The following is a 229,647-nucleotide window of genomic DNA, read 5'->3' as shown; positions in this document are numbered from 1 at the left end:
CAAGTCGTTCGCGGTGATCGACGGGCAGGCCGACCCGTCGGCGGTGGCGGCGGCCGCGCGGCAGGCCGCGGTGTACGTGCTGGCGCTGCGCACGCTGCTGGAGGAGCTAGGCCACGACCCGCTGAAGGTCTCGCACGACGTGGTGCTGGTCTGCCCCGAGAACTTCGCCAACCGGCCCGTCGCGACCCTGGTCGACGTGCGCAGGCAACTGGCCGTGCTGCGCCGCCAGCTCACCCGGATGACCACGCTCGACCGGCTGCTCGAGGGGCTGCCCGACGACCTGACGTTCGACCTGCGGCCCGACGAGGACGGCCGGCCCACCCGGCCCGTGGCCGAGCTGGCCGACGCGCTGCGCAGGACCACCGCCCGGTACGCGCCCGACTGCCTGTCCACGTGCGACATGTGCTTCTTCTGCCGGGACGAGGCCCGCCAGGAGGGCGCGTCCGACCTGCTCGGCCGGCACGTGCGTGACGAGCTGGGCGGGGTGGGCTCGGTGGCGGAGGCGCTCGGGCTGGCCGACGGCGCCCGCGACCCCGCCGAGGGGCAGGAGGAGATCGCCCGGCTGCTCCGCAACGCCGAACGCCTGCGCAGGGAGTGCCTCACGTGAGTTTGCTGACCTCGCTCGCGCGGCTGCGTGCCCTGGACGAGGGCATCGCGCAGCCCGTCGCGACCGTCAGGCACTGCCGTCTGTCGGACCGGCCGATGGTGTTCATCCCGCTCAAGCTGTCGGGCGAGGCCGCCGCTCCCCTGGCCGCCATGCTCGGCACAGACAGGCTACGGCCGCAGCTGCTCGTGGTGGCCCAGCCGCGCAACCGCGACCTGCGCTTCGCCTGGGCCGCCGAGCTGGCCGGGGTGCTGCTGCCGTACATCGAGGGTTTCGTGGCCGACACCGAGACGGTGGAGCGCAAGAACGCCGACCCCTACGAGCGGGCGCTGGACGCGCCGCAGCTCATCGTCCCGAACCCGGCCGGCATCGCCTTCACCAGGCTGCTCGGCCGCTCGACGCGCTTCCGCCGCACCGACGGGCCGTATCCGGTGCCCGAGGGGGTGCCGCTGCTGGGGCGATGGCTGACCTACCTCGCGGAACGGGCGGCGTACCCGGGCTCGTCGCTGATGACGGCGGCGACCGAGGAGCTGGCGCGGCACTGGGCGAGCGGGCAGAGCTCCCTGGAGGACGCCAACCTGGCCGCGCTGCTCGCCTGGATCACCACGGGGCCGAGCGACGAGGCCGAGGACCCGCTGATCTGGCCGCCCGCAGGGCCCGCGACCGACCCGGGGTTCGACGCCGAGGTGCTGGCGCCGGCGATCGAGAACGGGTCGCCCGAGCGGATCACCGAGGCGCTGCGCACCCAGCTGGAGCCGACGTGGCGGCTCATGTGGCAGGCGATCGACCTGCTCTCCGGGCTTCCCGAGGGGGCCGGCGTGGCTCAGCGGTGGGAGCAGGACCGCGGCTCGTTCAGCGGCATGGCGGCACACATCGCCGAGAGCGCGGCGCCGCAGCCCAGGCGCGACGGGGCGATCGCCGCCGCGGCCAAGCTGGCCCGCATGGAACGCGCCCAGGCCGCCTACGACGTGCAGCGCGCCTACGACGACCCCCTGGTCATGGCCGAGTACCGGCTCACCGGGGAGGCGTTCGCGGGCGAGGTGGTGGAGACGGTCCCCGACAACATCGAGGGCGAGGGCCGCTCCCGCAAGCTCCGCCCGCTGGTGGTGATCAAGACCGACGATCCGGTACGCCTCGCGCCCGGCGCCTCCCTGGGCACCCCGCAACGCCGCGGCCAGGGCGCCGAGCTGGTGTCCGCCGGCGACGGCCTGGTCACCCTGAAGATCACCAAGGGCATGGGCCGGGGCAAGACGGCGGCGCCCGGAGCCGTGCCCGAGGTCGGGGAGCGCGTCTGCTACACCTCGCTGACGGACGACTTCCAGGGCTCCCCGAACCTCCCCGACGCCGAGGCCACGCCGTGGACGCACGGCGGGCCGCCGCAGGAGTACGTGCCCGACGACGAGGACGCGCAGGAGGAGTGGTCGTGACCGGCAGCCCAGAGCCCGGCAGCCCGGAGCAGGTCATCAGGAACGTCCTCGCCGACCTGCCCCGGCACCGCGGCGTGGTGGTCGACTCGCCGCCGGGGGCGGGCAAGTCCACGCTGGTGGTACGGGCGGCGGCGCACATCGCGGCGACCGGCGAGCCCCTGATGATCGTCGCCCAGACGAACGAGCAGGTCGACGACCTGGTGACCCGCATCTCCGAGAAGCACCCCCACCTGACCGTGGGCCGGCTGTCGGCCGGCGGGTACGTGCCGTCGCTGCGGCTGCTGGAGCTGCCTGGTGTACGGGTCGGCACCCGGATCCAGGATCTGGGCGATCCGGACATCGTCATCGCCACCGCGGACAAGTGGGCCTGGATCGGCGATCGGGTGTGGCCGTGGGCGATCGTGGACGAGGCGTACCAGATGCGCTCGGACAAGCTGCTGCGGATCGCGGGGCTGTTCGAGCGGGCGCTGTTCGTGGGCGATCCCGGGCAGCTCGACCCGTTCTCGATCGTGGACGGGGACCGGTGGTCGGGCCTGTCGTGGGATCCGCTGCAGAGCGCGGTGTCGGTCCTCCTGCGGCACAACCCGGACCTTCCGGTGCACCGGCTGCCGGTCTCGTGGCGGCTGCCCGCGTCGGCCGCGCCGGTGGTGTCGCAGGCGTTCTACCCGTTCACCGGGTTCCGGTCGGGCACGTCGCATGGTGATCGGCGGCTGGAGCTGATGACCGGCGGCATGGGGACCGTGCACGACCGGGCCCTGGAGGAGGCGGCCCGGTCGGGTTGGGCGCTGCTGGAGCTGCCCAACCGGCACACGGTCCGTACGGACGGGGAGGCCGTGCAGGCGGTGGCCCTGCTGGCGTCCCGGCTGCTGCAGCGGGGTGCCGTGGCCTCCTCCGAGCAGGGCGAGCGCCCGGTGACGCCGGACCGCATCGCCGTCGGCGCCGCCCACCGCGACCAGGTCGCCGCGATCCGGGCCGCCGGGGTGCCCGCGGAGATCACCGTGGACACGGCCAACCGGCTGCAGGGTCGCGAGTACGACGTGACCATCGTCCTCCACCCGCTCTCGGGGCGGCGCGACGCCACGGCCTTCCACCTGGAGTCGGGGCGGCTTTGCGTCCTGGCTTCCCGGCACCGGCACGCCTGCGTGGTGGTCGCCCGGGCGGGGATCGCGGAGCTCCTGGACGCCCACCCGTCGGCGGAGCCGGTGCAGCTGGGGGTGCCGGTCAAGTTCCCGGACGGCTGGGAGGCCAACCAGTCGGTCCTGGACCATCTGTCCCGCCACCGCGTCTGACTCCGCTTCTGGCGCCGCGCGGACGCGGGTCAGAGGTGGCGGCGCCAGACGTCGATGACGAGGACCGGGCGCATGCCCGCCGACTCGTACAGCCCCAGTGCGGGGCTCGTGTTGTTGGAGTCGACGTGCAGAATCGTCCCTCTCCGGCCACGTGCGGCGTCGGCGGCGAAGGCGTGGCGCAGGAGGAAGCGGCCAAGGCCCCTCCCCCGGAACTCCGGCAGGACCGCCAGGTTGGCCACGTAGCCGCAGTCCTCGTCGGGGACGAACTGGTTGTTGCCGATCAGCACCCCGGCGGGGCGCCCGTCGATGCGGGCGAGCGTGAGCTGGGACCAGTCGGTGGCCGACTGCCCCTGCCGGCGCGCGTACCAGGAGTCGTAGTCGAGCGCCACGAACCCGAAGTGCTCGGCGAAGCCCTCCTGCTGCACCTTGTGCGCCTCGCGCCGCACCTCCTCACTCTCCCCCGTGGCCAGCCTCACCCCGTCAGGCGGGACGGGCGGTTCCACGGGGCCCGAGTAGTCGATGCGCATGCGGTAGAAGCTGGTGCCGGGCTCGAAGCCGAACTCCTTGGCCAGGGCCTGCTTGGCCTCGTCGGCGCGGAAGACGTCGAGATCCACGGTGACGCGGTCGTGGCCGCGCTCGGCCCCCAGCTCGCGGGCCCGGTCGATCACCAGCCGCAACAGCTCGTCGGCCAGGTCCTGCACCCTGTCCGCCCCAGGGCGTACGGTCACCTGGACGTGCACCAGGTCGCCGTCGCCGATGCGGTGCGCCCAGGCCCAGCCGGTGAGGCGGCCGTCGGAGCCGCGGGTCAGCCAGCCGTCCCTGTCGCGGTCGAAACCGGGCTCGACCAGCTCGTCGGCGACGTCGTCGAGGGTCACGTCGGGGGCGCCGATCACCGCGGTGTCATAGGCGGCGATGAGCTCGTGGATGGCCGGGGCGTCTTCCACGCGCGCGCGACCGAAGGAGCACTGCATAGCGGGCATTCTTCACAAAACGCCCGACGCATGCCTCCCATTTTTCACCACCGGCATGCCGAGGGCGCCAACGCCACGTGGTGCGTTGACGCCCTGTTTATGCGGTCTCTCCAAAGAGGACCACGTTCGACCGGCTGTTCAGCCTGCCGCCGAGGTGACGGCCTTCTCGTTCGAGGCGGCCACGGGGCCGCCCCCGCGCAGCGGGATCTCCTTGATGAACGCCGCCAGCACCGGCACGACGACCGCGAAGGCGATGGCCCACCAGAAGACGCCGGAGATCGAGGTCGCCAGCGACTCCAGCAATCCGGTGCGCATCTGGGCCGGCATGTGCGCGACCGCCGCAGGGTCCATCCGGCCGCCGCTCTTGGCGATCCGATCGGCCGCCTGCGCGCCGAACCGGCCGGTCAGCTCGGACACGAAGTGGTTGTTGAAGATCGCCCCGAACAGCGAGACACCGAACGAGCCGCCGATCGAGCGGAAGAACGTGGTCGCGCTGCTGGAGACGCCCAGGTCCTTCTGCTCGACGCTGTTCTGCGCGATGAGCATCGTGGTCTGCATGAGGAAGCCCATGCCGAGGCCGAGCACGGCGATGTAGACGCCGGTCTGCCAGCCGGGCGTGGCCACGTCCATCGTGGACAGCAGCCACATGCCCACGGCCATGCCGACGCCGCCGAGCACCGGGTAGATCTTGTACTTGCCGGTCGCGGTGATGGCCTTGCCCACGAACAACGACACGACCATCGCGGCGCCCATCATCGGGAGCATGAGCAGGCCGGAGTTGGTGGCCGTGGCGCCCTGCACCATCTGCTGGAACAGCGGCAGGAAGTTGATCGCGCCGAACATCGCGAAGCCCAGCAGGAAGCCGATGATCGAGATGAGCGTGAAGTTGCGGTTGCCGAACAGCTGCAGCGGCATGATCGGCTCTTCGGTCCTGCGCTCGACCACCACGAAGGCGACCAGGGTGACCACGGCGATCGCGGCCAGGCCGAGGATCTGCCAGGAGCCCCACGTGTACTGGTTGCCGCCCCAGGCCGTGATGAGCACCATCGCGGTGATGCTGACCGACAGCAGGAACGCGCCCGCCCAGTCGATGCGCACCTTGTTGTGCAGCTTGGGCAGGTGCAGCCGCAGCACGATGAAGATCAGCGCGATCGCGCCGATCGGCAGGTTCACGTAGAACGCCCAGCGCCAGTCCAGGTTGTCGGTGATGAAGCCGCCGACCAGCGGGCCCGCGATCATCGCCAGCGACATGATTCCGGCCATGATGCCCTGGTACTGGCCGCGCTCGCGCGGCGGCACCAGGTCGCCGATGATCGCCATGACGTTCACGATCAGGCCACCCGCGCCGAGCCCCTGGATCGCGCGGAACGCGATCAGCTCGCCCATGCCGCCCTCCGGCCCGCCGAGCAGCGCCGAGCCCGCCATGCCGCAGAGCGCCGAGCCGATGAGGAAGATGACGATCGAGATGAGAAAGATGTTCTTGCGCCCGTACAGGTCGCCGATCTTGCCCCAGATCGGCGTCGAGACGGTCGTGCCCAGCACGTACGCCGTGACGACCCAGGACAGATGCGTCAGACCGCCGAGCTCCCCGACGATGCGCGGCATGGCCGTGCCCACGATCATGTTGTCGAGCATCGCCAGCAGCATCGCTAACAGCAGCCCCGGCAGGACTACCATGACCTCGCGGCGCCGTCCGACTGCCTCCGCCACCACACACCCCCCATATAGTTCCAGACTTGCTTACTTGCCGCCCGGCAAGCATAGAATAAGTTAGATACTTACTTGCCGGCCGTCAAGTCGAAAAGGTGTGAAGTGCGGGAAGACACGCGAAGCCGGATCCAGGACGTCGCGCTCAGGCTGTTCACCGAGCAGGGCTACGAGGCGACCTCGCTTCGGGAGATCGCCGAGGAGCTCGGGGTGACGAAGGCCGCCCTGTACTACCACTTCAAGACGAAGGACGACATCGTGGCGAGCCTCGTCGACTCCCGGCTTGCCGAGCTCGAGGAGTTGCTCGCGTGGTTCAAGGGCCAGCCGAAGACCCTGGAGGCGCGGCGCGAGCTGATCGAGCGCTACGCCGAGCTGCTCAGGGGGACCCGGCACATCGGGGTGCACCGGTTCCTGGAGCGCAACCAGACCGCGATGCGCGACCATCCGACGCTCATCAAGACCCGCGAGAGGATGATGGAGCTCACGACCGAGATGAGCGAGCCCGGCGCCACGCCCGTAGAGCGCGTCAGCCGTTCGATGGCGCTCTTCTCGCTGCACGCCGGAAAGTGGCTGCTTCAAGAGAGCGAGCTCTCCGAGGACGAGGTCCACAAGGCCACCCTGGAGGTGGCCCGGCGCCTGCTGGAGCCATAGCTTTCGGACTCTGAACGTCCAAGGAGACGATTGGCTCACCCCATCGAGGGCAGGAGGCTCAAACGCATCCAAGTGGGAGGAGAGTCGGCAGTGGAGGCCACGATAGCGCTCCGGTTGCCCAGGGATGCGGCGAGTGTTCCGCTGACCCGACAGATGCTGGACGGCACGCTGCGGTCACTCGGCGTCGATCCACAAGTACGCGATGACATCGAGCTCATGCTCACCGAGGCCTGCTCCAACGTGATCAGGCACGCGGAGCCGAGCGACGACTACACGGTCAGCGCGACCGTCCACGATCATCTGTGCGTCATCAAGGTCATCGACGCCGGAAACGGCTTCGAGCCCGACAAGGACCCGAACAAGATCGTCGCCCCCGAGCCCAGCGCCGAGCACGGACGCGGGCTGCAGATCATGCGCGCGCTCGCCGATGACATCCGCTTCGTCAACAGGCACGAGAACGGGGCGGTGGTCTGCCTGGAAAAGCGGCTGCGGTACGCCCCCGGGGCGGCCGGCCAGCACCTCATGGCCATGTAAGACGGCCCCCTTGAAACAGCGCCGTGAAACGACGGCGCTGTTTCGGCACGCGGTCAGGGATTGGTGTGCCGCTCCACCGGGCGGTGCGCGTGGAGCCTCGAACGGCGCGGGTCCCCGGCGCCCCTGCCTTCCCTCGGCTGGGCGCCGCCCAGCGGGAAGCGGCGGCGCAGCCGCGGCATGCTCCCGCTCAGCTCCGCCCGCAGCCGGGCGGGCACCGCGCTCCCGCTGAGCTTCAGCGTCAACCGCGGCCGGCGCCGGGTCAGCCGCCGCCACAGTCCGGGCCAGTCGGCCATCGAGCCGGCCAGCACCGCGAAGCCGACCAGGGCGGCCACCGAGATGGCCAGCACGGTCAGGACGATGAGCAGGAGCACGGTCATCAGGGAGCCGATCGTGCCGATCACTTCCAGCATTTGGCGAAAGTGCCCGACGACCAACGCTCTATGCCAATTTCTTGGGATAGATCGGCCTTACTCCAGTGTTCCACCGTTGAGCTGGTCGAGCCGCCCGGGCAGGAGGTCGAGCCGGCGCAGTATCACTCCCTCACGCAGTGCCCACGGGCACACCTCCAGCCGCTCCACTTCGAACAGGTCCATGGTCGCGTCGGCGACCAGCGCCCCGGCCGCGAGCTGAGCCGCCCGCCCCTCGGACACGCCGGAGAGCTGGGCCCGCTCGGCGGCGCCCATGGTGGTCAGCTTGATCGCCCAGTCGGCCATGTTCTCCCTGGACAGTGCGCGCGAGATGTACGGGCCGTCGCTCGAGGGCGCCGCGCCGGCGATCCTGGCGAGCTGCTTGAACGTCTTGGACGTGGCCACCGCGCGGTCGGGCTCGCCGAATCTGGCGACGTCGCCGACCGTGCGGGCGATCTCGGTGCGTACGTGCTTGCGCAGCTTGCGCACCTCCTCTGTGGACGGCGGGTCGCCGGTGAACCAGTCACGCGTCAGCCGCCCGGCGCCCAGCGGCAGCGAGACGGCCACATCGGGCTCCTCGTCCACCCCCGCGGCGATCTCCAGCGAGCCGCCCCCTATGTCGAAGGCCAGCAGCCGCCCCGACGACCACCCGAACCACCGCCGCACGGCCAGGAACGTCAGCCTGGCCTCGTCGCGCCCGGACAGCACCGCGATGTGCACGCCGCTGCGCGCCTCGACCTGCGCGAGCACCTCCTCGCCGTTGGCCGCCTCGCGCACGGCGGAGGTGGCGAAGGCCAGCAGGTCCTCCACCCCCTTGTCCTCCGCCAGGTGCACGGCCTCCTCGACGAAAGCGGCGAGCCGCTCGATGCCCTCCTCGGCCAGCCGGTTGTCCTCGTCCAGGTATTCCGTGAGGCGCAGCCCCTCCTTGTGGGAGTAGGCAGGCATGGGCCGGGCGCCCCTGTGGGCGTCGACAACCAGTAAATGGACAGTGTTCGAGCCGATGTCCAGCACGCCGAGTCGCATGGGAAAACGCTACCGGTCTGCGGCTTTGACAGCGAAGCGGAGCCTGAAGTGGCCGAGCGTGAGGGCCGGCGACCGCGCGGCCGTGTCCTGGCGCGGCCGCGTGATCGTGGGCATGTCTCAGGGACTACCCTTCCTAGGTGTCGTGACACGTTTGGGGGATCTTTGAGCGCTTGCTGTGGCCCGAGCAGGGACGGAGCCGCCGCGGAGCCGTACCGGCAGCCCGTCGGGATCGCCGTGCGGCGGGAGGCGCCGCGCGGGATGGTCCGCGTACCGGGTGGGACGTTCCTCATGGGCGGGGACGACCCGGACGGGCGGCCCGAGGACGGCGAGGGGCCGGTGCGGGAGGTCCGGCTGGAGCCGTTCATGATCGACCCGGCGTGCGTGACGAATGCCCAGTTCGCCACGTTCGTCAAGGAGAGCGGATACGTCACCGAGGCGGAGCGGATCGGCTGGTCGTTCGTGTTCCGTCAGTTCGCCGCGCGCGGGGTGATGGACGCCACCGTGCCGGGCGCGCCCTGGTGGGTGGGGGTCGAGGGCGCCACGTGGCGCTCGCCGGAGGGCCCCGGGTCGTCGGTGGGCGACCGGCAGAACCATCCCGTCGTGCACGTGTCCTGGAACGACGCCACCGCGTACGCCACGTGGGCGGGCAAGCGGCTGCCCACGGAGGCGGAGTGGGAGATGGCGGCCCGCGGCGGACTGGAGCGCAAGCGCTACCCCTGGGGCGACGAGCTGGCGCCCAAGGGGCGGCAGCGCTGCAACATCTGGCAGGGCCCCTTCCCTGCCGCGCCCAGCAAGGGGACGGTGCCGGTGAAGTCGTTCCAGCCCAACGGGTACGGCCTCTACAACGTCTCCGGAAATGTGTGGGAGTGGACGGCCGACTGGTGGGGCACGGAGTGGGAGCCGTTCGCCGACAGCCCGGCCGGTCCCGCCGAGGGCACGGCGAAGGTGATCCGCGGCGGCTCGTACATGTGCCACGACTCCTACTGCAACCGTTACCGCATGGCCGCCCGCACCTCCAACACGCCTGACTCCTCGACCGGGCACACGGGTTTCCGCTGTGCGGCAATAATCTGATCGCATGTCACGAACCCTGCGACTGTTGATCACCGGCGGCGGCACCGGTGGTCACACCTATCCGGCTCTGACCACCCTTGCGGCCGTCCAGCGACGTCAGGTGCCGCACGACGTTCTCTGGGTGGGCACGGCCAACGGCCTGGAGGCCCGGATCACGGCCGAGCACGGCATCCCGTTCAAGGCGATCACGACGGGAAAGCTGCGGCGCCGCCCGAACCTCAAGGAGCTGGGCACCAACATCGCCGACGTGTTCCGCATCCCGGTCGGGGTGCTGCAGGCGGTGGGGCACGCGGCCCGCTACCTGCCCGATGTGGTGCTGTCGACTGGGGGGTACGTGGCGGTGCCCATCGGCGTGGCGGCCAAGCTGATCCGCCGGCCGCTGGTGATGCACGAGCAGACGACCGTGATCGGGCTGGCCAACCGGATCCTGGCCAGGCTGGCGACCAGGATCGCGCTGTCGCACGAGTCGTCGCTGGACTATTTGCCGGCCTCGGCGCGGTCCAAGGCCGTGGTGACGGGCAACCCGATCAGGCCGGAGCTGCTGCAGGGCAACAGAGCGGCGGCGTACGACCTGTTCGGGCTGACGTTCGAGGTGCCGCTGATCTACGTGACGGGCGGCGCGCAGGGCAGCAAGCAGATCAACACCTTGATCGCGGAGATTCTCCCGCGGCTGCTGGGGCACGCGCAGATCGTGCACCAGTGCGGGCCCGCGTGGATCGACCAGATGCGGGCCGTGGAGCTGCCTTCTGATCTGGCCGATCGCTACCATCCGGTGCCTTATGTGGGCGGAGAGCTGGCCGACCTGTTCGCCGCGGCCGACGTGGTGATCTCCCGCAGCGGGGCGGGGACCGTGTCGGAGCTGACGGCCATCGGCAAGCCCGCCGTGCTGATCCCGCTGATCCCGACCGGTGGTGACGAGCAGCGCAAGAACGCCGGGTACCTGGCCTCGGCGGGGGCGGCGCGGGCCCTGCTCGAGCCGAATCCCTCTGCCGAGCAGCTGCTGTCCGAGCTGATGCCGCTGCTCGCCGACCCGGAGCTGCGCCAGACGATGGGGCAGGCGGCGGCCAAGCTCGGCCGCGTCGACGCGGCCGACGCGCTGTGCGACCTCCTCCTGGAGACCGCCCGCCCCACCTGACGGCTCTCGCTCCCTGGGGGGCCGTCCCCTTCACCACCCACCCCTAGGGAGCCAGCCGAAGTGCGGGCCGCACGTCGGCCGAGGTCTTCTGAGGGAGCCGAGTGCGGGCCGTACTTCGGCCGAGGGGTGCCGTCCGGGGGCAGATGACGGGCGAAGGGGCAGCGGCCGGGGCTCAGGGGTCGAGGTGGCGGAAGGCCTCGTGGGCGGAGTGGACGCTGCGCCTCAGCGCCTGCTCGAGCCGGTCCGCGTCCTGCGCCAGGCGCTCCAGCTCCGGCACGGCGAACCCGTCGGCCCCGGTCTCGGCCACCAGCTCCTCGTACTGGTGCACCCGCCCCCGCAGCTCCTCGATCTGGTGGTGGGCCACGTACGCCCGCTCGGCGTCGGCCACGTTGGACGCGTACCGTTCCAGCGCCTCCACGCGGGCCAGCACGGCCTCCTCGCTGCTGTCGAGCGCCCGCGCGAGGGGCTCGGCCACGGCCGCCACCTCGGGCGTGACCCCCTTCGACACGGTCTCCCTGTGCTTGGCGCGCAGGGCGGAGAGCTTGGCCAGCAGGCGGGCGATCTCCCACTCCTGCGCGGGCAGCATCACGGAGTTGCGGACGTCGTCGAGCAGGCCCTCGACGTTGACCTGGGACTCGGTGACGGTGGCGATGGCGCGCTGGGCGCGGGCGAGCAGGCGGCCGGAAGACTCGTCGAGGTCGTCGATGAGCACGTAGCGCCCCTCGTACCAGCGCAGGTGCTCGTAGACCTCGCGCTCGTACTCCTCCTCCTCGTCCCCCGGCAGGTCACCGCGGACGAACAGGGCGACCATCAGGGGGATGCCGAGCAGCACGAGCATCAGTCCGAGGCCCCGGCCCACCAATCCGAAGCCGGCCAGCACCCCGAAGAACACCACGGTTCCGAAGGCCGACATCATGCGGTAATGGGTGCTCGATATGGCCCGCTTCGACTCGGGAGCCCAGCCCTTGCGCATCTTGATCAGCACCCGGCGGCTCTCCCTGAGCAGCTGGGCGTCATCCGGCGGCACCCCGGGGTCTACTACCACATCCGCCACGAATCCGGATCCTAAGGGAAGTCACCCCCTTAGGTGGCGAAAAGCTTCATGCGCGGAGCTGACGCTGTCGCGTAGCGCCTGCTCCAGGCGGTCGGCGTCGTCGGACAATCTGCTCAGCTCGGGCACGGCCGACCCGTCGGCGCCCGACTCGGCGAGGAGCTCCTCGTAGCGGGGCAGCTTGGCGCTGAGGCGCTCGATCTGGTGCCGGGCGCGATAGGCGCGCTCGGCGTCGGCGACGTGTCCCGCGTAACGTTCCAGTGCCTCGACGCGGGCGAGCACCGCCTGCTGGCTGCTGTCGAGCGCCTGGGCGAGGGCCTCGGCGACGGCGGCCACCTCGGGGGTGACGCCCTCCGAGACGACCTCCTGGTGCTCTCCTCGCAGCTCCGACAGCTTGGCCAGGAGCCGGGCGATCTCCCATTCCTGCGCGGGCAGCATCACGGCGTTGCGCACGCCGTCCAGGAGGCCCTCCGCGTTGACGCTGGAGCACATGACCTGGTCGATGGCCCCCTGGGCACGGGTCATGAGGCTCCTGGCGGACTCGTCGAGCTGTTCGCGGAGGACATAGTGGCCCTCGTGCGTACGTGCGCGGTCGTAGACGTCGCGCTCCAGCGCGTGCATGCGCTCCACCTCGGCGTCGGGCCTGGGCCTGAGCAGGACGCTGACGATCAGCAGGGCCGCGCCCGTCATGATCACGACGAAGGGTGTGTAGCGTTCGGCGACGAAGAACGCCAGGCCGTAGACGGCTGCCACCACGGCCGTCACGGTGGCCGTCAGCCTGGTCACGAGGCCGGCCAGGGGGCGGCGGCGCTTGTGCGCGGGCGCCCAGCCGGACTGGATGCGTACGAGGAGCTTGCGGTTGTCACGTAAGAGAGCCGCGACGTCGTCGGGCACCGCCGGATCGACTATCACCTTCGCATGACGGCCGGGCACGTTATTGATCCTATGAGCCGTTCTGTCCGAGTGTCAGCCTTCGAGATAGCGGAACGCCTCGTGGGCGGACTGGACGCTGCGCCGTAACGTACGTTCGAGCACGTCGGCGTCCTCGGCCAGCCGTTCGATCTCGGGCACGGCGAACGAGTCCGCGCCCGACTCCGCCAGCAGCTCCTCATAGCGCGGCAGCCGGGCACGCAGCTCCTCGATCTGGCTGCGGGCGTGGTAGGCGCGCTCGGCGTCGGCGACGTGGGCGGCGTAACGTTCCAGCGCCTCCACCCGGGCGACCACGGCGGCCTCGCTGTTGACCAGCGCGCGCTCGAGCGGCTCGATCACCGCGGCGACCTCCGGCGCGATGCCCCTGGCCAGCAGTTCCCTGTGCTCCAGGCGCAGCGCCGAGAGCTTGGCGAGCAGGCGGGCGATCTCCCACTCCTGCGCGGGCAGCATCACGGCGTTGCGGGCGTCGTCGAGCAGCCCCTCGGCGTTGACGTGGGAGCGCAGCACGGACCCGATGGCGCGCTGCGCCCTCATCAGAACGGTCCTGGCCTCCTGGTCGAAGTCCTCCTGGAGCAGGTAGCGGCCGTCGTACCAGCGGGCCTGCTCGTACACGTCCCGTTCGCGCGGCCGGTGGTCCTCCGTCACCTCGTTCATGGAGGCGATCCTGATGAGGACGATGAAGACGTACATGCCGAGCAGCACGAAACCGGCTGCCCTGATCTGCGAGGCCAGAAGAACGGCCATGAGGGCGATCACGACGGGAGTCGCGGCCAGGAGCGCCGCGCCGGAGGGGCTCCTGGACCGCGACGGCCGCGCCTCGGCGGGAGGCACCCATCCGGCCCTGATTCTGGACAGCAGCGGGGCGTTGGCACGCAGCAGTCCGGCTACTTCCGGAGGTACTCCGGGATCGACGACCACACCCACGTTCTGTCCTGGCACCCTGGCGCCCCCAACGCTCGTGATGTTCGGATATTACGTAACATTCCGCCGAAGTGTCAGCCTCGGAAAGTCAGGCCGCGGAATCACAGAGCGCGCCAAGGGGGGACTTCCAGGACGGCAGGCACGCGAGTAAGCGGCCTCCACCAGCACCGCAGCAGCCGCCCCCGCCCCTTTGGACGCGCGAGGAGCGCTCGCCGATGCTCTCCGGCACGCAACATGATCGTAGCCACCGGGGTAAGCGGATCAGCGATGCGGCCTGTGGACGGCCGGCGCCGCGGCCACGCAGGCGACCGGGATCGCGGGCAGGACGTACCGGTGGTCGAAGTCCAGCGCGGCCACCGGCGCCACGAGCAGGAACATCGCGAACGACCACGGCAGCAGGACCGGCCGGCGGCGCACCAGCCCACCCACCGCGCCCGCCAGCAGCAGGACGCCGAAGAGCGTGCCGTGAAGGAACCACGGGTACGGGTAGGCGGCCAGGATCGAGGCGAAGGGCTCGACGGACCGCATGCCCCGGATGTCCGGGTCGTACTCGTTCCGCACCTGGTCGATGAGGGCGTGCCCCGAAGGCAGCGGCCACGCGCCGCGCGGGAACGTCGAAGACGGGGCAGTCCGCTTCGGGTGGGCGACGGGCTCCCAGGTGAAGGCGAGCGAGGTGTCGCGAACGACCTCGCGCAGGTAGTCCAGGGGCTGGGCGGCGATGGCCCTGAGCGCGAACGACCTGGCCAGGTCGTTGTGGGTGAACCGGTCGCCGGGCAGGCGGTTGAGCGAGGCCCGGGGATCCCAGACGTACTCGGAGGCGGCGTCGAGGACGGTGCCGTTCGGGCAGAGCGCGGCCTGCTCCGGGGGCGGCTCGATGATCGAGCAGTCGGCGAAGGTCATGGTGCGGGCCCACAGGGCGACGCCGTCGGAGCCGCTCAGCGCGAACCTGCCGTGGTGCTGGGCGTACCAGCCGGCGTAGGCGAGCAGCGGCAGCGTGCCCGCCACCGCCAGAGCGAGGGCCTGCCGCCACCACGCGCGCCGCGACAGCAGGTAGAGGGCGGCCAGGCCGATCAGCGGGACGGTGGCGGTGCGCGTCAGGCCGGCGAGCGCGAGGAGCACGCCCGCCACCGCGCCTGTCCACGGGCCTGTCCACGGGCCTGTCCACGGGGCGGCGGGCGTGGACGCCTCGCGCCGCCACATCAGCACGAGCAGCGCGGCCACGATGAGGAAGACGACCTGCGAGTCCGACAGCACGGCGTGCTCCAGGCGGACGAACGCCGGGTCCAACAGCACCGGCACGGCCGCCAGCGCCGCGCCCCAGCCCGGCAACGACCGGCGGCGCAGCAGCAGGTAGATCATCGACCCGGTGGCCAGCCCCATCGCATGCTGGACACCGACGACCAGCTCCACGCTGTGGAAGGGCCGCAGCACCCACAGGAACCACGAATAGCCCGCCGGGTGGAACGCGCCCTCCGGCCTCATGTGCACGGCCGTGTCCAGGTACGTGAAAGAGTCGTACCAGTACAGCCGCGCCGTGTCGTACCCCAGCATGACCAGCACGCGCAGCGCGGCGGCGAGCACGAGCACGCACCCGAACAGCCCATGAGCGCGCACGAGACCGGCACGTTCCAGGCGCGGCTCCACGAGCGTGGACGCCATGGCCTTCTCCCCCGAGACAGCCGGGCGGATCCCGGCTTCAGGGCGGCCAGTCCAGCGCGCCACCTATAACCTGAACGTCACCGTTTCTGGTTATGCGCGCGTTATGCCGACCAGAGCAGACTGGCGGGCATTTAACGATCTTTTGGGGGCGCGGTGCGGGTTTTGGTCGCCGAGGACGAGCAGATGCTCGCCGACTCGATCGCCGAGGGGTTACGCGGGGAAGCACTGGCCGTCGACGTCGCCTATGACGGGGACGCGGCGCTGGAACGGCTCGGAGTGCACGACTACGACGTGCTGATCCTCGACCGGGACCTGCCGCTGGTGCACGGGGACGAGGTGTGCAGGGCCGTGGTGGAGCGGGGCTGGCTGGTGCGGGTGCTCATGCTGACCGCCGCGGGCGACGTGCGGTCCCGGGTGGCCGGGCTGTCGCTCGGGGCCGACGACTACCTGCCCAAGCCGTTCGCGTTCGAGGAGCTGGTGGCCCGGGTGCACGCGCTCGGGCGGCGGGCCAGGCGGGCCGACCCGCCGATGCTGGAGCGGGCGGGGGTGCGGCTGGACTGGGCGCACCGGCAGGTGTTCAGGGAGGGCCGGTACGTGCCGCTCGCCCGCAAGGAGTTCGGCGTGCTGGCCGAGCTGCTGCGGGCCCAGGGCGCCGTGGTCTCGGCCGAGACGCTGCTGGAGAAGGTATGGGACGAGCACATCGACCCGTTCACGAACACGGTGCGCACCACGATGATGAAGCTGCGCAAGAAGCTCGGCGAGCCGCAGGTCATCGAGACCGTGCCGGGATCGGGATACCGCATCCCATGAGCATGCGTCTGCGGTTCGCGCTGGCCTGCGCGGGCGTGTTCTTCGTGATCGCCGGGATCGCACTGGTCGCCGTCTATCTCGTCGTCCAGACGAGCCTGCAGTACCAGGCGAGCGTGTTCACCCCCGAGTCCATCACGCTCCCGCACGAGCAATGGGGCTGGCTGTCGAGCCGGCGGTTCGAAGACGGATACGAGCTCGCCCGGGGGTTCGCCCTCAAGGTGCACACCACCTACCAGAACAGTGTCCTCGGCAACCTGCGCAACGCCGGCGGGCTCGCGCTGCTCGGCGGCACCGGGCTCGCCTTCGCGGTGGGCTGGCGGACGGCGGGCATGGTGCTCCGCCCGCTCAGGGAGGTCACCGGCACCGCCCGCCGCATCGCCCAGAGCCACGACCTGAGCGAGCGCATCGGGTACGAGGGCTCACGCGACGAGATCAAGGAGCTGACCGACAGCTACGACACGATGCTCGGCCGCCTCGCGCGCTCGTTCGACGGGCAGCGCAGGTTCGTCGCGAACGCCTCGCACGAGCTGCGCACCCCGCTCACGATCAACCGCACGCTGGTGGACGTGGCCGTGCGGCGGCCGGACGCGACCGACGACGTCAAGCGGCTCGGCGAGTCGCTGCTGCTGGTCAACGCCCGCCACGAGCGCCTGATCGACGGCCTGCTGGCGCTGGCCGAAGGCGAGCAGGCGGTGCTGGACCGGCGGCCGTTCGACCTGACGGACGTGGCCGAGCACGTGCTGGACCAGGCGGCGGCCGAGGCGGCCGAGCGTGAGGTGACCATGCACCGGCTGCTCGACCCCGCTCCGACGGCGGGCGAGGCGGTGCTGGTGGAGCGGCTGGTGCAGAACCTGGTCGAGAACGCCATCAGGCACAACCATCCGAAGGGCGAGGTGTGGGTGACGACGCGGCGGCGGGCCGACCGGGTCGAGCTGGTCGTGGCCAACACGGGGCTGCAGGTGCCGCCGTACGAGATCGAGACGATCTTCGAGCCGTTCCGGCGGCTGCACGGCGACCGGCTGCGGTCCGACCGGGGCAGCGGGCTGGGGCTGTCGATCGTACGGGTGATCACCGAGGCGCACGGCGGCACGGTCACGGCCACGCCCAGGGACGAGGGCGGGTTGACGATCACCGTCGAGCTGCCCGTCCACGCCGACTCCCCCTGACGGGCCCCCTGAACGGCTCAGTCCAGGCCCTGGATCTCCCAGAGGGCCGTCTCCGGTATGCCCGCCTTGACGAGCTGCTCCCACGTGCCCATCCGGTCGGCCGGGTCGGCGAGCATGGCCTGAAGGAGCGGCCGCAGCTCCGCGTGGTCGGCCCCGTCCTCCGCCCACATCGCGCCCAGCGCCCGGTGCATGGCGGGCGAGCGCACGGCCACCGTCCGCACCAGCTCCTCCAGGATCGCCAGGCGGTCCCGGTACGACAGGAAGCGGCCCTCCCCCAGGGCCCGCACCAGCAGGTCAAGCAGCCGCCGGTGGCGGGGCGTGTGGCCGGTGGCGACCGCGACGACGACGTCGCCCATGCCGCCGGTCTCCGCCCCTCCGAGCACCACGTCCTCCTCGCCGTCCTCGACCACGCGGTGCGCCGACAGGGCGGTGACCAGCCCGGTCCAGCCCTCCTGCCCGAGCTGCCCCTTCCACAGGTGGCTGAGGGAGGACCACTCCTCCAGGTGGTCGGGGCCGGGCAGGATCGACGAGACGCGGACCGGCTCCTCTGACGCGCAGACGATGAGCAGGGTGAGGTTCGCGGAGTAGGCGGCCAGGCGGCGGGCCAGCGTGTGGCGTACGGGCCTGAACCCGGTGAAGTGGCGGCGCGGCCGTTCGTGCAGCGACCTGCGCAGCAGCCCGGCCAGCAGCTCCACGCAGCGCGCCCGCACGGCGGAGGGCACCTCGTCCAGCAGCTCCAGGATGAACCCCACGGTCGCGCCGCGCTCGGCCAGGCAGGAGTGGGACGTGACCGCGTACAGCAGGTCGTCGTCCACGGCCTGCACCAGCGCGAGCGGTTCGTCCCCGGCCAGCCGGCGCCTCCTGTCGAGGTCGCGCAGCGCGTACATGGCCAGCCAGGCCACCAGGAACTCGCCGAACGTGGCGTGCAGGAACGCGTAACCGTTCCTGGGGCCGTTCCTGCGCACGAAGAAGAACCGCTCGGTTGCCTTGCGGACCCAGTCGATCCGGCCCTCGTCGTCCGGCTCGTCCTCTCCGCCATGACACAGGGCGGGCAGGTCCCGGTTGAGCGCCTCGCCGGTGATGACCTGGCGGCCGCCGGCGAGCATGGACAGCGCCACCGTCCCGAGCAGGACCAGCTCCTGGTCGATGGCCACCCGCCGCACGCCGCCGGTCTCGCGTTCGGTGTAGTCCCGCAGCAGCACCTCGTACAGGCGGGCGCGGCCGAGCGGGCCGTGGTCGTGCTGCAGCGCGTTGCCGCCCGCGTCGTAGAGGGCGAGCAGCAGCAGGAGCAGCGGCTGCCTGGCCATCTCGCCGTGGACGAGCGCCGCCTCGGCGGGCAGGGGCTTCAGGTCGCGGCGGGCGAGCAGGGCGCGGTTGGCCTGGTCCCAGATGTCCAGCCACTGCCGCACCTGGTCGTCGTCGAACGGCTGGAGCTGCAGCCCCAGCAGCCCCTCGGGGAGCCTGATCCGGTCGGCCACCACGGTGCGGCTGGTCACGATCACCGCCACAGGGCGGCCCAGCTCCGCCTCCCTGGCCTGGAACTCCTGCACCCGTTCGAGGTAGTCGTAGCGGTTGACGCGGCCCTGCACCAGCTCGTCGAAGCCGTCGAGGAGGATCACCGGCATGGCCCCGTCCGCGGCCGTCACCAGCTCGGCGTACTGCACCTCCTCCCCCAGCACGGCCGCGATCGCCTGCTCGATCTGCTCGGTGAGGTCGGCCCGCGCGGCCACGCTGCCCAGCTCCACCCGGATCGGCAGGAACTCCGACCTGGCCAGCCGGGCGGCGAGCACCTCGGTCAGCTTGGTCTTGCCCGAGCCGGGCTCGCCCAGCACGAGCAGCGGCGCCTGAGTGGCGCGCAGCGAGGTCAGGTGGCCCACCAGGAACGCCTCGGCGTCGGGCAGCAGCCGCTGGTCATCCCACCAGTTCAGCAGCGCGGGCGCGGCCTCGCGGGTCAGCTCGGCCACCCGGAAGCGGGGGCTGAGGTAGCCCTCGCCGAGCAGCGGGAGCGAGACGTCCTCGGGCAGCTTGCCGGCCAGGAGCAGCGGCCGGTCGAGCAGGTTGGCGGCCATCCTGGCCAGGTGGATCATGGGGCGGTCGCCGACCCGGGGCGGGGCCTGCTCGGCCAGCAGCCAGGCCACCCGCGACAGCGCCGTGGCGGGCGGCGGCTTCTCGGTGACGAGGCTGCGCACCCCGAACTCGTGGCTGTCGAGCGCCAGCGACCGGTAGTCCTCGTCGTAGATGCGCAGCGCGTGCGCGGGCGGGCCCTCGGCGAGCATGCGGGGCAGCAGGAGCTGGTCGTCGACCGTCAGCTCGTCCCAGACGGCCAGGCCGCCCACGTAACCGGCCATGGCCTCGGACATGCGCAGGTAGGCACGTTCCACGGCCAGCCGGGTCTCGGCGTACGGCAGGTGCGGCTCGGGCGTGGGCAGCCGCTCCAGGAGCAGGCTCGCCACCAGCCTGGCGAAGCGCTCGGGCGTCGGCACGCCGCGGGAGATCTTGTCGCCGCGGTCGAGCTTGTCGAGCGTGAACGGCAGCTTCGCCTCACCGAGGGCCTCGAAGTAGGCGGAGACGACGATCACGGCGTGCGCGGCGGCCAGCCGCTGCGTGCGGGTGAACCGGTCGACGCCGGTCTTCAGCTCGGGCATGCGGCGTACGACGTCCTTGCCATAGAGGACGATGCTGTTGCGCATGTCGGCCAGGCCGGTCGCCAGCTGCCCCGCGCCGGCCAATGCCCAGCCCGTGCGGGCCGCCGCCGAGGCGAACCCGATCACCTTGACGAGCCTGGCGTCCTTGCATCCGAGGATCCTCAGGGCGTCGGCGTAGCTCGGGGTCTCGATCATGTGCCTTCTCCCGGGGACTGGGATGTCCCATCATGCGCTGTACGGCCGGGGTCTTCAGCGGACGTTACCGGCCCGTCATGTTCGCTTCACGGCCTCCTCGATCTCCGGCAGCGCGGCCGGGTCCTCGATCGTGGACGGCGTGGTGTACGGGTTGCCGTCGGCGATGTCCCGCATCGTGGCGCGCAGGATCTTGCCCGATCGTGTCTTCGGCAGCCGGGACACCACGACGGCGCGGCGGAAGGCGGCGACGGGGCCGACGCGCTCACGTACGAGGGCGGTCAGCTCGCGCTCCAGCTCTGCCGGGTCGCGTTCCGCCCCTGCCTTGAGCACCACGAACCCGACGGGGAGCTGGCCCTTCAGCTCGTCGGCCACGCCGATCACGGCGCACTCGGCCACGTCGGGGTGGGAGGCGATGACCTCCTCCATCGAGCCGGTCGACAGGCGGTGGCCGGCGACGTTGATCACGTCGTCGATGCGGCCCATGACGTAGAGGTAGCCGTCGGCGTCCACGTGGCCGCCGTCGCCGGTGAGGTAGTGGCCGGGGTAGCGCGCCAGGTAGGAGCGCGCGAAGCGGGCTTCGTCGCGGAAGAGGGTGGGCAGCGCGCCGGGCGGGAGCGGCAGTTTGATGGTGACGGCGCCGTCGACGCCGGGCGGGCACTCGTTGCCGTCGGGGTCGAGGATGCGTACGTCCCAGCCGGGGACGGGCTTGGTGGGCGAGCCCGGCTTGAGCGGCAGCGGTTCGATGCCGACGCAGTTGGCGGCGATGGGCCAGCCCGTCTCGGTCTGCCACCAGTGGTCGATGACGGGGATGCCGAGCAGGTCGGAGGCCCAGTGGTAGGTGTCGGGGTCGAGGCGCTCACCCGCGAGGAAGAGGTAACGGAGTCCCGACAAGTCCCACTTTTTGGCGAAATCTCCGGATGGGTCCTCTTTTTTGATGGCCCGGAACGCGGTCGGCGCGGTGAACAGCGTGCGGACCCCGTGGGTGGCCACCACCCGCCAGAACGCGCCCGGGTCGGGGGTGCCGACCGGTTTGCCCTCGTACAGCACGGTTGTGCAGCCGGCCAGCAGCGGCGCGTACACGATGTAGGAGTGGCCGACCACCCAGCCCACGTCGGAGGCGGCCCAGTAGACCTCGCCGGGGGCGGCGCCGTACACGTGGGACATGCTCCAGTGCAGCGCGACGGCGTGGCCGCCGTTGTCACGCACGACGCCCTTGGGCGCGCCGGTGGTGCCGGAGGTGTAGAGGATGTAGAGCGGGTCGGTGGCGGCCACGCTCACGCACCCGGCCGGTTCGGCGTCGCGTACGGCCCGCGCCCAGTCGAGGTCGCGGCTCTCGTCGAGCTTGGCCACGCACTGCGGGCGCTGGAGGATCACGCAGCGGCCGGGCCGGTGCGCGGCCTGCTCCAGCGCGGCGTCCAGCAGCGGCTTGTACTCCACCACCCTGGACGGCTCGATGCCGCAGGACGCCGAGAGCACCACCTTGGGTCTGGCGTGGTCGATCCGCACCGCCAGCTCCCTGGCCGCGAACCCGCCGAACACCACCGAGTGCACCGCCCCGAGCCGGGCGCAGGCCAGCATCGCGATCACGGCCTCCGGCACCATGGGCATGTAGATCACCACGGTGTCGCCCTTTTCCACGCCGAGATCCCTGAGCATCCCCGCGGTCCTGGCCACCTGGTCTCTCAGCTCGGCATAGCTGAACGTCTCCGTGGTGCCGGTCACGGGGCTGTCGTAGATCAGCGCCGCCTGGTCGCCGCGGCCGGCCGCGACGTGCCGGTCCACCGCGTTGTGACACGTGTTGAGCCGCCCGTCGGGGAACCACCGGCCGTCCGCGGTGACGGTGGCCGGGGCCACGTCCCAGTCGATCCCGCGCGCCGCCTCCGCCCAGAACGCTCCGGGGTCCTCGATGCTCCGCCGGTAAGCCTCGTCATAAGCGCCCACTTGTCGATCAGACCAGCCCCCGCCCCCATCACGCAAGATATTGGGATGAGCGATGACTTGATCCTTTCCGTTGTCATGGGGTCGAGGGCGTACGGGCTCGAGACGGACGACTCGGACACCGACCGGCGAGGGGTGTTCGTGGCGCCGACGGCCGCGTTCTGGCGGCTGGACAAGCCGCCCACGCACCGGGACGGGCCGCTGCCCGAGCAGTTCTCGTGGGAGGTCGAGCGCTTCTGCGCCCTCGGGCTCGACGCCAACCCGACGATCCTGGAATGTCTGTGGTCCCCCATCGTGGAGGTGATCACGCCTGCCGGGCGGCGGCTGCGCGACCTGCGCGGGGCGTTCGTGTCGGCGCGGGCGCAGCGCTCGTTCGCCGGGTACGCCGAGGACCAGTTCCGCCGCCTCGACCCGGCCGCGCCCAAGTGGAAGCAGGCCATGCACATGATGCGGCTGCTGCTCAGCGGTCTGCACCTGGTGCGGCACGGGGAGCCGCTGGTCCAGGTCGGGCCGTACAGGGAGCGGCTGCTGGCCGTCAAGCGCGGCGAGGTGCCGTGGGCGGAGGTGGACGCCTGGCGGGCCTCCCTGTCCGCTGAGCTGACGGCGGCGCCTTGCGTGCTGCCCGACCGGCCGGACCGCGAGCGGGTGGAGGACTTCCTGGTCGGCGTGCGCAAGGAGTTCCTGTGAACGTGGACACCACGGGCCTGCCGGAGTGGCTGGCGGAGGTGGCCGGAGAACAGCCGTACCCGCTGGCGTTCGCGACGGTGAGCGGCGCGCACCTGTACGGGTTCCCCTCGGTGGACTCGGACGTGGACCTGCGGGGTGTGCACGTGCTGCCGGTCGAGGAGGTCGCGGGCCTGCGGCACGGGCCGGAGACCGTGGAGCGGATGTGGACGCGCGACGGCGTGGAGGTGGATCTCGTCACGCACGACCTGGCCAAGTTCTGCCGGCTGCTGCTGGGCCGCAACGGCTACGTGCTGGAGCAGCTGCTCTCGCCGCTGGTCGTGTCCTCCTCGCCGGTGCACGCGGAGCTGACGGCGCTCGCCCCCGGCTGCCTGACGCACCACCACGCCCACCACTACCTGGGATTCGCCCGTACGCAGTGGCGGCTGTTCACCAAGACCCGGGAGTTGAAACCGCTGCTCTACACCTTCCGCGTGCTGGCCACGGGCACGCACCTCATGCGCAGCGGCGAGCTGGAGGCCGATCTGACGCGCCTGTACGGGTACGGGCCCGCGTACCTGCCCGAGCTGGTCGCCGCCAAGCAGGAGGCCGAGCACGGCCCTGCGCCTTCCGCGCCCGGGCTGGAGGCGGACGTGGAACGGATGACGGCCGCGCTGGAGGAGGCCCGTGACTCCTCCGGGCTGCCCGAACGGGCGACCGCCGAGGCGGCGCTGCACGACCTGGTGGTGCGGGTGCGGCTCCACGGCTGGGGCGTGGAGAATCCATGACGTGACGCTGGTGGGCAGAAGGGACGCGCTCGGAGCCGCGTCTCGTACACCGGCTCGCGCGGGCCGTCGTGCCCGATCCTCGCCAGGCAGGCGCCGAGGTCGAGCTTCTCAATGTCTCATGTCATGAGATCGACCACGGCGCACACGACGGCCCGCGCGCATCACGTGTTCACGGGATTCGCCGACAGGACGAGCCTGATGGCGAAGTTGTGGTACCCGGCCCGTTCGAACGCCCTGGCCATCGGGACGTTGCCGGAGTCGGTGTCCGCCACGATCCGCTGCACGCCGCGCTCGGCGTGGCAGCGGGTGATCTCGCCGAGCAGGTCGTCGACGTACCCGCGGCCGCGGTGCTCGGGCACCACGCCGAGGTAGCCGACCACGGGGCCGCCGCCGTTGGCCGACGGGACGGCGACCCCGGCGAGGTCCCCGCTCTTGTCGTACGCCAGCCGCCACCACGACCGGTCGCCCGGCATGGACGTGAGGGCCTGGACGTCCTCGCGGGCCTGCGCCACGGGATCCATCGTGACCAGGGCCTGGCGGGTGTGGAAGTCGAGCGTCCCTGCGGCCACCCGCCGGAACGCCTCCACGAACACCTCGTCGTCCTCCTCGCCCCGGAAGACGAGCCGGTCCGACGGCTCCGGCACGGGACCTTCCGTCCACTCGTAGCGGAGCCGTTCCAGCTCCTCGGTCAGACCGGCGCGGCCCGCGGCCTCCCAGCGCCAGGCGATGGCCGCCGAGGTCTTCGGGTGGTCACGCCAGCCGCCGGTGACGAACACGTGGTACTCGGGCGCCTGCCCGTACGCGTCGTGGGCGTGGCGCAGCAGTTCGGCGGCGAGGCCCACGCGGTCGCTCACCGAGGGATGCACGTAGACGCAGTCGAGCGCGAGCGGCCTGCCGCCGTCGGGGAAGCCCCACCAGACGGCGCGGGCCAGGATCTCGCCGTCGTCGGCGACGGCGAGCCAGATGCGGTCGAAGCGGTAGTTGCCGCTCTCCAGGTACGAGAGCAGCCGATCGGGATGTGCCCAGCTGATGGACTCGTCGACGACACACCCGAGCAGGCGGTCTAGATCATCCTCGACCGCGGTGCGAAAAAGCACGATTCCTCCGAGAAGCAGAAGCGGGCGCAGTGAGCGCCCACACCATTGCCGAACATCTCAGCGCCTCCTTTCTTCCGACTTTTCGGTCTCTGGGGTCACTGTAGCGGAAATATCGCGACAGGATGGGCTCGTGAGGTCCTACAACGACGACACGCTGCCCCTGCAGCCTCCGGTCCGGCTGCCCGAGGAGGCCACGCTCGCGGCGGCCGTACGCGCCGCTCCCCTGGCCGAGGAGCTGAAGCCGGAAGGCTCCGACGCGGAGGTGCTGGCCTTCTGGGCGGAGCGCTGCCGCGAACTGCTGGCCACCGACGAGGGGCTGCTGCTGGAGCTCATCAGGATGTTCCTGTCGCGCGAGCCGCACCCTGGCAAGGTGCCCGAGGAGCTGACCGGTCTGGGCCTGGTACGGCAGGCGGAGCCGTACTCGCTGAGCTGGCTCGGCCTGTGGACGGCGCGGCTGATCATCGCGGAGACCACCGGGCAGGACGTCCCCGTCATGGGGTCGCTCGCGGACGCCGACGCCGCGGCGCTGCTGCACGGCCTGCGCTCCTATCCGGAGTCGGAGCGCGGCGAGGAGCTGGCGGGGTGGCTCAAGGGCCGGGACACGGAGAAGGCCGCGGCCGAGATCGCCTCGGTGCTCGGCACGGTCAGCCCGCTGAGCCGGGCGGTCGGCGTGGAGCTGCTGTCGTCGAGCCTCGGCGAGTCCGGTCGCCTGGCGCTGTCGGGCCGGCTGGAGGAGCCCAAGCTGGGGGCGGTGATCGCCGCCAGAACGGGGCGCGAGGACCGGCAGCCCGCGCCGGACGAGATCGCCTGGGTGCTGGTGGACATGGCGGCGGCGCTGCTGGAGTTCGGGGACGAGACGGGCGAGGTGATCGAGTCGATCGCCATGGGCATGAACGCCGACGAGCAGGCGGGGACGATCGCGATCCTGGCGTTCGGGGAGCATCCGTGGACGGGGCAGGTGCTGCGGGTGTTCATCGACCACCACCCCGATGACCGGGTCGCCGCCGCGGCCCGCAAGGCCCTGCGCCGGCTGCACGGGCTGGCGGACATGCGCGGCTAGAGGTTCTGTAGAGTCGGCCCGGTGACGACGCATTCGATCTTCCCGCAGACCGGCATCCTGGGTGACGCGTTCGCCTGCGAGTGCGGCGCCGTGCTGGCCGGGCGGATGACGGCCGAGCTGCACGCCGCCGAGAACGGGCTGTGCTCGGTCTGCCTCGGATCCACCCAGGAGGAGGTGGCGCCCGGGCTGACGCACGGCTGCACTGCGTGCGCGGCCACCGGGCGCCGCAAGGAGCAGATCACCTGGCAGCTCGCGTACGCCGAGGCCGAGCAGGTCGTCACGATGGCCGTCGTGCGCGGGATCGTGGCGAGGTTCGAGGGGCCGTTCCACCTGTCGGAGATCGCCGACTTGGTGCGGGCCGGGCTGGGGCTGCCCGCGGGACGGCTGCCGGTCGGGCCGCGGGTCCGAGACCTGCTGCTGGAGCTGCAGGACTCGGGCGAGATCACCATGCTGTCGGCGCCCGACGAGATGATCGGCACCGACATGGTCCTCTACCGCGACCCGCAGTGGCAGCGCGCCCACACGCTCGGCCTGTGACCCGCCCGCGGTGAAGGCTCGTCAGGCACGGCAGAGGATCTCGCCGTGCAGGATGGACAGCCAGCCGTCCTCGGCCTCCGCCCACTTCAGCCAGCCCTCCGAGATCCGCCGCAGATCGGCCTCCGTGGCGGCCCCGCCGGCCAGGGCCTGCTCGGCCATGGACGAGCGCAGGATCCGCTCCGCCCACATCCCGCCCCACCAGGCCCGGTCATCGGGCGTGGCGAAGCACCAGGTGGAGGAGGTGGCGGTCACGTCGGTGAAGCCCGCCGCCCTGGCCCACGACAGCAGCCGCCGCCCCGCGTCCGGCTCGCCGCCGTTGCCCCGCGCGACCTTCTTGTACAGCGCCAGCCACTCCTCCAGCTCCGGCAGCAGCGGATACCACGTGAACGCGGAGTAGTCGCTGTCGCGTACCGCGACGTATCCGGTGGGCTTGGTCACCCTGCGCATCTCCCGCAGCGCTCGCACCGGGTCGCCCACGTGCTGCAGCACCTGGTGCGCGTGGACCACGCAGAACGTGTCATCGGGGAAGTCCAGCGCGTGCACGTCCGCGACGGCGAAGTCCACGTTGTCCACTCCCCTGGCGCTCACCTCGGCCCTGGCCAGGTCGAGCGCCTCCTCGGTCACCTCGGACGCCGTCAGGTGCCCGACCAGCCCTGCCAGGTCGGCGCTGATCGTGCCAGGGCCGCTGCCCACGTCCAGCACCTTCATGTGCGGCTTGAGGTGGGGCAACAGGTACGCGGCCGAGTTCTCGGCGGTGCGCCAGCGGTGCGAGCGCAGCACTGATTCATGGTGGCCATGCGTGTAGACGGCGTCCATCGCCAAACTCCTTCGTTTCGCTCCGATGCCGATCACAGTAGCGCAATCTCATCATTCAAGAAGAAATGTCTTGAATGATGAGACATGCGCATGGAGCCCATAAACTTGTCGCGCAACGTTCGCAATTCCAGAGAAAGGCGTTGGTCGTGGGAGAGGTCCGGCCGATCGTGCACGTGGGCGATCCGGTGCTGCATCACCCGTGCGAGCCGGTCACCCGGTTCGACGGCGAGCTGAAGGCGCTGGTGGACGACATGTTCGCGAGCATGTACGCGGCGGAGGGCGTGGGCCTGGCCGCCAACCAGATCGGCGTGCCGCTGCGCGTGTTCGTCTACGACTGCCCGGACGCGGATGAACAGCACCACAAGGGCGTCGTCGTCAACCCCACGCTGGAGCTCCCAGGCGTGGGCGAGCGCCGCCTCGACCCGGGCGACGAGGGCTGCCTGTCGGTGCCCGGCCAGTACGCGCCGCTCCCCCGGGCCGACCACGCCACCGTGCACGGGTTCGACGCCGACGGGGAGCCCGTCACCGTCCACGGCACTGGGCTGCTGGCCCGCTGCCTCCAGCACGAGACCGATCACCTCGACGGCTACCTGTACATCGACCGCCTTCCGGCTAAACGCCGCAAGCAGGTGCTGGCTGCGTACAAGGAGACACATTCCGCTATTGCGGACAAAACGCCGCTATAGTGGAGACATGGAAGGCGAAGGGGTCCTGTCGAGCGGCCTGTCGATGGCCGAGCTGGGGCTGCGGATCCGCACGGAGCGGCGGGCGCGCGGGCTGACCGTCGAGCGGCTGGCCGCGCTGAGCGGCATCAGCCGGAGCATGATCTCGGAGGTCGAGCGGGGCGCCAAGACGCCCACGGTGCTGGTGCTCGACCGGCTGGCCACGGCGCTCGGCACGTCGATCGGCCGGCTGCTCGACGAGCCCGCGCACTCAGCCATGCGGGTGCTGCGCCTCGAGGAGCAGCGGGTGCTGCGCGACCCGTCGGGCTGGGAGCGGCGGGTGTTGTCGCCGGTGCTGGCGGACGTGGAGTTCGAGTTCATGCGGACGACCATCGGGCCCGGCGTGGACGCGGGCGAGTTCGCGCCGCACGCGCCGGGGTCGCGGGAGTATCTCGCGGTCGAGCGCGGCAGGCTGCGGCTGACGATCAACGGCAGGCCGTACGAGCTGGGGGCCGGTGACTCGGTCTACTACCCGGGCGACTGCCGTCACGCCTTCGCCAACGACGGCGCCGCCGACTGCGTCTACTACCTCGCGATGGAGCTGGGCGGCGCCGGACAGCACGAATCCTGGAAGGAATCGCCCGATGGCTGACCTCCACCCCACCGACACGACCACCCAGGACCGGCGCCCCTCCGGATCGACCGCGCACGACACTCGCGTGGCCGACGTGGCAGGGCGCGACCTGCGCGAAGCCGGGGCCGCGGCGGCGGCGATCGCGGCCGAGCACCTGGCGGGTCTCGGCGAGCGGCCCGTGTGGCGGCCCGTTCCGGACGACGAGCGGGCCTGGCTGAGCGGCCAGGAGCTGCCCGAGCGCGGGCGGGCACTCGACGAGCTGCTCGAAGACGCCCGTACGCGCGTGCTGCCGTACCCGATGGGCAACGGCCACCCCCGCTTCTTCGGCTGGGTGAACTCCCCGCCCAACCCCGCGGGCGTGCTCGTCGAGCCGCTGGCCGCCGCCCTGAACCCGAGCTGCGCCGGGGGCGACCACGCGGGCCCGCACCTGGAGCGCGCGGTGGTGCGGTGGCTGGCCGAGCTGGCCGGGTTCCCGCACCTGCCCGGTGGCGGGCTGCTGACCAGCGGCGCGTCCATGGCCACCGTGATCTGCCTGGCCACCGCCCGGCAGCAGGCGGCGCTCGCCGACGGCTGGGACGCCCGCGAGGAGGGCCTGTCCGGACGGCCGCCCATGGTCATGTACGTCACCGAGGAGGGCCACAGCTGCCTGCAAAAGGCCGCCCAGCTCCTCGGCCTGGGAGCGCGGCAGGTCCACACGGTCCCCGTGGACGGCGCGTACCGGATGGACGTGGGCGCCCTCCGCACCATGATCAAAGAGGACCTCGAGAGAGGCCTGCGGCCGTTCTGCGTGGCGGGCAGCGCGGGCACCGTCAACTCCGGCGCGGTGGACCCCCTCGGCGAGATCGCCGACGTGGCGGCCGAGCACGGCCTCTGGTTCCACGTGGACGGCGCGTACGGCGCGCTCGGCGTGCTGGCCGACGGCGCGGCGCCGCACTACGCGGGCCTCGACCGGGCCGACTCGCTGGCCCTGGACCCGCACAAGTGGCTCGGCGTCCCGGTGGGCTGCGGCTGCGCGCTGCTGCGCGACCCGGGGGCGGCTCGGGCCGCGTTCAGCCTGGTGCCGTCGTACCTGATCGACGACAACGCGGGCGATCTGGGGTGGTTCTCCGAGTACGGACCAGAGCAGACCCGCCCGTTCCGCGCACTCAAGACCTGGGCCACGCTGTCCCACCTGGGCCGGTCCGGCGTCACGCGGCTGGTGAACCACACGGCGGGGCTGGCCCGTACGCTCGCCGCCATGGTCGAGGAGGCGGACGACTTCGAGCTGCTCGCCCCGGTCACCACCTCGATCACCGCGTTCCGCCACCTGCCAGGACCGCACGATCGGCTGGACGCCGTCAACCGGGCCATCCCGGGCGCGGTGCAGGCGCGCGGCAACGCGTTCATCACCGGCACCCGGCTGGGCGGCCGCGACGCGCTGCGGGCCTGCTTCCTCCACCCCGACACCACCGAGCGCGACCTGGCCGTCCTGCTCGACGAGATCCGGCTGGCGGCCAAGACCCTCTAGCCGAACGCAGAGACACGACAAAGAGCCGTGAATCGGGCACCTGCTCGGGTAGGGGGCCGGCTGGACCGATCGAGCAGGAGGATTCCATGGCGAAATCTGTGGCAGATGTGATGACGTCTCACCCCGCGACGGTCGAGGCCGACCAGCCGGTATCCGTCGCGGCCGCGCTGATGCGCGACAACGACGCGGGCGCCGTGATCGTCAACGACAACGGGCGCATGCAGGGCATCATCACCGACCGCGACATCACCGTGCGCGTGGTCGCCGCCGAGAAGTCCCCCCAGACGCCGGTACGCGAGGCGTGCAGCCCGTACGTCGAGGCCATCGATCCCGACACCACCATCGACCAGGCGGTCAGGCTCATGCGGTCGCACGCCGTGCGGCGCCTGCCGGTCGTCGAGGACGGCCGCGCGGTCGGCATCGTCAGCCTCGGCGACCTGGCCCTCGAACGCGACCCCAACTCGGCGCTCGCCGACATTTCCGCCGCGGAGGGCAACCAGTAACGTTTGCCGCGTGATCTCAGTCGACGATGTACGGCAGTTCGCGCGCACGCTCCCGCGCTCGTCCGAGCACCTCATCCGGGACCGGGTGAAGTTCCGCGTAGGCAAGATCGTCTATGTGGCGTTCTCGCATGACGAGACGCTGATGGGCTTCGGGTTCCCGAAGGAGGAGCGCGCGGCGCTGGTGGCGGCCGAGCCGGACAAGTTCCTCATGCCGAGGGAGTCCGACATGCGCTTCAACTGGGTGGTGGCGCGCGTGGCCGCCATCGACGTGCCGGAGATGCGTGAGCTGGTGCTGGAGGCGTGGCGGATGTGCGTGCCGAAGAAGGTGCGCCTGGAGCAGGAGGCCCAGGCGCGGATCACGTAGCCAGGCGGTCGATGCCCAGGGCGCTGATCAGCAGGCGCTCCTTGCGGTTGCCGAGCAGGCGGGCCGTCCAGTCGACGAACCCGCCGTCGCCCACCTCCACCCCGTCCGCGTGGATCTTGTAGCACAGCCCGGTGTAGTAGCCGCGCCCGCTCTCCCGGCCCGGGTCGGGGACGGCGTCCAATCCGGCCGCCACACGGTCGAAGCGTTCGTCCAGGACCGTGACCCGGGCCTCGGGGGCCTTCACCCCGCAGGCGCGTACGGCGTCGGCCAGGATGGCCAGGTGCTCGGCCGTGTGCTGCCGTTCGAACGCCAGGTCGCCGGTGTCCCGCCCGGCGGTGACCAGGGCGAACAGGGTGAAGTGGGCGTAGTGGGCGGCGCCCTCGAAGTGCTGGGCGCGTACGACGCGTTGCAGGGTGGCCAGCCGTACGACGTCGGGTGAGGCGCGGCGGCGCAGCGCCGCCTCCAGGGCGAGGGCATTGGTCGGGTCGGCGGCGACCTCGCTGTTCCTGATGGTGGAGACCACCTTGTTCTGGTCCACCGGCCCCACGGCCGAGTGGGTGCCGAGCGGGGTCACCGGGGCGAGCGTGATCAGCTCGACGCTTTCGGGCATCGCAGACAGCACGGCGTCCTCCGCGCGCCGCAGCCGCCGGAACGGGACACGCGCCGGGGCGACGAACCGGTCGTGCCCGTAGCGGCGCAGCACGTCGGCCGGGGCCAGCGCGCCCGCCCGCCGGCGCGTCACCTCCAGCAGCAGCGTGGTGAGATCGGCGCCGGACAGGCGCTCCGCCAGGACGTCGAGGATTTCCTGCCCGCCGGCCTGCCTCAGCACCCGGCCCAGCGCGCTTGCTTGATCCGCCACCCCTGTACCACTACCACGATCATGGGTGATATGGACTGGGCGAGATGGCATGACGCGTACGATGTGCCGGGCTCGTCCCTGGAACGGCGGCTGCGCGTCGTGCAGAAGTGGATCGCCGCCGCGCTCGACTCCGGGGCCGTGCGCGTGGTGAGCCTGTGCGCGGGCCAGGGCCGCGACCTGCTGCCGGTGCTCGCCGCCCACCCCAGGCGCGACCAGGTGCGGGCCCGGCTCGTGGAGCTGGACGAGCACAACGCCGCCGCCGCAAGGCGTGCCGCCCCTCCGGGTGTCGAGGTGGTACGGGCGGACGCGGCGCTGCTCGACGCGTATGCCGACGCGGTGCCCGCGGACCTGGTGCTGGCGTGCGGCGTGTTCGGGAACGTGAGCGAAGACGACATCCGGCGCACGGTTGGCCTGCTGCCGCGGCTCTGCGCCCCGGACGCCACCGTGATCTGGACCAGGCACCGGCGCGAGCCCGACCTGGTGCCGCGGATCTGCGGCTGGTTCGAGGGCGGCGGGTTCGAGCGGGTGCAGGTGGAGGGGGAGGGAGAAGGGTTCGGCGTCGGCGTACACCGTTACGCGGGCCCGCCCGTGGCGCTCGAGCCGGGCGCGCGCATGTTCACGTTTTTCTGACGGCCTGCAGCCGCTGCCGGAGCCAGTGCAGCGATGCCTTGCCCAACGCGGTGGCCATGTCGACCAGATGGCGATCGACGCCCGGTCCGGCGTCGGCCGCCAGCCGCAAAAGGAAGCCGGCGTGCATGGCGAGGAAGACGTTGATCGGTTCCGGGCCGAGGTCGCGAGTCAGCGGTTGTTCTTCGGCGAACGCCTGCGGGTCCAGCCCGCTCAGCGAGGCGCTCGAGAGGAGTGTGAGCACATCGCCATGCGGGGCCCCGACCCATGCGTGGGGCCAGTCGATGACGAAAACGCGATCCGGTGTGAGCATGATGTTGAACGGATAGAGATCTCCGTGCAGGAGCGTCTCGCCCGTAAGAGACGAAGCAGCCGCCTCCTCGAGCGCGACCAGTTCATCGAGATGATCACCCGCCCACCGCGACAACGAGGCAAGCCGTCCGGCACCGCCCTCGTCCGCCAGTGCGAGCCACCCGCCGAGCCGGGGCCGGCCCAACGTGGCCGGGTCGATCGGCGACGGGGTCAGCACCTGCGCCAACCTGGTCGTGGCCGCGAGCACGCGGTCGAACTCGTCACGCTCCCACGGCTGGGCCGGCAGCCGTCCCTCGATGTCCTCGAACACCAGGGCCACCCACGTGCCGTCGTCATAGGCGTCGAGCAACCGGGGCGCCGGCACCCCGTCGGGCAGCCCCCGGGAAACCTCGATCTCCCGGCGGTGGAACTGCGCCACCCCAGGTGCCACGAGTGAACTCGCCGCCTTGACGAACGCGCGGCTGCCATCGGCCAGGCGCAGCCGGGCGGCCACGCCCTCGGAGAAGCCGCCCGGCTGGCTGATCGCGCTGATCACCTTGCTTCCGAGCAGCTTCTCGATCGACGTCCTCACCTCGGCAGGCAGCTCGCCCCAGGCGATGCGCCGGCCTCCGGTCGCCTGTGGCATATGCGGCGAAGGATCCCCTTGAATCAGGAGATGCTCCGGTACAGCTCGCCCGTCAGCGTGGTGATGCGCTTGACCGAGGCGCTCCACGTGCCGCCCGCCGGGTGTGCCGTCAGCACCGCCATCACGTACCGCTCGTTCTTGCCCACCAGCCCCGTCGTGTGCAGCACCGGGCGGCCGTAGTCGGGCACGCCCGAGCCGGTGGCCCGCTGGGAGATCCACGAGATGGGCGCCCCGGCGGCCCGGGCGTCGGAGCACCGCGTGGGCGGTGTCGTGCCGAACCCCGACCAGCCCTGCTTGACCGCCCACGGCCGCGGCACCGCGTCGGGGATGCCGAACGTCTGGTCGAAGCCGTCGGTCCCGCACGGCGTGGACTGCCGCAGGTGGCCCAGGATCGTGTCCCTGACCCTGGCGTCGGCCCTGTCGAGCAGGTAGCGGTAGGTCCGCACGATGTCGTACGCGCTCAGCGAGGTATAACCCCAGAACCCGGGCTTCGAGGCGGGCGGCGGCGCGGTGTCGGACAGGCCGAGCTTGCGTGCCATGCGCACGATGATCTGCCCCTTGCCGTCGCGGTCCCAGAACGTCGAGGCCGCGTCGTCGTCGCTCGACCGCAGCATGACCTTCAGGAGCTTGGCGTCGGCGGCGGGCACGCTTTTCCGCCGCTCCAGGTAGTCGATCGCGATGAGGATCTTGACGACCGAGGCCGACCGGAACTTCCTGTGCGCGTTACGCGTGGCCACGAACTTGCCCGCCTGCCGGTCGAACACCAGCCACGAGGCCGTCGTGCCCGCGGGCACCCTCGGCGTGGCCTGGGCCGGCGTGGCGAGCCCGACGACGAGGGGTACGGCTGCCGCCGCGGCGGCCAGGGGCATGATTCGCATCCGCCTATACCTACCAGCCCTTGACCACCCAACGGAAACGGGTATAAACCAAGATGAAACCAACTCGAAACGGCGGTGAATCAACATCATGTACGCCGAGGAGCGGCAGCAGGAGATCCTGCGGAGGGCGCGGGCCGCGGGCCGCGTCGACGTGGTGACGCTGGCCGCCGAGCTCGACGTGACCACCGAGACGATCCGCCGCGACCTCACGTCGCTCGAGCGGGCGGGCGTGCTGCGCCGGGTGCACGGGGGCGCGATCCCCGTGGAGCGCCTCGGGTTCGAGCCCGCGCTGGCCGCCCGCGACGAGGTGATGACGGCCGAGAAGGAGCGCATCGCCAAGGCGGCGCTGGCCGAGCTGCCCGAGGACGGTTCCGTGATCATCGACGCGGGCACCACCATGGGCCGGCTGGTCAAGGTGCTGCCCGCCGACCGCGAGCTCACCGTCGTGGTGAACTCGCCGCCGCTGGCCACCGCGCTCGCCGCCCGCGCCAACCTGCACGTGATCATGCTGGGCGGCCGGGTGCGCGGCAAGACACTGGCCACGGTCGACGACTGGGCGCTGCGCCCGCTGGCCGGCCTCAACGTGGACGTGGCCTTCATGGCGACCAACGGCTGCTCGCTCACCAGGGGTCTGACCACCCCCGACCCGGCGGAGGCGGCGATCAAGCAGGCCATGGTCAGGGCCGCGCAGCGCAGCGTACTGCTGGCCGACCACACCAAGTTCACGAACACGTACCTGGCCAGGTTCGCCGACCTGAGCGAGATCGACGTGGTGATCTCCGACACGGGGCTCGACGTCGCCCTGGCCGCCGACCTCGCGGCGGCGGGCCCGGAGGTGATCAGGGCGTGATCCTCACCCTGACGCTCAATCCGAGCCTCGACCGCACCATCGAGATCGCCGCACTCGACCGCGGCGCGGTCATCCGCGCCGCCGCCGCCCACCTGGACCCCGGCGGCAAGGGCGTGAACGTCTCACGCGCCCTGCTGGCCAACGCCGTGGCGAGCCGGGCGGTGGTGCCGTTCGGCGGGGACGAGGGCAGGCAGCTCGTACGGCTCCTCACGGCGGAGGGGCTCGACATGGTCACCGTCCCCGTGGCAGGCCCGACCAGGTCGAACGTCACGCTGGCCGAACCCGACGGCACGATCACCAAGATCAACGAACCGGGCACGGCGCTGTCGGCCGAAGAGCTGGACACGATCGCCGACGCCGTGCTCGACGCCGCCCACGAGGCGGACTGGGTGGTCGCGTCGGGCAGCCTGCCCCCCGAGGTCCCCGCCGACGTCTACGCCCGGCTGTGCCGCAGGTTCACGGGAGCGGGCATCCACATGGCGGTCGACACCAGCGGCCCGGCACTCGCCAGCGCGCTCGGCGCGTCGCCGGCGCTGGTCAAGCCGAACCTCGAGGAGCTTTCCGGCGCCACCGGCATGCCCATCCGCTGCCTCGGCGACGTGATGGAGGCCGCGGGCAAACTGCGGGCCGCGGGCGCGCGTGCCGTGCTGGCCAGCCTGGGCGCCGACGGCGCCGTACTCGTCGAGGAGCAGGGCATCTGGTACGGCGAGGCCGCCGTCACCGAGCCGCGCAGCTCCGTCGGCGCCGGCGACGCCATGCTGGCCGGTTTCCTCGCCGGCGGCGGGCACGGCCCCGGCGCGCTGACGCGGGCACTGGCCTGGGGCGCCGCGGCGGTCCGCCTGCCCGGCAGCCGCATGCCGCGCCCGGCGGACATCGACCCCGCAGCCGTCACCCTCCATCCGCCCGACCCGTCCCGCCCCCTCGCTTCCGCCAATCTCCCCCTGACCCAGCACAGCGGCTGATCAACTGCTCATCCCCCCGAAGGAGCAAGTCCCATGGCCGACAGTTACACACCCACGGTCACCGGAACCGGTGTCAAGGCCACCATTCAGCGCATCGGCGGCCATCTGGCCGGCATGATCATGCCGAACATCGGCGCGTTCATCGCCTGGGGCCTGATCACCGCGCTCTTCATCCCGACCGGCTGGTTGCCCAACGAGACGCTCGCGAAGATGGTCAGCCCGATCATCTCGACCCTGCTGCCGGTCCTCATCGCCTACACCGGCGGCCGGATGGTGCACGGGCAGCGCGGCGCGGTCGTGGGCGCGGTGGCGGTGATGGGCGTCGTGGTGGGCACGGACTCTCCGATGTTCCTCGGCGCCATGATCATCGGTCCGCTCACCGCCTTGATCCTGAAATATGTGGACAAGTTCACGGAGCAGCGGACCAAGGCCGGGTTCGAGATGCTCGTGGACAACTTCACCGCCGGCATCGTGGGCGCCGCCATGGCCGTGGTCGGCATGTTCGGCATCGGCCCGATCGTCCAGGCGGTCACCACGGCCGCGGGCCACGCCGTGAGCTGGCTTATCGGCCACAACCTGCTTCCCGTGGCCTCCGTCCTGATCGAGCCGGCCAAGGTGCTGTTCCTGAACAACGCCATCAACCACGGCGTGCTCGGCCCGCTCGGCGTCGCCCAGGCGGCCGAGACGGGCAAGTCGATCCTGTTCATGCTGGAGTCGAACCCGGGGCCCGGCCTCGGCCTGCTGCTGGCGTACCTGCTGTTCGGCCCGCGCGAGCTGCGCCCGAGCACGCCCGCCGCCATGATCATCCACTTCTTCGGCGGCATCCACGAGATCTACTTCCCATACGTGCTCATGAAGCCCCGCCTCATCCTCGCGGTCATCGCGGGCGGCGCGGCCGGGGTGTTCACGTTCATGGTCACCGGGGCCGGCCTGGTCGCCACGCCGTCGCCCGGCAGCATCTTCGCCTACATCGCGGTCACCCCGAAGGGCGGCTGGCTCGGCTCCAGCCTGGGGATCCTCGCGGCCGCGGGCGTGTCGTTCGCCGTCGCCGCGATCCTGCTCGGCTTCGGCAGGGGCGAGAAGAAGGACGAGTCCGAGGACTCGCACGAAGCCGTCACCGAACCCGCCACTGAACCCGCTAACAGGGAGGCCTGAGCCATGGCCGGCATCGACAGCAAGGACATCCACAAGATCATCGTGGCCTGCGACGCGGGCATGGGCAGCAGCGTGATGCTCGCCTCCCAGCTGCGCAAGCAGCTCAAGGACACCGGCGTCAGCGTCGAGCACACACCCGTGAACTCCATCCCCGACGACGCCGACGTGGTCCTGTGCCACGCCGGGCTCGCCGCCCGCGCCAGAGCCGCCGCCCCCGGGAAGGTGCTGGTCCCGTTCCAGATCTTCCTCGGCGACCCCGCCGTGACCAGGCTGGTGAACACGATCAAGAACGGCGGCACGGTCGATGCGTGACGGCCTGCTCGACCCGCGGGCCGTGCTGCTGCACGAGAGCGCCCCCGACCGCACGGCGGCCATCCGCCGGTGCGGGCGGGCGCTGGTCGAGGTGGGGGCGGTCGCAGAGCCGTACATCGAGGCGATGCTCGAGCGGGAGAGGACGATCTCCACGTACGTCGGCGAGGGCGTGGCCATCCCGCACGGGACGAACGCCTCCAAGGAGGACGTCAAGCGCGACGCCATCTGCGTGGTGCGCTTCCCCGGCGGCATCGACTGGGACGGCGAGCAGGTCACGCTCTGCGTCGGCATCGCGGCCAAGGACGACGGGCACGTGCCGCTGCTGGCGGCGCTGGCCGAGATCCTGCTCGACCCCGACCGCGCCAGGGCGCTGCGCGAGGCCACGGAGGTCTCCCAGATCATCAAGGAGCTCACATGAAGGTCGCCAGATTCCACGCTCCCGGCGACATCAGGATCGAGGACGCGCCCGAGCCCGTCGCCGGGCCCGGCGAGCTGAAGATCCGCGTACGGAACTGCTCGACGTGCGGCACGGACGCCAAGATCCTCAAGTTCGGGCACCACCACATCAGGCCGCCGCGGGTGATGGGACACGAGATCGCGGGCGAGGTCGTGGACACCGGCGCACGGGTGCAGGTGATCGCGGCGATCCCGTGTGGCACGTGCGCCGAATGCCGGCGGGGCAGCCTGACCGTCTGCCCCAACCAGGAGTCGATGGGCTACCACTACGACGGCGGCTTCGCCGAGTACATGGTGGTCCCCGCCAAGGTGCTGGCCGTGAACGGGGTCAACGCCATCCCGCCCGGCGTCGGCTTCGCGGAGGCGTCGGTGGCCGAGCCCCTCGCCTGCGTGCTGAACGGCCAGTCGCTGGCCGGCGTGGGCGCGGGCGACGACGTGGTGGTGATGGGCGCGGGGCCGATCGGCTGCCTGCACGTACGCCTCGCGCGGGCACGCGGCGCCGCCAGGGTCTTCCTCGTGGACATCAACGCGCAGCGCCTGGCGATGGCCGCCGAGCTCGTACGCCCGGACGCGGCGATCGACGCCGACCCGGTCGAGCAGGTGCTCAAGCTGACCGGCGGGCGCGGCGCCGACGTGGTGATCACGGCGGCGGCCTCGGGCGCGGCTCAGGAGCAGGCGGTGCGGATGGCGGCCAGGCAGGGCCGGATCAGCTTCTTCGGCGGCCTTCCCAAAGACAATCCGCTCGTCACCCTCGACTCGAACCTCGTGCACTACCGCGAGCTGACCATCGTCGGCGCGAACGGCTCCAGCCCCGCCCACAACGCGGAGGCGCTGCGGCTCGTAGCCTCGGGGGACGTGGTGGTCTCCGACCTGATCACCCACCGGCTGGCGCTGCCCCAGGTGCTCGACGGGATCGACCTCGTCAGCCGGGGCGCGGCCATCAAGGTCACAATTGAGCCCTAGGAGGTTCGTGATGGCACATCGAACGGTGGTCGTGGCCTCTGCCAGCGGCCTGCACGCGCGGCCGGCCAAGCTGTTCGTGCAGGCGGCCGCGCGGCTGGGGGTGCCGGTGACGGTCCGGCTCGGGGAGAAGGCGGTGCCGGCCAAGAGCATGCTGGGGGTGCTGTCGCTGGGGGCCGTACACGGCGCGGAGGTGACGCTGGAGGCGGACGGGCCGGGGGCGGAGGAGGCGCTGGACTCGCTGGTGGCGCTGCTCTCGCGCGACCTGGACGCGGAAGAGGCCCTCGATGCCTGACCTGCCCCCCTCCACCGGCGGGCGGCTCACGGGCCTCGGTGTGAGCCAGGGGCGCGCGGCGGGGCCGGTGATCCGGATGGCCGCCCCGCCGACGCTGCCCCCGCCGCGCCCGGTCACCGACCCGGGCGCCGAGGCGTCCGCCGTCGCCAAGGCCCTGACGGCGGTCGCCGCCGACCTCAACCGGCGCGCCACCGCCGCCAGGCGCAGCCCTTCCACCGGCGCCACTGGTACGGCGGCGGCGGGTGCGGGCGAGGCGGGAGCGCCCGGCCCGGATGACGCGAGCGCGGGCGACGAGGCGGCGGAGATTCTCGAGGCGCTGGCCATGATCGCCGAAGACCCCATGCTCCTGGAGGACGCCGAGAGCCGGGCGCGCGACGGCATGGACGCCGCGCACGCCCTGGACGCGGCCTTCACCCAGCACCGGGAGGCACTGGCCGCGCTCGGCGGCTACCTGGCCGAGCGGGCGGCCGACCTCGACGACCTCAAGCACCGGGCCGTGGCGTTCGCGCTCGGCCTCCCCATGCCCGGCCTCCCCGCCCCCGGCCACCCGTACGTGCTGGTGGCCGCGGACCTCTCCCCCGCCGACACCGCCGGGCTGGGCCCCGACGTCCTGGCGCTGATCACCGAGCGGGGCGGCCCGACGAGCCACACCGCGATCCTGGCCCGCGGCAGGGGCCTGCCCGCGGTGGTGGCGTGCGCGGGGATCATGGACGTCCCCGACGGCACGGTCGTCGGCGTGGACGGCGGCACGGGCGAGGTCGCCGTCGGGCTCACCGAGGAGCAGGCGGCCGTGGTCAGGGAGGACGACCGCGCGGAGCGGGCCAGGCTCGCCGCCGGCAGCGGCCCCGGCAGGACCAAGGACGGCCACCCGGTCAAGCTGCTGCTCAACATCGGCTCCGCCAAGGACCTGCGGCCGGGCGCGGAGGGCGTCGGGCTGTTCAGGACGGAGTTCCTGTTCCTCGACCGTACGACGGCGCCGGCTTTCGAGGAGCAGGTGGCCGCGTACGCCGAGGTGTTCGCGCAGGCGGAGACGGTGATCGTGCGGACGCTCGACGCGGGCACCGACAAGCCGCTGCCGTTCCTCGGACTCCCCGCCGAACCGAACCCGGCCCTGGGCGTGCGCGGCCTGCGCGTGGACCGCCTGCTGCCGGACGTGCTGGACACCCAGCTCGACGCGATCGCCGAGGCGGCGCGCAAGACGGGCGCCGAGGCGTGGGTGATGGCGCCCATGGTCACCACCACGGCGGAGGCCGCCGGGTTCGCGCGGCGCGCCCGGGCGCGCGGCATCGCCAGGGTGGGCGCGATGGTGGAGGTTCCGGCGGCGGCGCTGCGGGCCGGGCAGTTGCTGCGGGAGGTGGACTTCCTCAGCATCGGCACCAACGACCTGGCCCAGTACACGTTCGCCGCCGACCGCCAGCACTCCGCCCTGGCCGACCTGCTCGATCCGCGCCAGCCCGCGCTGCTGGAGCTGATCGCCATGTGCGCCGAGGCCGGGCAGGAGGCGGGCAAACCGGTCGGGGTCTGCGGGGAGGCGGCCGGCGACCCGCTGCTCGCGCCCCTGCTGGTGGGGCTCGGCGTGACGAGCCTGTCCATGGCCCCCGTGTGCGTGCCCGCCATACGGGAGGCGCTGGCGGGACTCACCCTGGCGGAGTGCCGGGACCGCGCCATGGCGGCCCTGTCCTGACCACGCCAACCTCTTGCCCGCGGATCCATGCACCGGGAGGACTCGCGCCCGCGGCACGCGCCTGACCTCCGGCCGGCCGGGGTCAGGCCCGACGGGTGGCTGAGATCTCTCCGTCTGCGTGGAGCGTGATGCCAAGGACCATGGCGGCGCGTCAGACCGTACGGCTCGCTCGCGGCCCGGCCAGGCCCCACGAGATGATCTTGGAGGGTGTGATCCTGATGATCTCTCGGGACAGGCCGGGCAGCGGCGGTTCATGATCGGTCAGCGCCACCGCCTTTCCCCGGATCTCGATCCCCCGGGGCGACCACGGATCAACCGTTGCCAGGTCGTCCACAACGAACGCGACCGTGCTGCCCTGCTGGACGTTCCGGAACTTCTTCGACCTGCCCAGCGCTCCCCCGCCGATGACGATCCTGCCACTGGCGGCATCGACGAAGAAATTGGTCGGGTTGTTCTGCACCTGCCCGTCGGGCGAGACGGTGGCCAGCCGCCCGATGTGCTGCGTGGCCAGGTAGTCGAGTTCGGCCTGGGTGAAGCTCATGTGTGTCATCCCTTTTCCGTTGCTCCTGCAGTGGCCGTGCCGCGCGGGCGCGTCACTCGGCCGTGTGCGCGAGGATGGCCGCGGCCAGTTCCTCGTGCACCTCCGACGGCAGAGTGTGCCCCATGCCGGCCACGATCATCAGCCGCGCCCCCGGCACCTGCTCGGCGATGACCGCGCCATGACCCGGCTTGGCCGGCTCGTGGCTGCCCTCGATGACCAGCGTGGGCGCCTTCACGTGGTGCAGCACGCCCACCGGCTCGAAGTCGGGCTTGGCCATGGCGGCCAGCCGGTGGTTGGCCACCGATGACAGGTCGCGGGCGCGGTCGTAGATGCGCTCCTGCAGCCGGCGCGCCGCGTCCTCGTCGAACGGCAGCCCGGTGCCGTGCAGTACGCGCTGCTCGGCGATCATGCCGTCGATCAGCGCACGCCGATCCTGCGGAGGCGGGGCGGCCATCAGCGCCCGGTAAAAGTCCACGAACTCCGGCGTGGGCTCGGGCAGGCTCCCCTCGGACTGCGGCTGCCCTGTCAGGGCCCGCACGAGCACCTGGCTCTCGCCGCCGCCGAGCGGTGAGGAGGCGATGACGGTCAGCGAGCGCACCCGCTGCGGCCGCTCCACCGCGACGAACTGGCCGAGCAGCCCGCCTGCCGAGTGGCCGACCAGATGCGCGCTCTCCAGGCCGTGGGTGTCCATCACCCGGTAGATGTCGTTCTTGATGTCGTCCCATGTGTACGGCTCCGCCGCGAAGTCGACGGTGCCGGACTGGCCGGTGTCGCGGTGGTCGTACCGGATCACCCGGCGGCCTCCGGCGGTCAGGCGGCCGACGAGCTCGTCCGGCCACAGGATGCCCTGCGACATCGAACCCATGATCAGCAGGATCGGCGCGTCCGTCTCGGCGCCGAACTCTTCACTCCAGATGTTCACGTTCTGCATGTCTCAGAGCATGTCGCCTTCGGCTACGGGCGCCTTCTGTAGAACTACTAGTCGCGCCAGATCCGTACGTGAGCCGATGCCCAGCTTCGGATAGATCTTGTACAGGTGGTACTCGACCGTGCGCGGGCTCAGGAAGAGCTGGGCGGCGATCTGCTTGCTCGACAAGCCGTCAGCGACCAGGCCCGCGATGCGCTGCTCCTGCGGGGTCAGCGCGTCGAGCAGGGCCGGGGGCGGGGCCTGCCCGCTCTCGCCCGCCGCACGCAACTCGACCTGCGCGCGCCGCGCCCACGGCCGAGCGCCCGCCTGCTCGAAGGTCTCCCACGCCATCCGCAGATGCGCCCGCGCCTCGCCCGGCCGCTGCGTGCGGCGCAGACGTTCACCCAGCAGCAAAGCCGTCCTGGCCGCCTCGAACGGGTTGGTGTGCAGCCGCAACGCCTCGGCAAAGGCGTCCTCGGACGAGTCGGCCAGGCCCCGGCAGCGGGCCAGCAGAGCGCGCGACTCCGGTGTCGCGGCGTGGGCCGACCACCGTTCGTACGCCTCCAGCGCCGCCCGCGCGCCGGCCTCGTCGCCCGCTCCCACGGCGGCCTCGACCCGGTCCGGCGCGCTCCGCCCCGCCACAGTCGAATGCCCGGCGCCCGGTCCCGCCGCGGCGATGGCCATGAACCGGTCGTGAGCCGCCGCGTAGCGCCCCAGGCACAGGTCCAGCAGCGCCAGCGCGTACGCGGCCACGCCCGCCCGCAATCCCACCCGGTGCGGGACGGCGATGGCCAGCGCCTCGCGGGCCTGCCGCTCGCAGGTCTCCTCCTCGCCCCGCAGCGCCGCCAGGACCGCCAGATTGGCCAGGTGCGCGGCCACCGTGTTCTCGTACCCGGCCTCCCTGGCCAGCTCCAAGCCCTCCTCGGAGACGGCCTGGCTGCGCGCCAGCCGCCCGGCGAGGCGATCGGCGGTCGCCGCGAACTCCAGCACGACGGGCAGTTGCCCGGTCATCCCCGACACCCTGGCCACCCGCCCGGCCCGGACGGCCATCTCGGTGGCCAGATCCGGCTCGCCGAGAGCGCTGGCCGCAGCCGCCGCCCACAGGTATCCCGCCGCGTCCTCCAGCTTGTCTGCCTGCTCCAGGGCCCGGCGCAGCAGGCCCGGCCCGGTGGCGTCGCCATCCAGCGTCAGGCCGATCCCTGCCACCGTGTCCCGCAAGAACCCCGCCGGGTGCGCTGCGGCCCGCCGGCCGAGCTCGACGATGGCCGCCGTGTCCCCGACGTACGAGGCCGCTTCCACGGCATCGGCCAGCATGTCCAGGCTGTCACCGGCCGCCAGGATCCGTACGGCCTCGGCGGCGTTGCCCGAGTTCAGCTCGAATCGCCCCCGGAGCTGGGCGATCTCCATGCCGAGGGCGGCGTCCCCGCCGGCCCGTTCGCGCGCCTCGGCCAGCAGCGACTCCGCCTGTCCCGGGCGACCGCCCAGCCAGGCCGCGACGGCGGCGTCCTTCAGCCGTACGGCCCGAGCACGCGGTTCGGGCGTCAACTCGGCGGCCCTGGCAAGGGCCGAGGCGGCGCTGCCGTACCCGCCGCGGTCGCGCGCCCGCTCCGCGGCGGCCACCAGTGCGGCGGCCACCCGCTCGTCCTGACCCAGGGCCGCTCCAGCCAGGTGCCTGGCCCGGCGATCACCCTCGGTCAGCTTCGCCAGGACGGCATGCACCCGGCGGACGTCGGCGGGGGCGGCCGTCTCGTGCACGGCGGACCGGATGAGCGGGTGGCGGAAGCGCACGCTCGTGCCCGCCACCCCGGCCAGCCCCGCCGCCTCCAGCTCAGCCAGCGCCGCCGCGGTCCGTGACTCGGACGGCGCCGTCGTACCGCGTGCGGTGGTGACCACTCCCGCCACCGTCCCGGCCGTGTTCTCGTCGCCCCCTGCCGCCGGCAGAGCGGAGAGCCGGTCGGCCGCGCGCAGCACCAGGTCGAGGTCGGCCTCCACGGCGGCGATCAGGGCGACCAGCCGGGCGGGGCCGGACAAAGCAGCCACTCGATCACCGAAGAGCCGGGCGCCACCGGGCAGCGGCTCGGGCAGCGGCTCGCGCCCGGCCAGCTGCGCGGGCGTCAGGCGGACAGCGATCTCGCCCAGGGCAAGCGGGTTCGCCCGGGTCAGCGTGACGAGCTCCCGCGCCACAGAGGTGGGCAGCACACCATGACGGGACTTCAGCAACTCGGCCGCAGCAGACTCGGGCAAACCATGCACATCCACCGTCAGCGGAATCCCCTTCACCGGAGCTTCCCCACGCACCGCGAACACCATCGCGATCCGCTCCGTCGCCAGCCGCCTGGCGGCGAACAGCAGCGCGTCGGCCGAGGCTCGATCCACCCACTGGAAATCGTCGACCACGCAGATCAGCCCATCCGGCGTGGCCGCCTCGGCCAGCAGCGAGAGCACTCCGGCACCCAGCAGGAACCGATCACCAACACTGCCCGCGGCCAGCCCCAAAGCCGCGCGCACAGCGTCACGCTGCGGCTCGGGCAGCGCGTCGAGCGACCTGATCACCGGCCACAGCGCCTGATGCAGCGCCGCGAACGCGAGGTCGGACTCGGACTCGACACCTATCGTCCGCAGCACCCGCATCCCACCGCCACGCCCGGCCGCCGCCTCCAGCAGTGCCGTCTTGCCCACACCCGCTTCGCCCCGCAGCACCACCGCCCCACCGGAGCCGTTGCGAGCCCGCGCGATCACCTCGTCGAGCGCACCGATTTCCGCAGATCTGCCATAAAGCACAAACATCCACTGTAGGAGGCCTCCACACCGACCCGGTCGTATCGATCTTGGTCTGCCGTCCGGCCGCCCATCGTCCAGGCGAAACTGATGCTCGACTGCGTGTGGCCGGCGAAGGTGCCACCGGCGAGACCGGCGTCCCCCGGCCGCCGCTGTTGCGCACTCGCAACCAGAGTTCCCTGTCGGGAGTGTTGTGGGGCGGGTGAGGCGGACCATGGCGCGATAAAGGGCGCGGGTGTGGGGGCCGGCTCCAGCGGGGGCAGGTCGGTGCCGGGGGTGGCCCAGGCAAGGAACCGGCCGCGATCGCCTTCAACGCGGTCCTGTTCGTCCTGGCCGCGTTCGTCGCCTGGGGCCGCTTCGGCCCCTTCTGACCTCACGACCTCGACGCCCTCACCAACCCCTCGGCGGCCTGGGTGTCAGGCGGCGGGCTCCGGGGCGGTGGCGCGGAACACGAGACGGTCGCCCTCGACGTCGATCGTGACCTTGCCGCCTTCCGTGACCTCACCGGTCAGCAGCATCGTGGACAGCCGGTTGTCCACCTCCCGCTGTACGGTGCGGCGCAGCGGCCGGGCGCCGAACTCGGGCTGGTAGCCGCGCTCGGCCAGCCAGTCCTTGGCCGCGTCCGTGACCTGCAGCATGACCGCCTGGCCGCGCAGGCGCTGCCGGGTGCGCTCCAGCATCAGGTCCACGATCTGGCGCAGCTGATCCTTTTCCAGCCGCTTGAAGATGATCGTCTCGTCGATGCGGTTGAGCAGCTCCGGCCGGAGCGAGTGCCGCAGCACGTCCATGAGCTGGTCCTCGAGCTGCTTGACGTCGCCGGACCACTCCAGGATGAGCTGGGCGCCGATGTTGCTCGTCATGATCACGATCGTGTTGGTGAAGTCGACCGTGCGGCCCTGGCCGTCGGTGAGGCGGCCGTCGTCGAGCATCTGCAGCAGGATGTTCATGACGTCCGGGTGGGCCTTCTCGATCTCGTCCAGGAGGATCACGCCGTGCGGACGGCGGCGCACGGCCTCGGTGAGCTGACCCGCCTCCTCGTACCCGACATATCCGGGCGGCGCGCCGATGAGCCGGGAGACGGTGTGCCGCTCCTGGAACTCGCTCATGTCGATGCGGACCATGTGGTCCTCGCCGCCGAACAGCGCCGCGGCGAGCGCCCTGCCCAGCTCCGTCTTGCCGACACCGGTCGGGCCGAGGAACAGGAAGCTGCCGATCGGGCGGTTCGGGTCCTTCAGCCCCGCTCTGGCCCTGCGTACGGCCTCCGCGATGGCGGTGACGGCCTCGTCCTGGCCGATCACGCGCTCGTGCAGGTGCTGCTCCAGGCGCATCAGGCGCTCGCGCTCCTGCTGGGTCAGCTGGGTGACCGGGATGCCGGTGCGGCGGGAGACGATCTCGGCGATGTCCTCCACCGTGACCAGGGGCACGGAGTCCGTCCCCTGCCTGGCGCGCTCGAGCTCCGGCCTGATCTTGTCGATCTGCGTCGTGAGGTCCTTGGCGCGGTCGAAGTTGTCGGATGAGATGGCCTGGTCCTTGTCGCGGCGCAGCGCGTCGAGCCGTTCCTCCAGCTCCCGGACGTCGGCGCCGGGCGTGCGCGAGCGCAGGCGCACCCGGGCGGCGGCCTGGTCCATGAGGTCGATGGCCTTGTCGGGCAGGAACCGGTCCGAGATATAGCGGTCGGACAGGGTCGCGGCCGCGTCGAGGGCCTCGTCGGTGATGCGCACCTGGTGGTGCGCCTCGTACGCGTCCCGCAGCCCGGCCAGGATCTCGACTGTCTCCTCCACGGTCGGCTCGGCGACCAGGATGGGCTGGAAGCGGCGCTCGAGCGCGGCGTCCTTCTCGATGTTCTTGCGGTATTCGTCGATCGTGGTGGCCGCGATGACGTGCAGCTCGCCGCGGGCCAGGGCGGGCTTGAGAATGTTGGCCGCGTCCATGGCGCCTTCGGCGGCGCCGGCCCCGACCAGGTTGTGCACCTCGTCGATGAAGACGATGATCTCGTCGGAGTGCGCGCGCACCTCGTCGATGACCTTCTTGATGCGCTCCTCGAACTCGCCGCGGTACTTCGTCCCGGCCACCATCCCGGTCAGGTCGAGGCCGACGACGCGCCGGTCCTTCAGCGTGTCGGGGACGCTGCCGTTCACGATGCGCTGGGCGATGCCCTCGACGATCGCGGTCTTGCCGACGCCCGGCTCGCCGATCAGGCACGGGTTGTTCTTGGTACGGCGCGACAGCACCTCGATGGCCTGCTCGATCTCGTCCTCGCGGCCGACGACCGGGTCGAGCCTGCCCTGCCTGGCCTCTTCGGCGATGTCCCTGCCGTACTCGTCGAGCGTCGGCGTGTTGCTCGCCGCGCGGCGGCCCTCGGCCCGCTGCGGGCCGGCCATCATGGCGTCCTGCAGCTCGTTCGCGGAGGCGCCCTGCTCCTGCAGGACGCGGGCGGCGCTGGAGTCGGGGTTGGCGGCGATGGCGAGCAGCAGGTGCTCGGGCCCGATGTAGGACGACTGCAGGGCGCGGGAGATCCGCTGGGCATCCAGGATGGCCCTCTTGGCGGCCGGCGAGAGCGTCGTGGGCGGCTCCCCTGCCTCGCCGGCTCCGGCCATCGCGTCGATGCGGTCACGCAACCGGCCCACGTCCACTCCGGCCGTACTCAAAATCGTCTTGATCGAGTCTTCGTCGATCAGCGCGTCGAGAATGTCCAGGACGTCCAGGTCGGGCGAGCCGCGCTCACCCGCCGCGTCCATGGCCCGGCGCAGGGCCTCCCTGGCCGAGGCGGAGAGCAGCCGCCCCACGTCCACGCGCTGCACACTGGGCCGGGCCGGCGGCCAGGCCTCCATGCCGCCGAACACCCGGCCCGTGAGCTCCTCGAACCCTCTGAACGGGTCACCGCCAAAGAACGACATCGAAGGTCCCCCCTTACCTCAGGGGCCCCCTACCGCATATGCCGGAAGCCACACCCCAGCAATCGGCAAAGCATCAGATCACGGACGGCGGCGGAGATTCGCGTCGGCGAGCTCCGGCGGCTGCCACCCCCGGTCGGCCGGGTTGATCGTGACACCGGGCGGGACGATCTGATCGATGCGGTCCAGCACGTCGTCCGACAGGCGCACGTCGGCGGCTGTGAGCTGGCCCTCCAGGTGCTCCATGGTGCGCGGCCCGATGATGGCCGAGGTCACCCCCGGGTGCCTGATCGTGAACGCGATCGCCAGCTCGACGAGTGTGATGCCGGCCTCCTCCGCCAGCACGGCGAGCTGCTCGACCGCGTCCAGCTTGCGCTGGTTGACCTCCTGCGTCATGTCGTACCGGTCGGGCAGCCGCTGCGCCCTGCGCGTCTGCGGCAGGTCCTGCCCCTTGCGGTAGCGGCCGCTCAGCCAGCCGCCGGCGAGCGGGCTCCACACGATGGTGCCCATGCCGTACTTCTGCGCCACGGGCAGCACGTCGGTCTCGATGCCGCGCACGAGCAGCGAGTACGGCGGCTGCTCGCACACGAACCGCTCGAGCGAGCGCCGCTCCGACGCCCACTGGGCCTCGACGATCTGGTGCGCGGGGAAGGTGGAACTGCCGATGTAGCGGACCTTGCCCTGGCGCACGAGGTCGGTGAGCGCGCCGAGGGTCTCTTCGACGTCGGTGTCCGGGTCGGGCCGGTGGATCTGGTAGAGGTCGATCCAGTCGGTGCCGAGGCGGCGCAGGCTGTTCTCGACCTCCTGGATGATCCAGCGGCGGGAGTTGCCCCGCTGGTTGGGGCCCTCTCCCATGGCGCCGTGAACCTTGGTGGCCAGCACCACGTCGTCGCGCTTGCCCGACTTGGCCAGCGCCTGCCCGACGAACTCCTCCGACTGGCCCTGAGTGTAGACGTCGGCGGTGTCGATGAAGTTGATGCCGGCGTCGAGCGCGCGGTCGATGATCTTGGCCGATTGCCCGGGGTCGGACTCACCCCACCCGCCGAACATCATCGCCCCCAGGCAGAGCGGGCTCACCTTTAGTCCAGTACGTCCAAGTACGCGATATTCAGTCACAAGTATCACTCTCTCGCAACAAGGTCGGAGATGGGCGTTTCGCCGGAGACGAGTTCCAGGATCTGGTGGGCCGTACCGGGTGCTTCGAGCAGGGCGACGATGACGGCGGCCACGTCGTCGCGCGGCACCGACCCCGGCGGGACCTCGGGGGACAGCCGGACCAGGCCCGTGCCCGGCTCGTCGGTCAGCCGCCCCGGCCGCAGGATCGTCCAGTCGAGGTCGCGGGCGCGCAGGTCCTCCTCGGCCTCGGTCTTGGCCTCGATGTACGCGGCCCACACCTCGTCGCCGCCCCTCGGTGGCTTGCCCGCCCCCATGGAGGAGATCTGGATGAACCTCCGCACGCCGGCCCGTTCCGCCGCATCCGCCAGCAGCACGGACGCGGCCCGGTCCACGGTGTCCTTGCGGGCCGCGCCGCTGCCGGGCCCGGCGCCCGCCGCGAAGACCACGGCGTCGGCGCCCTCGACGATCTCGGTCACCTCTTCGACGGCCGCCTTCTCCAGGTCGCACACGACGGCCTCGGCTCCGGTGGCCTCGACGTCGGCGACATGGGCGGTATTTCGTACGATGCCGACCGCGCCCGACTTGAGGCGTTCCGCCAGCCTGAGCGCGACTTTCCCGTGCCCACCCGCGATGATGATCCGCATAATCGTCCATGGTGTCATGGACCTATGAATGCGTTCCCCGAGGCCCCGACCCCGGCATTTCTTTTCGACCTGGACGGCACCCTGATCGACAGCGTTTACCAGCACGTCATCGCGTGGCGGCAGGCACTGTCCAGCATGGGGATCGACCTGTCGGTGTGGCGGATCCACCGCCGCATCGGCATGAGCGGCGGCCTGTTCGTCAGCGCGCTGCTGCGCGAGACCGGACTGAAGCTGACGCGGGAGCAGATCGACCAGTTGCAGACCACGCACATGGAAGCTTACGAGCAGCAGGTCCACTCCGTTCGGCCGCTGCCCGGCGCGGCCGAGCTGCTGTCGGAGCTGACCTCGCGCGGCGTGCCCTGGGCGATCGCCACCAGCGGGTACGCCCGCACGGCGCGGCTGGCGCTGGACATGCTGGGATTGCCGGAGGACACCCCCATGATCACCCGCGATATGGTGCGGCGGGCGAAGCCGGACCCCGACCTGTTCCTCGCGGGTGCGGCCCTGGTGCACGTGGACCCCGCGCATGCCATGGTGGTGGGCGACAGCGTCTGGGACCTGCTCGCCGCCCGCCGGGCCGGCGCGCTGGGCATCGGGCTGCAGTCCGGTGGGTACGGCAGGGACGAGCTCGAACGTGCCGGGGCGTTCAGGGTCTACGCCGATCCGGCAGACATGCTGGACAGGCTGGACGAGCTGGGGGTGCGGCAGAGCGACTGAGGCTGGAATATCCCGCAGAACCACCGGGCTGGATCATGCGTATCCCCTACAAAGGAGCTTGAGATGGACTTGGCAGACATCGGCGTCACCGGCCTGGCCACCATGGGGCGCAACCTGGCCCGGAACCTGGCCAGGCACGGATACGCCGTGGCCGTGCACAACCGGACGTACGGCCGCACCCAGCAGCTGGTCAAGGAGTTCGGCGGGGAGGGCACGTTCGTCCCGTCCGAAGACCTGGCGGCCTTCGTGGCGTCGCTGAAGCGGCCACGGCGGGCGATCATCATGGTGAAGGCGGGGGCCGGCACCGACGCGGTGATCGACCAGCTCGCCGAGCTGATGGAGCCGGGCGACATGATCGTCGACGGCGGCAACGCTCACTTCGAGGACACCAGGCGGCGCGAGGCGGCGCTGCGCGAGCGTGGCCTGCACTTCGTCGGCACCGGCATCTCGGGCGGCGAGGAGGGCGCACTCCACGGGCCCAGCATCATGCCCGGCGGCTCCAAGGAGTCGTGGGAGGCGCTCGGGCCGATCCTCCAGGACATCTCGGCCAAGGTGGACGGGGTGCCGTGCTCGGTGCACGTCGGCCCCGACGGTGCCGGACATTTCGTGAAAATGGTCCACAACGGCATCGAATATTCGGACATGCAGCTCATCGCCGAGTCCTACGACCTGCTGCGCCAGGCCCTGGGGGCGACGCCGGCCGAGCTGGCGCAGGTGTTCCGGGAGTGGAACCGGGGCGACCTGGACTCGTACCTGATCGAGATCACCGCCGAGGTCCTCGACCAGGTGGACGCCGAGACGGGCAAGCCGTTCGTGGACGTCGTGGTCGACCAGGCCGAGCAGAAGGGCACCGGCCGGTGGACCGTGCAGAGCGCGCTCGACCTGGGCGTGCCGGTGACGGGCATCGCCGAGGCGACCTTCGCCCGCGCCCTGTCCGGCCACCCTGAGCAGCGTGCCGCCGCTGCCTCCCTGCAGGGGCCCAGCCTCTCCGGGGTCGGGGGGCGCGAGCTGGTGGAGGACGTGCGACAGGCCCTCTACGCATCCAAGATCGTCGCGTACGCGCAGGGCTTCGACCAGATGGCCGCCGCCTCGCGCGAGTACGGCTGGGACCTGGAGCTCGGGGCGATGGCCACGATCTGGCGCGGCGGGTGCATCATTCGCGCCAAGTTCCTGGACCGGATCCGGGCCGCGTACGACGCCAACCCGGCGCTGCCGACGCTGCTGGCGGACCCGACGTTCGCGGCCGCTCTGGACGCGGCGCAGGAGGCATGGCGGCGCGTGGTGACGACCGCGATCCAGATCGGCGTGCCCACGCCCGGCTTCTCCTCGGCCCTCGCCTACTACGACGGCCTGCGCCGCGACCGCCTCCCGGCGGCGCTGGTGCAGGGGCTGCGCGACTTCTTCGGCGCGCACACGTACCACCGGGTGGACAAGGAAGGGGCCTTCCACACCGACTGGTCCGGCGACCGCACGGAACACCCGGCGTAACACGTGCCCGGGGCTGGGCGCTGACGGCGCGCGGCCCCGCGACGGCGGCGGGCCGACCGTGGGGCGCCGGGCGGTGACGGTGCAAGGATGTTCAAGACCGGGCAGCCCCGTCGCCGCCAGGCTGGGCGCATGACAACAACCCTTACCTCCATCGTCATCGACTGCGCCGACCCCGCCGCCCTGGCGGGCTTCTATGCCAAGGCCACCGGCTGGCAGGTCGGCTCGGGCGACGACGACTTCGTCGGGCTCGAAGGCGGCCCGGTGTCGATCGCGTTCCAGCGGATCGACGGCTACCAGGGCCCCGGCTGGCCGGACGGCGGCAAGCACGTGCACCTCGAGTTCAAGGTCCCCGACGTCGAGGCCGCCATGAAGGAGCTGGCCGGGCTCGGCGCCACCGTGCCCGGCTTCCAGCCGGGCGGCGCCGACTGGACCGTGCTCATCGATCCCGAAGGCCACCCCTTCTGCATCATGGAAGGCTAGGGGCCCCCGAGAACCGGCCTGACGTCGGCTCAGGGCGCCGCCGTGCGGGTCTTCCCGGGGCACCTCCCAGCCGGTCAGGGATTTCGGGAGGCCAGCAGGCGGCGCAGGGCCGTAGGAGTGTGGCCGACGTGGCGGCGGATCGTACGGGTCAGGTGGGCCTGGTCGGCGAACCCGAGGTCGGCGGCCAGCCCGGCCAGGCTCGGCTCCCCATCCTCGAGCCGGTCGAGCGCCCGGCCCACGCGCACGCGGTTGCGGTAATGGGTCAGGGAGACGCCGAGCTCCCGGGTGAAGGCCCGGCTGAGCTGGTAGGGCGAGACGGCCAGGAGCTCGGCCAGTGACAACAGCCCACCGGCCGCCGGATGATCGGCCGCGATGGCCTCACGAGCGGCATCGGCGATCCTCGCGCTGGACCTGACGACGGCGCCCGCCCTGCGGTTGTCCGGCGCAGGATCGCTCGGCTTGGAAGAGCTCCCCTCGGCGGCACCGGTCCCGGCGCCATGAGCCTTCACGTCGGCGGCTCCGGCAACTGAGACACGCACCACTTCGGTGCCCGCTCCCAACGCACCCGCTGCAGACGTGGCCGGGGTCGGGGCGGGGACCAGCTGCGAGAGGGCGGCGCCGATGAGGGAAAGCAGGGACTCGGCCAGCTCGAAGGCGGCGTCACCTCCGCGCGCCGCCCTGAGGAAGCGCCGGTGCGCGAGGTCCAGGCCGGCGTCCACATACAGGGTGGGCCGGGCCGGCCGCGGTGCCTCGCCGGCGAGCGTGCACCACAGCTCGGGCGACAGGGACACCGAGGTGCACACGTCGCCGCCGGCCGGGTGGGCGAAGTGCTCCTCCACGCCGGGCGTGGAGAGGTACGCCATCGCCGGGTCGATCACGGCGGCCCGGCCGTCAGCCCTGCGCCGGAACAGGCCACGACGCACCAGCACCAGGCGGTGCCCGGTGCCCACCTCCGCCGCCGACCACCCGCGATGGTCGTCGACGCAGGTCACCGCGTCGAGGCGGAACCCCTCCCCGGCGGCAAGACGCACAGCTGAACGCACCTGCCGAACGTTACGCGACGAGTACGACAATCCAGCCGGGGCTAGCGGCCGCCGATCCCCATCGTGTTGGCCACCGCCGTGACCACGCAGAATCCGAAGGGCCCGCCCGTGTCGTGCATGGTGACCTGCCCGGTCGCCACCCCGTCGGCGCTCAGGTGACCGGTGGTCTCGACCCCGATCACCTCACCGGCCGGGAGCCGGGCAAGCGTCAGCGTGTAGTCGGCGTTGATGAAGCGCAGCCCCTCCACCCCCGCGTTGCTCAGCGGGCTGGCGAAGTCGGCGGCCAGTGCCGCGCGTACGAACGGCGTCACGGGCTCCTCGTCCACCAGCGGGTACGTCTCCCGCAGCCACACCCGCCCGGCACCGGGCTCCCCCCACTCCGTCACCCGCCACAGGTCGAACGGCGGGGTCCAGGCGGCGCGCGCGTCCGCCGGCGGCCCGTCGGGCGGGGGCGCGTCCCACCCGGGCGTGACGAACGTCTGCTCCCCGTCCGGCTGCTCGCCCTGCCGCAGCAGCACCGCACTGGCCCGCCCGATCACTCCCTGCTCGGTGGCGACGATCGCGTCGGCCACCAGGATCCTGCGCCCGGACCTGACCAGCGAGGTCTCCACTGTGACCGGCACCATCGGACTGTTGCGGAACAGATCGACCGTCAACCGGGCGAAGTGCAGCCCCGGCTGGGCGTACCGCCTCTCGATGGCGCGGGCGGCCAGTCCGCCGAGCAGGCGGCCGTGGAGCATGTCGGAGGACCAGGGGCCACGGGCGTGCGGCGCGGGCACCAGCTCACCCTGCTTCTGCGTGAAGAACGCTGACACAGAATCAGATTCTAGAGGAGAGCAGCCGCTCACCGAGACCCCGAAGACGTTCCTTCAGCTCCACGGGCTCCAGCACCTCGAAGTCCACGTCCAGGAACGCCACCACCACGGCCATCAGGTTCAGGTCGTCCCCGCGCAGGGTGAGCAGGCACGTCCGATCGTCCACCGGCTCGACCGCGCCCGACGTCCTGCCCGCGAGCCGCTCGGCGGGGGCGTGCACGAGAAAGCGGGCCTCGAAAGGCCACATCTGGTGGACCAGGCGATGCTGCACCCATGCGGCCACGTCCGGCTCGGGCGGCTCGCGCGGGGTGAAGCGCGGGCCGTTGGGGGTCCTGAGCCGGATCCGGTCGGCGCGGTACGTGCGCCAGTCGCGGCGGTCGACGTCCCAGCCGACCAGGTACCAGCGGTTGCCCTTGGTGACGAGGCTGTGCGGCTCCGCCTTCCTGAGCGCGGTCCCGCCCTGGTGGCCGGTGTAGTCGAAGCGGAGCTGCTCGTGCTCGCGGCAGGCGGCGGCCACGCGGGTGAGAACCTCCGCGTCGACGGTGGGGCCCTCACGGTTGATCCGCACGGTGTGCCGCTGCAGCGTGTTGACGCGATGGCGCAGGCGGGCGGGCAGCACCTGTTCGAGCTTGGCGAGCGCGCGCAGGGAGGTCTCCTCGATGCCGGTCACGGTGCCGTTCGCGGCGCTACGCAGACCGACCGCCACCGCCACGGCCTCCTCGTCGTCGAGCAGCAGCGGCGGCAGCTCCGCGCCCGCACCCAGCCGGTAGCCGCCGGAGACGCCGGGCGCCGAATGGACCGGGTAGCCGAGGCTGCGCAGCCGGTCGACGTCGCGGCGCACCGTCCTCGGGGCGACACCGAGCCGCTCCGCCAGGTCAGCGCTGGACCAGTCGCGCCTGGTCTGCAGGAGCGACAGCAGGCGGAGCAGTCTCGCCGAGGTGTCCAACACGCCACTATTGTGGCCCGATCCTGGCCGCATTTGCGCATAGCGTCGCGGACATGGACGAATTCGTCATCGACATATCCCAGGACCGGCTCGACGACCTGCGCGAGCGGCTGGAACGCACCCGCTGGCCGGACGCTCTCGACGGGGTCGGATGGTCGTACGGCGTGCCACCCGAGGCGGTGCGCGAGCTGGCCGGCTACTGGCTCGACGGCTACTCGTGGCGCGGTCACGAGGCACGGCTCAACGCGTTCCCGCAGTACACGACCGTGATCGACGGGCAGCGTGTGCACTTCGCGCACGTGCGCTCGGCCCGGCCGGACGCGCTGCCGCTGCTGCTGACGCACGGATGGCCCAGCACGTTCGCGGACTTCTCGCGCGTCGCCGAGCGGCTCAGCCGCGACTTCCATCTGGTCATCCCGTCCATCCCCGGGTTCGCGTTCTCGGGCCCGGCCACGGAGCCGGGCTGGGGCGTGCGGCGGGTCGCCGCCGCCTGGGCGGAGCTGATGTCCCGGCTCGGATACTCCCGGTACGGCACGCAAGGCGGCGACTTCGGCGCCCTGGTCTCGCCCGCCGTCGCGCGGCTGGCTCCCGAACAGGTGGTGGGCGTGCACGTGAACGCGCTCACCGCGTTCGTCACCGACGACATGTCGGGGCTGACGGAGGCGGAGCTGGAGCGGGCGCGCGGGGTCGAGCGGTGGCGGCGGGAGTTCTCCGGGTACGCGGCCATCCAGAGCACCAGACCGCAGACGCTCGCGTACGCCCTGGCGGACTCCCCCGCCGGGCTGCTGGGCTGGACCCTCGACGCGTTCGCCTCGTGGGGGCGGGACGTGGGCGGGGTGTCCGCTGACGACATCCTCACCAACGTCACCATTTTCTGGCTCACCGGCACGGCCGGATCATCCACCCGCATTTACCGGGAGAGCGGCGGCGACTGGCAGGTGCCGGACGCGCCGGGGAAGACGCCGACGGGCGTGGCGGTCTTCCCCGGGGACAGCACGGTCAGGCGGTACGCCGAGCGGGCGCACAACGTGGTGCACTGGTCGGAGTTCCCGGCCGGCGGCCACTACGCCGCACTCGAGGCCCCGGAGGCCCTGGCGGCCGATATCAGGGCGTTCTTCGCGGGTCTGTGATCCCGCTCTTCGGCCGCCGGCCGGGCGGAAAGGTAGCACGTCGCGGCCGGCGAAGGAGCGGACCGACGGGCCCCAAAGATGCCGGAGCAGTGATCGACTGGTGCATCGGTGCGTGTGATGCTGTCGGGATGGAGCAGAGTTGGGGGCGCTACGCCGACCAGCCGATCATCGAGGACCATCAGGACGTCCTCGGATACAAGGCGTTCGCCGACCGCGTCACCGGGGTGCTCGAGGCGGTGGCAGGGCCGGAGTCGGTGGTTCTGGCCGTGGTCGGGCCGTGGGGCAGCGGGAAGACCTCGTTGCTGAACCTTGTTCATGCTCGGCTCGGCCGCCGGAAGTGGCGTTCGGCCTGGTTCAACCCCTGGGCGCTGCCGGACGACGCGTCGCTGATCCAGGCATTCTTCGAGACGATCGCGTCGACACTGCCCAAGGGGAGCGCGGGCAGGAGGGTACGCAAGGCGCTGATGCGGTATGCCGCGAAGGTCTCGCCGCTGCTCAAGCTCATCCCGGTGGGCGGGGAGGCGGCGGCGGGCATCGCCGAGACCATGGGCAAGTTCGCCGGATCCGAGACAGTGGAGGCACGAGGGAAGGAGGTTGCCGAACGGCTGCGCGAGGTCGGCGCGCCGACCCTCATCGTCATCGACGACGTGGACCGGCTGCACCCGGAAGAGCTGACCGCGCTGTTCAAGGCGGTACGCCTGCTGGGGCGTCTGCCCGGCATCTGTTACCTGCTCGCCTTCGACGCGGTGACGATCCAGGACACGCTCGCGCGGACCGCCATCGCCAACGGCGACGCGAGCCGGGCGCGGGTGTACTTGGAGAAGATCGTCCAGTATCAGCTGTGGATCCCGCCGATCGTTCCGGAGCGCTTGGCAACTCTGCTCATCACGGAGATGGAGCGCATGTTCGCCGGCCTGGGCGCCGAGTTCACCCCTGAGCAGCGGGAGAGGCTGCGCTGGGCCTGGGACACGGTCCTGCGCATGGTGCTGGACCAGCCGCGCGCGGTGTACCGCTATGTGGCGCGGGTGGCGGTGTACCTGCCGCTGGTCGGCCCGAATGAGGTGGACGTCGTCGACTTCGCGCTGCTTGTCTTCCTGCAGCACCACTTCGTGGTGCTGTACTGGTCCCTGGCGAGCTCCAGGGACCCGGATCTGTTCTGGCTCAATCCGCTCAGTCCCGCCCAGGAGTGGGCCGAGCGCGACCAGAGGTTTCAGGCGAAGTTCGAGGGAAGCAAGCCCACGACGAGCCTCCGGCCGTTCTCCTTACCCTGGGGCAGCGAGCCGGGCATCGGCTGGCGGCAGACGCTCGCGAAGGCCGACGTGCCCAAGCGCGTGGCCGACGGGCTGGCCGACATCGTGAACGACCTGTTCCCCCAGCACGCATCGCCCCGGTTGCGGGGCGTCGGCGACCCCGACTACTTCCACCGGTACTTCCTGATGCGCATCCCTGATAGCGACCTTGCCGACAGCGCGGTGGACCGGGTGGTCGCCGACCTCACCGCGGGGCGTGCCACGGAGGAGCTGGCCGGGGTGACCGGCATGCTCACCGGCGCCTCCGCCGACCGGATCCTGCGCAAGTTACGCAGGTGCTTCGCCGGGTTGACCGGACAAGCCGCGTACAACGCCTACCGGTACGTCGTCGAGCACGCGGCCGAGTCGGACGACCACCCCGCAGGGGCTCTGCGAGCCTGGCAGACCGACCTGTTGCTGCGCTCGTACGGCGGTCCGAGCCCGGAGGAGGTCGTCCGGGACGCCGTCGGCGAGGACGTGGCGCTCGTGTGGGACGACCCCGCCTGCGACCGCTTGCTGACCCACCTCCAGGCGTCCACGGACGACCCGCCGTCACAGGAGTGGCTGGCCTCCCTCCGGGAGGCGTTCACCGAACGGATGCTCAGCATGGCCGAGCCCGCCGTGCGGCGAGGCGACCGGGAGGACGTCCCGGTGGCGCAGATGCTGGACATCGGTCTCACCTGGGCCGGGCGGACGGTCATGCGGTGGGTCCGCGAGTCGTTCCATGCTCGTCGGCTGAACGCGGCGCAGCTGGCCGGGGCCCTCAGCGCCCGGCACGAACATCCGCGCCTGACCCAGATCGCAGCGATCCGAGGGCACAGCGTCGTGGCACGGCTGGCGGAGGCGCTGCTGGAGCAGGGGCATCAGGAGGAGGCCGTCGCGATCCTGCGGGCCGGCGTCGAGGACCACGACCATGCCGCGGCTGAGGACCTGGCCGTGCTGCTGGCCACGCAGGACCAAGTGGCGGAGGCCATCGACGTCCTGCGTTCGTTGACCTCCGGCTCGACGGCAGTCGAAGAAACCGTCAGGCAGCTGGCCCGGGCCCTGAGCGGATGGGACCGCCTCGACGTGGCCATCCGCCTCCTGCGCGACCACATCGACGATCCGCTGAGTGCCAGTCAGCTCGCCTCTATGCTGAAGAAGCAGGGCCGGGTCCAGGAGGCCGTGGACGCCCTGCGCCCGCACGTCGAAGCCGGCAATTTCTTTCTGCGGCAGGCGGTCGATCTCCTCATGGAACACGGCCCTCTGGAGGAGGCCGTCGAGTTGCTGCGGCCTTTGGCCGCCGACGGCCATCCGCGCGCCTCCGAATGGCTTACGAGCGCGCTGCACGAACGCGACCGGACACGGGCGCTTATCGCCGACTTGGAGGAGAGAGAAGGCCTTTATCCGCAAGTCGATGACCAGTTGCGCGAGCTGCGAAAGAGATTGACCGGCGGTGAGTAGGCCGGCGGATCGGGTGGATTTTCGGCGACGCGTCCCCGTAGGCTCCCCCAATGCGCGATCTAGGTGAAGACCCCCGGCCCGCCCGGGGTGCGGTACGCGAGATCCACTCGCTCAACGGCTCCGTCACCCTGGCCTACTCCCCCGACCTCGACGGCCTGGCCGATCCCGGGGAGATCGTCTGGGCCTGGGTGCCGTACGAGGAGGATCCGGAACGCGGCAAGGACCGTCCCCTGCTGATCGTGGGCCGGACCGGGCGCAGGCTCCTGGGCATGATGTTGTCCAGCAAGGGCGACGACGGGCCCGACTGGCTGGAGCTCGGCGCCTGGGGGCGGGACGACCGGGTGTCGTACGTACGGCTGGACCGCGTCTTCGTGCTGGACGAGGACGACATCCGGCGTGAGGGCGCGGTGCTCGACGGGGACCGGTTCGCCAGGGTGGCGGCCCGGCTCATGAAGGCCCACGGCTGGGACGCCGGCCGCTAGCCTCCGCCCCTCCGCGTCTCGCCGGGGCCGCCGGTGTGCCGGCGGGCGGGCGACGGCGGTGGTCAGCGAGTGGAGGCGCGTTCCACCAGGTCGGGCTGGAAGATCACCTGGCGGTGCTCGTGGGCGGCGGACTCGTTGGCCTCCTCCAGGAGCATCAGCGCGGCGGTGTGGCCGAGTTGCTCGCGCGGCTGCCGTATGGAGGACAGCGGCACCGCGGCCGCGGCGGCGAAGTCGATGTCGTCGTAGCCGAGGATGGCCAGATCGCCCGGGACCCGCAGGCCGCGCTGGGTCATCTCCTGCAGCACCCCGATGGCGACCAGGTCGTTGGCGCAGAAGACCGCCGTGGGCCGTTCGGCGGGTGGCAGGGCGGCGATCTCCTGGCCGGCCGCGCGACCGGTGGCGACGGTGAGGTCGGGCAAGGGGATGACGGTGAGCTTCCCGGCCCGGCCGAGCACGGCGGCCAGGCCGTCGTGCCGCTCCCGCACCTGGCGTACGGTGAACGGCCCGCCGGCGAACGCGATGTGGCGATGCCCCCGCTCGAGCAGGTGCCGCCCGCCCATCCGCCCGCCGAGCATGTCGTCGACCGCGACGGCGCAGCCGTGGTGGTGCCGGGCGGAGCTGTCGAACCGCACCACCGGGATGCCGCGCGAGACGAGCCGGCTCAGCCGCTCCTCCTCGCCGAGGTCGTTGACCGGCGTGATCAGCACGCCCAGCGGGCGCTGCTCCTCGAACGTCTCCAGCAGCGCGGCCTCGCGATCCGCGTCCTTGTTACTGTTGAAGACCATCACGGTGAGCCCCGCGTGCTGGGCGGCCGTCTCGACACCGCGCAGCACGTCGATGAAGAACGGGTTGGCCAGGTCGAGCGCGACCACGCCGATGGTGCGGCTGCGCCCGGCCCGCAACTGCCGGGCCGAGCCGTTGCGGACATAACCGAGCCGCGCGATCGCCGCCCGCACCCGCAGCCGGGTGTCGGCGGCCACCATCTCGGGCCGGTTGAGCACGTTGCTCACGGTGCCCACGGAGACCCCGGCGAGCCGGGCGACCTCTTTGATGCTCGACATCGTTCCTCGTCGCAGGCGTGTTGTTTGATCATAACGCCTTCGACCAGGGGTTCGGCACTACGTGTGGCAGTGACCTCCCGAGGGACCCGCCAGGTCGATCGCGGGGTTGCGGTCGAAGAAGCCTACGGGCTTGAGCGTGAAGCCGGTGTACTCGACGGGCATCACCGGGAAGTCCTCGGGCCGGCAGAAGTGCGTGGTGCCGACGGTGTACCAGAGCACGATGTCGGCGTCCACGACCGGCCGTCCCGCGGCCGTCCACTCGGGCAGCCCCGCGCCGCCGGGGTGCTGGTTGGGGAAGTCGCCGGCCGCCCTGCGCTCGGCCGCGCCGAACGGCGTCACCCACAGATGCTTGGTCGCGAACGCCGCCCGCCGGCTGATCGCCGCCCCCTCGTCGGCGAGCAGCACGGGCCCGACGTGCGTGGGCATCAGCTTGTACGCGACCGGCTCCCCGACGGCGTTCAGCGACCCGTGGTTGACCACCTTCCAGTAGCGGCCCTTCTCGGGAGCGGCCATCCGCTGCGCCTCCGTCTCGGTCTTCAGCAGCGTCGCGGTCGCGGTGAAGGCGTTCCCGTACGGATTGCCGGGCCCGGGAGGGACGCGGGCGGCCTCGACCTCGTACACGGAGTTGAGCGGGCCGTCGAGGCACACGTCGAGCCGGAAGTTGAACAGGTGCTGGTGGTGCGGCCCGGCCAGCTCCGGCGTGACCAGGTTCGCGTACGGGGCACCGGTGCCGGGGACGACCGCCTGCGTCTGGATGATGCCGGTGAGCTTGACCTCGGCCTGGATGGTGCCGTCGAGGTAGAAGTACCAGAAGAAGCCGTACTCGTAGTTGCCGACGGTCGCGATGAACGACACGACCAGCCGCCGCGACCTCCTGACCTCGGAGCTGCCGGCCATCAGGTCGAAGTGCTTCCAGAGGATGCCGTCGTCCTCCTCGTGCACGCAGATCGCGTTGCGCAGGGTCTCGGGCACGCCGTCTTCGTTGACCATGACCGCATCGAGGTAGACGATCTCGCCGAGGCAGTCGCAGCCGAGCTCCAGCGCGTTGGCCATCTTCCCGAGCCCGACGTCACCGGCGTCGAAGGCGTTCTTCCACCAGTGGTTCATGCTGGTCGATCCGTACGGGACGATCATCTCGGACAGGCTCGCGCGGTAGACGACGGGGCGGACGCGCTCGCCCTCGACGTAGCAGATCTCGTGCAGCACGAGGCCCTCGATGGGGTGCATCGACGCCCGCAGCTGCCACGGCCCCCAGCGCAGCGCGCCGTCGTCCACGGTGAAGCCGGGCCCGTCGGGCTGGACGATCTGCAGCGGCGCCAGCTCGCGGACTCCTCCGTCGTAGCGGCTCGGCGCGCGCGGCACCGGGACGACCTCGCCGTCCTGCAGCTCGACGATCTCGCCCGTGTCGCGGTCGAGCAGCACGACGAGGTTCTCGATCGGGTGGGCGTAGGCGTTGTCGCCCGGCCCGTCGAGCACGTACGCGACGCAGCGGGCGAGCCTGCGCCCCTCGCCGTCCACGGGCAGCCCGAAGTTGCTCGCGGGCCACGGGTCGATCTGGACCATCGACATGTCGGTGACCCCGCGCCTGGCGCACGCGACCTGGAACCCAGGATCCCTGCGCACGGTCTCGGAGTTGGCCAGCCACTCCTCCAGCATGATCGGCGGCTGCGCGGCGGGGGCGTACTCGCAGGACACGAGCCCGCCGTCGGGCACGGAGACCGTGACCATACTGGTCCTGCCGAGATCCTTCTCGTATGTGACCACCGTGACCTCGCGCGGGAGCGGCGTGCCGTCCCAGCCGAGGACGGCCTCCTTGGGAGGCTCGGCGAGGGCGCAGTAGGCGATGCGCGCCCCCGAGCCCACCGCGCCGGACGCCAGCGCTGCCCGGCAGGCTGCCGCGGCCTCCTCCTCGGTGAGCGGTGCGAGCGGGTGGCGGACGGAGGTGCCGGCCGGGACGGAGCTGTCCGTCTGGGTCATTGCGGGTTTCCTTCCGTGGTGAGCGTCGCGAGGTGGGCGAGCCGCTGGTCCTCGGAGAGCCGGCCCGCCGAGCGGCGGCCGAAGAAGTAGACGAGCCCTGCGACAACGAGTGTCGCACCGCAAATCGCCGTGAGGTTGATCATCCACACGCCTGCTTCGATTTCGGTGCTGAACGGCAGCGTGAACGTGTAGTAGATGCCTACGGTGGTGCCGATGATCCCGATCCCGGACACGACGATCGCCACGATCCGGCCGCCCGGAATGCGCCAGAACGTCTCGCCGGCGTACCGGTCGGCGTGCTTGTACCGCGCGATGATCAGCGGGACGAGGAAGAAGTAGCTGGACGCGAGCCACAGCACGGTCAGCGCGCCCTGGATGCTGAGAAAGATCGTGGTGAGCGACTGCTGCGAGTAGAGGATGACCACCGCGACCGAGGAGATCGCGCCCTGGATGAGCAGCGCCGTGACCGGGTTCCTGGTGCGCGCGTTGAGGTGGGTGAACAGGCGCGGCAGGTGCTTCTCCAACCCGGAGACGAATACCAGCCGGGAGTACGCCGACTGGTAGACGGTGAAGGCGGTCAGGCTGATCAGCGCGATGCCGACGGCGGCGACCGACTGGAGCCAGCCCGCGCCGAGCCGGCCGAACACCTGGGCCACGCCGGTCACCGGGTCGATCTTGTCTGCCGGGGTGGACAGCAGGACGCCCGCGGTGGCCAGCAGGTAGCCCACGGCGAGCGCGGCCGAGCCTGCCCACACCATGCGCTTGGCGCTCGAGCCGCGCGTGAACTCCGCGCCCATGTTGAACGGCGTCTCCACGCCGACCAGGTAGAGCAGCACGACACCGAAGATCCACCCGTACGTGCCGAAGTCCGCCGTCACCAGGTGCTCGATCGGCACGGCTGGGCCGCCGTCGCCGAGCGCCACCGCGAGGCCCGCGGCGAACACGCCGGTGACGAGGAGGGCATAGAAGACGAACACGCCGTTGGCGAAGTTCTGTGCCAGGCGCAGCTTGCGCAGCGCGAAGGCGACGCAGCCCCACAGCAGCACGAGCTGGAGCACGATGTTGGCGGTCAGGCTGAGGTGCCAGCCGAAGGCGAGCGAAAGGTACGCGACAGCCGCGGCCGGGGTGAGCGTGCCTGAAAGAATCACCGGGATCCACGACAGGAAACCGCCGAGGAAGGCCCAGCGCTCGGACATCGTGTGGTACGCCCACACGTACACACCGCCCTGGGCCGGCCAGAGCCCGGACAGCTCGAGCACCGCGAGCGCCGCCGGGACAAGGAACACCGCGAACCCGATGATCCACATGGACATGGACGCCCAGCCGCCGCCCGCGATGATCGACGCGCCGGAGACGAAGAAGATGATGAAGACGTAGACGGCGACCAGGTCGAAGGTGCGCAGGACTTTCGGCAGCACCTGGTCGGGGACGATCTCGGTGAGCAGGCGGGATTCACTCATGGTTCCCCTCGGCGATGCGGCCGCCGGACATGCGCAGCACGCGGGTGGCGTGCCCGGCGACCATCGGGTCATGGGTGGAGGCGACGACGGTCACCCCCAGCCGGGAGCACAGGTCCTGGAGCAGCGCGATCACCGACTCCCCTGTGCGCTGGTCGAGGTTGGCGGTGGGCTCGTCGGCGAGCACCACCGTGGGCGAGCCGATCAGGGCCCGCGCGATCGCGGTCCGCTGCTGCTCGCCGCCCGACATGCGGCCGGGGCGGTGCTTCGCGCGGTGCCCGAGGCCCACGAGGTCGAGCAGGTCGAGGGCGCGACGCCGGACCGACGCCTGGTCGACCGGTTCGAACATGAGCGGCAGCTCGACGTTCTCCACCGCCGACAGGAATGGGATCAGGTTGTAGGACTGGAAGACGAAGCCGATCGTGGAGTGCCGCAGCGCCGCGAACTGGCTCTCGGTCAGCCCCGACGTCGGCTGCCCGGCTATGCGGATCTCCCCCTTCGTGGGCCGGTCCAGCCCGCCGAGCAGGTGCAGCAGCGTCGACTTGCCGCTGCCGCTCGGGCCCATGAGCGCGACGAACTCGCCCTCGGACGCGGTCAGGCTGACGTCCACGACCGCGCGGACCACCTCGTCGCCGACCTGGTACAGCTTCCAGGCGTTCTCCACCTGTACGGTCGCCATCTGTTGCCCCTCGTCGGCTCCTAGTCGGTGAGTGATGTGAGCGGCGGATGGCGGGCCGCTCGCCAGGCGGGCACTGCGCTGGCGGCGACCGCGGCCACCATCGAGACGGCCACCGCGACGAGCGCCGCGACCGTCGCGACCCCGGGCTGGAACGGCACGCCGGCCACCCCGCCGAGTGCCACGCCCGCGGTCGCCGCGACCCCGAGCAGCGCCCCCGCCGCGGCGCCCGCGGCCGCCGTCGCGACCGGCTCGGCGAGCAGCCCCCAGACGATCGCCCGGTACGGCACGCCGAAGGCGCTCAGGACGCCGATCTCCCTGGTCCGCTGCACCACGGACCGGGTGGCCGTGATGGCCACCTCGATGGCCCCGACCAGCAGCACGAGCACAGCGATGACGACCGAGGCCCGGCTCATGTCGCCGAACGCCTGCGCACGCAGCCCGGGCAGCAGCCCGATGACCAGCACGAGCAGGAACGCCCCGGTCGCGACGGTGGCGGCGGGCAGCGCCAGCGTCCGGCTCCTGCGGCGCACGGCCAGCAGCCCGTACGCCAACCCCCGTCTCACGCGTGCTCCACGAGCAAGGCGACCGGCCGCTGCTGGAGCAGCCGGTGGACGGGGACGAGCGCGGCCACGATGCCGAGCGCGGGCAGGTACATGGCCACCAGGCCCGCAGCCGTCAGCCAGGCCGAGAGCCCGAAGAACGCCGGCAGCAGCACGGCCACGACCGCGCCGCCGATCAGCGCTCCGAACAGGTACGCCGCGGCGAACACGAGCAGCGACTCGACCATGAAGAAGTACAGGACCTCGTCGGACAGGCCGACGCTCGACATGATGCCGAACTCGCGCCGCCGCTCCCGCACCGAGGCCATGAACCCGGTGACCGCGATCACGAACCCCAGGACGAGTCCGGCCTGCCCGATCAGCCCGAGCACGGAGGCTTCGACCTGCCCGCCGAGCAGCGCGGCGTACTTCTGCTCGAACCCGACGAACGACCCGCGCGTCCCCTCGTTCCGCGTCGTGTAGATCAGGCCGCCCTCCCCAGGGGTTGGGGCGATGGCCGGGTCGGAGACCACGCGCAGGCCGGTGGCGGCCGCGACCTCATCGGGGCTCGCGCCGGTGGTGAGCGTGGCCCACGCTGAGGCGCCGGCCCGGGTGACGTCGACGTTCCAATCGGCGGGAACCTGGAGCGTGGCCAGGCTCCCGGCGGGGACGAGCGCGCCGTTGGCGTAGTGCACGCCGCCATCCGGGACCACCCAGTATGGCGCGCCGCCCACGGCCCTGGTGACCGCGGCGACGCCCGCGTCCTGGTATCCGGCGGCGATCGTCCGTACCACCACGACGGCGGCGATCGCCAGCCCGATGCCTGCCGCGGACAGCAGCGCCCGCTCAGGTCTGCGCCGCAGGTTGGCCAGCGCGAACCTCAGCAGGCGGGAGAAGGTGGACCTCGCGGGGCCGGAGACGGGATCGAGGTGCTGGGAGGACGGTGGATCGTGGGGGATGACGGAATGGTCTGCGATGAATGTCACGGGTCGCGCCCCATCCGGTTGGTGCCGTGTGACCAAGGATGTGGTGGGCCGCGTTGCCCGCCGATGAGGACCAGAATAAATATTTGTTACGGACGTTTCCATCGGGTCACATCGGCACCCACAGCCGAGACCGGGTCCCAGGTGCGCGCGTTGATGAGCGTCCAGGTCGCGGCAGCGTAAACGCTCTTCAGGTCCACCGCCAGCCGGGTCACATCGGCACGATCAGGGCCTGCGGGTGGTCCGCGGGGAAGGCCCACACGTGCTTGCCGGCCGCGATCATCAGCGCGAGAGGCGTCTTCAGTCCCAGCCGGATCACGCGGGCCGCGACGCCTGCGGCCGGGGCGAGCGCGAACAGGTCACGTCCCCCGCCGGCCAGCACGCCGTTCGCGCAGACGAGGAACGGCACCGGCCCCGCGGGAGCACCCACGAACCGCCGGGGCTCGCCCGACCAGGCGGAGACGCGCAGCAGCCCGCCCGCCACGCTGATCCACAGGGAGCCCGCGCACACGACCATGCCGCCGCGCTCGAGCGAGCCCAGGTCCACCTCTTTGGGGCCGCCGCGCAGCAGGGTGTCGCGTTTCGACGTCCACCACAGGCGTTCGCCCTCGATCGCGCACAGGTCGAGGCCGGATAATGCCACCGGCTCGCCGAGGTGGCCCGGCTCGATGAGCCGGCGTGCCTGACCGGCGCCGACTGCCCAGATCTCCCCGCCACCCGCGAGAACGCGTCCCTCGAAGCGCGCGCTGGCGACGGGCAAGCCGCGCTGGTCGAGCCAGTACACCCGGTCGGCCGAGGTCCCCGCCAGGGAGCCCTGCGGCAGGGAGTCCACGGGCGGGGCCGCGGCGAACGTCCTGGGCACCACCACGGTCCCCGCCAACGCCCCAGGCATGCCCGCGGTGCCGGCCACCGTGCCCGGCACCGCCGCCAGAGAGCGTAACTCCGGCAGCTCGCCGCCCTCGTCCCCGGCGTCCAGCGGCATGCCGGACGTCGTGTAGGCCCGCACCCCGCCGGTGCTCGCGCACCAGACGGAGGTGCCGTCCGACGCGGCCGCCCGGACGGGACTCGGCAGCTCGATCCTCGTGACGGCGACGTCCATGCGCCGACCATAACCGCCTGGATCCCCCATGCCGGACACGGGTCCCCGGATGTGGAGGGATCCCGGCATCAACCGAGGTCAGCGAGGCTGAGATCATTGGACGCATGCGTGTTGTGGTGATCGGGAGCGGCATCGTCGGAGCGAGCGCGGCCTACTACCTGAGCCTGCGCGGCGCGGCGGTGACCGTGGTGGACGGCGGCTACCCCGGCGAGGCGACCCATGCGGGGGCGGGCATCGTGTGCCCGTGGGTGGACCACCCGGAGGACGACGACTGGTACCGGCTCACCCGCGAGGGCGCCCGCCATTACCCGGGGCTGGTGGAGGCGCTGGGCGAGGACATCGGGTACGCCACGGTGGGCGCCCTGCTGGTGGCCGAGGACCCGGTCGATCTGGAGCCGGTGCGCGCCCTGCTGCGCCGCCGCTACCCCGACGCGCCGGAGATGGGGGAGGTCACCGACGTGCCCACCCCGTCCGAGTTGTTCCCGCCCCTGTCCGACACGCTGAGCGCGCTGCTCGTGCCGGGCGCCGCCCGGGTGGACGGCTGCTCGGTGCGCGACGCGCTGCTGCGCGCCGCCGTCGCCCACGGCGCGGAGGTGCGTACGGGCGCCGCGACCCTCGGCCCGGACGGCGGGGTCTTCCTGCACGCCCTGGCCCGCGAGGCGTTCGTGGAGGGCGAGACCGTCCCACCCCCGTCGACTCTCCCTGAGGGCGCCCCCGGCGAATCCGCGGGCCAGGCCGGGTCGTGGCGGCAGGGCGCGCCGCTCGCGCCCGCCGCGCCGCAGGGCCCCACGTCCACGAGACCCCCGCGGTTCGCGGACGAGGGCGTGCGGCTCGAGGCCGACAGCGTGATCGTCGCCGCGGGCGCGTGGACGGGCCAGGTGTGCAGGCCTCTGGGCGTGAAGCTTCCGATCTTCCCCAGACGGGGGCAGATCCTGCACGTCACCATGGAAGGCGTCGACACCGCGTGGTGGCCGATGGTGCTGCCGAGAGTCGGCCCGTACCTGCTGGGCTTCCCCGACTCGCGCGTGGTCATCGGCGCGACCGTGGAGGACGTGGGGTTCGCGCCGCGCGTCACCCTGGGCGGGCTCGACGAGGTGATCAGGGCGGGACTGCGGGTGGCGCCCGGGCTGTTCGCGGCGACGGTGACGGAGGCCAGGGTCGGCCTGCGCCCCGTGTACGCTCCCGGCCGGGCTCTCATCGGCCGGGTGACCGGGCGCGTGGTGGTGGCGACGGGCCTGAGCGCGTACGGGCTGACGGCGGGCCCGTTCACCGGCGAGATCGCCGCCGCGCTCGCCCTCGGCGAGGAGCCGCCCATCGACATCACGCCCTATGCCCCCGCTTGAGCCGGGCCCTGCCCGAAAAGTGTGACAAGCAGGCACGTATCATCGGATTCCTCCCCACCGTGAACCTGTGGGGAGGCCGCGTTGCCGCTGCTCACACTGTTGATGCTGCTCCTGCTGGCGTCCGCCTGCGCCACCGCGCCGCCACCGCCTCCCCCGTCACGGCCATCGGTGCTCCCGCTGCCGCCCAAGCCTCCCCTCGCTCCCAGGAAGCGCCCCGCCAAGCGGCCGGCCAAGGAGGTGAAGGTCCCGTACGAGGCGTCGGGCGTCTACGCGATCGTGCCCGGCGGCGCGCCTGCCCGGCCCGGACGCGGGGAGGTGGTGCGGTACCTGGTCGAGGAGGAGCTCGGTCTGCCGTTCGACCCGGCCGAGTTCGCCGCTCAGGTGCACCGCACGCTCAACGACGTACGCGGCTGGGCGCGTTTCGAGCGCGTCGACCACGGCCCGGTACGGGTCCGCGTCGCGCTGTCGAGCCCCGGGCTCACCATCCGCCAGTGCAGTCCCCTCGACACGGGAGGCGAGCTGTCCTGCTGGAACGGCGAGCGCTCGGTCATCAACGCCCGGCGCTGGGCGAAGGGCGTCCCGCAGTACGGCGGCGACCTGACCGCGTACCGGAACTATCTGATCAGCCACGAGGTCGGCCACAGCCTGGGACACGAGCACCGCGCTTGCCCGGGACCCGGGCGCCTGGCCCCCGTCATGACCCAGCAGTCGAAGTCGCTGGACCGCTGCCGCCCGAACCCGTGGCCCTTCCCGAACCGCAGACCAGGCCAGAACGAAGAGGCTGAAGATCAGGGACCATGATGGAGCGGTTTCCGAAAGGGGCTGCCGTCGGGCGCGGGAGTGACGACCGGTAAGTTCTTCGGACCGGAACAGGTCGCCGCTCTGGTGACGTGGCTGGCATCCCCCGACGCCGGGAGAATCCCCGCGGAAGCAATCAGCGCGGCCTGAACTATCGCGATATATCGTATAGACGGGAACACAGGGGAATCCCGCTCGGTTGGGGCGGGATGAACAGACTTCCAGGGGAGTGAGCGATGGCAGGAATGCGGACGGCACGGCGGATCCTCGTAGGTGGCACGGCCCTGGCCGCGGCGGGCTGGGCGTTGCGCGAGGTCCCCGCCGAGCTGGGCGTACGGCCTCTGACGTCGGGGCCGGACCGGGTGGCGAGGATGCGGCGCTCGCCGCAGTTCAGAGACGGCACGTTCTTCAACCCGATGCCGGAGCCGACCAACCTGATGACCACCCCGCCCGTCGGCCTGCTCGGCGAGATGGCCAGGAACAAGGAGCAGCGCCGTCCCGGCGGCCCCGTCCCGCTGCGCGTCCCGCCGTCCGACCCGCCGCCCGCCGACGGCCTCCGTGCCGTCTGGTACGGCCACGCCTCCACGCTGGTGGAGATCGAGGGCAAGCGGGTGCTGTTCGACCCGGTGTGGAGCAAGCGGCCTTCCCCGTCGCAGCTCGTCGGCCCCAAGCGGCACCACCCGTTGCCCGTCGAGATCGGGGAGCTGCCCCAGATCGACGCGGTCGCGATCTCGCACGACCACTACGACCACCTCGACCTGGCGACCGTGCGCTCGCTGCTCAGGACGCAGAAGGCCCCGTTCCTGGTGCCGCTGGGCATCGGGGCTCACCTCGAGCGGTGGGGTGTGCCGGCGTACCGGATCATCGAGCTCGACTGGGAGGAGGAGGCCCAGGTGGCGGGGTTGCGCTTCGTCGCGACGGCGGCCCGGCACTTCTCCGGCCGGGCCTTGACTCGTAATGACACGTTGTGGGGCTCCTGGGTGGTGGCCGGGGCGAACAAGAAGGTCTTCTACGCGGGCGACTCCGGCTATTTCGAGGGCTATCGGGGGATCGGGTCGGAGCACGGGCCGTTCGACCTGACGCTGATGCCGATCGGCGCCTACAGCCCCGCCTGGCCGGACATCCACATGAACCCGGAGGAGGCCGTCAACGCCCACCTCGACCTGGGCGGTCAGCTGCTGCTTCCCGTCCACTGGGCGACGTTCACGCTGGCGCTGCACCCGTGGGCGGAGCCCGTCGAGCGGCTGTGGCGGGAGTCCAAGGCGCGCGACGTCCAGATCGTCGTACCGCGGCCCGGCGAGGCCGTCGACACCTCGGCCGCCCAGGTGGTGGAGGGCTGGTGGGAGACCCTCAGCTGAGCCGGGCCTCCCCCGCGGCCGTAGAGTCTTGGGGTGAGCAACCTGGAACGTGACCCGCAGGAGATCCGCTGCGGCGCCGAGGCGGGCCCAGAAGCGGGCGGCGGCGGCGAGGTGCTGGTGGGGCGCGCGGTGCCGCTCGGCGGGCCGCGCGCGATGACGGTGAGCAGGACGCTGCCGGGCGCGCACCGGCGCATGATCGGCGCGTGGTGCTTCGTCGACGCCTACGGGCCCGAGCCGGCGACGATGCGGGTGCCGCCGCACCCGCACACCGGCCTGCAGACCGTCAGCTGGCTGGTCGCGGGCGAGGTGCTGCACCGCGACAGCCTGGGCACCCTGCAGGAGATACGCCCCGGGCAGCTCAACCTCATGACCGCCGGTCGCGGCATCTCGCATTCGGAGGAGTCGCCGAAGACGGTGCTGCACGGGGTGCAGCTGTGGGTGGCGCTGCCCGGCGAGCACCGGGACACCGGGCCCGCGTTCGAACACCATGGGGTGCTGCCCGTGCTGGCGGGGCCCGGTTTCGAGGCGACCGTGATCATGGGGTCGCTCGGCGGCGTCGCCTCGCCCGCCACCGCGTTCAGTCCGCTGGTGGGTGCCGAGATCGCGGTGGACGGCGTGTGTGAGGTGCCGCTCTCGCCCGGGTTCGAGCACGGGGTGCTGCTGCTCGACGGTGCCGTGGAGCAGGTCTCACCCGGGGCGCTGACGTACCTGCCGCCGGGGCGGCCCGGGCTGCGGCTGTCGGGGCGCGGGCGGGTGCTGCTGATCGGCGGGGAGCCGTTCGGCGAGGAGATCGTCATGTGGTGGAACTTCGTGGGCCGCTCCCACGACGAGATCGCCGCGTTCAGGAAGGACTGGATGGAGGGCGAGGGGTTCGGCGCCGTCGAGGGCTTCGACGGAGCGCCGCTCCCCGCGCCCGTCCTGCCGGCCACCCGGCTGAAGCCGCGCGGGCGGGTGCGCTAGAGGGCCTGTACGGACTTCGGATCTTCCGCCGTGTTGCGCTCCTTTAGAGATCGGGATCATGACTGACCGGGCGGGTACGCGGGCGGCCGACGGGCAGGAGGACCTTGATGCGCTTCAGCACGGCACGAAACTGCGGGCTGTCTCCCGCCTGGCCCGGAATCAGCACGAACCGGAGTCAGCACGAAGGACAACGGACGGCATCGCCGCTCGGCAGACACATGCACCTTGCCGGTGAGGGGCCATGATCGTTCCGGACAGCGGCACTTGCGATGTGACTCGCTCGGGACCGGTGAGCGCGGGTAACCTACCTGCGCACGATTCGAGTCAAACGTCGAGCGCAAGAAGCAGAAGACATCCTTTGAATACGCCGGAATCGCGGAGAGTGCGCGATCTTGTCTATGAGACGTTCGCCTCGGAGGGGCGAGCGCCGTCAGTGGCCGAGCTGGCACGGAGGACGCAGAGCACTGTCGAAGCGGTCCAGGGGGCCTTGCGCGACCTGGCGGAGGCCCATGCTCTGGTCTTGACGCCTGATGGGGATGCGGTGCGGATGGCGCACCCGTTCGCGTCGGCACCGATGGCGTTCGTGGTGACACCGCTGGATGGGCATGACGACCGCCGCTGGTGGGGCGGATGTGCGTGGGATTCCTTCGGCATCAGCGCCGCCCTCCATCTGGACGTCCGTATTGACACGGCATGTCCGCAGTGCGGGGCCCCGATCAGCTTTCAGGCAGGCCCGGAGATTCCGCCGCCCGTGGGGCTCGCGGTCCGCTTTCCGCGGCCCGCTCAGGAATGGTGGGATGACGTGGTCGGCACCTGCACGATGATCCGCGCGTTCTGCGACCGCAGTCACGCTGAGCGGTGGACGACGGACAACGCGCCGGGCAGCGGCTATATCGCTGACGCGACGACCGTCTGGCGACTGGCCGGCCCGTGGTACGGCGATCGCCTGGACCCCGGGTTTCAACCGCACAGCCGCGAGCACAATCAGCGGCTCCTCGATGAATGCGGCCTCACAGACCCGTTCTGGCAGCTGCCGTAGGTGGCCGATGCGGGCACCGCGGCGCTGACCCAGCAGCCTTCCCACTGTCACCAAGATCCACTCAATGTGGGTTCTGGGCTCATGTGGTAACCCCCTACGTGCGCCTGGGCGAGGAGCCCTCCGCCCGCGCCACCGCCGAGTAGGCGGCCACGTATTCTGCCGCGTCCCGGCCGGGACCGGCGTAGGCCCCCAGGGAAGGGGGTGCTCGCCCGACCGCCTCTCCACCACGGCAGCAGCAGCGTCCACAGCAGGGTGGTGCCGTAGTCCTGGCCGGCCTGCCCGTAGATGGCGAACGCGCCGGCGTCGTTGTCGCCGGCCATGACGATCAGGCCAGGCCCGATGATCGCCAGCAGCGTCTTGAGCATGGCGGACAAGCTCAGGGGCCCAGTCGCGCCGTGCCGGATGGTGCCCAGCGCTCCGTGGATGTTGTGTCCGTCGTCCAGAACGGAACATCGGGAACGAGAGAAGGCGGCTATCGCATGCCGCAGGCAGATGAGGACACGCGAGCCATGGGCCGACTTCGACCCCACCTACTACATTCGGACACGTCCTCACCTCCGTCCGGCCGGGCACCACAAGCCTGCGGTGCTGCGTCCATGACGGGGCTCGCCTCGCGACAAGCGACGCACCCCGCGTCTCGTAAGAGCTTCGGCACTGCCCGGCGTATGCCCGCGCGACCGGCGGGAAGCCACCTGGCCTCACCCCTTAGGCCGGGGAGAGGTGTCCTGACCCTGGGCGTCTCTCGACGTCGTGGGGATGCTCCTATTGATGTCAAGCGGTGGGATAATGATCGTTTTTGGTGAGGATCTGGTAGAGCTCGCGGGCGATGTAGCGTTTGAGGCAGCGGATGATCTCTTTCTTGGACAGGCCGTCTTGGGTGCGTCGTTCCATGTAGTCGCGGGTGCGGGGGTCCCAGCGCAGGCGGACGAGGGCGATGCGCCAGAGGGCTGCGTTGGCTTGGCGGTCGCCGCCGCGGTTGAGGCGGTGCCGGTGGGTTTTGCCGGATGATGCGGGGATTGGGGCGACCCCGCAGAGCATGGCGAAGGCGGCTTCGGAGCCGAGCCGGTCGTGGTTTTCCCCGGCGGTGACCAGGAGTTGGCCGGCGGTGTCGGGTCCGAGGCCGTGGACGGCGAGTAGGGCGGGGTTGATGGCGGCCACGAGGGGGTGCAGGAGTTCGTCGAGGTCGTTGATCTCGGCGGTGAGCTGCTGGTGGCGGCGGGCCAGGGAACGCAGCGCGATCGTCGTCGCGGTGGCCGGGTCGTGGGCGTGGGCGTGGTCGGGGCGTAGGGCGGCGCAGGTCGTGATGAGTTTCTTGACGGGCAGGGCGCGGAGCTGGGCGCGCAGGTCGTCGGGGGCGGTGACGATCAGGGCCTTCATCTGGCGCTGTGCGTCGGCGCGCTGGTCGACGGCCGAGCGGCGGGCGATGCGCAGGCAGCGCAGGGCTTCTACGCGGCCGTCGCGCTGTTTGGGGGTGCCGGTGTGGTCTGCGGCGAGCGCCGCCTTGGCCGCCTGGATCGCGTCGATCGGGTCGGACTTGCCCTGGAAACGGCGGGTCTTGCGATCGGGCCGGTCGACTTCGGCCAGCTCCATCCCCTGCTCACGCAGGTAACGGGTCAGTCCGGCACCGTAGGCGCCGGTTCCCTCGACTCCGATGATTTTCACGGTGCCGAACGATTGCAGCCAGGTCAGCAGCGCGGCGTATCCGGCGGTGCCGGTGGGGAACTGCTCGCTGCCCAGGACCCGGCCGACCATGTCGATCACGGCTGCGGTGTGGGTGTCTTGATGGGTGTCGACGCCGCCGGCGACTTCGCTACTCGTCACGGCCTGGGGTGTAATGGAGGGCATCGTCGTCCTGTGCTCTTGACCGGTGGGCAGGGCGGCACGCACCAGCCGGGCAACGCGGACAAGACAGAGAAGGGGCCTCTGGCCAGGCTCCTATGAGGTCACAACGCCACGTCCAGTGAGTGCCGGCGAGCACCTCCCGCCCCAGGCCGACAGATCCCGTTGAAGACTCGAAGTCAGTCAGAGGCTGGGTCAGACCCTGGCGGGAGGTGCTCACCTACATCATCTCTGTCAGTGGCCTATATCCGAGACAGACGCCTCACCTAACGAGGTGCCTATAAACAGCGTGGGCCCCCACGAGCGGGGCAGCAATCACAGACCCCTGCCTGACCTGCTACGACACGAGACAGACGAATTTGGTCGTCTGTCTCCGAACGGCTTCCGGCGGAAGTTACTTCCGCCTTGCCTGCGGGCGCGGTGGGTGGTCTGGCGTAGGGCTTGCTGCAGTGGATAGAGGGGCGGCCGCGGGATGAGGGCTGGATCGGACGCGCGCACACCGGGCAGGCCGAGGCTTTGGGAGCGGTCACGGGGTGCCTTCTGTTCGTTCGAGATTGTTAGACGATCACGACGGGTTGCCAGTGCCGCCGGTAGATCCAGACGAGTCGCCACCAGGCCAGCAATCGGTAGCCGACCAGGCGAGCGAAGGAGGCTCGGTCGATGAACGCCCCACGAGACCAGGACCAAGACGACAGTGCCGAGCAGGGACGCCACCATCGGCCAGCCGTAGAAGTACCAGGCAGCACCGAGCGTTACCGCGATGATGGACGCGATGGGTGGCGCCAGATCGTACGGACAAGCCCGGCGAGCATGCGACAGGTCAGAATGACGATGGTGATGATGGCGGGAGTCTTGACGACGGCCGGGCGGAAGACGACTGCGTGCCGAGGTCGCCGGCCGTAGGTCCGGCAGGTGTGGGGATGTCGGCGAACCGGGACAGGAGCCGGTCGACCGCGGCCTGTCCGTCGCGGCTGCACACTTCTCCCATACGCCAACCAGACACAGAACGCCGACGCCGCTTCTGCTCGTTAGCCTCCCGAGTCGATGCTCAGCGGATGTTGAAAGCCCCCGTAGAAGAGCCCTGAACGATGTGCCGTGTCTTCGGCCTGTCCAAAAAGTTCCGCCAGTGTGCACTTCGACACAGACTCGCGAGCAAGACTGCCGCAAGAGTGGACCACGAAAGGACAGACGCCCAAACGACGGAACAACGGGCCGGGCGATGCACTCTGACAAGCAGGCCCGCCGTCACCTTATGAGTCACGGCACCACTACGTCGATCACCCGAAAGATGGCCGTCCTCGGCACGAGCGCCGCCCTGGCCAGTGGTCTCCTGGCCACCGGTCTGATGAACGGTACGGCCCACGCCGCCTCCCTCTCGGTCGCGAGAACCGCAGGGCCGGCGGGCGCTCACTCGTACGACGGAAAGGACCCCTACAGGAGCGGGTGCGCCAAGTCCAAGGTGAACACAGGGAAGAAGGCCTCGCTGAAGAACGAGGTCGGAGACCACCTCGGCACGATCCGGCTGTTCTACTCCCGCCACTGCGGCACCAACTGGGGCGAGGTGTCGGTTGCCACGAGCGCTTCCGGCACCATCACGGTCTACACCAGCGCCAAGAGCAGATCCTTCACCTACCGGCCCGGGAACGGCGGGCACCACTGGGGCAACATGATCTACGCCCCCAGCGGCGTCTGTGCCAAGGCCACGGGCACGGTGACGGCCGGTGCCGGCCGCGCCAACAAGGGCAGCGGCACCACAGCGAAGGCCTGCGACTAACCACGCGGGCGCTCCGCGTGGGCACGCGGGTCCCGGGGAGGCCGATGGCCCGGCTCTGCCTCATGCTGAGCCGGGCCATCGCCGGAGCCGGACCTCCATCTGCCCGTTAGCCAAACTGGTTTCGACGGTTTGGATCGGGATCTGCCCACCTTTCGAAATGTGGGCAGATCCCTCCTGCATCGACCGTGGGCGTGAGTGCACCTGGGCCTGATCCCAGGCCGCCGCTCCGCCCGCCGCCGCAGACGACCGGCGGCGGACCCGTAGCGGCCCAGTCTCCTGACAGACATCGATGACAGCCCAAGGGGACGTGCCCGGCCTTGGCGTCGATCTGGGGCGCTGATCTGCCGGTGCTTGTCGTCGTGCGTGACGAAGAATCTGGCGCGCCGGAGCATGTTTGGGCGGCCGCGGACGGGTAGACCCAAGGGTTTGCCCGACTGACGGGACCGCCGACAGAGCTCTGATACACGAGATCCACATCCGGGACGTCCTCGACTCGCTGGTCATCTCGGGTTCGATAACCGAGGAGGAGCAGATGTCCGCATTCGCTCGACATCCATTCAGGCGATTCGCCAACGCGACCGCAGCCACCCTGCTGTCCGCTGCCGTGATCGGCCTCACATCGACACCAGCCTCGGCACACAGCCTCTCTGAGGTCGTCCGCTCATCGAAGGGATGCGGATGGTCATCCGGGGCCTACACCACTCAGGATTCACGATCGGCCATCAATCGCAAGGGCACCAGGTACGGCAAGGTGTACCTGCTGTGGAGCAGCAGGTACGGGCAGAACTGCGTGGTGACACTCAAGTCGTCCTGGCACGGTACCGCCACGTTCACCCAAGCCGTGCTCTTCTACCGGAGCTCAGGAAGCGGCGCCGAGGGCGACGTGGAGGACAACGGACAATACCGCCACTACGCCGCGGTCGCGGAGCACACCTCCGGGCAGTGCGTCAGGTTCTACGGCGCGATCAGCAGCGGCGGACACGGCGGCCCCCTGGCCCAGGGCTCCCGCAATGCCTGGGGCAATTGCCGCTGAGGACGCCTGACGCGCCGCCACCGCCGTGCGGGCCGGGCGCGCCAATCCGCGAGCGGCCGGCCGAGCTGGCCAGGTACCGTCCGGTAAAGCTTTCACCCACGGTTTTCATTGTCCAACTGGTGTCTGGACATTGTTTGGGCGACGGCCCGGTGAATCTTTGCTGCTGCCGGTCCGGGAAATCCGGCAAAGTCGGATCCATTCCTCACCTCACCGCGAGCCTGACCGCCTGCCGCGATATTCGCGATCACGAAACTGGTGAAGCTCGCAGGCGATTGCCCGTGTCGGCGCCGCCCTCATTTCGGCGCCGCGAGGGGAAGGTGAAATCCGATTCGACCATGGGAAGCTCCCTTTTCGTCGATCGTTTCCCACGGAGAGAAAGGGCGAGAAATTGAGTTACAGGAAGCTGACACGGGCCGTGCTCGGCGGCGCACTGGCGCTGTTGCTCATCCCTGCTACGACCACCACGGCACAGACGACGACTGCCGCGACTCGGGCCACCATGTCCGAGGCGGCCTCCGCCTCCGCGGGTGTCGCCCAGGCGGTCGAGCGGGAGAGCATCAAATGCATACGGCCCAGCGGGAAGAGGACCAACTACTCCTGGGAGGACGGCAACACCTCCACGACGGTCTACTTCAACAATCACTGCACGCACCGGGTGTACGCCACGCTGCACTTCAAGGGCCCGTTGGGGACGGAGAAGAAGTGCCTCGCCACGAACGGCGGCACCAGCGGCAAGAAGAAATTCGGGAAAGGGGTCGCAGTGAATCTCGCGAAGATCACAAAGAACTGCTTCTGAACGGATTTGACTTCCCCCGGACAGGTCTCAGTAGAGTCGTTTGCGAGAACCGGCTAGGACGGTTTGCTGCGGTCCCGGATATCGGCGATCTGAGTTTGCTACCTCGTAGATCAAGCGACGGCCCGAAGGGGCCCGCTTCAAGCCCCCATCGATACGAACACGTCGTGAGCGGGTTGCCGTTCAATCGCACCTCCAGGTGCCCGTCCGGGGCCAATCCCTGCCGTCAGGCTGGGCGCAAGAACCGTCATAGCCGGGATAGCCCTGACAAATCGGCCTTACGTCGAAGCGGATCCGGGGCGTTCACCGAGACAGGAAGAGGATCATGAGGTACTCGAAATTCGTCCCCGCGGTGGCCGGAGTCGGCACCGCCTTCGCGATGCTGACTGTCCCGTCCGCCGCAACCGCCTCGGCGAAGCCCTCGTACGCCACGTCGTCCGTGGCGCGGCTCGCGGCCGGAGCCCAGGCGCTGGACGTGGACAGGAAGTCAGCTAGATGCACCTCACCGAAGGGCAAGAGGATCAATATCTCCTGGGGTCAAGGCAACGTCTCCACCACCGTGTACTTCAACAATCACTGCAACCAGAGGCGGTGGATCGAACTGAAGTTCGTGGAGCAGAACCACAACTTCTTCTGGAAGTGCTTCTCGGTCGACGCGAGGAGCAGCGGGAAGAAGAAGATCGGCCATTCCAACCCGGACAAGGTCGTCATCACCAAGGAGATGTCGAACTGCCCCATCTGATCCCCGCCCCGGGAGCACGCGGACACGGGAACGCCCGGTCGATCACATCACAGCCAACGGCGGAACGTCGACGCTCCAATGCACCCGCCACGTAGTACCGCAGAGAGAACCACCCAAAGGAGGCCAATGGACCCGGCAGGCTGGACAATCTCCGCCATCGGCATCTTGATCGCCATCGCCATCGCCGTCGGGATGGACCGGAAGAAGAACCAGAGCCCCGATGAGGAAAAGTCCCACGACGATCAACCACCCCGATCAGCCTGATCAACCAGACCTTGAGCCTGGGGGCCCACTGGGTGTGGAAGGATGGCGCGTCACTGCGATGGCTGTGTTCACGATGGACCCGCACGTGACCGGAGGATTCCGTCCGGGTCGTCGCTCGACCCGCACCACGACTCTCCATATCTGCGCAAAACGGACCTATCGGGCCGTTTTGAGATCGATGAAACGCCCGCCACCGCTGGTATTCACTGCCGCCCGCCCACTGAACCACCGATTTCGGATCACCTCTTTGCCTGGACTGCTTCAGGGTCGTGACCCGAGTGTCGCATCGCGGTCCGGCCGATCCTGAGCGGCGCCGGCGGTCAGCCGGGTGCATGGCGGTGAGCTTTCCGTCGCCTGGTCATCAACCCAGCAGCTCAGACGGTGGCGGGTCCGGGGATGTCAATGTCGTTCCCGCTGATCACCAGGATGTGATGACCTTCGTAGCAGGTCAACTCGACGGCAATGACGCCGATCTCGAGGTTGTGAACACCGATGACGTGGTTGGCAGGCAGCAGAAAGCGCTCTTCGCACTCGCCGCAGTAGGCCAGGAACATAATGCGCTTCCCTTGATAAGTGGTGCTGTCGGAGGGTCGGTGGCGCCCTAGCGCCTGATGTCCAACTCGTGGGCGGTCAGGTGATGGCTGCTGCCAGGTCCAGGTGGCCGTGGAAGGGTGATATTTGTTCGCCCAAGAGGAGGCGGCGGGCGACGTGGGCGATCTGGCCGGCGGCATAGCGGGCTTCACCAGCGAGCTGGGGGTATCCGGACAGGTCGGTTCCGATGAGGCCGACCGACTCTTGCGAGCGTACGGACAGGGCCGATAGGCCGCCCAGCCATTCGACCAGGGCGGTGAAGCGGTCGGCCGAGTGAGCGAGGTCGGGGGTGACTAATCCGTGGAACGGGGAAAGCTCGGGGTGGGTGGCGTAGGGCTCGACGCTGAGGAAGCCGCGCTCGTCGGCGGCGTAGACGACGTTCAGGCCGAGCCGGCGGGCGGCGGTGCGCGTGTCGTACTTGGTTGCGGCGCTGTCGCACTCCTCCACCAGAAGGTCGAGGCTGTGGAGGAAGTCCTCGACGTTGTCCTGGTTGATCTCCTCCTCCAGGAGGGTGACCTGGAGGTACGGGTCGATCGCGGCGATGCGGCGGGCGGCGATGCGTGTCTTGGGCCGGCCGATGTCGGCATGGCTGGCGCCGAGCCGGTTGAGGTTGGACAGCTCCAGGCGGTCGAAGTCGGCCAGCACGAGGTGTCCGCACAGATGTTCCTGGGCGATCACGATCGCCGCCTCCGCGCCGACCGAGAGGCCGAGCACGCCGACGCGTTTGGTGCGCAGGAGCTGTTGTTCGGTACGAGTGATCTTGTTGCGGTTCCGGTCGGTTACGACCCGGAGATATTCGTCGGGGGGAAGCAGGTGTGCGACCTGCGCCGTCCAGGGGAGCCAGGCCCAGCATCCGTACGCGGCCAGGTCGGCTGGTACGGCCGGTCGTGACCGTTCGCCCTCAGGTGGCCGCAGCGAGGCCAGTTCGTCGAGCTGGCGGTCGATGGTGTCCAGGAGCGTAATGCCATGTTGCCGGCACAGCGCGCTGAACCGGGGGTGCTCGCCGACGGCCAGTCGCACCAGGTACGGTCGCCAGTCGTGCTCGGGGGCGTGTCCGGGTGAAGCCAGGGTCTCGGCGAAGTGGTCGAGGCTGATGGTTGAGGTCATCGGGGACGCTCCGCAGCCGTGCTGTCGGCCGTGGAGACCGTAGCGCGCAGGTCCAGCTCGTAGACCTGGCCGATGAGGTCCATGCCGAAGCTGTGGTGCGCTTCCTCTTCTACCAGACGGAAACCGCGGGAACGATAGATGTGGCCGGCGGCGACGAGCGGATGGTTGGTCCAGAGCTTCATGCGTTCGTAGCGGGCTCGGCGGGCGAAGGCTATGCACTCGTCCACCAGCCTGGCGCCGAGCCGGTGGCCACGCGCCGTAGGGTCGACCAGCAGGATGCGCAGTTGCGCCGTCGTCTGATCGGCGGCGACGCAGAACACGCAGCCGACACGGCGGCCGTCGAGTTCGGCAATCCAGGCGGCCTCGCGAGCCACGTCGTGGTCGCTCGCGTAGTCGGCGACGATGCGCGCGACGAGCGCCTCGAAGTCGGCGTTCCACCCGAACTCGGCTGCGTAGATCTCGCCGTGGGCCATCACCACCCAGCCGAGATCACCTGGCCGACCCAGGCGGCGAATGGCCATCGTCTCCATCGACCGGTCTCCCATGACACCTCCATGTGGCGGGAAATTCTCATCCCTTGACCACTGAAACAGTCGTTTCAGTGCCAGAGTAGCCTCATGAGCCAGACAGCGCGACCCGCCTCGGCCCGCGAACAAGAACTCCTCGAACGGGCCTATCGCTATGCCCTGGACCAAGGGCTGTCGGGGCTGTCCCTGCGGCCGCTGGCGGCCGCCATCGGCTCCAGTCCCCGCGTCCTGCTGTTCCTCTTCGGGTCGAAAGACGGACTGATCAAAGCCCTGCTTGCCCGAGCGCGCGACGACGAGCTGGACTTCCTCGCCCGAACCCGAGCCAACGACCAAGGCGCCGGCAGCGACCTGGCCACCGCGGTACGCCTCACCTGGCAATGGTTGTCCGGAGAGCCGACGCGGCCGTTGCTGAAGCTCTGGGTTGAGGCGTACGCGCGCTCCTTGATCGAGCCGGACGGCCCCTGGGCGCACTTCGCCCGGCAGACGGTCGAGGACTGGCTCGCTCTGCTGACCGAGGTCCAGCCTCAGGATCCCAACGCGGCGACGGCCATGGCCGAACGCACCCTGGCCCTGGCCGTCCTGCGTGGCGCGCTGCTCGATCTCCTCGCCACCGGTGATTTCGAGCGCGTCACCGCCGCGATCGAGCGCTACCAACGCCTCGTCGCACCGCAACAGCAGCCGAGAGATCCGGGGCCGGCCTCATAGGTCCTCAACCACACGGAGCCGCGGTCGCCACCGAAGTTGAAGAGGAAAGGTACAGAACTCAGCAGGCGTCGAAGCTCCTCCTGACGGCAAAGAGGGATTTTCTTGCGGTCGATGTGGTCCTTGGTGATGCCGTCGGCGTGCAGCACTCCGGTGCGCGGCGCGATGCGGCCGACCGTCCAGGTCATTGCCTGCTGCGAGGCCCTCCGGGTGAAGCCGAGCTCAGCGGCTTCCTCGACGAGGGCGGAGACGCCCATATCGATGCCCGGCGACATGGCGGTGTCGACGACCCGCAGACGAACTTGTCGGTGCTTCGGGCGGGCGATGCGGTGACGGTGGCGGCGCGCTGGTGGCGGGCGCGACCGAGGAAGGCGTCGGCCTCGGCTTCGACGGCGGTCTGGATGATCAGGCGGGCGCCGAGCCCGGTACCGATCAAACCTCCGACCGCGAAGTGGGGCGGGGCGGCCGGAGCGTTCGGCGAACCCTCGGCCCGGAGGAGGACGTCCCAGGTCGCACCGGGCGGCGCCAGCGGTTCGATCGTGGGGAGATCGCCTGGTCCCCCGACCAGGACATGGTCACCAGCGTCTTCAACTTGCGAACCGGGGCGCTGTGGAGCATGGCCTGGGTGCACAAGGACACCGGAGACACCGCCACGGCCGCCCAATGGGCGGTCAAGTGATCAAGGTGTGTGAGCGGCTCGTCCAGTTCGCCCCCGGCACGTACGAGCCTGACCAGGCAAGAGCCGACGCCGCCCTGTTCGGCGTCCAGGCTGGCGTCGTGAGCCACCTGCAGCAGTTGCTCGACGACGCCGGGTGCCATCAGCGCGCTTCTCCGCAACCACGGCTACGATCGCTCGATCGTCACGTTCTCCTCGGGGGGCCGAGGAACGACGGGACAGCCATTAGCTCCGGTACGTGTAGATGACGTCGAGGTCGGCCGCCCCGGTCGGGACGTCGGCCAGCAGGCGCACCATCTTGCCGGTGAAGTCGATGACCTGGATCTGCTGCCCGTCGCCCGTGGTGTCCGGGCGCACCCAGCAGACCAGGTGATCGTCGTCGAACCAGGTGGCCAGGCCGCCGCACGGTGACTCGATCCGCTTGACCTCGGCGCCGCTCCGCGCGTCGTACACGCAGTTGTTGCCGCTGGTCAGGCCCGGGCAGTTGGTGACGAACAGCTTGCCCGACGGGGAGAACAGCGAGTCGGCGACGCCGGAGCCCACATTCGGGATGCGGCGGACGCGCGTGCCGTCGGCGTCGAAGAAGCGCAGGGCCTGCTGGCCGGTGTCGTTCGACATGGCGACCACGCCGGTGCCGGCACCGTCGAAGCCGTACCTGATGCCCTTGAGCGAGCCCTCCCTGAGGGAGGCGATCGTGGCCTTCCTGGTGGTCAGGTCCACGATGGCGAAGCCGGTGGACTGCCAGACGTCCTTGACCGGGTTGCCGACGTTGACCAGCAGGCGGGTGCTGTCGCGCGACCAGCCCTGGATGTACGCGCTGAGCGGCTGTTGCGAGGTCCTGATCGAGAACTTCTCGCCCGTCGTCTTGTCGGTGATCTCCACGCTGTCGTAGTGGTCGATGAAGTTCTTGCCGCGCTCGGCGAGGTAGCGGCCGTCGGGCGAGAGCACGGCCTCCCACTGGTCCTGATATTTCGTGAACGATCCCGTCAGGGAGTCGCGGGCGTAGTACACCCAGTCCTTGGTCTTGGCGTCCCTGACCATGTACGTCGTGAGCCTGACCGGGTCGTCCGGGCTCTCGTAGAACGTGGCGGCGGTGCCGGGGAGCCGGACCAGGGTGAGGTTCGCGGTCGGGACCGGGGACACGGTGGGACTGGGGGACGTCGTGGTGGTGGTGGTGGTGGGAAGCGGTGTGGGAAGCGCCTGCTTCTTGGACGGCAGGTTGATGACGGTGACCACGACGATGGTGATGGCCGCCACCAGTGCCACGCCCGCGATCGTGCCGCCGATCAGCCAGTTCTTCCTGTTGGAGTGGGGTCGGGGCGGGGGGCCGTACGGCATGGGCCGGGGTGGCGTCCCTGGCTGGTGGAAGGCCGCGGGAGGCTCGAAGACCGGTCGCCCGGTGGGAGGCGGTGGCTGGCCGCCGCCCGGCGGGCGGTACTGGATCTGCGACGGCTGCGGGTAGGGCTGCCCGCCGGGCCACGGCTGCCGGCCGGAACCGGAGGGCCGGTCGGCGCCGGGCGGCTGCCACTGAGGCCCGCTACCCGCCGACGGCCCTCCTCCCATGGGAGGTGCGCCGCCCGCCGAGGGGACGCCACCCACCGGAGACGCGCCGCCCGTCAGCGGTGCGCTCGGAGAGGTGTCGCCGACCGTGGCGGCCGCCTGGTGGAGTCCGTCCGGGATCGGGGCCGGGTGCTCCAGGAGGCGGTGGATCACCTGCTCGGCCGTCGGGCGGCGGGCGGGGTCCTTCGACAGGCAGGCCGCTGCCAGCTCCCGCAGCGTGCCCGACAGCCGCGCCAGGTCCGGCTCGGCGTTCAGCACCCGCTGCACGGTCGCGGGCACATTCTCCGCCTCGAACGGCCCCGACCCGCCGGCCGCGAAGACGATCGTGCTCGCCCAGGCGAACATGTCGGCCGCCGGCCCGACGGGATCGCCGAGGAGCTGCTCGGGAGCCAGGGACAACGACGCGCCCACGGGCACGGTGGCGCTGCTGGAGGCGACGTCGAGCGCCGTGGCGATGCCGAACCCGATCACCCGGGGCCCTTCGCTGCCCAGCAGTACGTTGCCGGGGTTGAAGTCGCGGTGCACGATGCCGGCCTGGTGGATCGCCGCGAGCGCGGTGGCCGTGCCGATGGCCAGCCGGTGCAGCGCGGGCCCGGTGCGCGCCCCCTCCTCGCGCACCGCGCGCTCCAGCGTCGGCCCGTCGACGTACTCGCTGACGATGTACGGGCGACCCTGGTGCACGCCGGTGTCCAGCACCTTCGCGGTGCAGAACGGCGCCACCCGCCGCGCTGCCGCCACCTCCCTGGCGAACCGCTCCGCCGCCGCCCCGTCACCGGCCAGCTCGGGTCGCAGCCATTTGACGGCCGCCCGTCTCCCCTGCTCGTCCACGCCTAAATAGACGACACCCTGGGCGCCTTCTCCCAGCCGTCCCCGGATCTCATAGCCCCCGAGACCGGCGGGATCCCCTGCTCTGAGCTCAGTTATCGGCGGCATAGGGGAATTATGGGCAGAGAATCTTGCAAACCGCTTTCACAAATCGTGCGCCGGATCACGGCCCGCGTGGAGCGATCAGTCGCTCAGGTGAGCAGGAGGGCCAGGGCAAGAGTGAGCAGCAGGGAGTCCAGCCGGTCCAGCAGCCCACCCGCCCCTGCCAGCCACGACGCCGAGCCCTTGGCCCTCGCCCCCCCGCTTGACCATCGACTCCAGCAGATCGCCCAGCGGCGCACCCACGGCGACGGCCCGCGATATCCGCGAGCGACACCGCGACGAACACCGCCAGCACGGAATCCCCAAGCAGCACCACTCCCACCAGCGGCAGGAACCACGCCACCCCGAACACGCCCGCGACGCTGCCCAGGGCGGCGTCACGCTGACGAACCCGACGGGCTCGCCGCCGCCGGCGGAGACGAGGTAGACGTTGTCGCCGTCGAGCGCGTCGGTCAGGCGTTCGGCCTGATTAGGGGTGTGCTGGCCGAGCTCGCGTGCGTAGACCTCGTGCCGTAGCCGGTAGATCCACTCGCGGTCGTCTGCCGTGCCTGGGCGTATTTCCAGCATGGTCATGCCCTATCCGACGTGCGCCGCGGCAAGCCGGTTTCCGGGGACGCGCCCGTTCGGGCTCACGTCAACCGCTGGGCCTTGCTCAGCAGCCGCTGCGCCACCACCACCAGCGCCAGGAACAACCCGCTCACCACCTGCTGGAACGCCGAGGTCAGGCTCCCGACCTGGTTGATCAGGCTCTGGATGACGCCGAGCAGCAGCACCCCCGCCACCGTCCCCGTGATCCCGCCGGCTCCGCCGGTCAGCAGGGTGCCGCCGATCACGACGGCCGCGATGACGTCCAGTTCGAGCCCGATGCCCAGGATCGTCACCCCGGAGGAGAGCCGGGCGGCGTTCAGGGCCCCGGCCAGGCCTGCGAGCAGGGCCGACATGACGTACACGTAGACCTTCGTGCGCGCGACCGGCACACCCATCAGGGCCGCCGCCTGCTCGTTGCCGCCGATGGCGTAGACGTTCTGGCCGAAGCCGGTGCGTTGCAGCAGGACCATCGCCAGCAGGGCCAGCACGATCGTGATGTAGACGGGGTACGACAGGCCGAGGATCTCGCCCTGCCCCAAGGTGGCGAACGCCCGATCTTTCACGAGATAGGTGGTGGCGCCCTCGTTCGAGATGGCCAGCATCAGCCCGCGGACGCCGAGCAGGCCCGCCAGGGTCACGATGAACGGCGCCATCCCCGTACGCGCGATCACCAGGCCCTGCAGCAGGCCGACCACCCCGCACACCGCCAGGGGCAGCAGCACCGCCACGATCAGCCCGTACTGGGACCCGTAGGCCGCCAGCACGCCGCCGAGCGCGAACAGCGATCCCACCGACAGGTCGATCCCGCCGCTGATGATGACGAACGTCATCCCGATCGCGATGATCGCCAGGAACGACGACGAGACGACGACGCTGGCCGCGTTCTCCGGGGTGGCGAACGAGTCGAACGCCAGGCTGCCCACGATCACCAGCAGGCCCAGCACCATCGTGGCGCCGTGCTGCTGGAGCAGCCGGCTCACCTGTTCACGGTTCATCGACGCTCCCGGGTGGCGTAGACGGCGGCCAGGATGATGACCGCCTGGACCATCTGGGTCCATGACTGCGGCAGGTTGTGTTTGATCAGCGTGGCGGAAAGCAGCTGCATGAGCAGCGCGCCCATGACCGTGCTGAGCACCCTGATCCGGCCGCCGGTCAGCGGGGTGCCTCCGACCACGACGGCGGTGATCGCCGACAGCTCGATGAACAGGCCGAGCGAGGTCGGGTCGCTGGCCTGCAGCCGGGCGGTGGCCAGCACCCCGGCCAGCGCGGCGAGGAGCCCTGAGATCACGTAGACGGTCAGGAGCACGCGCTTGACCGGCAGACCGGACAGCTCGCTGGCCGACCGGTTGCCGCCGATCGCCACCACCTGCCGCCCGAACGTGGTCCGCCGCACCACGAACAGCACGATCAACGTCAGCGCCGCCGCGATCAGCACGATGACCGGGATCCCGGCCACCGAGCTGCTGCCGAGCGCGATCAGGTCGGGATTGCGGAACTCGACGAGCTGCGGCACCAGGACGTTGGCCAGGCCGCGCACGCCGACCAGCAGCGCCAGCGTGGCCACGATCGGCTGCACCCCGACGTAGGCCACCAGCGCTCCCCCGGCGGCGCCCACGACGGCCCCGCCCAGCACGGCCACGATGACCGCGGGCAGCCAGCCGTACCCGAGGTAGAGCACGACCAGCGCGGCGGCCAGCGCCATCACCGAGCCGACCGACAGGTCGATGCCCTGGGTGCCGATCACCAGCGCCATCCCGAGCGAGACGATCACGATGGGGGTGACCTGGACGAGCTGGGTCCGGAAGTTCGCGGCGTCCAGGAAGTGCGGGGTGAACAGCACGTTGAACAGCAGCAGCGCCAGCACGGCCGCGTACACTCCGTAGTCCTGCACCCAGGCGAACACGCGCGGCTTGAGCACCGCCACGCGAGCCTGCACGGTGACCTCAGCCATCGGCCCGCTCCCCGACCGTCTGGTCCGCGATCGTCGCCATGATCCTCTCCTCGGTCACCTCGTCGTTCGACAGCTCACCGACGACCGCGCCTTCGCACAGCACGAGGATCCTGTCGGCGCCCTCGACCAGCTCCTCCAGGTCGGAGGAGATCAGCAGCACGCCCAGCCCCTCCTCGGCCAGCTCGTCGATCAACGCCTGCACTTCGGCCTTGGCGCCGACGTCGATGCCCCGGGTGGGCTCGTCGAGCAGCAGCACCTTGGGGCGCATGGCCAGCCAGCGGGCGAGCAGCACCTTCTGCTGATTGCCGCCGGACAGCTCCGACACGAGCTGGTGCGGCGACGCGGCCTTGATCCTCAGCCTCCGCATGAAGATCTCCACCACCCGGTCGATCTTCGCATCGGACACTACGCCTGCCCTGCCCAGGCTGGGGAGGGCTGCCAGCGCGATGTTCTCGCGTACCGAGAGGGTGGGGATGATGCCCTCGGCCTTGCGGTCCTCGGGCAGCAGGCTGATCCCCGCCCTGATCGCCGCTTTCGTCCCGCCGCGGAGGGGCAGCCCGGCCACCAGCACCTGCCCGCCGTCGAGCGGCAACGCGCCGACGATGGCCTTCGCGGTCTCGGTACGCCCCGCGCCCAGCAACCCGCCCAGCCCCACCACTTCGCCCGGCCTGATCGAGACGTTGACGCCGTCGAGCACGTGACGCCGCGTAAGCCCCCGCGCCTCGACCACGGGCACGCCTGGTTCGACGGGCGTCTCGGCCACGACCCCCTCGCCGAGCGACTCCGACCCGCCTCGCGCATTCGGCGCGGCCGGTGCACCGGAGACCTCCTCCGCCGACGCACTCCGCCCCACGGGGACTCCCCGCCTTTCGGGCGCACGCCCGGCTTCTCGTACGGCCGCTCCCCCACCGACGTCCACCGGGCCCTCCACGCCGGCCGAAGGCGCGTCCTCGTCCGCGACGCCACCGATCGCACCGGCCGAAGCCCCACCGAGCGCGGCCGAGCCGTCACTGGGCATGGCAGCCGCAGCACCGCCGTCAAACGCCGCGCCCGTGGCGCCATCGCGACCCCTCGCCATGGAGCCGGGATCAGGCACCGCACCACGTTCTTCGCCCATCAAGTCCTCAGCACCCGACGGAGGCAGGCCACCGTGCGCGGCGTCACCCAGTGCGTCCGCACGGCCCGACGTGAGCGCAGCACTCGACGCGGGCACAGCACTCGAAGGAGTCGCCCTGCCCGGCGCCGCCGCGGCATCCAGCGGTGCGGCAATCGAAGGCGGCACAGACCCAGGCGGCGCAGGGGCGGTCGTTGGGCGGTGGCGGGTGCGGGAGAAGCGGGTGAGGCCGCCGCTGCGGACCTCGTTCAGGTCGCGGCCCAGCATGAGAGAGATGAGCCGCAGCCGTTCCACGTCGGCGAGCGTTCCCGTGTGGGCGACACGACCGTCCCTGAGCACCGTCACCTGGTCGCACACCCGGTACAGCTCGTCCAGCCGGTGGCTGACGTACATGACGGCGATCCCGGCGTCCCGCAGCCGCCGGATCACCCCGAACAGCGTCTCCACCTCGCGCGGCTCCAGCGACGACGTGGGCTCGTCCATGATGACCACCCGCGCGTCCACGGAGACCGCCCTGGCCAGGGCGACCATTTGCTGCGCGCCGACGCCGAGGGTGCGCAGGGGACGGCGGACGTCGGTCGCGACCCCGTACCCGGCGAGAACGCGTTCCGCCTCCCCGTACATCGCGGCCGCGTCGATCACGCCGAAGCGGCCGCGCGGCTCGCGGCCGAGGAGCAGGTTGCGGGCCACGCTCATCATGGGGACGAGGTTGACCTCCTGGTAGATGGTGGAGATCCCGGCGCGCTGCGCGTCCATGGGGGTGCCGAACGCGGCGTCCGCGCCCTGGTAGCGCAGCTCGCCGCCGTCCGGCCGGTACACGCCGGTGAAGACCTTGATCAGCGTAGACTTGCCCGCGCCGTTCTCGCCGACGAGAGCGTGCACCTCGCCCGGGCGGAGGGCGAGGGACACGCCATCGAGAGCGAGCACGCCGGGGAAGCGCTTGCTGACCCCCCGAGCCTCGAGAACAGCTTCCAAGTCAGTACGCCTCACCGAGCGAGTCCTTGGCGTTGCTCGTGTCGTAGTCGCGATCGGAGATGATCACCTTGTCCGGGATGGGCTGGCCGTCGAGGAACTTCTGGGCGGTCTCGAAGGCGAGCGGGCCGAAGCGGGGGTTCGACTCGATGACCGAGTGCAGCCACCCGTCGGCGATGCCCTGGACGGCGCTGCGGGTCCCGTCCACCGACACGATCTTGATGTTGCCGGGCTCCTTGCCGGCGCCCTTCAGCGCGGTGACGGCGCCCAGCGCCATCTCGTCGTTCTCGGCGTAGATGCCGTTGATGTCGGGGTTGGACTGGATGAGCTGCTCGGTGACCTGCTGCCCCTTCTCGCGGGCGAACTCGCCGGTCTGCTCGAACGAGATCGCGATGCCGGGGGCCTTCTCCTTGACGCGGTCCTTGAAGCCGTTCGTGCGCTCGGTGGTGACGTTGTTGCCCGGGGCGCCGAGCAGGATGGCCACCTTGCCCTTACCGTTCAGCGCCTCGATCATGCGGTCGGCGGCGCGCTTGCCCTGCTCGTAGAAGTCCGAGCCGATGAACGTCAGGTAGTCGCTGCACGCCTTGGCGTTGATCTTCCGGTCCACCGTGATGATCGGGATCTCCTTGGTGGCGGCCTGCTGGAGCACGGGCTCCCAGCCGTCGGAGTTCAGGGGCGCGATGACGAGGAGCTGTACGCCCTGGGCGATGAGCTGCTGTACGTCGGTGATCTGCTTGGAGAACTGCGACTGGGCGTTGGTGACCTTGAGGTTGGTGATGCCCAGCTTGGCCGCCTCGTCCTTGATCGACTTGGTCTCGGCGATGCGGAACGGGTTGGCCTCCTTCTCCGACTGGGAGAAGCCGACCGTGGCCGTCTTGAGGTCGAACTTCTTGCCGCCGAACTGGTCGAGTGTGCACGTCGGCCCGGCCGAGCCGCTGGGCGACTGCACGACCTGCTGCCCCGCCGTGCTGGCGGTGGCGGGCGCGCTCTGAGGCTGCTCCGCCTTGGCGCAGGCGGCCGCGGTGAGGAGTACGGCCAGCGCTAATGCGGCTGTCCGGATATGGGGGGTCATGGCGGTTCCTTTCCTATCAGCCCGGGCGCCCGGACCACAGGGGTCCGGGCGACCGGCGTTTCACCCGCGGGCGCCGTGTGCACGCCCGCGCTTCAGGCGCGAACTCGGCGCCCGCGGTTCGTGCACGAGCTTCACGCGCGTTTCAGGTGAGGTGCTTCAGGTGCGCCGCTTCAGGTGCGGTGTTTCAGGTGCGGTGTTTCAGGTGCGTGTTTGAGGTGGGGGTGTTTCAGGTGCAGGGCGGGTTGATGGCGCTCGTCAGTGCCGTGTTGGCGTCGTGCACGCGCTTCACGTCGGGCTTGGTGATCGCCCTGTCGTACGTCATCAGGCCGTTCAGCTCGGTCTCCACGTCGGTGGTCTGGGTGTAGATCGCGGCGCTGAGCTGCTCGCAGGCGTGCAGCCGCGCGAGCTCGTTGATCATCCCGACGTACCGGGTGGTGAGGGCCTCCGGGTCGGGCTCGACGGCGTAGCCCCAGCCGCCGCCCGACCAGGTGTGGCCGATCAGCGGCAGACCGAGCCCGCCGTACTCGCCGAGTACGTTCGCCCGCGTTCCCGACGGCTTGCCGGGGTTACCCGGGCCGGGGTAGATGTGGAAGTCCTTGACGTCGCCGTTGCCGCCGTCCACCGCGCCGCAGCAGTTGACCCCGCTCATGTTGTCCACCAGGCGCGACGGGTCCCAGCTCTTGACCAGGTCGGCGATGCGCGCCTGGTCGTACTGTCCCCAGCCCTCGTTGAACGGCACCCACATGACGATCGACGGGCTGCTGCGGTGCTGGTCCACCAGCTCGCGCAGCTCGGCCTCGAACTGCGGTCTGTCATCCGTGCGGAACGCCGCCGGCATGTCCTGCCAGACCAGCAGGCCGAGCTTGTCGGCGTAGTAGTACCAGCGGTCGGACTCGACCTTGACGTGCTTGCGCACGGTGTTGAAGCCGAGAGCCTTGGTCTGCTCCAGGTCGTACCGCAGTGCCTCGTCGGTCGGCGGGGTGTAGATGCCGTCGGGCCAGAAGCCCTGGTCGAGAGGGCCGAGCTGGAAGACGGGCCGGCCGTTCAGCAGCACCCGGTTGCCGGCGACCGCGATGGAGCGCATCCCGAAGTAGGACTCGACCTTGTCGTCCTTGAGTGCGACCTCCAGGTCGTACAGGTGCGGGTTCTCCGGGGTCCAGAGCTTGGGGTTCGGCACCGGGAGTCTGAGCTCCTGGCCCACCTCGCCGGTCACCTTGCCCACGACGCGGCGGCCGTCCCTGGCGACGACCGTGGCCTTGCCGCCCGTGCCGTGGACCGTCACGTAGAGGGCCTGGCCGCGCAGGTCGGGCACGGTGTCGACCCGGTCGATGTGCTCCTTGCCGACCGGCTCGATCCAGACGGTCTGCCAGATGCCGGAGTTGGCGGTGTACCAGATGCCGCTCGGGTCGAGCCGCTGCTTGCCGATGGCCTGGGTGCCCGTGTCGGTCGGGTCGTACACGCCGACGATCAGCTCCTGCGGGCCGCTGCGCTTGAGCGCGTCGGTCACGTCAGCGGTGATCCGGCCGTAGCCGCCCTTGTGGGTGGCGACCTGCTTGCCGTTCACGTACACCGTGGAGTCCCAGTCCACCGCGTCGAGGTGCAGCAGCAGCCGCTCGCCGCGCCAGTTGCGCGGCACGTCGAACGTCCGGCGGTACCACATGCGCTCCTCGTGCCGGCCGATGCCGGACAGCTGCGACTCCACCGGGTACGGCACGACGATGCGTTCGGGCAGGTCACGGCCGATGGGCGCGGCCTCGCCCGCCTTAGCGGGGGCGAACTGCCACTTGCCGTTGAGGCTGCGCCACTGGTCCCTGACGAGCTGGGGCCTGGGATACTCGGGCAGCGGGTTGGCCGGGTTGACGTCGTCGGCCCACTTCGTACGCAGGATGTAGCCGGACCCGTTGATCACGAAGGCGTACGGGAAGGCCTCGACGGGGGTGCCGTCGGTGTATACGAGGCCGCCGGCGCCGTTGTAGGCGACGCGGATGGTGCTGCCGGCCTTGGCCGGGATCGGATATTTCAGCTTCAGCTCGACTGTTTGCGGATTTTTCAGGACTGCGGAGCTTGTGGGCCATTTGGTGCCTGCGACCGTGATGTCCAGCTTGCTTGCCGCGTCTTCCGGGAGCGGGTTCAGAGCCTTGGCGAAGGTGAGCGTCGCGACGTCACCGCCCGCGTTCACCCTGGCGTCGGACGGCCCGGGCGGGTCGAAGCCCTCGGGCAGCGTGAACGCCTCCACGGGCACGATCTCCTTCGGCTGGCTCGGGCTCTGCCAGCGCAGCCGGAGGTTGGCGCCGCCGAAGTGCTCGAAGTACTCGACCTTGAAGTCGTACTTCTTACCCGCCTCCAGGGCGATCGGGGTGCCGGTCTGCTCGCGGTCCCAGTCGTCCACCCAGTGGTCGATGATCGGCTTGCCGTCCACCCACAGGCGGAAGCCGTTGTCGCCGATCATCGAGAAGGTGTACGTCTCGGAGTACTTGGGCTGGATCTGACCCGTCCACCGTACGGAGACGTCGTCCTCCCTGCCGGTCAGCAGCTTGAACGTCGGATTCAGGTCTGTCAGCTCCAGGCTGGGGTCGAGAACGCTCGCCTTCAGCTCGGCGAAGTCGAACTTCCCCGCCCCGGAGGCGAGGTAGTAGTCACCGCGCAGCCCGTTCCGCGCGCCGGCGGCCGCGTCGGGAGCGGCGGTGGCGGGGGACGGCTGCCATAACAGGGACATCAGTACGGCCAGCGACAACGCGAGGCGCTTACGCACGGGGGGTCCTTTCGAAACGCGCCGATCAGGTTCGGACAGCTTTTGACCCTGACATGCTCCAAAGTAAGCACCGGCGGACCGAGCCGGTCAAGATTTTCGATCAAATTCGTTCTCATACGGTCAGAGGCGAACGCATCTTGGCCCGTCCACTATGATCGGGACGTGAGCGACACGCAGAGCGACGGACGCCGGCCCGTGTTCGCCGCTGAACGCCGGCAGCGCATCCTGGAGCTGGTGCGCGCCAACGGCGCGGTGTCACTCCGCGAGCTCGCCCAGGCCGTCCACTCCTCCGAGGTCACCGTCCGCCGCGATCTGCGCGCGCTGGAGTCGGAGGGCCTGCTCAACCGCCACCACGGCGGCGCCACCCTGCCGGGCGAGCTGTCGCGCGAGGCCGGTTACGCGCACAAGGTCTCGCTGGAGTCCGCCGAGAAGGGCGCCATCGCCGACCTGGCCGCCGCGCTCGTCGAGGACGGCGACGCGATCGTGATCGGTCCCGGCACCACCACGCAGGAGTTCGCCCGCCGCCTGACCAGGCATTCCGAGCTGGCCGTGGTGACCAACTCGCTGCTGGTCGCCCAGGCGCTGGCCGGGTCGTCGCGGGTCGAGGTGATGCTGACCGGCGGCACGCTACGCGGCTCGATCCTCGCGCTGGTGGGCAGCGCGGCCGAGCACTCGCTGGCGGGGCTGCGGGTACGCAGGGCCTTCATCTCGGGCAACGGCCTGACCGCCGAGCGCGGGCTGTCGACGCCCAACATGCAGGTGGCGGGCGTGGACCGCGCGCTGGCGACGGCCGCGGAGGAGGTCGTGGTGCTGGCCGACCACACCAAGATCGGCGTGGACACGATGGTCCAGACGGTGCCGCCCGACCGGATCGACCACCTGGTCACGGACGACGCCGCGCCCCGCGACGTGCTCGACGACCTGAGCGCCCGCGGCGTCCGCCTCCACGTCGCCCAGTTCTGACACATTTCCGGGAAGCGGCACGCGTCTTTCCGTCGAAGGACACACTTTCACCCGATGGGCGGACGCACCCACTCCGGTCGCCCGGATCTCCGCATCCGCCGACGTGCCTCCGAACGGGCACGCGCCGGACGCTCCACCCGAGCCGCAGGTCACCAGGCGGACGCGCCGAGTGTTTGGAGGCGCAGGGGCGGATGACCGAGCGTTCAGGCGGCGAACGTTGCGCTCGTTTACCGCTCGGTTCTGATCGAATGTGACAAGCCCGTTACTATAATGTTTCCTTCCTCGACCACGATCGAGGCGGAGGCAACCGTGCTACAGGTGGCAGGCGTTCTCAAGACGTTCCAGGGTGTCACCGCCCTCGACCACGTCACCCTGTCCGTGCGCCCAGGCGAGGTGCACGCGCTGATCGGCGGCAACGGAGCGGGCAAGTCGACCCTGGTGAAGGTGCTCTCGGGTGTGTACCAGCCGGACGCGGGTGAGCTGCGCCTCCAGGGCGAGCCGGTCAGGTTCGCCAGCCCTGCCGACGCCAAACGGGCCGGAATCGCCACGATCCACCAGGAGACGAACCTCGTACCGACCATGAGCCTCGCCCGCAACCTCTTCCTGGGCAGGGAGCCGAGGGGACGGTTCGGGCTGATCGACTCCGCGGCCGTGCACGCCGATGCCGAACGGGTGCTGACCGCGTACGGGCTGAAGGTGGACGTGCGGCGCCCGCTCGGGTCCCTGGGCGAGGGCGCGCGCCAGCTCGTCGCGCTGGCCAGGGCCGCCTCCGCCGACGCCCGCGTGGTCATCATGGACGAGCCCACGTCGGCGCTGGAGCACGCCGAGCTGAAGACGCTGTTCGCGGCCGTGCGGCGGCTGCGCGAGGAGGGCCGCTCGGTCGTGTACGTCACGCACCGGCTCGAGGAGCTGTACGGGATCTGCGACCGGGTCACGGTGCTGCGCGAGGGGCGGGTCGTGCACACGGGACCGATGGCCGGGCTCGACCGTTTACGACTGGTCTCGCTCATGCTCGGGCGGCCGTTCCACCCGGTGGAGCCCACGCCGCAGACCGGCGAGCCGTCGGAGCCCGCCGACCTGCCCGTGCTGGAGGCCAAGGGCCTGACCCGCCACCACGTACTGGACGGAGTGTCGCTCGCGATGCGGGCGGGCGAGGTGATCGGCCTGGGCGGGCTGCTCGGCGCTGGGCGCAGCGAGACGGCCAGGGCCATCGCGGGCGTGCTGCCGGTGGACGCGGGCCAGGTGACGGTTGCGGGGGCGCGTTCCCGCAAATGGTCCATCAGGGACGCCATCCGCGCCGGCGTCGGCCTGGTGCCGGAGAACCGGAAAACCGAGGGCATCGTGCCCACGCTGTCGGTGCGCGACAACATCGCGCTGGCGGCCCTGCCCCGGTTGTCGCGGGCGGGGATCGTGTCGGATGCGCAAGTGGACAGCATCGTGGCGACGTTCATGAAGCGGCTCGGGATCAAGGCCGTCTCGCCCCGGCAGCCGGCCGGGGAGCTGTCCGGCGGAAATCAGCAGAAGGTCCTGCTGGCGCGGTGGCTGGCCATGCACCCGAAGGTGCTGCTGCTGGACGAGCCGACTCGGGGGGTGGACGTGGCGACCAAAGTGGAGATGCAGGCGCTGCTGGACGAGTTGGCGGTGGACGGGCTGGCGATCCTGCTGATCTCGTCGGACGTGAGCGAGCTGGTGGACAACTGCGACAGCGTGGTCGTGCTGCGCGACGGGGCGATCACGGAGCAGCTGACCGGCCCGGAGGTCACGGAGGACCGCCTGCTGGCGGCCCTGGCGAAGGACTGACCCCCGCAACACAGAGCCGACGCCACGACGCCCAGCAGCACCGACGTGCGCCCGGCGCGCTATGAACCCGAGCCGCTAATAGACCGAGATGTGCGGATGGTCGTAGTGGTTGGCGGTCGTACCACCCCGGTTGGACATCGTGCGCCAGGTGCCCGTCCTGACGTGCCAGATCCGCTGCCGGTAGATGATGTACATGATCCCGAGCCGCTTGGCGTTCTTGATGGCCCAGGCGGCGATCTGGTTGCCGCGCTCGACCTCCCCCGCCGACGGCATCGCGCCGCCCCGGCTCAGCATGAAGTCGCAGGCGCGCCCGAGCGGATGCTCGCCGCCATCCTGGATCGCCCGGTAACACCCGATCCCGAACGGAACGTCGAACCGTTCCTGGACGAGCTGCTTGACCAGCCGCATCCTGGGCGTGATGTTCTCGGACCCGCCGGGCAGCTGCGGCACCCACGTGCCGTCCGGCCGCCGCACCCCCGGCGCCGAATACAGCTGATCGATCTTGTCCTTGATCCGCTCGATCTGCTTCTCGGCCTTCTTCTTACGTTGCTCCAGGTCGTCGACCGTCCGGGTGAGCTCCTTGGCGCGGGCGTCGGCCTCGTCCTTGGCCTGCTGGTGGGCGTTCCTGACCTGGGCGTAGCCGCGTAGCCGCGCGTCCTGGAGCGTGACGAGGTGCTGGTTGAGCGCCATGCGGCCGAGGAACGACGTCGGGTCCTGGTTGCCGACGAGGAGGCCGATCTGGCCGGGTTCGCCGCCGATGTACTGGCTGACGGCCATGGCTCTGAGCTCGGCGGACTCGCGCTCGTAGACGGCCTGGGCGGTGGCCAGCTTCTCGCGTGCCGCTTTTTCGGATTTGTCAGCTTTTTGCTGGGCGATCCTGCTGTTGTAGTACTCGGTGATGAGTTTGTCTGACTCCTTCTGGAGCGCGGAGAGCTCGTTCTTGAGCTGCTTCACCGTGGGCTTGGGCTCGGCCTGTGCCGGAGCCCCCGCCATCAGGAGCGCCGCGCCGAGCGTCGCCACAGAGAGCGTACGGACTGGACCGCGTAGCCGATCGGCACGGGACGCAACCGCCACACTTCTCCTTACCCCGAGCCGCAGGGCAGGTTCCGGTCAGCATTTATTCAGGCCGGGGGACGCCCTCTATCCGACAGCTGATAGTAGAGGATCATGCCGCCCGGCACGCAACTTACGACTTTTCGGTATCGCGCCGCCGCCGTACCCTTCGCACCACCATCTGCCGTCCGGCCAGCACCGAACCGGGTACGACCACCAGCCCCAGAAGGCTCGATCCCAGGCCGAGGCCGACGTCGGCGTCCAGCAGCCCGTCGCCCTCGCCGCTGAGGATCGGCACGTTGACCGAAACCTTGACGGAGACGGAGATGAGCGGCTCCCTGTTCCTGGGAGGAGGCGGCGTGCCGGGATCAGGCGCCCTCGTCGTCGGCGGCCGGGTGACCGGTGGGCGGGTGGTCGGCGGTTCGGTGTCCGGCGGCCTGGTCGTCGGTGGCCGGGTGGCCGGCGGCTCGCTGGTGGGCGGCCGGGTGCTCGGCCGGCTGGAGCGCGTCGGCTGCCGGGTCGTCGGACGGTTGGCCGGCTCACGGGTGGGCGCGGGGGGCTCGGTGCGGGGCCCCCTCCCAGTCGGTCGGATCACGGGTGGAACGGTCGGGATCGCACTCGGCTCACCGGCGTACGTGACGGTCGGCGTACCCGTGATGGACTCGCTCGGGGTGGGCTCCGCGGACGTGGGCGGAGCAGAGCTGGGCGCGGCCGACGTGGGCGAGGCCGGCACCTGGGAGGGCGTGGCGGGCGGCAGCGCGACGCCCGGCCCCGGCTCCGGGGAGTCGGCCCAGATCACGAACGCCGACGTCACCGCGGCCGCGGTCGCCAGCACCAGCCCGCCCGTCACCGCGAACTTGCCCGCCGGCCCCAGCGTCGTCTTGAACACGCTGGTGGTGCTCTCCGCGGCAACCGTTTGCGCCCTCGGCAGCAGCGCGGCCAGCGGCACGGCCAGGACGCCGAGCCCGGCCCGTCCGCGCTGATCCCATTCCTCCCCGTACGCGGCGAGGGCGACGTCCTCCAGCTCGATCAGGAACGCCTCCGCCGACTCGGGACGCCCCGCCGGGTCCTTGGCCAGACCGTGTTCCACCAGCGGGCGCAGCGGCTCGTCGATGTCCTCCAGCGGGGGTGACACGTGCTGGTGCTGGTAGGCGAGCGCGGCCACGTTCTCGGCCTGGAAGGCCCGATGGCCGGTCAGGCACTCGTAGAACACCAGCGTGGCGGCGTACACGTCGGTCGCGGGGCTGGCCGGAGCGTCCTCCCACTGCTCGGGAGCCATGTAGGAGGGGGTGCCGACGAGGGAGGCCGTCTCCCCGAAGTGCGCGGCCACGCCGAAGTCGACCAGCTTGCTCTCGCCGTCCTGCGTGATGATGACGTTCTCGGGTTTGAAGTCGCGGTGGACGACCCCGCGCCGATGCGCCTCGGCCAGCCCGAGCAGCGCCCCCTTCAGGACCACGAGCGCCGCCTCCGCGCCCGTCGCGCCCTCGTGCTCCAGCAGCCGCCGCAGCGTGACGCCGTCGACCAGCTCCATCACGATGACGGCGTCGTCGTCGCCCTCGACGTACTCCAGCAGGCGGGCGGTATGAGGGCTGTCGATCTCGCGGATGACGTCCGCCTCCGCCCGGAACCTCCCCACGAAGTCCTCGTCAGCGCGCAGCGGCTCGGACAGGTGCTTGATGGCGACGGACTGCCCGTCGGAGTCCCGTAAGGCGAGCATCACCCGCCCTGTCCCGCCGTGTCCGAGTTCCCGGATCTCGGTGTAGCCGGGAACTTCCATATTGGGACCTCCTGACGGGATAAAGATCCTTATGTCAGGACGCTAACCTGGTGTCACACCCCGTGTCGACCCTCTGCACGCGAGTGATCGCCCTGAGGCCGCAATCGGTATTTTTACTACTTCCTATAGTAGGTTTCGCTGATCTTCTGTGATGCCGGTACGACCGCGGCTCTCCCGAACGGGCTTGTGGTCAGGCGGCGGGCCGGGCCGGGTGCGTGGTCAGGTATCCGCGGACGTTGCCCGCGGCCGTGCGCCCGGCGCGGTTGGCGCCGATGGTGCTGGCGGACGGGCCGTAGCCGACCAGCTGCAGCCCCGGTTCCTTCACGACCTGGGTGCCGTCCACCTTGATCCCGCCGCCCGGTTCCCGGAGGTGCAGGGGCGCGAGGTGGTCCAGGGCGGAGCGGAAGCCGGTGGCCCAGATGATCGTGTCCGCGGCCAGGAACCGGTCTGCCGCCGAGGGTTCGTCCGCGGGCCAGGTGACCCCGTGCTCGGTGATGCGGTGGAACATGGGCAGGCGCTGCAGGACGCCCTTCGCCAGGGCCTCGCGTACGACCGTGCTGTAGCCCAGGCCCGTGACGCTCACCACGCTCTGCGGCGGGAGACCGGCGCGGACCCGCTCCTCGACCAGGGCGACGGCCTCGCGCCGGGCGTTCTCGCCGAAGTCGTCGTCCCGGAAGACGGGCGGGCGCCGGGTGACCCAGGCGGTGCCGGCGGCGATCCCGGCGATCTCGGACAGTACGTGCATCGCCGACGCTCCCCCGCCCACCACGATCACGTGCCGCCCCCTGAACTCCGCGGGCCCGCGGTAGCTCGCGTAATGGAGCTGGCGCCCCTCGAAGCCGGCCGCGCCCGGGTAGTAGGGCCAGTGCGGACGGGTCCAGGTGCCCGTCGCGTTGACCACGGCACGGGCCGACCACTCCCCCGCGTCCGTCGCGAGCACCAGGCGACCGTCCCGGCCACGCCGCACCGAGGTGACCTTCACCGGCCGCACGACGTCCAGCCCGAGTCCCTCCTCGTAGGCCGCGTAGTACGCGGGGACCACCTCGGCGGCGGGGCGGCGGCCGTCCACGCCCGGGTGACGCGGCACGCCGGGCAGGTCGAAGATCCCGTGTACCTTGTCCATGGTGAGCGAGGGTGACCGGTGGCGCCACGCCCCTCCCGCCCCGTCGCCCGCGTCCAGCACGACCGGCTCGAACCCGAACCTGCGCAGGAAGTACGCGCTGGACAGCCCCGCCTGTCCGGCGCCGATCACCACTACCTCGGTCTTCTCCACGATCACGTGAAACCGCCGGGGGGACCGAGGTCTTCCCACCGGCCGCCAGAGCCCACGTTGCCGCCATCCGCGGGTCAGGCCGTGAGGGCGGAGCGGAACGTGGCCTCGTGGCGGGCCAAGTGCGCCATGTCGGTGCGGTAGAAGTGATCGTCGCCCCGGGCGATGTGGCTCGCGAAGGCCTCGTTGCCCGCGGCGGCCTGGTCGTACATGAGGCGTATCAGATGGTCCAGCCGGGCCCGCGCGGTGGACACCAGCGCGCGCCGGTCCGTGTCCCCGAGCCCGTACGCGTCGGCGAACACCCGCAGCCGCCGCGCCTGCTCCTCCACCGGCCACGAGCCCACCCCCTCATGCCGGGAGTCGCTGAGCGACACGAAGCGGTAGGCGGCGTAGGACACGTCCCAGACCCGCGGCCCCGGGTGGGCCGTGTCGAAGTCGATGAACGCGACCGGCAGCCCCTCGCGGAAGACGCAGTTGTACGTGGCGGCGTCCCCGTGGCAGATCACCTCCGCCGGCGCCACCGGAGGGAGGTACCACGAAAAGTCCCCATGAATCGGGAAGCCCACGGTGGCGTCGTGGTACCCCCGCAGCAGCGCACCGACAGCCACCAGTGCTTCGTCCGTCAGCGCCCACTCCGGCAGCGGATAGCTGGGAACGTCGCCGGGCACGAAGTCCAGGATCTCCCGCCCCTCGGCGTCGATCCCGTGGCAGCGGGGCGCGCCGTCGAACCCGCGCGCCTCCAGGTGACCGAGCAGCGCGTGAACGGCCGGCGTCCAGGCCCCCGCGGGCCGCCGTACGGTGTCTCCGACCCTGACCACGTGGTTGACGCCGCCGCCGGTCAGCACCTCTTCGTCGGCCACAGCCGCCTCTCCCCCGATCACCGCACACAACCGCCGAGCCCGAAGGAAGATCGACGAGCCCGGCGGACAGTGTGCCATGCGGCGCCGGAACGCGGCACGCGAATAAGCCCTCCCCCTGGTCAGCGGCGGGCGCGGAACGCCACGGCCGTCGTCGAGGTGATCGCCGACACCAGCACGGCCATCACCAGCACGGTGGTCATCGGGCTCTTACGACGGGCCGGCGCGGCCGGGGCCCGCTGGAAGTGCGCCCGGGGAGTCGCCTTCGGCGTGGGGGTGGGCACGAGCACGGGCGCCATCCAGGGCACGGGCCGTCGCACCGGACGCGGCACCTTGCGCGGGCACTCCCCCACCTGGACGCGGCTGGTGCACACCCCGTCCCGGTAGACCGTCACGTGGGGCAGCGTGACCGCGGGCGCCGCCCGCCGTTTCCCGGGCGGCATCGAGATCGACACCCCGGGGGCCGGCGACCGCCAGGTCCGCACCCGGGGCACGGACACCGTGGGCCCGACGGTGACGCCCTTGGGGGGCGCGGGCGGGCGTACGGACACCTGCGGCACCGGGCGGGGCCACGGCTCCCTGTCGGCCGCGGCGGGACCCGCGACGGCCAGAGCGGCCAGGGCCGCGGCCAGCAGCAGCGGCGCGCGCCTGACGCCCACGCTCACATCCCTCCGCTGATGCGCGCGAACTCCTGCAGCGCCCCCTGGAACGCCTGCGGCCCGACGGCCAGCGGCCCGGCGAAGGCGTGGGAGATGTCCCATGTCAGGTACGTGCCGAAGCCCAGCAGCGCCGCCGTCGCCAGCAGCGGCAGCATCGCCAGCCCCCTCGGCCTGGCCCCCGCCAGGAACGGGAAGACGATGACCAGGGCGCCGGTGAGGATGGTCAGGATCAGCAGCCCCTCGGGGGGCGTGGCGGCGGCGTCGGCGGTGCGCTGGGCCCGCGCGGTGGACAGGGCTCTGAGCTGCTCCAGCACGGCGGTCTTGGCCTCCTCCTGCTGGTCGCCGCTCACCGTCAGGTCGATGACCCGGCCGCGCAGCTCGTCCATCCTGGCGGCGCCGACCGGGTCCATCCGGCCCTCGGCCATGAGCGGCCACTCGTCCCTGACGACGAACGTGACGTAGTCGCGCAGCGCCCTGCGCACGTCCACCGGCGCGGTGCCCGGCAGAGAGGCGGCCGCCCAGTACGCGTCGACCGCCGCCTGGCTCTCGGCGTGGGTGTTGAGGCGGGCGGCGTCTGCCGTGGTCCACGGCACGATGATCGCGATGGCGAACACCAGCAGGAACATGGCCGACAGCATGGCCCCCGCGTGCGCGGCGGACGGCCCGTTGGGATCGCGGTCCTCTCCGGCCCTCTTGACCTTCCTGAACACCAGCGCGGTGAGCGCCACGGCGCTCACCGCCGCCAAGATCGAGAGCAGGTACGCCACCATGAAGAATCTCCCGAACCTCTATCGGATACGCAACGTCACATTACTATCACACAGCGCAATGATGTCGTCAGGCGCGGAAAGGTAAAGTCCCGGGCAAGCACTCCTGCTCCTGTACGACGTGCCGCCCTGCCCCCCGGCTGGACGGATTGCCGATCATTGACCGCTGTCTCTCACTATCTGTCCAGCCGGATGCTGATATTTCGGAAATGTGGGCCACCATGGCGGGCGTGAATCTCAACGGCCGCAAATTCGTGATGGTGAGCTCGACGGCGAGCGCAGTAGACCAGGACAGCCCTACGGAGTTCCGCTACCAGGAGTCCGACGGAGTGGTGTGGGGAAGTTACTCCGGCGACACCGTGACCCACGGGCATTTCGTGGGCACGCGGGACGGCGAACTGGTGGCCATCTCGTACGTGCACGCGCTGAAGGCAGGCGGGACGGCGGCCGGCCAGAGCAGCAGCCGCATCGAGGCGGGGAACGACGGGCTGCTGCGGCTGGTGGAGGAGTTCAGCTTCGACGGGGACGACACGGTCCACGTGAGCGTGTGCCGGGAAGTCGGCTGATCGCCGCACTCACGGAAAGGGCGACATCGCTAGTCGTCCTTGCGTAGGGCGGCGCGCCCCTCGGCGGCGCCGACGAAGCGCATCTTGCCGAGCGGCACGCCGCCCTGGCTCCCCTCCTGGACGGACCGTCGCGGCGAGCGGGCCTGGTCGCGGTCGCTGGGCAGCACGTACGGCCGCCTGAGCACCTCGTCCAGGATGAACACCGTCTCCGTCGCCTTGACCGCCGGGATGTTGGCCAGGCGGTCGGTCACCATGGTGTGCACGGCGGCCACGTCCGGCACGCGTACCTGGATCATGGCGTCGTGCTGCCCTGTGGTGATCGCGCAGTACTCGACCTCGGGCATCCGGGCCAGCTCCGCCCTGAACTGCTTCCACATCTGCTGTCGCACGGTCACGAAGATCAGCGCGGTGATGCCGAGCCCGGTCCGCACGTGGTCGATCTCGGCGGTGAAGCGCTTGATCGCGCCGTCCGCGCGCAGCGCCTCGAAGCGGGTGTAGGCGTTCGCCCGGGAGATCCCGACCCGCTCGGCCAGCGCGGCGACCGAGATCCTGCCGTTCTCGCGCAGGACCTCGAGGATCTTCATGTGGACCTCGTCCAGCTCGAGACCGATGCCGATCCGTCCAGGCTGACCGCCACCGCCAGCACCATTTCTGGAAATTTCACTCATCATTACCTCATCGACCTTTATATACGTCTCGCTGACCGCGCGGGACCTGGACGTTCTGCCGGACAATCCTCGACATCTTCCTGCCGAACGTCCAATCTTGGAGGACCAACCATGGCGACCCGCTCGCAGACGGCGGCTGTGCTGCTCGCCGGTGCACTCGCCCTCGCCGCCTGCGGAAGCGGCGGCAGCTCCCAGTCCCCCGCCGCCTCCGGCGGTGGCGGCGGCAAGACCCTCGTCATCGACACGTCCTTCGACCTCAAGACGGCCGACCCCGGCCGCACGTACGAGCCGACGGGTCTCATCGTCGGCAAGGCGGTCTACGAGACGCTGCTGACGTTCGACGGCGCGGACGTGACCAAGCCGGTGCCCGCGCTGGCGGAGTCGTACGAGCTGAGCAAGGACGGCAAGACGCTGACGCTCAAGCTCAAGAAGGGCGCCACGTTCGCGGACGGGTCGCCGATCACGGCGGACGACGTGGTGTTCTCGCTCACGCGTGTGCGTGACATGAAGGGCACGCCGTCGTTCCTGCTGGACGGCGTCGAGGTGGCCAAGACCGACGACTCGACGATCACTCTGACGTCGAAGGCGGCCAACCCGGCGCTGCCGTACATCCTGCCCAACCCGGCGCTCGGCATCATCAACAGCAAGGTCGCCAAGGAGCACGGCGCCACCACCGACGCCCAGGACAAGGCCGAGCAGTACCTGAACTCGGCCTCTGCCGGCTCGGGGCCGTACGAGATCGAGTCGTTCAACGTGAGCAGCCAGGTGACGCTCAAGGCGAACCCGAAGTACTACGGCACCAAGCCCGCCTACGACAAGGTCGTCATCCGCAACGTCGAGGCCGCCACGCAGAAGCTGAACGTGCAGCGCGGCGACAGCCAGGTCGCGCTGAACCTGTCGGGCGACCAGGTCACCGGCATGCCCGCGACCCTGCAGGTCAAGAAGACCGCCTCGGCGAACGTCATCTTCCTGCTGGCCAACCAGGACTCCGGGGTCAGCAAGACCACGCCGAACGCCAAGTTCGTGGAGGCGGTCCGCAAGGGCGTGGACTACGCGGGGCTGCTGGAGCTGGCCGGCGAGGGCTCGGCCCAGGCGCCGGGCGTCATCCCGTCGCAGCTGCTCGGCGCGCTGCCCGCCGCCGCGGCGGCCAAGCGGGACGTCGAGGGCGCCAAGGCCGCGCTGGCCGCCAGCGGCCTGACGAACCCGACCGTCAAGCTGGAGTACCCGAGCGAGCTGACCGTGAACGGCCTGTCGTTCCAGCCGCTGGCCGAGCGCATCCAGGCCAACCTCAAGGAGGTCGGCATCACGGTGGACCTGCAGCCCGCGCCGGTCACCACGGCCCTGGACAACTACCGCAACGGCAAGGAGGAGCTGGGCCTGTGGTACTGGGGCCCGGACTACCCCGACCCGAGCGACTACCTGGCGTTCCTGCCCGGCAAGACGGTGGGCCTGCGGGCCGGCTGGAAGGCGGGCGCGGCCAAGGACATCGAGACCGCCGGTGACAAGGCCGCCGTGACGATCGGCGACGACGCCCGCAAGGCCGCCTACGAGGACGTGCAGAACAAGCTCAACGCCGCGGGCCCGTTCATCCCGCTGATCCAGCCGAGCCAGAACATCGTGACGGCCGCCTCCGTGACCGGGCTCGAGTACCACCCGGTGTGGACGGTGGACGTCGCCGACCTCGGCGTGAAGTAAGGGAGCCTCGCAGGTGTCCGACATCCCGGGCGCAACCCGCCGGGGCCGGGCGGCGCGGGGCCATCCGCTCGTCCGCTTCCTGATCCGGCGCATCCTGCTCGCCGTGCTCATGGCGTGGGGTATCACGCTCGTCACGTTCGTCCTGACGAACCTCGTCCCCGGCGACCCCGTGGCCGCCAACCTCGGCCAGCGGGCGCTCGGCGATCCGGCGATCGTGGCGCAGTGGCGGGCCGAGCACGGGCTCGACAAGCCGCTCTGGCAGCAGTACGTGCTCCACCTCCAGGGGCTGACCCACGGTGACCTGGGCATCAGCCAGCAGAGCCACCGCCCGGTCAGCCAGGACCTGGCCGAGTTCGTCCCGGCCACGCTGGAGCTGGCCGGGGCGGCGATCCTCGTGTCGCTGCTGCTGGGCGTGGCCTTCGGCGTGGTGGCCGCGCTGCGCAGGGACCGGGCGTCCGACCACGTGCTGCGCCTGCTGAGCCTCATCGGCATCTCCGTGCCGACGTTCTGGCTGGCGCTGGTGGCGTTCTACGTGTTCTTCTACCGCCTGCAGCTCACCCCGGGCAGCGGCCGGGTGGACGCGGCGCTCGGCGGCGCGGCCCCTGCCGTGACCGGGCTGCAGACGGTGGACGCGCTCCTGGCGGGCCGGTGGGACGTCTTCGCCTCCGCCGTCGGCCACCTCGTCACGCCCGCCCTGGTCCTGGCGCTCTACACGATCGGGCTGCTCACGCGCTTCACGCGCTCGGCGGTGCTGGAGGTGCTGGGGCAGGACTACGTCCGTGCCGCCAGGGCCAAAGGGCTGCCCGGCCGGGTGGTCCTGTTCAGGTACGTGCTGCGCTCGGCCCTGGTGCCCGTCATCACCGTGGCGGGCCTGGCGTTCGGCAGCCTGCTGTCCGGCACCGTGCTGGTCGAGGCGATCTTCGCCTGGCCCGGCGTCGGCCAGTACGCGTACAAGAGCGCCACCACCCTCGACCTGCCCGCCGTCATGGGCGTCGGCCTGGTCGTCGGCATCGTCTACCTGGTCATCAACCTGATCGTGGACGTCCTGTACGGCGTCATCGATCCCCGAGTGAGGCTTCAATGATCTTGAAGCGGCTGCCCGAGGCCTGGCGGCAACCCCTGGCCGTGGCCGGCGGCGTGCTGGCGGTGGCCTGGCTGGTCATCGCGCTGGCCGCGCCCGTGCTGGCGCCGCACGACCCCCTGGCCCAGGACCTGCCGCGGCTGGCGGCGCCGGGTCCCGGTCACTGGTTCGGCACCGACCAGCTCGGCCGCGACATCCTCAGCCGCGTCATGTACGGGGCGCGGGTGTCGATCCCGCTGACGTTGCTGCTGGTCGTGCTGTCGGTGCTGATCGGCGGGCTGCTCGGCGCGTGCGCCGGCTACTTCGGCAGGTGGGTCGACGAGACGATCATGCGGGTGGCGGACCTGGTGTTCGCGTTCCCGACCGTGATCCTGGCCATGGTGGTGGCCGCGGCGCTGGGCGCCAGCCTCACCAACGCCGTGCTGGCCGTGCTGGTGGTGGCCTGGCCCGCGTACGCGCGGGTCACGCGCGGGCTGGTGCTGGGGGTTCGGGAGCGGGAGTTCGTGCTGAGCGGCCGGCTGCTGGGCTTCTCGGTGTGGCGGTCGCTGCGGGTGGACGTGCTGCCGAACGTGACCGGCCCCATCCTCGTCCTGGCCACCCTGGACATCGGCACCGCCCTGCTCCTGCTGTCGGGGCTGTCGTTCCTCGGCCTCGGGGCCAAGCCGCCGTCTCCCGAGTGGGGGGCGATGGTGGCCTCGGGGGTGGAGGTGTTCGACAGCTGGTGGGTGGCGACGTTCCCGGGGCTGGCGATCCTGACCGTGGTGCTGGCGTTCAACTTCCTGGGCGACACGCTGCGGGACGCGCTCGACCCCCGTACGGCCCGCGCGATCAAGGAGCGTGCCCTATGACGACGCTGAGCATCACCGGGCTGAAGGTGACGATCGGCGGCAAGGAGATCCTGCGCGGCGTCGATCTCACGCTCGAGCCGGGCCGCGTGCACGGGCTGGCCGGGGAGAGCGGCTCGGGCAAGACCATGACGGGCCTGGCCGTGCTGGGCCTGCTGCCGCACGGCGCCCGGGTGTCGGGCGCGATCCGGCTCGGCGGGCGCGACCTGCTCGCGCTGCCGCCCAAGGAGCTGAACCGGGTGCGCGGCGGCGAGGTCGCCATGGTCTTCCAGGACCCCGCGACGAGCCTGCACCCGATGCTGACGATCGGCAAGCAGCTCACCGAGCACATGCGGCACCACCTGGGGCTGGGCAAGGGCGAGGCGCGGGCCCGGGCGGTCGAGCTGCTGGGCAAGGTGCGGATCCCGGGGGCCGAGGAGGCGTTCGGACGTTATCCGCACCAGTTCTCCGGCGGGATGCGGCAGCGCATCGCCATCGCCATCGCGCTGGCCTGCTCCCCCAAGGTGCTGATCGCCGACGAGCCGACTACCGCGCTGGACGTGACCGTGCAGGCGGGCGTGCTGCGGCTGCTGCGCGGGCTCTGCGACGAACTGGGGCTGGCCGTGCTGCTGGTCACGCACGATCTCGGGGTGATGTCGGCGGTGGCTGACGAGGTGAGCGTGATGAAGGACGGGCTGGTCGTGGAGTCGAGCCCGCGTGAGCGGGTGCTGCGGGAGCCCGAGCACGCCTACACCCGCTCCCTGCTGGACTCACTGCCTGACGCGGAGGCACGATGACCCTGCTGTCCATCGACGACCTGGTCGTCGAGCACCGCTCCCCCGGCCGTCCCGCCGTGCGGGCCGTGGCGGGGGCCAGCCTGGCGGTCAACCCCGGCGAGGTCGTCGGCCTGGTCGGCGAGTCCGGGTGCGGCAAGTCGACCCTCGCCCGCGCCGTCTGCGGCCTGAACCCGATCACCGCCGGCTCGATAGCGTTCGACGGGGAGCCGGTCACGCCGCTCGGCCTGCGGCGCAGGAAGCTGACCGGGATCCAGATGGTGTTCCAGGATCCGTACGCGTCGCTCAACCCCCGGCGGCGGGTCGGCGACCAGATCGCCGACGGGCTGCGCACCTCGAACGACACCGCCACGTCCCCCGCCGACCTGCTGGAACGCGTCGGCCTGCCGCGGGACTTCGCCGGACGGCATCCGCACGAGTTCTCCGGCGGGCAGCGGCAGCGCATCGCCATCGCCCGGGCCCTGGCCGCGCGGCCGCGGCTGCTGATCGGGGACGAGCCCATCTCGGCGCTGGACGCCTCCGCGCAGTCGCAGGTGGCCAGGCTGATGCGGGACCTGGCCGTGGATTCGGGCGCGGGGCTGCTGTTCATCAGCCACGACCTGTCCGTGGTGCGGCTGATCGCCGACCGGATCGCCGTCATGTATCTCGGCAAGATCGTCGAGGTGGGCGACACGGCCGAGGTGTGGGCCGATCCCAGGCACCCGTACACGAAGGCCCTGCTGCAGGCCATCCCCAAGCCGGACGGGATGGGCGTGCTGCCCGCGGAGCTGCCCGGCGACGTGCCTGATCCGGCGAATCCACCGGGAGGGTGCAGGTTCAACCCGCGGTGCCCGTTCGTGATGGATGTGTGCCGCGAGAAGGAGCCGGAGTTCGGGCCGGTCGCCTGCTGGCTGCACGAGCCGAAGTGACGCCCGCGCCGCACGACACACCCGCGCCGCAGACGGCTACGGCGCGGGTGGCGGCGGTGCGGGCGGCCATGGAGGAGGCCGGGGTGGACGCGCTGGTGTTGCGCTCCTCGCCGGACTCCCGGTTCCTGGGGGGCGGCGAGGGCGCGTTTCTCGTGGTGACGCGGCATGTCGTGGCCGAGACCGCCGATCCGGCCGGGGTGCTGCCCGACGGGGCGCGGCGGGTCGGGGTGGATCCGGAGATGCCGGTGCGCGAGCTGTTCGGGCTGGCGATCGAGGCCGAGCTCGTGCCCGCGTCCTCCGTGCTGTGGCCGTTGCGGCTGCGCAAGGAGCCGTACGAGATCGAGGCCGTCCGGGGTGCGGTGGCGGCCGCCGAAGGGGTGCTGGGGCAGGCGCGGGAGCTGGCCTGGTTCGGGGCGACCGAGCGGGCGATGGCGCACCGGCTGCGGGTGCTGCTGGCCGAGTCGGGGTGCGAGCAACTGCTGTCGCTGCGGGTGGCGGCGGGCGAGCACTCGGCGCGGCCCGCGCACGTGCCCGGGGAGCGCGTGATCAACCCCGGGGACGCGCTGGCGGTGTCGGTGTGCGGCCGGTGGGGCGGCTACTGCGCCGAGGTGGCCAGGGTGTTCGTGGTGGCGGAGCCGCCGGAGGACTTCGAGGCCATGTACTCGGTGGTGCTGGCCGCCCACCGGGCCGGGCTCGCCGCCATGCGGTCCGGCGGTCCGGTCGGTGAGGTCGCCAGGGCCGTCGGCGAGGTGATCGACGGGAGCGGGTACGGGCGCTTCGCGGCGGCGCACGTGGGCCGGGGCGTCGGGCTGGGGCACGACGAGGGGCCCTGGCCCGGCGAGGACGCCGTCTTCGCGCCGGGGATGACGTTCTGCCTGGAACCGGCCATCTACGTGCCGGACCTGTTCGGGGCGCGGGTGGCGGACGTGGCGGTCTGCACGGACGAAGGGCCGCTCCCGCTCGGCACGTACCCGCACACGCTGCACGTGCTGGAGCGGTAGCGGGCGGGTGGTCGAGCACGGAGTGTGAGCGCTCGATTACGCTGGTTGCGGCGATCACCGGGGGGCGTCGTGGACCAGTTCGTGCTGCTCATGCTCGTGCTGCTGGGCGCGCTCGTCACGGTCCCGGTCGGCGAGCGGCTGGGGCTGCCGTCGCCCGTGCTGATGACGCTGCTCGGCATCGTGCTGGCCGTGCTCCCGTTCGTGCCCAACGTGGACATCCCGCCCGGCATCGTCCTGCCCCTCCTGCTCCCGCCGCTGCTCTACGCGGCCGTGCGGCGCACGTCGTGGCGGCAGTTCGCGGCCAACTGGCAGCCGATCTTCCTGCTGGCCGTGGCGCTGGTGTTCGTGACGACGGCGGCCGTGGCGGCGACGGCGCACGTGCTCGTGCCGGGGCTGCCGCTGGCGGCGGCCGTCGCCTTGGGCGCACTGGTGGCGCCGCCCGACCCGGTCGCGGCCACGGCGGTGGCGGGGCGGCTCGGGCTGCCCAGGCGCATGGTGTCGGTGCTCGAAGGCGAGGGGCTGTTCAACGACGTCACCGCGATCGTGCTGTACCACGTCGCCATCGCGGCCGTCGTCACCGGCTCCTTCTCGTGGCCTGGCGCGCTCGCGGAGTTCGTGCTGTCGGCGGTGGTGGCCGTGCTGGTCGGGCTGGCGCTCGGGTGGCTCGGCGGGAGGCTGATGGCGCTGCTGGGCGACGCCATGCTGCAGGTGGGCCTGTCGCTGCTGGTGCCGTTCGCGAGCTACGCGCTGGCCGACGCGCTGCGCGGATCGGGGGTGCTGGCCGTGCTGACCACCGCGTTCTATCTGAGTGATCGCATGGCGGACGCGGACGACGTGTTCGGCAGGCTCGCGGGGGCGACGTTCTGGCAGGTGGTCGACACGCTCGTGACGGGGGTCGCGTTCGGGCTGATCGGGCTGGAACTGCACGCCGTGTTCGGCACCGTCCACGGGCGGCTGGTGCCCCTGCTCGGCTGGAGCGCCGCCGTGGTAGGAGTCGTGCTCCTCGTACGGCTCCTCTGGTTGCTCCCGGCGGCCTGGCTGGCGCGTCGGGCCGCGCGCGAGGACACCGAGATCCCGCTGAGCTGGCGCGAGACGATGGTCATGTGGTGGGCGGGCATGCGCGGCGTGGCGACGGTGGCGCTCGCACTGGCCATCCCCCTGCGCCTGGACAACGGGGCGCCGTGCCCCGAGCGGGCGGTGATCGTGTTCATCGCGTTCGCCGTCGTCCTGGCCACGCTCGTCGTCCAGGGCCTGACGCTGCCCTGGATCGTGACGCGGCTCGGGGTCAAGGCGGACCTGGCGGCCGAGCGGGAGCTGGAGAAGGCGCTGGCCGTCCGGGCGGGCAATGCGGCCAGGCGGCGGCTGCGGGAGATCTACGAGGCCGAGGACCTCCCCGACGACGTGGTGGAGGTGCTGAGCGGGCGCATAGTGGACCTCGGGCTGAGGATCAGCCCGGAGGTGGCCGACGAGGAGCGGCGGGAGGCGTTCGAGCAGCGGGCCAAGCGGGTCAGGCTGGTACGGCGGGTGCAGCGCGAGATGTTGTCGGCCGCCAGACAGGCGATCCTGGACGCCCGGCGAGACCCGAACGCCGATCCGGTGGTGGTCTCACGGGTGCTGCGCGAGCTGGACACCCGCAGCCTGCGCTAGACGGACTCGGCCAGCCTGCGGGCCTCGTCCGCCCAGCCCATCAGGAACATCAGCGCCTTGCCCCGCTCCCTGTGGCGCCGGGCCGCGTCCACGGGCCTGGCGCCGCCGTAGCCGAGCTGCGCGCTCCCCGCTCCGGCGAGCATCAGGGGCGTCAGGAAGTCGTACTTGACCGCCGAGGCGCACACCGCCAGCCGTACCAGCCGCTCGTCTCCGCGCCAACCCGACTCGCGCAGCCCCCTCAGGTAAGCGCCGTAGACGGCGGCGTCCAGGCCGGGCAGCAGGTCGGCGGGCAGGAACAGGTCGAACACGCTGTCCGGGATGTGGTTGCCGACGTCCTCGCCCAGCGCGCCGTCGCCAGCGAACGCCCAGTCCACCAGCACGCTCTCCCCGTCCCGGTCGATCACGTTGCTCGGCCACACGTCGAGGTGGCACAGCGCCCTCGGCAGCGACTCCAGCACGGTCAGGAACTCCTCCCGGTCGCGGTGCAGCCGCACCAGCTCGCCGCGCAGCCCGGGCGGGAAGTTCTCGCTGATGAGGGGGTGCCGCCAGGCCGCGTCGTCCTCCAGCAGCTCGTACGGAACCGGCTTCGACCCCACGTAGTCGCGCAGGAACGACCGGCTGAGCCACGGCCGCTCCACCTCGCCCGCCGCCCCCTGGGCCAGGCCGAGCTGGTGGCCGAAGAGCGCGTGGCGCTCGACGTCCCAGGCGGTGCCCGGCCGTCCCGCCACGTCCTCGGTCCACAGCGCCAGGTCGCCGTCGTCCCGCTCGACCAGTTCCAGCAGCTTCGGCGCGGTCACCCCGGAGGCCGCCCACAGCCCCGGCAGGCCGTCGGCGTAGACGTCGGCCTCCCTGCGCCAGTAGTTCCAGTGGCGGGGGTCGTCGGAGTGCCCCCAGCCCTCGCTGCCCTCCTTCCGCCGGGTCAGCACCTTGAGCACGGCCGACCTCGAACCCCTGCGCACCCGCCAGATGCCGCCCGTGACCGCGTTCTTGGGGTTGTGCGTGAGCGGCTCGACGACCGCGTCAACGCCTCCGAGCACACGCGCGATCTCATCTTCCACTCGCGCAACCTTAAACCTGTGACACGACCCCTCGGCCTCCCGGATGCCGCGGGCACCGCGCCATCGCATACTGTCGCGAGTGAGCGTCCGGCAGGAGGAGGGGTAGGTTGGCCGAGGTCAGGGAGCTGCATGAGATCGCGGAGTTCGAGCGGGTCAGCGCGCTGTTCGACGACATCTGGCACTTCGGGCCCGCCAGCCCGCCCGTCACGATCGAGCTGATGCGGGCGATCTCCCACGCGGGCGGCTACGTGGCGGGCGCCTTCGACGGTGACCGGCTGGTCGGCGGCTCGGTCGGGTTCCTCGCGGCGGGCAGCGCGCTGCACTCCCATGTCACCGGCACGGCGGCGGGGCGCGGCATCGGGCTGGAGCTCAAGCTGCACCAGCGCCGCTGGGCGCTGGAGCGCGGCCTGGAGCGGATCACGTGGACCTACGACCCGCTGGTGCGCCGCAACGCCCACTTCAACCTGGCCAAGCTGGGCGCCCGCCCGACCGAGTATCTGCCCTGCTTCTACGGGGTCATGGAAGACGCGATCAACCACGGCGACGAGTCCGACCGCCTGCTCGCCGTCTGGTCGCTCTCGGACCCGCACGTGGAGGCGCTGGCGCGGCGGGAGCCGTACCCGATGCCGGTGCCGGACGGCGCGGTGGTCGCGCTCGCCGACGAGGACGGGGGGCCGGTGCCGGGCCCGGCGGACGCGGACGCGGTGCTGGTGGCCGTGCCCGCGGACGTCGAAGGGTTGCGGGGCGCGGACCCGGGAACGGCCAAGGCGTGGCGGCACGCCGTACGCGACGTGCTGGGCGGCCTGATGGCCGAGGGCCGCGCGGTCACGGGGTTCCACGGGAAGAACTACTACGTTGTGGAGAGAGTGTGAAGATCACTGGAGTAGAGCTGCGGCGGATCGCGATGCCGCTGGTGGCGCCGTTCCGCACGTCGTTCGGCACCGAGACGGCCCGTGACGTCCTGCTGGTCAGGGTGGTGACGCCGGACGCCGAGGGGTGGGGCGAGTGCGTGGCGATGGGCGAGCCGCTCTACTCCGCTGAATACACCGACGGCGCGGCCGAGGTGATCCGGCGTTTCCTGCTGCCCGCGCTGCCGAAGACTCTCGACGTGCACGACGTCGGCCGCGCGCTCGAGCCGATCAAGGGCCACCGCATGGCCAAGGCGGCGCTGGAGACGGCCGTGCTGGACGCGCAGCTCAGGGCGGCGGGCGAGTCGTTCGGCCGGTTCCTCGGCGCGGCCCGCACCCGCGTGCCGTGCGGGGTGTCGGTCGGCATCATGGACTCGGTCCCGCAGCTGCTGGACGCCGTGGCGGGCTACCTGGACGAGGGGTACGTCCGCATCAAGCTCAAGATCGAGCCCGGCTGGGACGTCGAGCCGGTCCGCGCCGTGCGGGAGGGGTTCGGCGACGACGTGCTCCTCCAGGTCGACGCGAACGCCGCCTACTCCCTGACCGACGCCCGGCGCCTGGCCCGGCTCGACGCGTTCGACCTGCTGCTGATCGAGCAGCCGCTCGCCAACGACGACCTCGTGCAGCACGCCAAGCTGGCCAAGCAGCTCAAGACGCCGATCTGCCTGGATGAGTCCATCGAGTCGGCCGAGCACGCCGCCGCCGCCATCGCGCTCGGCTCGTGCTCGATCGTCAACATCAAGCCCGGCCGGATCGGCGGCTACCTCGAGGCCAGGCGCATCCACGACCTGTGCCGGGCCAACGGGGTCGCGGTGTGGTGCGGCGGCATGCTGGAGACCGGCCTCGGCCGCGCCGCGAACGTGGCACTGGCCGCCCTGCCCGGCTTCACCCTGCCCGGCGACACCTCGGGGTCGCGACGCTACTACGCGACCGACATCACCGAGCCGTTCGAGCTGGCCGACGGCCACCTGGAGGTGCCCACGGGGCCGGGCCTCGGCGTGGAGCCGATCCCCGGCGTGCTCGACGAGGTGACCACCAGCACGGAGTGGATCACCCTCTGAGCCAGCGCGTCAACTGGTTCTGGGGGTCGCGCGGGCGCCCACGTGCACGTACGGGGAGCCGTCGGGCAGTTCGTAGAACACCACGGGCGTCCAGTCGGCGCCGCCGGGCGACTCCCAGACGAACGTGACGTCGTCGAGCGGCACGAGCCGGTTCTCGTCCGGTTCGTCCTGCAGGGCGGCCAGCCCTCCCGTGGCCTCGTGCCGCAGCCGGGGCTCTCCGTCGCGGGTCGACACCGTCAGCCGGGCCCCTGCCCGTTCGTAGACCCCGGCGAACCGCCCGGCGTCCACCTCCACCGGCGTCTCGGGCGGGCCGAGCGGTGGCGGCACGGTCAGGCCGTCGAGTTCGGCGAAGAGCTCGGCGCCCAGGGCACGGGTGAAGGAGCCGGCGTGTCCGCCGTTCGCCGTCGCGCAGACGATGGTGCCGGTGCCGGGGACTGCCCAGAGGATGGCGTGCTGGCCGATGGTGTTGCCGGCGTGGGAGATGACGCGGTGGCCGTCCCACTCGTCGACGATCCAGCCGACGCCCCACTGCCTGCCCAGGGTGTACGGGTTCGGGACGTCGACCTGCGGCTCCCACATCGCCCGCGCGTCGGCGAGCAGCCCGCCCTCCAGGTGGGCGCGGGCGAAGGCCACCACGTCGGCGGGCCGGGAGCAGATCAGCCCCGCCGGGCCCATCGCGCGCATGAGACCCCACTGCGGCGCGGGCTCGCCGTCCTTGTGGCCCATCGCGGCCCGGAAGCGCAGCACGTCCTCGGGCAGGGTCCAGGTGTGGGTGAGGCCGAGCGGCTCGACGATCTCCTCCCTGAGCACGTCGTCCCACCGCTTGCCGGCCAGCCGCTCCACCACCCTGCCCGCGATGACGAAGCCCGAGTTGCAGTACGACTGGGTGGCACCGAGCGGGTGGTCCTGGGCCAGGTCGGCGCAGGCGGCCACGTACCTCTCCACGCAGTCGTCGCCGCGCCCGTGTCGAGGAACAGGTCCCCGTCGATGCCGCTGGTGTGGGAGAGCAGGTGCCTGATCGTGACGGTCCCGGTGACCTCGGGATCGGCCACCCTGAACTCCGGCAGCACCTCCGCCACCGGGGTGTCCAGCGTGAGCCTGCCCCGCTCGATCTGGAGCATGAGCAGGGTGGCGGTGTACAGCTTGGTGACCGAGCCGATCTGGTAGAGCGCGTCCGGGGTCGCCTCCACGCCGGTCGCGGTGTTGAGCGTGCCCGCCGCGTGCTCGTGCAGCTCGCCCTGATGCAGGTACGCCAGCGCGGCGCCCGGCACCTCGTACTCGGCGATCAGTTCGGGAAGCCGCTGATCCATTGCTCCGGCCACGTTGATCCTTTCGTCGGGGCTGGACGGCGCCCGGTCACCAGCGCAAGGGAAGGGTGGCGATGAAATCGCTGAGCCGGCCGGCGATGATCTGGTGGTCGTGGAGCGAGGGGTGCCAGTGGCAGCCCGCGTAGTCCAGGCCGGTCTCAGGGTAGTACCAGAAGCGGACCCGGTCGTCGCCCTGGCTGTTGCGCTCCTGGACGATCTGCTGGGCGGTCTCGGCGTACACCGTGGTGTTGGACATGTGCGTGGCGCTGACCACGATGGTCGTGGCGCGGCCGTACCGATCCCGGAGCTTGTCGAGGAAGGCGTGGTAGGCGGTGCGGTAGGCCGCGAGGAGGGTCTCCGGCGTCCACTGCTCCCCCGGGTTGATGGCCGTCGAGAAGTCGTTGATGCCCAAGCCGATCACCACGAGTTGCGGCCGCCACGTGCCCGGGTTCTTCCATACGTCACCCTCGACGCCCAGCAGCGCCCGGTCGTAGTACGTGCGGTAGTCGGACTGGGGTTCGCTGCCGTTGTAGTTGCGCACCATGCCCCGGCCGGAGAAGGCGTTGATCTGGTAGTCGGCGTTCAGGCGCCGCGCGGCGACGGCGTCGAAGCTGAGGTCCGCGTTCGTGGTCCGGTTGACCTCGTCGCCGGTGCAGTCGCGCGTGGTGGACGTGTTGCCGTAGCCCGCGGTGTAGGAGTCGCCGATGAACTCGATCTGCCGGTGCCGCGCGGCGGGCCCGGGCAGGATCGCGCCATGCGGGACGGCGACGAACCCGCCGAACTCGCTCGTCGCCCACGGGCTCTCCGAGCGCTTGACGACCCGGACGTCGTGCACGCCCTTTCCGAGTCCCGTGACCCAGTGCGTGGTCTGCCCCGGGGTCACCAAGGTGGTGGCGCTCGTGCCGTCTATCTGGACGTCGTAGTCGGCGGCGGCGTCGTTGAGCACGATCCCGACTCCGGTACCGCGGAACCTGCCTTCGAAGTAGACCCCGGGCCAGCTGTATTTGGCGAAGGCCCCGTCGACCTCGACGCGACCGGCGGTGTGCACGCGGGTCAGGACGCCGGCGTGACGGTCCGAAGAGGTCAGGGGGGCCGCGGCGGCGACACCGGGCGTTGACGCGGCCATCACCAGGGCGGCCAGCACCGCGATCATACGTACAGGGCGCACGGTCTCTCCTCCTGCCGGCCAGCCACGATCTCAGATGTTGAGATGGGCTGTCCTGAAAGGCATCACGATTTGCCCATATGATCAGTGAAGGCAGCGCTCGGTACAATATCGATTTCACGTCCTGACACAGGCGCTTCGGACGCCGCTCAGGAGCCGAGTGCGTGCCCTGTGGCCGCTTCACCACGGAGCAGGCCCAGAATGCGCGTCGTCACGGCGAGCGGCCCGTGAGCCTTCACGACCGGCCATGACGGACGGCCGGCGGCTACGGCGCGTGCGGGCTAGTTGGCGAAGCCGTACGGAATGGCGGGACGGACGCGGGTGCGGGCGGAAAGACAATCCCGCGAAAGACCTTCTCGTCGGGTCGCTGACGAGCCGTCCGGCCCGGCAGCCGTGGGCTGCCGGGCCGGACGGTGGCGCGTCAGGACTTGGCTGTACCGAGGTTGACCGGCAGGGACAGCGGGCCGATCGTGAAGAACGACGGGGAGTACGGGATGTCGTCCGGGTCGATCGCGAGGCTGAGCTCAGGAAGCCGCCGGTACAGCGCGGCGAGCGCCAGCCGGCTCTCCAGCCGGGCCAGCGGCGCCCCGATGCAGTACCGCGGGCCGTGGCCGAAGCCGAGGTTCCCGGTCTGCTCGCGGGTGATGTCGAACTGGTTCGCGCTCTCGCCGTACTCCACCGGATCGACGCCACTCGCCTGGTAGACCACGCCCACCGCGTTGCCCTTGGGGATGTGCACCCCGGCGACGGTCACGTCCTCCGCAGTGAAACGGAAACTGGTCATCATCACCGAGTGGCGGTAGCGCACGGTCTCCTCGACCACGTCGGCCCACCGGTCCTCGGCCTTGGCCAGCGCGAGCTGGCCGGGGTTCTGCGCCAGCGCCACGATGGCGTACCCGAGCAGGTGGACGGTGGTCTCGTGACCGGCGACGAGCATGAGCCACAGCACGCCGACCAGTTCGCCGGTGGTGAGCTTGTCACCCTCGTCGCGAGCCTGGACCAGGCCGGAGGTGAGATCGTCGCCCGGTTCCCGCTGCTTGCGCTCCACCAGGTCGTGCAGGAAGGCCTGAAGATCGTTCTGCGTCGCGAACGCCACATCCGGCGGAGTGGTGTGCGCCAGCAGCGTCGCGGTCCAGTTCCGCAGCCGGAGCCGGTCCTCGGCGGGTATGCCGAACAACTCGCAGATCACCCACATCGGCAGCGCCTCAGTGAAGGTGGGAACGAGGTCGACGCCGTCACCGGCGGCCGCCACGTCATCCAGCAAGCCGTCGATGATCTGCTGGATCCGCGGCTCCAGGGCCTGCACCCGGGCCGGCGTGAACGCCCTGCCGACCAGACCGCGCAGCCGCCTGTGGTCGCCGCCGTCCATGGTGGACAGGTGACCGCCCTGAATGATGGCGCGCAGCGGCCAGTCCTCGGGAATCGATCCGTCGTACAGGGCGGGCCAGTGCTGGGGATCCCTGAGGAAGGTCTTGTTGTCCCCGGCGAGGATCTCCCGTACGGCCTTGTGGGTCAGCGCCAGGTAGGCGGGCACGCCCCCGGGGAATTCCACCTCGACCACGGGCGCGATCTCCCGGAGCCGGATGCAGGTGTCGAGTGGGTTTTCGTCCACGGCGGGGAAGGAGGGGAGGTTTGTTGTCATTCAACGCCCTTGAAGGAGGAGGTCGGTAAGTGACCGATGATCACATCAAATATCCGTTGTGATCTAGAAACAACAGGACTCAGTGATCAGTAACGTGATGGTTACCTTGCGTTCGCTCGCGCCGGCTCAGCCCCGGTCGACGAGGGACCTGGTACGGCAACGTCGGGAACTTCAAGCCCACCCCACCTGGCATCCCATGCGCACATATTCGCGGGAAGGCAACGTTTGGATAGATTGCGTTTCGAGAAGATGCGGATTGCGAGGCAAGGGTGTCGGACGAACGACGTTCGCAGGCGATGAGACTGGGCTTGCGACCATACGGGTGGATGCTCGTGTTGGCCGTAGCAGTCCTTCTCGCAGACCAAATTTCCAAGTTCTGGGCGCTTTCGGCGCTTTCGGGCGGTGAGGGCATCACGGTGATCCCGCAGCTGATCCAATTGCGGCTGCTGTTGAACTCCGGTGCCGCGTTCTCGATCGGCGAGGGGGCGACGTGGGTGTTCACCCTGACGACGGCCGCCGCGGTTGCCGGCATCCTGTACGTCGGACGTCGGCTGCGCTCGACCGCCTGGACCGTCGTGCTGGGTACGTTGCTGGGCGGCGCCACCTCCCATCTGCTTGACCGTCTCTTTCGCGCTCCTGGCTTCGCCCAGGGTCACGTCGTCGACTTCATCGACTATGGCGGCCTGTTCGTCGGCAACGTCGCCGACATCGCCCTCACCGGAAGCTGTGCCCTCCTCCTGCTGCTCAGCCTGCGTGGCGTCCCTCTCGGGGTCGTGGCCGACAAGGGGGATCCATCCGCTTAGCGCATGCCCCGGCGTGACGAGCGGTGCCGGTGCCACTGGTCGCCATGAGCGCCGGGGGCCGGTTCAGCGGAGGGTGGCGGTGAAGGTGCGGCCGTAGGCGTGGCGGGTCGTCGCCTGGACCAGGGTGCCGCCCGGCACGGGCCGTACCGTCACGCCTTCGTCGGCCGAGTCGAGGCGGAGAGGCGCGCCGTGCAGGACGACGGAGACGCGCTCGCGTTTCATCGTGGGGTCGGACAGCGCGACGACCGTGCGCTTCCCGGACTTGACGATGACCGAGGCGGGGCCGTCGATGAGCAGGTGCTCGACGTGGCGCGGGCCGTCGGCGAAGACGTTGGCGGCGACGATCCCGAGGCTCTTGTGCCTGATCGCCTGCACGTGCCGGTTGTTGACCAGGACGGCCAGCGGGCCGTTCGCGTAGCCGCGCAGGCGGGTCTCGGTCGCGTTCGGGACCAGGGCGTAGGCGAGGGCGGGGACGTCGCCCGTGGCGGGGTGCGTGATCGAGGCGGTGAAGACGTTCTTGGTCACGCTGGTGTCGGGATTGGACACGCGCACGACTCTGCGGCTGCGCGTCACCGTCTCCAGCCCGGCCGCGACGGGCTGCTCGGTGAAGAAGGCGTAGCCGACCGCGGTGCCGCGGGTGCCGTTGGCGTAGCGCAGCCAGCGTGGCGGCGTGGTGCCGCTCGCCTGCCAGGCCCGGCCGCCCCAGCCCTCGCCGGTGAGCGTGACCGCGTCGCCGGGAGCGGCGATGCGGCTGTCCACGGTGGTCACCGCCTCGCGGCCGCCCTGACCGGAGACGCCCGCGGCCAGCACCACGATCTCGTCGTCGAGCATGAACCAGGACTTGGTCGCGCCGGCGTTCCGGTACACGACGAAGTCGTCGGGCAGGATGCCCGCCTGCTTGGCGGTGTAGGCGGCGTCGTCGGACTGGACCATGCCGGCCGCGCCGTACGCGCCGAGCGTCGCGCCGCCGGAGAAGGCGTTCCCCGCGCGGGGGAAGTACACGTAGGTGTTCTGGGATTCCGAGGAGGAGGTGAAGTTCAGCGGATGGCCCGGGTTCTCGTACCAGAACCGGCCGTACAGCTCGGGCACCGTCCGCCGCTCCTCCACCGGCGCGGTGACCCCGGCCAGCCGGTACGGCGAGACGGCCGTGTAGTAGTCGACGCCGAAGACCTCGCGCTGATCCTCGCCCGCGAGGTAGAGGTAGTAGGCGCCGTCGCCCTGGAACCAGGGCATGAGGTTCTCGCCGTTCATGTACTCGTATTTGCTGATCCGGTCGGAGCTGCGCGCCAGGGCGAAGGCGTAGCCGGGGCGCCGGTGGACGGTCCTGTCCATCGCGTTGTACGCCATGCAGCGCTCGGGCGGGTTCAGGTCGGCGGCCGGGACGGCGGAGTCGGCGCGGATGGCCGCGTAGCGGGCGACACTGACCGGGGAGGCGAAGGTGGCAGTATCGGCGGCCGGCAGGAACTTGACGTACTTCTTCAGGGCGAGGGCGTCAGCGCCCTCGACATGGTCGGCCAGGTCGGCGATGGCCTCCACGATCACTCCGACGTCGGCGTAGCCGGTGGTGGTGCGCGAGACAGCCCGCCCCTTGACGATCTCCATCATCCACCCCTCGAAGATCAGCGGGGCGAAGCCGTCGGCGATCCAGCGGTACACCACGCCTGCCAGGTCGGAGGCGCCGCCGCTCGTCGCGCCCTCGAGTGTCTTGAGGGTCTGTACGACGCGGGTCAGCAGGATGCGCCCGTAGGAACCGGTGTAGGCGACCGAGTGGTGCTGGATGAAGGAGCCGTCGCGGTAGTAGCCGTCGGTGACCCCGTGCTGAAGGTTGTAGGGGTCGACCGTGGCGAAGACGGTGGCCTGGTCGGAGATGGCCTTGCCGACGCGGGCGTCGTCGGCGGTGAGCGCGCCCTGCAGGATCCGGTTGGCGGTGATGTCGGCCAGGTTCGCCCCGGTGTGGAAGCGCGAGTCGAGGTCGACGTCGCCGTTCTTGCCGTTGCGCAGGTAGGCGTCCATCGAGGCGATGTACGTCGCCGTCAGGTCGGGCCGTTCCTCCCGCACCCGGTCGGCCAGCAGGACCAGCGTCCTGCTCACCTGGGTGGAGATGCCGATCTCCCAGTTGTACCAGTTGCCGTAGTAGCCCTTGGACTGGTCACCGTAGTAGCGCTCGTGCAACCACAGCAGACCGTCGACGACCCGCCTCTGGACGGCGGTGTCGTTGTCGAGCTCACCGCCCGGCGTGCGGGTCGCGAGCGCGATCTCGTACAGGTACTGGAAGGCCAGCTGCAGCTTGGCGTCGTCGGTGCCGAGCTTCAGGCCGGCGAACAGCTCGCCGTCGCCCGCCTTGTCCATGGCGGCCAGCCGCTGTTTGGCGGTCGCGACGATGGCCGCGAGCTTGCCGGCGACCTCGGGCCGGGCGTTGACGTCCGGGGTCCCCGCGAAGATCGCCACGGTGTTGGCGAGCAGCCGCGCGTGATCGATCCCCGCCGCGGCGCGCGCGGGGGTGGCCGCGGCGAGCAGACCGGCGGCGGGGAGCAGGGAGAGAACCTGGCGACGGGACATGTGCGGCACGGCGGGCTCCAGGCCGTTGGGGGGATATGCCGGGCTCACCTTACATGATCTATTTTGCCGGTCCAGGGTATGCGCGAAGCCAGGCTTTCAAGGCAGTGCGGACAGGCAGGAGTCAGCGTGGCAGGCCGACGCCGCGGGCGATCAGGCCGCGCTGGATGTCGTTCGTGCCGCCGCCTACGACGTACATCACCGACAGGCGCAGGCCGTACTCGAAGGCGCCTTCACCTGGCACCCCGGGGACCTCGGCCGACAGGGCGGCCCGCGGGCCGAGGATGTCGAGCACCGCCTCGCCGAACTCCTCGGCCAGCTCGCCCCCCATGACCGCGGCCATCGGCGCGTGCAGGCGTGAGTCGCCGCCGGCCTTGATGGCCGAGGCGACCAGGGCACGGTTGGCCTGCACGCCGACCGCGAGATCCCGCAGGCGGGCGCGGCGGGCCGAGCCTCGTGGCCCGACGCTCTCGGGAGCGGCGCGGACGATGGCCAGCAGGTCGTCGAGCTGCCGGTGCAGGGCGGCGGCGATGTTGCCCATGGTGATGCGCTCTCCTGCCAGGGCGTCGGTGATGACCTTCCAACCGCCGTTGACCTCGCCGACGCGCATGCTGTCGGGGACGCGTACGTCGTCGTAGAAGACCGTGCAGGAGATCTCGCCGGACAGCGCGCGGTGCTGCTGGACGGTGATGCCGGGGGTGTCCATCGGGATCAGGAAGACGGTGATCCCGGCGTGCCGGGGCTGGGCGCCGGAGTCGGTGCGGGTGGCCAGCCACACCCAGTTGGCGGTGTGGCCGCCGGTGGTCCAGAGCTTCTGCCCGTTGATCACCCAGTCGTCGCCGTCGCGTACCGCGCCTGTGCGAAGGGAGGCCAGGTCAGAGCCTGCCTCGGGCTCGCTGTAGCCGAGGCAGAAGTCCACCTCGCCACGGCGGATGAGCGGGAGGAAGGTGTCCTTCTGCGCTTGGGTGCCGTGCTTGAGTATGGAGTTGCCGAGCAGCATCACGGCGCCCAGCGCCTTGCTCACGGGGGCGCGGTGGTAGGCGGCCTCCTCGTTCAGGATGACCTCCTCGGCGAGGGACGCGCCGCGCCCTCCGGCCTCCGGTGGCCAGGCCATGCCGAGCCAGCCGCGTTCGGCGATCTCGCTGACCAGGTCCTTGTCGACGGCCATCCCGATCGTGCTGGAACGTCCCGCGAACAGCTGCCTGACCTGGGCGCGGAACACCTCCGCGGGCTCCCCCGCATCCGCTGCGGGCAGCGTGTCATCCCCCTCGACCAGCACGTCCGCGACGTCGCCCGCCGCCCGCGCGAAGGTCTGCAGCCGCGTCACATCACCGTGTACGCGGCGGAACAGCCACGGGGCCTCGTGTTCCTCGAAGTAGCCGATGGCGGCCAGCGTGTGGTGGGCGCCGAGCTGGACGCGAGGCGCCGCCGCGCGAGCGTGCTCCGCGGCGATCTCGGCGGCGAGCAGGCGGTCGTCGCCACCCAGTTCGAAGGCGCGGATGGCGTCATCCGTCAGCAGGCCGCCCGCGCTCACATCGATCTGACAGGCGGCGACGCGCTGCTGGACCGCGCCGAAGGAGCCGATGACCTTGCCGAACTGACGGCGCTGCGTGGCGTGCTCGACGGCCAGCTCGTGCGCGCGGCCGGCGGCGGCCAGGGCACGCACCGCGAGCTGCAGGCGGAGCAGCACGATCGCCTCGTCGGCGTCCTCGGCCGAGACGTCCACGTGCGCTTCCGTCTCCCCCGGAGCGGCGTCCGACCAGTCAGGGGCGGCCAGCCCAGGAGTGGCTCGCACCTCGGTCAGGGGGCTCAGCGTCACGGAACCGCCCCCACACGGGATCGCCAGCAGGTGGGTCGCCTCGGCGGCGGCGTCCAGGTGCCGCGCCCGGCCGTCGTCGCCCGGAATCGCGGCGACGACGCGCATCCGCCCGCTGGTGATCGCCTCCAGCACCCGCTCGTCGTGCTGGAACAGCCGAGTGGCGAGATAGGCGTCCAGCAGGGGCAAGGGACAGGCCACCCGGCCGAGCTCGCGCACCGCCGCGAAAGCAGGGGCCAGCGCGCCCTCGGTGCCGAGCTCGAACCAGCCCTGGGCGGCCGCGGCCGGCCACACCTCGCCGAGCCCACCGGCGTTCGCGGCGCGGGCATCCGGCCATGTGCGGGCCAGCACACCGCGCACGGCTTCGGCGAACGCGGCGGCCTCCTGATCGCTCACGGCAACAGTCTTGATCACGACGACTCCCAATTGCTGAACGGTATCCGTCTCTTAAACTTAAATCAGACGGTAAGCGTTCCGCAATGCAGGAGTGCGGGTCAGCGGTTCACGGCGGCGAGCAGGAAGCCCACCAAGCGGTTCGCGAACTCGCCGGGGTCCGCCGCGAGCCGCTCACGCAGGCCGGCCGGCGTGGCCATGACGTGCATCATGGCGCCGCCGCACAGCAGGTCGAGCAGCATCGTCACCGGAGTCTCCGGGGGCAGCTCGCCACGGTCGATCGCCCGCCTGACCAGGGCGCGAGCGGCGGAGGACTGCGAGGCACGCAACGCCTGCCAGGGCCCGTCGACGGCCGGGATGCCCTCCGCCTCCAGGCCCATGCGCAGGGCCGCGCGGCCCGCGTCGCCGAGGTAGAGATCGAGCATTTGCCGGGCGAGGCCGAGCAGATCGTCACGGACGTTGCCGGTGTCGACTTCGGTGATCGGCGCGATGCGCGAGGTCAGCGCGTCCAGCAGCAGCGCCTCGCGGCTCGGCCAGCGCAGGTAGATCGACGCCTTGCCGGCTCCAGACGCCCGCGCCACCGCCTCGATGCTGAAGCCCGCCCAGCCGCATTCGCCGTAGAGCGCGATGGCGGCGCCGGTGACCTTGCGATCGACCTCGGGGTCGCGACGCCTGCCCGCAGTGGTTGCCATCGGGCCTACCTCCTATTGCTGAACGGTTGCCGTCAGTATAGCCTGCACTCATTACGGACGACTTCCGTTCAGATTTCATGAAGGAGCAGCCATGCGTACCGCACTGACCGACATGCTGGGAGTGGCCGAGCCGCTCGTGGGGTTCAACCGGTCCCCTGCCGTGGTGGCGGCCGTCACCAACGCGGGCGGGTTCGGCGTCCTGGCCGCCACCGCGTACACGCCGGAGGAACTGGACGCCCAGCTCACCTGGATCGACAGGCAGGTGGGAGGCAAGCCGTACGGCGTGGACGTGCTGGTGCCGGCCAAGACCGCCAAGGGCGACGCCGCCGACCTCATCGCGAGCCTGCGCGCGCAGATTCCCGAGGAGCATCACGCGTTCGTGGCGGGACTCATGGACAAGTACGGCATTCCCGAGCGGAAGACCACGGAGGACGCGTCCGCGGACGAGCTGTCGGCCGCCATCAACCCTCAGGGGATCGAGGAGCTGCTCGACGTGGCGTTCAGCCACAAGATCTCGCTGGTGGCCAACGCGCTCGGCACCCCGCCGCCGTTCCTGGTGGAGCGGGGCAAGCGCGCGGGCGTGGTCGTGGCGGCACTGGTCGGCTCGGCCAAACACGCCCGGCGCCAGCTGGAGGCGGGAGTCGAGCTGCTCATCGCCCAGGGCACGGAGGCAGGCGGGCACACGGGGACGATCGCCACGATGATCTTCACGCCGGAGATCGTGAACATCGCCGGCGACGTGCCGGTGCTGGCCGCGGGCGGCATCGCCTCCGGGCGGCAGATGGCCGCCGCGCTCGCCCTGGGCGCCGCCGGGGTCTGGTGCGGGTCGGTCTGGCTCAACAGCCACGAGGACATCACCCCGCTGCCCGTCAAGACGAAATTCCTGGCCGCGAACAGCGGTGACACGGTCCGCTCCCCCACGCGTACCGGCAAGCCGGCCCGCCAGCTCCGCAGCGCCTGGCACGAGGAGTGGGAGCGGCAGGACAGCCCGGGAGCCCTGCCCATGCCGCTGCAGCCGATGCTGGTCAACGACGCGTGGGCACGCATCGACGCCGCCGCGAAGGAGGGCAACGAGGGGGCCCTGCGCCTGGAGTCGTTCTTCATCGGCCAGGTCGTCGGCTCCTTCCAGCAGCTGCGCCCGGCCGCGGACATCGCCAGGCAGCTCGTCGACGACTGCGCCGCACGCCTGCGCGAGCTGTCGGGGCTGCTCTCCTGAGGACGCCGAACCGGACGATTATCGTCCGTTGACCCGATGCATTCCGCATTTTAGGTTGAGGACAGTGACGCAGATCACTCCACGCCCCCGGTGAGGTGACCTTCCATGTCTCTTGACGACGCGACGACTCAGTTCCTCAAGCAGATGAGTGAGGCAGGCGGCAAGCCGCTGCACGAGATGACGCCCGAGGAGGCGCGCGCCATGGGCGGCGCGCTGGGCGACCTGTACGGCAAGGGCCCGGAGATGGCCCGCGTGGAAGAAGCCGTGATCGAGGCGGCGGACGGAGGATCGTTCGGGGCACGCGTCCTGATCCCGGTGGAGGACCCGCGGGCGGTGATCGTGTACTACCACGGCGGCGGCTGGGTCGTCGGCGCCATCGACGAGTTCGACACCCTGGGAAGGATGCTGGCGCACCGGACGAGCTGCACCGTCGTCCTCGTCGACTACCGGCTCGCCCCCGAGCACCGCTACCCCGTCGCGGCCCGGGACGCCTACGACGCGCTGTGCTGGGCCGCGAAGGGACCGGGGCGGGGCCTGCCGGTCATCGTGGCCGGGGACAGCGCGGGCGGCAACCTGTCGGCCGTCGTGGCCCAGCGCAGCCGCGACGAGGGCGGCCCCGCCATCGCGCTGCAGGTCCTCATCTACCCGGTGACCGACCACGACCTGGACAACGCCTCCTACACCGACCCCGCCAACCAGCTCATGCTGAGCCGCGACAGCATGGTGTGGTTCTGGGACCACTACGCACCCGACCCGGCCGCGCGGGCGAACGCGGACGCCTCTCCGCTGCGGGCCCAGGACCTGTCGGGCCTGCCGCCGGCCGTCGTGCTGACCGCTGAGCACGACGTGCTGCGGGACGAGGGCGAGGCCTACGCCGAGCGGCTGCGCCAGGCCGGCGTCCCGGTGCGGTTCAAGCGGTTCGAGGGCCAGATGCACGCCTTCTTCACGATGGTGAACGTGCTGCCCGGCAGTGCGGCGGCGCTCGCCATGGTCGTCGAGGCGATCGACGGGAGCCTGCGATGAATTACGACGCCGTCGTCGTCGGCGCGGGCTTCGCCGGCATGTACATGCTGCACCGGCTGCGCGGCCTGGGCCTGGCCGTCCGCGTCTTCGAGACCGGCGACGGCGTCGGCGGCACCTGGTACTGGAACCGCTACCCGGGCGCCCGCTGCGACGTCGAGAGCATGGAGTACTCCTACTCCTTCGACGAGGATCTCCAGCAGGAGTGGGAGTGGAGCGAGCGCTACCCGTCCCAGCCGGAGATCCTGCGTTACGCCAATCACGTCGCCGACCGCTTCGACCTGCGCGGGGACATCCAATTCGAGACCCGGGTGACCCGCGCCGGCTACGACGGGACCGCGAACCTGTGGCGTGTGGAGACCGACCGCGGCGACCACGTGTCGGCGACGTACCTCATCACCGCGGTGGGCTGCCTGTCGGCGGCCCGGATACCCGGCTTGCCCGGCGTCGGATCCTTCCAGGGGCCCAGCTACCACACCGGGCGATGGCCGCACGAGGGCGTGGACTTCGCCGGACAGCGGGTCGCCGTCATCGGCACCGGCTCCTCCGGAATCCAGGCCATCCCGGTGATCGCCGCGCAGGCGGAGCACGTGACGGTGTTCCAGCGCACCGCCAACTACAGCCTGCCCGCCTGGAACAGGCCCATGGACCCGGAGTACGCGCAGTGGGTGAAGGCCAACTACGCCGAGATCCGTGCCGCCATGCGCACCTCCACCGCGGGCGTCATGTCCAGCTCCAACACGGCATCGGCGCTGGAGGCGACGGAGGAGGATCGGCTGCGGGAATTCGAGACCCGCTGGGCCAAGGGCGGCACGGCGTTCCTCGGCGCCTATGGCGACATCGCGATCAATCCCGAGGCCAACGAGATCAGTGCCGAGTTCGTCCGCGAGAAGATCCGCGAGATCGTCGCGGATCCGCAGGTGGCCGAGCTGCTGGCGCCCAAGGACCATCCCATCGGCAGCAAGCGGATCTGCATCGACACCGGCTACTACGCCACCTACAACCGCCCCGACGTGACCCTGGTCGACGTGCGCGACGCGCCGATCGAGGAGATCACTCCGACCGGCGTGCGCACCGCCGACGCGGAGTACGCCGCCGACATGATCGTGTACGCCACCGGCTACGACGCCATGACCGGTCCGCTGCTCGGCATCGACATCACCGGCAAGGGCGGCCTGTCGCTGCGGCGCAAGTGGGAGGCCGGGCCACGTACGTACCTGGGGCTGATGACGGCGGGCTTCCCCAACATGTTCACCATCACCGGCCCAGGCAGCCCGTCGGTGCTCAGCAACATGATCGTCTCCATCGAGCAGCACGTGGACTGGATCGCCGATTGCCTGGAACGGCTGCGGGCCGGCGGCATCGCCACCATCGACGCCGACCCGCTGGCCGAGGACGCCTGGGTGGACCATGTCAACGAGGTCGCCGGCCGCACTCTCTACATGCGGGCGAACTCCTGGTATCTGGGCGCCAACATCCCGGGCAAGCCCCGGGTGTTCATGCCGTACGTCGGCGGCGTCGGCGCCTACCGGCAGAAATGCGACCAGGTCACGGCGGACGGCTACGCGGGATTCGTGCTCTCCGCCTGACCGCCGAGGATCACCCCGTCGGCCAGGTGCTCCTTCACGGCGACGAAGATCAGCCAGAAGCGCTGGTGCGCGCCAGCAGGTCGGGCGTCAGCGCGGGGCATCGCCCGCTCCAGGGCGGCGCCGCCGAGCACGCCCATCACGCCGATCACCTCGATCGCGCTCTCGCGGGTGACCGGGGCGGCCCTGCGCACCCGGCTGGGCATCGCCTCGATCAGCCCTTCGGTGACGAGCTGGGCGATCTCCTCGCGAACGGGGGAGGTTGAGCCTCGAGGCTATGTCGGCGTCCTTGATGACCTCGCCGTGACGCGGCACACCGCTGACGATCTCGGCTCGCAACTGCCGTGCGGCCGCCTCGCCTCGGGTGGGGACACCGTGAAGGCCACTACTGTTTCCTCCAGGAGGTAACCCGTGTCCGTACCCGCGATCAGGACAGCCGGACCCGGTCGCCCCCGCGACGCGGAGGTCGGCCGCAAGGCGCTGCAGGCGGCCATCGAGCTCTACGCCGAGCTCGGCTGGGCCAAGTTCACGCTCGACGCGGTCGCGCGGCGGGCCGGGATCGGCAAGGCCGCCATCTACCGGCGCTGGCCCAGCCGGGAGAAGCTGGTCATGGACGCGCTGGAGTGGGAACTGGCGACGCCCGCCCTGACCATCGACACCGGCAACCTGCGGGACGATCTCCGCGAGCTGGCTCGCGCCATGATGGACCACTACCTCGGCCCGCATGGGCTGGCCGGGCTGCGGCTGCACGTGGAGGCGCGCGCCTACCCGGAGCTCTTCGCCGACCTGTCCGCCACGATCCGCCGCTCCAGGGTGCTGAACGCCCGGGCGGTCATCCGCCGCGCCATCGCCCGCGGAGAGCTGGGCGAGCACGCCTCCTCCTCCCTCATCCTCGACACCCTCCTCGGCGGAGTCCTGAACCACGTGCTGGCCACGCCGGAAGACCTGCGGCCGAAGATGACCGCGGGAAGCGCGCGCTACATCGAGGAGGTCACCGGGTTCGTCCTCACGGCCGCCACGGCGATCTACCCTCCTCCTGCCGGCCTCTGACAACCGGCTCAGAGGATGATGAGAGAGTCACCACGACGCTCGCGGAGAGCGGCGAGAACCTCCGCGATCGGGCCGCCCTTCGCTTCCTCGCGCGCGTGCCAGACGACGCCGAGCTGGAAATGGAGCTCCGGGTCGTGCAGCGGCACGAGGACGAGGCCGACCTCGCCGAAGACGCGGCCCGAGATGGTGCTGAGGGTGGCCAGCGACAGGGCGCGCGAGTGGGTGATGTGCGCCGCGATCTGGACCACGTCGTTGTGCGGCAGCTCGCGGATCCGGGTGATGCCGCCCTCGCGCAGGTGATCGCGGAGCCCGTTCATCACCAGGGGGTGCACTTTGTGCGAGGTGAGCAACATCTCCCGGTCGGCGAGGTCACCCACCGTGAGCTCGGAGCGTCCGGCGAGCGGGTCGTCGGCACGCATGACGACGGCGAAGCGGTACTCCGCGAGCGCGAGACTGGCGAGTCCCGGGTCGTCCACGGGCAGGTGCGCCACGGCGATGTCCAGCTTGCGGGCGGCCAGCAGACCGAGCAGCCCCGCCGACGGCTCCAGGGTCACCGGCAGCTCGACCCCCGGGGCGATCTTCTCGAACGTCTCCAGGACCAGGTCCAGGACCTGGGTGGGGGCGAGCGGGGTGGCCCCCACCCGCACGACCGCCGGCGCCGCGGCGGCTCCGGCGGCCAGCTCGGGCAGCGCGTCGAAGCGGGCCAGGACATCACGGACGGGGCCGAGGAACGTCCGCCCGAACGGCGTCAGCTCCACTTGGTGGTAACGGCGGTCGAACAGGTCGGCGCCCAGCTCCTTCTCCAGCTCGCGGATGCGGCGGCTGAGCGGGGAGGACGTCACGTGCAGCCGCCCGGCGGCACGGCCGAAGTGGAGCTCCTCGGCCACGGCCACGAAGTATCTGAGCTGCTGGATGTCCACCCCGCCCAGCGTAATCAGCCGTTGGCGGGGTGGAACACCGGGATCGCCTCACCCCCTTCGGGGCGCTCGAAGGCGACACGTACCGGCATGCCGCCGTACACGTCCTCGGGCGCGGCGCCGATGATCTGGGCCTGGAGCCACGGCCCCTCGTCCAGCTCGACGATCGCGACCACCATGGGCGGCGCGCCCTTGGTGTGCACCACCGACCAGCTCACCACCAGCCCCGTCCCGGCGGCAGGCGTCCAGGACGGCTCCGGGGACGCACAGCCCGGGCAGGTGCGCGCCTGCGGCGCCGCGAAGGCGCCGCACTGGCCGCAGCGCCGGATCAGCAGTTCGCCGCGCGCGGTGCCGTCGAAGAACTCGGCGGTGGCCGCGTCGCGGTGGACGATTCCCACGGGCATCGGCATGCTCCTATCGCGCGTGCGGGCTGAGGACGAGGGTGGAGTGGTGGTCGAGCAGGCCGCCGTTGCCGCTGACCAGCACGAGGTCGTTGCGGGGAGCCTGGCGCTCGCCGCCCTGGCCGCGGGCCTGGATGACGGCCTCCGACAGCGGCGTCATGCCCCACATGTAGTAGGAGGAGAGCTGGCCGCCGCCGGTATTGACGGCCAGGCTCCCCTCCGGTCCGAGCACGCCGCCGGCGACGAAGGGGCCGCCCTCGCCCTTGGCGCAGAAGCCGTAGTCCTCCAGCGAGATGAGCGCGGTGTAGGTGTAGCAGTCGTACAGCTCGGCCACGTCGATGTCGGCGATCGTCACCCCGGCCATCTTCAGCGCCGTCGGGCCTGACAGGGCGGCACCGCTGACCAGGCCGAACTCGCTGTCTCTGCCCATGACGTACCCGGGGTGCGCCTGCCCCCAGCCGAGGATGTGCACGGCGGGCTGGGCGAGGTCGGCGGCCCGGTCGGCGGAGGTGACGACGACCGCGACACCGCCGTTGCTGACCAGGCAGCAGTCGAGCAGGTGGAACGGCTCGGCGATCCACCGGGAGCTCTGGTGGTCCTCGAGGGTGATCGGGTCGCGCATCTGGGCCAGGGGGTTTCTGGCCGCCCAGGCGCGCTGGGCGACGGCTATGTGGCCGAGTTGCTCGCTCGTGGTGCCGTACGTCTGCATGTGCCTGCGGGCGGCCAGCGCGTACATGGTGTTGGCGCTGTAGATCCCCGAGGCGGCGGTCAGGCCCTGCCAGCCGGTGAGCCTGCGACCCGCGCCGGCGTAGGCCGCGCCGCCTCCCGTCGACTTGTCCTTCAGCGGCGCGTCGGCGAAGACGCAGGCCACGACGTCGGCCATGCCGGAGGCCACGGCCATGGCGGCGTACTGGACCATGGCCCCGGCCGACGAGCCGTACGCCTGCACCTCCGACAGCAGGCGCAGGTGGCGCAGTCCGAGATCGCGCTGCAGGCCCAGGCCGACGTCGCCGGTGATGCCGGTGTTGGTGAGCAGGCCGTCCACCTCGTGCAGCTCCAGCCCCGCGTCGGAGACGGCGAGCCGTACGGCGTCCGCGGCGAACTCGGGAGCGGTGCGGCCGTAGACCTTGCCCATCTCGGTGATGCCGAGACCGGCGATGACGGGTGCCCTGTCAGTTGCCATGGTCATCGGCCCTCCCACACGGGGGCGCGCTTCTCGGCGAAGGCGCGCGGCCCCTCCTTCGCGTCCGCCGATCGCATGATCGCGGCGCCCTCGGCGGCGGTCCGCTCCCACGCGGCCCGCTCCGAGGGGATCGTGCCGTCCGAGATCCCGCGCGCGATCCGCTTGCTGGCCTGCACCGCGAGCGGCGCGTTGGCGCTGACCGCCTCGGCCAGGGCGAGCGCGGCGGGGACCACCTGGTCCTGTGGCACGACCCGGTTGACCAGGCCGAGCCGCAGGGCCTCGGCCGCCGTCACGGGCTCGCCGGTCAGCAGGATCTCCATGGCCACCTTGGCCGGCAGCTGCGCGGCCAGCCGGAACGCGCCGCCCGCGCCCGCGATGATGCCGCGCTTCACCTCCGGCAGCCCGAACCGGGCCGTCTCGGCGGCCACCACCAGGTCGGCCCACAGGGCGATCTCGGTGCCGCCGCCGAGGGCGAAGCCGTTGACTGCGGCGACGACCGGCTTGGCGATCGGATGCGTCACGCACCCGGCGAAGCCCCAGTGCGGCTTGAAGCCCTCGGTGGAGAACTCCCCGCGGGCCACCGCCTTGAGGTCGGCGCCGGCGCAGAACGCCTTGTCCCCGGCCCCGGTCAGGACCACGGCCCGGATCGCGGTGTCCGCGTCGGCCTCGTCCAGGGCCTCGCCGACGGCGCGGGTCAGCTCCGCGTTCACCGCGTTGCGTACCTCGGGACGGTTCAACATGATCAACATGACGTGGTCGCGGCGCTCGACGAGCGCGGCGGGCTCACCCATGGTCAACTCCTTCAGATGGTTCTTCCAGCACGCCCGCCTCGATGAGCGCCTGGATCTCCGGCTCGGCAAGGCCGAGCAGCTTCGTCGCCACCAACCGGGTGTGCTCCCCCGCCAGGGGCGCCGGGCGCAGCTCCGGGTCGGCCGCCCCGTGGAAGGTCGCCGGGCCGTTCTCGGTCCGCATGGGGTGCTCGATGTACGGGTGGCGCATCTCGCGCAGGAATCCGCGCGCGGTGAGCTGGGGGTCGTCGAGGTACTCGATGACGCGCTGCATCGTCCCGGCCGGCACGCCGGCCGCTTGGAGGCGTTCCATGGCCTCGCGAGGCGGCGTGGCCGCCGTCCACACGGTCACGGCGGCGTCGACGATCTCGCGGTGCGCGCGGCGGCCCGCGGCGGTGGCCAGCCGGGCGTCGGCGAGCAGGTCGGCCCGGCCGATGGCGCCGCACAGGCTCTGCCACTGCTCGTCGCCCTCGACGCTCACCACACACCACTCGTCGTCGCCCGCGCACGGGTAGACGCCCTGCGGCGCGTCCCATTCCCCCGTGTTGCCGTGGGCGGTGAACGTGCCGGGCTCCAGCGACTCGCGCAGGAAGCTCGTGGACAGCTGGGTGAGGATGGTCTCGGCCTGGGAGACGCTGACCGTGCCGCCCGTCCCGGTACGCCGCCGCCGGATCAGCGTGGCCAGCACGGCGACGGCGCCGACCCGCGCGGCGATGTGATCCGGGTAGATGGTGATCGCGTCACAGAACCCGGCCTCGACGCCGGTGTCACGCCAGAGCCCGGTCAGCCCGGTGGAGGCGCGCACGAGGGGGCCGTAGCCCATGCGCCGGCTCCATGGCCCGGTCGAGCCCAGGGCGCTGCTGTCGGCCATGATGATGCGCGGGTTCAGCTCGCTGATGACGTCGTAGCCGAGCCCCAGCGACTCCAAGGTGCCGGGCTTGAAGTTGGACAGGATCACGTCGGATTCGGCGGCGAGCCGCTTGAAGATCTCCAGACCCTCGGGCGAGCGGAGGTTGATTCCGGCGCTGAGCTTGTTGCGGTGTCCCCAGGCGAAGCCGGCGCTGATGGTCTCGCCGGTCAGCGACTGCCGGCTGCCGTCCGGGTAGGCCCGGCTCTCGATCTTGATGACTTCGGCGCCCTGGTCGGCGAGCAGCCGGCCGAGCTCGGCGCCGACCACGATGACCCCGAGGTCCAGCACCCTCAGCCCCTCCAGGGGCCGCCGCCGGGAAGCGGCGTCCGGCGTCGCGGGCACGGCGGGAGCCGGCTCGGCGAAGACCTCGTCGTTGTGCTCGCCCACCTCGGGGGCCCGGCGCCGGAATCCGGCCCGTACGCCGTTCAGCTCGACGTACCCGGACGGCACGCGGCCGGTCAGCCCGGGGGCGATCTCGGCGTCGAGCAGTCCTCCTCGCGCGAGGAAGTGGGGGCTGGTGAGCACCTCGCCGGGCTCGAGCAGCGCCGCGATCGGCACGCCGCGCTCCTGGCCCTGGGCGACGAGCTCGTCCCTGGTCCTGTCCTTGAACAGGTCGCCGATCAGGGCGTGCAGCCGCTCGGTGGCGCCGTACCGGCCCGCGAGGGTGTCGTATTTGGGGTCGGCGAACTCCTCGGGCTCGCCCAGCCAGCCGAACATCCCCCGCCACTGCCGCTTGGCCAGCACGCAGATCCGCACGTATCCGTCGACGCACGGGAAGATCGGATAGAGGTTGCCTGCGTCGGGACGGCCGCGCGGCAGTTTCGTGGCCGGCACGCCGCCGGTCGCCGAACCGCCGATGCCGAAGCCCGGGTCCAGGGCCTGGGCGGTCATCTCGTACACCGAGCAGTCCACGTGGTCGCCACGCCCGGTCTCGAGCCGGTTCACGTACGCCAGCAGGCCGGCCCACGCCGCCTGGACGGCCGCCGACTCGTACGCCAGCGAGCCGGGCGGCACGACCGGCCCGCGGCCCGGGATGCCGGAACGCGACAGCACACCGCCGAGCGCCAGGTGCGTCCAGTCGGAGCCGATCCAGTCCCGGTACGGGCCGCTCTGGCCGAAGTCGGTGATCGAGATGACCACGAGGGCGGGGTTGCGGGCGAGCAGCGCGTCCGCACCGAGTCCGAGCCCGTCGAGGGTGCCGGGCCGTTCGGTCTCGATGAGGAAGTCGGCCCCGGCGGCGAGGCCCAGGAGCCGGTCGCGGTCGGCGGGGTCGTGCAGGTCCAGCGTGACTCCGCGTTTGCCGGCGTTGTGGGTGGCGAAGTAGAGGCTCACACCGTCGTGCAGCGGCTCCCGCCGCCGGGTCGCCGCGCCCCTGGGCGGCTCGACGCGGATGACGTCGGCTCCGAGGTCGGCGAGGAACCGGCCGCACATCTCGGCCTTGCCGTCGGCCAGGTCGATGACACGGAGACCGGCGAGGGGAAGACCCCCGGCTGCGGGCATGGTGAATCACCCCAACTGCGTGAAGGGCGTGCGCGGAGTACGCCAGACGTGACCTGTCCCGCGCGTCAGGGGGCCAGTGCCTCAGATCGGCGCGTCCGGATTGTTAATGACAGGTTTCCTGAGGCGAGAATGCCATGACGATTCCGGTCTGAAAACGTCCGAATCGGCAACGTGGCACGCGTCCCAATCGGCAACGTGCGCTGCCGGGCGTTGCGCGCGGGGACCGCCTCCCGCCGATCCACGGTGGACTGCCCTGTCCACAGTCAGGACACGTCCGGCGTGACCGTACCCCGCCATTCGGCGAACGCGAGAGGCGGCACATGGACGCCGGGCTCAGTCCTTGACGACCTCCACCCGGTAGCGGCCGTCGCCGTCACGGTGGGCGCCGTGGATGTCAGTGGCCAGGTCGGGGAAGGCCCGGTCGAAGTCCTCCAGAGCCCGCAGGTATGTCAGCAGCGGGCCGTCGGCCGGGCCGGTCGCCTCGCCGGGCATCAGCATGGGGATGCCGGGCGGGGTGACCACCACCGTGGCCGCGGCGACCCGGCCCGGCAGGTCGGCCAGCGGGACACGCTCGGTGCGGGCCCGGATCATGGCCTGGTAGCAGTCGGCGGGAGTCGACACCGGCTCGGGCAGGGTGGTGAAGACCTGGTCGAGCAGCTTCCCGAGCTCGGAGTCACGTAGTTTCTCGTGGACCAGGGTGCAGAACTTCTGCAGCGAGATCGCGGGCGGCCCGAAGCCCGGCAGCACCTCCGCCAGGGGCAGATCGTCGTCGTAGGCCTTCTTGAAGTCGGTGAGCGCGTCGATCAGCGTGCCCCACTTGCCCTTGGTGATCCCCATGGAGAACAGCACCAGCAACGTGTGGTCGCCGGTCTTCTCCACCACGATGCCGCGCCGCTGCAGGTAGGCGGCCACGACGCGGGCCGGGATGCCCCACTCGAGCGTGCCCGCGGCGGCGTCGGCGCCCGGGCAGGTGATCGTCACCTTGACCGGGTCGAGCAGGCAGTAGCCCTCGGACATCCCGTCGAACCCGTGCCACGCGGCCCCGGCCTCCAGAGTCCAGCAGCGGGGCTCGGCGCACAGCAGCGCCGGGTCGGCGTCGGCGAAGGGGATGGTCTTGCCGGTGCGCGGTTCGGTGATCGTGGGAGGCTGCCAGACGCCGAAGAACCAGCCGGGCCGCAGGCCGTCCTCGCGGATGCGGTCGGCCAGCCGTACCATCGCCTGCCGGAACCGGACCGCCTCGACGATCGCCTCCCCGGTGAGGAACGGCCCCGACGGGCCGTCCATCATCGCCGCCGCGACGTCCAGCGAGGCGATCATCGGGTAGAGCGGCGACGTGGAGGCGTGCATGAGGTAGGTCTCGTTGAACGCGTCGTAGTCGACCGGCGCCCGCTCCGCGGGGCGTACGTGGAGCATCGCCGCCTGCGACAGCGCGGCCAGCAGCTTGTGCGTCGACTGGGTGGCGAACACGGTGGGGCGGCCCGGGCCGGGCAGCGTGCGCTCGCCGATCGCCATGCCGTAGCGGCCGGCGTAGAGCGGGTTGAACCGGGCGTAGGCGAACCACGCCTCGTCGAAGTGCAGCCGCGGCACGCTGGCGCCCAGCAGCTCGCCGACCCGCACCGCGTCGTAGCACACCCCGTCGTACGTGGAATTCGTGATCACCGCGTACGTTGGCCCTCCGGCGGCGAGAGGGTGGGCGGCCACGCGCTCACGGACCGCGTCCGCCTCCAGCGCGGCGGGCGGGATCGGGCCCGCCAGGCCGAGCCCGTTGCGCTCGGGCACGAGGTAGACCGGGCGGGCGCCACTGATGGCCAGCGCGTGCTGGACCGACTTGTGGCAGTTGCGGTCCACCAGGACGGTGTCGTCGCGGGCGATCGCGTGGTGACCGACGATGCGGTTGGCGGTGGAGTTGCCGTTGACCACGAAGAACGTGCGGTCGGCGCCGAAGACGCGGGCGGCGTTGCGTTCGGCCTCTCCGATCGGGCCGGTGTGATCGAGCGGCGACCCCAGCTCGGTGACGGAGATGGACAGATCGGTGCGCAGCAGCCGCTCACCGTAGAAGTCGAAGAAGGCCCGCCCCACCGGCGACTTGAGGAACGCCACGCCCCCGGCGTGCGCCGGCGTGTGCCAGGAGTAGCGATGGTGATCCTGAAGGCGCCGCAGCGCGCCGAAGAACGGCGGAAGGATCTTCTCGGCGTACTGGTCGGCCGCGTAGGCGATGCGCCCGGCGATGAACTGCGGGGTGTCCTCCAGCGGGAAGACGTAGCCCTGGATGACCTCGTACACCCACAGCGGGAGCTCCTGCTCCTGCGTCATCAGGAAGACGGGCAGGCCACGGAACCGCTTGGACACCGCGCCCAGCAGGTCCTCGGCCCCCGGCGCGTCCCACGCCGCCAGCACCGCCGCCAGCGACGCGTCCGACCCGACCACCGCCAGGGCGTCCTCGGCCCGGTGGGTCCAGCGCACCTGGAGCCCGAGCTCGTCCATCGCCGCGCACACGCGGCGGATCTGCTCGGCGAGTGCCGAATCGGCGTCGGGACGTTCGGTGACGGCGGCCAGAACCGTTCGCTCCATGCGGGACTCCATGATCGGGGGAAGGGGCGGGACCCGACCTAAGCAATAGTAACGGTGCGCGATCGAATGGCAACCTTACGTAATGTCCGCGACGGTTTTCGGTCAGGCGCTCGCCCGGGGTCAGATCAGTTGCGGGGCGATGATGAGGAACTGCCCGCGCGGAGTCGTCGTCGAGAGTTCAGAGCAGGTAGATCGCTATAAAATGTCCGTTCGCGTGTATGTGACGTCCTCCGCCGCATCCCGCAGGCGGGTCAGGCGTTGTGGGCGTTCGCGGGTGGGTTCGAGTGGTCGTGATCGGGAATGGCGTGATTCGGATTCTGATCGCGGAGGACATGCACATCCTTCGCGAAGCGCTGGTCGAGTTGCTGTCACTCGAGGACGACATCACGGTGGCGGCAGGAGTCGCCTCAGGTCTGGAGATCGTGCCCGCCGCGCTGGAGCACCGGCCCGACGTGGCCGTGATCGACATCGATCTGCCGGGACTGGATGGCATCTCAGCGGCAGCCGAACTGCACGACCTGCTGCCCGAATGCCGCGTCCTCATCCTGACAGCGTTGACCAAGCCGGGCACCCTGCGCAGGGCGCTCGGCGCGCAGGTCGCCGGATTCGTCCCGAAAGACATCCGCCCGGCCGAGCTGGCCGCGGCGATCAGGGCCGTCGCCGCGGGCGGGCGGGTGGTGGACCCGGCCCTGGTCTTGGTGGCGTTGGAGGCGCCGGACAGCCCGCTCACCCAGCGGGAGACCGAGGTGTTGCGCCTTTCGGCGAGCGGGGCCCAGCCCGCCGAGATCGCCGAGCGGCTCTTCCTGACCTACGGCACGGTCCGTAACTACCTCACTTCAGCAGTCACTAAGCTGGGAGCCCGCAACCGGGTGGACGCCATCCGGATCGCCACCGAGGCTGGGTGGATCTGACCTGAACTCGGCGACCACCTCGAACCTGCCACCGGGGTGACGCACCGCCGTCAAGCGCCCGCCGGTGCGCTGCGCGAGGCTGCGGAGCCCGGATCCGTGCCGCCCCGGCGTGGAGGATCCGGCTCGGGCGACGGACATGGCGCCGTCGTTGACCACGCGCAACCGTACGACCTCTTCGGTGCCGGAGACGGTGATCTCACACGTCCGGGCCTGGCTGTGCCGCAGGACGTTGGTGATGGTCTCGCGGAGCGCGGTGGCCACCGCCGTGTCGGCCTCGGCCGGCATCGGGCCTGTCTCGACCTTTGCCACCGCCTCGATCCCGGCGGCCTTCAGCACCTCACGCGCCGCGTCCAGCTCGGCCGTCAGCCGCAACTCGACCCGGTCGCCGGCGATGGACCGCAGCTCTGCCAGGGCCTGTTCGACCAGCGGCAAGAGCGAGGCGAGCTCGGTCCTGGCCCGGTCGGGGTCCGTGTCCAGCAGACGATCGGCCAGCTCGCCCTTGAGAGCGACAGCCGACAGGCTGAAACCGAGGACGTCGTGCAGGTCGCGCGCGACCCGGGTCCGTTCTCGCCGTACCGCGGCCTGGGCGAGCTCATGCCGGGCCCGGTCCAGTACGCCGACCAGCCCGGTGAGGCGCCCCAGGCTGTACACCAGCCACGCGAGCATGACATGACCGCCGAAGTTGGCGAGCGCGTTGAGGGTGGAACCCCCGGCCGTGGTGGCGTCGTACAGGAGCCATGCCAGATGCCCGGCCAGGACGACACCGGCGATCGCCCACGATCGAGGCGGGCGCACGGTGAGCAGCACCTTGCCGGTGAAGAAGCTCAGCACGCGGTCCCAGGAGCCGGGGATGAACGCGAGGGGAAGCAGGAACAGCACGCCCTGCACGACGAACGTGGCACGGGTCTGCGGCATCACCTGCAGGATCACGATCCCGGCGAGCCCGAGCAATGCCCAGGTCAGCGTCGGCGGGCCGATGTGCTCCCAGTAGTACAGGTTGATCATCACGAGCACGCACTGGATGAGCAGCACCGCGAGCATGACGAACCGAGCCAGCCGCGGCGACTCGATTCGCGCCGGAGGCTCGGCGATCGTGTTGGCACGGTAGGCGCCGGCAGTCGCCCGCACCTCTGCCAAGGTCCGCCGGGCGAGCTCGACGCCCTCGCGGATGTCAGGCCGGGCGTTCACCGGCTCTTGCCGGGCTGCTTTCCGCATGCGGAAGGCGATCGCCTGAAGGTTGCCGCCCAGGGCGTCGCGCAGCTCGCCGTCCAGCCGCAGGCGTTCCCTGACCAGAGCCAGCCGGGCCAGCTCCCCCCGGGTGTCGTGCAGCCGCCGCGCCGTCCCGACGAGCGCGGCCAGGCTGAACACGATGAGAGCGTCGTCGGCAGTGACGATCATGAACCAGATCGAATCGTAGACCCCGTACCCGAGCAGGGCGGCGGTCGTGCCGGTGGCGGCCAGGAGAAGGGCGAACAGCGGCCAGGCCAGCCGCGGCGGGAGCACGCAGAGCACGCCGGCGGCCACCGTCCACGGCATCCAGTCCCACTCCGGTCCGGCCACGAGGAAGGGCAGGAAGTAGAGCACCACCAGCGCCGACAGAAGCCCATGCCGGACGCTCGGGCGCCGGCGCCGCCCCAGGATCGCGACCAGCGGCGGGTACGACGCCGTCGTGAGCAGCAACGCGAGCGGGGCGACGTCGCGCCACAACCCGCTCACCGTACGGAGGTAGACCAGGATGCCGAACGACGCCCACAGCATGCCGCGAGCGAGCCGCAGCGGGAGTTCGTCAGCGGTCCCTCGCACTCAGATCCCCCCGCTGCCTGTGCAAAATGCATACCCGCGTGGTTACAGGGACACTATCGGCGCTTTTCCCGTCGCTGCCACCATTTGCGTGTGAGATCACCTATGTGATCGTCACGGACATCCGATCACCATGGCCTGGGCCATGGCCGTACAAGGGAGCAGATTCGATGCTGAAGCGCTCGCCCTATGCCCTGGAAGGCCTGGGCGCACGCTGATGGAAGCCACCGAGATTCTGCCGATCATCGCGATCGTGTCGGTGGTCACGGTCGAGTTCGGCGGGCACGCGCTGCTGCGCTTCATCACCACTGATCGCGAGAAGCTGGGCGAGTTCCGCGAGCGGTTCTTCCGTGCCGGCCACGCGCACGCCGGGGTGCTGCTGGTGCTGTCGCTCGTCTACTTCCTCTACCTGCCCCGCGCCGGTTTCTCCGACGGCCTGGAGTGGCTCGCCGGCGCGGCCCTGCTGGCCGGGGTCCTGGCGCAGTCGGGTGGGTTCTTCCTGCATCTGGCCGTCGGCAGGCAGGGCGCCCGCTCGCCCGGCACGATGCTCACGCGCGGCGGGGCCCTGCTCCTCGCCGCCGCGCTGATCGCCCTGGCCGTCGGTCTCGCCGCTGCCGCATAGTGCCTTGAGCTCTTCGCCGCCCGAAGACCGATGATCCGATGGGAGACATGATGATCTTAGTGACCGGCGCCACCGGCAATACCGGGTCGGAAGTGGTGGCCGCGCTGACCCGGGCCGGGCAGCGGGTGCGCGCGCTGGTACGCGACCCCCAGGCCGTCACTCTGCCGCCCGGCGTCCAGCCCGTCACCGGCGACCTGAACCGGCCCGGCAGTCTGGCCGATGCGCTGACGGGCGTGCGAGGAGTGTTCCTGCTGCCGGGATATGCGGACATGCCCGGCGTCCTGGCCCACATGCGCCAGGCTGGGGTGGAACGGGTCGTGTTGCTGACGGGCGGCTCGGCCGCACTTGCGGACATGAGCAATGCGATCTCCCGCTACATGACGCTTTCCGAGCGTGCCGTGCGGGAGTCGGGCGTGCCCTGGACGTTCCTGCGGCCCAGGGCGTTCATGTCGAACGCGCTGCGCTGGCTGCCGCAGCTTCGGGCCGGCGACCTGGTGCGCGTACCGTTCGCCGGGGTGGCGGCCGCCGCCATCGACCCCGCCGACATCGCGGCCGTGGCGGCCCTGGCGCTGACGAGCGACGGGCATGAGGGCCGGATCTACGAGCTGACGGGCCCGGACTCGCTGTTGCCCGCCGACCAGGTCGCCGTGCTGGCCAAGGTGCTGGGCAGGGACCTGCGCTGCGAGGGGCTGCCGAACGAGGAGGCCCGGGCCCAGATGGAGGCGACCATGCCGGCCGAGTACGTCGATGCCTTCTTCCGCTTCTACGTCGACGGCACGCTCGATGAGTCGCAGGTCCTGCCGACCGTGCAAGAGGTGGCCGGGCGCCCGCCCCGTACCTTCGAACAATGGGCGCAGACACACGCCGAAGCCTTCCAATGAGCTCGGTCGCAAGCGAAAGGAGCGGTCATTCGCCGCGCACGTGATCGGAGAGACCGGACACGTGCGCGGCCGTCTGGTGCTCGACACGATGTGACCGTCAGGAGCCCGTGCCCTGTGGTTGTTCGTCAGCATGCGCGCCGTCGTCGGCCATCGGCGGTGCGTGTCGTGTTCTCAGTGAAAGACCGGTGTATTTCCCGGCGAAGGCGAGGATGTCGGTAGCCAAAGCGCGTTCTTTGCTCGCGCATGACCCGGCGTGGGCGCTGTCGGGTTCGCGGCGCATCAGAACGGGGCGATCGCCGCTGGTGGCGTGCTGGAGGGCCGCGCACATCTTGGTGACGTGGGCCTCACCGGTCTGCAGGTCGGTGACCGCGCCGGCGAGCAGGAAAGCGGGGTAGGCGGTTCCTGGAGTGACGTGGTGGTAGGGAGAGTAGCCGAGCAGCCACTGGAGTTGCTCCGGCTGGGTGGCGGTGCCGAATTCCTCGGTCCAGGTGCATCCAAGGCCGAAGCGCTCGTAGCGCACCATGTCGCACAGTGGGCCGTCGGCGATGACCGCGGCGTACAGATCCGGGCGCTGCGTGGCGGCGGCGGTGACCAGCAGCCCACCACCTGAAATCCCATAGATCGCCAGTTGGCCGGGGGTGGTGTGGCCGGTGCGGACGAGCCAGCTCGCGGCGTCGTTGAAGTCGCTGATCGACTGCTGCTTGCGCGGCCCGCGACCGGCGTCGTGCCAGTGCTGGCCTTCTTCGCCGCCGCCGCGCACGCAGGCGACCGCGAAGATTCCGCCGGCGTGGACCCATGCGGCCGCCATCGGAGAGAACAGCGGGCGCATCGTCAAGCCGAAGCTGCCGTAGCCGTACAGGAGGGTGGGGCGGGGGCCGTCAAGCTCCTCAGACGGCGTGAACAGGAACAGTGTGATCTCGGTGCCGTCGCCGGCCGGATAACGAACGGTGCGGCTGCTGATGGTCGAGTCGGGCTTGCGTGCCGTGCTGGTGGCTTCGGGTTCCACCTCCCCCGTGGCGGCGTGGTAGCGGTAGACGGCCGCGGGGGTGGCGGCGTCGCAGTAGCTGAACCACAGGTGACGTCCGTGAGGGACCTCGGTCTGCAGGGATGTCGCCACGCCGATGCCGGGCAGGGGCACGGTGGTGAGTGGCCGGCCGTCGGCCAGGTCATGCGCCGTCAGTGTGGACACGCCGTGGCGGGCGCGCGCCACCAGCAGCAAAGGACGCGGCAGCGTCGGATCGTCCAGGACCAGACAGTCGTCCAAAGGGGCCTGGGCGTCTTCGGGTACCAGTGTGCGCCATGCCGACGGGTCGGCGTGGCGCCTGGGCGCCGTGCAGATGCGGCCACATGGCGCCTGGTAATCGGTGACCAGCAGCAGGTTGCCGTCAGGCAGGAAACGCGGCAGGACGTTGGCACGTATGGAACGTCCATCCACTGTCTTCACGAAGCGAAGAGCCTGCGGGTCGGTCAGTTCGGCGATCCACACGTCATTGCAGGGAGCGGGCCCGTCCGCCACCGTCATCGCGAGGTAACGGCCGTCGGCGCTGACGACGAGCCCGTAGTAGCAGTCGGGGGCATCGGCGCCGCCGAACACCACGGGGTCGCTCTCGGGTGGGGAACCGATCCGGTGCAGCCGGACGCGACGGTGCAACCGCTGGTCTCCTGGAGCCAATTCCTCAGTGGGGACTCGGTTGACGTAGTAGAAGGCGTCTCCGCCCGGCAGCCAGGCGAGCGAGGTGTTGCGCGCGCGGGGCAGGGGGCCGTCCATCACCTCGCCGGTACGGACATCCAGTACCACGATGTCACTGGCAGGCTGCTCGGCGACCTCCATCTGAACCGCTACCCGTTCGCCCTCACGTGAGGGCCACCAGGCGTGCAGCCGCGTCTGGCGGGATGGATCCAGCTCGACCGGATCCACCAGCACGCGCCTGTCGCTCGTGCCGTCCACCACAACCAGGCGGCGTTGTTCGTCGTCACGCAGTTGCTCGGCGATGAACATGAGCGATCCACGCACCATCGGAGGATCGGACACCCCGAAGGTGGACAACTCCTCGATCATGGCCCGCCAGTTGCCGGTGTCGGGCCATCCATCACGATGCGCGGCGAACAACTCATCCTGCTGTGCCGCCCACGCCCGTACACGTGCGTCGTCGCCGGCTTCCAGCCAGCGATAAGGGTCAGAAATCGTAAAGCCGCATAGATTTTCCACCGCGCCGTCGCGCTGAGCCTTGGGATAAATTGGCAGTGCCATGGAGAAAGGCCTCCTCAGCGACCGTCGTCCGGCTTGCCATTCGTGAATGCTGCGGCCGGAATACGACCGCAGCACCCGTGTCGCTTAACCCCGCTCGCCGAGGATGATGGCCTCATACCAGCGGCGCACCACCGTACGCGGAGCCGGCCTGTACAGTTCCTGCGGAAGGAATGCGTACACGATTTCCCCCTGGATCTGCTCGGGTGGATTTGTCCTTTCATGCGCCATTATGCCCTCCCCTCTGCCCGCTCACCTATTGGCGGTATAAAGTCCCTCCCTTTGATATCTTGCGGAGCGCTTGATATCTTGCGGGCCTCGCGCCGGGCTTAGCTGGACCGTTCGGAGGCGGCCGGCCGCGACTGGACCGCGCGGACGCGCTCGACGTCCAGCTTGGTCGTCCGGTCGAAGCGGTAGACGCCGTTCTCCTCCTGGAAAACGTCGGTCAGCTGCGTGTAGCAGTAGCCGAACATGTCCGGGTCGTCCAGCAACGTCTCGGTCAGGCCCGCGAAGCGGGCATGGAACTCCTCCTCGCTCCGCACGCGCTGGCCATAGCCCCAGGAGCTCCCGCGGTCCGCGTCCTGCTCGGTCCCGGCGAGCTCGGGGTTCCACCAGATGCCGCCGTACTCGCTGACGAAGTACGGCTGGCCGCGGTAGGGGACGGAGATGGGCCGCTCGGGCTCGCCGTTGACGAAGGGCTCGTCCTTGCCGAGGCCGCTCAGCTGGCCGGCGAATGCGGTGGGCTCCTGCTCGTAGTTGTGCGAGTCGTAGATGTCCGTCTCCGGCACGCGGTGGCTGTAGCCGGAGGCGTCGATGACGGGGCGAGTGGGGTCGGCGAGCTTCGTGGCCAGGAACATGCCGCGGGTGACGTCGTCGAGCTCGGTGACGTGGTCGTGGATCGCCTGGTGGGTCTCGTTGAGCGGGCACCAGCCGATGATCGACGGGTGCGAGACGTCCCGTTCCAGGACCTCCAGCCACTGCGTGACGAAGGAGGCGGTCGGCCGCTGCTCGTGCCCGGTGGAGGCGCCCCAGTCGCCGAACTCGCCCCACACCAGGTAGCCCAGGCGATCGGCGTGGTAGAGGAAGCGCTCCTCGAACACCTTCTGGTGCAGGCGCGCGCCGTTGAAGCCCGCGGCCACCGACAGCTCGATGTCCCGCAGCAGCGCGGCGTCGGTGGGCGCGGTCATGAGGCCGTCCGGGTAGTAGCCCTGGTCCAGCACGAGCCGCTGGAAGACGGGACGGCCGTTGATGAGCACGCGCTTGCCGTCGATCGCGATCGAGCGCAACCCGGCGTAACTGTCCACGGCGTCCGCGACGGCGCCCCCGGCGTCGAGCAGCTCGATCCTGACGTCGTAGAGAAAGCCGTCGCCCGGCTCCCACAGGTGTACCCGGTCCGCCGGGAGCTCCAGGCGTACGGAGGGCGCGAGGTCCACATCGGCGCGGGTGGTCGCGGTGGCGACGGCGCCGTCCCCGTCGCAGACGGTCACGCGGCCCGAACCGCCGGGGCGGTTGCCGGACAGGGGGACGACGACGGTGAAGGAGGAGGTCGCGACGTCAGGCGTGATGCGTGGGCGGCGCAGGTGCACGTCGGGGACGGGCTCCAGCCACACCGTCTGCCAGATCCCCGTCGTACGGGTGTAGAGGCACTCGTAGTTCTGGTATCTGGTGGACTGCTTGCCACGCGCCTGAGGCCCGTGCCGGGGGTCGCGGGCGCGTACCACGATCGTGGCGTCCTCACCGGGGCGCGCCACGGCCGACAGGTCGGCCGTGAACGGGGAGAATCCGCCGCGGTGGCGGGCCACCTCGATGCCGTTCACCCACACCGTGGCGTCGTGGTCGACGGCGCCGAAGTGCAGCAGCGTCCGGCGGCCCGCCCACGCGGCCGGGATCGTCACGGTGCGGCGGTACCACACCGCTTCCATGAAGTCGGTGTGCCCGAGGCCGGACAGCTCCGACTCCGGCGCGAAGGGCACGATGATCGTCCCGGAGAGCTCGCGTTCGCGCAGGCCACGCTCCAGGCCGGAGTCTCCGGCGTCGATCTCGAACTGCCACGGCCCGTTGAGGGTGAGCCAGTCCTGGCGGACCATCTGCGGGCGGGGATATTCCGGACGGGGGACGTCGTGGGGGGCGGAACTCGGCATCTGACAACCTTCGAAATTCGCAGATATGGAGCAAGTCAAGACCTTTTGCTACGTAGCAGAGTGTGCCACACTCCCTCCAATCGGAGTCAACATCCGGCTACCCCCCGTTGTGAGGGCCTGCCGGAACCTCTGCGAGGAACCACGTATGAGCAAGTGGCCCACTTCCCCGCCCTCCCGCCGCAAGGTGCTGCAAGTCGCGGGACTCTCCGCCCTGCTGGCCGGCTGCGGCACGGGGCCCGTCAGCCGAGGTACGCAGGAGATCGCGTTCTGGCATCTCCTCACCGGCGGCGACGGCGAGCGCATGAACGAGATCGTGACCAAGGCCGACGCGGACATGCCCCGAGCCCGCATCAAACAGGTCGTCCTGGCGTGGGGCGCCCCCTACTACACCAAGCTCGCGATGTCGGCAGCCGGCGGCCGCGCCCCCGATCTCGGCATCGCGCACATGTCCCGCCTGGCCGGGTACGCCCCGGGAGGCCTGCTCGATCCCTGGGACCTCGACCGGCTCGCCCGCTACGGGGTCGGGCAGTCGACGTTCACGGCCCCGGCCTGGAAGAGCTCGATCGTCAACGGCAAGGTCTACGCCCTGGCCCTCGACTCGCACGCGTTCGTCACGTTCTTCAACACCGACCTGGCCCAGAAGGCCGGACTGCTCGACTCCGGCGGGAAGTTGCCCCAGGTCAAGAGCCTGGACGACATGAAACGCCTCGGCAGAGAGTTCAAGAAGGTCACCGGCAAGCAGTACGGTCTCGCGTACGGCTTCCTCGGCGACGGCGCCCAGCTGTGGCGCCTGTTCTGGACCTTCTACGGCCAGCACGGCGCCACGTTCGACCTGGCGGGCGACAGGTTCGTCTACGACGCCGAGGCCTTCGGCGAGTCGGTCGAGACGATGCGCCGCCTGGTCGACGGCGAGGTCGCCTCCACCAGCGCCGAGTACGCCACGGCCTCCTCGGCCTTCCTCAACGGCGACGTCGGCCTGGTCTTCTCGGGCGTCTGGGAGCTCCCGCAGTACCAGGACGCGAAGATGCCCCTGGGCGCCATGCCGATCCCGAACATGTTCGGCACGGGCATCGACGCGACCTGGGGTGACTCGCACACGTTCGTCCTGCCCCACCAGTCGAACCCGGACGAGGCGCGGCGCGAGCTTGCCTATGAGGCGGTCTCGAAGATCCTCAAGGGCTCGTTGCCCTGGGGCAGGGCCGGCCACACCCCCGCCTACCAGCCCGTCGTCAACACCCCGGAGTTCAGGGCACTGCGGCCGAACAACGACTACGCGGTCACGGCGACGTACCTCCACTACGATCCGCCGTCCTCGTTCACCGGTTCCGGCTCGAACTTCATGACCCAGTTCGGCAGCGTGATCCAGAACGCGCTGATCGGCCAGACCTCGGTCAAGGACGCGGTCGCCGACTTCGCCGAGCGCGTCAATGTCCTCATGTCCAAGGCGGTGAAGCGATGACGTCGGCCACTCTCACGAAGGGCGCCGTGACTCAGGCACCCACGATCCGGTCACGGGTGCGCAGGAGCCGGATCGGGCTCCTCTACGTGCTGCCGTTCTTCGTGTGCTTCGCGCTCTTCCTCCTCTGGCCCACGGTCTACGGGTTCTGGATGAGCCTCACCGACCGTGACCTGGCGGCCGGCGCCGAACCGAAGATGGTCGGACTCGCCAACTACGCCGAGGCCCTCACCGACCCGATGGTGTGGACGACGTTCGGCAACACGGTGCTGTTCACCGTGCTCACCACCATCCCGCTGGTCGTGCTGGCCCTCGTGGCGGCGTTGCTGGTCAACATGGGGCTGCCGGGGCAGTGGGTCTGGCGCATGTCGTTCTTCCTGCCGTACCTGCTCGCCTCGACCGTGGTCAGCCTGTTCTGGAAGTGGCTCTACAACCCCGAACTCGGACTGATCAACGCCGTACTCGGCGCCTTCGGGGCCGAGGGCCAGAAATGGTTGCAGGACCCGGACTTCGCCATGGCGGCGATCGCGGTCACCACCACGTGGTGGACGCTCGGGTTCAACTTCCTGCTCTATCTGGCCGCGCTGCAGAACATCCCCGGCACGGTCTACGAGGCCGCCTCGATCGACGGGGCGGGCAAGTGGCGGCAGCTGTCCTCGATCACGCTGCCGCTGCTGCGGAACACCACCGTGCTCATCCTCGTCCTGCAGATCCTGGCCTCGCTCAAGGTGTTCGACCAGATCTACCAGATGACGGCCGGCGGCCCCGACGACTCCACCCGCTCGATCCTGATGTACGTCTTCGACACCGGTTTCACGGGCTACCGGCTCGGCTACGCCTCGGCGATCTCGTACGTCTTCTTCGCCATCATCCTGGTCCTGTCGCTGCTGCAGCTGAGGTTCGCCCGGAGGTCGTCATGAAGCCCGCCAGAGTCGTCGCGTTCGCGGTGCTGGCCCTGTTCAGCCTCCTGATGCTGGCGCCGTTCCTGTGGGCGGTGAACACCTCGCTCAAATCCGAGGCCGACGCCAGCGCGTCCCCCGTGACGATCCTGCCCAAGGGCGGGTACACCTGGGAGATCTACGCACGCATCTTCCAGATGGGCGACATCCCCACCTGGATGGTCAACAGCCTCGTCGTGGCGGCCGGCGTCACGATCCTCACGCTGGTGGTCTCCACGCTGGCGGGCTACGCGTTCTCGCGGCTGGACTTCACCGGGCGCAAGCCGCTCCTGGCCCTCACGGTCGCCTCGATCATGATCCCCGGAACGATCTTCATCGTGCCGCTCTTCGACGAGATGCTCGCCTTCGACATGGTCGACACCTATTGGGGGATCATCCTGCCCCAGGTGGTGGCGCCGGTGATGGTGTTCATCCTGAAGCGGTTCTTCGACAGCATCCCCCGCGAGCTCGAGGACGCCGCGCGGGTGGACGGAGCGGGGTCGTTCCTCATCTTCCTGCGGATCGTGCTGCCGCTGTCGCGGCCGATCATCGCGGCGGTGGCGATCTTCACGTTCGTGGGCGCGTGGAACAACTTCCTGTGGCCGTACATCGTGACCAACGACCCCGATCTCATGACCCTGCCCGTCGGGCTGCAGACCGTCATGACCGGGTTCGGCGTCGTCTTCGCCCAGAACATGGCGAGCGCCATCCTGGCCGCACTGCCCCTGATCATCGTCTTCCTGTTCTTCCAGCGGCAGATCATCAAGGGCATCGCCACCACCGGGCTCGGTGGTCAGTGACCACGGCTCCGTTCCTCGTCGGCGAGGGACGGGTGGAGCGCCGTTCCCACACCTATCCCGAGCCCGGTCCCGGACAGTTGCTCGTACGGCCGCGCGCCAACGCTCTGTGCGGCAGTGACCACGGCCTCTTCCGCGACGGAAGCCCGGTCGTCGCGGGCCACGAGGCCGCGGGCACGGTCGTCGCCGCGGGTCCGGACACCGCCACGCCGGTGGGGACCCGCGGGGTGATCTATCTCATGGCCTACTGCGGCCGGTGTCGCAGCTGCCGTGCGGGCGCGACCAACCTGTGCCTGGACAAGGCCGGCGACATGGGCTTCAACCGTGACGGCGGCCTCGGCCCGCTGGAGGTCGTCGAGGAGCGGATGTTCTTCCCGATCGGGGACGACCTGTCCTTTCCCCTGGCCACGATGCTCCTGGACGTCATGGGTACCAGTGGCGCCGCGCTCAACAGGGCGCTGAGCGTCCGCCCCGACATCGACTCGCTCCTGATCACGGGCGCGGGTCCGGTCGGCGTCGGGATACTGGCCGCCGCCCGCCTCAGCCTGGGCGGGGACGCGCCGATCTACATCAGCGACGTCTCCGGATGGCGGCTGTCCTTCGCCGAGTCGTTCGGCGGGATCCCCGTCCACGCCGGTTCCGTCGCCGGCGTGCCGGAGGTGGACGCCGCGGTGGACGCCTCGGGCCGTACCACCGCCCGGCGCTCCGCCCTGGACAGGCTCTCCAAGAGGGGCGTCCTGGTCTGCGTCGGGCACGGGGAGCAGCTGCCGCTGGACGTCTCGCCCGACCTCATCTCCTCCGGACGCGCGGTGCTGGGCAGCGAGTACTTCCCGTACGCGGATTTTCCGGCCAACCTGGAGCTCCTGCGGCGGAACGCCGGCTACCTCGGCCGGATCGTGACGCACACCTTCGACGTCAGCGAGACGGCGCTCGCGTTCGAGACGTTCCTGTCCGGCAGGTCAGGCAAAGTGGTCGTCACGCAGGAGGACGGATGAGCGCGCCCGCCCGCGTGGCCATCGTCGGCGCGGGGCAGTGGGGCGAACAGCACGCCCGCGCCTTCTCCAGCCGGGCCGACTCCCGCGTCGTGGGGGTGTTCTCCCGTGACCTCGCCCGCGCGGAGCGGCGCGCTGCGCGCTGGTCCACCCAGGCGTACGACGACGTCGGGCGCATGATCGACGAGACCGGGCCCGACCTGATCAGCGTCTGCCTGCCCAACGCCGAGCATTACGCGCCCACGCTGGAGCTCATCGCGCGCGGCATCCCGCTTCTGGTGGAGAAACCGCTGGTCTTCCACCTGGACGAGGCCGACAGACTGCTCGACGAGGCCCGCGCGCGCGAGCTGTTCTTCGCGATCAACTTCAACCACCGCTTCGCCGAGCCCGTCGTACGCGCCGAACGCGACATCGACGACGGCAGGCTGGGCGAGCTGTCGTTCGCGACCTGGCGGTTCGGCGGCGAGGGCAGCTCCGCCCACCACCCGTACGCCAACCTCATCGAGACCCAGTGCCACGGCATCGACCTGCTGGAACACCTGCTGGGGCCGATCGACGCGGTCAGCGCCGAGATGACGAGAGGAGGTTCCACACTGGTCGTGGCCGCCCACTTCGCCTGCGGCGCGGTCGGCAGCCTCGTCGGCTCGTACGACTCCTCCTACGCCTACCCGCGCACCCACCACGTCGAGGTCAACGGGGACGCGGGGCGGCTGTTGATCGACGACACCACCAGGCGGTACGAGTTCTCCGCCGCGGGCTCGGAGGCGCGCACGGTCTGGGAGGCCGGCTACTTCAACGACCGGGGGCGCTCGTTCCACGAGACGTTCGACGCGCACCTCGACGCGCTCATGCCCGCACTGAGGGCCGGGGCCGCGCCCCCCGTGCACGCGGAGGCCGGACGAAGGGCGCTGCGGGTCGCGTACCGGATCATTGAGGCGTTCGAGACGGGACGCAGGGTCGCGGTCCCGCCTCACTGACTCGACTCGCGCACCTTCAGCTGAAAGTCCACCGTGATGTGCGGCTCGCGCCCACTGGGCTTGCCGGTGATCTGCTCGTGGAGCATCGCGACGGCGTTCCTGGCCAGCGCCTCGACGTTCGGGGAGACGGAGGTCAGCGACGGCGTCGAGTAGCGTGCCTCCTCGACGTCGTCGAAGCCCACCAGCGCGACCTCCTGCGGCACCCGGACGCCCCGGTCGTGCAGCGCCCGGAGCGCGCCGAGGGCGAGGGAGTCGTTCATCGCGAAGATGGCGTCCGGCATCGGCCGTCCGGCGTCCAGGTGCTCCTCGATCGCCCGCTGACCGTCCGCGCGGGTCCAGCCCGCCTCGACCAGCAGCTCCTCGTCCGCCGTGAGCCCCGCCTCCTCCAGCCCCTCGAGAAAGCCCCGCAGCCGCAATCGTCCCGTCAGGTGCACGCGGGGCGCGTAGCCGAGCAGCATCAACCGTCGCCTGCCCGTGCCCACCAGGTGGCGTACGGCCGCCAGGGAAGCCTCCCGGTTCGGCATGCCGACGTGCGGGACCTGGCCCTCCAGCGCCTGGTCCCCCACCAGCACGATCGGATAGTCCGCGCGGCAGCGCGCCCCGTCGTCCGGCCGCAGCGACATGGCCATCATGATCGCGCCATCGGTCAGCTGGTTACGGCCGCCCGTCAGGACCTTCAGCTCGCGTTCCCGTTCCTGGCCCGTCAGCTCGATCAGCACCGTGTATCCGAGCGCCTCGGCCTCGCGCACGACCATGCCCGCGAGGTCGGCGAACATGCGGGCCCTGAAGTCGGGGACGACGAGCGCGATGAGCCCCGTACGGGCGGACCGAAGGCTCCGGGCGGCCGCGTTGGGGACGTATCCGAGTGCCGCCATGGCGTCGAGCACGCGCTGACGCGTCTCCGGGCGGACGTACTCGTAGTCGTTGAGGACATTGGAGACCGTGCGCTGGGAGACACCGGCGGCGCGGGCCACGTCGTGCATGCTCACGGCCATCAGCGCAACGCCTTACCCGGGGTCGGTCTCACGGCCTTCATCGTAGTGTTCGGAGCCGCCCGATCTCACCGGGATTTTCCTCGCCGGTCGGCGCTCAGGACGGCTGCTTGCCCGACCGCCACTCCGGTGCGAGCACCGACCAGACCTCTACATCGTGGCGCTCGCCCCGGTGCGGGTAGCTCTCCCGCAGCACGCCGTCCTTCGTCATCCCGAGCCGCCTGGCCACGGCTTTGCTGGCCTCGTTCGCCGCCGCGACCCGCCACTCCACGCGGTGGAGGCCCCGCTCCTCGACGGCCCAATCGATGATCACACGTGCGGCCCTGGTCACCAGGCCCTTGCCCACCGCCGACGGCTCCAGCCAGCAGCCCGCCTCCGCGACGCCGAGCCCGACGTCCATCGTCCGGAAGAGAACCCCGCCGACCAGCGTGCCGTCCGTCCAGATGCCGTAGATCCGCCCGGTGTCGGCCGCGGCCTTGTCCGCGTACGACTGGAGGTACGAGCGGCTCGACTCCACGTCCGTGACGAAGTCCGGCAGCGCGATGTACTGCCCGATGAAGTCCCGGCCCCGCTCCATGTGGGCCAGGAGCTCCTCGGCCCGCCACGGCTCCAGCGGGCGCAGCTCCGCGCCGTCCTCACCCAGGGATATTGCGTACATCGCTCCCCCAACGCTCAAAAACAGCCCATATCGCCAGGAGATCATCTCACGGGGTGGGCCCGGGGTCCCGGCGGGGTGCAGGCGGCTGCGACGCCGGTCGCGTACATGCCCGGCAGGATCTCCCCGGCGACAGCCTGATCAGCCCGCGTCGCCCGCCGCGAAGCGGACGTCCGCCGTGTCGACGGTGCCGGCGCGGCGGCCGGGCGCGCGATGCCACCGCCAGTAGAGGTTGGTGTGCGCGATCACCTGCTCAGGGGGCGGCGCGCCGTACTCGGTGAGGTCCTCCGTCGTGTGCGCGTCGCCGACCAGCGTCACGTCGTAGCCGCGGACGAAGGCCCCGTGGAGGGTCGAGCGGATGCACTCGTCGGTCTGGGCGCCCGCGACGACGAGCCGGCCCACCCCGTGCCCGGCGAGCACCGCCTCCAGCTCGGTGTCCTCGAACGCGTCGGCGTAGCCCTTGTGGACGAGCGGCTCCGAGTCGCGGCGGGCCAGCTCCGGCACGTACTGCCAGCGCTCACTGCCCCGCGGGAGACGGTCGTCGGAGTGCTGCACCCAGACCACGGGCACGCCCTGCGCGCGAGCCTTGCCGATCAGGGTCTCGATGTTCGCGATCACGCCTTCGCGGTCATGGGCGTCGGCCACCACGCCGTTCTGCACGTCGAGGACGAGCAGCGCGGTACGCGGCCGATCGGGCAGTGTCGTCACAGATCCCTCCTGGTTCCACTCAACTTGCGCGGCGGAGATCGAGCCCCAGCCAGCCTGCGAGGTCGGCGATCTCCTGGTCGATCGCCGCAGTCATGGCCGGGGTGAACGGCACGTCCTGGTGAACGGCGTTCACCACCAGCACGCCGGCCTTGCGGTCGGCCTTGGCGTCGACCTTGCCGACCAGCCGGTCGCCGTAGAGGACCGGGAGGGCGAAGTAGCCCCACCGCCGCTTCCCGGCGGGCTTGTACATCTCCAGCTGGTAGTCGAACTCGAAGAGCTCCTCGGTGCGGGTCCGGTCGTGCACCAGGCGGTCGAACGGCGACAGCAGCGCGGCCCGGCCGTGGAAGGGCTCGTCGAGCAGCGACGGCTCGACCCGCCACTCCCCCCGGACGCCCTCGACGACCGCCGGCTCACCCGCCTCGCCCACGACGGCGGGCTCGACGGGGCACTCCGGGCCGCGCAGCCGGGCGATCCCGAGCGCACTGAGCCGCCGGCGGTCCCGCTCCTGCTCGGCTTCCTCCGCCGGAACGACCGGATCGTCCGGATAAACCCGGAAGGCGAGGTCCCACAGCCGATCGCGCCCCTTCCGACCGGCGACCGCGACCTCCCCCCGCTGCACCATGAACTCGAGCAGCTGGGTGAGGTTCTTGTTGTTGGTCCAGCCGGTGGAGCCCCACGGCTTCTCGCAGGTGTCGGGCAGCTCGCGAGAGGTCAGCGGCCCGGCCTCTCGCAGGCGGTCGAGGATCTCGCGCCGGCAGCGGTCGTTGGCCAGGACCCAGTCGCGGCGGTATTCCTGCCAGTCCTTGAGCTCGCCACTCCCTGGCCACACGGACATCTCGGCGCGGTAGAGCGCGAGGTCCTCGGCGGGGCGCACCATGGCCCGAAGCTCGATCAGACGGCAATCGTCCAGCGCCGCGCGCAGGTCGCCTGGCGAGTACGACGATCCGAGCCGGCTCCAGGCGACCAGATCGGCGCTCGGCGCGACGGCGTTGACCGGGTCGAGCTGGAGCAGCGTGAGCTGCCGCCCCGTCGACAGCAGGTCGGCGGGGCGCTCCTGCTGCAGCAGCTGGGCGCGCACGGCCACCCGCCGCGCGTCGCGGCGGGTGAGCTGATGGACCTTCGCCATGCCCCGAGCCTAGGCAGCGCCACCGACAGAAACGCCACGGGCCAGCGCGCATTCTCATGGCGGCGACTCAGGGCACGCGGGTGCGGGCCACGAGGAGGGCGATGTCGTCCTCGGATTGGGCCTCGCCCACCATGGTGCGGATCACCGAGGTGCAGAAGTTCTCCAGCGGGAGCGCGGCCTGGGCCAGGGCGGCGCCGAGGCGGTCCATGCCCGCTTCGATGTCGGCCGTGCGGGTCTCGATGAGGCCGTCCGTGTAGAGGGCGATCAGCGTTCCCTCGGCGAGCTCGAGCTCGAGCGACTGGTACGACCCCAGCCCCAGGCCGATCGGGGTTCCGCTGGGCGGGCGGGGAAAGCTGACGTCGCCGGACGGGGTCACGACCGCGGGCGGCGGGTGCCCGGCCCCGGCCATGGTGCAGCGCCGGGTGGCCGGGTTGTAGACCGCGTACACGCAGGTGGCTCCGGTGGGGTCGAGTGGGAAGCCGTCGGGACCCGCGTCCTCCTCGGTGAGGCGTACGAGCAGGTCGTCGAGGTGGGCGAGCAGCTCGTCGGGCGGCAGGCCCATGTACGTGAGGGTGCGCACGGCGGTGCGCAGCCGTCCCATCGTCGCCGCGGCGTTGATGCCGTGCCCGGTCACGTCCCCCACCACCAGGGCGACCCGGCCGTCGGGCAGCGGGATCGCGTCGTACCAGTCGCCGCCGACGGCGTCGTGCATGCCGGAGGGCAGGTAGCGCGAGGCCACCTCGAGGGCGCCGGTGCCGGTCAGGCGGCGCGGCAGGAGGTTGCGCTGCAGCGCCAGGACGGCCGTGCGCTGACGAGTGTACTGGCGGGCGTTGTCGAGGCTCAGCGCGGCGCGGGCGACGAGCTCCTCCGAGCAAATCAGGTCGTCCTTGGTGAACGGCACCGGGTTGTCGTTGCGCACGAACACGGCGATGCCCAGGATGTCGCCGCGGGCCTTGAGCGGAACGATGATCAGCGTGTGCATCCCGGTGTCGTGAATGATCTCCGCCCGCTCCGGGTCCTGGTCGAGCCAGGTGCCGGGCGAGGTGTCCAGCACGCGTTCGAAGTAGGACCGGCCCGAGGCCAGGACCTCGGTGAAGGGGGACGACGGAGGGACGAAGACCGCCTCCCCGAGCGGCCAGAGGGATTCGGGGCACCCCTGATGGACCGAGGCCACGCCCGCGCGGCGGAACACGGGGATGCTCACGTCCGTGGCGGACAGCCGTTGCAGGGGCGCGTCCTCCGGCAGGACCGATTCGGCGAGATCGACCGTGACGTAGTCGGCGAGGACCGGCACCGCCAGCTCCGCCAGCTCCTGTGCGGTCTTCTGGACGTCGAGCGTGCTCCCGATCCGGATGCTGGCCTCGCGGATCAGGGCCAGGCGGCTACGCGCCCGGCTGTTGCTGAGGTCAATGGTCAGCGTGCACACGCCCAATGGGCGGCCGTCCGGGCCTTCGAGGCGGAAGAGTGAGGTCGACAGGGTGCGCTCCTCGCGCTGGTCGGCCGAGGTCCAGATCTCCTCGCGGTCGATCATGGGGACGCCCTCGGCGAGCACTGTCCGCATCGCCTCCTGAGCGGCCTCGGTGTCGACCCCCGGCAGGGGCTCCGCCAGCGAGCGGCCGACCTCGTAGTGGGGGAAGACCGTCCGCAGGCGCTGCGCCGCGGGGTTCAGCCAGAGGCATCGGAGGTTACGGTCCCAAACGGCCACTGCCAGCGGGGAGCGGTTGATGATCGGCTCCAGCAGCCTGCCCGCTCGCCCGGGGACCGCAGCGCTCGCCGGCGTCGCCGAAAGGAGCCAGGCCGCTGTCTCCCCTGGTGTGAGCAGCCGGGAGCCTCCGACCCGCACGAGGAAGCTGCCGCCGTCGCGGTGACGGGCCTCGACCAGGCTGTACCACTGTTCCTGGTCGCCTGCCTCGAGGCCGCCGGACATGACGACCGTGCTGGAACGGCCGAGGACCTCGGCGGCGCGATATCCGAAGAGCTGTTCCGCGGCCTGGGACCATCCGATCACCGTGCCGGCGGCGTCGATCACGACAATCGCCGGAAGTGTCATGTCAGGTGAGGCCATATCAGCATCCATCCCCACCTGGCCAGCGTAATACCGATGACCTGCGATGATTCTTGACCCACCGTTGCCGTGACCGGGCCCGCGCCTCACTGTGACCACGGTCGCCGCGGCCGGGTCCGCCTGGACCGGCTTGACGTCAACGGCGAACGGTCAGCATGTGGTCGGCGCCGCGCTGGAACTCATAAGGCACCTTGCGCACCGCGCACACCAGACCTTCGGCCCGCAGATCCGCCTGAAGTGCGCCGAGGAAGGCGACCGGCTCACCGTCACCCAGGCGGACGAGGGGGAAGATTCTGACCTCGCCCCGGCTGACCCGGCTCATTTCCATGATCGCCGCCCGGTGCCACTCCCGGTCCAACTGCCCGGCCCAGGTGAAGAGCAGGTGTGAACACAGCACCATGTCGACGCTTTCGTCAGCCAGCGGGAGGTGCGGCAGGCCGGCGGCGAGGTACGAGCCGGGCCGCCGGCGAATATCGGCCATGAAGTCGTTCCTGGCGTTGAGGCGCATCTCCCGGCGTCGTTCCGCCGAGCCGTACCACTCCCACACGAACCGGTCCGCGTTCGCGCCGATCATCGCGTTGCCCTGCTCCAGGTCGGCCGACAGACGCTCGGCCAGCACGGCGGCGCCACGCGCGTACAGCGGGTCCGCCGCCACGGCGCGGGCCCCCATCGCCCTGGCCTCGGCGACGAAGCTGGACGCGCCGCCACCGCAGTCGAGAGTGACACCGTCCAGGTCAAGGTCGTCGATCGCGAACATCGCCCGATATTCGAGGAAAGACCGCGACGACATGATCATTTCCGTGTGACTCACTTCCCCGTCCTCCGATTCCCGTATCACTGACGGCGTCGATCATCTCCACCTGAAAACGACTAGAGCCTAGTTCCCGCCCCGGGAGCCGGACGGCTTTGTGAGGGCATGGGAGACGCCCGCAGCTGTCGGATGTCCGCGGCCTTGCCGCGTCGAAGACTTTCTCGCTGGAGCTGTCACAGACCGGAGGGCTGCCCGGTCATAGCTGGCGACCGGAGGCCAACCGATGCCCCGGCGTACAGGATCCTGGCAATCGGCGGCACGGAGGAAAGATGACCATCCCCAACGGGGACGACGACTCTCTGTACGAACTCGAGGTCGAGGTCGTAGCGGAGCTGACCATGGCCGAGTCGAGCCATCCGGAGGAGGCCATGCGCCTGCCGGTCACCGAGTGGCTGTTCGATCCGGCCGACGTCCAGCGCGAGGAAGTCGGCCTCCGCGGCCTTCTCGGCGCGGTCGAGGCGCTGGAAGACGACCCGGGATCTGGCGGACGTGCCTGAGGCCGCCAGATCCCTACGACAGCCGGAGCGAGAATTCGTGAACCACCCAGAACTGCCTGCCGCCGTCGCACCGGCACGGATCGACACCCTCGAAAGCCTTCGCGAGCACCTCCAGTGGGCGATCGAGCTCGAACACGCGACCCTGCCGCCGTACCTGTGCGCGTTGTACTCGCTCGACCCGGAGCGGAACCCGGAAGCCGTAGACGTGGTAGGCAGCGTCTTCGCCGAGGAGATGCTCCACCTGGCGCTGGCCGCGAACCTGCTGAACGCCGTCGGCGGCCGCCCGCGGCTGGACACACCGCGGATGCTGCCGCCGCATCCCCGGCCTCTGCCCCACGGCGACCGCTCGCTGGAGCTGTCGCTGGTTCCCTTCGGGCCGGAAGCCCTCGAGATGTTCCTGCGGATCGAGCAGCCGGCACCCCCCGGCGCTCCGGCGGAGGGCGACGGCTACGAGACGATCAGGCAGTTCTACTACGCGATCGAGCAAGGCCTGCGCCACCTGTGCGACCGGCTCGGCGAGCAGGAGGTCTTCTGCGGCGACCCGGCCCGCCAGGTGAGCGCCGCCCACTTCCGGCACACCGCCGGACGGCTGATCGCCGTCGACGGCCTCGCCTCCGCGCTGACCGCGCTGGAGGAGATCGTCGAGCAGGGCGAGGGCACGGCCCGCGGCGAGGTCTGGGACGGCGACCAGGACGTCTTCCATCCCGAACGGGACGAGGTCGCGCACTACTACCGGTTCCAGGAGCTCAAGGCCGGCCGGCGCTACCGGCGGGGAGACACCCCGCAATCCGGGCCCACCGGCGAGGCGGTCTCCGTGGACCTGGCCGGCGTACGTCCTATGAGGCGCAATCCGCGACTGGCCGACCACGCTCCGGGCAGCGAGATCCGCACCGCGCAGGAGGAGTTCAACCACACCTACTGCGCGATCCTGCATCTGCTCGAGCAGGCGTTCAACGGGAGCCCGAAGCTGCTCGCGGTCGCCACGGGCACGATGTACGCGCTCAAGGCCCAGGCCCAGGCCCTGATGCGGATGCCCGACGAGGAGGGGCACGACAGCGGGCCCCACCTTCGAATACGTGGCACCCGAGCTACGCCGGTGGAGCATCGGCGAGCGGCAGCGGATCGTCGTACTCCCCGACGGCCCATACGTCGTGTACGGCGCCGTCCCGCTCAGACGCAAACGCAAGATCGTCTCCGCGGACGACCACGCGCTGACCTGGAAAACCGGCGACACGCTGGCGACCGAGGACACCTACGCGCTGTGTCGCTGCGGCCGCTCGGGCTCCAAGCCTTTCTGCGACGGGACACACGCCCTGATCGGGTTCGACGGTACGGAAACCGCCGGCGTCCGGCCGTACGAGGAGCTTCAGCATGTCCACGACGGCGTGGGCGTCTCGGCCCAAACGGGTCGGGGAGCTCTGCATCCACGCCGCGTTCTGCATCGGGCGCACCAGGCCGATCGCCGAGATGCTCGCCGACACCGGCGACAGCGACGTCCGCTCCAGCGTCATGGGCCGGATCGACCACTGCCCCTCCGGGTCGTACAGCTATGCCCTCCAACGCGGCGGTGACTCCATCGAGCCCGACCTCCCGCAGGCCATCTCGGTCCTTGAGGAGGAGAACGGACTGGCCAGCGCACTGTGGATGACCGGTGGAGTGCCGGTCCTGCGGGCGGACGGCCTGCCTCTGCAGACCCGCAACAGGATGACGCTGTGCCGCTGCGGCCATTCCGGCAACAAACCGCTGTGCGACGGAACCCACCGAAAGATTGACTTCCGCGAGGAAATGCAGAGCCGTGGAGGTGAGCAGACTCACCGGGAAGAGAGGAGAACATCATGAGCAGGCACATCCTGGAGCCGGCGGCGCAGGAGATCGCGGACGCGACCTCGAAACCCCCGTTCCTGTACGAGCTGGGTCCCGACGGCGCGCGCAAGGTGCTGGACGACATCCAGGCCGCCCCGGTCGACAAGCCGGAGGTCGACGAGAAGTGGATCACGGTGCGGGCCGAGGCCGGCGACGTGCGGGTGCGGATCGTCAAGCCCGCCGGCGCGTCCGGCACACTGCCCGCGATCCTGTACGTGCACGGCGGCGGCTGGATCCTCGGCAACGCCGGCACCCACGACCGGCTGGTGCGCGAGCTCGCCGTCGGCGCGAACGCCGCTGTGGTCTTCGTCGAGTACGACCGCTCCCCCGAGGCCCACTACCCGGTCGCGATCGAGCAGGCCTACGCCACCGCCCAGTGGATCACCAGGAACGGCGCGGACGAGGGGCTCGACGCGTCCCGCCTGGCCGTGGCGGGCGACTCGGTAGGCGGCAACATGACCGCCGCGCTGACCATCCTCGCCAAGCGCCGCGGCGACGTGAGGTTCGTGCACCAGTCGCTGTACTATCCGGTCACCGACGCCGCCCAGGACACCGACAGCTACCGCGAGTTCGCCGACGGCCCGTTCCTGACGGCCAGGGCCATGGCCTGGTTCTGGGACGCCTACACCACCGACCTCGCCCAGCGCGCCGAGATCACCGCCTCACCGCTGCGCGCGTCCCTGCAGGACCTCGCCGGGCTGCCGCCCGCGTTCGTCATCGTGGACGAGAACGACGTACTGCGCGACGAAGGCGAGGCGTACGCCCGCAAGCTCACCGAGGCCGGCGTACCCACCACCAGCGTGCGCTACAACGGCATCCTGCACGACTTCATGATGCTCAACCCGGTCCGCGACACCCACGCCGCGCGAGCGGCCACCGCCCAGGCCATCCAGGTGCTCAGGGCCGCCCTGAACACCGGAAAGGCAAACCCGTGACCACCGCCAACCGGCCGCCTCCGGTGGCGTGAACATGCATCCAGGCCTCTAGGAACAGGCGAGCACGCTCGAACAAGCTGCTTCCGCCTTCGTCGAACTCGTCTATCTGCCAGCGGAACGGAAGCGATCATCATGGGAGACAACGGACCGGTGGACCATGGGCCGGAGGATCTCGACCAGGCCGCGGCGGTCTTCGCGAGCGTGCGGCCGCGCCTGTTCGGAATCGCGTACCGCATGCTGGGCAGCTCCACCGAAGCCGAAGACCTCGTACAGGACGTCTGGGTGCGCTGGCAGACCTGCGACCGCAGCACCGTGGCCGACCCCGGCGCGTACCTGGCGACGGCGACCACCCGCCTCGCCATCAACGCCCTGCAGTCCGCGCGGGTCCGCCGCGAGACCTACATCGGCCCGTGGCTTCCCGAACCCGTTGACACCAGCGCCGACCCGCACCTCGGCGCCGAGCGAGGCGAAGCCCTCAGCTTCGCGGTCCTGCTCCTGCTGGAAAGGCTCTCACCCACTGAACGCGCGGCCTACGTGCTGCGAGAAGCCTTCGACTACCCCTATCGGCAGATCGCCGACATCATCCAGACCACCGAGGCCGCGGTGCGGCAACTCGTCAGCAGGGCCCGCAAACACCTCGTCTCCGAGCGCCGCGCACCGGTGACCGGAGCCGAACAGCGCAGGCTGCTGACCGCCTTCGTCGCCGCCGCCCGCGTCGGCGACCTCGCCGCGCTGGAGGAAATCCTCGCGGCAGACGTGATCAGCTACTCCGACGGCGGTGGCGCCGTACGCGCCTCCCGCTTCCCCGTGGTGGGCGCGTTCAGGGTGGCGAAGTACCTCAGAGCGTTCGCGGACCGGTTCTGGGCCGGGGTCGAGGTGGAATGGGCCAATGTGAACGGGCAGACAGCGGCTTTGCTGCGCCGCGACGGGGAGGTGTTCACCGTCCTCACCGTCAACGCCTCCGACCAGGGCATCGACCAAGTGCTGTGGATGATGAACCCCGCCAAGATCACCGCGGCCCGGCCCGCCTGAAGCGCGCTGGAGAAGTCACAACAGGACGGGCTCCCCGGTCTTAGCTGGCGAGACAGCAGAATGGAGGACAACGTGCGAACGATCCCGATGGCCGGTGCCCACGCAGGCCTTTCCACGGCCCGGAAACAAGACAAGCAGCCTCCCCGCTCCCCGTCACCCTCGCCTCGTCACGAGGCCGGCGAGGACGACCGGCCATGACCGGCACGGGTGCCGGGGCAGCCGCCGCCTCGCTGGCAGAGATGCTGGACGAACGGCAGCACCTGCTGGAGATCGCCTTGTGGATGTTCGGCTCGGAGATCACGGCTGACCGGATCGTCGAGGAGACCTACCGCCGCTGGTACGCCCTCAACGATGAAGAACGCGCCGGCATCGCGGTGCCACGCGCCTGGCTGACGCGGGTCGCCGGAGGCATCTGCCTGGAGCTGCTCGCCTCTGCCGCCACGGTCCGAGCCGCCATCGGCACACCGGAACCCGGCCGGGCCGCAGCGCCCGCTGCCCGCGTCCCGGTTCACCGGCCCGCCCCTGTCACCGGCTCGGTGCAGCGCCATTTCCGTCACGACCAGGCCATGCTCGACAGGCATGATCATGTCGCGCGCCGATTCGCGGCAGCGTGCGAGACGGGACAGGCGGCTGCCCTGAAAGCGATCCTGGCCGCCGACGCGATGGTCGTGAGCGATGGCGGCGGCAAGGTGCGCGCCGCGATTCACCCGACCCACGGCGCAGACGCGGTCGCCCACTTCGTCACGGCTCTCCTGACCGGCCAACCCGGCACCATATTGACCGTCGAGCCCGTGAACGGCCGTAACGGCCTGGTGTTGCGCCGGGCGGGCCAGGCCGTGGCGGTGGCCGTCCTGAGCATTGCCGGGAGTGAGGTCACCGCCGTATGGATCGTGCTGAACCCCGACAAATTGCGGCACTGGCACCGCCCATGACCCGCTCTCGCCCAAGCGTCCGCGCCATCCCCCTGCGCGAAGATGACCCGCCAGGGCATCCCCGCCACGATCAACTTCGCGCCATGACAGCCACACTCACGGCTCAGACGAGTTCCAGTCCGCCGTCGACGGTGAGGACCTGACCGGTGATCCAGGTAGCGCCTGGGTCGGCCAAGTGCACGATCCAGGCGGCCACCTCCTCGGGATCGCCGCGGCGGCCGAGCGGGATGCGGGCGATCTCGTCTTGTTTGATATTTTCCACCATGGTGTCCGGCAGGCCGGCGGCGGCCAGGGCCTGGCTCTCGGTGGGACCGGGGGCCAGCGCGTTGACCCGGATGCCTTCGGCGGCCAACTCGAGCGCCCAGCTGCGCGTGAGCTGCTCCAGGGCGGCCTTGGACGCGGCGTAGTGGGCCGCGCCGGGCAGCGGCCGGTGACCATAGGTGCTGGAGACGTTGACGATCGTCCCCCGTACTGCACGCAGGTGCGGCAGCGCGGCACGGGCAAGCAGGCTGGGCGCGGTGACGTTGAGGGCCAGCAGGTCATTGACGCGTTGGGCGTCGGTGTCGGCCAGTGGCATCACCGCGGTGGCTCCCGCGTTGTTGATCAGAACGTCCAGCCGCCCCCATCGGCCGGTCGCCGCCTCGATCACGGCCTGCGGCACGCCTGCAGCAGTGATGTCGGCAGCGAGGACGGCGATGCCGGGATGCCGGGCCGCCGTGTCCTGCAGGGCGTCGGCGCGGCGCCCGACCCCAAGCACATGTGCTCCGGCACGGGCGAAGGCGATCGCAGTGGCGCGGCCGATCCCGGACCCGGCTCCAGTCACGATCACGGCTTTTTCCCGCAGACGGCTCACGAACTGGTCTGACACGCGATCCCCCCATCGTTCGATGTTCGTGAAACATCGAACACGCTAGCATGGGGGGATGAAGCATGCACATCACCCTGAGCTGGGCGACATCACGCTGACCGCGGTGATGGCCGCGCTCAGTGATCCCATCCGGGTCGGGCTGGTGCGCGTGCTGGCCGACGGGCGCGAGCGCGGCTGGGGAGAGCTGCGAGCGCCGGTGGCCAAGTCGACGTTGAGCCATCACCTGCGGGTGCTGCGTGATGCCGGGCTGACGCGCACCCGTCAGGAGGGCACTCGCTGCTTCGTTCTCCTGCGTCAGGAGGAGCTGCAGACGCGCTTTCCCGGGCTGATGCAGGCGGTGCTGGACGCCGCCGAAGCCGACGACGTCGGCCGGCAGGTCGGCGTGAAAGACGGCCCCGACGCCATCAGATTCGCTGGCCGTGGATGACGGAGAGGTAACTGGAGCTCCACGTAGTCGCACCCGACCGGCCGGCGGAACCAGTACCGCCATAGCGGCCCGTGGCACCTGGGGCATTTCGTCTGCGCCGGCCTGGCAGCCGACATGCGCTCGGTGCACGCCGAACGCGATCCGGGGGCGGCTGTGTGCGCTCTCGTTCCGTAGCTTTCCCGAACGGATTGACCGGCCACCGATGAATTCGGCGACCGGGCCAGGTCTACCCCTGCACACGGCAAGCTGCCGCACATGATCAGTGAGGGACCCATGAGCACAAACGCACTACCGCCCGTCGTCGACGCCGACACCTGGCAACGTCAGCTCGAAGCACTGCGTGCCCGGGAGAAGGCCGCGACCCGGGAACTCGACGCCATCGCCGCCCAGCGCCGCCGCCTGCCCATGGTGAGGATGCCGGACTACACCCTCGAGGGCGAGGACGGACCGGTTCGGCTGGCGGACATCTTCGAAGGCAGGAGGCAGCTGATCGTCTACAACCACATGTGGTTCCCGGGCAAGGAGTGGCACTGCCCGGGCTGCACGGGGTTCACCTCCCAGTTCACCCGGCTGGAGTTCCTGGACAACTACGATGCCCGGTTCGTCATCGTCACCCAGGGCCCGATCGACGAGGCACTCGCCTACAAGCGGCGGGTCGGGAACAAGATGGCCTGGTATTCCACCGCGAACAGCCCGTTCGGCACCGACGTCGGCGCACCGCCCGGCGAAGGCTTCGCCGTCAACGTGTTCCTGCGTGACGGAGACACCGTCTATCGCACCTGGCACACCGACGGCCGGGGCACCGAGCAGCTCAGCCACACCTTCGCGCTGATCGACCTGCTGCCGTACGGACGGCAGGAAGAGTGGCAGGACTCGCCCGACGGCTGGCCGCAGTCGCCCACCTACAGCCGGTGGGCCACCGCCAAGGACATCGCCGCGCTCTACGGCCCGGATACCGCCTAGGTCGAGTTTCAAAGGCGTTGAGAGCCACTGGTTACGCCGCGCGGGCGCCCGAGCGCGTGATCGGCCCGCTCACTGCGCGCCCGTGCGGGCGGCTCCTTCTGCGGGTGACCTTGTCGGCGTGCTCCGGCCGCATGCTGGTGAGCCCGGACGATGGTGGAGTCCACGCTCACCGTTCAGCCGATCTTCCCCGCAGCGTCCGCACACGCCTGCAACGCCGCCAGGATCTGGGCCGGAATCGCGGTTTTTCTTGGAGTTGCGGATGTTCTTCAACAAAACGCACCCCATCCCCGTCTGTGAGATGACAGACCAGGGAGAGGGTGGAGACGACAAGTGGAAGACGACTCCCGTTTCACGGAGTTCGTCGCCGAGCGGGCCAACGCGCTCATGCGTTACGGCTACGCGCTCAGCGGCAACCCCCATGACGCGGCGGACCTGACGCAGGAGGCCCTGATCAGGCTGCACCGCGCATGGGCGCGGGTGCGCAGCAAGGAGGACCCGGAGCGCTACGCCAAGGTGATCATGGCCAGGCTGCACATCAGCCGGTGGCGGCTGAGGCGGCGCGAGCGCCTGTCGTGGGCCTTACCGGAGGTCCCGCTCCACGACACCCTGCCCTCCGACGGCGACCAGGATCTCTGGCACGCCTTGGCCGGGCTGCCGCGCAAGCAGCGCGCCGTTCTCGTGCTCCGCTTCTACGAGCAGCTGGCCGACGCCGAGATCGCCGACCTGCTCAAGATCTCTCAGGGGACCGTTCGCAGCCATGCCTCACTCGGACTGGCGAGGCTGCGTTCGGAGATGGCCGCGCGCCGCGCGTCGCCCACGAAGGCCCGTCCCACACCCGCCGGCCACGACCGCATGACGAGGCCGCAGGCCCGCACCACATCTGCTGAGAGGAACGTCCCGTGACGAAGGATCTGGAAGACGATCTCCACCGGGTCATCATGCGCGGGGCCGAGGGTGCGCCGCAGGTGCCGGCTGGATTCCCGGCGCAGATCGTCGGCCGGTCGCGCCGTCGCCGGGGGCGTAGCCATGCCGTGGCTGCGGCCCTCGCCGTCGTCGTGGTGGCGGGCGGCGTCGGATGGGCGGTGCGGGGGCAGGGCGACAACGCCCCGGTGGTGCTGGACCCGGTCGCCACGCCTTCGGCGTCCGCCGCGACGACCCGCGCCCCCGCTCCCAGACCTATCGACCAGGTGTGGCCGCAGGCCGTATGGAAGATCCCGGCGAAGCTGCCCGGCGTCAAGAAGTACCAGCCGCGCGTCTTCATCGACGACCACACCGTCCTCCTCGAAACCTGGGAGAGCTTCGAGAAGGCGGACGCGATCTACGCCTACGACCTCACCACTGGCGGGCATCGGAAGATCGCGGACATCCGCACCCCGAAGGGCGTATACGCCTCCAACTACGCGGCGGGCCAGGACCGCATCGTCTGGCAGACCATCGACGACACGCGGACCACGTTCTGGTCGGTGCCAATCGCGGGTGGGGAGCCTGCGCCCATCCCCACGGACGCCCCGGTCGAGGGTCGTGCCGACACCATGGTGGTCGTCGGCGACAGGCTGGCCTTCTCCGTCATGGAAGGCGGCGTCTTCACGCTCCCGCTGACAGGCGGCGCTGTGACCCCGGTCGCCCACGCCGAACGCCATCACATCCTGCGCTGGCCGTGGGTGGGGACCCCCGGCGAGTACACACCGGACAACGAGCCCAGTTTCGAGGAGATCCGCAACGTCGAAACCGGAGAGACGAGCAAGGCGCTGGTACGTCCCGGAGACCAGTACGTCCGCTGCGGTGTGACGACGTGCGTGGGCATTGCCGCGGACGACAAGCCCTTCTATCGCCTGCGCGATGGCTCACACGAACGGCAGGTCCAGCAGCCGGCCATGATGGGCCTCGCCTACGACCGCTTCATGACCGTGTGGACTCTGGACCAGCGCGTACGACGGCAGCTGCTGCTGGACCTGGCCACAGGCAAGTCCGGGGACCTGGGCCTGCGCCTGGCCCCCAACGGGAAGGGCAGCCGCAGCGTGGAGCCGGGCATCAGCGCGAACAATCTGGTCGCCTATCCCCTGGGCGACGACTACGTGATCATCGATCTCACCCGGATCACCTAGTCTAGTGCGGTGACCACGAACGTTCACCGGGTGGCGTGATCACGCTGCCCGGGCCGGGGGACATCCCAGCGCCGTTGTCGTTCACTGCGGATGCGAGAGCGTTCGCGTCGCTGGGCGGCCACCACGCCTTTGACCGTGGAGACAAATGCCGGCCAGCCGACCTGGTTCGCGGTGTCCGGAACCGTGGACGGAAGCGAGCTGGCGGCCATGAACACGGCCACGCTGCCGATCGCGCAGTAGGCGCACTGCGACGGTTACAGAAGATGCCCGCGCTGGTGAAATCATTCTTCGCCGATCCGCATCTGGTCTACATCGGCGACAGTCTCTGGTAGTCCGGAAACCCGCGAACCGATTGGATCTCGAAGGAGTTGCGCGGCTTGTACGTCTCGCGGTTGAAGACGGCGTCCGGCCGCCCGAGCTGCCGGGGACGTAGGCGATGGGCCTGCCGGTCGGCCGGGACGGGGATGACCGCGAGAATGCCGCGTGTGCGCAGGTGCTCCCGCCATGACCTTTGAACCCGTGCGGGTTTGACGGCCGGGAACCGGCGGGGACGGCTGAGGCGCTTCGGCTACACATACCGTCAGCGGGTCGGGGTCCGGGGGCGGTTCCACCAGAGGGAGAGGGACAGGGCCGCGGTGATGAGGATGGCGCCGCCGGCGGCGAAGGCGGCGGCTGTGTCGACCCGTTGGCGGATGACGGTGAAGCTGCCGGGGAGGGCGTCGAGGGCGCTCTGGAGCTGGTCGGCGTTCTCGGCGCGGTGGTAGGAGCCGCCGGTGGTCTGGGCTATCTGCTTGAGTGCGGGCTCGTCGATCATGCGGACGTTGCGGCCGCTGTCGAATCCGCCGCGGCCGCCGCCGCCCCAGCCGCCGAAGCCGCGGCCGTCGAACTGGGAGTTGTCGCAGACCATCGGGGCCGGGTTGGTGGTGCCGAAGCCGATGGTGAAGACGCGGACGCGGCGCAGGGCTGCTTGCTGGGCGGCGGTCTGCGGGTCGACGCCCTGGGTGTTGGCGCCGTCGGTGAGCACGACGATCGCGGCACCGGCGTAGCCTCCCCCGCCAATGCCGGTGGGGTTCGCGCCGGTGGGGGCGACCGACGCGTCGACCTCCGCGATCGCGTCGATCGAGGTGAGCATGGCCTGCCCGATCGCGGTGCCGCGGGACACGGTGAGGCCGTCCAGCGCGTCGATCAGCGACTTGGTGTCGTCGGTGGGAGGGACGAGCAGACCCGCTGTGCCCGCGAAGGTGACCAGGCCGATCCGCGGCCCGCCCCGCTGGGACTCGATGAAGTCAGCGGCGGCCTTCTTCGCGGCGGTGATGCGGTTGGGGTCGACGTCCGTGGAGCACATGGAGCCGGAGGTGTCGAGCGCGAGCAGGATCGTCGCCGAGGTCTGCGGCACCGGCACCGACGCCTGCGGTCGCGCGGCCCCGACCGCGAGCAGCGCGAGCCCGGCCACGAACAGTGCCGCGGGGATCTTCCGCGTCCAGCGCGTACGGCCGGGCAGGGCGCTGCGTACGAGCGCGATCGAGGTGACGCGCACGGCGGAGCGCCGGCGGCGGCGCCGCGCCCACTCGCGGATGACGAAGATCAGCGGGATGATCAGCACGGACAGCAGCGCCCACGGCCATGAGAACGACATTCAGATCACCCGTCCGGACCGGAGCACGGACACCGCCGCTCCGGCGGTGAGCAGCGCGAGGGCGAGCCCGATCAGGGCGCCGGCGAGGGGCAGCGGCTCGTCGGAGACGGTGAGCCGCAGATCGATCGTGTCGGCGATCCCGTCGAGCCGCGCAGTGTCGGAGGCGGGGTGGTAGGCGCCGCCGGTGGTCTGCGCGATCAAGGTGAGGGTGTCCTGTTCGAGCGAGGTCTGCAGGTGGTAGCCGTCGACCTGCACCGTCGCCCCGGCCGTGGTGCCGACCCCGACGGTGTGGATGTGGACGCCCGCCCGCTGGGCCACGGCTGCGGCCCGTTCGACGTCCGCGCCCTGGTTCTGGCCGTCGGAGAACATCACGATCGTCGCCGACGGCCAGTAGCCGATGTCGGGCGCGGCGCCGTCGCGGCCGACGGCCACCGGCTTGCCGGTGATCGCCGTCAGCGAGGCCGTGATGGCCGCCCCGAGCGAGGTGCCGCCGGTGATCTTCAGCCGGTCGATGGCCTTGAGCGCGATGGAGTGGTCGGCGTCGGGCCGTGCTGTCGTGAGCGCGCCCCGCTCGAACGCGACGACTCCGATGTCGACACTGTCGGGCTGCGCCGCCACGAACGCGCGGGCCGCCCGCTGCGCGGCCGCCAGCCGGGTGGGCGCGACGTCGTCGGCACCCATGCTGTTGGAGACGTCGATGGCGAGGATGACGGTGCCCGCGGTCCGCGGGACCGGCACCATGGCCGCCGGTCCGGAGGTGGCGATCGCGAGCACGGCGACGCCGGCGATCGTCAGGCCGATGCCGAGGTACGCCCGGTGGCCGCCCGGCACGGCGACGCCGGCGGCGGCGAGCGCGGCCGTCCGGCGGCGCGCCGAGACGACGGCCGCCCAGGCGAGCGCCGCCGTGACGAGCAGTCCGACGGCCAGCAGCAGCGGGGAGGACAGGGTCATGAGCCTCCTCCGCGTCCGTTGACGACTCCGGTCATGGCGACCGGTCCCGGGTTCGGGCGACGACCTCGACGAGCGCCTCGGCCAGATCGCGGTCGGTGTCGATGCGGTGGACGGGCACCCCGGCCCGGCGCATGCCCGCCGCGAGCCGGGCGTCGCGGGCGTCGACGGCCTCCCGGAAGCGGACCCGCAGCAGCGGGTCGACGGAGTCGACGACGAGCTGCTCGCCGGTCTCGGCGTCCTCGACCGCGATCAGCCCGGCTTCGGGCAGCACGTCGTCGGCGGTGTCCACGATCCGCAGGGCGACGACCTCGTGCCGCCGGGCCAGGCGCTGGAGCGAGCGTTCCCAGTCGCCGTCGCCGATGAAGTCCGACAGCACGACGATGAGTGCGCGGCGGCGCGCGAGCCGTCCGGCCGCATCGAGCATCTCCGCCAGGTCGGTGGTGGCTCCCCCGCGCGCCCCAGCGGTGCGTTCGGAGGTGCGTTCGAGCTCGGCGCCGATGCGCAGCGCGTGCCGCCGGGAGGTGCCGGGCGGCACGACGCGCAGCATCCCGGTGTCGAACAGCAGGGCGCCGACGCGGTTGCCGCCCCGGCCGAACAGCCGGGCCAGGACGAGCGCGAGCTCGGCGAGTACGTCGTGCTTGCCGCGCCCCGGCCGGCCTGCCGCCATCGACGCCGACCGGTCGAGCACGAGCCACACCGTCAGCTCGCGGTCCTCGGTGAACACACGCAGGTGCGGCTCGTCCAGCCGCGCAGTCACGTTCCAGTCGATGTGCCGGGCGTCGTCGCCGTCGCCGTAGGCGCGCAACCCGGTGAAGTCGATCCCGGAGCCGCGGTGCGCGGTGCGGTGGGCGCCCTGGAGCCGGCCATCCAGCCTGCGGACGACCTTCCACTCCAGGCGGAGCAGGAGCCTTTCTGGGGCGGTGGCCATGGCAGCTCAGCGGTTCTGCAGGACGACGTCGGGCGCCCGGACCGCCCCGAGCACCCTGGTGATGATCGTGTCGGCGTCGACGTCGTCCGCGAGGGCCTCATACGACAGCACGAGCCGGTGGCGCAGCACGTCGAGCGCGAGCTCGGACAGGTCGTGCGGCAGGGCATAGTCGCGGCCGCGCAGGAACGCCAGCGCCCGGGCGCCCGTGACGAGCGCGATGGACGCCCGCGGGCTCGCCCCGTAGGTGACGTACCGTTCCAGCTCGCCGAGCCCGGCCGTCGCGGGGGAACGCGTCACGGAGACCAGCCGTACCGCGTAGTCGACGATCGCCGGATCGACGTACACCTGCTGAGCGCGGGCCCGCATCGCGATCAGGTCCTCGGACGTCACCATCGGCTGTGGCGGCTCGGGCGGACGCAGCGCCCGTTCGACGATCGCCTGCTCTTCAGCCTGCGTCGGATAGTCGACGACCACCTTCATCATGAAACGGTCGACCTGCGCCTCGGGCAGCGGGTAGGTGCCCTCCGACTCGATCGGGTTCTCCGTCGCCATGACCAGGAACGGCTCAGGCACCCGGAACGTCTCACGGCCGATCGTCACCTGATGCTCCTGCATCACCTCCAGCAGCGCGCTCTGCACCTTGGCGGGGGCGCGGTTGATCTCGTCGGCCAGCAGCAGGTTCGCGAACACCGGGCCGAGCTCGGTCTTGAACTCCCCGGAGTGCTGGTGGTAGACCCGCGTGCCCACCAGGTCGGCGGGCACCAGGTCGGGAGTGAACTGCACCCGCTGGAAACTCCCGGCGATCGCGGCGGCCAGCGACCTCACCGCCAGCGTCTTGGCCAGGCCCGGCACGCCCTCCACCAGCAGGTGACCGTCGGCGATCAGGGCGACGGCCATGCGCTCCAGCAGCACGTCCTGCCCGACGATCGTGCGTTTGACCTCGAACAGCACCTGTTCGAGCGGACCAGCCGAATCGGGGGACTTGGTCGGGGCCATATGATGTTCCTTCTCGTGACGCTTCGGTCAGCTCGGTCATATCTGCGGCCCATCGCCCGGCGGGCCGTCACCTTCGCTACCACCCAGGGCCGCGCCGATCGGCACCGCGAACGCGATGCCGGCGAATGCCTCGTCGCCGCCCGGGTCGGCGATCGAGATGACGATCCCGATGACCAGGCCACGAGCGTCCAGGAGGGGACCGCCGGAGCTGCCCGGGTTGACGGAGGCGTCGAACTGGATGAGCCCGCCCAGGTCGCGATCGCCGTCTTCGGTGGTCCGGTTCAGGCCCGACACGACGCCGGTGGAGACGCTGTAGGTCAGGCCCAGTGGATTGCCGATCGCCACGACGGGCGCGCCCACGGCCACGGCGCCACCCAGCGTCGCCGGGACGACGATCTCCGGCAGCTTCGCGGGCTTGAGGGTCGCGACGTCGCGCTTGGGATTCGACGACGCGACAACGGCCTTCGACTTGGTGCCGTCAGCGAACGTCACGGTGACGTCCGTGGCGCCTTTGCCCTTGGCACCTTTGACGACGTGGTGCGCCGTCAGGATCGTCCCGTCCTCGGCCGCGATCACCCCAGTGCCGAGCGACTCCCCGGCCCGGATGACCACCACCGACGGCCCGACCCTCTTGAAGACGTCGGGCACCGTGAGCGCCGTACTGGGCGTCGGCGTCACGCTCGGTCTGGGCGCGGCCTCTTCGCCGTTCCCGCCGCTGCTTCCCAGCCAGTACGCCAACACCGCCACGACGACAAGCGCGCCGCCCACCACGACAAACCGCCGAGCCCTCCCGGCCACAGCTCCCTGAGCCTCGGCCGCACCAGCCTCCTGCGGCACGCGCTCCATGTCCCCATGTTCATAAAACTCGGCCCAAAGTGCCACAAAGCTCACCTGAGAACTCCATGAGAACCGGTCCCCGCAGGCCAACGCCCGCAGCACGAAGGCGAGAATGGCGGCGCCAACTGCTCCGTCTGAGCCGGTGAAGCGAACCCGCGCAGGTCCGGGGCGATGACCCGGTACTGCGCGGACAACGGGCCGATGATCTCGCTCCAGAGCTGCCAGGTGTGCGGAAAGCCGTGTAGCAGCACGACCGCGGGACCGGTGCCGGCCGTGGCCACGTTGGCGTGGATGCCATTGGTCGCGATCCGGCGCAGCTCAACCTGCGGAGCGCGGGTTGGCGAGGTGCGGGACACGAGGCGGTCGACGGCGTCGAGGCGGGCGCCATGGAGGTGCTCGGCGACGAACAAACGCGGCAGTGGAAGGCGCGCCTCGGCGAGGACCCTGCGCTCCTGTACCCACAGCTCGCCAACGTCCGATGAAGGTCCAGGGCTGACCCACACGACGCGCCCCTGGTACCCGGCTTCGTCTCCGTGGCAGGGGGCCGCTGCGGTCCTCCGCGAGGCGGGCGTGGAGATCACGTGACGAGCGGTTCGCGCGAACGTCGCCGTGTGATCTGAAACTTGACGTTGACGTCAGAGGCAGGAGACAGGGCCTGCTCCGGGCGGAGCGGACACCTGCCGGTCAGCGGGTCTACCAGGAGTCCGACGTCGATCGGGTCCGCTTCTACCAGCAGCTTTACGCTGCAGGGCTGACCAGTTGCAACATCGCACAGCTGCTGCCGTGCATTCAGTCGGGCCATACGGATGCCGACCAGCGAGCAATGCGGAGCAGAGCGCGTGGGCCGCCGCGCGCCTGCTGCCGGGCCGGGAGCAGGAGGCCGACGACGAGCTCCGGGCCATCGGCTGCCGCCCCTGACGGCAGCCCGCTGAGACATCAGAGGCTCGATGCGAGCAGCGAGAAAGTGCGGCCGCTGGCCGTGACGGCTCGTCACCCCGGACGCCGCCCGAAGCGAACCGTCATCCCTTGGGGACGAAGCGCATCCGCGATCCATAGGCAGCCGGCCACTCAACGGCGTCGGCGTCCTCGGCATCGATCCGCCGCACGTGCCCCGTCCCAGGCGTCGGTCGTGCCGGCGACAGCCGGCCACCCCACCGACAATCTCGGCGTCAGCCGTCCTGGAGCTCGGCCAGCAGGTCCTGGGAGTACGCGATGCGGCCGGTGAGCTCCGCGGCCGGGCGGTGGCACAGAGCCAGGGCGGCGTCGGCCATGATCGTGGGAGACTCGGCGTTGGGGTCGTCGTCGGTGGTGAGGCGGTGGAAAAGGGTGCCGGGGGTGGGAACGACCCTGTTGGGCGACAGCGCGTTCACGGCGATGTTGTCGGCATAGAGCTCGGCTGCGAGGCCCGTGGTGAAGCGTTCGAGGGCGGCCTTGCACATTCCGTACACCGTGCCGCCGCGGCCGGCGTGGGGGCCGGGCGGGAACCTCGGGTGGCGGGCGGCGATGGAGGAGATGTTGAGGATCCAGCCCTCACGGCGTTCCCGCATCCCGGGTATGACCAGTTGGGCGAGGTGGAAGGACGCGTTGACCTGCACCTCGAACATCAACTCGTAGCGGCGGTCGGTGAACTCCGACACCGGCGTGAAGTAGGTGACCGCGGCGTTGTTGACCAGGATGTCGACCGCGCCGTACCCCTGTTCGGCCGCCTGGATGAGTGCCTGTCTGTCCTGCTCGCGCGACAGGTCGGTGGCATGGGCGAAGGCGGTGCCACCGGCCGCCTCGATCCGCGCGACGGTGTCGCCGATCGTCCCTTCGAGCCGGCTCTGCGACGCCTCGACGGTACGGGCGGCGGCAACCACCTTCGCACCCTCGGCCGCCAGCCGTACGGCTATCGCGGCGCCGATGCCCCTGCTCGCTCCGGTGACGACCGCTACCTTGCCTTCCAGTACGCCCATGGCTGTCCTTCCTGGGGCCCTTGCCGGCTCGGGATTCCTCTGAGGCGATACTAGAACGATATTTTAGAATCTGGCCACATCCCAAGACGCAGTGGCGATGTGGACCTCCATGGCCTGACTCCGGCAGCGCGTACGGGCCGATCAGCCGCACCTGATCGACACGTTCACCGCCACGTTCGACGACTACTGGGGCGATCCTTCGTTCGAGCCCTGCGATCCGGCGCGGGATGCCGAGCGGCTCAACCGTGCCCTGTCCGCCGAGCGGACCGGCGGCCGGGCGGTCGTGCTCGATTTCGCGCACGCCGACGTCCGTCCCTACCCGTACCAGCAGGAGATCCTCGACGGGCTCGCCGCCGAGCCGGAGATCCACGATCGGTCGCGGAACCTGGTCGTCATGGCCACCGGCACCGGCAAGACCGTGGTCGCCGCGCTGGCAACGGCATCGCGCAGATCTGGTCCGGTGACGACCTACTCAAGGGTGCTCGGAAGGAGTTCGGCGCGCGGGGCCCTCTTGAGAAGTCGCCTTCGATCCCGGGTAAGCGTGAGGCCCCGCCAGAAGTGAACTCCTCCCCCAAGGATCAGACCTGACGGCCAAGCCTGCTGAACGTCGCCCGTGATTCCACACTCGGTGTAACTCCCCGGACGCCGAGACGTTTACGATGGCTGATCGGCCGACATGCCGGCCACCCGGCCCTCGGGACGTTCCGCCCCGGCTTCCGCGGTGGATGACGCTTGCTGTTGCGACGGTGGTCGCCTGTGCAGCAGGAGTGCGGTCAGGCCGCCCGCGACCAGGCCCCAGAACGCCGCGCCGACGCTCAGGATCGTCATCCCCGACGCGGTGACCACGAAAGTGACCACTGCGGCCTCCCGTCCCTCCGGCTCGGTCACCGCGCCGGCCAGCGACGAGCCGAGCGCCGACAGCAACGCGAGTCCGGCCACCGCGATGACCAGCACGGGTGGGGACAGCAGCACCAGAGCCATGGCCAGGCCGGCGCCGAGGCCGAGTGTCAGCTGCCCGACGCCGAGGGCCACCGTCGCGATCCACCGGCGGCCGGGGTCAGGGTGGGTGTCCGGGCCGGCGGTCAGCGCTGCGGTGATCGCGGCGAGGTTGACGGCGTGACCGCCGAACGGCGCCGCCGCCGCGCTCGCCAGGCCGGTCGCGACGAGGACCGGGCGCAGGGGCGGCATGTACCCGTATGTCGCCATGACCGCCATACCGGGGACGTTCTGCGCGGCCATGGTGACGAGAAACAGCGGGATGGCGATGCTCACCACTACGGACGGGTTCAGCGTCGGGCTGGTCAACTCGACCGCGGGCCGCAGCGCCGCGCCGGACAGGCCGTTGCCGGTCCCGTTCACCGCGATGGCGATGACCGCCACGACGAGCGCGCCCGGAACGGCCCACTGCCGCAGGTACCGCTGCAACACCGCCCAGGTCAGGACGACGGGCACGGCCAGCAGCGGGATGTCGACGACGGCGCGGACCGGTGCGGTGCACAGACTGAGGATGACGCCCGCCAGCATGGCACCGGCGATCGGACGCGGGATGGCGGCGATCGACCGGGTCAGCCAGGGCGACAGGCCGGCGAGGACGATGAGCCCGGCGCAGACGATGAACGCGCCGACCGCGGCCGGGAAGCCGCCGGGCACGGGACCGGTCGCCACCAGCAACGCCGCGCCGGGGGTGGACCAGGCGATGCTGATCGGCATGCGGTACCGCAGACCAAGGAAGACCGCCACCGCCCCGACGCCACAGCAGAGGGCGAGCAGCCCGGACGCGGCCTGCCCCGGTGTCGCCCCGACAGCACGCAGCCCGGCGAGCACGACGGTGAACGAACTGGCGTAGCCGACCACCGCGCTGACCAGCCCCGCCATGACGGCCTGCACCCGCACGCCCACTCCTCGGTGTCGACAGACTCTCAATTGTTCCGTTTACGGAACGAACCATAACCACGTGGCCACCGCGAGACAAGCCCGGCGGCGGAATGCAAGGATTGCCGGGTGGACGGCCGTGGTACGGATATCGGGAGCCGGCTGCGGCGATTGCGGGAGGCCCGCGGCATCTCCCTGTCGGCGCTGGCCCGCAGCGCCGGCATCGGCAAGGCCACCCTGTCCGGCCTGGAACTGGGCACCCGGAACCCGACGCTGGAGACGCTCTACGCGGTGGCAGGAGCCTTGGGCGTACCGTTGACGGCCCTGGTTCTGGAGCCCGGCGCACCGCCCACAGAGGCCGTCCGCGTGCCCGGCGCCGCCGTAACGGCCACACTGCTCGAGGTCTTCGAGGAGCCGACCGCAACGTTCGAGTTGCTGCGCATGCGCGTCCGTCCCGGCGTCGTGCAACACTCGCCGCCGCACGCCCCCGGCGTGACCGAACACGTCACGGTCTACGCGGGCGTGCTGCGCGCCGGCCCGGCCGACGCCCCCATGCTGGCTGCGCCAGGCGAGCACATCTCCTGGCAGGCCGACGTCCCACACATCTACAGCACTGTCGGCCCAGACGAAGCACTTGCCACCCTACTGATCCGCTCCCCCCGACAGGCCTGAGCACCGAATCCACGCCGCACGGCCGCGCCGCCGGGCGGGTGTGCGGAAGACCTGGCGGGCCGTGCCAGTCGATGTGGTCCGGCTCAACCGCGTCCGCCATCGCCGCCTGGACACCCCGTTCGGGGAGGGCCTGCGCATTACGGCTACCTCTGCGACTGCGTGCCGGCGCGCCTGCGGAATATTCCGTTGCGGTTGCGTGCTGGTGGTCGCACCATGTTCCTCATGTTCCTGCACGCTCACCTTGCGACGCCCGCGGTGCCGGGTGTGCTTGAGCGTGTCTGCGACGGCCTGGAGCGTTGACCTCTTCCCGTATGTCCCTGAGGTGACCCGGCGGGGGGAGGTTGTCGGCCCGGACGGGTCACGAAATTTCCAGGTATGTCGGGAAGGAATCATGGCCAAGCAGGCCTACGTACGGAACAAGCCTCACCTCAACATCGGCACGATGGGGCACGTCGACCACGGGAAGACCACGTTGACCGCTGCCATCACGAAGGTGCTGGCTGAGCGGGGGCAGGCCACGTACACGCCGTTCGAGAGGATCGACCGCACGCCCGAGGAGGCGCAGCGGGGGATCACGATCAACATCTCGCACGTCGAGTACGAGACCGCCACCAGGCACTACGCCCATGTGGACATGCCCGGCCACGCCGACTACGTGAAGAACATGATCACGGGGGCGGCGCAGCTCGACGGCGCGATCCTGGTCGTGTCCGCGCACGACGGGATCATGCCGCAGACCCGGGAGCACGTGCTGCTCGCCAAGCGGGTCGGGGTCGAGCACCTGGTCGTGGCCGTCAACAAGGCCGACGGCGCGGACCCGGAGCTGATCGACCTGGTCGAGCTCGAGCTGCAGGATCTGCTGGCCGAGCACGGCTACACCGGCGTCCCGATGGTGCGGGTGTCCGGTCTGCGGGCGCTGGAGGGCGACCCGGTCTGGACGGCGTCGATCGAGGCGCTGCTCCAGGCTGTGGACGACCACATCCCCGTGCCCGTGCGGTACGTGGACGCGCCGTTCCTCATGCCGGTCGAGAACGTGCTCACGGTCACCGGCCGGGGCACGGTCGTCACCGGGGCCATCGAGCGCGGCACGGTCCGGGTCGGTGACACGGTGGAGGCGATCGGGTTCGGGGACGGGCTCAGCGCCGTCGTGACGGGCGTGGAGACGTTCGGCAAGACGATGGAGCGGGGCGAGGCCGGTGACAACGCGGCCGTGCTGCTGCGCGGGGTCCGGCGCGAGCAGGTACGGCGCGGCATGGTGCTGGCGGCGCCCGGCAGCCAGCGGGCCCAGCGGTCCTTCACCGCCCGCGTCTACCTGCTGACCGCGGAGGAGGGCGGGCGGCGCAAGCCGATCGCGTCCGGGTACCGGCCGCAGTTCTACCTGCGGACGACGGATGTGCCCGGTGAGATGACGCTGCTGCCGGCTGAGCCCGGTGGTTCGGTGGCCGCTCAGCCGGGCGACACCGTGGACGTGGTGGTCGAGCTGGGCAAGGCGGTGGCGCTGGAGCCCGGGCTCGGCTTCGCGATCCGGGAAGGCGGGCTGACCGTCGGTGCGGGCACCGTTCTCACGGTGGCCGACTGACCCGACCGGCTCCCGCCGGTCAGCGCCGCGTCCCGTTGCGGCCGGGTGCCGCCCACAGTCGTGGGCGGCACCCGGCCCGCGGTGTCAGCGGGTCCCTGGCGCGAAGCGGAGGCTGAAGGTGGCGGGGTGCGCCCTCAGGTCGTACTTCGGCAGCGTCCCCGGCCCGCACGTGGCGGTGCCGATGCCCTGGTGGGCGAGGTCCAGGTGCAGGTGCACCCGGTCACCCGCCACCAGGTCGGGCCGGTGGGAGGCGGCGGCCAGTTCGTCGGCGCTCCACCGGCGTGCCGTCAGTCCGAACACCGGATCGCCTGACACCGTGAACGCCCCGAAGGAGGCCCACCGCACGCCGGCCCGGTGGCCGTTCTCCTGCGGATAGACGTACGGCGTCTGCAGCTCCTCGATGGTGGCCGTCCAGCGGCCCACCCGCGCGGACATGCCCGTGTCCGGGTACGCCTCGCCCGGCCCGCGCCCGAACCACGTGACCCGGTCCACGGCGGTCCCCGGCAGGGTCATCGTGAGGCCGAGGCGCGGGATCGGATCCTGCCAGTCGCCGTCGGGCTCGATGTCCACGGTCAGCAGCAGCTCGCCGTCCCCGGACAGGGCCCACCGGTACGTCGCCAGCATGCCGAGGTCGGTGGCCGCGGGCGCGACCCTGGTGCGTACGGTCAGTTCGTCGCCGAGGTCCACGGAGTCCACCCGGTGCGTGAGGCGGTGCAGGCCGAGGCCGCGCCACTTCGCTTCCAGGCCGCCGTACCGGTCGTTGTCGGTCGGCGCCCGCCACAGGTCGAGCCGCGGGCCCTCGACGTCAAGGCCGAAGAGCCGCACGAGCCGTCCGGTGGCCGGGTCGAACGCCGCGTCGCCGAGGACGTGACGCTCCTGCCCGTCCACGACGACTCGCCTCGGAGAGCCGGGAGCGGCGGGTCGCGGTGCTGTGGGCGTTCCGGTGGGCGTGAGGCGGGTCTGGCCCCAGGCGATCTCGTGCCCCGCCGCGGCCCACGGCTGGTCGGAGGCCAGAACGGCGCGCACGGTCAGCCACAGCTCGGCCTCCGAGCCGTCCCCGTCGCCGGAGCCGGACGTGAAGGGCAGCTTGACCTCCCCGCCCTCAGCGGGCACCGGCAACTGATGCTCGGCCACCGTCTCCCCGTTCTCCTCCACAGTGGCGACGAACTCCAGGTGCGACAGGTCCACGAAGCCGTGGCCGTTGACGACCCGCACCACGCCGTCCCCGAACTCGAAACGGACCGGCTCGAACACCTTCTTCAGGTCGACCAGCCCAGGCGAGGGCGTGCGATCGGGGAACACCAGCCCGTCGATCACGAAGTTCGAGTCGTGCACGGGCTCCCCGTAGTCGCCCCCGTACGCGTACTCATGGACAGGATGCGCCAGCCCGTGGTCGATCCACTCCCAGATGAACCCTCCGGCCAGCCGCGGATACCGCTCGAACAGCTCCTGGTACTCGGCCAGCCCGCCGGGCCCGTTCCCCATGGCGTGGGCGTACTCGCACTGCATGAACGGCATGCCCCGCCTCCGCGCGTCCAGCGCGGGGTCGTCGAGGGGCGCCTCCTCGCGCCGCCCGATGGCCTCGACCTCGGTGTGGGAGGCGTACATGCGCGAATACACGTCCGTGTGCGCGCACGACCGGTCCCCCTCGTAGTGGATCGGCCGGGACGAGTCACGCGAACGGGTCCAGTCGGCCATGACGGCCAGGTTGCGGCCGACGCCCGCCTCGTTGCCGAGCGACCACATGATGATGCTGGGGTGGTTCTTGTCGCGTTCGACCATGCGGCGCATGCGGTCGAGCAGCGCGTCGGCGTAGCGCGGGTCGTCGGTGGGGTTGCCGCGCCAGCCGACCTCGCCGAAGCCGTGGGTCTCGAGGTCACACTCGTCGATCACCCACAGGCCCAGCTCGTCGCACAGGTCGAGGAAGTCGGGGTGGGGCGGGTAGTGGCTGGTCCTGACGGCGTTGACGTTGTGCCGCTTCATCAGCAGCACGTCCTCGCGCATCGTCTCGTACGGGACCACCCGGCCGCGCGACGGGTGGAACTCGTGCCGGTTCACGCCCTTGAACAGCAGCGGGCGGCCGTTGGCGAGCAGCACGCCGTCGACGATGGAGATCGTGCGGAAGCCGATGCGCAGCCGTACGGTCTCCTCGGGGAACGTCACGACAGCGTCGTACAGGCGGGGCGTCTCGGCCGTCCACGGCTCCGCCTCCACCGGCACCTCGACCCCGGGCGCGAGGTCGGCGACGCCGAGCTCGGGGACGCTCAGCCTCCCGGAGCCCTCGAAGCTGAGCGTGGCGTGGCCGTCGGCGTAGGAGGTGCGCACGAAGACGTCGGCGGTGGAGCGGGTGAGCGTGACGTCCCGGAAGATGCCGGGCAGCCACCACATGTCCTGGTCTTCCAGGTAGGTGGCGGCCGACCACTGGTGCACGCGGACGGCGAGCACGTTGCGCCCGGGCCGGAGGTACGGCCCCGCGTCGAACTCGGCGGGCAGCCTGCTGCCGGTCCAAAAGCCCAGCTCGTGGCCGTTGAGCCAGATCCTGGCGAAGGAGTCGGCGCCCTCGAACCGCAGCCGCCCACCCGTCCAGCCCTCCGACAGGTCGAAGACGCGGCGGTAGTCACCGGTCGGGTTCTCGTCCGGGACTCGGGGCGGGTCGATCGGGATGGGGAAGTCGACGTTCGTGTACGCGGGCGCGCCGTGGCCGTGCAGGTTCCAATGAGACGGGACCGGGAGCGAGCCCCAGTCCGAGTCGTCGAAGGACGGCTGGGCGAAGTCATCGGGGATGTTCGCGGTGGGTGAGAGGCGGAAGCGCCACGTCCCGTTGAGGTCGAGGGCGGGCGCGTCGGAGCGGAGTGCGGCCCGGGGTTCGAGGAGTCCCGAACCTGGGGCGAATGTTTCGAGGTCCATCGTGGCCGAGCCTAGACGTCCTCGCCGGAAAGGTCGCTAGCCGCCCCCCAGATCGTAGACTCTGCGGGCGTTTCCGGCGCCCACCATGAACGCCACCCGCATGGCCTGCTCCACCGACCACTCCCCCTCGGCCACGAACCCGCCCAGCACCCGCGCCATCGCCCGCCGCCACAGCAGCGCCCCGAGGTGGTGCAGCTCGGCGGGCCCGAAGGCGTCGGACGAGAAGAGGATCTTCGCGAACGGCGCCACCTCCAGGCTCTCCGCCACCACCGCCACGCTGCGCGCCCCCGTGTAGCTCACCCCCAGCCCCACGTCGAAGAACACGTTCGGGTACGCGTGCGCCAGGAACCCCGCGTGCCGCTGGTACGGGTAGCAGTGCAGCAACAGCAGCGGCACCCCGGTCGGCTCGGCCAGCTCGATCAGCCCGCGCAGCAGCAGCGGGTCCGACCGGCGCAGGTCCACGTCCGGATCGCCGTACCCGATGTGGAACTGCAGCGGCAGCCCCCGCTCCAGCCCCGTCCAGATGAGGTGCCGCAGCAGCACCGGGTCCGCCAGCCTGCCCCCTTCCGACAGCCAGCGCCCGGCGGCCTCCGTGACCTCCTCGCGCGAGGGCGGCGCGGGGTCGAAGTCGAGCCCGTACCGGTAGGCGGCGATGCTCTTGAGCCCGCGCGCCGAGCGCGTACGCTCCCACAGCGCCTCCGCGAACCGGTCGGCGAACGCGCCGGCCCCGCATCCGCTGGCGGCCACCTGCTCGGCCACGGTCTCCAGCCGCACCACCTCGTCGGCGGGCACGCCGCTGGCCTCCGCCATGCCGGACGGGCCGAGCAGCTCCTCGCCCCGGTAGCCGGTCTCGACGAGGAAGTGCCCGATGCCGCTGGCGGCCAGCAGCAGCCGGTTCGTCTCGTCCGCGCCGAGCCTGGCGCGCCTGGCCAGGTACTCCTCCGGCGTGCAGTACGGGTCGAGCCCGAGCACCGGCGCGCAGTGGCGCAGGATGGCGTAGCCGAGCTGGGAGTCGAACTGGGTCATCCACGGAGGCACCGGCCGGTCCGACTCGGTGATCATCTCCTCGAACGCCTTGCGCGACAGGTCGTGGGACGTGACACCGTGCACGTGGTGGTCCACCAGCGCCATCTCCTCGATGGCCCGCACGAAGCCGCTGGGCAGGAGGTCGAGCTCAATGGACATCGGCGACGTCTCCCAAAGTGTCTCCCAAGGCGTCTCCCAAGGCGTCTCCCAAGGTCAACGCACCCGGGTGCTACCCCTGTCGGCCCGGCTTCACGCGCCATGGTGAAAATTGTGGCCATGGGTGACAAGAACCACGAAAACTGTTTTAATCCCTGGCTAAGTGACTAAGGGGCTACATAGCCCTGTGTGACCGTTTTCCTCGAGCGGGAAAGGCGGGTCCGTGCGAGCACCAGGTGGCGAAGTAGTCATCACTGGCGGTCTCGGTTTCATCGGCTCTCATCTGGTGGACGCCTATCTCGCGGCGGGCCACCGCGTACGGATCATCGACTCGAACGCCGGCGCGGTCGTGGACGGCGAGGACTACGACGCGGATCCCCGCTGCACGGTCATCCGCGAGCGCGTGGAGGACCACCTGGCGACCGGAGGCGACTTCGCGGGCGTGGACCGGGTCATCCACGCCGCCTCCTACGTGGGCCCGGCCAGCATCCTGTCGCGCTCGGGGCGATTAGGGCACGACATCATCGGGAGCACCGCGCCGGTCATCGAGGCGTGCGTCAGCGCCGGGGTGCCGCTGTGCATGTTCAGCTCGGCCGAGGTGTACGGGCGCAGCGGCGTGCTGGACGAGAAGGACGACATCGTCGTGCCGACCCAGTACAACACGCGCATCGAGTACGCGATCGCCAAGACGCTGGCCGAGGCCATGGTCTGCAACAGCCGCCGGCACGGGCTGCGCGGGATCGTCATCCGGCCGTTCAACGTGGCGGGCGCGCGGCAGTCGCGGGCGGGCGGGTTCGTGATGCCGACCTTCGTGCAGCAGGCGCTGGCCGGGCGGCCGATCACGGTGTTCGCGGGCGGCGAGCAGGTCAGGGCGTTCGTCGCGGCGAGCGACCTGACGGCGTTCCTCATCGGCTACATGGACATGGCGCTGGACGGCGATGACGTCATCATCAACGTCGGCAACCCGGCCAACGCCGTCACCGTCATGGAGCTGGCCGAGCGCGTGAAGTCGCTGCTCGGCAGCCCCTCGCCCATCGTCGGCGTGGACGGCAGGAGCGTGCACGGCCCCCACTACGCGGAGGCGGAGTCGTTCCACAAGATCCCGGCGCTCAGGACGGCGACCGACCTGGGCTGGCGGCCGCGCGTTACGCTCGACGAGCTGATACTGAGCACCGCCGACTACTACCGCGCCCGCGAGGACCGAAGGGCAGTGAATGCGCCGCTTTGACCGCGTCCTGGTGATCTCCCCCCACGCCGACGACGAGGTCCTGGGCTGCGCCGGTCTGATGGCGGCGCAGGCGGAGGCCGGGGCCGAGGTGCACGTCTTGTATCTCGCGGTGGACGGCATGCGCCACTACGGGCTGGACGGCGCCACGACCTACCCGCAGCGGCTGGAGGAGATCGAGGCCGTGCGGGGCCTGCTCGGCTTCACCTTCGAGATCGCGTACGGGGACGGCGGGCTGACCGAGCGGCTCGACACGCTGCCGCGCAGGGAGCTGGTCGACCTGTTCGAGCAGGCGCTGAACGAGCGGCGGCCCGACCTGCTGCTGCTGCCCAGCTTCGCCGACTACGACCAGGACCACGTCGCGGTCTTCGACGCCGGGTTCGCCGCCGCCCGGCCGATCGCGCAGCAGTTCGGCAAGTGGCTGGTGCCGAACGTCTTCATGTACGAGATGTCGAAGATCCAGTGGGCGTCCGAGCCGATGCCCCGTTCGACCGCGTACTGCGACATCTCTGCCTACATGGAACGGAAGCTGGCGGCGCTGCGGGCGTACAAGAGCCAGCACCGGCCCTCGCCGCACATCAGGAGCGAGGAGTCGGTGACGGCGCTGGCCACGTTGCGCGGTGCGGAGATCGGTGTCACTCATGCGGAGGCGTTCGGGGTGTTGAGGGAGGTCCTGTGAAGACGTACGCGTTCGCCACGGGGATGGAGTTCGCCGCTCCGGCGGTGGACGTGCTGGTCGCCCAGGGCACTCCCCCGTCGCTGCTGATCGGCTACCCGCCGAAGCTGCAGCACCGCTCCGGGTACGCGCCGCTGCGGGAGGCGTCGGACAAGCACGGCATCCCGCTGCTGGAGACCTCCGACATCAACGACGGAGAGGCGTACGAGCTGGTCAAGGGCATGGACCTGTTCGTGATCGCGGGATGGTCGCAGCTCGTGCGCGAACCCCTGCTGTCGGCCTGCCCGCTGGGGTCGATCGGGCTGCATCCCACCCGGCTGCCCGAGGGGCGGGGCCGGGCCGCGCTGCCGTGGACGATCATCAAGCGGCTGGAGACGAGCGCGGTCAGCCTGTTCTTCCTGGACGAAGGGGCCGACACGGGCGACCTCATCGCGCAGCGGGAGTTCACGATCAGCCGGCGCGACGACGTCAGCGCGGTCTACCGCAAGGTCACGCAGATCAACGTGGACCTGCTGGCGACGTACATCCCGCTGCTGCTCGAGGGCCGCGTCGTGGCCCGCCCCCAGGAGCCCGGCGGGTCCTGGTGGGAGAAGCGGCGGCCCGAGGACGGGGTGATCGACTGGTCCCGTCCCGCCTCCGACCTCTACGACTGGGTGCGCGCGCTGGCCGCGCCCTATCCGGGGGCGTTCACGTCCGTGTCGGGGCGGCGGCTGTACGTGCACAGTGCGGATCTCGTCGAGTACGGCGGGACGGAACCCGCCGGGACCGTGCTCGCGCCCGTGTGGTCCACCGGCGTCGGCGGGGTGCTGGTGGCCTGCGGGTCTGGGCTGCTGGTGGTGCGCGAGGTGCAATGGGAGGGCGAGGAACGGCGCGACGCCCTGGACCTGGTGGAGTCGGGCGAGCTCGCGGTAGGCGCATGCCTGGGCACATGACCGGGATCGGCGGCGTGCGGTTGAGCGGTGCCGTGATGGCGCATCCCCGGCGCAGGGAGGCGGCCGAACGGCTGGCCGGCGACGTGCTCGACGTCGTCACCGACCCCGATCCGGCCGGCCGCCCTTCGGCGTTCCGCACGTCGCTGCTGGCCTGGTCGAGCATCCCCGAGAGCTCCACGCACCACTTCCTGCTGCACGACGACATGGTGCTGTCCAGCACCTTCTTCGAGCGGGCCGAGCGCGCCGCCCGCGCCATGCCGGACGCCGCGCTCGCCCTGTTCGCGTTCTGGAACTCCCGCAACGGCGCCGCCGTCCGCCAGGGGGCGCTGGCCGGGGCGCGGTGGGTGGCGGGGGCGGGCGAGTACACGCCGGTGGCGGCGCTGCTGCTGCCCAGGGAGGTCGCCGAGGGGTACGTGGAGTGGGCGAAGGACCGGGGCGACACCTGGCCCGACGACGTGCTCATGGGGCGTTATCTGCGGCAGGCCGGGGTGCGGGTGTTCGTGGCGGTGCCGAGCCTGGCCGAGCACGAGGACCTGGCGAGCCTGGTGGACAACGACTTCCAGGGGCTGCGCCGCTCGCCGTGCTTCTTCACCGACGACCCGCTGGCGGACCGGGGCGAGGGCGCCGTGCTGGACGACCTGCCGGTGATCCCCTTCTTCAAGCGGGGCGTCGCGCAGTGCGCCGTACGCGTCCCCGGGTCGAGGCGGTGGCGGGACCTGCGGTGCGAGGACTACCTGGCGGGCCTGGGCATCGACGCCGACTCGCTGCGGGCTCGGGCGGGCGCCGGGCGGCACTGGCCGTTGTGGCTCACGGCGTACACGATGGGGGCCGTGCACCGGGGCGAGCGGGGCGACGCGCGGGTGCTGGACGAGGCGCTGGCCACGATGGGGCCGGGCGGGCTGTGCCACGAGCTCGGGTGGCGGGAGCTGGCCGGGCTGTCGGCGGAGTTGCACGACGTGGCGCGCGCGGGGCTGGAGGCCGGACTGCGCGAGGTGGCGCGCGCAGGGCTCGGGACGGGACGCGACGTGGCGCGCGCAGAGCTGGAGGCGGGGCGGGCGGACCGCTCGACTCGCTGTGTGGATCGCGGGCCGGTGGCCGTGACCGGTTCGAGCACGTTCGTGCGGGAGCACCTGTCGGACGCGCTCGCCGATCGGGGCTTCCGTCTCACCGGGCCGGAGGCCGGCGTGCCGGTGGTGCACGTCTGCGCGCTCGGCTGGTCCCCGGACGCCGACCCCGGGGAGGAGGTACGCCTGGCGCGGGCGGCCTTCGCCGGCGGGCCCGGCGGGGTGCTGCTCAGCTCGTTCCACGTCTACCCGGAGCGGAAGTGGGCGGACGAGGAGACGCCCGTCAGCCCCGCCGCCACGCCCTTGTCCCGGGCGCTGCTCCAGGTGGAGGAGGCCGCGGCCGGGGCGGTGGTGCTCCGGCTCGGCGAGCCGTACGGGCCCGGCATGCCGCAGCGGGGACCGGTTGCGGAGCTGGTGCTGCGGTCGTCGCTCAACCGGCCCGCGCCTGTCTCCGGGTGCCCGGTGCAGCTCGTACACGTGCAGGACGTCGCCAAGGCGGTGCTGGCGGCGCTGGAACGGGGTTCCGCGGGGCGCGTCTACAACATCGCCCATCGGAAGCGGGTGCGCATGGGGGAGCTGGCCGAGGCGGTGTCCCAGGCGGTGCGGCCGATGGACGTCGAGACATCGGACGAGCCCGCGGGGGCGCTGGTGAACGTCGAGCGGGCAGGGGTCGAGCTCGGGTGGCGGGCGAGCGTGACGCTGGACTACGGGCTGCACACGTGTGCGCAGTGGCTCGCCTACGAGAGCGACCGTCCGTAGGGAACCCCCCGTCCACGGGCCGCTCTTCGGGGGCCGCCGTTCAGGGGCCGCCCACGAGTGAGCGCCAGCGGAGGAGACCGTCGGGTCCCGCGCCGATGAGCCGCCCCCCGGTGGCGGCCAGCGCGGTGCGTCCGGCGGCGGGGCCGAGGTCGGTCCAGGGTGACTCGTGCCGCTCGGCCGACCTGACCAGGATCCGGTCCGCCGAGACGGCGAACAGCCGGCCGTTCATGGCGGTCAGGCTCACCACTCCGGCTGCCGGACCCACCCTCCTCCAGTCGTGCGCGTCGAGCCGCCGGATGGGCAGATGCCACAGCTCGCCGGCCGAGGTGACGGCGAACAAGCCCTCGTCCACGGCGGCCAGGCCGATGGTGCCCTCGGGCGCCCGGCTGACGTCTTTCCACGGCTGCGGGACCGAGACGGGCTCGCAGTCGGGAGCGTCCTGCCACGGCTGGGGGGCTGGGGCAGGGTCGCAGTAGCGGATGGCGCCGTTGGGTGCGACACCGTACAAGCCCGCGGGCGGGCCGCCGTGCGCCTCTCTGGGCGCGGCGAGGGCGATCGCGTCGGTCTCGCCGATCGCCTGCCAGGGGAGGTTCTGACCCGAGACGTCGCGAACCGCGAGCGTCCCTTCCGAGGACACCGCGTACAGGCGGTTCTCGCAGCACACGAGCGCCCGCACGCCAGGCCTGGACGGCGAGTCACCCGCCACCGCATCGAAAGCGCCGCTCGCCGTCTCGTGACTCCCCGCACCGGACGAGCCGCCCGCCGCCGCATGATCCACCGCACCGGGCAGACCGCCAGTCGTCGTGCCCGACGCACCGCCTGCCGTCCCGTGGCGCGCCGCATCCGACGCGCCACCCTTCGCCCTCTGGGGCGCCGCGTCGGGGAGACGGTGTACGGCGGAGCCCGGCGCAGCGCCCGAGCCAGGCGAAGCGGGCGGGTGCGGGGTTGGGCCGATCGTGTCCCAGGCGGGGGTGGAGGAGCGGCGGGAGAGGCGGTTGAGGACGTTTCGAGTGATGGTGGCCAGGACCGGGTCCTGGAGGGTGTTGCCCCAGTTGATGGTGCCCGCGTTGAAGACCGTGCCGGAGCCGAGGCGGTGGATGCCCATCGTGGCGGCGCCGCCCTTGCCGTAGCGGCGCCAATGGGTCAGGTCGGCGGTGGCGAGGACGACGAACGACGGCGGGGTGCCGTCGCGGCCGCTCGCCCGGGGTACGCCGGCCACCCATTCGAGGTCGGCGGCGTCCGTCTCGTAGCCGATCGCTCCCCTGCCGAACGTGTCACCGTCCGCCAGCCCCGTGCCCTCGAAGACCCAGTGGCCGGCGAACCTGGCGGTGTAGGACTCCTGTGACATGACGCGGGAGTCCACCCAGCAGCCGGCGCCGTTCCTGAAGGAGAGGCCGGTGAGGGTGTTCTCGGGGCGGTTGACGGGGTCACTCGGCCACTCGACGGTGACCCTGCCGGGGTCGGTGGCGGCCATGGGGTCGGCGGTGGCGTCGCGGTAGCAGACCATGGTACGGAGGTCGTCCTCGAAGCGGACCTGCCACCAGCAGGTGTTGCCGGAGAATATGGCGATGTTCCCGCCGCGGCGGGCGAACTCCTCGACCGTGTCCCGCATCTCCCACGACCAGTACTCGTCGTGGCCGTTGACGACCAGCAGGCGGTAGCGGGACAGGAAGCCGAGGCCGTCGTGCAGGTCCAGGCCCGAGCAGTAGTCGACCGTGTAGCCGGCCGGGCCTAGCCAGCGGAGCAGGCCCAGCTCCCACTCCTCGATCTGCGGGCCCGCGCCCGGGCGGTCGAAGGTGACCTTGACGGCCCGGTCGGGCTGCTCCGACTGATAGAGGCCCTCGCCGGGGACTCCCGGGCGGTTGTACGCCTCCCAGGTGGGGAACGGGATGGACACCAGGATGGGCGAAGTGGGCTCAGCGCCGCGTACCACGAAATATGCCGAAATATCGTGGTAAATGGCTCGGTAGAGGGAGCTGGGCCAGTGCTGCCCTACCTTGAGGGTCCAGATCGATTCCTCGGCCGCTTCGTCCCGCAGCATGACCCGCCCCGAGGGTACGTCCTCCACCGTGATCGGGCCGCCGCTCCCGTCGAGGAGCCGGAAGCGGAGCTCCTCCCCCTGCGCGCACGACGTCGCCTCGGCGTACAGGCTCATCCTCGGGCCGCCACGATCAGTCCTTCCAGGTCAAGGAGGTACTGTTCGATGCCGGACGGCGGTAACAGGGCGGTGTCCGCGTAGCAGGAGACCTCCATGAGGTCCGGCTCGCCGCCGATGTGCAGGCGGAAGTCGCAGATGTTGCGGTCCATGGCATCCGTCCAGGACAGCTCCGTCTTGCCCTCGACCGCGCTGGAAGAGGCGCTGTCCTCCTGCACGAGCCGCTGGTCGTTGAAGCAGCCGAACGACCTGATCCCGGGGCCCACGCCGGTGACCGCCTCCTGCATCGCGTACGGGTCGTACTGGGCCTGCCGGTACGCCCGCAGCGCCGTCCCCCACGCCTGGCGTACCAGCGCGTCGAAGGAGTCCGTGTCGAGGTCCAGCACCACCAGCGCCTCCTGCGAGATCGTGGAGACCACGTCGCGCCGGCCGGCCGCGAAGCGGTTGTTGACGATCACCCGCATCCCGCAGAACCGCTGCCCGGTGAGCCCGCCGGCCAGCCGCATCGCCCCGGCCAGCAGCACGGTCGAGGAGCTGACCCGGTTGCGGGCGGCGAGCGCCTGCGCGGCGGCGGCCAGCGCGGGCGAGCGCAGCGTGGCCTCCAGGAACCGCGGCTCCCCCGGCACGTGCGAGGACGGCGGCACGGGGTCCATGCGGGCGTACTCCTCCAGCCAGGAGGCGATCGTCTCCTCCGACAAGTGCCGACCGGCGTCCGAGCGCTGCCACGCGGCCAGCTCCCGGGGCGTGGCGCCGCCCGGGGGCGGCAGCGAGTCGCGGAGCAGGAGGAGGCGGAAGTCCTTGACCACGAGGTCGGCCGCGTGGCCGTCGGCGGCGAGATGGCACAGGACCAAGGCGATGTGCCGGACATGTCCCCCGGCCACCACGAACGCCACCCGCAGCGGCCACTCCTCCCAGTACGCGAACGGCTCGGCCGCCAGCCTCTCGCACACCTCCTCGACAGGCCCAGAGGTCGCCGCTGGGACCACCTCGTAGGGAGGGCGAACCTCCGCCGAGATCCGCTGGAACGGCGCGTCGCGGGGGCCGGCGAGCCGGGTGCGCAGCGACTCGTGCCTGGCGACCAGCAGTTCGAGGGCCTGGGCGGCGCGTTCCACGGTGATGGGCCGCCGCTTGGGGGCGGCGAAGGAGCGGGCGATGTTGAGGTAGCGCTCCTGAGGGGCGGCCGCGACGACCGCGCGCCAGATGTCCTGCTGCCCCCAGGTAAGCGGCACAGTCAGCGGCACGTCGCAGGCTTCACGCATGGAGCCGTACGTAGTCCACCAACGCGTCCAGGCTGTCGACGGCGGCCGGGTCGAGCTCGACCCCGAACTCGTCCTCCACCGCGTCGATCAGCCGCAAATAAGCCAGCGAGGTGACGCCGAGATCGCTCAGCCGGGCCTGCCCGGCCAGCACCTCGGCCGGATCGACCGCGCCGTCGGCGGCCGTGGCGATCATGTCGGCGAGCCGCTCGTGGAGCTCCCCATCCATCAGCACCTGGTGAACCCTCCCTCGTCGGGGAATCCGGGGCGAGTGTGTCACGCGGTGCCAGATGTCGGCAAGCGCCTGCAGGTAGGGCTTGACGCATTTGTGCATTTTTTCTAGCGTCAAGCGGCACGACGAAAATTATTCTGGGGGTGGTTCAGTCGGCCCTTCCAGTGCCCGATCTCCTGACGTCCCGAGCCGCCACCGACCCCGGCCACGAAGCGCTGATCGTCGCCGGTCAGGGCAGCCTGACCCTGGCCGAGTGGGACGAGCGCTCCACCGCCGTCGCCCGCGCGCTCCCCGGGCCGCTCGAGGGCGATCGGGTCGCGCTGGTCTTCGGCGGCCGTGACTGGCTGGACTACGCGGTGAGCTGGATGGCCGTGCTGAAGGCGGGCGGCGTGGCGGTGCCGCTGTCCGACCGGCTGGCCCCGCCGGAGCTGGCGTACATGGTCGAGCACTGCGGCGCGACGACGGTGGTGCACGGCCGCGGTACGACGCTCCCCCAAGGCATCCCGTACGAGGACTTATCGCAACAATCCGGTACAGCTGCCCTGCCGGAGATCGATCCGCGGTCGCTCGCCCAGATCCTCTACACCTCCGGCACGACCGGCCGCCCCAAGGGCGTCGCCGCCACCCACGCGAACCTGACCTCCCCGCCCGTCCACCCCAAGCGCCGCCCGTTCGCGCATTCCCGGCATCTGGTGCACGCCTTCCCCATCGGTACGAACGCCGGCCAGGTGATGCTGCTCCACGCGCTCACCGCCGCCCCGGCGGTGGTCACGCTCCCGCTCTTCACCCCGTCCCGCTTCGCCGCCCTCATCGAGTCGTACGCGGCCGGCACCGTCTTCGTCGTCCCCGCCATGGCCGTCGAGCTGCTCGGCGCCCGCGTGCAGGACCGCCACGACCTGTCCAGCGTGCTGCTGCTCGGCTCGGCCGCCGCCGCGCTGCCCCCGAAGGTGGCCGCCGAGCTGACCGCGGCGTTCCCGAACGCCACGGTCGCGAACTACTACACCTCCACCGAGGCCGCACCGGCGCAGACCATCATGATCTACGACGCCGAACGCCCCGGCTCGCTCGGCCGCGCGGCCGGCGGCTCCCAGCTCAAGATCGCCGACGCCGAGGGCGGCCCGGTCGGACCCGGGCAGACCGGCGAGGTGTGGCTGCGGGCCGCCGCGCACCCGCGCGCGTACTACGGCTCCGACCGCGACGACGCCTTCCAGGACGGCTGGGTACGCATGGGCGACCTCGGCTACCTCGACGACGAGGGCTACCTGTATCTCGTCGACCGGGAGAGCGACGTGATCAAGTCGGGCGCGTTCAAGGTCTCGACGCTGCAGGTGGAGTCGGCGCTGCACGAGCACCCGGCCGTGGCGGACGCGTCGGTGTTCGGGGTGCCGCACCCGGTGATGGGCATGGCCGTGGCCGCCGCCGTGGTGGCCGGGGAGCCGCTGGCGCTCAGCGACGTGCGCGCCTTCCTGAGCCACCGGCTGGCCGGGCACGAGCTGCCCTCGCTGCTGCTCAACCTGGACGCCCTGCCCAGGAACGCCGCGGGCAAGGTCATCAAGCGGGAACTGCGCCGTATGGCAGAGGAGTGAAGATGGTCCTGGCATCGCAGGCCCAGCACGGCATGTGGATCACCGAGGTGATGCACGCCACCGGCACGGCCTACCACATGCCGTTCGCCATGTGGTTCGACGGCCCGCTGGACCGGGGGGCGATGCTGAAGGCGTGCGAGTCGGTGCTCGCCCGCCACCCGGTGCTGGGGTGCGCGTTCGAGGACCGCGACGGCGAGCTGCACCTGGTGCCCGCCGCCGACCTGCCGCCGGTCGAGTTCGTACGGGCGGCGGTCCCGGAGGCGCTCATCCGCGAGGAGATCGCCCGGCCGTTCGACCTGGGACGGGGACCGCTGGCGCGGTTCACGCTGGCAGAGGTGTCGCCGTCGCGGCATCTGCTGCTGTTCGTGGGGCATCATCTGGTGTTCGACGGCGAGTCGAAGGACCTGCTGGTGCGCGACCTGGCGGCGGCATACGCGGGCGGGCCGCTGCCGCCGCTGCCGATGCCGTACGGGGCGGCCGCCTCGATCCCGCCCGAGGCGGAGGCGTACTGGCGCGAGCGCTGGCGGGACCTGTCGGCGGTGGTGGCCGGCGGCGTGGCCAGGACGGCGCGGACGGCCGGCCACGGCGAGACGGTCCTGCTCGACCTGACGGCCGAGATGTCCGGGTGGGAGCGGGCCGGGGTCACGCGGTTCGAGCTGTTCCTGGCGGCCGTGCACGCCCTGCTCTTCAGGTACGGCAACGCCGAGACGGCGGTCGCCGTCGCCATGTCCACCAGACGGCAGGAGACCAGGGACCACATCGGCCTGTTCGCCACCGAGTTACCCGTCTACTCCGCGCCCACGCCCGGCACCACCCTCGCGGAGCTGGCCCACGACCTGCGGGCGCAGCTACGCGCGCTGAACCGCTTCCGCGACGTCCCCGCGGCCAGGGCGGCCGGCGGCATCAGGCCGCGCCCCGCGCTGGCGCCCGTGTCGATCAGCTTCCGGCGGCGCGCGGCCGACGCGGCCTTTCCCGGGCTGGCGCTGGCCGCCGAGTGGAAGATGTCGAACCACATGGTCAGGAACGTGCTCCACCTGCAGGCCGTGGACGGCGACGACGGGCTCCAGCTCACCCTGCACTACAGCCCGGACATCATCGAGCGCGAGCTCGTGGAGCTGGTCGGGGAGCACCTGCGCGCCGTCCTGGCCGCCGACCCCGGCCTCAGGCTCGCCGACCTGCCCCTGCCCGCCGCCGTGCCGGTGCCCGCGCCGCCGGTGGAGGCCCCCGTACCGCACGCGGATACGGCGACGCTCGACCGCGAGCTGGTCGAGCAGGTGCGGCAGATCTGGATGGAGGTCCTGCGGATCGACGACATCGCCCCCGACGAGGACCTGTACGACCTCGGCGGCCACTCGCTGACGATCACGCAGATCAGCGCGCGGATCAGGAAACGGCTCGGCGTCGAGGTGCCGTTCGACGTGTTCCTCGACGATCCCACGGTCAACGGCGTGGCGGCGGCGGTCAGCGGGCTGCGCGCATGATCTCCCTCGGCCAGGAGCGGCTCTGGTTCCTGCACCGGCTCGACCCGGCCGACCCCGCCTACCGGGTCGCCGTCGTGCGCCGGATCCGCGGTCCGCTCGACACCGGCGCGCTGACCGGCGCGTTCGCCGACGTGGTGGCGCGGCACGAGTCGCTGCGCACCCGCTTCCCCGGCGACGACGGCCGGCCGGTCGCCGTCGTGGACCCGCCGGGGCCGGTGCCGGTCGAGCGGGTCGACCTCGGCACGCCGGAGCAGGCCGAGCGGCTGCTCGAGGAGCGCGCGAACACCCCCTTCGAGCTGGGCTCCGCGCCGCCGCTCCGCGTCACGCTGGTCCGGCTCGCCCCTGACGACCACGTGCTCTGCGTGGTGCTGCACCACATCATCGGCGACGGCTGGTCGCTGAACGTGCTCATGGACGACCTGGCCACGTGCTACGCCGCCCGCAGGGACGGCAGGCGGGCCGCGCTGCCGGAGCCGGCGACGAGCTATGCCGAGTACGCCGAGGCGCAGCGGGCCGCGGACGCGGACGTGTCCTACTGGACGGCCGAACTGGACGGTGCCATGCCGCTGGAGCTGCCGGTGGACCGGCCGCGCCCGGCCCGGCGGGGCAGCGCGGGCGGGGAGGCGTGGTTCGCCATCGACCCGGCGCTGGCGGGCTCGCTGCGGCGGCTGGCCAGGGCGGAGCGGTGCACGCTGTTCATGGTGCTGCTGGCCGCGTACCAGGCGCTGCTGGCCCGGCACACGGGTCAGGACGACATCGTGGTGGGCTCGCCCACGGCCGGGCGCGACCGGCCCGAGCTGGAGCCGATGGTGGGGCTGTTCGCCTCCACGCTGGTGCTCAGGGGCGACCTGTCGGGCGATCCCACGTTCACCGAACTGCTGCGGCGGACCCGCCGTACCGTGCTGGAGGCGATGGCGCACGGCGAGACGCCGATCGAGCGGGTGCTGTCCGCGCTCGACATCGAGCGCGACCTCAGCCGCACGCCGCTCTTCCAGACCATGTTCGGACTGCACAACGCGGCGGTCGGGTACGGCGAGGCCTCGACGTTCGCGGGGCTGGAGAGCGTGCCGTTCCCGCACGGGGCGCCGCCCGCGATGGTGGACCTGCGGGTGGACCTGTGGCCGGACGGCGAACGGGAGGGCGGCGGCCTGCGCGGCGCGTTCGTCTACAGCGCCGAGCTGTTCGAGCCGCCGACGGCCGAGCGCTTCGCGGCGCGCTATCGCACGCTGCTGGAGTCCGTCGCCCGCCGTCCCGATGCGCGGGTGTCCGAGCTGGAGCTGCTGCCCGCCGACGAGCGGCGGCTCCTGGCCGCCTGGAACGACACCGCACTGGAGGTGCCGTCCGGCACGGTCGTGGACCTGTTCCTGCGGCAGGCGGAGCTGCGGCCGGACGCCGTGGCGGTCGAGTCCGGCTCCTCCGTGCGTTCCTACGCGGAGGTGGCCGCCCGGGCCCGGCTCGTCGCCGCGGAGCTCCTCGCGCGTGGGGCGGGGCCCGGGTCGGTGGTGGCGGTGTGCCTGCCGCGGTCGGCCGACCTGCCGGGGTCGCTGCTGGGTGTGATGATGGCGGGGGCCGCGTACCTGCCGGTGGATCCGGCTCTGCCGGGCGGGCGCGTCGCGGCCATGCTCGCCCAGGCAGGCGTGCGGGTCGCGCTGGCCGTCCCGTCCGCGCCCCTGCCCGCGCACGTCGAGCGGATCGAGCCGGCCACCCGCGCCGCATATGACGGGACGGCGGCGACGGCCGGGGCCGCGGCCTATGTGCTGCACACCTCGGGCTCCACCGGCACGCCCAAGGGGGTGGCGGTGCCGCACTCCGCGCTGGTCAACCTGCTGGCCGGTATGGAGCGGCTGCTGGGATCAGGTCCCGGCGACGTGTGGCTGGGGAGCACGGCGCTGTCGTTCGACATCGCCGGGCTGGAGCTGTACCTGCCCTTGGTGACGGGCGGGCGGCTGGTGCTGGCCGACGACGCCACCGTTCGCGACGGGATGGCGCTGGCCCGGCTGATCGGCGCGTCCGGGGTCACCCACGTGCAGGCCACGCCGTCGGGATGGAGCATGCTGCTGTCCTGCGGGCTGGACCCGTCCGGGCTGGTGGCCCTGGCGGGGGGCGAGGCGCTGCCGCTCGCGCTGGCCAGGAGGCTGCGCAGGCGCGTGGGTCGGCTGCTCAACATGTACGGGCCGACGGAGACCACGATCTGGTCCACGGCCTGGGAGGTGCCTGACTCGCCCCATGGCGTCCGCATCGGGCGGCCGCTCGCGAACACCACGGTCCAGGTGCTCGACCGGCAGGGCTCGCCCGCGCCGATCGGCGTCCCCGGCGAGCTGGTCATCGGCGGGGCGGGGCTGGCGCTCGGCTACCTGCGCTCGCCCGGTGAGCCGCCGGACCGGTTCGCGGACGGGTGGTACCGGACGGGTGACCGGGTGCGGTGGCTGGGCGACGGGACGCTGGAGTTCCTGGGCCGGGGCGACGGCCAGGTCAAGGTGCGGGGGCACCGGGTCGAGCTGGGCGAGATCGAGACCACGCTGGAACGCCACCCCGGAGTGCGCCGGGCCGCCGTGGTGGTGCGGGGCGACGACCTGGTCGCTTACGTGGTGCCCGCCTCCGCGACCCACGAGAGTGACCTGCTGGAGCGGGCCGCCGAGTGGCTGCCACCGTACATGATCCCGGCGGTGGTCGTGCCGCTGGAGGCGCTGCCGCTCACCCCGAACGGCAAGGTGGACCGGCGGGCGCTGCCCGAGCCCGCGCGCCCGGCGGCGGGCCGGGGCGGGGCTCCCGTCACCGCCAGGGAGCGGCAGGTGGCGCGGATCTTCGCCGAGGTGCTCGGCACCGGCGAGCTCGGCGCGGACGACGACTTCTTCGCCCTCGGCGGCCACTCGCTGCTGGCCACCCGGGTCATCGCCCGGCTGGCGGCGGCGGGGACCACGGCGCCGCTGCGGGAGCTGTTCACGCATCCGACGGTGGCCGGGTTCGCCGCGACGCTGGAGGACCTGGCGGGCGAGCAGGGCAGCCCCCTCGTGCCCCGCCCGGCCGGGACGCTGCCGCCGCTCTCCCCTGCCCAGGAACGCCTGTGGTTCCTGCACCGCCTGGATCCCTCCGACGCCTCGTACAACATGTACATCGTGCGCAGGCTCCAGGGCCCGCTGGACGAGGCGGCGCTGGAGCGGGCGCTGACCGGGCTGGTCGCCAGGCACGAGTCGCTGCGGACCCGGTTCCCCGAGGTGGACGGGCGGCCGGTGGCCGTCGTCGAGCGGCCCGCGCCCGTCACGATCGAGCGGCTGGCCGCCCGGGACGAGGCCGAGGCACGTGCCCTGGTCGCCGCCCGCACGAACGCCCCTCTCGACCTGGGCGCCGCGCCGCCGCTGCGCGTCACGCTGGTCCGGCTCGCGGCCGGTGACCACGTGCTCTGCGTCGTACTGCACCACATCGTGGCCGACGGCTGGTCGATCACCGTGTTCCTGGACGACCTGGCCGCGCTGTACGCGTCGGCCGAGCTGCCGCCGCTGGCCGTACAGCACGGGGACGTCGCCGGGTGGCAGCGGGAGCAGGACCGGAGCGCGGCGCTCGACTACTGGCGGGCGCGGCTCGCCGACCCGCCCACGCTGGAGCTGCACACGGACCGGCCGCATCGGCCGGGCTCGACGCGGGGCGACTTCCACGTGATGGAGGTGCCGGGCGACCTGCTCGCGGCGCTGGAGAAGACGGCGCGCGGGCATCGGGTGACGTTGTTCATGGTGCTGCTGGCGGCGTACCAGATCCTGCTGTCCCGGCACACGGGGCAGGACGACGTGCTGGTCGGGTCGCCGACGGCGGGCCGGGACCGGGTGGAGCTGGAGCCGCTCATCGGCTACCTCAGCACCACGCTGGTGCTGCGCGGCGACCTGTCGGGCGATCCGACGGTGGAGGAGCTGCTGGCCAGGACGCGCGGGACGGTCCTGGAGGCGATGGCTCATCACGATGTGCCGTTCGAGCAGCTGCTGGCGGAGCTGGACGTCGAGCGGGACCTGTCGAGGAAGCCGATGTTCCAGACCCTGTTCACGCTGAACAGCCAGACCGCCGACGGCGAACGCGACAGCCTCGGCCCGGTGCGGATGTCGTTCTTCGACGACGGGTACCGGCAGGCCAAGTTCGACCTGACCGTGGAGGCGTGGCGGTCGCCCGGGCGGTTGCGGGTGGCGTTCGGGTATGACGCCGGGTTGTTCGACGCCGAGACGGTGGCGGAGCTGGCCGAGCGGTTCGTGGTCGTGCTGCGGGGGGTGGCCGACGCGGGGAACCGGCTGGTGCCGCTGTCGCGGCTGCCGGTGCTCACGCCCTCCGACGAGGCCTTGCTCACGTCCGTGGATCGCCCTGTCTCCGAGCCGGGGGCGGGCACGGTGCTCGGGCTGATCGCCGAGTCGGTGGCGGCGCATCCCGGCGAGGTGGCCGTGAGCTGCGGCGCCGAGACCGTGACGTACGCCGGGCTGGAGCGGCGGGTGGCGCGGCTGGCCGCGGACCTGGCGGGACGGGGCGTACGCGAAGGGGACCTGGCCGGGCTCCGGATGGGGCGCTCGATCGACGCGGTGCTGGCCATGCTGGCGATCTGGCGGGCGGGGGCCGCGTACGTGCCGCTGGACCCGGAGTACCCGCCGGAGCGCCTGCGCGCCATGGCCGCAGGAACGTCCTTCACCGTCACGGACGGGCTCAGGATCGAGCCTGGCGAGCGGGCCGAGGCCCGGCCCGGGCTGGCATATGTGATCTACACCTCGGGCTCCACCGGCACCCCCAAGGGCGTCGCCGTCGAGCACGCCGGGCTGGCCGAGCGGGTCAGGTGGATGCGCAGCGCGTACGGCCTGCGCCCCGGCGACCGCGTCGTCCAGCTCGCGTCCCTCAGCTTCGACACCCACGCCGAGGAGGTCTACCCGGCGCTGGCCGCGGGCGCCACGGTCGAGCTGCTGCCGGGCGGCGGCGCCACCCTGCCCGACCTCCTCGCGCGCCGGCCCGGCATCACCGTGCTCGACCTGCCCACCGCCTACTTCCATCACCTGGTCGACCTGATCGACGAGATAGCCTGGCCGGAACGGCTCCGCCTGGTGATCCTCGGCGGCGAGCAGGTGCGCGCGGAGGCGGTGGCCCGCTGGCGTGACCGCTTCGGCGATCGGGTGCGCCTGGTCAACACGTACGGCCCCACCGAGACGACGATCATCGCCACGGCGGCCGAGCTGACCGGCGGGGACCCGCACCCCCCGATCGGCCGCCCGGTGCACGCGACCCCGATCAAGATCCTCGACCACCACGGCGCTCCCACACCGCCCGGAGCCGCCGGCGAGCTGTACATCGGCGGCCCGGGCGTGGCCCGCGGTTACCTCAACGCGCCCGGCGCGCCCTTCGTCACCCTGCCGGACGGCCGCTATTTCCGCACGGGCGACCGGGTGCGGCTGCGGCGGGACGGCCGGCTGGAGTTCCTCGGCCGCCTGGACGCCCAGGTGAAGGTGCGCGGCTTCCGTGTCGAACCGGGCGAGGTCGAGCACTGCCTGCTCACGCACCCCGACGTCCGCCAGGCGGCCGTGCTCGCCCGAGACGGCGACCTGGTGGCCTACGTCGTCCCGCGTTCACCCGGCGAACCGCCGGCCGCCCTCGCGGCCCACGTGGCGCGGGCGTTGCCGCCGTACCTCGTTCCCACGCACTGGGTGATGCTCGACGCGCTCCCCCTCACCCGCAACGGCAAGCTCGACAAGGCGGCGCTCCCCGAGCCGGACGGCCCCGTGGGCAGCGACGACACGCCGCCCAGGACCGACGCCGAGGAGCTGGTCGCCGATGTCTGGGCCGAGGTGCTCGGCGCCGACAAGATCGGCGCGTTCGACGACTTCTTCGCCCTCGGCGGCCACTCGTTGCTGGCCATCAGGGTGGCCGCCAGGTTACGCGCCCTCGCGGGCGTGGACCTGCCGATCCGCACGCTCTTCGACCGCCGTACCGTCGCCTCGCTGGCCCTCGCCGTCGAGGAGGCGCTGGTGGCCGAGGTGGCGGGGCTGTCCGACGAGCAGGCCAGGAGCCTGCTCGATCCGCTACCTCGGGAGGGCTCATGACCGAGCTTGTCGAGGTCATCAATAGGCACAGCACCTTGGTCATGAGACCGACGAAGGAGGGCTCATGACCGAGCTTGTCGAGGTCATCAATAGGCACAGCACCTTGGTCATGAGACCGACGAAGGAGGGCTCATGACCGAGCTGAGCGAGGCTCAGCGGGCGCTGCTGAGCCAGCGGCTCCGGAGGCGCGACAAGCCCCGGCCGAGCATCCCCGCGCTGCCCGCCCACCAGCCCCCGCCCCTGTCGTACGCGCAGGAGCGGCTGTGGTTCATGGAGCAGTACGCGCCGGGGAACGCCGCGTACACGATCCCGCTGGTGCGCCGGGTACGCGGGCTGCTCCAGGCCGACGCGCTCGAAGCGGCGCTCCGCAAGGTGTGCGAGCGGCACCAGCCGCTGCGCACCCGCTTCCCGGAAGGCGCGGACGGGCAGCCGGACGTGCTGGTGCGGGAGGAGGCGGAGGTCCCGCTCACCGTCGCCGAGGCCGGGTCGGTGGAGGCGGCCAGGGAGCTGGTGGGGCCGTTCCTGGCGGAGCCGTTCGACCTGGTGTCGGGGCCGGTCATCAGGGCGTTGCTGGTACGGCTGGCGCCCGGCGACCACGTGCTGGCCCTGGCCGTCCACCACATCGCGGCCGACGGCTGGTCCGCGAACATCCTGCTGTGCGAGATCCTCTCGTTCTGCACCGGCGGGACGGCCCCGGACCTGCCCGTGACGTACGGGGACTTCGCGGCCTGGCAGCGCGCCCAGTACGGCGGCGACGTGGAGTACTGGCGGGAGCGGCTGGCCGGGCTGGAGCCCCTGGAGCTGCCGGCCGACGCGCCACGGCCGCCGGAGCTGACCTACGCCGGGGCGGCGCACCACTTCTCGGTCGCCCCCGAGCTGGCCGAGCGGCTGGACCGGCTGGGGCGCGAGCACGGCGCGACGCCGTACATGGTGCTGCTGGCGGCCTTCGCGGTGCTGCTCGGACGGTACGCGGGGCAGGACGACGTGGCGATCGGCTCGCCGGTGGCCGGGCGGTCGCTGCCCGAGCTGGACAACCTGGTCGGGTGCTTCGTCAACATGCTGGCGATGCGGGTGGACCTGTCCGGGGACCCGTCGTTCGCGGAGCTGCTGTGCCGGGTACGTGACCTGGCCACGGACGCGTACACGCACCAGGAGGTGCCGTTCGAGCGGCTCGTCCAGGAGCTGAACGTGGCGCGGGAGCCGTCCAGGTCGCCGGTGTTCCAGGTCATCCTGGCCATGCAGAACTACGGCGGCGAGCCGGAGCCCGGGCCGCTGACGCTGGAGGGGTTCGAGCCGGGAGTATGGGCGACGCGGTTCGACCTCGAGCTCTACACCGGGGGCGGCGGGTCGTTCCTGTTCGTGTACAACACCGCGCTGTTCTCCGATGTGCGGATCGAGCGCATGGCCGGGCATCTGGCCACGCTGCTGGAGGGGGTGGCGGCCGATCCGGCGGCGCCGGTGTCGGGGCTGGAGCTGCTGACGACGGAGGAGCGGGAGGAGCGGCGCCGCTGGAACGACACCGCCGTCGATCTCGGCCCTCCCGGCCTGCTGCAGGAGCCCGTCATGGCCGCCGCGTCGCCGGAGGCCGTCGCCGTCCGGCATCCACGCGGCGAGATCACGTACGGAGAGCTGCGCCGCCGGGTGCGGGCGCTGGCCGCCGAGCTGCGGGCGGCCGGGGCCGGGCCGGGGCGGCTGGTCGCCGTGGTGATGGAGCGGGGCTGGGAGCAGGTCGTCGCGGTGCTGGCGATCAACGCGGCCGGGGCCGCGTACCTGCCGATCGACGCCGACCTGCCCGACCAGCGGCGCTTCGAGCTGATCGAGCGCGGCGAATGCGCGATCGCCGTCACCCAGCCCTGGCTGGACCTCGCCTGGCCCTCCGGCGTGACCCGCCTCACGGTCACCGAGGGCGACGCACCGGCGTTCGACTGCCCGGCCGAGCCCGGCGACCTCGCGTACGTGATCTTCACGTCGGGCTCCACCGGCGCCCCCAAGGGCGTGGTGATCGAGCACCGGGCCGCCCTGAACACCGTCCGCGACCTCAACCACCGCTTCCACGTCGGCCCCGCCGACCGCTTCCTCGCCCTGTCGGCCCTCAGCTTCGACCTGTCCGTGTACGACGTCTACGGCGCCCTGGCCGTCGGAGCCACCCTCGTCATGGGCGAGCCGGCGGCCGACAAGGACCCCGCCGCCTGGGCCCGCCTGGTGGAGGAGGAACGCGTCACCGTCTGGAACTCCGTGCCGGCCCTCATGGAGCTCCTGGTGGACCACGCCGAGCACGAGGGCACCGACCTCGGCTCCCTGCGCCTGGTCCTGCTGTCGGGCGACTGGATCCCGCTCACGCTCCCCGGCCGCATCCGCGCCCTGGCCCCGCACGCCGAGGTCGTCAGCCTGGGCGGCGCCACCGAGGGCTCGATCTGGTCCATCTCCCACCCGATCGGCGAGGTGGACCCGGCCTGGACCTCCATGCCGTACGGGCGCCCCCTCGCGAACCAGAGCTTCCACATCCTCGGCCCGGGCCTGCGCGACGTCCCGGTGGGCGTGCCCGGCGAGCTGTACATCGGCGGCGCGGGCGTCGCCACCGGCTACTGGCGCGACCCCGGGCGGACGGCCGCCTCCTTCCTCACCCACCCGGGCACCGGCGAGCGCCTCTACCGCACGGGCGACCTCGGCCGGTACGACGCCGACGGCGTCATCGAGTTCCTCGGCCGGGCCGACGCCCAGGTCAAGATCCGCGGCTACCGGATCGAGCTGGGCGAGATCGAGACCCACCTCGCCCGCCACCCCGGCGTGGCCGAGTGCGTGGTCACCACCGACGGGGAGGGCACGCGGGCGCAACTCGTCGCATACGTGGTCACGCCCGAGCTGGATGCGGTACGCCTGCGCGCCCACCTGGCCGAGACCCTGCCCGCGTACATGATCCCCACCCGCTTCGTCGCCCTCGACCAGCTCCCCCTCACGGCCAACGGCAAGGTGGACCGCCGCCGCCTCCCCGCCCCCTCGGCTGCCCCGGCCGGGACGCGTACCCCGCCGCGGACGGAGACCGAGCGCCTGGTGAGCGCCGTCTGGGCGGAGGTGCTGGACGGGGAGGACTTCGGCATCGACGACGACTTCTTCGACGTCGGCGGGCACTCGCTGCTCGCCATCAAGGTCGTGGCAAGACTGCGCAGGCAGCTGGCGTCGCCGGTCGCGGTGGTGGACCTGTTCAAGCATCCGACGGTGCGCCGGCTGGCCGCGTTCGCCGACGACGGCGCCGCCGGCGGCCCGCGGGGGCTGCTGCACGAGCTGACGCCGCGCCGCACCCGTACCGACCTCACGTACGTGTGCGTGCCGTACGGCGGGGGCTCGGCGGTGGCGTACCAGCCGCTGGCCGACGCGCTGCCCGGCACGCACGCGCTGTGGGCGGTGGCCATCCCCGGCCACGACGTGGGGCTGGACGAGGACCGGCTGCCGCTGGAGGAGGTGGCCGACCGGTGCGCGCGCGAGATCCTGGAGAAGGTACGGGGCCCGCTCGCGCTGTACGGGCACTGCGGGGTCGGGTCGGCGCTGACGGTCGCGATCGCGCGGCGGCTGGAGGCGGCCGGGCGGCGGCTCGAAGCGGTCTACATCGGGGCGATCTTCCCGTTCGCCCGGCCGGGGAACCGGGCGCTGGCGGCGCTGTCCCGGCTGGCCCGGCGCGAGTACCTGCGCAGCGACCGCAGCTACGCCAACTGGCTGACGTCGATGGGGCTCGACATGAGCGAGCTCGATCCCGGGCAGGCGCGGCACATCATCAGGAACATGCGCGAGGACACGGAGGCCGCCGAGGAGTACTTCACCGGCCTGTTCGAGAGCGCCGTGGCGCCGTTGCGGGCGCCGATCATCAGCGTGGCGGGCGAGCGGGATCCGGCGACCGAGTACTTCGAGGAGCGCTACCGCGAGTGGCACTTCCTGAGCCCGGCGACCGCGGTGGTGGAGCTGGACGAGGCAGGGCACTTCTTCCTGAAGTACCGGGCGCGGGAGCTGGCCGAGATCGTGACGCGTACCCATCTCGCCCTGGACTCGGGCCAGGCCGTGTCCGGCCCGAACTGGCGGCTGCGCGAGGTCTCCCACGCCGACCGGCCGGCCCCTTCTCCAGGACCGCAGCCCAGCATGCGGCGGTTCCTGGGCGTCGCCGGAGGCCAGCTGGTCTCGATCATGGGGTCGGCGCTGACCGAGTTCGCGATCCCCATCTGGATCTATCTCACCACGGGCTCCCTCGCCCAGTTCGCCCTGCTCGCCGTCCTCGGCCTGGTCCCCGGCATGGTGGCCGCCCCGCTGGCGGGCGCCATCGTGGACCGGACCGACCGCCGTACCGTGATGCTCTGCGGCGACTACGCCGCGCTCGGCACGCAGCTCCTGCTCGGCGTGCTGCTGTGGACGGGCAACCTGCAGACCTGGCACGTCTATCCGCTGCTCGCACTGCTGTCCGTGGCGCTCACGTTCCAGCGCCTCGCCTACGCCTCCTCGGTGCCGCAGCTCGTCCCGAAGCGGCACCTCGGGCACGCGAACGGCATCGTGCAGATGGCCAACGGAGTCAGCCAGCTCATCGTGCCGCTGGCGGCCGCCGGGCTGATGGCCGTCATCGGGCTGGAGGGCATCCTGGTCCTGGACGTGGCCAGCTACGTGTTCGCGATCGTCGTGACGTTGCTGGTGCGCTTCCCGGCGACCATGGCGTGGCGGCGCAAGGAGCCGGTCATGACAGAGTTGGTCGCCGGGTTCCGGTACTCGTGGGGGCAGCTCGGGTTCCGCCGGATGCTGCTGTTCTTCGCGGTCCTGAACGTGTTCCTGTCGCCGCTCTTCCTGATGATCTCGCCGCTCGTGCTGTCGTTCGCCGGGTTGCCGGACGTGGGGCGGATCTCGTTCCTGTCCGGGCTCGGAGTGCTGGCCGGCGGCCTGGCGATGACGGTGTGGGGCGGGCCCGGGCGCGGGCGGATGCGGGCGGTGCTCTGGTGCACGCTCGCACTGGCCGCGTTCTGCCTGGTGACCGGGTTGCGGGCGGATCTGGTGACGATCGGGCTCGGGGCGTTCGGGATGTCGCTGTGGGTGACGCTGCTCAACGGGATCTACGCCACGATCGTGCAGGTGAAGGTGCCGCAGCGGTTCCACGGCCGGGTGTTCGCCCTGAACACGCTGATCGCCTGGTCGACGTTGCCGCTGGGGTTCGGGCTGGTGGCGCCGTACGGGGCGGCGGTCCTCGACCCGCTGCTCGCCCAGGACGGGCCGCTCGCCTCCACCGTGGGCGCGCTGATCGGGACAGGGGACGGGCGCGGCGTGGGGCTGATGTACGTGCTCTTCGCGCTCGCCATGGCGGTGCTGGCCGTCGTCGCGCTGCGCTCGCGGCTGCCGGCGCTGGTGGACGGCGGCGCCGACGCCGCCCCCGACGACCTGGTCGGCCTACAGACCCTCGAACGAGGCCGTCTCTAGGGCCTCCTTGAGCGCCTGGAGGAACAGGACGGCGTCCCTGCCGTTGACCAGCCGGTGGTCGTAGGCGAGGCCGACGACCGCCACCGTGCGCTCCCCCTCCCGCTGCGGCGAGGTGAGCGCGACAGCGCACGCCTGGCCGGGGAAGACGATGGGGACGGCCATGACGATGTCGGGGTCGTGGTGCAGGGTGAGGACGATGTTGCCGCCCTCGAGCTGCTCCTGCCTGAAGCCGCCGTGCTGCGCCAGCCTGCGGAACCCCGCCAGCTCCCCCGCGATCTCCTCGACGCTCTTGCGGTGCGCGTCCCTGATGACCGGCACGTACAGGCCGGAGCCGAGGTCGATCGTGACCCCCACGTGCGGGCTGCCGGGGACGGCGGCCGTGCTCTCGTCCCGCAGAGTGGCGAAGCACAGCGGGAAGTCCCCGTGCAGGCGGGCGACGGCGGCGACGAGGAGGTCGGGAAGGCCGACGAGCTTGCGCAGGCGTCTGGTGAGGTCGCGGGCCGCGGCCGTGGCCCCGCCCACGTCGACCTTGATGGCGGCGTAGGCGGCGGGGATCGTCTGGTGGGACAGGCTCACCGTCCTGCCCACGGCGCGCTGGTTGCCGCTCAACGCCCGCAAGCTCCCGCCCGGCGGCGCCGCCCTCTCGGGAGTGGCCGCGTGGGCGGTGGGCGCCGATGCGGCCAGGCGCTCGACGTCGGCTCGACGTACCACCTTCACGGGCAGGGCACGGACCCGGGCGGGGTCGATGCCGAGCTCGTCGATGAGCGCCCGCGCGGGCGCCGTGATCAGCGGCACCGCGACATCACCGGGCGGGGACGTGGTCCCGGCGGAGGCGGGCGGTGTGGCTCGCGGGTCGGCGATGCGGGCGATCGGCTGGCCGGGGGCGCACTCGGCGCCGGCCGGGAGAAGGTGGACGAGGATGCCGTCGTGCTCGCTGACCAGCTCCTCGACCGTCTTGGACGTCTCCACCGACGCCACGACCTCGTCCCCGCGCACCCGAGCGCCGTCCGCCACGAGCCATTCGAGCAGCAGGTACGCCTCGTCGTTGGTGTTCAGCTTGGGCACCCGGATCTCAGCCATCGAGGCCCTCCAGTACGGCGCGGCGGATCGTGGAGTCCTGCACCAGCACCTCGCGCTCCAGGTGGGCGGCCGTCGGGATCACGCTGTCGGCCGAGTTGACCAGCCTGACCGGGTGACGGAGCCGTCCCCAGAGCCGGGTGTGCAGGTCGGCGGCCACGTGACCGCCCCAGGTGCCGCCAGCGCTGCCGTCCTCGGCCACGCACACCAGCGGCGCCCGCCCGAGGACGGGCAGCAGCGCCGACGGGTCGAAGGGGTACAGGCGCGAGGGGACCATCAGCACCCCGGCCAGGTCGTGATCGAGCAGCAGGGACCGCATGGCGGCCATCGCCCGGTGCGCTACCCCGCCCGGGACGATCAGCACGTAGTCGAGATCGCCCGGCGGGATCTCCAGGGCATCCGATTCGCCCGAGTCGAGGCGGACCACCGCCACATCGCCCGCGAGGTCCCACCTGAACGGCTCGTCCACCTCGTACATGCGCCGCGTGTACAGCACCTTGTCCTCGAACAGCAGGCACGGCTCCCCCAGCGCCAGCATGCGGTCGAGCACGGCCCGGTTGTCGTGGAAGGGCGACATCTCGAAGAGCGACAGGCCGGGGATCCCGATGAAGTGCTTCTGCGGGCTCTGGCTGTGGGTCGGCCCGTAGCCGCGGTGGCCGCCGGACGGGCAGCGGATCACCAGCGGCAGGGGCACCCGGGTCCCGTACATGGTGACGGACTTGCTGGCGAAGTTGAGTATCTGGTCGAACGCGAGCGCCGCGAAGTCGGCGAACATGATCTCGACGACCGCTTTGCCGCCCGCCAACGCCAGGCCCGAGGCCGCGCCCACCACGGCGCCCTCGCTGAGCGGGGTGGTGAGCACGCGGTCGGGGAACCGGGTGGACAGGCCCTTGGTGATCTTGAATGCGCCGCCGTAGGGGTCGAGGAGGTCCTCGCCCAGGACGTACACGGAGGGGTCGTCCTCCAGGAGGCCGTGCAGGGCGCGGTTGAGGTTCTCTCCGGCCCTCACGCGGCGGTCCAGACTGCCGGCGGGCGGGCGGCGACCTCGGCGGCGATCCGGTCGATCCGGGTACGGGCCTCCGCCTCGATCCTGGCGCACTGCTCGGGGTGGGCGGCCTGGTAGGCGGCGTACCAGTCGACGAGGGGGAAGTCCGGCGGCCGGGTGTCGTCGCCCTTGCTGTGGGGGCCGAGGCGGTGCGTGGCGAACTCCACCACCAATGGGCGCGGCTCCTCCCGGACCTGCTCGATCAGGGGAGCCAGCTGGGGGCGAATGACGGAGATATCCGCTATATCCACCCGGCGGTGCTCGACGCCGAACGCCCGTGCCCGCCCCTCGACCGTGCCCGCCATCTGCAGCGCGGTCGGCGTGGACTGGGCGATGCCGTTGTGCTCGACCACTACCAGCAACGGGAGCCGCCAGAGCTGGGCCAGGTTGAGCGCCTCGTACACGGCGCCCTCGCCCCAGGTGCCGTCGCCGATGTAGACGCAGGCCAGCGCGCCCGGCTCGTGTCGCTTGAGCCGTAACGCGACCCCGGCCGCCACGGACAGGCTCTGGCCCTGCACGCCGGTGGACAGGTAGCGGTCGCGCTTCAGGTGCTGACTGCCGCCCACGCCGTCGCAGATGGCGCCCTTCCTGCCCATGATCTCGGCCAGCAGACCTTCCGGGTCCTCGAACCTGGCCAGGTAGTGGCCGTGGCCTCGGTGGTTGCTGAACACCCAGTCGCTCCCGCGCAGCAGCGTCCGCAGGGAGACGGGGACGTACTCCTGGCCGAGGCAGGTGTGGGTGGTGCCGTTGAGCTCTCCCCGCTCGAAGAGCGTGAGCAGCTTCCGCTCGAAGAGGCGGATCAGCAGCAACAGCGCCAGGTCGTCGTCAGAGAGTCTGTCCATTGGCCTCTCGAGCACCAGGAAAACCTCCTGAAAGGCTAACAACCCCCGCATTTCCCGTCCAGGCCCGGCCCTGTACCGGGCCGGGGCCTGTGAACTCTGTGAAAAGTAAGTTACGACCCGTGTGTCCCGTTCCTCCGAACTGTCTGATCCCGCCAAGCTAGGGGCCGTTCCCCGCACCCCTCCGGGAGGATTCGCGATGCTCAGGCGTACGCCCCTGTTCGGTACGAAGACACGCATCACCTTCACCCTGCCCACGAACCAGCCCGCCGGCATCGTCAGCGTCGTCGGCGACTTCAACGACTGGTCACCCGGCCGCCACGAACTCCTGCTCCGCCGTAGCGGCATGCGCACGGTGTCCGTGATCCTCCCGCCGGGCATCCACCGGTTCCGCTATCTGGCGACCGGTGGCGTGTGGTTCGACGACGAATCGGCCGACCACATCGACCAGCACGGCAGTCTGCTTCACCTCTGAACGGCGGCGACGGCCTCCAGGCGCGCTCTCACTGTTCGAAGTCGGCGAACGGACGCAGCTCCAGCCGTCCCTGCCTGGCCATCGGGTGAGCACGGGCGACCTCGATCGCCTCGTCCAGATCGGCGCATTCGAGCAGGTCGAAGCCCGCGATCACCTCCTTTGTCTCGGCGAACGGGCCATCGGAGAGGATCAGCTCGCCGTCGCGTACGCGGACGGTGGTCGCCGCGGACTCCGGCGCCAGCACCGCGCCCCGCACACGCCGCCCGCGGGCGTCGTTCTCCGCCACCCATGCCTCGATGTCCGGCAGGTTCTCCTTGTCGGTGTCAGGCTCGGTGTCGGTGCAGACGAACATCATGTACTTCATCGCGCGCTCCTCGAATCGACGGCGTTTCACCAAAGCGACGAACAGGCCTGACGCTTATGGACATGTCCCACGCCAGTATTTGAGCACGATGGTGGAGGGCGTCTGGTTTCTGTCGGTGGCGTGCGGCGCTCTCCTGCGGTGAAGGCGAGGATCAACGGTCCTCATGGCAGATCGAGGAGACACCGCATGCAGCTCTCCCCCACGGCCCAGCAGCTCCACCGCCACCTGACCGAGCCCGGTGCCGGCCATCCCGGCCCGTGGCCGGACGGGGCCCGGCTGAGCGCGGCCGACCTGGGCCACCTGCTGCCCCTCGCCTACCGTGTGACCGGCAGCGGCCCGGCGTTCTCGATGAGGGTCACCGTCGAGGACCAGGTCAGGGAGCGGCAGCCGTCCTTCGCCCCCGAATCGTGCCTGGCGCTGTACGAGGCCCTGGTCGACGGCCCCACCCGCCGTAAATGGGCCGACCTGTGCCTGGCGGCGGCCGCCCTCGCGGCGCCGGCGCGCACCCTGATCGAGTTCATGGCCCGCGAGAAGCACGCGTACAGGTGTTCAACACTCACCTCCAGCACAACGACGCCAACGAGCGCCTGGAGCAGGTACGCGCCATCCAGCCGCTGGTCGTTCAGCGGGAGGAGCCGGTGGTGCTCACCGGGGACCTCAACGCCCGTCCCGACGCGCCTGAGATCCACGCCCTCTCCGAAACGTTGACCGACACCTGGACCCGGGCGGGCACCGGTGACGGCTACACGCATCCGGCGACGGGCCCGACCGCGCGCATCGACTACGTGTTCACCTCGGCGGGCGTCCAGGCCAAGGTGGCCGCGGTCGGCACGAGCGACGCCTCGGACCACTTGCCGCTGTTCGTGGACCTGCTGGTGGGCCGCCGCGGCTGACCGAGGACTGCGGAAAGGCCGGACCGGCCCGCGGGGGAAGCAGTCACGGCCGCGCGACACCCCTACCCGTGCGATGCGGGAGGCCGGGCCCGTTCTCGGGAGGGAACGGGCCCGGGGAGGGTGCCGGTCGGTCGTCAGAAGGGTTTGGCCGGCTTCTTGGTGACCTGCTCCGGGGACGGCTTCGTCTGCACCTGGTCGGCCGGCGGGGCTTCGACCTCGACCGAGATGCCGAAGTCGGTGAAGTCCGTGACGAGCCGCTCGCCGTTGTCGCTGAATGTGATCTCCAGCCGCCTGACCCGGCCCTGCTCGTCCACGTCCACGGCCCCCGACGCGCCGGCGGGCTCGCCCTTCGCGCTCGTGTCCGCCAGCGAGAAGGTGAACCGCTTTCCGGTCCATCCCGTACCGGAGGCGGGGCCCTCCTCTCGGACGTCGGTGGCCGAGCGGAGCCGCCGCAGAGCCTGCACGGGGTCCAGCGTGGCCAGCTTGGCCAGGGCCGTGGCCTCCGACGCGTCGACCGGCACCGCCTCCGCGCGCGGAGAGGCCGTCCACAGCGCGGACGCGTCGGGGCGGATGTACATCAGGTCGCCGACGAACCGGGTCTCCGACCCTTCCGCCGCGTTGGTGATGACAGCCAGGTGCCGTTCGGGGTCGATGGCCCCGTCGAACGTCTTGGCTCCCGAGGTCGTGTGGAGGCGGAAACTGTCCTGTGAGGTGTTGTCCACCGCGGTCGCCACCTCGGCCTGCGCAGAAGGCCTGCTCCAGGGGGCCAGCACGGTCGCGCCGACCACGGCGGCCACGCCCAGCCCGGCGATCGCCGGCAACAGCACGCGCGCCCCTCTCCGTCTGGGCGCCCGCGTCGCCGGCATCAGCCGCACGCTCGCCGGCACGTCCTCGGTGGCCTTGGTGAGCAGTACGCGGAGTTCTTGCTCGTTCATGAACGGCTCCTCGTGTTGGTTTCTCACCGGATGCCACTCCCCTTCTGCTCGATTTCGTTGACCAGCGCGTCAGGCGAGATCAGCTGCCGCATGGCGCGCAGGCCCCGGTGCGTGTGGGTCTTGACCGTGCCGGTCGAGCAGCCCATGAGCTCGGCGACCTCCGCCTCCGGCAGGTCCGCGAAGAACCGCAGTACCAATGCCGTCCGCTGCTTGACCGGCAGCTTCGCCAGCGCGCGGCGGACGTCCGTGGCTACCGCCCGCGCCTCTCCCACGTCCGTGGCGCCCGCCCTGTCGGGCAGGTCGGCGCGCGGGATCTCCCTCCGCCAGCGGGCCCGCCACCAGGAGCGGTAGGTGTTCACCAGGATGCGGCGCAGGTAGGCGTCCGGCCCGCTGGTGGTGTCCAGGCGGTGCCAGACCTTGTACAGCTTGCCCAGGCCGGCCTGGACCAGGTCCTCGGCCGAGTGCCAGTCCCCTGTCAGCAGGACCGCGGTTTTCAGGTGGTGTTCGCCTCGGTGCCGTACGAACTCCGCGAAGTCAGCATCCACACCGTCTCCTCTCGTCGTGACAAGCCACCCTGAACACTCCTCGAACCCCGTCCCCGGTTGACCGGTGGCGCGTTTATCTGACTTCCCGGCCAAACCGTAGGCCTCCGGGTGATGGTTTCCCTGACGCGTGTCGGTGAGGATGAGTCCGTGTCCGCATGGCGGCCCTGGTGGGCCTCGACACGGCGGTCGCGCAGGACTCCGGCGGGAGTGGCGATCGCCTTGGTCGTGCTGGGCGTCGTGGCGACCGCCGTCCGGCTGGACGCTCCGTCGGACGGCGGCGTCGTGCCGCTGGGCTGGGGCAACGTGTTCGACAAGGCCGTCATGGAGAACGACGACCTCCCCTTCCCTGAGGTCGTCGGCATCATCGTGCACGGTGTCAACGGCGGGATGGTGATCCCCGTCGTCGCCCTCCTCCTCTTGATCGTTTCGTTCTTCGCCCGCGTCCCCCGCGGGGTCGCGTTCGCCGCGGTGGTGCTGCTTCTCGTGGCCGCTCAGGCGATGCTCGGCTATGCGGCGCACGGCCTGCCCTGGCTGGGCGCGCTGCACGGGCTCAACGCGATGCTGCTGTTCGCCGCCGCGCTGCACGCCGCCCGCCGCGCGCGGCCCGTGCCCGCCGACGCGCCCGTCTCGACGGCAGGAGGACACCGGTGAGGACGAATCCGTTCCGGACGCCGCCGAGGTGGTGGGCGGCGGCCAGCGGAGCCATCGGCCTGATCGCGAACGCTTTCCTGGTCCTGTTCTATCTCACCGCCCAACCCTGGACCGACCATCCCGGCGACGGCTGGTTCGGCCCGGCCAACGACGTCCTCGTGCTGATCCAGTACCTCGCGCTCGTACCGGTGGTGCTCGGCCTGGGACGCCTGATGGCGGGCGACGCCCGTGCCCGCGTGTGGACCGGGATCGGCCTCGTCGCCGCCGTCGCCGTCATCGTGCTGCAGGCTCTGCTGATCACGGGTGCGATGCCGTTCGAGAGCCAGGTCGTCCCGGTGAGCCTGAGCGCCGTCCTCACCATGTGCTGGGCGGGCGCGATCAGCGCCGCGGGAACGCGTACCGGCGCCCTGCCCGGGGCCGTGGCCCGCCTCGGCCGTGTCGTCGTGATCGGACTGCCGATCGCCGCCGGAGCGTTCGGACTCGGCGCCCTCATCACGGTCGCGTCCGGCGTGTCCTGGGCGTGGGCCGCCGGTGGGATACCGGGCATCGTCGTCTGGACGCTGTTCCCGGTCTGGACCCTGCTGCTCGCCACGGCACCCTCCCGGCCCCGGGACCGCTCCATCGCAGACCCCGGCCGCCGTTGACCGCGCCGCTTCCTGGCCCTGGCGCGGCGCCCTCCGCCTACTTCGACAGGTAGAGCGTCTTCCAGGTGCCCGCGTACAGGCAGACGAGGGACGGCTTGGTGGCCTTGGACTCGGCGCAGATCTTGAGCTCGACCTGGTAGACGTCCCGGTAGGAGAACGAGAAGTGCTTCGGGGTGCGGTACGAGCAGTCGCGGACCGTGTGCTGGCGGAACGGCAGGTTGTTCCCGGAGCGGTACGTGATGCGGAAGACCGCCCAGCCACACGTGGTGGCGCGGCGGGTGTGGTCGCTCACCTTGCCCGAGACCCGGACGACGTCGGCGGTCGGCAGGTCGGCGTGGTCCTCCCCCGTGGCCGTCAGGGTGCCCGCGGCTTCGGCGGCGTGCCCGGGCGCGTAGTACGGGCCCCACGCGGTGCCGGCCGAGTCCGCGGAGGTCGCGGCCTGGGCGGCGGGGGCGACGGCGGCGAGGGTGGCGGTGGCGGCGATGGTCAGACCGGCGAGGGTACGGGAGATCGTCATCGGGGGCCGTCCTTTCGTGGTGAGATGCCCCCAATGTGCGCCGCGCCGATTTCAGGCGGCTTGCCGGCGGACTGCCGCCACTTTCAAGACTCTTGCCAGGCGCGCCCGTGCGGGCCACCGCACCACGCCGCGGCCGATGGAACCGGCCATGCGGCGTGGGCGGCGACCCGCCCGGAGGGCAGCCGGGTCAGGCGGCTGCCTTGGCGGTCAGCGCCACGGCGGCCTGCTGGGTGACGCCGCTCACCGTGACGGCCACCGTCACCTGCCCCGGCCGCAGCGCCGTCAGCGTCCCCGTCGAGGGGTCGAGGACGGCCACGTGCCACGGCTTGGCCGTCTCACGGGAACCGATGTGCAGGTTGGGCGACCCGGACCAGGCGGCCGAGACCGGGTAGGCCGCGGGAACCGTCCGGGTGCCCTGCTTGACCGTCGCCGTCACCGTGCCGGGCTTCCCGACCGCGACCGAAGCCGGTGCGGTGAGCGCGAGGTCGTCCACGTGCGGCCGGACCTGCGTGCCTATCCATTCCGGCGCGTCCGCGAACCAGTTGCGCCGCACGTGCTCCGCCTCCGAAGGCGTCACCGGGTCCACGCCCCACAGCGACCACCCGGTGAACCCGCCGTCGTCGGGCGGGGTGGCCGGGTTCTTGCCGGAGTTGCCGTTGATGAAGTACGGCACCGCGTCCACGTGCGAGGCGTGGAACGTCCCCACGTGCGCCCCGATGTACGCGGCGCCCTTGCCGGTGGCGCGCTGGAAGTCGGCCAGCCAGCCCTCCACCAGCGCGGCCTCCTTGCGGTCGCCGAGCTGGCTGCCCTTGCCGGGCGTCGGGTCGCGCGGCGGGACGTGGAACAGGACGGCGACCGACCCCACCGACGGGTCCTCGGCGGCCTTGTCCAGCTGGGACCGGAGCATCGCCACCTGGTCGAAGCCGCCGCCCCGCAGGTTCAGGCGCGAGGTGTCCAGGGTGATGAAGCGGGTCCCCTTGTGGTCGAAGGTGCCGTACGTGTCACCGAAGACGGCCTTGAAGTTGTCGATCTTGCCGCCCATGACCTCGTGGTTGCCGGGCACGTAGTGGTATTCCAGCGTTCCGCCCAGCTCCTCGTCGAGGATCTTCTTGGCCAGCGCGAAGTCCTCGGGCGACGCCTCGTCCACCAGGTCGCCGTTGATCAGCAGGAAGTCGGGCTTGGCCGCCTTGATCTCGCGCAGCGTGCGGCGCGCGTTCTTGACGATGTCGCTGTCCGGCTCCCTGGCCACGAACTGCGCGTCCGACATGACCGCGAACCGCCACGGCATCTTGGCCACGTCCGCCTTGACCACCGGGTCGGCGATCCTGGGCGCGGCGGGCGCGGAGATCGACGGCGGCACCTTGGCGACCAGGCCGTCGATGAGGATCTCGTTGGTGTACTTCGCGTCCGCCTTGGTCTCGGCCACGTAGAAGCGCCGCAGCTTGAGCGGGTAGTTCACGCCGGGCGGCACGGCGAACTCGACGTACTTCCACCCGGTCCACGTCATGTACGGCCCGCGCAGGATCTGCGACTGGCCGAGCGCGTCGTAGAACTCCAGGCTGGGCCACTCGCCCTTGCCGGTGGAGTTGATCCAGAGCCCGAACGCCTGCGGCTGCCCGTCGATCGTGATCTGCTGCGGCGGGCTGGCGTAGGCGGCCCGGGTCGCGGTCGAGGTGGTGAAGTCGTACGACAGCTTGAGGCCGCCGCCGGTCTGCCCTGGCGCGGCCGACAGGGAGCCGGTGGCGCGGGCGGCGGCGAACGTCCACTTGGCCGCGTCCTCGAAGTCGGCGACCGGCTTCTCCTCGAACCCGACCGTCACCGGCACGGCCGTGCTGATCTTGCCGACCTTGGCGGTGATCAGGCCGGACCCGGTGGCCTTCTTGGCCTTGACGGAGTAGTAGCCCTGCTCGGCGGGGGTCACCTCGAACAGGCTCTGGTCGTAGTCGAGCGTGACGTCGGAGGGCTCGATCGGCGCGGAGTTGCCGTTGCGGTCGTACCCGACCACGCCGAACGTGGCCACGCCGTCCGCGCCCGGCATGCCGAGCCGGTCGGCGGTGGCGCCGAGCCGCTCAAGGGGCTGCAGGACGGTCAGGTCGAGGGTGCCCTTGGCGCTGCCGCGGGAGGCGGTGACGGTGGTCTGGCCGGGCACCAGCGCGTGGAACTTCCCGTCGCGGATGACGCCGTGCACCGCCGGGTTCGCCCGCCACGACGGCGTGCCGGCGGCGGGGCCGTACGTCTCGTCGTATCCGGCGGCGGTCAGCCGCCTGGTGAGTCCGGGGAAGACGCGGTCGGGGCGGCCGCCGGCGACGGGACCGACACCGGGCGCCTGGTCGGGGTCGCTCGCGGTCTCCAGCCAGAAGCCCTTCAGCTTGCCGCTGCCCTCGGGCGCGTAGAGCGCGAGGCCGTTGGGCACGTGCCGCTCGCCGCCGTCGGAGGGGCTGTTCTCCACCTGGACGTCGGCGGAGCCGGGCTCGCGGGCGAGCATGGTGGAGGAGCCGCCGCCGTCGAGGTTGAGCGCGTTGGCGGCGCCAAGGTCGGCCATCATGGCGGCGAGCTCGTTGAGCGTGACGCCGCGGCTGTCCACCTGGCGGCCGTCCACGGTCAGCAGGTACATCTTCCTGCCGTCGGCCGAGAACCCGACGGCGGTACGGGGGTGCGCGGCGGGGTCGGTGGAGTTCTGCACGACGCCGTCCTTGACCAGCACCCAGTTGCCGCCGACGGCCGCCTTGACCTGGCTGCCGTCCGACGGCTTCGGCTGGTACCTCACGTCGACCCGGTCGCCGGCCTTCAGCGCGGACAGCGCGGTGGCGCCGGCGTCGCGGCCCAGCAGGATCGTGGTCCCCGCGGGGATGGGGCCGGTGCCGGCGGACGTGCGTACCTCCGAGACCACCCCGTCCACCAGGACGACCTCGGCGACGGACTCGGCGCCCTCGACGGCGCGGGCCCGGGTGTAGGAGCCCCACAGGGGCGTGAACAGCCCGACACCGCCGCTCTGCACGATCTGGTTGAACTGGGTCAGCTTGATCGGTGCCCCGCCGGCCGGCGTGGCGGTGCCCTCGAAGTACATCTTGAGCACGCGCCCGACGCCGTCGCCGGTGACCGCGACCGCGTTCTCGTGGCCGGCGACCGGCGACTGCACCAGCGAGCCGTCCTGAACGCCGATGCCCTGGGCGGCGCCGGAGTTGTTGATGTCGAAGAAGTCGCCGTTGACGGCCGCGACGGCGTGCGCGCGCTTGGCCGGCCCGGACAGCGGCTCGGTCTTGGTCACCTCGCCGGAGAACAGGTAGTCGGCCTTGGCACCGCCGAGGTCGGCGGTGACGGCGTCCGCACGCAGCCAGCCGAGCTCGTCATAGGTGTCGAAGGAGGTCAGCGAGATGCCCGGCGCCACCGGCCGGGTCTTCTTGGCCGTCTCCAGCTTCTGCCCGGCGTCTTGGGCGAGCAGCGTGGACGGCGGCGGATAGGACGACGCCTCGAGCGCGTCCTCTGCGGGGGTCGTGGGATCGGCCTGCGCGGGAGCGGCGGTCAGGGCCAGGGGGCCTAACGCCAGGGCCGCGGCGGCCAGGATTCTGAGGGACTGCACGACCGAACTCAATCGCTCGTGGATATAACTTTCAAGACTTAAGGGTGAATTAAAAGAAAATTTCAGATCTTGCCCGGCCGCCGCCCTGCTAGGAGCATGGACGCGTGGATCGAGAGGCGCTCTACCGCGACCCGTATCCCCTCTACGCCAGGGCGCGCGCCGCGCCGGGGCTGACCTTCGTCGAGGAGCTGGACGCCTGGCTGGTGGCCCGGCACGCCGACGTGCGCGAGGTGCTGGGGCGCCCTGACGACTTCTCCTCCAAGGGCGCGCTGCGGCCGGACGTGCTCCCGGGCCCGGCGGCGTTCGCCGAGCTGGCGGCCGTGCCCGGCAACGCCCCGGTGGTGCTGAGCACGGACGGCGAGGCGCACGCCCGCTATCGCAGGCCGCTCAACCGCGGCCTGTCCCCCGCCAAGGTGACGGCCGCGCTGCCGTTCATCCAGGCCACGGCGGGCGAGCTGGTCGCGTCGTTCGCGAAGGCCGGCGACGTGGAGTGGATGGCCGCGTACGCCAGGCCGCTCCCGGCCGCCGTGATCGGGCACCTGCTCGGCCTCGACCCGGCCGACGTGCCCGGCGCGATCCAGGCCGGCAACAGGGCCGAGGACCTGCTGTTCACGCCGATGCCGGAGGAGCGGCAGGTCGCCGCGGCGCGCGAGGTGGCGGCGCTGCGGCGCTCGCTGGACGCGCACGCCGCCAGGTCGAGGACCCAGGACAACCTGACCGGCGAGCTGTCGCGCGGCCTCGCCCCCGGCCCCGGCGAGCCGACGCCGGAGCAGCGCGACGAGATCGTGGCCAACACGCAGAACGTCATGCTGGCCGGCCACCTCACCACGACCGCGCTGCTCGGCACCGTCGTGCACCGCCTGCTGCGCGAGCGCCGCCAGTGGGAGCTGCTGTGCGGGCGGCCCGAGCTCGCGGGCGCGGCCGTCGAGGAGGCGGCCAGGTTCGAGGCGCCGGTGCAGGGCTTCCGCCGCACGGTGACCAGGCCCCTGGAGCTGGCGGGGACCGCACTGGGCGAGGGCGACGCGGTGTTCGTGTCGTTCGGCTCGGCGGGGCGGGACGAGGCGGTGTTCGAGCGGCCGGACGAGTTCGACATCGCCCGGGAGCCGGCGCGGCACCTGTCGTTCGGCCACGGCGTGCACGGCTGCCCGGGCGCGCTGCTGGCCCGCGAGCAGCTCAGGATCACCCTGGAGCTGCTCGTGCGCGAGCTGCCCGGCCTACGCCTCGCCGGCGAGGACGTCGTCATGGCGGCCACGCTCATCCACCGGGCCCCCGAGGAGCTCTTCCTCGCCTGGTGAGCGGACGCCCGCGTACAACACCAGCGGCACGGCCAGCGCCACCGCCATGGACAGCACGGCGGTGCCCGAGTCGTTGACCAGCATGCCGACCACGCCGCTGACCAGCGCCCCGACGAGCCCGGCCCGCAGCATGGGCGCCCGCGCGAACGCCCTGGGCACGATGCCCGCGCTGATCTGCCCCGGCCGCAGCACGGCGAAGACCAGGAAGGCCAGGCCGGCCAGGACGATCGGCATGAGGTTCGGGGAGAGCATGGTGTTGAGCATGGCGCCCAGCTTGCGGCCGATCATGGGCCAGAACGTCCCGTCGATCACCTGCCCCACGAACCTCCCCAGGTGCGTCTGCAGCGCGGGCGGCCGCAGGTGGTCGAGCACCGCGATGACGGAGACGGCCACCCCGCCGAGCACGCAGAACGCGGCCAGCTTCACCACCGACACCCGCTTGCCCGCGACGAGCAGCGCGGTCACCGCGATGCCGGGCACGAACGCGATGACGCCGCCGAAGTCGCTGCCCACGCCCGGCCAGCCGGCCAGCAGCATCGCGGCCACGCCGAGCCCCGCCACGCCGGCCACGGCCAGCCGCCTGCGCCCCGCGCGTACAAGGTGCTCCGCGGCGACGGCGGTCACCATGAGCACGGCGGTGGCCAGCAGTGCGAACGGGATGTTCGCCAGCCCGTAGTAGCGCCCTCCGACCACGGCGGTGTAGCCCATCAGGCTGTCGAACTGCAGCGTCGTCCCGGTCAGCAGGTCGCCCACGAGCACGGCGGCAGTGGCCGCTGCCACGGCGGCGGGCGGTCCCAGCGGGTCGCGCCGCCACGGGCCGGCCAGCGCGACCGCCGCGATGAGCGCCGTGCACGCCAGCACACCGCCGATCAGCGTCGGCACCGGATAGGGGCTGCGCTCCCATGGCAGGAGGTTGACCGCGTACGTGGAGACGGGGACGCAGGCGAGCACGATGGCGGCGGTGCCCACCGGGCCGAGGCGCCTGCGCCTGGAGAGCAGGACGTAGGCGAGCACGTAGAAGGCGACCTGGACGACGGCGAAGGCGGTGAAGAAGACGCCGGTCGTGCCGCGCACGGCGGTGCCCTTGAGGTCGGCCCTGCGCAGATCGTCAGGCGTGGTGAGGTCGCCGAGCCGCCACGGCAGCCCGATCACCGTGGGGGGCGGCGCGATGCCGGCGGCGGTGAGGATCGTGGGCGTGATGTCGGGCAGGACGGTGATGTCGTCGCGTCTGGTGGAGTTCGTGCCCACGGACGGCCCCGCGACGCCGCCCGACGCCCCCGGCCGCCCCGCTGCGCCCGGCCGCTTCCACATCGCCACGCGCAGGTGCGGCACCGAGCCGTGGTCGCCGATGCCTGCCAGCACGATCTCGGTGTCCGGGGGCAGCTTGTCCAGCGCCGCGCCGACCTGGGCGTCGGCCTCGCGGACCAGGGCGCGCCGCCGCTCAGCGGCGATCGGCTCGGGGTCCTGCGGCAGCCTGTCGTCCACCAGGTACGGCTTCACGATCGTGTCAACGTCCACGGCCAGCACCCGGCACCGCGTCCAGTCGGCCAGCGCGCCGGGCGAGGAGGCGTACAGGTCGACCTTGCCCTCCCGGTCGGCCAGGGCCAGCGCCGCGCCGCGCCCGACGGCCGCGGTGCACTGCCCGGCTGCGTGCACGGCGGTCCCGAGCGTGCCCGCGTAGGTCCCGTCACGTAGTTGCAGCAGCTCGCGGACCTCGGTGACCACGGCCCCGCTCCCCTGCGCGACCGGATCGGGCGGCATCCCGCACCGGTGCCCGACCGCCGACCTCACCCCGGCCGACACGGTCAGCCACCCGTCGTACGGGCAGGTCACGGTGCCCACGGCCTTCACCGACACGGACCCGAGCGCGCTCTCGCCGGCCAGCCGCCACAGGTGGGGCGTGTCCGCCGGGTCGAGATCGTCCCAGAGCAACCCCGGCACCCCGATGAACGCCACCCGCCCCGCCGCCGCCCCGGATTCCGCCGCCGACGCCTGGGCAGGCGAGGTCACCCACCAAAGGGCGGACGAGACCAGAAGTAACAGCACCCACCTCACTGTCGGACCCCCGTCCTTGTCGGGAAACGCCCGAAACCCTACCGGGCCGGGTGATCAGACGGCGGGCTTCTTGATGATCAGCCGGTTCAGCGCCTCGTCGTACGGCGGGTCGAGCCAGTAGTCGGAGTGCCAGCGCGCCTCGGGCAGCGGCTCGCCCGGACCGGGCTGGATCGGGTCCCAGCAGAACAGGTCCACCCCGTTCGGGTGGCCGGACGACGGAGCCAGGGGGTCGACGCGCCCGAAGACGGGCCCGCCGATGGGGTCGCTCAGCCGGTAGAGGTTGTACCAGGGAACGGCGTCCCGGACAGCCGACAGCGCGCCGGTGCCGAAGTAGGCGGGGAAGAAGGCGGCGTACAGGCGGCGCAGCGGCGACCCGTGGGTGAGCATCCCGACCCGGGCCCGCAGCTCGGGCCTGAGCTGCAGCACCAGGGCGGCGGTGATGACGCTCCCCTGGCTGTGCCCGGAGAGGACCACCTGGTCCCGCGAGGTCCTGGCGAGCCTGTCCACGCGGTCGATCAGCTCGGGGATGACCCGCTCGGTGTAGCAGGGAGGGGCCAGCGGGTGGATCGCGCGGGGCCAGAAGGTGGAGATGTCCCAGACGATGCCGATCGTCCGGCGCAGCCCGGAGTCGCTGTACGTTCGGCGTCCGAGGAGCACCAGGCCCACGATGACCGCCGCCATGGCCCAGCTCCCGAGCGTGGCGAGCAGCCCCGCGAGACCACCCTCAGGGGTGAACAGCCGGAACTGGTAGATCACGGTCACCGCGGCGAACCCGGCCACGCCGATGCCGGTGAGCACGGCCAGCACGAGCCCGGCCCGATCGGTCAGCGAGGCGAGCCCCCACTTGGCGGCCACCTCGTCGTCGTAGCGCTCGCCGTAATAGCGTGTCAGCTTCGGCGTGAGCCGGCCGGCGACGGACCCGCGGATCGCGTACAGGATGATCGCCAGAGCGGCGAACCCGGCGGCCAGCAGCGGCACCAGCGCGGCCGTCCACCACACCGGGTCGTCGAGGAAGAGCCTCCTGCCGGGCGGCTCAGGGGAGGCGGAGGTGCCCGGGACGCCGAAGAACGTGGCGGTCCAGAAGAGCACGCCGAGCGCCAGCACGTTCGCGCTGCCCGCGGCCACCATCAGCACGAACCACGCGGCGATCCCGCCCATCGCTCGCGGCTCCCCGGACGACCGGTCCATCCAGGCCAGCACGCAGGTCGTGACCAGCATGAACAGCCCGAGCCCGACCGTGAGCGCGAGCTGGAACGCCCCCACCCCCACGCCGGGCAGCTGCCGCCCCGGCGCGGCCGGCGACATCCCGGCGAGCGCCGCCCCGATCGTGGCCAGGCACAGCAGCGGCGCGACCACCCGCAGCCCCTGGCAGGCGAACGTGAGCCACCCGGGAATCCGCTCGTCCGAGCCCGGGTCCAGCCGCCGGGCGATCCACGGCAGCAGCACCAGCAGCGCGGCCACGACCTGCACGCCCGCGTTGGCCACAGTCAGGACGAGCCCCAGCGGGGCGCCCGTGAACGGCGCGGACACGGCCAGCCCGATCGACGCGATCGCGAAGCACACGTGCACGACCCGCAGCCGCCACACCGGCGCGCCGCCGTGCCAGAGCCGCGGCTGGGCCAGCAGCAGGCCGTCACCGGCGGTGCTGCCGGGCGGCAGGACCGTACGCTCGTCGCGCTCCCAGGTGCGCCGCGCGATCCACCACAGCAGCACCACGACCGCCAGCGGGACCAGGGCGGTGACGGCCAGCCGCTTCGACGGCTCGCTCCCCCACAGCACGCCCAGCCAGTGCACCCACACGGGCGCCGTGTCGTAGGTGCAGGCCCGGCCGGCGGCCGTGCACTGCCAGCCGACGAGATCGACACCGGCCCGGGTGACGGCCCCGACGAGCGTCCCGGTCAGCAGCAGGGCGAACAGCCGCTGGGCCGCCTCGGTCACGTGCCGCAGCCACGCCCCCCGCGGCGGCCTGGGGAGCATGAAGTACGACAGATTCGCCAGCGAGAACGGCAGCAGGAGCAGCCACAGCGCGATCGTCTTGCCGCCGGAGGTGAGGCCGCCCCACGCGTACGCCTCCCGGCGGCGGGCGTCGGGCACGTCCGCGTCCTGCCCGTGTGGCCTGCCGTCGGCCGACCAGCGCCGGTAGAACCCCGTGGTGCCGTCGCCCGCGACGATCCGGGGGTGGGGGTGGTTCAGCATGCCCTCGGGGGGCGTGCCGGAGACGCCGTGCACGCGTAGCTCGGTCACACCTCCGCAGGTCTCGTCGAGGAATCCGTCCATGCCGCCAGGATCTCCCCGGACGACGATCACGTATAGTCACGACTTGGTTGCGCCCGCGGTGAGCCCGGTGATCAGGTGACGCTGGACGAGCAGGAAGACGACGCCTGCGGGGATGGCGATGAGCACGGCGGAGGCCGTCATCAGCCCCCAGTCCGACCAGTGCTGGCCGATGAACTGCTGCAGCCCCACCCCCAGCGTGCGCTTGTCCTCCTGTGACATGAACACCGTGGCGTATCCGACCTCGCCCCAGGCGGTCATGAAGCAGTAGAACGCGGTCACCGCGATCCCCGGCCGGGCCAAGGGGAGCACGACCCGCCAGAACGTGCCGAACGGGGTCAGCCCGTCCACCATCGCGGCCTGGTCGATCTCCACCGGCACGGTGTCGAAGTAGCTCTTCATCATCCAGGCGCAGAACGGCACCGCGATGGTCATGTACGCGATCACCAGGCCGGGGATCTGGTTGAGCAGGCCCAGCCCGGCCATCAGGTTGTAGAGGGGAACGATGAGGATGGCGACGGGGAACATCTGGGTGATCAGCAGCAGCCACATCACGGAGCGGTGCCCGGGGAAGCGGAACCGGCTGACCGCGTACCCGGTGGTCGCCGCCAGGAACACCCCGGCCAGCATGGTCAGACCGGCGGTGAGCACGCTGTTGAGCAGCCACTGCGGGAACTCGGTCGCGGTGAGCACGCGGACGTAGTTGTCAAGCGAGGAGTGGTTGAAGAACTGCAGCTCGGTCGAGAGCCAGCCGTCTCGTGGCTTGAGCGAGGTGAGCACCAGCCACACGACCGGGAACAGCGAGACGGCCACGGCGAGCAGGAGTCCGGCGTGCAGGCCGATCGAGGCCAGCGGGCCGCGCTCGCCACGCCCGCGCCTGAGCTCGCTCACCATGGGTCTCCTTGACTCCGCAACGTGCGGCGGTAGCCGACCGCCAGCACCACCAGCATGATGAGGATGATCACGCCCCACGCCGCCGAGCCCGCGTAGTCGCGGATGCCGGTGAAGGCCTCCCGGTAGGCGTAGGTGACCAGGATCTCGGTCTCGCTGCCAGGCCCGCCCCTCGTCACCAGGAAGATGATGGGGAACATGTTGAACGTCCAGATCGTGCCCAGCAGGACCACGGTGGACGACACCTGGCGCAGCCCGGGCAGCGTGATCGCCCTGAACCGCTGCCAGGCGCCGGCCCCGTCCACCTCGGCCGCCTCGTAGAGCTCGGCGGGTATCGACTGCAGGCCGCCGAGCAGGGCGACCATCATGAACGGCACCCCGATCCACACGTTCACCGCGATCACCGCGATCTTGGCGGTGGTCGGGTCGTCCAGCCAGCCCACGCCGGACAGGCCCGCCATCTTGAGGAACCCGTTGATGACGCCGTAGTCGCTGTTGTACAGGTAGCGCCAGATGAAGGCCGCGACGAAGGCGGGCACCGCCCAGGGCAGGATGAGCAGCACCCGGTAGACGGATCTCCACCGCAGCTTGCGGTTGAGCATCACGGCCAGGCCGAGCCCGATGCCGTAATGCAGCGCCACGCAGACCACCGTCCACACGACGGTCCAGATGAGCTTGTCCCAGAACAGGCTGGAGGTCAGGATCCGCAGGTAGTTGTCCAGGCCGACGAACTCGTAGGTGGCCGGGATGACGTTCACCCCGATGGTCCGGCCGATGTTCGCCTCGGTGGCGTCCGTCAGCGACAGGTAGATCCCGCGCGCCAGCGGCCAGCCGATCAGCACCGCCATCACGACCACCACCGGCGCGATCATCGCCCACGCGTACCAGTGGGCGGACCACGAGCGCCGTAACCGTCCTGGCTTGTCGTGGCGGCCGCGGGTGTCACCCGCGGCCGCGGCCCGTCCGGTCGAGACCGCCACCGGTCAGCTCCAGTCCTTCATGATCCCGTGGTACTGCTCGTCGACCTTCTTGAGCACGTCCGCGGGTGCGGACGTGCCGCCGACGAGCGCCTGGTAGCCCTCCAGCAGCGGCTGGAACAGCTGCCCGCCCTCGGGGATCCACGGCCGCGGGACGGCGGTGTCCATGATCGGCTTGAAGACGACCACGTCGGGGTTGCCCTGCACGTCAGGCTTGGCATAGGCGGAGGTACGGGTCGGCAGGAGGCTGATCTCCTTGGCGATCTTCGCCTGGGCGTCCACGGTCGTCATGAAGCGGACGAACTCGTAGGCGGCCGGGATGTTCTTCGATCCCGCGTAGATGGCCAGGTTCCAGCCGCCCGTGGGGGCTCCGGCCTTGACGGACCCGGCCGGGACCGGCGCGATGCCCAGGTTCTTCTTGTCCTTGAACTCCTTGCCCTGGTAGATCTCCGACAACGACCACGGCCCGTTGTAGATCATCGCCGCCTTGCCCTCTTTCAGGGCGGTCATCGCGTTGGCGTAGCTCTCCGTGGTCGCGGGCTTGGGCGCGGCGCCCGAGCTGATCAGGTCGGCCACGGTCTGGATCGCCTTCACGTTCTGCGGCGAGTTGACCACGATCTTCTTGTTCGCCACGTCGAGCAGGTCCCCGCCCTCGCCGTACATGAAGGGCAGCAGGAAGTAGGAGTCGACGTTGAGCGCGAGCCCTTCGGCGCCGGTCTTGGCCTTGACGTCGAGCGCTGTCTGCTTCAGTTCGGCGATCGTCTTCGGCGGCTCCTCGTGCCCGGCCTGCTTCAGCAGCCGCTTGTTGTAGATCAGCGCGAGCGTGTCGGTGACCTGCGGCACGGCGTAGGTCTTGCCGTTGTACTTGGTGCTGCTCAAGGGCCCCGGCAGGAAGTCGGCCTCGTTGTCCACCGCCCGCGTGCCGTCCAGCGGCTGCAGATAGCCCAGTGACGCGAACTGCGACGTCCACGCCACCTCCGACCGGATCACGTCCGGCGCGCCCGCCCCCGCCTGCGCCGCCGTCTGGAACTGGCCCTGCGCCTGATCCGAAGGCACGTTCACATATTTGACCTTGACCTGCGGGTACTTCGCCTCGAACTCTTTGATCAACGCCTGGAACGTCGGCCCCTCGCTGTCCGGCCGCGTCGTGTCCCACCAGGTGATCTCGCCGCTGACCTTCGACGGATCGGAAACGGACGCGGCGGGAGGCGCCGTCCCCCCACCGCCGCCACACGCGGAAATCATCAGAGTGGATGCCGCAACGACCGCTGCGGCGGGTAAGAGTCGTCGCATGTCCTTCTCCTCTTGCGATCGAGGGGTGGGGAACACGCCGGACGTTACGCCGACATGACGCTCAGAGAAAGATGGGTTCGCAAGGTTTCTGCAAGTTGTTACATTGGCCCGCGATGGCGGCGCGTCGGCCGCGTTACGCCGTGTCCATCGGCGTTTTCGCAGGCCGTCCCCTATCGTGGACCCTTGCTCACCGATCTTCTCCGTCAGGGAGCGGTTCGGAAGGTTTCAGAAATTTCCAGAAAGGATTGCAAGACGTCGTGATCCGTGAGGGCGAGGCGAGGGCCCACTGGATCGACCGGGACACGGTGGCGTGGCAGGTCGATCCGTCGCACCAGCACTCCCTGGCCTTCGGCACCGGGGTCATCCGCCTGGAGCCCGGGACGCTGAGCGACGAGCAGCGGAGCAGGTGGCCGCACCTGGCGTCGTACACCGCGCTGAAGGTGGACCCGCGCGACGCCGGCCTGGTGCGTGCGGCGCTGCGCGAGCGCGTCGTGGCCGAGGAGCGGGACGCCTCGGGTACGCTGCTGGCGGCCACGGGCGTGCAGATCCCCGGCGTGCTCGACGACCTCTACGCCGCGGCCGCGGGCGCCAGGATCGGGCCGGCGGGCCGGGTGTTCCCGAGGCTCTCACTGTGGGCGCCGACCGCGCGGAAGGTCGAGCTGGCCCTGTACGGCTCCCGCCGCACCCTCCACCCCATGCGGCGCGACGACGAGACCGGCATCTGGTCGGTACGCGGGCTGCCGACGTGGTGGGGCCGCGAGTACACGTTCCTCGTCACGCTCCACTCGGGGACGAACGAGGTCACCGACCCGTACGGGCTCGCCGTGACGCCGGACGGCGGGCGCAGCAGGCTCGTCAGCCTGGACAGCGCCGCCCTCAAGCCGCCCGGCTGGGACCGCCTCGCCAAGCCCCCGGCCGTCCCCCAGCACCGGGCGTCGATCTACGAGCTGCACGTTCGCGACTTCTCCGCCTCCGACGCGAGCGTGCCGGTCGAACTGCGCGGCACGTACGCGGCCTTCGGCGTGGACTCCGCCGGGATGCGTGAGCTGCGGGCGCTGGCCGAGGACGGGCTGACGCACGTGCACCTGCTGCCGGTCTTCGACTTCGCCACAGTCCCCGAGCGGAAGGCCGGCAGGACCGAACCGGACTGCGACTTCGCCGCGCTGCCCCCTGACTCCGACCAGCAGCAGGAGTGCGTGGCGCGCACGGCCGCGACCGACTCCTTCAACTGGGGGTACGACCCGCTGCACTACACGGTGCCCGAGGGCTCGTACGCGACGGACCCTGACGAAAGGGTCAGGGAGTTCCGTGGCATGGTCGCCGCGCTCAACCGGGCCGGGCTGCGCGTGGTGATGGACGTGGTCTACAACCACACCCACTCCACCGGCGTGCTCGACCCGATCGTGCCCGGCTACTACCACCGGCTGCTGGAGGACGGGAGGGTGGCCGACTCGACCTGCTGCGCCAACACCGCGCCCGAGCACATGATGATGGGCAGGCTGGTCGTCGACTCGGTCGTCACCTGGGCGAGGCAGTACAAGATCGACGGTTTCCGCTTCGACCTCATGGGTCACCACCCGAAGGCGAACCTCCTCGCCGTCCGCCGCGCCCTCGACGAGCTGACCCCGGCCGAGGACGGCGTGGACGGCAAGTCGATCATCCTGTACGGCGAGGGCTGGAACTTCGGCGAGGTGGCCGGCGGCGCCAGGTTCGAGCAGGCCACGCAGGCGAACCTGGCGGGGACCGGCATCGGCACGTTCAACGACAGGCTGCGCGACGCGGTGCGCGGAGGCAGCCCGTTCGACGCCGACCCCCGCGTGCAGGGGTTCGGCTCGGGGCTGGCGGACGCGCCCAACGGGTCCCCCGCCAACGGCCCGGCCGACCAGCAGCGGGCCAGGCTGGCCTATTACGCCGACCTCGTCAGGATCGGGCTGACCGGCAGCCTGCGCGACTACGTGCTGCCCTCGGGGAGGCAGAGCTCGGAGATCTCCTACAACGGCTCTCCCGCCGGCTACACGGCCGCGCCGGGCGAGGCGGTGGCGTACGTGGACGCGCACGACAACGAGACGCTCTTCGACGCGCTGGCGTACAAGCTGCCGCAGCGGACGCCGATGGCCGACCGGGTGCGCATGCAGGTGTTGTCGCTGGCCACGGTCCTGCTGGCGCAGGGGACGGCGTTCGTGCACGCGGGCAGCGAGCGGCTGCGGTCGAAGTCCCTCGACCGCAACTCCTACGACTCCGGCGACTGGTTCAACCGGCTGCTGTGGGACTGCGCTCGCGGGAACGGGTTCGGCGCGGGCCTGCCGCCCAGGGCCGAGAACGAGGACAGGTGGCCGTACGCCCGGCCGCTGCTGGCCGACCCGGCGCTGAAGCCCGGCTGCGCGGCGATCGAGGCCTGCCGGGCCGGGTTCGGGGAGCTCCTGCGGATCAGGGCGTCGTCGCCGGCGTTCGCGCTGGGGTCCGCGGCCGAGGTGCGTCGGCGGCTGTCGTTCCCGGCGTCGGCCGAGGGCGTGATCACGATGCACGTGGACACGTCCGGGCTGGATCCGCGGTGGTCGTCGGTCAGCGTG

The 229,647-nt window shown here is 71.1% G+C and carries 197 protein-coding genes and 4 pseudogenes (2 of these 201 only partly in view); 100 read left to right on the top strand and 101 right to left on the bottom strand.

The window, feature by feature from the left end:
* The 3 genes in view from ACQPWU_RS26060 to ACQPWU_RS26050 are tightly spaced (each overlapping or abutting the next) and all read left to right on the top strand, a layout consistent with a single transcriptional unit that may run on beyond the window.
* A protein-coding gene (locus ACQPWU_RS26060) for a hypothetical protein (protein WP_433444336.1) crosses the window boundary here: on the top strand, positions 1-607 show its 3' portion. The gene continues 524 nt to the left of window position 1, outside the view; the window shows 607 of its 1,131 coding nt (coding positions 525-1,131); the start codon falls outside the window, past its left edge; the stop codon is at positions 605-607.
* The gene (locus ACQPWU_RS26055; protein WP_433444335.1) at positions 604-2,031 is read left to right on the top strand and encodes a hypothetical protein; all 1,428 of its coding nucleotides are present in this window, start codon (positions 604-606) and stop codon (positions 2,029-2,031) included. The genes ACQPWU_RS26060 and ACQPWU_RS26055 overlap by 4 nt, the downstream gene beginning before the upstream one ends.
* Positions 2,028-3,320, top strand: a complete 1,293-nt coding sequence (locus ACQPWU_RS26050) for an AAA family ATPase (protein ID WP_433444334.1) — start codon at positions 2,028-2,030, stop codon at positions 3,318-3,320. Before ACQPWU_RS26055 ends, ACQPWU_RS26050 begins: the two co-directional genes overlap by 4 nt.
* Before the next feature lie 29 nt (positions 3,321-3,349).
* Here the strand turns inward: ACQPWU_RS26050 and ACQPWU_RS26045 are convergent, their stop codons facing one another.
* The gene (locus tag ACQPWU_RS26045; protein WP_433444333.1) at positions 3,350-4,264 is read right to left on the bottom strand and encodes a GNAT family N-acetyltransferase; all 915 of its coding nucleotides are present in this window, start codon (positions 4,262-4,264) and stop codon (positions 3,350-3,352) included.
* A gap of 165 nt (positions 4,265-4,429) precedes the next feature.
* Entirely contained in the window at positions 4,430-6,001 is a 1,572-nt protein-coding gene (locus ACQPWU_RS26040; protein WP_433444332.1) for an MDR family MFS transporter, read from the bottom strand.
* Positions 6,002-6,103: 102 nt separating this feature from the next.
* Here ACQPWU_RS26040 and ACQPWU_RS26035 point away from each other — a divergent pair, with 102 nt between their 5' ends.
* Positions 6,104-6,649, top strand: a complete 546-nt coding sequence (locus tag ACQPWU_RS26035) for a TetR/AcrR family transcriptional regulator (protein WP_433444331.1) — start codon at positions 6,104-6,106, stop codon at positions 6,647-6,649.
* Positions 6,650-6,739: 90 nt separating this feature from the next.
* The gene (locus ACQPWU_RS26030; protein ID WP_433444330.1) at positions 6,740-7,183 is read left to right on the top strand and encodes an ATP-binding protein; all 444 of its coding nucleotides are present in this window, start codon (positions 6,740-6,742) and stop codon (positions 7,181-7,183) included.
* Positions 7,184-7,236: 53 nt separating this feature from the next.
* On the opposite strand, the gene ACQPWU_RS26025 is transcribed toward ACQPWU_RS26030, so the two are convergent.
* Positions 7,237-7,593 carry a hypothetical protein gene (locus ACQPWU_RS26025; RefSeq protein WP_433444329.1) on the bottom strand — a complete coding sequence of 119 codons (357 nt, stop codon included), beginning with the start codon at positions 7,591-7,593 and terminating at the stop codon, positions 7,237-7,239.
* A gap of 57 nt (positions 7,594-7,650) precedes the next feature.
* Entirely contained in the window at positions 7,651-8,613 is a 963-nt protein-coding gene (locus ACQPWU_RS26020) for a Ppx/GppA family phosphatase (protein ID WP_433444328.1), read from the bottom strand.
* Between the two features lie 258 nt (positions 8,614-8,871).
* Between ACQPWU_RS26020 and ACQPWU_RS26015 the strand changes: the two genes are divergently transcribed.
* Together ACQPWU_RS26015 and ACQPWU_RS26010 are read left to right on the top strand one after the other, a co-directional pair.
* Positions 8,872-9,687 carry a formylglycine-generating enzyme family protein gene (locus ACQPWU_RS26015; protein WP_433445290.1) on the top strand — a complete coding sequence of 272 codons (816 nt, stop codon included), beginning with the start codon at positions 8,872-8,874 and terminating at the stop codon, positions 9,685-9,687.
* Between the two features lie 4 nt (positions 9,688-9,691).
* On the top strand, positions 9,692-10,822 hold the full coding sequence (locus tag ACQPWU_RS26010) for a UDP-N-acetylglucosamine--N-acetylmuramyl-(pentapeptide) pyrophosphoryl-undecaprenol N-acetylglucosamine transferase (RefSeq protein WP_433444327.1): 1,131 nt from the start codon (positions 9,692-9,694) through the stop codon (positions 10,820-10,822).
* 172 nt (positions 10,823-10,994) lie between these two features.
* Here ACQPWU_RS26010 and ACQPWU_RS26005 read toward each other — a convergent pair whose 3' ends face one another.
* The 4 genes from ACQPWU_RS26005 to ACQPWU_RS25990 all read right to left on the bottom strand — a co-directional run bounded on the left by ACQPWU_RS26005 (position 10,995) and on the right by ACQPWU_RS25990 (position 15,383).
* On the bottom strand, positions 10,995-11,876 hold the full coding sequence (locus ACQPWU_RS26005; protein WP_433444326.1) for a hypothetical protein: 882 nt from the start codon (positions 11,874-11,876) through the stop codon (positions 10,995-10,997).
* 21 nt (positions 11,877-11,897) lie between these two features.
* Positions 11,898-12,806: a hypothetical protein gene (locus ACQPWU_RS26000; RefSeq protein WP_433444325.1), complete on the bottom strand. Its 909-nt coding sequence runs from the start codon at positions 12,804-12,806 to the stop codon at positions 11,898-11,900.
* Between the two features lie 33 nt (positions 12,807-12,839).
* On the bottom strand, positions 12,840-13,727 hold the full coding sequence (locus tag ACQPWU_RS25995; RefSeq protein WP_433444324.1) for a hypothetical protein: 888 nt from the start codon (positions 13,725-13,727) through the stop codon (positions 12,840-12,842).
* A gap of 258 nt (positions 13,728-13,985) precedes the next feature.
* Positions 13,986-15,383 (bottom strand): phospholipid carrier-dependent glycosyltransferase, encoded by a 1,398-nt coding sequence (locus ACQPWU_RS25990; protein WP_433444323.1) that lies wholly within the window; start codon positions 15,381-15,383, stop codon positions 13,986-13,988.
* 153 nt (positions 15,384-15,536) lie between these two features.
* Here ACQPWU_RS25990 and ACQPWU_RS25985 point away from each other — a divergent pair, with 153 nt between their 5' ends.
* Together ACQPWU_RS25985 and ACQPWU_RS25980 are read left to right on the top strand one after the other, a co-directional pair.
* Positions 15,537-16,193: a response regulator transcription factor gene (locus tag ACQPWU_RS25985; RefSeq protein ID WP_433444322.1), complete on the top strand. Its 657-nt coding sequence runs from the start codon at positions 15,537-15,539 to the stop codon at positions 16,191-16,193.
* Positions 16,190-17,359, top strand: a complete 1,170-nt coding sequence (locus tag ACQPWU_RS25980; RefSeq protein ID WP_433444321.1) for a sensor histidine kinase — start codon at positions 16,190-16,192, stop codon at positions 17,357-17,359. Before ACQPWU_RS25985 ends, ACQPWU_RS25980 begins: the two co-directional genes overlap by 4 nt.
* 17 nt (positions 17,360-17,376) lie before the next feature.
* On the opposite strand, the gene ACQPWU_RS25975 is transcribed toward ACQPWU_RS25980, so the two are convergent.
* Positions 17,377-20,199 (bottom strand): NACHT domain-containing protein, encoded by a 2,823-nt coding sequence (locus tag ACQPWU_RS25975; RefSeq protein WP_433444320.1) that lies wholly within the window; start codon positions 20,197-20,199, stop codon positions 17,377-17,379.
* Between the two features lie 75 nt (positions 20,200-20,274).
* Positions 20,275-22,140: a propionyl-CoA synthetase gene (locus ACQPWU_RS25970; protein WP_433444319.1), complete on the bottom strand. Its 1,866-nt coding sequence runs from the start codon at positions 22,138-22,140 to the stop codon at positions 20,275-20,277.
* A 45-nt stretch (positions 22,141-22,185) separates the two neighbouring features.
* On the opposite strand from ACQPWU_RS25970, the gene ACQPWU_RS25965 reads away from it, so the two are divergent.
* Positions 22,186-22,824: a nucleotidyltransferase domain-containing protein gene (locus ACQPWU_RS25965; RefSeq protein ID WP_433444318.1), complete on the top strand. Its 639-nt coding sequence runs from the start codon at positions 22,186-22,188 to the stop codon at positions 22,822-22,824.
* A complete protein-coding gene (locus ACQPWU_RS25960; RefSeq protein WP_433444317.1) occupies positions 22,821-23,588 on the top strand; it encodes a nucleotidyltransferase domain-containing protein in 768 nt (255 codons plus the stop codon). Before ACQPWU_RS25965 ends, ACQPWU_RS25960 begins: the two co-directional genes overlap by 4 nt.
* A 161-nt stretch (positions 23,589-23,749) precedes the next feature.
* On the opposite strand, the gene ACQPWU_RS25955 is transcribed toward ACQPWU_RS25960, so the two are convergent.
* A complete protein-coding gene (locus tag ACQPWU_RS25955) occupies positions 23,750-24,685 on the bottom strand; it encodes a GNAT family N-acetyltransferase (protein ID WP_433444316.1) in 936 nt (311 codons plus the stop codon).
* Between the two features lie 130 nt (positions 24,686-24,815).
* Between ACQPWU_RS25955 and ACQPWU_RS25950 the strand changes: the two genes are divergently transcribed.
* On the top strand, positions 24,816-25,745 hold the full coding sequence (locus tag ACQPWU_RS25950) for a hypothetical protein (protein WP_433444315.1): 930 nt from the start codon (positions 24,816-24,818) through the stop codon (positions 25,743-25,745).
* Between the two features lie 21 nt (positions 25,746-25,766).
* Positions 25,767-26,282: a hypothetical protein gene (locus ACQPWU_RS25945; RefSeq protein ID WP_433444314.1), complete on the top strand. Its 516-nt coding sequence runs from the start codon at positions 25,767-25,769 to the stop codon at positions 26,280-26,282.
* A gap of 21 nt (positions 26,283-26,303) precedes the next feature.
* Here the strand turns inward: ACQPWU_RS25945 and ACQPWU_RS25940 are convergent, their stop codons facing one another.
* Positions 26,304-27,098 carry a class I SAM-dependent methyltransferase gene (locus ACQPWU_RS25940; RefSeq protein WP_433444313.1) on the bottom strand — a complete coding sequence of 265 codons (795 nt, stop codon included), beginning with the start codon at positions 27,096-27,098 and terminating at the stop codon, positions 26,304-26,306.
* 146 nt (positions 27,099-27,244) lie between these two features.
* On the opposite strand from ACQPWU_RS25940, the gene def reads away from it, so the two are divergent.
* From def to ACQPWU_RS25915, 5 genes are all read left to right on the top strand, one after another.
* Positions 27,245-27,784, top strand: coding sequence for a peptide deformylase (gene def / locus ACQPWU_RS25935; protein WP_433444312.1), 540 nt, complete (start codon positions 27,245-27,247; stop codon positions 27,782-27,784).
* A 7-nt stretch (positions 27,785-27,791) separates the two neighbouring features.
* Entirely contained in the window at positions 27,792-28,412 is a 621-nt protein-coding gene (locus ACQPWU_RS25930; protein WP_433444311.1) for a helix-turn-helix domain-containing protein, read from the top strand.
* On the top strand, positions 28,405-29,901 hold the full coding sequence (locus ACQPWU_RS25925; RefSeq protein ID WP_433444310.1) for a pyridoxal phosphate-dependent decarboxylase family protein: 1,497 nt from the start codon (positions 28,405-28,407) through the stop codon (positions 29,899-29,901). The genes ACQPWU_RS25930 and ACQPWU_RS25925 overlap by 8 nt, the downstream gene beginning before the upstream one ends.
* A gap of 86 nt (positions 29,902-29,987) precedes the next feature.
* A complete protein-coding gene (locus tag ACQPWU_RS25920; RefSeq protein WP_433444309.1) occupies positions 29,988-30,404 on the top strand; it encodes a CBS domain-containing protein in 417 nt (138 codons plus the stop codon).
* A 10-nt stretch (positions 30,405-30,414) separates the two neighbouring features.
* On the top strand, positions 30,415-30,768 hold the full coding sequence (locus ACQPWU_RS25915) for an MmcQ/YjbR family DNA-binding protein (RefSeq protein ID WP_433444308.1): 354 nt from the start codon (positions 30,415-30,417) through the stop codon (positions 30,766-30,768).
* Here the strand turns inward: ACQPWU_RS25915 and ACQPWU_RS25910 are convergent.
* Positions 30,761-31,627, bottom strand: coding sequence for a hypothetical protein (locus ACQPWU_RS25910; RefSeq protein ID WP_433444307.1), 867 nt, complete (start codon positions 31,625-31,627; stop codon positions 30,761-30,763). The genes ACQPWU_RS25915 and ACQPWU_RS25910 overlap by 8 nt on opposite strands.
* Before the next feature lie 30 nt (positions 31,628-31,657).
* On the opposite strand from ACQPWU_RS25910, the gene ACQPWU_RS25905 reads away from it, so the two are divergent.
* Positions 31,658-32,257 (top strand): SAM-dependent methyltransferase, encoded by a 600-nt coding sequence (locus ACQPWU_RS25905; protein ID WP_433444306.1) that lies wholly within the window; start codon positions 31,658-31,660, stop codon positions 32,255-32,257.
* On the opposite strand, the gene ACQPWU_RS25900 is transcribed toward ACQPWU_RS25905, so the two are convergent.
* Both ACQPWU_RS25900 and ACQPWU_RS25895 read right to left on the bottom strand, forming a co-directional pair.
* Positions 32,244-33,278, bottom strand: a complete 1,035-nt coding sequence (locus ACQPWU_RS25900) for an aminoglycoside phosphotransferase family protein (RefSeq protein WP_433444305.1) — start codon at positions 33,276-33,278, stop codon at positions 32,244-32,246. The genes ACQPWU_RS25905 and ACQPWU_RS25900 overlap by 14 nt on opposite strands.
* Positions 33,215-34,069, bottom strand: a complete 855-nt coding sequence (locus ACQPWU_RS25895; RefSeq protein ID WP_433444304.1) for a hypothetical protein — start codon at positions 34,067-34,069, stop codon at positions 33,215-33,217. The genes ACQPWU_RS25900 and ACQPWU_RS25895 overlap by 64 nt, the downstream gene beginning before the upstream one ends.
* Before the next feature lie 88 nt (positions 34,070-34,157).
* Here ACQPWU_RS25895 and ACQPWU_RS25890 point away from each other — a divergent pair, with 88 nt between their 5' ends.
* Genes ACQPWU_RS25890 through ptsP form a run of 8 tightly spaced genes read left to right on the top strand, consistent with a single transcriptional unit; the run spans position 34,158 to position 40,743 of the window.
* Positions 34,158-34,919 (top strand): DeoR/GlpR family DNA-binding transcription regulator, encoded by a 762-nt coding sequence (locus tag ACQPWU_RS25890; RefSeq protein WP_360712075.1) that lies wholly within the window; start codon positions 34,158-34,160, stop codon positions 34,917-34,919.
* Complete coding sequence (gene pfkB, locus ACQPWU_RS25885) at positions 34,916-35,881, top strand: 1-phosphofructokinase (protein ID WP_433444303.1); 966 nt, start codon at positions 34,916-34,918, stop codon at positions 35,879-35,881. The genes ACQPWU_RS25890 and pfkB overlap by 4 nt, the downstream gene beginning before the upstream one ends.
* 33 nt (positions 35,882-35,914) lie before the next feature.
* A complete protein-coding gene (gene mtlA, locus ACQPWU_RS25880) occupies positions 35,915-37,036 on the top strand; it encodes a mannitol-specific PTS transporter subunit IIC (protein ID WP_433444302.1) in 1,122 nt (373 codons plus the stop codon).
* A 3-nt stretch (positions 37,037-37,039) separates the two neighbouring features.
* Positions 37,040-37,348, top strand: a complete 309-nt coding sequence (locus tag ACQPWU_RS25875; RefSeq protein ID WP_360712095.1) for a PTS lactose transporter subunit IIB — start codon at positions 37,040-37,042, stop codon at positions 37,346-37,348.
* A complete protein-coding gene (locus ACQPWU_RS25870; RefSeq protein WP_433444301.1) occupies positions 37,341-37,766 on the top strand; it encodes a PTS sugar transporter subunit IIA in 426 nt (141 codons plus the stop codon). The genes ACQPWU_RS25875 and ACQPWU_RS25870 overlap by 8 nt, the downstream gene beginning before the upstream one ends.
* Complete coding sequence (locus ACQPWU_RS25865) at positions 37,763-38,767, top strand: zinc-dependent dehydrogenase (protein ID WP_433444300.1); 1,005 nt, start codon at positions 37,763-37,765, stop codon at positions 38,765-38,767. Before ACQPWU_RS25870 ends, ACQPWU_RS25865 begins: the two co-directional genes overlap by 4 nt.
* Positions 38,768-38,777: 10 nt before the next feature.
* Positions 38,778-39,059 carry an HPr family phosphocarrier protein gene (locus ACQPWU_RS25860; RefSeq protein ID WP_433444299.1) on the top strand — a complete coding sequence of 94 codons (282 nt, stop codon included), beginning with the start codon at positions 38,778-38,780 and terminating at the stop codon, positions 39,057-39,059.
* On the top strand, positions 39,052-40,743 hold the full coding sequence (ptsP, locus tag ACQPWU_RS25855) for a phosphoenolpyruvate--protein phosphotransferase (protein WP_433444298.1): 1,692 nt from the start codon (positions 39,052-39,054) through the stop codon (positions 40,741-40,743). The genes ACQPWU_RS25860 and ptsP overlap by 8 nt, the downstream gene beginning before the upstream one ends.
* Positions 40,744-40,894: 151 nt before the next feature.
* Here ptsP and ACQPWU_RS25850 read toward each other — a convergent pair whose 3' ends face one another.
* The 6 genes from ACQPWU_RS25850 to ACQPWU_RS25825 form a co-directional block, all read right to left on the bottom strand.
* On the bottom strand, positions 40,895-41,284 hold the full coding sequence (locus ACQPWU_RS25850) for a PPOX class F420-dependent oxidoreductase (protein ID WP_433444297.1): 390 nt from the start codon (positions 41,282-41,284) through the stop codon (positions 40,895-40,897).
* 52 nt (positions 41,285-41,336) lie between these two features.
* Positions 41,337-42,215, bottom strand: a complete 879-nt coding sequence (locus ACQPWU_RS25845; RefSeq protein ID WP_433444296.1) for an alpha/beta fold hydrolase — start codon at positions 42,213-42,215, stop codon at positions 41,337-41,339.
* 3 nt (positions 42,216-42,218) lie between these two features.
* A complete protein-coding gene (locus ACQPWU_RS25840; protein WP_433444295.1) occupies positions 42,219-44,972 on the bottom strand; it encodes an AAA family ATPase in 2,754 nt (917 codons plus the stop codon).
* 413 nt (positions 44,973-45,385) lie between these two features.
* Positions 45,386-47,866: an ATP-dependent Clp protease ATP-binding subunit gene (locus ACQPWU_RS25835; RefSeq protein WP_433444294.1), complete on the bottom strand. Its 2,481-nt coding sequence runs from the start codon at positions 47,864-47,866 to the stop codon at positions 45,386-45,388.
* Positions 47,867-47,944: 78 nt separating this feature from the next.
* On the bottom strand, positions 47,945-48,940 hold the full coding sequence (locus ACQPWU_RS25830; protein WP_433444293.1) for an aldo/keto reductase: 996 nt from the start codon (positions 48,938-48,940) through the stop codon (positions 47,945-47,947).
* Positions 48,941-48,984: 44 nt separating this feature from the next.
* Positions 48,985-49,623, bottom strand: a complete 639-nt coding sequence (locus tag ACQPWU_RS25825; protein WP_433444292.1) for an SDR family oxidoreductase — start codon at positions 49,621-49,623, stop codon at positions 48,985-48,987.
* A 24-nt stretch (positions 49,624-49,647) separates the two neighbouring features.
* On the opposite strand from ACQPWU_RS25825, the gene ACQPWU_RS25820 reads away from it, so the two are divergent.
* The 3 genes from ACQPWU_RS25820 to ACQPWU_RS25810 all read left to right on the top strand — a co-directional run bounded on the left by ACQPWU_RS25820 (position 49,648) and on the right by ACQPWU_RS25810 (position 52,308).
* A complete protein-coding gene (locus ACQPWU_RS25820; protein ID WP_433444291.1) occupies positions 49,648-50,340 on the top strand; it encodes an HAD family hydrolase in 693 nt (230 codons plus the stop codon).
* A gap of 63 nt (positions 50,341-50,403) precedes the next feature.
* Complete coding sequence (gndA, locus tag ACQPWU_RS25815) at positions 50,404-51,828, top strand: NADP-dependent phosphogluconate dehydrogenase (RefSeq protein ID WP_433444290.1); 1,425 nt, start codon at positions 50,404-50,406, stop codon at positions 51,826-51,828.
* Positions 51,829-51,957: 129 nt separating this feature from the next.
* Positions 51,958-52,308, top strand: coding sequence for a VOC family protein (locus ACQPWU_RS25810; protein ID WP_433444289.1), 351 nt, complete (start codon positions 51,958-51,960; stop codon positions 52,306-52,308).
* A gap of 74 nt (positions 52,309-52,382) precedes the next feature.
* On the opposite strand, the gene ACQPWU_RS25805 is transcribed toward ACQPWU_RS25810, so the two are convergent.
* The 3 genes from ACQPWU_RS25805 to ACQPWU_RS25795 are packed head-to-tail and all read right to left on the bottom strand — an operon-like array spanning position 52,383 to position 55,115.
* Positions 52,383-53,351 (bottom strand): helix-turn-helix domain-containing protein, encoded by a 969-nt coding sequence (locus tag ACQPWU_RS25805; RefSeq protein ID WP_433444288.1) that lies wholly within the window; start codon positions 53,349-53,351, stop codon positions 52,383-52,385.
* 41 nt (positions 53,352-53,392) lie between these two features.
* On the bottom strand, positions 53,393-54,166 hold the full coding sequence (locus ACQPWU_RS25800) for an acyl-CoA thioesterase domain-containing protein (protein ID WP_433444287.1): 774 nt from the start codon (positions 54,164-54,166) through the stop codon (positions 53,393-53,395).
* Positions 54,167-54,170: 4 nt separating this feature from the next.
* Positions 54,171-55,115 carry a helix-turn-helix transcriptional regulator gene (locus tag ACQPWU_RS25795; RefSeq protein WP_433444286.1) on the bottom strand — a complete coding sequence of 315 codons (945 nt, stop codon included), beginning with the start codon at positions 55,113-55,115 and terminating at the stop codon, positions 54,171-54,173.
* A 50-nt stretch (positions 55,116-55,165) separates the two neighbouring features.
* On the opposite strand from ACQPWU_RS25795, the gene ACQPWU_RS25790 reads away from it, so the two are divergent.
* From ACQPWU_RS25790 to ACQPWU_RS25780, 3 genes are all read left to right on the top strand, one after another.
* Complete coding sequence (locus tag ACQPWU_RS25790) at positions 55,166-56,242, top strand: epoxide hydrolase family protein (protein ID WP_433444285.1); 1,077 nt, start codon at positions 55,166-55,168, stop codon at positions 56,240-56,242.
* Between the two features lie 128 nt (positions 56,243-56,370).
* Positions 56,371-58,974 carry a P-loop NTPase fold protein gene (locus ACQPWU_RS25785; RefSeq protein ID WP_433444284.1) on the top strand — a complete coding sequence of 868 codons (2,604 nt, stop codon included), beginning with the start codon at positions 56,371-56,373 and terminating at the stop codon, positions 58,972-58,974.
* Between the two features lie 50 nt (positions 58,975-59,024).
* Positions 59,025-59,456 (top strand): type II toxin-antitoxin system PemK/MazF family toxin, encoded by a 432-nt coding sequence (locus ACQPWU_RS25780; RefSeq protein ID WP_433444283.1) that lies wholly within the window; start codon positions 59,025-59,027, stop codon positions 59,454-59,456.
* A 62-nt stretch (positions 59,457-59,518) separates the two neighbouring features.
* Here the strand turns inward: ACQPWU_RS25780 and ACQPWU_RS25775 are convergent, their stop codons facing one another.
* The 7 genes from ACQPWU_RS25775 to ACQPWU_RS25745 all read right to left on the bottom strand — a co-directional run bounded on the left by ACQPWU_RS25775 (position 59,519) and on the right by ACQPWU_RS25745 (position 67,251).
* Positions 59,519-60,517: a LacI family DNA-binding transcriptional regulator gene (locus ACQPWU_RS25775; RefSeq protein ID WP_433444282.1), complete on the bottom strand. Its 999-nt coding sequence runs from the start codon at positions 60,515-60,517 to the stop codon at positions 59,519-59,521.
* A 57-nt stretch (positions 60,518-60,574) separates the two neighbouring features.
* Entirely contained in the window at positions 60,575-62,494 is a 1,920-nt protein-coding gene (locus ACQPWU_RS25770) for a primary-amine oxidase (RefSeq protein WP_433444281.1), read from the bottom strand.
* A complete protein-coding gene (locus ACQPWU_RS25765; protein ID WP_433444280.1) occupies positions 62,491-63,954 on the bottom strand; it encodes an APC family permease in 1,464 nt (487 codons plus the stop codon). The genes ACQPWU_RS25770 and ACQPWU_RS25765 overlap by 4 nt, the downstream gene beginning before the upstream one ends.
* Entirely contained in the window at positions 63,947-64,630 is a 684-nt protein-coding gene (locus tag ACQPWU_RS25760; RefSeq protein WP_433444279.1) for an ABC transporter ATP-binding protein, read from the bottom strand. Before ACQPWU_RS25760 ends, ACQPWU_RS25765 begins: the two co-directional genes overlap by 8 nt.
* A 20-nt stretch (positions 64,631-64,650) precedes the next feature.
* The gene (locus ACQPWU_RS25755) at positions 64,651-65,193 is read right to left on the bottom strand and encodes an FtsX-like permease family protein (protein WP_433444278.1); all 543 of its coding nucleotides are present in this window, start codon (positions 65,191-65,193) and stop codon (positions 64,651-64,653) included.
* Positions 65,190-66,155, bottom strand: coding sequence for an FtsX-like permease family protein (locus tag ACQPWU_RS25750; RefSeq protein WP_433444277.1), 966 nt, complete (start codon positions 66,153-66,155; stop codon positions 65,190-65,192). Before ACQPWU_RS25750 ends, ACQPWU_RS25755 begins: the two co-directional genes overlap by 4 nt.
* 208 nt (positions 66,156-66,363) lie before the next feature.
* Positions 66,364-67,251 carry a hypothetical protein gene (locus ACQPWU_RS25745; RefSeq protein WP_433444276.1) on the bottom strand — a complete coding sequence of 296 codons (888 nt, stop codon included), beginning with the start codon at positions 67,249-67,251 and terminating at the stop codon, positions 66,364-66,366.
* Positions 67,252-67,355: 104 nt separating this feature from the next.
* On the opposite strand from ACQPWU_RS25745, the gene ACQPWU_RS25740 reads away from it, so the two are divergent.
* The 5 genes from ACQPWU_RS25740 to ACQPWU_RS25720 all read left to right on the top strand — a co-directional run bounded on the left by ACQPWU_RS25740 (position 67,356) and on the right by ACQPWU_RS25720 (position 72,749).
* The gene (locus tag ACQPWU_RS25740) at positions 67,356-68,594 is read left to right on the top strand and encodes an NAD(P)/FAD-dependent oxidoreductase (protein ID WP_433444275.1); all 1,239 of its coding nucleotides are present in this window, start codon (positions 67,356-67,358) and stop codon (positions 68,592-68,594) included.
* Between the two features lie 81 nt (positions 68,595-68,675).
* A complete protein-coding gene (locus tag ACQPWU_RS25735) occupies positions 68,676-69,395 on the top strand; it encodes a DUF3152 domain-containing protein (RefSeq protein ID WP_433444274.1) in 720 nt (239 codons plus the stop codon).
* A gap of 233 nt (positions 69,396-69,628) precedes the next feature.
* Positions 69,629-70,750, top strand: a complete 1,122-nt coding sequence (locus ACQPWU_RS25730) for an MBL fold metallo-hydrolase (protein ID WP_433444273.1) — start codon at positions 69,629-69,631, stop codon at positions 70,748-70,750.
* Positions 70,751-70,783: 33 nt separating this feature from the next.
* Positions 70,784-71,710: a pirin family protein gene (locus ACQPWU_RS25725; RefSeq protein ID WP_433444272.1), complete on the top strand. Its 927-nt coding sequence runs from the start codon at positions 70,784-70,786 to the stop codon at positions 71,708-71,710.
* 382 nt (positions 71,711-72,092) lie between these two features.
* Complete coding sequence (locus ACQPWU_RS25720) at positions 72,093-72,749, top strand: alkylmercury lyase family protein (protein WP_433444271.1); 657 nt, start codon at positions 72,093-72,095, stop codon at positions 72,747-72,749.
* Between the two features lie 47 nt (positions 72,750-72,796).
* Here the strand turns inward: ACQPWU_RS25720 and ACQPWU_RS25715 are convergent, their stop codons facing one another.
* Complete coding sequence (locus ACQPWU_RS25715; protein WP_433444270.1) at positions 72,797-73,114, bottom strand: hypothetical protein; 318 nt, start codon at positions 73,112-73,114, stop codon at positions 72,797-72,799.
* Positions 73,115-73,520: 406 nt separating this feature from the next.
* A complete protein-coding gene (locus ACQPWU_RS25710) occupies positions 73,521-74,585 on the bottom strand; it encodes an IS110 family transposase (protein WP_433445288.1) in 1,065 nt (354 codons plus the stop codon).
* Between the two features lie 1,291 nt (positions 74,586-75,876).
* Here ACQPWU_RS25710 and ACQPWU_RS25705 point away from each other — a divergent pair.
* The 5 genes from ACQPWU_RS25705 (at position 75,877) to ACQPWU_RS25685 (ending at position 79,194) form a co-directional block, all read left to right on the top strand.
* A complete protein-coding gene (locus tag ACQPWU_RS25705) occupies positions 75,877-76,362 on the top strand; it encodes a DUF2690 domain-containing protein (RefSeq protein ID WP_433444269.1) in 486 nt (161 codons plus the stop codon).
* 532 nt (positions 76,363-76,894) lie between these two features.
* Complete coding sequence (locus ACQPWU_RS25700; protein WP_433444268.1) at positions 76,895-77,395, top strand: hypothetical protein; 501 nt, start codon at positions 76,895-76,897, stop codon at positions 77,393-77,395.
* 388 nt (positions 77,396-77,783) lie between these two features.
* Positions 77,784-78,191, top strand: coding sequence for a hypothetical protein (locus tag ACQPWU_RS25695; RefSeq protein WP_433444267.1), 408 nt, complete (start codon positions 77,784-77,786; stop codon positions 78,189-78,191).
* Between the two features lie 322 nt (positions 78,192-78,513).
* On the top strand, positions 78,514-78,930 hold the full coding sequence (locus ACQPWU_RS25690) for a hypothetical protein (protein WP_433444266.1): 417 nt from the start codon (positions 78,514-78,516) through the stop codon (positions 78,928-78,930).
* Positions 78,931-79,056: 126 nt separating this feature from the next.
* The gene (locus tag ACQPWU_RS25685; protein WP_433444265.1) at positions 79,057-79,194 is read left to right on the top strand and encodes a hypothetical protein; all 138 of its coding nucleotides are present in this window, start codon (positions 79,057-79,059) and stop codon (positions 79,192-79,194) included.
* Between the two features lie 374 nt (positions 79,195-79,568).
* Here ACQPWU_RS25685 and ACQPWU_RS25680 read toward each other — a convergent pair whose 3' ends face one another.
* From ACQPWU_RS25680 to ACQPWU_RS25670, 3 genes are all read right to left on the bottom strand, one after another.
* A complete protein-coding gene (locus ACQPWU_RS25680) occupies positions 79,569-79,748 on the bottom strand; it encodes a hypothetical protein (RefSeq protein ID WP_433444264.1) in 180 nt (59 codons plus the stop codon).
* 76 nt (positions 79,749-79,824) lie between these two features.
* Complete coding sequence (locus ACQPWU_RS25675) at positions 79,825-80,892, bottom strand: ThiF family adenylyltransferase (RefSeq protein WP_433444263.1); 1,068 nt, start codon at positions 80,890-80,892, stop codon at positions 79,825-79,827.
* Complete coding sequence (locus tag ACQPWU_RS25670) at positions 80,889-81,422, bottom strand: GNAT family N-acetyltransferase (protein ID WP_433444262.1); 534 nt, start codon at positions 81,420-81,422, stop codon at positions 80,889-80,891. The genes ACQPWU_RS25675 and ACQPWU_RS25670 overlap by 4 nt, the downstream gene beginning before the upstream one ends.
* Before the next feature lie 87 nt (positions 81,423-81,509).
* Here ACQPWU_RS25670 and ACQPWU_RS25665 point away from each other — a divergent pair, with 87 nt between their 5' ends.
* Complete coding sequence (locus tag ACQPWU_RS25665; protein ID WP_433444261.1) at positions 81,510-82,124, top strand: TetR/AcrR family transcriptional regulator; 615 nt, start codon at positions 81,510-81,512, stop codon at positions 82,122-82,124.
* Positions 82,125-82,572: 448 nt separating this feature from the next.
* A complete protein-coding gene (locus tag ACQPWU_RS25660) occupies positions 82,573-82,800 on the top strand; it encodes a hypothetical protein (protein WP_433444260.1) in 228 nt (75 codons plus the stop codon).
* A 222-nt stretch (positions 82,801-83,022) separates the two neighbouring features.
* Here ACQPWU_RS25660 and ACQPWU_RS25655 read toward each other — a convergent pair whose 3' ends face one another.
* On the bottom strand, positions 83,023-85,290 hold the full coding sequence (locus ACQPWU_RS25655; protein WP_433444259.1) for a protein kinase domain-containing protein: 2,268 nt from the start codon (positions 85,288-85,290) through the stop codon (positions 83,023-83,025).
* A gap of 196 nt (positions 85,291-85,486) precedes the next feature.
* On the opposite strand from ACQPWU_RS25655, the gene ACQPWU_RS25650 reads away from it, so the two are divergent.
* Positions 85,487-85,711, top strand: a complete 225-nt coding sequence (locus tag ACQPWU_RS25650) for a hypothetical protein (RefSeq protein WP_433444258.1) — start codon at positions 85,487-85,489, stop codon at positions 85,709-85,711.
* Positions 85,712-85,913: 202 nt separating this feature from the next.
* Here the strand turns inward: ACQPWU_RS25650 and ACQPWU_RS25645 are convergent, their stop codons facing one another.
* From ACQPWU_RS25645 to ACQPWU_RS25625, 5 genes are all read right to left on the bottom strand, one after another.
* Positions 85,914-86,867 carry an ABC transporter permease gene (locus ACQPWU_RS25645; RefSeq protein WP_433444257.1) on the bottom strand — a complete coding sequence of 318 codons (954 nt, stop codon included), beginning with the start codon at positions 86,865-86,867 and terminating at the stop codon, positions 85,914-85,916.
* Positions 86,864-87,823 (bottom strand): ABC transporter permease, encoded by a 960-nt coding sequence (locus ACQPWU_RS25640; RefSeq protein ID WP_433444256.1) that lies wholly within the window; start codon positions 87,821-87,823, stop codon positions 86,864-86,866. Before ACQPWU_RS25640 ends, ACQPWU_RS25645 begins: the two co-directional genes overlap by 4 nt.
* A complete protein-coding gene (locus ACQPWU_RS25635; RefSeq protein WP_433444255.1) occupies positions 87,816-89,912 on the bottom strand; it encodes a sugar ABC transporter ATP-binding protein in 2,097 nt (698 codons plus the stop codon). The genes ACQPWU_RS25640 and ACQPWU_RS25635 overlap by 8 nt, the downstream gene beginning before the upstream one ends.
* 1 nt (position 89,913) lies before the next feature.
* A complete protein-coding gene (locus ACQPWU_RS25630) occupies positions 89,914-90,981 on the bottom strand; it encodes an ABC transporter substrate-binding protein (RefSeq protein WP_433444254.1) in 1,068 nt (355 codons plus the stop codon).
* Positions 90,982-91,207: 226 nt separating this feature from the next.
* The gene (locus ACQPWU_RS25625) at positions 91,208-93,733 is read right to left on the bottom strand and encodes a PA14 domain-containing protein (protein WP_433444253.1); all 2,526 of its coding nucleotides are present in this window, start codon (positions 93,731-93,733) and stop codon (positions 91,208-91,210) included.
* A gap of 162 nt (positions 93,734-93,895) precedes the next feature.
* Between ACQPWU_RS25625 and ACQPWU_RS25620 the strand changes: the two genes are divergently transcribed.
* The gene (locus ACQPWU_RS25620; protein ID WP_433444252.1) at positions 93,896-94,696 is read left to right on the top strand and encodes a DeoR/GlpR family DNA-binding transcription regulator; all 801 of its coding nucleotides are present in this window, start codon (positions 93,896-93,898) and stop codon (positions 94,694-94,696) included.
* A 318-nt stretch (positions 94,697-95,014) separates the two neighbouring features.
* Entirely contained in the window at positions 95,015-96,496 is a 1,482-nt protein-coding gene (locus tag ACQPWU_RS25615; protein ID WP_433444251.1) for a sugar ABC transporter ATP-binding protein, read from the top strand.
* A 75-nt stretch (positions 96,497-96,571) separates the two neighbouring features.
* Here ACQPWU_RS25615 and ACQPWU_RS25610 read toward each other — a convergent pair whose 3' ends face one another.
* From ACQPWU_RS25610 to ACQPWU_RS25585, 6 genes are all read right to left on the bottom strand, one after another.
* Positions 96,572-97,516 carry a coiled-coil domain-containing protein gene (locus ACQPWU_RS25610; RefSeq protein ID WP_433444250.1) on the bottom strand — a complete coding sequence of 315 codons (945 nt, stop codon included), beginning with the start codon at positions 97,514-97,516 and terminating at the stop codon, positions 96,572-96,574.
* 166 nt (positions 97,517-97,682) lie between these two features.
* Positions 97,683-99,326 (bottom strand): protein kinase domain-containing protein, encoded by a 1,644-nt coding sequence (locus tag ACQPWU_RS25605; protein WP_433444249.1) that lies wholly within the window; start codon positions 99,324-99,326, stop codon positions 97,683-97,685.
* 190 nt (positions 99,327-99,516) lie between these two features.
* Positions 99,517-100,599: an FAD-dependent oxidoreductase gene (locus ACQPWU_RS25600; RefSeq protein ID WP_433444248.1), complete on the bottom strand. Its 1,083-nt coding sequence runs from the start codon at positions 100,597-100,599 to the stop codon at positions 99,517-99,519.
* 74 nt (positions 100,600-100,673) lie between these two features.
* On the bottom strand, positions 100,674-101,456 hold the full coding sequence (locus ACQPWU_RS25595) for a phosphotransferase (protein WP_433444247.1): 783 nt from the start codon (positions 101,454-101,456) through the stop codon (positions 100,674-100,676).
* A 119-nt stretch (positions 101,457-101,575) separates the two neighbouring features.
* On the bottom strand, positions 101,576-102,112 hold the full coding sequence (locus ACQPWU_RS25590; protein ID WP_433444246.1) for a hypothetical protein: 537 nt from the start codon (positions 102,110-102,112) through the stop codon (positions 101,576-101,578).
* Positions 102,113-102,114: 2 nt separating this feature from the next.
* On the bottom strand, positions 102,115-102,882 hold the full coding sequence (locus ACQPWU_RS25585) for a hypothetical protein (RefSeq protein WP_433444245.1): 768 nt from the start codon (positions 102,880-102,882) through the stop codon (positions 102,115-102,117).
* Positions 102,883-103,109: 227 nt separating this feature from the next.
* Here ACQPWU_RS25585 and ACQPWU_RS25580 point away from each other — a divergent pair, with 227 nt between their 5' ends.
* On the top strand, positions 103,110-103,445 hold the full coding sequence (locus tag ACQPWU_RS25580) for a hypothetical protein (protein ID WP_433444244.1): 336 nt from the start codon (positions 103,110-103,112) through the stop codon (positions 103,443-103,445).
* A gap of 29 nt (positions 103,446-103,474) precedes the next feature.
* Here ACQPWU_RS25580 and ACQPWU_RS25575 read toward each other — a convergent pair whose 3' ends face one another.
* A complete protein-coding gene (locus tag ACQPWU_RS25575; RefSeq protein WP_433445287.1) occupies positions 103,475-104,113 on the bottom strand; it encodes an Lrp/AsnC family transcriptional regulator in 639 nt (212 codons plus the stop codon).
* A gap of 111 nt (positions 104,114-104,224) precedes the next feature.
* On the opposite strand from ACQPWU_RS25575, the gene ACQPWU_RS25570 reads away from it, so the two are divergent.
* The 7 genes from ACQPWU_RS25570 (at position 104,225) to ACQPWU_RS25540 (ending at position 112,063) form a co-directional block, all read left to right on the top strand.
* On the top strand, positions 104,225-105,808 hold the full coding sequence (locus ACQPWU_RS25570) for an ABC transporter substrate-binding protein (RefSeq protein WP_433444243.1): 1,584 nt from the start codon (positions 104,225-104,227) through the stop codon (positions 105,806-105,808).
* Between the two features lie 13 nt (positions 105,809-105,821).
* Positions 105,822-106,892: an ABC transporter permease gene (locus tag ACQPWU_RS25565; RefSeq protein ID WP_433444242.1), complete on the top strand. Its 1,071-nt coding sequence runs from the start codon at positions 105,822-105,824 to the stop codon at positions 106,890-106,892.
* Complete coding sequence (locus ACQPWU_RS25560) at positions 106,889-107,737, top strand: ABC transporter permease (RefSeq protein ID WP_360703081.1); 849 nt, start codon at positions 106,889-106,891, stop codon at positions 107,735-107,737. Before ACQPWU_RS25565 ends, ACQPWU_RS25560 begins: the two co-directional genes overlap by 4 nt.
* Complete coding sequence (locus tag ACQPWU_RS25555; protein ID WP_433444241.1) at positions 107,734-108,510, top strand: ABC transporter ATP-binding protein; 777 nt, start codon at positions 107,734-107,736, stop codon at positions 108,508-108,510. The genes ACQPWU_RS25560 and ACQPWU_RS25555 overlap by 4 nt, the downstream gene beginning before the upstream one ends.
* Positions 108,507-109,415, top strand: coding sequence for an ABC transporter ATP-binding protein (locus ACQPWU_RS25550; protein ID WP_433444240.1), 909 nt, complete (start codon positions 108,507-108,509; stop codon positions 109,413-109,415). The genes ACQPWU_RS25555 and ACQPWU_RS25550 overlap by 4 nt, the downstream gene beginning before the upstream one ends.
* The gene (locus ACQPWU_RS25545; protein WP_433444239.1) at positions 109,412-110,416 is read left to right on the top strand and encodes a M24 family metallopeptidase; all 1,005 of its coding nucleotides are present in this window, start codon (positions 109,412-109,414) and stop codon (positions 110,414-110,416) included. The genes ACQPWU_RS25550 and ACQPWU_RS25545 overlap by 4 nt, the downstream gene beginning before the upstream one ends.
* A 69-nt stretch (positions 110,417-110,485) precedes the next feature.
* Positions 110,486-112,063, top strand: a complete 1,578-nt coding sequence (locus tag ACQPWU_RS25540) for a Na+/H+ antiporter (RefSeq protein WP_433444238.1) — start codon at positions 110,486-110,488, stop codon at positions 112,061-112,063.
* On the opposite strand, the gene ACQPWU_RS25535 is transcribed toward ACQPWU_RS25540, so the two are convergent.
* Positions 112,060-113,121 (bottom strand): hypothetical protein, encoded by a 1,062-nt coding sequence (locus ACQPWU_RS25535; protein ID WP_433444237.1) that lies wholly within the window; start codon positions 113,119-113,121, stop codon positions 112,060-112,062. The two genes, ACQPWU_RS25540 and ACQPWU_RS25535, sit on opposite strands and share 4 nt — an antisense overlap.
* Before the next feature lie 107 nt (positions 113,122-113,228).
* Here ACQPWU_RS25535 and ACQPWU_RS25530 point away from each other — a divergent pair, with 107 nt between their 5' ends.
* Positions 113,229-113,993: a GNAT family N-acetyltransferase gene (locus ACQPWU_RS25530; RefSeq protein ID WP_433444236.1), complete on the top strand. Its 765-nt coding sequence runs from the start codon at positions 113,229-113,231 to the stop codon at positions 113,991-113,993.
* Positions 113,990-115,090, top strand: coding sequence for an o-succinylbenzoate synthase (gene menC / locus ACQPWU_RS25525; protein ID WP_433444235.1), 1,101 nt, complete (start codon positions 113,990-113,992; stop codon positions 115,088-115,090). The genes ACQPWU_RS25530 and menC overlap by 4 nt, the downstream gene beginning before the upstream one ends.
* Before the next feature lie 9 nt (positions 115,091-115,099).
* On the opposite strand, the pseudogene ACQPWU_RS25520 reads toward menC, so the two are convergent.
* The 3 genes and pseudogenes from ACQPWU_RS25520 to ACQPWU_RS25510 all read right to left on the bottom strand — a co-directional run bounded on the left by ACQPWU_RS25520 (position 115,100) and on the right by ACQPWU_RS25510 (position 119,204).
* Positions 115,100-116,400: pseudogene (locus ACQPWU_RS25520) on the bottom strand (serine hydrolase domain-containing protein).
* 46 nt (positions 116,401-116,446) lie between these two features.
* A complete protein-coding gene (locus tag ACQPWU_RS25515) occupies positions 116,447-117,565 on the bottom strand; it encodes an SGNH/GDSL hydrolase family protein (protein ID WP_433444234.1) in 1,119 nt (372 codons plus the stop codon).
* Between the two features lie 418 nt (positions 117,566-117,983).
* Positions 117,984-119,204 carry a cytochrome P450 family protein gene (locus ACQPWU_RS25510; RefSeq protein ID WP_433444233.1) on the bottom strand — a complete coding sequence of 407 codons (1,221 nt, stop codon included), beginning with the start codon at positions 119,202-119,204 and terminating at the stop codon, positions 117,984-117,986.
* Positions 119,205-119,530: 326 nt separating this feature from the next.
* Here ACQPWU_RS25510 and ACQPWU_RS25505 point away from each other — a divergent pair, with 326 nt between their 5' ends.
* Complete coding sequence (locus tag ACQPWU_RS25505; RefSeq protein WP_433444232.1) at positions 119,531-120,007, top strand: signal peptidase II; 477 nt, start codon at positions 119,531-119,533, stop codon at positions 120,005-120,007.
* A gap of 63 nt (positions 120,008-120,070) precedes the next feature.
* Here the strand turns inward: ACQPWU_RS25505 and ACQPWU_RS25500 are convergent, their stop codons facing one another.
* The 3 genes from ACQPWU_RS25500 to ACQPWU_RS25490 form a co-directional block, all read right to left on the bottom strand.
* On the bottom strand, positions 120,071-122,614 hold the full coding sequence (locus tag ACQPWU_RS25500; protein ID WP_433444231.1) for a polysaccharide lyase family 8 super-sandwich domain-containing protein: 2,544 nt from the start codon (positions 122,612-122,614) through the stop codon (positions 120,071-120,073).
* Between the two features lie 73 nt (positions 122,615-122,687).
* Positions 122,688-124,793: an acyl-CoA dehydrogenase family protein gene (locus ACQPWU_RS25495; RefSeq protein ID WP_433444230.1), complete on the bottom strand. Its 2,106-nt coding sequence runs from the start codon at positions 124,791-124,793 to the stop codon at positions 122,688-122,690.
* 80 nt (positions 124,794-124,873) lie between these two features.
* Positions 124,874-125,464, bottom strand: a complete 591-nt coding sequence (locus ACQPWU_RS25490; protein WP_433444229.1) for a TetR/AcrR family transcriptional regulator — start codon at positions 125,462-125,464, stop codon at positions 124,874-124,876.
* 91 nt (positions 125,465-125,555) lie between these two features.
* On the opposite strand from ACQPWU_RS25490, the gene ACQPWU_RS25485 reads away from it, so the two are divergent.
* From ACQPWU_RS25485 to ACQPWU_RS25475, 3 genes are all read left to right on the top strand, one after another.
* Positions 125,556-126,680, top strand: coding sequence for an NAD(P)H-dependent flavin oxidoreductase (locus ACQPWU_RS25485; RefSeq protein ID WP_433444228.1), 1,125 nt, complete (start codon positions 125,556-125,558; stop codon positions 126,678-126,680).
* A 105-nt stretch (positions 126,681-126,785) separates the two neighbouring features.
* The gene (locus ACQPWU_RS25480) at positions 126,786-127,703 is read left to right on the top strand and encodes an alpha/beta hydrolase (RefSeq protein ID WP_433444227.1); all 918 of its coding nucleotides are present in this window, start codon (positions 126,786-126,788) and stop codon (positions 127,701-127,703) included.
* Complete coding sequence (locus tag ACQPWU_RS25475) at positions 127,700-129,289, top strand: flavin-containing monooxygenase (RefSeq protein WP_433444226.1); 1,590 nt, start codon at positions 127,700-127,702, stop codon at positions 129,287-129,289. Before ACQPWU_RS25480 ends, ACQPWU_RS25475 begins: the two co-directional genes overlap by 4 nt.
* Here the strand turns inward: ACQPWU_RS25475 and ACQPWU_RS25470 are convergent.
* Positions 129,262-129,492, bottom strand: coding sequence for a hypothetical protein (locus ACQPWU_RS25470; protein WP_433444225.1), 231 nt, complete (start codon positions 129,490-129,492; stop codon positions 129,262-129,264). The genes ACQPWU_RS25475 and ACQPWU_RS25470 overlap by 28 nt on opposite strands.
* 205 nt (positions 129,493-129,697) lie before the next feature.
* Between ACQPWU_RS25470 and ACQPWU_RS25465 the strand changes: the two genes are divergently transcribed.
* A complete protein-coding gene (locus tag ACQPWU_RS25465) occupies positions 129,698-130,336 on the top strand; it encodes a TetR/AcrR family transcriptional regulator (RefSeq protein ID WP_433444224.1) in 639 nt (212 codons plus the stop codon).
* An 8-nt stretch (positions 130,337-130,344) separates the two neighbouring features.
* On the opposite strand, the gene ACQPWU_RS25460 is transcribed toward ACQPWU_RS25465, so the two are convergent.
* The 6 genes from ACQPWU_RS25460 to ACQPWU_RS25435 all read right to left on the bottom strand — a co-directional run bounded on the left by ACQPWU_RS25460 (position 130,345) and on the right by ACQPWU_RS25435 (position 138,606).
* The gene (locus ACQPWU_RS25460) at positions 130,345-131,256 is read right to left on the bottom strand and encodes a LysR family transcriptional regulator (RefSeq protein WP_433444223.1); all 912 of its coding nucleotides are present in this window, start codon (positions 131,254-131,256) and stop codon (positions 130,345-130,347) included.
* A 14-nt stretch (positions 131,257-131,270) separates the two neighbouring features.
* On the bottom strand, positions 131,271-131,657 hold the full coding sequence (locus ACQPWU_RS25455) for a Zn-ribbon domain-containing OB-fold protein (protein ID WP_433444222.1): 387 nt from the start codon (positions 131,655-131,657) through the stop codon (positions 131,271-131,273).
* 10 nt (positions 131,658-131,667) lie between these two features.
* Positions 131,668-132,843, bottom strand: coding sequence for a thiolase family protein (locus ACQPWU_RS25450; protein WP_433444221.1), 1,176 nt, complete (start codon positions 132,841-132,843; stop codon positions 131,668-131,670).
* The gene (locus ACQPWU_RS25445; RefSeq protein ID WP_433444220.1) at positions 132,840-133,628 is read right to left on the bottom strand and encodes a crotonase/enoyl-CoA hydratase family protein; all 789 of its coding nucleotides are present in this window, start codon (positions 133,626-133,628) and stop codon (positions 132,840-132,842) included. Before ACQPWU_RS25445 ends, ACQPWU_RS25450 begins: the two co-directional genes overlap by 4 nt.
* The gene (locus tag ACQPWU_RS25440) at positions 133,621-136,035 is read right to left on the bottom strand and encodes a CaiB/BaiF CoA transferase family protein (protein WP_433444219.1); all 2,415 of its coding nucleotides are present in this window, start codon (positions 136,033-136,035) and stop codon (positions 133,621-133,623) included. Before ACQPWU_RS25440 ends, ACQPWU_RS25445 begins: the two co-directional genes overlap by 8 nt.
* Positions 136,036-136,368: 333 nt before the next feature.
* Positions 136,369-138,606 (bottom strand): Orn/Lys/Arg decarboxylase N-terminal domain-containing protein, encoded by a 2,238-nt coding sequence (locus ACQPWU_RS25435; protein WP_433444218.1) that lies wholly within the window; start codon positions 138,604-138,606, stop codon positions 136,369-136,371.
* Between the two features lie 305 nt (positions 138,607-138,911).
* On the opposite strand from ACQPWU_RS25435, the gene ACQPWU_RS25430 reads away from it, so the two are divergent.
* Entirely contained in the window at positions 138,912-139,517 is a 606-nt protein-coding gene (locus tag ACQPWU_RS25430) for a response regulator transcription factor (protein WP_433444217.1), read from the top strand.
* On the opposite strand, the gene ACQPWU_RS25425 is transcribed toward ACQPWU_RS25430, so the two are convergent.
* Positions 139,443-141,320: a sensor histidine kinase gene (locus ACQPWU_RS25425; protein WP_433444216.1), complete on the bottom strand. Its 1,878-nt coding sequence runs from the start codon at positions 141,318-141,320 to the stop codon at positions 139,443-139,445. The two genes, ACQPWU_RS25430 and ACQPWU_RS25425, sit on opposite strands and share 75 nt — an antisense overlap.
* A 214-nt stretch (positions 141,321-141,534) precedes the next feature.
* On the opposite strand from ACQPWU_RS25425, the gene ACQPWU_RS25420 reads away from it, so the two are divergent.
* Both ACQPWU_RS25420 and ACQPWU_RS25415 read left to right on the top strand, forming a co-directional pair.
* Positions 141,535-141,939 (top strand): hypothetical protein, encoded by a 405-nt coding sequence (locus ACQPWU_RS25420; RefSeq protein WP_433444215.1) that lies wholly within the window; start codon positions 141,535-141,537, stop codon positions 141,937-141,939.
* A gap of 47 nt (positions 141,940-141,986) precedes the next feature.
* Positions 141,987-142,820, top strand: a complete 834-nt coding sequence (locus ACQPWU_RS25415) for an NAD(P)H-binding protein (protein WP_433444214.1) — start codon at positions 141,987-141,989, stop codon at positions 142,818-142,820.
* Between the two features lie 97 nt (positions 142,821-142,917).
* Here ACQPWU_RS25415 and ACQPWU_RS25410 read toward each other — a convergent pair whose 3' ends face one another.
* Positions 142,918-145,146 carry a prolyl oligopeptidase family serine peptidase gene (locus tag ACQPWU_RS25410; RefSeq protein WP_433444213.1) on the bottom strand — a complete coding sequence of 743 codons (2,229 nt, stop codon included), beginning with the start codon at positions 145,144-145,146 and terminating at the stop codon, positions 142,918-142,920.
* A gap of 251 nt (positions 145,147-145,397) precedes the next feature.
* Positions 145,398-147,209, bottom strand: a complete 1,812-nt coding sequence (locus ACQPWU_RS25405; RefSeq protein WP_433444212.1) for a glycoside hydrolase family 2 protein — start codon at positions 147,207-147,209, stop codon at positions 145,398-145,400.
* A gap of 145 nt (positions 147,210-147,354) precedes the next feature.
* Here ACQPWU_RS25405 and ACQPWU_RS25400 point away from each other — a divergent pair, with 145 nt between their 5' ends.
* The 5 genes from ACQPWU_RS25400 to ACQPWU_RS25380 are packed head-to-tail and all read left to right on the top strand — an operon-like array spanning position 147,355 to position 152,369.
* Complete coding sequence (locus tag ACQPWU_RS25400) at positions 147,355-148,668, top strand: extracellular solute-binding protein (RefSeq protein WP_433444211.1); 1,314 nt, start codon at positions 147,355-147,357, stop codon at positions 148,666-148,668.
* A gap of 26 nt (positions 148,669-148,694) precedes the next feature.
* Entirely contained in the window at positions 148,695-149,585 is an 891-nt protein-coding gene (locus ACQPWU_RS25395; protein ID WP_433444210.1) for a carbohydrate ABC transporter permease, read from the top strand.
* On the top strand, positions 149,582-150,403 hold the full coding sequence (locus ACQPWU_RS25390) for a carbohydrate ABC transporter permease (protein ID WP_433444209.1): 822 nt from the start codon (positions 149,582-149,584) through the stop codon (positions 150,401-150,403). The genes ACQPWU_RS25395 and ACQPWU_RS25390 overlap by 4 nt, the downstream gene beginning before the upstream one ends.
* Positions 150,400-151,395, top strand: coding sequence for an alcohol dehydrogenase catalytic domain-containing protein (locus ACQPWU_RS25385; RefSeq protein ID WP_433444208.1), 996 nt, complete (start codon positions 150,400-150,402; stop codon positions 151,393-151,395). Before ACQPWU_RS25390 ends, ACQPWU_RS25385 begins: the two co-directional genes overlap by 4 nt.
* Positions 151,392-152,369, top strand: a complete 978-nt coding sequence (locus ACQPWU_RS25380) for a Gfo/Idh/MocA family protein (RefSeq protein ID WP_433444207.1) — start codon at positions 151,392-151,394, stop codon at positions 152,367-152,369. Before ACQPWU_RS25385 ends, ACQPWU_RS25380 begins: the two co-directional genes overlap by 4 nt.
* Here the strand turns inward: ACQPWU_RS25380 and ACQPWU_RS25375 are convergent.
* From ACQPWU_RS25375 to ACQPWU_RS25350, 6 genes are all read right to left on the bottom strand, one after another.
* The gene (locus ACQPWU_RS25375; RefSeq protein ID WP_433444206.1) at positions 152,363-153,364 is read right to left on the bottom strand and encodes a LacI family DNA-binding transcriptional regulator; all 1,002 of its coding nucleotides are present in this window, start codon (positions 153,362-153,364) and stop codon (positions 152,363-152,365) included. The two genes, ACQPWU_RS25380 and ACQPWU_RS25375, sit on opposite strands and share 7 nt — an antisense overlap.
* A gap of 94 nt (positions 153,365-153,458) precedes the next feature.
* A complete protein-coding gene (locus ACQPWU_RS25370; RefSeq protein WP_433444205.1) occupies positions 153,459-154,019 on the bottom strand; it encodes a GNAT family N-acetyltransferase in 561 nt (186 codons plus the stop codon).
* A 138-nt stretch (positions 154,020-154,157) separates the two neighbouring features.
* A complete protein-coding gene (locus ACQPWU_RS25365) occupies positions 154,158-154,724 on the bottom strand; it encodes a cysteine hydrolase family protein (RefSeq protein ID WP_433444204.1) in 567 nt (188 codons plus the stop codon).
* A gap of 19 nt (positions 154,725-154,743) precedes the next feature.
* Complete coding sequence (locus ACQPWU_RS25360; RefSeq protein ID WP_433444203.1) at positions 154,744-155,850, bottom strand: DNA glycosylase AlkZ-like family protein; 1,107 nt, start codon at positions 155,848-155,850, stop codon at positions 154,744-154,746.
* Between the two features lie 67 nt (positions 155,851-155,917).
* Positions 155,918-157,900 (bottom strand): SpoIIE family protein phosphatase, encoded by a 1,983-nt coding sequence (locus ACQPWU_RS25355; RefSeq protein ID WP_433444202.1) that lies wholly within the window; start codon positions 157,898-157,900, stop codon positions 155,918-155,920.
* 151 nt (positions 157,901-158,051) lie between these two features.
* Positions 158,052-158,705 (bottom strand): methyltransferase, encoded by a 654-nt coding sequence (locus ACQPWU_RS25350; protein WP_433444201.1) that lies wholly within the window; start codon positions 158,703-158,705, stop codon positions 158,052-158,054.
* A gap of 290 nt (positions 158,706-158,995) precedes the next feature.
* Here ACQPWU_RS25350 and ACQPWU_RS25345 point away from each other — a divergent pair, with 290 nt between their 5' ends.
* From ACQPWU_RS25345 to ACQPWU_RS25315, 7 genes and pseudogenes are all read left to right on the top strand, one after another.
* Complete coding sequence (locus ACQPWU_RS25345) at positions 158,996-159,223, top strand: hypothetical protein (RefSeq protein WP_433444200.1); 228 nt, start codon at positions 158,996-158,998, stop codon at positions 159,221-159,223.
* A pseudogene (locus ACQPWU_RS25340) lies at positions 159,216-159,914 on the top strand (ferritin-like domain-containing protein); the annotation flags it as partial. The gene ACQPWU_RS25345 and the pseudogene ACQPWU_RS25340, both read left to right, overlap by 8 nt.
* A 385-nt stretch (positions 159,915-160,299) precedes the next feature.
* Positions 160,300-160,524: pseudogene (locus ACQPWU_RS25335) on the top strand (CDGSH iron-sulfur domain-containing protein); the annotation flags it as partial.
* A 70-nt stretch (positions 160,525-160,594) separates the two neighbouring features.
* Positions 160,595-161,062 carry a CDGSH iron-sulfur domain-containing protein gene (locus ACQPWU_RS25330; RefSeq protein ID WP_433444199.1) on the top strand — a complete coding sequence of 156 codons (468 nt, stop codon included), beginning with the start codon at positions 160,595-160,597 and terminating at the stop codon, positions 161,060-161,062.
* Positions 161,059-162,021 carry an alpha/beta hydrolase gene (locus ACQPWU_RS25325; RefSeq protein WP_433444198.1) on the top strand — a complete coding sequence of 321 codons (963 nt, stop codon included), beginning with the start codon at positions 161,059-161,061 and terminating at the stop codon, positions 162,019-162,021. Before ACQPWU_RS25330 ends, ACQPWU_RS25325 begins: the two co-directional genes overlap by 4 nt.
* 132 nt (positions 162,022-162,153) lie before the next feature.
* Positions 162,154-163,053, top strand: a complete 900-nt coding sequence (locus ACQPWU_RS25320) for an RNA polymerase sigma-70 factor (protein ID WP_433444197.1) — start codon at positions 162,154-162,156, stop codon at positions 163,051-163,053.
* 194 nt (positions 163,054-163,247) lie between these two features.
* The gene (locus tag ACQPWU_RS25315) at positions 163,248-163,985 is read left to right on the top strand and encodes a hypothetical protein (protein ID WP_433444196.1); all 738 of its coding nucleotides are present in this window, start codon (positions 163,248-163,250) and stop codon (positions 163,983-163,985) included.
* Between the two features lie 103 nt (positions 163,986-164,088).
* Here ACQPWU_RS25315 and ACQPWU_RS25310 read toward each other — a convergent pair whose 3' ends face one another.
* Positions 164,089-164,853 (bottom strand): SDR family NAD(P)-dependent oxidoreductase, encoded by a 765-nt coding sequence (locus ACQPWU_RS25310; protein WP_433444195.1) that lies wholly within the window; start codon positions 164,851-164,853, stop codon positions 164,089-164,091.
* Positions 164,854-164,908: 55 nt separating this feature from the next.
* Here ACQPWU_RS25310 and ACQPWU_RS25305 point away from each other — a divergent pair, with 55 nt between their 5' ends.
* Both ACQPWU_RS25305 and ACQPWU_RS25300 read left to right on the top strand, forming a co-directional pair.
* Positions 164,909-165,280, top strand: coding sequence for an ArsR/SmtB family transcription factor (locus ACQPWU_RS25305; protein ID WP_433444194.1), 372 nt, complete (start codon positions 164,909-164,911; stop codon positions 165,278-165,280).
* A 273-nt stretch (positions 165,281-165,553) separates the two neighbouring features.
* Entirely contained in the window at positions 165,554-166,243 is a 690-nt protein-coding gene (locus ACQPWU_RS25300; protein ID WP_433444193.1) for a DUF899 domain-containing protein, read from the top strand.
* 35 nt (positions 166,244-166,278) lie between these two features.
* Here ACQPWU_RS25300 and ACQPWU_RS25295 read toward each other — a convergent pair.
* A pseudogene (locus tag ACQPWU_RS25295) lies at positions 166,279-166,407 on the bottom strand (IS5-like element ISMt1 family transposase); the annotation flags it as partial.
* Between the two features lie 166 nt (positions 166,408-166,573).
* Here ACQPWU_RS25295 and ACQPWU_RS25290 point away from each other — a divergent pair.
* Together ACQPWU_RS25290 and ACQPWU_RS25285 are read left to right on the top strand one after the other, a co-directional pair.
* Positions 166,574-167,146 (top strand): SigE family RNA polymerase sigma factor, encoded by a 573-nt coding sequence (locus ACQPWU_RS25290; protein ID WP_433444192.1) that lies wholly within the window; start codon positions 166,574-166,576, stop codon positions 167,144-167,146.
* Positions 167,143-168,348, top strand: coding sequence for a hypothetical protein (locus ACQPWU_RS25285; RefSeq protein WP_433444191.1), 1,206 nt, complete (start codon positions 167,143-167,145; stop codon positions 168,346-168,348). The genes ACQPWU_RS25290 and ACQPWU_RS25285 overlap by 4 nt, the downstream gene beginning before the upstream one ends.
* A 580-nt stretch (positions 168,349-168,928) precedes the next feature.
* Here ACQPWU_RS25285 and ACQPWU_RS25280 read toward each other — a convergent pair.
* Genes ACQPWU_RS25280 through ACQPWU_RS25255 form a run of 6 tightly spaced genes read right to left on the bottom strand, consistent with a single transcriptional unit; the run spans position 168,929 to position 174,106 of the window.
* Positions 168,929-169,984 carry a VWA domain-containing protein gene (locus ACQPWU_RS25280; protein WP_433444190.1) on the bottom strand — a complete coding sequence of 352 codons (1,056 nt, stop codon included), beginning with the start codon at positions 169,982-169,984 and terminating at the stop codon, positions 168,929-168,931.
* On the bottom strand, positions 169,985-170,935 hold the full coding sequence (locus ACQPWU_RS25275; RefSeq protein ID WP_433444189.1) for a VWA domain-containing protein: 951 nt from the start codon (positions 170,933-170,935) through the stop codon (positions 169,985-169,987). It abuts the gene before it with no gap.
* A gap of 31 nt (positions 170,936-170,966) precedes the next feature.
* On the bottom strand, positions 170,967-171,863 hold the full coding sequence (locus ACQPWU_RS25270; protein ID WP_433444188.1) for a DUF58 domain-containing protein: 897 nt from the start codon (positions 171,861-171,863) through the stop codon (positions 170,967-170,969).
* A gap of 6 nt (positions 171,864-171,869) precedes the next feature.
* Positions 171,870-172,859, bottom strand: coding sequence for an AAA family ATPase (locus ACQPWU_RS25265; protein WP_433444187.1), 990 nt, complete (start codon positions 172,857-172,859; stop codon positions 171,870-171,872).
* A 36-nt stretch (positions 172,860-172,895) separates the two neighbouring features.
* Entirely contained in the window at positions 172,896-173,798 is a 903-nt protein-coding gene (locus tag ACQPWU_RS25260) for a S1C family serine protease (protein ID WP_433444186.1), read from the bottom strand.
* Entirely contained in the window at positions 173,747-174,106 is a 360-nt protein-coding gene (locus tag ACQPWU_RS25255; RefSeq protein WP_433444185.1) for an alpha/beta fold hydrolase, read from the bottom strand. Before ACQPWU_RS25255 ends, ACQPWU_RS25260 begins: the two co-directional genes overlap by 52 nt.
* Before the next feature lie 137 nt (positions 174,107-174,243).
* Between ACQPWU_RS25255 and ACQPWU_RS25250 the strand changes: the two genes are divergently transcribed.
* Entirely contained in the window at positions 174,244-174,921 is a 678-nt protein-coding gene (locus tag ACQPWU_RS25250) for a MerR family transcriptional regulator (RefSeq protein WP_433445286.1), read from the top strand.
* Here ACQPWU_RS25250 and ACQPWU_RS25245 read toward each other — a convergent pair.
* Positions 174,866-175,651 (bottom strand): SDR family NAD(P)-dependent oxidoreductase, encoded by a 786-nt coding sequence (locus ACQPWU_RS25245; RefSeq protein ID WP_433444184.1) that lies wholly within the window; start codon positions 175,649-175,651, stop codon positions 174,866-174,868. The two genes, ACQPWU_RS25250 and ACQPWU_RS25245, sit on opposite strands and share 56 nt — an antisense overlap.
* A 283-nt stretch (positions 175,652-175,934) precedes the next feature.
* Here ACQPWU_RS25245 and ACQPWU_RS25240 point away from each other — a divergent pair, with 283 nt between their 5' ends.
* Complete coding sequence (locus ACQPWU_RS25240) at positions 175,935-176,213, top strand: DEAD/DEAH box helicase family protein (protein ID WP_433444183.1); 279 nt, start codon at positions 175,935-175,937, stop codon at positions 176,211-176,213.
* Between the two features lie 92 nt (positions 176,214-176,305).
* On the opposite strand, the gene ACQPWU_RS25235 is transcribed toward ACQPWU_RS25240, so the two are convergent.
* On the bottom strand, positions 176,306-177,544 hold the full coding sequence (locus ACQPWU_RS25235) for a benzoate/H(+) symporter BenE family transporter (RefSeq protein ID WP_433444182.1): 1,239 nt from the start codon (positions 177,542-177,544) through the stop codon (positions 176,306-176,308).
* A gap of 108 nt (positions 177,545-177,652) precedes the next feature.
* Between ACQPWU_RS25235 and ACQPWU_RS25230 the strand changes: the two genes are divergently transcribed.
* Complete coding sequence (locus ACQPWU_RS25230) at positions 177,653-178,195, top strand: helix-turn-helix domain-containing protein (RefSeq protein WP_433444181.1); 543 nt, start codon at positions 177,653-177,655, stop codon at positions 178,193-178,195.
* 391 nt (positions 178,196-178,586) lie between these two features.
* Positions 178,587-179,774, top strand: a complete 1,188-nt coding sequence (gene tuf / locus ACQPWU_RS25225; RefSeq protein WP_433444180.1) for an elongation factor Tu — start codon at positions 178,587-178,589, stop codon at positions 179,772-179,774.
* A gap of 84 nt (positions 179,775-179,858) precedes the next feature.
* Here tuf and ACQPWU_RS25220 read toward each other — a convergent pair whose 3' ends face one another.
* Both ACQPWU_RS25220 and ACQPWU_RS25215 read right to left on the bottom strand, forming a co-directional pair.
* Positions 179,859-182,681 (bottom strand): glycoside hydrolase family 2 TIM barrel-domain containing protein, encoded by a 2,823-nt coding sequence (locus ACQPWU_RS25220; RefSeq protein ID WP_433444179.1) that lies wholly within the window; start codon positions 182,679-182,681, stop codon positions 179,859-179,861.
* A gap of 36 nt (positions 182,682-182,717) precedes the next feature.
* Complete coding sequence (locus tag ACQPWU_RS25215; protein ID WP_433444178.1) at positions 182,718-183,866, bottom strand: amidohydrolase family protein; 1,149 nt, start codon at positions 183,864-183,866, stop codon at positions 182,718-182,720.
* A 220-nt stretch (positions 183,867-184,086) separates the two neighbouring features.
* Between ACQPWU_RS25215 and ACQPWU_RS25210 the strand changes: the two genes are divergently transcribed.
* The 4 genes from ACQPWU_RS25210 to ACQPWU_RS25195 are packed head-to-tail and all read left to right on the top strand — an operon-like array spanning position 184,087 to position 188,519.
* Complete coding sequence (locus ACQPWU_RS25210) at positions 184,087-185,091, top strand: NAD-dependent epimerase/dehydratase family protein (RefSeq protein WP_360701721.1); 1,005 nt, start codon at positions 184,087-184,089, stop codon at positions 185,089-185,091.
* Positions 185,078-185,767 carry a PIG-L deacetylase family protein gene (locus ACQPWU_RS25205; RefSeq protein ID WP_433444177.1) on the top strand — a complete coding sequence of 230 codons (690 nt, stop codon included), beginning with the start codon at positions 185,078-185,080 and terminating at the stop codon, positions 185,765-185,767. Before ACQPWU_RS25210 ends, ACQPWU_RS25205 begins: the two co-directional genes overlap by 14 nt.
* The gene (locus ACQPWU_RS25200) at positions 185,764-186,696 is read left to right on the top strand and encodes a methionyl-tRNA formyltransferase (protein ID WP_433444176.1); all 933 of its coding nucleotides are present in this window, start codon (positions 185,764-185,766) and stop codon (positions 186,694-186,696) included. Before ACQPWU_RS25205 ends, ACQPWU_RS25200 begins: the two co-directional genes overlap by 4 nt.
* On the top strand, positions 186,693-188,519 hold the full coding sequence (locus tag ACQPWU_RS25195; protein WP_433444175.1) for an NAD-dependent epimerase/dehydratase family protein: 1,827 nt from the start codon (positions 186,693-186,695) through the stop codon (positions 188,517-188,519). Before ACQPWU_RS25200 ends, ACQPWU_RS25195 begins: the two co-directional genes overlap by 4 nt.
* A 40-nt stretch (positions 188,520-188,559) precedes the next feature.
* On the opposite strand, the gene ACQPWU_RS25190 is transcribed toward ACQPWU_RS25195, so the two are convergent.
* From ACQPWU_RS25190 to ACQPWU_RS25180, 3 genes are read right to left on the bottom strand one after another with little or no spacing between them, the layout of a single operon-like run.
* Positions 188,560-190,674 (bottom strand): N,N-dimethylformamidase beta subunit family domain-containing protein, encoded by a 2,115-nt coding sequence (locus ACQPWU_RS25190; protein ID WP_433444174.1) that lies wholly within the window; start codon positions 190,672-190,674, stop codon positions 188,560-188,562.
* On the bottom strand, positions 190,671-191,933 hold the full coding sequence (locus ACQPWU_RS25185; protein WP_433444173.1) for a condensation domain-containing protein: 1,263 nt from the start codon (positions 191,931-191,933) through the stop codon (positions 190,671-190,673). The genes ACQPWU_RS25190 and ACQPWU_RS25185 overlap by 4 nt, the downstream gene beginning before the upstream one ends.
* Complete coding sequence (locus ACQPWU_RS25180; RefSeq protein WP_433445285.1) at positions 191,926-192,159, bottom strand: acyl carrier protein; 234 nt, start codon at positions 192,157-192,159, stop codon at positions 191,926-191,928. Before ACQPWU_RS25180 ends, ACQPWU_RS25185 begins: the two co-directional genes overlap by 8 nt.
* A 167-nt stretch (positions 192,160-192,326) precedes the next feature.
* Between ACQPWU_RS25180 and ACQPWU_RS25175 the strand changes: the two genes are divergently transcribed.
* The 4 genes from ACQPWU_RS25175 to ACQPWU_RS25160 all read left to right on the top strand — a co-directional run bounded on the left by ACQPWU_RS25175 (position 192,327) and on the right by ACQPWU_RS25160 (position 206,727).
* Positions 192,327-193,748: a class I adenylate-forming enzyme family protein gene (locus ACQPWU_RS25175; RefSeq protein ID WP_433444172.1), complete on the top strand. Its 1,422-nt coding sequence runs from the start codon at positions 192,327-192,329 to the stop codon at positions 193,746-193,748.
* Positions 193,749-193,750: 2 nt separating this feature from the next.
* On the top strand, positions 193,751-195,229 hold the full coding sequence (locus ACQPWU_RS25170; RefSeq protein ID WP_433444171.1) for a condensation domain-containing protein: 1,479 nt from the start codon (positions 193,751-193,753) through the stop codon (positions 195,227-195,229).
* Positions 195,226-201,285 (top strand): amino acid adenylation domain-containing protein, encoded by a 6,060-nt coding sequence (locus tag ACQPWU_RS25165; protein WP_433444170.1) that lies wholly within the window; start codon positions 195,226-195,228, stop codon positions 201,283-201,285. The genes ACQPWU_RS25170 and ACQPWU_RS25165 overlap by 4 nt, the downstream gene beginning before the upstream one ends.
* A gap of 132 nt (positions 201,286-201,417) precedes the next feature.
* The gene (locus ACQPWU_RS25160; protein ID WP_433444169.1) at positions 201,418-206,727 is read left to right on the top strand and encodes a non-ribosomal peptide synthetase/MFS transporter; all 5,310 of its coding nucleotides are present in this window, start codon (positions 201,418-201,420) and stop codon (positions 206,725-206,727) included.
* Here ACQPWU_RS25160 and ACQPWU_RS25155 read toward each other — a convergent pair.
* Genes ACQPWU_RS25155 through ACQPWU_RS25145 form a run of 3 tightly spaced genes read right to left on the bottom strand, consistent with a single transcriptional unit; the run spans position 206,698 to position 209,691 of the window.
* Positions 206,698-207,807, bottom strand: a complete 1,110-nt coding sequence (locus tag ACQPWU_RS25155; protein ID WP_433444168.1) for a 2-oxo acid dehydrogenase subunit E2 — start codon at positions 207,805-207,807, stop codon at positions 206,698-206,700. The genes ACQPWU_RS25160 and ACQPWU_RS25155 overlap by 30 nt on opposite strands.
* Positions 207,800-208,813, bottom strand: a complete 1,014-nt coding sequence (locus ACQPWU_RS25150; protein WP_433444167.1) for an alpha-ketoacid dehydrogenase subunit beta — start codon at positions 208,811-208,813, stop codon at positions 207,800-207,802. Before ACQPWU_RS25150 ends, ACQPWU_RS25155 begins: the two co-directional genes overlap by 8 nt.
* Complete coding sequence (locus ACQPWU_RS25145; protein WP_433444166.1) at positions 208,810-209,691, bottom strand: thiamine pyrophosphate-dependent dehydrogenase E1 component subunit alpha; 882 nt, start codon at positions 209,689-209,691, stop codon at positions 208,810-208,812. Before ACQPWU_RS25145 ends, ACQPWU_RS25150 begins: the two co-directional genes overlap by 4 nt.
* Before the next feature lie 196 nt (positions 209,692-209,887).
* Here ACQPWU_RS25145 and ACQPWU_RS25140 point away from each other — a divergent pair, with 196 nt between their 5' ends.
* A complete protein-coding gene (locus ACQPWU_RS25140; protein ID WP_433444165.1) occupies positions 209,888-210,163 on the top strand; it encodes an isoamylase early set domain-containing protein in 276 nt (91 codons plus the stop codon).
* A gap of 28 nt (positions 210,164-210,191) precedes the next feature.
* On the opposite strand, the gene ACQPWU_RS25135 is transcribed toward ACQPWU_RS25140, so the two are convergent.
* Together ACQPWU_RS25135 and ACQPWU_RS25130 are read right to left on the bottom strand one after the other, a co-directional pair.
* Entirely contained in the window at positions 210,192-210,527 is a 336-nt protein-coding gene (locus ACQPWU_RS25135) for a YciI family protein (protein WP_433444164.1), read from the bottom strand.
* Positions 210,528-210,841: 314 nt separating this feature from the next.
* On the bottom strand, positions 210,842-211,087 hold the full coding sequence (locus tag ACQPWU_RS25130; RefSeq protein WP_433444163.1) for a hypothetical protein: 246 nt from the start codon (positions 211,085-211,087) through the stop codon (positions 210,842-210,844).
* Between ACQPWU_RS25130 and ACQPWU_RS25125 the strand changes: the two genes are divergently transcribed.
* Complete coding sequence (locus ACQPWU_RS25125) at positions 211,073-211,420, top strand: endonuclease/exonuclease/phosphatase family protein (RefSeq protein ID WP_433444162.1); 348 nt, start codon at positions 211,073-211,075, stop codon at positions 211,418-211,420. The two genes, ACQPWU_RS25130 and ACQPWU_RS25125, sit on opposite strands and share 15 nt — an antisense overlap.
* 134 nt (positions 211,421-211,554) lie before the next feature.
* Here ACQPWU_RS25125 and ACQPWU_RS25120 read toward each other — a convergent pair whose 3' ends face one another.
* Together ACQPWU_RS25120 and ACQPWU_RS25115 are read right to left on the bottom strand one after the other, a co-directional pair.
* Positions 211,555-212,355 carry a hypothetical protein gene (locus ACQPWU_RS25120; protein WP_433444161.1) on the bottom strand — a complete coding sequence of 267 codons (801 nt, stop codon included), beginning with the start codon at positions 212,353-212,355 and terminating at the stop codon, positions 211,555-211,557.
* Positions 212,356-212,378: 23 nt separating this feature from the next.
* Positions 212,379-212,900, bottom strand: a complete 522-nt coding sequence (locus ACQPWU_RS25115) for a SigE family RNA polymerase sigma factor (protein WP_433444160.1) — start codon at positions 212,898-212,900, stop codon at positions 212,379-212,381.
* Positions 212,901-213,047: 147 nt separating this feature from the next.
* Here ACQPWU_RS25115 and ACQPWU_RS25110 point away from each other — a divergent pair, with 147 nt between their 5' ends.
* Entirely contained in the window at positions 213,048-213,551 is a 504-nt protein-coding gene (locus ACQPWU_RS25110; protein WP_433444159.1) for a hypothetical protein, read from the top strand.
* Positions 213,548-214,195: a hypothetical protein gene (locus ACQPWU_RS25105; protein ID WP_433444158.1), complete on the top strand. Its 648-nt coding sequence runs from the start codon at positions 213,548-213,550 to the stop codon at positions 214,193-214,195. Before ACQPWU_RS25110 ends, ACQPWU_RS25105 begins: the two co-directional genes overlap by 4 nt.
* A 37-nt stretch (positions 214,196-214,232) precedes the next feature.
* Here ACQPWU_RS25105 and ACQPWU_RS25100 read toward each other — a convergent pair whose 3' ends face one another.
* Together ACQPWU_RS25100 and ACQPWU_RS25095 are read right to left on the bottom strand one after the other, a co-directional pair.
* Entirely contained in the window at positions 214,233-214,712 is a 480-nt protein-coding gene (locus tag ACQPWU_RS25100; RefSeq protein ID WP_433444157.1) for a hypothetical protein, read from the bottom strand.
* A 187-nt stretch (positions 214,713-214,899) separates the two neighbouring features.
* Positions 214,900-218,292, bottom strand: a complete 3,393-nt coding sequence (locus tag ACQPWU_RS25095) for a phosphodiester glycosidase family protein (protein ID WP_433444156.1) — start codon at positions 218,290-218,292, stop codon at positions 214,900-214,902.
* Between the two features lie 104 nt (positions 218,293-218,396).
* On the opposite strand from ACQPWU_RS25095, the gene ACQPWU_RS25090 reads away from it, so the two are divergent.
* Positions 218,397-219,587 (top strand): cytochrome P450, encoded by a 1,191-nt coding sequence (locus ACQPWU_RS25090; protein ID WP_433444155.1) that lies wholly within the window; start codon positions 218,397-218,399, stop codon positions 219,585-219,587.
* Here the strand turns inward: ACQPWU_RS25090 and ACQPWU_RS25085 are convergent.
* The 5 genes from ACQPWU_RS25085 to ACQPWU_RS25065 all read right to left on the bottom strand — a co-directional run bounded on the left by ACQPWU_RS25085 (position 219,507) and on the right by ACQPWU_RS25065 (position 227,077).
* Entirely contained in the window at positions 219,507-221,633 is a 2,127-nt protein-coding gene (locus ACQPWU_RS25085; protein ID WP_433444154.1) for a hypothetical protein, read from the bottom strand. The two genes, ACQPWU_RS25090 and ACQPWU_RS25085, sit on opposite strands and share 81 nt — an antisense overlap.
* A 63-nt stretch (positions 221,634-221,696) precedes the next feature.
* Positions 221,697-223,919, bottom strand: a complete 2,223-nt coding sequence (locus ACQPWU_RS25080; protein WP_433444153.1) for a hypothetical protein — start codon at positions 223,917-223,919, stop codon at positions 221,697-221,699.
* A 36-nt stretch (positions 223,920-223,955) separates the two neighbouring features.
* Positions 223,956-224,810, bottom strand: a complete 855-nt coding sequence (locus ACQPWU_RS25075) for a sugar ABC transporter permease (RefSeq protein WP_433444152.1) — start codon at positions 224,808-224,810, stop codon at positions 223,956-223,958.
* Entirely contained in the window at positions 224,804-225,787 is a 984-nt protein-coding gene (locus tag ACQPWU_RS25070; RefSeq protein WP_433444151.1) for a carbohydrate ABC transporter permease, read from the bottom strand. Before ACQPWU_RS25070 ends, ACQPWU_RS25075 begins: the two co-directional genes overlap by 7 nt.
* Before the next feature lie 3 nt (positions 225,788-225,790).
* Positions 225,791-227,077: an extracellular solute-binding protein gene (locus tag ACQPWU_RS25065; protein ID WP_433444150.1), complete on the bottom strand. Its 1,287-nt coding sequence runs from the start codon at positions 227,075-227,077 to the stop codon at positions 225,791-225,793.
* 257 nt (positions 227,078-227,334) lie between these two features.
* On the opposite strand from ACQPWU_RS25065, the gene pulA reads away from it, so the two are divergent.
* A protein-coding gene (gene pulA / locus ACQPWU_RS25060; protein WP_433444149.1) for a pullulanase-type alpha-1,6-glucosidase crosses the window boundary here: on the top strand, positions 227,335-229,647 show its 5' portion. Its footprint extends 189 nt past the window's final position; only the first 2,313 of its 2,502 coding nucleotides appear in the window; its start codon is at positions 227,335-227,337; the stop codon falls past the right edge of the window.

This window comes from Nonomuraea sp. CA-141351 (assembly GCF_050944675.1).
In the GTDB taxonomy this organism is placed as follows: Bacteria; Actinomycetota; Actinomycetes; order Streptosporangiales; family Streptosporangiaceae; genus Nonomuraea.
Note: the sequence above shows the minus strand (reverse complement) of the source record. Positions and strands in the feature narration are given on the sequence as shown.

Excerpts from the sequence above, each read along its gene's own strand:
- ACQPWU_RS26025 (WP_433444329.1), bottom strand. The coding sequence starts at position 7,593 with ATGCTGGAAGTGATCGGCACGATCGGCTCCCTGATGACCGTGCTCCTG.
- ACQPWU_RS26020 (WP_433444328.1), bottom strand. The coding sequence starts at position 8,613 with ATGCGACTCGGCGTGCTGGACATCGGCTCGAACACTGTCCATTTACTG.
- ACQPWU_RS26015 (WP_433445290.1), top strand. The coding sequence starts at position 8,872 with ATGGTCCGCGTACCGGGTGGGACGTTCCTCATGGGCGGGGACGACCCG.
- ACQPWU_RS26010 (WP_433444327.1), top strand. The coding sequence starts at position 9,692 with ATGTCACGAACCCTGCGACTGTTGATCACCGGCGGCGGCACCGGTGGT.
- ACQPWU_RS25990 (WP_433444323.1), bottom strand. The coding sequence starts at position 15,383 with ATGGCGTCCACGCTCGTGGAGCCGCGCCTGGAACGTGCCGGTCTCGTG.
- ACQPWU_RS25980 (WP_433444321.1), top strand. The coding sequence starts at position 16,190 with ATGAGCATGCGTCTGCGGTTCGCGCTGGCCTGCGCGGGCGTGTTCTTC.
- ACQPWU_RS25975 (WP_433444320.1), bottom strand. The coding sequence starts at position 20,199 with ATGATCGAGACCCCGAGCTACGCCGACGCCCTGAGGATCCTCGGATGC.
- ACQPWU_RS25965 (WP_433444318.1), top strand. The coding sequence starts at position 22,186 with ATGAGCGATGACTTGATCCTTTCCGTTGTCATGGGGTCGAGGGCGTAC.
- ACQPWU_RS25940 (WP_433444313.1), bottom strand. The coding sequence starts at position 27,098 with ATGGACGCCGTCTACACGCATGGCCACCATGAATCAGTGCTGCGCTCG.
- ACQPWU_RS25930 (WP_433444311.1), top strand. The coding sequence starts at position 27,792 with ATGGAAGGCGAAGGGGTCCTGTCGAGCGGCCTGTCGATGGCCGAGCTG.
- ACQPWU_RS25925 (WP_433444310.1), top strand. The coding sequence starts at position 28,405 with ATGGCTGACCTCCACCCCACCGACACGACCACCCAGGACCGGCGCCCC.
- ACQPWU_RS25920 (WP_433444309.1), top strand. The coding sequence starts at position 29,988 with ATGGCGAAATCTGTGGCAGATGTGATGACGTCTCACCCCGCGACGGTC.
- ACQPWU_RS25905 (WP_433444306.1), top strand. The coding sequence starts at position 31,658 with ATGGACTGGGCGAGATGGCATGACGCGTACGATGTGCCGGGCTCGTCC.
- ACQPWU_RS25895 (WP_433444304.1), bottom strand. The coding sequence starts at position 34,069 with ATGCGAATCATGCCCCTGGCCGCCGCGGCGGCAGCCGTACCCCTCGTC.
- ACQPWU_RS25890 (WP_360712075.1), top strand. The coding sequence starts at position 34,158 with ATGTACGCCGAGGAGCGGCAGCAGGAGATCCTGCGGAGGGCGCGGGCC.
- mtlA (WP_433444302.1), top strand. The coding sequence starts at position 35,915 with ATGGCCGACAGTTACACACCCACGGTCACCGGAACCGGTGTCAAGGCC.
- ACQPWU_RS25875 (WP_360712095.1), top strand. The coding sequence starts at position 37,040 with ATGGCCGGCATCGACAGCAAGGACATCCACAAGATCATCGTGGCCTGC.
- ACQPWU_RS25870 (WP_433444301.1), top strand. The coding sequence starts at position 37,341 with ATGCGTGACGGCCTGCTCGACCCGCGGGCCGTGCTGCTGCACGAGAGC.
- ACQPWU_RS25865 (WP_433444300.1), top strand. The coding sequence starts at position 37,763 with ATGAAGGTCGCCAGATTCCACGCTCCCGGCGACATCAGGATCGAGGAC.
- ACQPWU_RS25860 (WP_433444299.1), top strand. The coding sequence starts at position 38,778 with ATGGCACATCGAACGGTGGTCGTGGCCTCTGCCAGCGGCCTGCACGCG.
- ptsP (WP_433444298.1), top strand. The coding sequence starts at position 39,052 with ATGCCTGACCTGCCCCCCTCCACCGGCGGGCGGCTCACGGGCCTCGGT.
- ACQPWU_RS25850 (WP_433444297.1), bottom strand. The coding sequence starts at position 41,284 with ATGAGCTTCACCCAGGCCGAACTCGACTACCTGGCCACGCAGCACATC.
- ACQPWU_RS25845 (WP_433444296.1), bottom strand. The coding sequence starts at position 42,215 with ATGCAGAACGTGAACATCTGGAGTGAAGAGTTCGGCGCCGAGACGGAC.
- ACQPWU_RS25835 (WP_433444294.1), bottom strand. The coding sequence starts at position 47,866 with ATGTCGTTCTTTGGCGGTGACCCGTTCAGAGGGTTCGAGGAGCTCACG.
- ACQPWU_RS25825 (WP_433444292.1), bottom strand. The coding sequence starts at position 49,623 with ATGCGGATCATCATCGCGGGTGGGCACGGGAAAGTCGCGCTCAGGCTG.
- ACQPWU_RS25820 (WP_433444291.1), top strand. The coding sequence starts at position 49,648 with ATGAATGCGTTCCCCGAGGCCCCGACCCCGGCATTTCTTTTCGACCTG.
- gndA (WP_433444290.1), top strand. The coding sequence starts at position 50,404 with ATGGACTTGGCAGACATCGGCGTCACCGGCCTGGCCACCATGGGGCGC.
- ACQPWU_RS25810 (WP_433444289.1), top strand. The coding sequence starts at position 51,958 with ATGACAACAACCCTTACCTCCATCGTCATCGACTGCGCCGACCCCGCC.
- ACQPWU_RS25790 (WP_433444285.1), top strand. The coding sequence starts at position 55,166 with ATGGACGAATTCGTCATCGACATATCCCAGGACCGGCTCGACGACCTG.
- ACQPWU_RS25785 (WP_433444284.1), top strand. The coding sequence starts at position 56,371 with ATGGAGCAGAGTTGGGGGCGCTACGCCGACCAGCCGATCATCGAGGAC.
- ACQPWU_RS25780 (WP_433444283.1), top strand. The coding sequence starts at position 59,025 with ATGCGCGATCTAGGTGAAGACCCCCGGCCCGCCCGGGGTGCGGTACGC.
- ACQPWU_RS25775 (WP_433444282.1), bottom strand. The coding sequence starts at position 60,517 with ATGTCGAGCATCAAAGAGGTCGCCCGGCTCGCCGGGGTCTCCGTGGGC.
- ACQPWU_RS25770 (WP_433444281.1), bottom strand. The coding sequence starts at position 62,494 with ATGACCCAGACGGACAGCTCCGTCCCGGCCGGCACCTCCGTCCGCCAC.
- ACQPWU_RS25765 (WP_433444280.1), bottom strand. The coding sequence starts at position 63,954 with ATGAGTGAATCCCGCCTGCTCACCGAGATCGTCCCCGACCAGGTGCTG.
- ACQPWU_RS25760 (WP_433444279.1), bottom strand. The coding sequence starts at position 64,630 with ATGGCGACCGTACAGGTGGAGAACGCCTGGAAGCTGTACCAGGTCGGC.
- ACQPWU_RS25745 (WP_433444276.1), bottom strand. The coding sequence starts at position 67,251 with ATGGACGTCGCCGTCACGAGGATCGAGCTGCCGAGTCCCGTCCGGGCG.
- ACQPWU_RS25740 (WP_433444275.1), top strand. The coding sequence starts at position 67,356 with ATGCGTGTTGTGGTGATCGGGAGCGGCATCGTCGGAGCGAGCGCGGCC.
- ACQPWU_RS25730 (WP_433444273.1), top strand. The coding sequence starts at position 69,629 with ATGGCAGGAATGCGGACGGCACGGCGGATCCTCGTAGGTGGCACGGCC.
- ACQPWU_RS25715 (WP_433444270.1), bottom strand. The coding sequence starts at position 73,114 with ATGCTCAAGACGCTGCTGGCGATCATCGGGCCTGGCCTGATCGTCATG.
- ACQPWU_RS25705 (WP_433444269.1), top strand. The coding sequence starts at position 75,877 with ATGGCCGTCCTCGGCACGAGCGCCGCCCTGGCCAGTGGTCTCCTGGCC.
- ACQPWU_RS25700 (WP_433444268.1), top strand. The coding sequence starts at position 76,895 with ATGTCCGCATTCGCTCGACATCCATTCAGGCGATTCGCCAACGCGACC.
- ACQPWU_RS25690 (WP_433444266.1), top strand. The coding sequence starts at position 78,514 with ATGAGGTACTCGAAATTCGTCCCCGCGGTGGCCGGAGTCGGCACCGCC.
- ACQPWU_RS25685 (WP_433444265.1), top strand. The coding sequence starts at position 79,057 with ATGGACCCGGCAGGCTGGACAATCTCCGCCATCGGCATCTTGATCGCC.
- ACQPWU_RS25680 (WP_433444264.1), bottom strand. The coding sequence starts at position 79,748 with ATGTTCCTGGCCTACTGCGGCGAGTGCGAAGAGCGCTTTCTGCTGCCT.
- ACQPWU_RS25675 (WP_433444263.1), bottom strand. The coding sequence starts at position 80,892 with ATGACCTCAACCATCAGCCTCGACCACTTCGCCGAGACCCTGGCTTCA.
- ACQPWU_RS25670 (WP_433444262.1), bottom strand. The coding sequence starts at position 81,422 with ATGGAGACGATGGCCATTCGCCGCCTGGGTCGGCCAGGTGATCTCGGC.
- ACQPWU_RS25665 (WP_433444261.1), top strand. The coding sequence starts at position 81,510 with ATGAGCCAGACAGCGCGACCCGCCTCGGCCCGCGAACAAGAACTCCTC.
- ACQPWU_RS25655 (WP_433444259.1), bottom strand. The coding sequence starts at position 85,290 with ATGCCGCCGATAACTGAGCTCAGAGCAGGGGATCCCGCCGGTCTCGGG.
- ACQPWU_RS25645 (WP_433444257.1), bottom strand. The coding sequence starts at position 86,867 with ATGAACCGTGAACAGGTGAGCCGGCTGCTCCAGCAGCACGGCGCCACG.
- ACQPWU_RS25640 (WP_433444256.1), bottom strand. The coding sequence starts at position 87,823 with ATGGCTGAGGTCACCGTGCAGGCTCGCGTGGCGGTGCTCAAGCCGCGC.
- ACQPWU_RS25630 (WP_433444254.1), bottom strand. The coding sequence starts at position 90,981 with ATGACCCCCCATATCCGGACAGCCGCATTAGCGCTGGCCGTACTCCTC.
- ACQPWU_RS25605 (WP_433444249.1), bottom strand. The coding sequence starts at position 99,326 with ATGGAAGTTCCCGGCTACACCGAGATCCGGGAACTCGGACACGGCGGG.
- ACQPWU_RS25585 (WP_433444245.1), bottom strand. The coding sequence starts at position 102,882 with ATGGTGGCGTACCTGCTCTCGATCTTGGCGGCGGTGAGCGCCGTGGCG.
- ACQPWU_RS25575 (WP_433445287.1), bottom strand. The coding sequence starts at position 104,113 with ATGAGTGAAATTTCCAGAAATGGTGCTGGCGGTGGCGGTCAGCCTGGA.
- ACQPWU_RS25570 (WP_433444243.1), top strand. The coding sequence starts at position 104,225 with ATGGCGACCCGCTCGCAGACGGCGGCTGTGCTGCTCGCCGGTGCACTC.
- ACQPWU_RS25560 (WP_360703081.1), top strand. The coding sequence starts at position 106,889 with ATGATCTTGAAGCGGCTGCCCGAGGCCTGGCGGCAACCCCTGGCCGTG.
- ACQPWU_RS25555 (WP_433444241.1), top strand. The coding sequence starts at position 107,734 with ATGACGACGCTGAGCATCACCGGGCTGAAGGTGACGATCGGCGGCAAG.
- ACQPWU_RS25550 (WP_433444240.1), top strand. The coding sequence starts at position 108,507 with ATGACCCTGCTGTCCATCGACGACCTGGTCGTCGAGCACCGCTCCCCC.
- ACQPWU_RS25510 (WP_433444233.1), bottom strand. The coding sequence starts at position 119,204 with ATGACAACAAACCTCCCCTCCTTCCCCGCCGTGGACGAAAACCCACTC.
- ACQPWU_RS25505 (WP_433444232.1), top strand. The coding sequence starts at position 119,531 with ATGCTCGTGTTGGCCGTAGCAGTCCTTCTCGCAGACCAAATTTCCAAG.
- ACQPWU_RS25490 (WP_433444229.1), bottom strand. The coding sequence starts at position 125,464 with ATGGCAACCACTGCGGGCAGGCGTCGCGACCCCGAGGTCGATCGCAAG.
- ACQPWU_RS25485 (WP_433444228.1), top strand. The coding sequence starts at position 125,556 with ATGCGTACCGCACTGACCGACATGCTGGGAGTGGCCGAGCCGCTCGTG.
- ACQPWU_RS25480 (WP_433444227.1), top strand. The coding sequence starts at position 126,786 with ATGTCTCTTGACGACGCGACGACTCAGTTCCTCAAGCAGATGAGTGAG.
- ACQPWU_RS25475 (WP_433444226.1), top strand. The coding sequence starts at position 127,700 with ATGAATTACGACGCCGTCGTCGTCGGCGCGGGCTTCGCCGGCATGTAC.
- ACQPWU_RS25470 (WP_433444225.1), bottom strand. The coding sequence starts at position 129,492 with ATGCCCAGCCGGGTGCGCAGGGCCGCCCCGGTCACCCGCGAGAGCGCG.
- ACQPWU_RS25455 (WP_433444222.1), bottom strand. The coding sequence starts at position 131,657 with ATGCCCGTGGGAATCGTCCACCGCGACGCGGCCACCGCCGAGTTCTTC.
- ACQPWU_RS25450 (WP_433444221.1), bottom strand. The coding sequence starts at position 132,843 with ATGACCATGGCAACTGACAGGGCACCCGTCATCGCCGGTCTCGGCATC.
- ACQPWU_RS25445 (WP_433444220.1), bottom strand. The coding sequence starts at position 133,628 with ATGGGTGAGCCCGCCGCGCTCGTCGAGCGCCGCGACCACGTCATGTTG.
- ACQPWU_RS25440 (WP_433444219.1), bottom strand. The coding sequence starts at position 136,035 with ATGCCCGCAGCCGGGGGTCTTCCCCTCGCCGGTCTCCGTGTCATCGAC.
- ACQPWU_RS25435 (WP_433444218.1), bottom strand. The coding sequence starts at position 138,606 with ATGGAGCGAACGGTTCTGGCCGCCGTCACCGAACGTCCCGACGCCGAT.
- ACQPWU_RS25420 (WP_433444215.1), top strand. The coding sequence starts at position 141,535 with ATGGAAGCCACCGAGATTCTGCCGATCATCGCGATCGTGTCGGTGGTC.
- ACQPWU_RS25415 (WP_433444214.1), top strand. The coding sequence starts at position 141,987 with ATGATGATCTTAGTGACCGGCGCCACCGGCAATACCGGGTCGGAAGTG.
- ACQPWU_RS25405 (WP_433444212.1), bottom strand. The coding sequence starts at position 147,209 with ATGCCGAGTTCCGCCCCCCACGACGTCCCCCGTCCGGAATATCCCCGC.
- ACQPWU_RS25400 (WP_433444211.1), top strand. The coding sequence starts at position 147,355 with ATGAGCAAGTGGCCCACTTCCCCGCCCTCCCGCCGCAAGGTGCTGCAA.
- ACQPWU_RS25390 (WP_433444209.1), top strand. The coding sequence starts at position 149,582 with ATGAAGCCCGCCAGAGTCGTCGCGTTCGCGGTGCTGGCCCTGTTCAGC.
- ACQPWU_RS25380 (WP_433444207.1), top strand. The coding sequence starts at position 151,392 with ATGAGCGCGCCCGCCCGCGTGGCCATCGTCGGCGCGGGGCAGTGGGGC.
- ACQPWU_RS25375 (WP_433444206.1), bottom strand. The coding sequence starts at position 153,364 with ATGGCCGTGAGCATGCACGACGTGGCCCGCGCCGCCGGTGTCTCCCAG.
- ACQPWU_RS25370 (WP_433444205.1), bottom strand. The coding sequence starts at position 154,019 with ATGTACGCAATATCCCTGGGTGAGGACGGCGCGGAGCTGCGCCCGCTG.
- ACQPWU_RS25360 (WP_433444203.1), bottom strand. The coding sequence starts at position 155,850 with ATGGCGAAGGTCCATCAGCTCACCCGCCGCGACGCGCGGCGGGTGGCC.
- ACQPWU_RS25355 (WP_433444202.1), bottom strand. The coding sequence starts at position 157,900 with ATGACACTTCCGGCGATTGTCGTGATCGACGCCGCCGGCACGGTGATC.
- ACQPWU_RS25350 (WP_433444201.1), bottom strand. The coding sequence starts at position 158,705 with ATGTCGTCGCGGTCTTTCCTCGAATATCGGGCGATGTTCGCGATCGAC.
- ACQPWU_RS25345 (WP_433444200.1), top strand. The coding sequence starts at position 158,996 with ATGACCATCCCCAACGGGGACGACGACTCTCTGTACGAACTCGAGGTC.
- ACQPWU_RS25330 (WP_433444199.1), top strand. The coding sequence starts at position 160,595 with ATGTCCACGACGGCGTGGGCGTCTCGGCCCAAACGGGTCGGGGAGCTC.
- ACQPWU_RS25325 (WP_433444198.1), top strand. The coding sequence starts at position 161,059 with ATGAGCAGGCACATCCTGGAGCCGGCGGCGCAGGAGATCGCGGACGCG.
- ACQPWU_RS25320 (WP_433444197.1), top strand. The coding sequence starts at position 162,154 with ATGGGAGACAACGGACCGGTGGACCATGGGCCGGAGGATCTCGACCAG.
- ACQPWU_RS25315 (WP_433444196.1), top strand. The coding sequence starts at position 163,248 with ATGACCGGCACGGGTGCCGGGGCAGCCGCCGCCTCGCTGGCAGAGATG.
- ACQPWU_RS25305 (WP_433444194.1), top strand. The coding sequence starts at position 164,909 with ATGAAGCATGCACATCACCCTGAGCTGGGCGACATCACGCTGACCGCG.
- ACQPWU_RS25300 (WP_433444193.1), top strand. The coding sequence starts at position 165,554 with ATGAGCACAAACGCACTACCGCCCGTCGTCGACGCCGACACCTGGCAA.
- ACQPWU_RS25280 (WP_433444190.1), bottom strand. The coding sequence starts at position 169,984 with ATGTCGTTCTCATGGCCGTGGGCGCTGCTGTCCGTGCTGATCATCCCG.
- ACQPWU_RS25275 (WP_433444189.1), bottom strand. The coding sequence starts at position 170,935 with ATGACCCTGTCCTCCCCGCTGCTGCTGGCCGTCGGACTGCTCGTCACG.
- ACQPWU_RS25270 (WP_433444188.1), bottom strand. The coding sequence starts at position 171,863 with ATGGCCACCGCCCCAGAAAGGCTCCTGCTCCGCCTGGAGTGGAAGGTC.
- ACQPWU_RS25265 (WP_433444187.1), bottom strand. The coding sequence starts at position 172,859 with ATGGCCCCGACCAAGTCCCCCGATTCGGCTGGTCCGCTCGAACAGGTG.
- ACQPWU_RS25245 (WP_433444184.1), bottom strand. The coding sequence starts at position 175,651 with ATGGGCGTACTGGAAGGCAAGGTAGCGGTCGTCACCGGAGCGAGCAGG.
- tuf (WP_433444180.1), top strand. The coding sequence starts at position 178,587 with ATGGCCAAGCAGGCCTACGTACGGAACAAGCCTCACCTCAACATCGGC.
- ACQPWU_RS25220 (WP_433444179.1), bottom strand. The coding sequence starts at position 182,681 with ATGGACCTCGAAACATTCGCCCCAGGTTCGGGACTCCTCGAACCCCGG.
- ACQPWU_RS25215 (WP_433444178.1), bottom strand. The coding sequence starts at position 183,866 with ATGTCCATTGAGCTCGACCTCCTGCCCAGCGGCTTCGTGCGGGCCATC.
- ACQPWU_RS25205 (WP_433444177.1), top strand. The coding sequence starts at position 185,078 with ATGCGCCGCTTTGACCGCGTCCTGGTGATCTCCCCCCACGCCGACGAC.
- ACQPWU_RS25195 (WP_433444175.1), top strand. The coding sequence starts at position 186,693 with ATGACCGGGATCGGCGGCGTGCGGTTGAGCGGTGCCGTGATGGCGCAT.
- ACQPWU_RS25190 (WP_433444174.1), bottom strand. The coding sequence starts at position 190,674 with ATGAGCCTGTACGCCGAGGCGACGTCGTGCGCGCAGGGGGAGGAGCTC.
- ACQPWU_RS25185 (WP_433444173.1), bottom strand. The coding sequence starts at position 191,933 with ATGCGTGAAGCCTGCGACGTGCCGCTGACTGTGCCGCTTACCTGGGGG.
- ACQPWU_RS25180 (WP_433445285.1), bottom strand. The coding sequence starts at position 192,159 with ATGGATGGGGAGCTCCACGAGCGGCTCGCCGACATGATCGCCACGGCC.
- ACQPWU_RS25170 (WP_433444171.1), top strand. The coding sequence starts at position 193,751 with ATGGTCCTGGCATCGCAGGCCCAGCACGGCATGTGGATCACCGAGGTG.
- ACQPWU_RS25165 (WP_433444170.1), top strand. The coding sequence starts at position 195,226 with ATGATCTCCCTCGGCCAGGAGCGGCTCTGGTTCCTGCACCGGCTCGAC.
- ACQPWU_RS25160 (WP_433444169.1), top strand. The coding sequence starts at position 201,418 with ATGACCGAGCTGAGCGAGGCTCAGCGGGCGCTGCTGAGCCAGCGGCTC.
- ACQPWU_RS25155 (WP_433444168.1), bottom strand. The coding sequence starts at position 207,807 with ATGGCTGAGATCCGGGTGCCCAAGCTGAACACCAACGACGAGGCGTAC.
- ACQPWU_RS25145 (WP_433444166.1), bottom strand. The coding sequence starts at position 209,691 with ATGGACAGACTCTCTGACGACGACCTGGCGCTGTTGCTGCTGATCCGC.
- ACQPWU_RS25140 (WP_433444165.1), top strand. The coding sequence starts at position 209,888 with ATGCTCAGGCGTACGCCCCTGTTCGGTACGAAGACACGCATCACCTTC.
- ACQPWU_RS25135 (WP_433444164.1), bottom strand. The coding sequence starts at position 210,527 with ATGAAGTACATGATGTTCGTCTGCACCGACACCGAGCCTGACACCGAC.
- ACQPWU_RS25120 (WP_433444161.1), bottom strand. The coding sequence starts at position 212,355 with ATGAACGAGCAAGAACTCCGCGTACTGCTCACCAAGGCCACCGAGGAC.
- ACQPWU_RS25100 (WP_433444157.1), bottom strand. The coding sequence starts at position 214,712 with ATGACGATCTCCCGTACCCTCGCCGGTCTGACCATCGCCGCCACCGCC.
- ACQPWU_RS25080 (WP_433444153.1), bottom strand. The coding sequence starts at position 223,919 with ATGGACGGATTCCTCGACGAGACCTGCGGAGGTGTGACCGAGCTACGC.
- ACQPWU_RS25075 (WP_433444152.1), bottom strand. The coding sequence starts at position 224,810 with ATGGTGAGCGAGCTCAGGCGCGGGCGTGGCGAGCGCGGCCCGCTGGCC.
- ACQPWU_RS25065 (WP_433444150.1), bottom strand. The coding sequence starts at position 227,077 with ATGCGACGACTCTTACCCGCCGCAGCGGTCGTTGCGGCATCCACTCTG.